The sequence below is a fragment of the Brucella sp. 22210 genome, from assembly GCF_052045675.1.
Taxonomy (GTDB): Bacteria; Pseudomonadota; Alphaproteobacteria; order Rhizobiales; family Rhizobiaceae; genus Brucella.
Map to the genome: position 1 here is coordinate 1 of NZ_JBQEPD010000006.1, position 230686 is coordinate 230686.

Consider the following 230686-nt stretch of genomic DNA (forward strand, 5'->3'; position numbering starts at 1 on the left):
CGCAGCTTTAGGCTCAGCCTTCTTGCGCGGTGCGCGGGTTTTCGGCTTGGCGCTCACAGGCTCAGCTGCTGCGGCCTGGTTTGCTTCTACAATGGTTTCATCAGCCATGTTCAGTTTCTCCTGAATTGATACTCGGGTCAGCTTTCCGGGTGCCGAATATATGGGACAATGCTTAATGCAACTATAAGTGCCATTACTTTGACAATTTGTGAAGAGATGCCCTCACATAAGGATGATGAGGCGATCTATTATGAAGCAGGATTGATTGTTGAAAACGGAGGTTTAAATCTATAGGTAGAGCACAGTACCTGTCGGGGCACCTCCACGGAATTTGATTGAGAAAGCTATTTTCGGATGAAGAATCCAATCCGCAATGTTGTCGTTGAATATAAGAACCGGCGTGCGCGCAAGAGCGGCAATGCGCTTTGGGGCAACCTTGATCTGAAGTCGATTGCACGGGAAGTGGAAGAGGATGCCAAGGCGCCAATATCTGCCGATCAGGTAACACCTGCCGTCTCCCCGATAGACAATGAGCCAGCCGCACTTGTCCACGCGCCAACGCCACGGATAGAAGCCAAGACTGAGCCCAAGATTCTCGTTGTCGATATGGCAGAACCTGTCGCCACAAAAGTGAGCATAGCCTCGCCAGAACCGGAAGTGCCTGCCGCAGTTGAAGCCAAGGTTTCTCCCGTCCCTGCCAAGAAAAAAACCAATACTCCCCGTCGCTTGAAGCCGATTGCTGACAAGCCGATGAAAGCCAAGCCCGTTTCCAAAGCCCCAGCTGACATATTGGATGAACTGGCTGCGCTTGAAGCAGAGAATGCCACGCTAAAACGGCAACTGGCCCAAAAGCTCAACACCGAAAATCAACAAATGCGGAAAATGCTGAACAGGTAAAGGCCGACGCGTCACTCTACGATACTGCAATTATCAATTCTTATGCATTTAACAATGAGTGCACTCTACATTATAGTTGTTAGTATCGTTTAGGCACTACTTGCTATCTTGAATTCGATTTGGGAAAATAAGCACATTTAATATAAAGCATTCCGGCGACCTGGGGAGCATTTCGACTTCTTCAGTATCGAAGAGGGCGGGGCATGGACGCAAAATCAGTTTATATCACAGTCATGCTGATCATTCTCGCAAATGGTGGCGTTCTGAGTGCCATCCTGTCGGATTTTCCTGCCGCTCTGCGACCAGCCGCCCGTATTTGGCAGTGGGCGACGCTTCTTGTGGCATTAGGTTGCGGAATTTTTGCAGCCGAAGTTTACTTGCCCAAAGATCTCACTGTCATTGTCGCCAATGTGGTTCTCGTTACGGCGCTCAGCATGTATCATCTTGCCATAAGACGGTTTCACGGCTTGCCACTTTACTCAAATGTGTTGTTGGTGCCGCTTTTTGGAATGCTCGCATTTCTCTACTATGTAGTTTACGTCCCAGATATCAAAGCACGTGTGGTCGTAGTATCGGTTCTATGGGCCATCATTATGCTTGCATCCACGTCAATTCTGATCAGCAAAGAGCATTCGGCGGAGTATCAATCCCGAAGCCGGTTTGCGATGTCGGTCATCTATATGATGGCCGCGTTTACGACGATACTTCGTGCAATTTTATATGTATCGCTGGATACTAAAGCGAACTTTACGATAGCCGACAACACCCATTGGATGAACAGTGTCACGCCTGTCTTCTTATCGGTGCTACCTGTCATCGGGACGACGACATTCCTGCTGATGTGCTCCGATCAGGTGAAGCGCCGTTGGCAGAATGCCGCGTCTCGCGATTATTTAACTGATCTTCCAAACCGGCGCTCACTTATCGCTTATGGTACATCAATTATAGAATCCAACGACGAGAATTCGAGGCATCGCGCAGTAGCGGTTCTAGACATTGACTGGTTCAAATCCATCAATGATACCTATGGCCATTTTGCAGGCGATCTTGTCCTACAAACTCTTGCGCAGAGATTGAAAAGTGTCCTGGAAGCAGACGACTTCATCGCTCGGACGGGTGGTGAGGAATTCGTTATTATCTTTGGAGAGAAAAGTAGTCTGGACGCCGAAATGGCGGCGGAACATATCCGCCATGCGGTGGCTGAGAGCAGTTTCGCGATAGAGAACGTGTCCATATCGGTGACGGTTTCGATTGGACTTGTGACGCGAAATACGCCGACCAAATTTGACGACGTGATGATACGCGCAGATAAAGCACTGTACGCTGCAAAGAATAACGGACGCAACCGAACTGAAGTCGTTGCGATGGGTTAAAGCTGAACGAGTTATCTGATTGGCTGCGGTGTGCACTCAGGCTTTCCGTAAGTTCCATAAGATAGATTACGCGATTTAATTATCTGGCTAGGGTAGGTTCTAGCTTTGAAGTACACCTTGCAAGCGAGTTGGTTTCGTATCAAGGATTGATCCATTCGGAAGCTATTACCACGCCAGCAGGGTCATAGCTGAATCGCGCCCTGAGATTGCCCTCCCGCCGAAGCTGAAACCAATCCAATGTGTCGGCGCGGAAAGCCAGCACGCCGAAGTGCTCTTTACCCTCGGCACCGTCTGCAAGTTCCGATACAAAGGGCTGTTCGTCAGTCACAAAGGCGCGTTCGTCTCCAGGTGGGCCTCCTGCATAGGTCGCACGCGTCCTAGCGGGAAGAATTTCCCAAGCTGTTTCGGCAACTGCGCTACCCTGCGCGTGAAGCTCAACTGTTCCCTGCAACCGAAGCTGCAGACGCGTCTGTGAACAGTAACCGAGCAAGGTCGCATAAGGATGCGCGCTAAATTCACGCCATTTGGCGCTGCGTGTATCCGTGTGGAATTCAAGCATCCGTTTGGTCACGTCGGTTCGCCGAAGCACAACCATTCGCGCCTGAGGGAGGTTTTCGGCATCAACCGAACAGAGATTCACATAACGGAAGCCGGATTCCGGAGACGCCGCCGCCGCTTCAAGCTCTGCCCATGCAGCAAGTTCCACTTCTTCGATGGGCTCCATTCTGCGTCACTCCATATAATAAGAAGCGGCGCTGGCCCAATGACCGACACCGCTTCTTGATTGTTTCAGACGAGAACCGATCAAACGGAACGGGTCACGCCACCGTCAACGCGAAGGTTCTGCCCGGTAATGTAACCTGCCCCATCAGACACCAGAAACGCGATCGTCGCGGCGATTTCCTCTGCCGTGCCATAGCGGTTCATCGGCACGCTGTCGCGCCGCTCATCAGTAGACGGAAGACTGTCGATCCAGCCGGGCAGTACATTGTTCATACGGATGTTCTTGGCAGCGTAGTTATCCGTGAATATCTTCGTAAAGCTGGCCAGACCCGCCCGGAATGTCGCAGAGGTAGGGAACATGGCCGAAGGTTCGGAAGCCCATGCCGTCGAAATATTGACGATAGCGCCGCCGCCCTGTGCTTCCATGATCGGCGTTACCAGACGGATCGGGCGCACGGCGCTCAGGAAGTAAACCTCCATGCCCTTGTGCCAGTCTTCGTCGGTCAGCTCAAGGATCGGCGCACGCGGACCGTGACCGGCAGAATTGACCAGTGCATCCACCCTGCCCCACTTGTCCATCGCCATATCGACAAGTCGCTTCACATCGTCATTGACCAGATTTGACCCCGTGACGCCCACGCCGCCCAGTTCCTGCGCCAGCGCTTCGCCCTTGCCGGATGACGACAAGATCGCCACGCGATATCCGTCCTGCGCCAGCTTGCGTGCAGCCGCAGCGCCCATGCCGGAACCGCCAGCGGTGATGATTGCAACTTTTTCTCCAGACATCAAAGGCTCCTTTGTTTCGATATTGAGCACACTATGCCAAATTTCGATAAGACTTTCGCGCCAGAAAGAAACGCATTATACTGTAGAAAATCTACAGGCTAATCCATGAACCCGTCACGCCGCAAACTGCCTCCATTAAATGCCCTGCGCGCCTTTGAAGCTTCGGGCCGCAGGTTGAATTTCCGTGCCGCGGCGGACGAATTGCGTGTCACGCAAGGCGCTGTTGCACAACAAGTCCGTTCGTTGGAGGATCATCTCGGCCTGACGCTTTTTCATCGCCTGCCACGTGGATTAGCCCTGACTACGCAAGGTGCGAACTATCTGGCGGATGTGACCCGTGCCTTCGATACGCTTGGAGAAGCGACCGGACGGCTTCTGGACAGACCGGAGACGGTTACGATTAGCGTTACGCCGACTGTCGCGGCGAAACTTCTTATTCCACGACTGGCCAGACTTCATGCGGATCTCGCAGGCGTGGAATTGCGCACCGTTGCGACGGAGGCGGTTTCCGATTTCGACCGGGACAATGTGGACATTGCGGTGCGCCTCACACGACCGCCTTTTCCGTCTACGCTTGATGCAAAACTGTTGTTTCGTCAGGAACTGGTAGCTGTTGCCAGCCCCTATCTCATCGACGACAGGCCTTTGCCGCTGACAAGCGAACAGCTTCGGGAAATGCCGCTTCTGCACGATGCGCATAATCACTGGCCTGAGCTTCTTGGCTCAAAAGGAAAACTGCCAGGCGCGATGTTCAACCAGACAGCACTTGCACTGGATGCTGCTCTCGCCGGTCAAGGCGTCGCTCTCGCATGTAGAGCCTTCGTTGCGTCCGACCTCGCGACCGGACGACTGGTGCAAGTGGCCGAGCCCACAATCATGATAGAACCGGACTATTACCTTGTCCGCAAACGGTCGACCTCACCGAGAAAGGCCGTCGATGCTGTTTGGAACTGGTGTTCTGAACGGTTGCTTCTGCCCGAAATGAAGTAAGGCTGAAACTGCATAGTCTTGCTAAGGGTTAGCCGACGTCCCGAAACCGTCTGTTTTCTAGAACCCAGAAGAAGACAATTGTTATGACGAGCACGATCAGAAGCAGGATGAACGCCGCTGCCGAACCCTCGTTGAGGGAGAGCCCGAGAAACGCCTGTCTATAGGCGAAGAAGCTCAAGACTTCCGTCGACGTGCCGGGGCCACCCTTCGTCAGAACATAGGTCAGATCATACGTGCGGAACTCATTGATCAGCTGGATGATGATGGCGATAGCCGCAACGGGACGCAACATCGGCAGGGTCAGGTACCAGAACTGTTCAATCTTGCCAGCGCCGTCTACTTCCGCTGCCTCGTAAGGGTCACGCGGCAACGAAGCCAGTCCAGCCGCAAGGATAAGCACGACAAAGGATGTTTGCTGCCAGATATCGATGGCTGCCATAGACCAGATCGCGAGGTCCGACGAGCCAAGCCAGTCAAGCCTTGGCAGACCTATGGTCTCCATCATGTGGTTCACGATACCCAGATTGGGCTGCAGCAGCATACGCCAGATAAGGGCGACACTTACCGGAGACATGGCCATCGGGATTGTCAGGATTGCGAAGTAGATGGGTTTAGTTTTCACGACCGCGTTCAGCATGAGCGCGATCCCCAGCCCGAGTATAAACTCGGCAACCACGGTGACGATCGAATATTTGACCGTCAGCCATAGTGAACTCCAGAACTGAGCATTGCTCATGATCCGCGCATAGTTTTCAAAGCCCGTGAACGGTAACAGCGATGGCCGCATCAGTGTCATCGAGGAAATCGACATGAGAACGGCATACAGAAGCGGCAGCCCCATGACGACTGCAAGTGTCAGTAATCCTGGCAAGGAAAACGCCCAGCCGGTTTTCCAGGTTCGGTCGATTGCAGTGGTGGACGTGGACATACGAACGTTTCCTAGAATGCCGCCGGGATGAAACTGAAGATTTTCTGCCGCCCTCCCTTTCAACAGGAAGGGCGGCAAAAGCATTATTTCTTGAGAAGGTCTTCCAGACCTGAAGCGGCTGCCTTTATGGCTGCGTTCGGCGTAATCTCACCGCCTGCCGCCTGCGATACTTGCGTGCCGAGAACATCTTCATACTGCGCCGAATAGGCGAATATCGGGAACGACTTTCCAGAAGCGACGACATCCAGAGCCTGTTCATAGAACGGGTACTTCTTCAAGACGTCGGCGTCCTTGTAGACAGCTTCGCTGACAGGCGCATGGCCCTCAAGCGCGCGTGCGACGCCGATCTTTTTGCTCTGCACCCACTTGATGAAAGTCCAGGCTGCTTCCTGTGCTTCTGGTGATGTGTTCTTCGGAATGCCCCAACCCCAGCCACCGCTTTCGCCGTGGCCACCCGGCATCACGGAAAGACCGACCTTGCCAGCAACATTCGGGCACTTTTCGGCATTGTCCATCTGAGGCAGCATCCACCAATAGGTGACCATGCTGAAAGCTTCGCCGCTGCACATGAGGCGCATCGTATCATCCAATGTGGCCGACAGTGCGCCTTGTTGCGCCGCATTCTTGATCGCATCGACATAAAGTGTCAGCGCCTTGACGGCTTCCGGGCTGTCGAGGGTAACCTTGCGGTCCTTGTCGAGATAGCCGCCACCTGCCGAGAACAGGTAGTTGGAGAACTCCATGCTGTTCGGATCGCCACGCTGGCCCTGCATGGCCGCGCCCGCAACATTTGCCTTCGCCTTCATGAATTTGGCGACCTGCACATAGTCTTCAAGCGTTTCTGGCTTCTTCAGCTCGGCATTGAACTCGCTTTTATAGGCTTCCTTGAGCTTTGGATCGTCCAGCAGGTCTTTTCGATAAAGCATGCCCATCGAGTAGTTGTACATCGGCAGGATCGGCATGGCCTGGTCGGTCCGGCCAAGCAGATCGAGTGTTGAGGGGATAAATTCGGACAGATCAAGTTTGTCGCGTTCGGCGAGAGGCTTCAGATCGGTCAACCAACCGGCAGCGGGAAATTCGCCTGCCCACAGGAAGTCCACCTCAAGGAGATTGTAATAGCTTTCGGGCGAGACAAGCTGCGTGGCGAGCTTGTCATGCATGTCGCCATAACCCACCTTTTCAAATTCCACCTTGATGCCGGTTTCCTTCTCGAAGTCCGGCAGCAGTTTTTCAATGATGTGCGTTTCGGGCACATCTTCCATCAGGGCGCGCAGCGTGACGGTTTCCGCCTGTGCGTATCCTGCACCCGCCAGAAGAAGCAGGCTGACGCCCGCCATTAATTTGTTCCCATATTTCAGCATTTTCGTGGTTCCCTTTGTTATGTTTACCCGCATGCAATTTATCTTGGCGTCATTTGACGCTGCCGAATGTGAGCCCCTGCACGATGAAGCGCTGGATGAAACGCGATGCGATCACGAGCGGCAAAATGGCCAGAATGACGCCCGCCGCCACTTTCGCAATCTGAACCCCGTTGGAGGTCTGTAGAGAGGCAAGACCAACAGGCACGGTCGCTGTCGCCGGGCCGCTCAGCACCAGAGCAAACAGGAATTCGTTCCAGGCAAGGATGAAGCCCAGCACACCTGCCGCTGCGATACCGGGCAGAGAAACAGGCACGACAATACGCCAGAACGCACCCCAGGCGCTGGCGCCATCTGTCTGCGCTGCCCATTCCAGATCGACAGGAATCCCCTCGAAGAAACCCATGAGAATCCAGATCAGGAACGGCAGATTGATTGCAGCATAAGCAATCGTCAGGCCGAGCACAGAATTGGTCATGCCCACTGAGCGGAACAGCATGAAGGCTGGCAAGACAATAGCCACTGGCGGAAGCATCTGAGTGGCAAGCACGGTGAAACGGGCCAGCGGACCGCCGGTCTTGAAGCGCGCAAAGGCATAGCCCGTCATTGCCGCAAAGGGCAGCGCGAGTAGCACAGAGCCCGTCGCCACAATCAGACTGTTAAGGTAATAGACGCCAAAGCGCTTTTGCGTGAACAGATCCACATAGTTCTGGAAGGTGAACTGTGGCATCAGTTCGGTGGAATAGGCCATCTGCTCTGGAACAAAGCTTGTTCGAAGAGTCCACAGCAATGGTAACAGGATCGCAAGCGATACGATGAAAAGGCCCGTATGGATGACTATCTTGCGCATCGCCATCTCCTAGACCGTCACAAGGCCGGGTTCTAACGGTGGTCGTTTGATCACCTTTTCGGTCTCGGCATCAAAGAGATGCATCGGCCTGGTATCGATGAACAACCGTACCTTTTGCCCGACTTCGGCGGTAAAGTGGCGGCTCACGCGGGCATTCAGTTCCAGCGGTTTGTCGTTTCCAATCTGCCCGATGACGACCGTCTCGACGCCCAGTTTTTCGACCGCAACGACAGTCAGATCGAGCGGCTGCCAATCGGGATTGTTCTGGGCTTCGTAAATGTCTTCAGGCCTGATGCCTAACAGAAGCGGTTTGCCGCTGCTGGCCGCATAATGCGGCTTGTGCATCGCTGGAATGCGAATATCGACACCATCGCCCTTTGCCTGCAACTCTTCCTCGCCAGATGAGGTGAGTTGCACGGGGATGAGGTTCATCGGCGGTGTCGCCAGAAACTTTGCAACAAACGTATCCGCAGGATTGGCATAAACCTCCAGAGGAGCGCCTACCTGAACCATCACACCGTCGCGCATGATACAGATGCGATCACCCATGGTCATGGCCTCGACCTGATCGTGCGTCACATGGATGATGGTCTTGCCAAGCCTGCGATGCAGCTTGACCAGTTCCAGCCGCATTTCTGCACGCAATTGTGCATCAAGGTTTGAAAGCGGTTCGTCGAGGAGAAAGGCGTTAGGCTCGCGGACAATCGCCCGGCCAAGCGCAACGCGCTGCCGCTGTCCCCCAGAAAGCGCGGCGGGCTTGCGATCAATATATTTGTTCAGCCCCAACATATTGGCAGCATCGGAAACCTTGGCTGCAATCTCGGCAGCGGGCACGCCACGCATCTTGAGACCGAAACCCATATTCTGCCGCACGCTCATATGCGGATAGAGTGCATAGGATTGAAACACGACCGCAACATTGCGATCCTTTGGCGGGAGCCGCGTCACGGATTTACCGCCAATACGCAGGTCGCCGGAGGTGATGCCCTCAAGCCCTGCTATCATGCGCAATGTCGTCGATTTCCCGCAACCAGATGGTCCGAGAAAAATTACAAACTCGCCGTCCTCGATCTTGAGATCGACATCACGCACCCCATAGGCGCCATTGGCGTATAGTTTGGAGACGTGTTCTAGTTCGATCGACGCCATTCAGGTCTACCCTTCTGCACGATCAGCGACACGGGCCATTTTTAGCCGGCCGCCGTTATTCCCCTGGAGGTGACTGCACTTTGTCAGCCATTCTTGTTCGTGGGCGCCTCACATCTGGCGTGAAGCGCCTTGTCTGCACTAGGTCGTATAGACGCCACCGGTCACATTGATGCCTTGTCCGGTCATAAAGCGCGCGCCATCCGAGCAGAGGAAAACAACCACTTCAGCGACATCTTCCGGTTCTTCGAGACGACCAAGCGGGGTCTGCGATACATAATCGGCAATGACCTGTTCAGGGGTAATGCCGCGCAGTTCCGCTTCCCATTCCACTTCACGCGATTGCATGGAGGTTTTCACGAAACCTGGACAAACCGCGTTCACGCGAATTCCATTCGGCGCGAGTTCACGCGCCAGTGCTTGTGTCCAACCAAGAACTGCAAATTTGCTTGCTGAATAATGGGCCAGAAGCGGCGCCCCAATCTTGGCGGCGAGCGACGCCGTGTTGACGATCACGCCCTTGGTGCCGCTGGCGAGAAAATAGCGGGCGGCAATCTGATTGGTCAGAAACACGCCACGTGTGTTGACGTCGAAATTGAAGTCCCACTCTTTGTCAGTGAGGTCGACGGCACGGTTCATCGTTGAAACACCAGCATTCGCCGCGACGATATCAAGACCACCCCATTGGGCGATCAGAGCATCGAAGCCCGCCTCGACGGATGCGCGCTGGCTGACATCCATCGCCAGTCCGACAGCATCACCGCCAAGTTCGCTTGCTGCGCGTTTCGCAGCATCACCGTTGATATCGGCAATTGCGATGCGCACGCCATGGCGCGCCAATGCACGCGCTATCGCATTGCCTATGCCGGAAGCAGCACCCGTCACAATGGCGCGCTTGCCGTTCAGTTCGCTGGCCAGTTTGCCCGGCATTGCAGCGTTGGTCATTTTGTTCACCCTCGGAACGAATGTTATCGATCACGAAAAAGCATATTCACTGTTTGATTATGTTGGCAATACATAAAATTATGTTCGTTTATGTTTTTTTGCGATTGATTTTGTTCGATCCTTCTCCTAATGAATAAGTTGAATGTCTGGTCGAACCACCGGAGGAAAGCATGACGGACAAGCAAAAGGACATCCAGCCAGCGGAAGCAAAACGGCTGCCTGCCCGTGTTCGCCATGCCCATCTCGTCGACGCTGCACGCAAGCGTGGATTTCTCCAGGTTGTTGATATCGCTGTCGAACTTGGCGTCTCTGAAATGACCATTCGCCGTGATCTCGTTGAACTGGAACGCGATGGCTTGCTCGTTCGAACCCATGGCGGAGCGGTTATCGACGAGGATGCGCCGGAGCCTTTTCTTGACCGCGAGGAACCTGCCTTTTCAGCCCGCCTGCGTGAACACAATCCCGAAAAGATGAGCATCGTTGCCAAGGCACTGGAGCTTGTTGAACGCCGCATGAGCGTCGCGCTTGATGTCGGTTCGACCACTTATCTTCTCGCCGAAGCCCTGTGTGACACCGTGGGTGTCAAGTTTTTTACTTCCAGCCTCCGGACCGCCCAGCTTCTCGGCGGCGCACAACGCGAAGTCTATGTCCCTGCGGGTCAGATCCGCGGTGAAGAACTTTCCATCTGCGGCAAGTCGGCCTGCGATGAGTTTGAGCGCCTGTGGTTTGATATCGCCTTTATTGGCGTTTCGGGCATTACGGCAGATGGTCTCTTCGATTATTCGCCGGAAGACAGTGACCTGAAACGGGTCTACCTGCGCCGCGCCAATCGCAAGGTGCTTCTCTGCCATAGCGCCAAGTTCAACCATATGTCCCTCATCAGGATCGCCGATCTCGACGAAATCGACACCCTGATCAGCGACGCGGCTCCTCCTCCGAATATCGCCAGCGCGCTTTCCAGAGCGAATGTCGAGATCATCATCGCTCCCCCTGTTACAGGCATTTGACCGGAAATTTCCATGAGCTGCGTTCTAGGTCTTGATATCGGCACCACCTCTACAATCGGCATTCTCGTGCAACTTCCGGACGAAGTGCTCGGCATCACATCGCGACCCGTTACCCTGACGTCGCGTCAGCCCGGCTGGGCTGAAGAAGACCCGGAACAATGGTGGAGCAATTGTTGTGCCATCATTCAAGAGCTGCTTGGCACAGCAGGCATCTCAGCCTCAGAGATTGTTGGCGTTGGTATTACCGGTATGTTGCCTGCAGTTGTTCTCCTTGACGAGAATGGTGCTGTGCTTCGACCGAGCATTCAGCAAAGCGATGGACGTGTCGCCGCTGAGGTCGCCGAACTGCGCAGTGAAATCGAGGAATCTGAATTCATTGCCAAGGCTGGCAACGGCATAAACCAGCAGCTTGTCGCCACCAAACTGCGCTGGATCGAACGGCACGAACCGGAGGTCTTTGCCAAGATCGCAACCGTTTTCGGCTCCTATGATTACATTAACTGGAAGCTGACCGGAGACCGGCGGATTGAACAAAACTGGGCTCTGGAAGCTGGTTTTGTCGACATCGCAACCAACGAGTTGTCCCCGGAATTGATCGCCCTAACCCACCTGCCTTTGTCGACCGTTCCAGCGAAGGTTTCATCTCATGCGGTCATGGGAACAATAACGAAATCTGCTGCCCTCTCCACGGGCCTTGCAGAGGGGACACCGGTCGTCGGCGGCGCTGCCGATATGATTGCCTCAGCGCTTGCAGCAGGTGTTTCGCAAGAAGGTCAGGTACTGCTCAAATTTGGCGGTGCGCTGGACATTCTGGTTGCGACTGCAAAGGCAGCGCCCGATCCGCGCATGTTCCTCGACTACCATCTGGTACCGGGGCTTTATATGCCGAATGGCTGCATGTCGACCGGCGGTTCCGGGCTCAACTGGTTTGCCGAGAACTTTGCAGGCGGCGAAAAGCAAGCTGCAGTTGATGCGGGTTTAAGCTTGCACCAGCATCTCGATACGCTTGCCGCGAAAATCGATGCGGGCGCTGACGGCGTGGCGATTGTTCCGTATTTTCTTGGCGAAAAGACGCCTATCCATGACCCCTTCGCCCGAGGCACCATTACCGGTCTTAGTCTCAATCACAAGGTCGGCCATGTTTGGCGGGCATTGCTTGAGGCCTATGCCTATGCTGCACGCCACCATATCGAGGTGCTTCAGGATATGGGGCACCACCCCAAGCAATATCTCGCTTCTGACGGTGGTGCGAACAGCCGCGTCTGGATGCAGATCGTGGCAGACGTGCTTCAGGCTCCAATTCGTCAGCTCAAAGGGCATCCCGGCTCGTCATTAGGCGCAGCCTGGGCGGCGGCTGTGGGCGCAGATGCCGTAGACGGCTGGTCGGGAATTGCCGCTTTCGTTGAAAACGGCGATCTCATCCTGCCAAGACCCGAAAATGCAGCGACTTACAACAGCGGTTACCAACGTTTCCGCGAGATCTACACCAACCTCAAGCCGCTTTACAGAGAGTAATCACAACGATGACGATCGAAGCCATCGCATGGGATATTGACGGTACGCTCGTTGATAGTGAGCCGCTTCACCATAAGGCACTTTTGGCTGGCACGGCGCATTTCGGCACCGATCTCAGCGATATTCCAGAAGAACGATTTCGCGGGGTCCATATGGATGCCGTCTTTGAAGCGGTCAAACCGCGATTGCCAGCCGATTTGAGCTTTGAGCCATGGATCGAACGCATTCGTGACCATTACATCGCTCATGCGGGCGAACTTCGGCCCATCACGGGCGTCCTGGAAGCAATGGACGCGGCAAAGGAGTATGGTCTGCTGCAGGTATGCGTCTCAAATTCCGGTCGCAATATTGTCGACACTAACATCGCCGCGCTTGGAATTGCAGACAAGCTGCGCTTTTCCATCAGCATCAATGATGTACTGCATGGCAAGCCTGATCCCGAGCCTTATCTGGCTGCGGCCGAGCGGTTACGCCTTGCTCCAGCACAGATGATAGCAATCGAAGACAGTTTGACGGGAGCAATCTCGGCGCGTGCCGCAGGCATGAAGGTCGTCGGCTACGGTTTGGCTGAACAGCCCGGAAATCCAATCGATCACTACCTGCATCACTACGCAGAGCTACCGGCAATCCTGCGCGCAGACCGCATGAAGATCAACCGACCAGAGGTCGGAAGAAGAATACGAAGCTAACGCCGTCTCCGGATTGAACCGAAGACGGGCACAACAAAGGGGTTCACCATGAGCAAGTTTTTTGATCTTTTCCCGACGAAGAAGCCCATCATCGCGATGGTGCATCTTAACCCGATGCCTGGCGCTCCGCTTTATGACGCGGAAGCTGGCATCGAAGGTATCGTCGAGGCAGCGCGTCGCGATCTCACTGCTTTGCAGGACGCTGATGTCGATGCTGTCATGTTCGGCAACGAAAACGACCGTCCATACGAACTTGCTGTCGATGTCGCCTCCACGGCGACCATGGCCTATGTTATTGGCCGCCTGCGTGGTGAAATCGCAAAGCCTTTTGGCGTCAACGTTCTCTGGGACCCCAAAAGCTCGGTCGCTTTGGCCACGGCAACCGGTGCGTCCTTCATGCGCGAAATCCTGACCGGCACTTATGCCTCCGACATGGGGCCATGGACGCCAAATGCGGGTGAAACGATGCGCTATCGCAATCGTCTTGGCCGCTCGGATCTTGTCATGCTGGACAACGTATCTGCTGAATTCGCGGATTCAATGGATCGCCGCCCCCTGCCCGACCGGGCGCGTTCGGCTGTCTTCTCGTCCATTCCGGATGCCGTGCTGGTGTCGGGCACAATCACCGGTGAAGCCGCCAATGTTTCGGACCTCGAAGCCGTCAAGCGGGTCCTGCCGAACACGGCGGTTCTGGCCAATACGGGCGTGCGCCATGCAACCGTCGCCGATATCCTCAAGATTGCTGATGGCTGCATTGTCGGTTCTTCACTGAAGGTCGATGGCAACACCTGGAATGCGGTCGATCCGGAACGCGCCAAGGAATTTATGAACATCGTGAAGAAAGCCCGCAAGGACTAATGAAAAGACAATCGCGCGCGGTGACTGTTCGCCGCGCGCGATAGACGCCTATCACGCTCCCAAAGGCTGCGCCAGACGCGCCCGATGCCGGCTCAATCGCTCGATCAATATCGGCAAGCCCGTACCCACCACAATCAGACAACCAATAACGACCTTTTGCCAATAGGATGGCACACCCGCCATCAACAGCGTCGTATTGATCATTGTGATGACAAATACGCCAAGCAGCGTCCCGAGCACTGTACCGTGACCACCTGTTATTCGGGCTCCGCCGAGAACAACGGCTGCGATGACATTCAGCTCCATGCCGACCAGATCGAACGGATTAGCCATGCGCGACAGGGTCATATGGGTCATGCCAGCCAGACCAGCAATTGCGCCCGCCAGAACATAGATCAATAGCTTGACGCGCCCCACGCGAATGCCAATGCGAGCGGCAGCTTCTTCAGAACCGCCGATGGCGTAGATTTTGCGCCCGAACAGCGTGAAGTTCATGATGAAGGCGACGAATACAGCGACCCCTACCAGAACAAAGAATGACATTGGAAGCGAGACCATCTGACCCAATGCGTTCTCCATCCGCACCAGAATGCTGCGCGCGAAATTGATAACTTCACGCGGCACTGACGTGATGTAGACCGTCCCGACGAAGGTCAGCAACGCTCCCCGAAAAAGGCTCATTGTACCAAGGGTCACGATAAGTGTTGGTAGACCAAGTCCACCGACCAGTATTCCATTGATAAGACCAAGACTGGCCCCGATGAGGGCTGCCAGTCCGAAATAGGCGATAATAGGAACATGGATATCAATACCCATGACGATTTTTACCGTTGCATACATCGCAAAGGCGCCGATTGCCGTGCAAGACACGTCAATGCCGCCGGATGCCAGCACCATCATAACGCCGAGCGCAAATATTCCGGTCACCAGTGAGTTACGTGCCAGGTCTATCAGCGTTGCCGGTGAGAAGAACGCAGGATTGAGAATGCTCAGCACAATCGCAAAAACAACTGCTGTCAAAAAGACGACACCCTGTGGTGTCGAGAGCACCCGGATCAACGAATTGTTCATGGCCGGTCCTCCCGAATGACTTCCTGATAGAGCGTTTCTTCATCGATATCACCGGCATCGAAACTGGCAACAATTCGCCCCTTCACCATCACCTTGATCGTGTCGGACAGTGCAATGGCTTCGCCAATGTCGTCAGTCACCACCAGAACCGCTGTTCCCGAACGGCTCAATGCGAGCAATAGTTCGTGGATTTCCCGTTTGGAACCAACATCGACGCCGACTGTTGGACCATTGAGGATAAGCAGCTTCGGTTTTCTCTCCATCCATCGCGCCAGAACGACACGCTGTTGATTGCCGCCTGACAGCGTCACCACAGGTGGGAAGACGCTGGGTGTCTTGATACGCAACCGCTTAACGGCTTCGCGCGCGCGCTCGGTGAGGCTCGACGCGCTGACAATGCCACCTTTAGTATCCGCATCAAGACTTGAAACGATGATGTTTTCACGGATCGGCTGATTGAGAAAAAGGCCCTCTGTCAGACGATCTTCCGGCACATAGGCAATGCCGTGTTCCATCGCGTCTGCAGGAGCCATGAGATGCAGGGGTCCATTCACGTCTTCGATGCGGCCCTCGTCCGGCGCAAGGCATCCAAACAAAGCCAGCGCAAGTTCCGTTCGCCCTGACCCCAGAAGGCCCACGACGGATATGATTTCGCCCGCGCGCAAATCGAGATTGATGGAGGCGAACTGGCCGCGTCGCCCAAGATCGCGCACTTTGAATATGGCTTCCGAAGGCGTGACCACCTCACGCGCCAGACGCTGGCTGTCAATTGGTCGACCGGACATGGCCTCTACCAGACGCGCTGGATCGAATTCGTCAATCGGTCCTGCCACCACGACATGACCATCACGCAGAACCGTGACGCTGTCGCAAACAGCAAAAACTTCCTCGATCTTGTGACTGACAAACAGAAAGGCAACGCCTTCCGCCTTCAGCGCAAAGACGATATCAAGAAGCTTGGCGACCTCGCTGCGGGTCAAGGCCGTGGTGGGTTCATCCATAACGATAATGCGCGCATCATTGGCAAGCGCACGCGCAATGGCAACCAGCTGCTTGGAAGCAACAGGCAGTCTTTCCACCAGAATATCGGGATCAATATCGACCTTCATTCGTGCAAGCGTTTCAATCGCCCGTTTACGTCCCGACATGCGATTGAAGAAACGCTTGTTCTCGGTCACTGCCGCCAGAAAGCTGACATTCTCCCAAACAGTCAGATTGGGGAAAAGCGCAAAGTCCTGATAGATGACTGAAAGCCCCGCTGCTATCGCGGCTTTCGCGTCATTTTCGATGAACTTGCCGCCAATCGTGACCGTCCCGGCGTCGGCACAAACGACACCGGATAATATCTTGATCAAAGTCGATTTACCGGACCCGTTTTCACCGGCAAGACAGCGCACCTCACCCGGTCGCAGGCTTAAACCCACATCTTCCAACACCCGTACGGGACCGTAAGACTTGGCAACAGCCTGCATTTCCAGAACAAAAGCGCCGGAATTCTGCGTATCACTCATGCAGCTCTCCCATAGAGGCCGCCGGTTGTCCCGGCGGCCCATTGTCCATGGATCAGAAGTCGTAATTGCCCATATTTTCCTTGGTCACATCGACCCAAGCCTGGCCATAGACAACCTTATCCTTGAGCTGAACCTTGTTGTAGCCTTCGACACCAAGGTCCATGCCATCGGTTACGGCCTTGCCATCAATGGCCATAGCGGCGAGCTTGTTCATGGCGATACCAGCCTTGGCCGGGTCCCAGAACGAGATCATGTTAATCGTGCCGCTTTCGAGATATGGGCCTGAAACCGAAACAAGGCTGGTGCCGACAATCTTGACCTTGCCCTCAAGACCAGCTTCCTCGACTGCAAGCGCCGCACCGGCGACATCTTCACCTGCGGAGCCCTGAATGCCCTTGAGATTCGGATAGGTTCTCAACAGTTCCTTGGTTTTGGCATAGGCCGTCTGCTGCTGCTCGTTGCTCTCGATCTTATCAGTCGCGAGCTTCATCTTCGGATAATGCTCTTTCTGATAGGCAATGGCTGCATCAACCCATTCATTGTGGGTTTTTGCCGTCAGATGGCCAACGAACACCGCATATTCGCCCTCTTCGCCCATAGCTTCGGCCAGTGCCTTCATTAGATGTTCGCCATAGGCACCATTGTCGAAAGCTTCGACGTCATAGGTGACATTCTTCATGCTTGATGCTTCGTGGCCGATTACCTTGATCCCGGCCTGCAACGCCTTGCCGAGCACGGGCTCCAGAGCTTCCGGGGAATTCGGCACCACGGTGATCGCGTCCACCTTTTTGGCAATCAGGTCTTCGATCAGCTGAACCTGTAGGGCAGCGTCAGCCGAAGCGGGTCCAATCTGGGTGGCGTTATTTCCACTTTCCTTGGCATATTCCTTCACGCCGGTTTCCATGCGATTGAACCAGGCAATGCCGGAAAGTTTGACGACAGTGACGATGGTGTGTTTTGCGTCCTGCGCGTTCGCATAGAATGCACCACCAGCAACAATAGCTGCGCTGACGGCAAGACCGGCTGCCATTTTCCTCAAGCTGATATTCATTGTTATTCCCTCCGTTGGTTCACCCCTGCTTGCCTCCCCGGCAATCAGTCAGGCTGTATTCTGGCGAAGCTTCTGCGGCTTTCACCAATTCCTTTCCGGACGCGTGACTGCGTCCGGCCTCTCTTCAAGCCGATGCGATCCGCATCAGATCGGCAGTCCGCTCGTAGAGCTTCTTGAATGTTTCAAAACCCTGCTGGTAGACGTGCTTTGTTCCCGCATCAGGTTCAATGCGCCTTTCAACCGGGTTCCATTGCTCAATATCGGCTTTCGCCACATCACCCACCGCAAGCGCCCCCAGAAAACAGTTTCCGTAGGCCGCACCGATAGTCTTGCTTCTCACAAGCTGAAGCTTTTCGCTGACATCGGAAATGGCCTGTGACCAGACTGCATTTCTTGTGCCGCCGCCCACAGCAGCGATGCGCTCCAGCGGAGCATTTGCTGCGTGATAGGTGTCGAAGATGTCGTTGACGCCATAAGCGACGCCTTCAAGAAGCGCGCGATAAATGTCAGCGCGCTTATGGGTTAGATCGAGACCGAAAATCATGCCGCGTGCTGACGGATCATGAACTGGTGTTCTCTCACCGGAAAAATAGGGAAGGACAAAAAGCCCTTTTGCGCCGGGCGGTGACGATGCGGCTTCTTCCGCCAGGGCTTGCAAGGCGCTGGCGGCGGGCAACTCGCGAGCGAACTGCTCCTGAAACCACCGCGTCAGCGTTCCGCTGGTCGACGTGCCGGACATACAGGCATGTTCTCCACGGAAAAGCCAAGGCGCATACCACAGCCGCGTATCAGCGATGCGTTGATCCGTGACCAGAATAATGAACATGGTCGAGCCATACATGACCATCATTTCGCCAGACTTCTGCACGCCAACGCTTACAGCCTCAGCGGCGGCATCAATGGTGCCCGCGATCACAGGCGTTCCAACAGCGAGCCCGGTCGCGGCTGCGGCCTGCGGCGTCACCGTTCCCGCAATGTCGGTTGTCCAGAGGAGATCGGGCAGTTGCTCACGTGAAACGATGCGTTCGGCAAAATCGTCAGTCCAGTCCTGCCGTGCAACGTCATAAAGCGGCGAGAATCCGGCCGCGGAATAGTGATCAATCGTATAGTTCCCCGTCAGCCTGTGAACGAGGAAGGAGGAGGAATTGAGGAACTTGTGTGTGCGGTCAAAAATATCAGGATGGTTCTTCTTCAACCAAAGGATTTTTGGGCCAACCGATTGCGAGGTCAACGCATTGCCGCCTTCCCGCATCAGGCGTTCAAGCCCGATTTCAGCGGTCAGTTCCTCTATCTCAGCAGCCGCGCGCGTGTCGACGCCATAAAGAACGGCATTCATGAGCGGAGCGCCGTTTTCATCAACTGGCAGCATACAGGGGCCAATGCCGCTGGCCGCGACTGCGCGAATATCGCTGGCCGCCACTGAACTTTGTTCGATCAATTCACGACTAATCGAACAAAATTCACCCCACCAGTTTTGTTCAGCATCATGTTCCGCCCAACCCGGTTGTGGAACCAGCATGCGATGCGGACGTGCGGCAGAAGCGACGATCCTTCCTTCCTCATCGGAAAGAACGCCCTTCGATTCAAATGTGCCGATGTCGATGCCCAGATAATACCGCATCAGGTGTAAAGATCCCTGTCGAGGCTGAAGTCCTTGTTGATCCTGCCAATAGCCGCGACCAGAAGCACAGTGAGACTTTCAAGATCACGCAGATCGCACATTTCAAGCGCCGTATGGGTATAACGGCACGGGAAACACACATCGATACAGGCAACGCCCTCATTGACGAGCTGCACATAAGACGAATCCGTCAATGCGCCTGTATGAGCTGTACGTTGCAACGGAATAGCTTCGCTGGCAGCGGTGTCGGAGAATAGTTTCGGCAGTGCCGGATGGGGGATCGTTCCATTGAGCGTGCCGCGGCCATGGAAAGAGTAAAGGCTGATGGCCGGACCGCCGCCCAACTGAATTTCACCGCGATGAGCCATATCCGGCGTATCAGCATTGAGCCCGATATCGAGCTGAATGGCGATATCGGGTTTGATAGCCTGCGCTGCGACCATGGCACCACGCAGGTTGAACTCTTCCAGAACCGCGAAAACAAAATGAACGGTTGGTCGTGGACCACCTTTCGCGAGCTGACGGGCAACTTCCATCACGACGGCACAACCTGCCCGGTCATCAACCGACGTTCCGATAACGCGATTTTCGTTGAGATGGACGACGCGCGGTGCATAGACCACCGGCGTACCGATCTCAATGCCGAGCGCCTTTACATCCGCAGCGCTTTCCGCGCCGACATCAATGAAAAGTTCGGCATAGGGCGTAACCTTGTATTTTTCTTCGGCAGGCGTGGCATGATGGCTCTTATTTGCAATGACGCCGTGAATATCGCGCCCTTCGCCGACACAAAATAGCACCGCTTGCGCAGGCAACGCCTTTTCCGGAATACCGCCCAACCGCTCGATACGGATCAGGCCATTGTCCTCAACCTTGCGCACGATGAAGCCCAGCTGATCCGTATGCGCAAACAGCATGACGGAGGGCGCATTTTCATCCCCCTTCATCGTTGCAATCAGATTGCCCAGACGGTCGGTTGCAAATTCGAGCGGCAGATCAGCCAGATCGCGGGCGATGAGACGCCGCACGCGATCCTCATGGCCCGACAGACCAGGCGTCAACATCAATGCTTCGAGCGTTGAACGTAATCGATTTTTCATGCCGTTCGGGCCTTTCTTTGGAAAACGGACGCAAGGCCAAGTCGGCCTGCCAGAACGCGTGCCGACATGACGACCACAAGCAGGCCACCAAAGAACAGATCGCGTGAAAACGCACTGAACGACAGAAAGTTCAGTCCGCTCGATATGAGCTGGAGACAGATGACGGCGAGCGTCACACCGGTCACGGTGCCAAAGCCGCCGGCTGGCGAAACGCCTGCCAGAATATTGATGAGAATGACAAGAAGCAGATAGGAGCTACCATAATCGGCATTGGCGGAATTGACACGCGCCAGAACAACAAGCCCCGCAATCGATGCGATGAAACCGGCAATAGCGTAGATACGAAGCAACAGACCTTTTTCGCGCGTGCCCGCAAAATGGGATGCGACGGGATTGGCTCCGAACAGCCGCAGGTGGATACCAACCGGTGTTCTCTTAAGCAGAAAGCCCAACAGAAGCGCTGTGGCCACAAACAGAACGAGTGGCAGTGGCACCATGCCGCCGACCGACCAGTTGCCAAAGGCTGTGTACCACTGTGGCAGGCCCGTAATTGCAGGGCCGCCGGTAATTACGATACCAATCCCGGAGAACAGCTGCATCGTGCCAAGCGTGGCCAGAATTGGCGGCAGGCGCAGATAGGCAATCAGAAAGCCGTTGAGCAGCCCGCATGCAACACCGATCAAAAGCGCAACCGGAATGGCGAGGATGGCGAGTTCGGGTCCGGCCCTCATCATCACCGCTGCGACGATAGCGGCGAGATTGGCTGTGGCCACGACAGAAAGATCTATGCCACCAGACACCATCGTCGGCAGAACGGCCAACGAAAGCAGCCCGAATTCAGGAAACTGAAATCCCATTGAATTGAGGTTTGCAGCCGTTAGAAAGCCCGGCGCGAGCAGGCTCAACACTCCAAAGATGGCAATAGCCAGAACGGCCAGCCCCTTCAGATAATTGCCCGTCGTGTCCTGTCTTGCATCCATTGGCGCTCTCCCCTGCGCTGGTTGCCTTGGCCCGCCTAGCGGGCGAAAACGTGTTTGGCGATTAGCATTTCAGTTCCTCCCCGAGGCGCCCGTTAAACGGTTTCCAGAAAAGGCAGTTGGTCGCGATAAGGCTGCAAAGAGCCTTCAAAACCAATATCGGTGATAAAGCCGCTCAAATCCTGCAGCCCACAAACCGGCGCAAAACTGCGGCATCCAAGTTTACGCTGATCGGCGACAAGTATCGTTTTTTGTGCAATGGCGATTGCTGCGCGCTTCACTTCTGCTTCCTCGACGGTAGACGTGGAAACACCGTCAAGATCGACACAGTCGGCGGACAGAAAGAAACAATCGGCGCGGATATGGCGCAACGTTTCCGTGGCCCAGGCCCCGATGAGCGAATAATAGTCATTTCTGACCCGCCCGCCGATGATATGCACTTCCGTTGCGCCAACAGCCGCCGCTTCGGCAATCTTCAGGTCCATCGTTACAAGCGTGATCGCCCTGCCCGCAAGCGCGCGCGCGACAGAAAGCGCTGTCGTGCCGGAATCAAGAATAACGGTGGAATTATTGGCAACATAAGCAGCAGCAGCTTCGCCAATCCGCGCCTTGGCGCTCTGGCTTATGCGCAGCTTTTCGAGAAACATCGGCTCGGCAACGCCCTCGCCCGCACCGCGGGCAACGACCCCGCCGTGAATTCTCAGGATCAACCCGGCTTGTTCCAGCGTGATGAGATCACGACGCAATGTCGGAAGCGAAACACCCATGATGCCAGCCAGATCCGAGGTGCCAATACGCTTCGCGTCGGCGATGACGTCCATCATCTGCCGGTGACGTTCCTGCGGAAAACGTGTTCTTGCTTCGCTCATGTCCTGCTCCCAATGTGAACATTAGTGATCGTTTTGAGCGAGTCAAGCGATTCCGTTCATATTCGGAACTGTGCAGAGCGGCGCTCAGACAGCTTGGGAAATCATGATTTAGAAGGTCTGCAGCGGTTCAAACCAGCATTGCGAGGCAGCGCTTTTTCAGATCAGCCAATATGGACGCGCTGCGGTCGCGCGGACGCGGTAGTCCGACATCGAACACATCACGCACCCGACCGGGATTTGGCTCCATGATCAAAACCCGGTCAGCGAGATAAAGCGCTTCTTCCACATCATGCGTGACGATAATGATGGAGACCTTGTTCTTCTCCCAGATAGACAAAAGTTCATCTTGAAGGCGCATCCGCAGGATGGAATCCAAGGCACCGAAGGGTTCATCCATAAGCAGAATATCGGGTTCTTGCGCCAGCGCTCTGGCTATCGCCGCGCGTTGAGCCATCCCGCCTGAAAGCTGCTTCGGATAGGCCTTCGCATAGTCACTGAGACCGACGAGCGCGAGGTAATGTTGTACTCTTTCGCGCTTGGATGCGGGCGAAAGATCAGACTTGTCGAAAGCCAACTCGACATTGCCCTCAACAGTCAGCCATGGATACAAGCGATGATCCTGAAAGACCATACCGATCTTTGTCGGTGATGTTTTGTCAGTGTAGCCACGCGTAATCGACCCGCGATAGTCACCATCCAGTCCGATAATCAGCCGCAGCAACGTGGATTTTCCGCAGCCCGACGCACCGACAATGGATATGATCTCGTTGTGCCCGACCTGAAAATTGATATCCCTCAACACCGGGCGAGGTGCGCCATCCAGAACAAAGGACTTGCTGACATGTTCGATTGAAAGGGCGTTCGTCAATTCTCTGAGCTCCAGGGCGATATAATCGCCGCAACACGGCGAATGATGGATGCAAGCAAGACGCCGCCCGTTGCCAGGGTGAAGACGCCGACAATCACAATGTCCATGCGGAATTGATCGCGTGCGCTGGCAATGTAGCTGCCCAATCCACGACCATTTCCAATAGCATATTCAGCACCGACAGTTCCGATCCAGGCTGATAGCGCGGCAATCTGCAAACCAACATAGATGTTCGGAAGCGCCGACGGCAGGCAAAGCCGGCGAATGCGGGTCCAGCGCCGCAAATTCAATGTGTCGGCAACTTCTATCAACGAGGACGGCACCTGCCGCACACCCTGCTCTGTTGCCAGAAAGAGCGGGAAAAATGTCGAGAGAGCGGTAAACACAAGTTTGGTGCCCTCACCATTTCCAAACCATGCCGTCAGCAGTGGTATCCAGGCAAAGAGCGCCACCTGACGCACGGCATGAATAGACGGTGCAAACGCCAAACCGGCCCAGCGGTAGCTGCCAACCACATAGCCGAGTGCAAGCCCAGCAATGCACCCGATAGTGCCACCGATCATCACGCGAACAATGCTTGCTAAAAGCCCCGCCCACAATTCGCGCCCCGAAGGGTCAAAGAACGGCGCTTCCAGCACCTGCAAGGGATGAATGGCCATGGGGCCAGTGATCAGCCCTGCGGATACGCCACCCCACCAAACGGCGACCGCCGCAAGCGGCACCACTGCGCCACGAGGAACCCGCAAAGAGGACCCAGCCTTAGACATGGCTACCCTTCCGCATCAGCGCCTCGGCACGTTTCAGGAGAAGGTCGAGGGCAAAGCCGACAACGCCCACAACGATCATGCCGACAATAACGATATCGAGCTGGAAGAGCGTGCGGCCCCAGACCATCATGTAACCTAGCCCGTCAGTGCCGGCGAGCATTTCCACAACGATCAGGGAAACAAATGCCTGACTGAGCGAAAGCCGGACGCCGCTCGCGATATAGGGCGCCATGGCCGGGATTGTCAGCTTGAAAAACCGGGTGCGCGCACGGAGGCCGAGAATGTCGGCAACCTCGTTGAACCCTTTAGGAATGTTCCTTGCTCCTTCGGCCGTACTGATAGCCATGGGCACGAAACAGGCTTTAGAAAGGATGATGATCTTCACGCTTTCTTCGATACCGAATAGCAGGATCAGTATTGGCAACCACCCAAGTGAGGGTACTGCGGCAAGCGCTCTGAAGCTTGGCCCCAGATAGGCCTCTGCGATTTTAGATTTCCCAATCAGGAAACCGAACGCAAAGCCAAGGGATGCGCCAAGCAAAAATCCCTCGGCAATGCGTTGGAAGCTGACGACGGCCGCAGAGAATATGTCGCCATCCTTCAGAAGATCCAGAAACGTATTGAAGACCCAATCCGGACGCGGAAGTACTTGCGGCGAAATCCAGCTATGGGCCGACGCAATCCACCAGAGAACCAGCAAGCAAACCGGCCCGGTCAAGGCCAGAACTGAGCTTGCAATGCGAGACTGCAGTTTCGCCAGTCGCTCGCCTTTCATTCTCCGGGAGACGCTAAAGTCGGCTCCAGCTTCGAACGTCGCCATCAGCTTTCTCCGATCAGTTCAGAAGTTCACCCGTCGCGGAACGATCAGGCCACAACGACTGAAGGTTCAATGTCTTGACGGCATTGTCCACATAGCTTCTATCGACCCATGTATCGAGATCGATATCATGCCTAATGAGCTTCTGCTGCTTGTCGAAGTCGATGCCGCTGCGATAACGCGCCGCAAAGAAACCATCGAGACGCGGATTGTATTTCTTACCAAGCTCGCCGCCTTCATTGGACTTGCGAATGACCTCTATTGGCGACCCTGCCCGCGACCAGATACTGAATGCCTCTTCCCGGTTTTTGTCATCCGACAGCCATTGCGCGGCTTTGACAAAGCCCGTCACGACTTTCTGCGTTGCTTCCGGATAGGCTTTACGGAACTTGTCGGTGACGAGGAATGCGCCGAAACCGTCGCCGGTCGCGCCAACAGCAGAGGATTTGTAGAAGATCTTGGCCAGACCTTTATCCTCAAGTGGAAGCAGGAAGTCTGCACCGAATACGGCATCGACGCTCTTTGCTGCAATAGCCGCAAGCTGGTCCGCATTTTTCAGATCGACGATGGTGATATCTTTTTCGGAGAGGCCAGCATTCTTCAAAGCCGTAATCAGCGCCCAGTGAATGATGGTCGCTTTCTGGATGGCGACTTTTTTGCCCTTCAAGTCGGCAATCGTCTTGATGTCGAGGTCCGGCCTGGACGCGCCAAAGATCGTGGTGCCGCCATAGGACGCCAGAATGACAGTATCGAGACCATTGGCCTTGCCAATAATATTGGGAACCGCACCATAGGACGCAAAGTCCAGTTGACCGTTAGACAGCGCTTCGTTGATGGCTGGGCCTGTTCCCGTGAAATAGGTGAACTCGATCTTGGTGGAGGTGCCTTTGAATTCGTCGGCGATAAAGCCCTTCGCGTCAGCAATAGCCTGAAGGCCAACGCCGAATGGCGTTCCGAACCCAAAGCCCACATCACCAAAGCGAATAGTCGCAGGCGCATCCTCTGCATGCGATGGCGCCACCGCAGCTGTTAGAACGCCGACAGCCAACAGCATGGTTGATAGAAAACGTCTCATATATTTCTCCAGTCAGGGTATGATTTTGCCGGTCTCGAAGATCCGGTAACTCCAGTCGCCAGCCGTTCCGCGCGGCTTGGCATTTTTCCATCCCATCTCTCGGCGGAAGCTGCCCATCACACCTCGTGCGATGAGTTCGCTCTCTGTCGCGCCTTCAATTGCCTCCGAAAGAGGCGACACGTAGAGCGCGTCTGTCGGGCAAAAAAGCTCACACAAGAAACAGGTCTGGCAGTCGGACTGCCGAACGATGATGGGAGCGCCATCGGGAACAGCCTCGAACACATCGTCCGGACAGGCCTCAACACAAAGATCGCACTTGATGCAGCGGTCTTCACTAACGATCTCAATCATGATGCTGCACTCACTCGATTTGCGCTCTGGAACGAAGCCCAGATGTTGTCGACACCACCGGAGTCGATCGGCTTCGCCATGGTGGGATTTGCTTCCGGAAAATCCGTACGGCGCTGCAAGCCACGGCTTTCCTTACGCAACAGCGCGCTATGGGTTGCCCAGCGAGCGGTTGCGATAAGCGCTTCAACCTCACGCACCTTCGTTGAGCGTTGCGATCGCCAGGACCCGTCCTGCCAAAGTGCGGTCAACCTGTCAGACATGGCGACCAGACGATCATGATTCCTGAAAAACCCGCCATCCAGCGGAAGAACCTGTTGTTTGACATCATCCAAAACCGCATCGACATCGCCAGTTGCCTGATCGGCCCGTTCGCTCAATTGCGCATTGGCGGAACGCACAGCCCGGTCGCGCCAGTTTGCACCAAGCGATTGCACAAACTTCGCCGCATCCTCGCCAGCCCAGGAACCTGTCGCCATCGCCCAGCTGGAGTTCGGTCCGCCACCGCCGCTCGAAGCCCCAGACATGCCCTGACGGGAAGCGGCATCGCCGGCGGCAAACAGACCGGGGATTGTCGTCGTTGTACGACCGTCAATCTTGAGGCCACCTGTTCCGCGAACCGTGCCCTCATGACGAAGGGTGATGGGAAAACGTTGCGTGAATGGGTCAATCCCCATGCGGTCGAAGGGTACAAAAATGTTCGGCTGCCCCCGGCGAAAGCCCTCTTGAAGGCGGGGCGGCGCTTTGTCCAACACCGCATAGACCGGGCCCTTGATCAATTCCTGCGCGACAACGCTTTGGCGATCCCCTGCCGCAGAAAGTTCATTGCCTTGTTCGTCACTGAAAGTGCCCCAGAAATAGACAACGCCTTTCGTCACACTTGAATAGGCGGGAGAAATGCCAAACTGCGCCGAAAACTCCATGCCGGAAAGAACGGCACCCGCTTCCGCAGCCATAAGATAACCATCGCCAGTGAGGTTGTTGGTGCCAAGCGCGCCACTTCGAAAAGCACAGCCGCCCGTAGCGATCACAACTGCACCTGAACGGATATGCAGAGTTTCACCAGATCGCCGATATCGCGCAATGGCACCTGCAATCACTCCGTCCGACACAAGCAGTTCTTCGATCGGGCAATGGTCGACGATCTGGACACGCGCCTTGATGAGCTTCTGCCGCATAAACCGCAGATAGTCGGGTCCCCGCAGCATTCCGCGATAGGGTGTTCCATCTTCGTAAGTTGGAAAATCGTAGCCCCACTGGGCGAGCAAATCGAGGTTCTCATAGGTCCGGTCAAGCACGCGCTCGATGCGCTCTTGTTCTGCGAACCCTTGCCCCAACCGCACCCTCTGTGAGACCGTCGCACTCCGTTCGGCACTACCGCGACGTGTGTAAATCGTCGTGGTGTTACCGGCAGCGGTAGCACCGCTCGTGCCAACATAACCCTTCTCTACGAGTACGACGCTCGCACCGTTTGCAGCAGCATTCCACGCGGCCCAGCAACCCGCTGGCCCTCCTCCAACAACAAGCACATCCGTTGATATTTCTAACGTATTTTTGGTCATGGTCTCTCACATTCGTGAAAAACCTATAATTTATATAGAATTTATCAAGGAAGGTTCTATTAGCCCAGCGAGCCGACTTAAAATAGTTTTCCATAATAATGAAACGCGCCGCAAACACTTAAATGTTTGCGGCGCGCAACTGAAATATTCAGGCAGTAGCTCGTGGTCGTATCGCGATATTGCCTCAGAGCATCATCCTGGGCATGCCATCGGGCCTCAGATAGCGCCGAAGCGCTGCAATGCGGAAGATGGCATTCACAGCGCCATAGCCCTTATAGCTGCGCCGCTGCACAACTTCGAAGAAGAAGCCCTGATCGTCGGTTGGACTATAGAGCTGAAAATATTCGCCGGTTTCATCGCGATCATAGAGCACATTGGCGGCTTTGAGCTTATCCGTGAAATCCGGATCAAGGCCGAGCCTCGCTTCGAGATCATCATAGTAGTTGGGCGAAATCTCTAGCGTATGAAAGCCGTTGGCTTTCAGTGCTGCGGCTGTCGCGAAAATATCGTCAGTAGCAAATGCCAGATGCTGAATACCTGAACCGAAGGTTTCTGCAATGAACCGACCAGCCAATGTGCGGCGGTTCTCAGCACCATTAAGCGTAATCCGCAGCGAGCCGCTGTCATTTTCAACGACCTGACTGCGCACGACGCCGCCCGGATCGACAATATCAACCATAGGCGATTTCCGGGATTCCGTAAGCGACGTGTAGAACAGAAGCCAGGTCAAAAGCTCATCGAACTTCATCGTCTGGGCGACATGGTCGATATGGGTCAACCCCACCCCATGGAAGCTGCCAGTCGCTGCGACCGGTTCGAATTCTATATCGAAGATACGACCCAGATCGGTCTTTTCATCGAGGAAATAGATGAGGCCACCGCCAACACCGCGTATCGCTGGCATGCCGATCTCGCCGGGGTCGAGCGGCTGTTCGAACGGTTCTGCTCCCAATGCAACTGCTCTTGCTTGCGCGGCTGCAGCATCATCGACGACAAGGCCCATGGCATAGGCCGTTGTGCCGTGAACAGCATAGGCCGAGCTTGCAAAGCCGCGTATATCGGTATTGACGACCAGATTGATCTCACCTTGACGATAGAGCGCCACATCCTTGGTTTTGTGCTTGCCAGCGAGCTGAAAGCCCAAGGCGCCCAGCACCGATGCAAGCCTATCGGCGCTATCGGCATGGGCCGTAAACTCGATGAAGCTGACGCGTTCCACTTTGGCTCTTGCAGGCATATCGGTCACAGTCAGCCGGTTTTCAGGCTCCACACGACGCACCTGATCGCCAAGATAAATCAACGAGCGACGGCCATCAGCCGCGATGGACGCGGGCAATCCACCGCGGAACTGATCGTTGAAAATCTCCAGCGAGAAATAGCCGTCATAGCCGGTCGCGGCCACGGCGCGCATGAAATCCAGAACCGGCAGGTCACCCTCTCCCGGCATATTGCGATAGTGACGGCTCCAGTAAAGCAGATCCATATCGATCAGCGGCGCGTCTGCCATCTGGACGATGAAGAGTTTTTCCTTTGGAATGGAGCGGATGGAATTCACGTCAATCTTGCGCGCCAGCGTATGAAAGCTGTCGAGGATCAGACCGACATTGGGATGATCTGCGCGGCGCACAATCTCCCAGGCATCGCGATGATCGTTAATGTGGCGACCCCAGGCGAGCGCTTCGTAACCCACGCGCAAATTGCGGCGCGCTGCCCGCTCGCCAAGCTCGCGGAAGTCATCGGCTGCCCGATCAAGGCCGCCCATAGCAACCGGCGATATATTCGAGCACACAAGAACGAGATCAGTGCCTAGCTCCTGCATCAGATCGAATTTGCGCTCAGCGCGGTCAAAGGTGCGACTGCGCAACGGTTCAGGCATGCCCTCAAAATCACGGAAAGGCTGGAACAGCGTGATCTCTAGTCCGAGATCACGCGCCATACGGCCAACCTGACGCGGGCTTTCATCAAAAGTGAGAAAGTCGTTCTCGAAAATCTCCACACCGTCGAAGCCGGCTTTGGCGATAGCTTCGAGCTTTTGCGGCAGATCACCACTGATCGAAACCGTTGCTATCGAAGTTTTCATGGCGTGCTCTCCTGCTTCCGGTTTTTGTTGCGCCCGCGTTCAGCAAGTTCGGGCCAGTATCGTCGATTGATTGCGCGTTGTTTCAAAGTAGGGTTTTAAATTCGGCTCGTCCCCGAACGCCCGGTTTGAACGCCAGCACCTTGCCAGCAAGTGGTTCCATCGTTCGCTCGTTAGGGCCAAGGGGCTCAATCGCCGAGGTGACAAACAGCGTATCGAGGGCTTCGCCACCAAAGCAGCAACAGGTCGGATGGCTGACGGGCAGTTCAATCACGCGGTCTATCGCGCCGCCCGGGTCAAAACGGATGAGCTTGCCGCCAGCGTAAATCGCACTCCACACGAAGCCTTCTTCGTCAACGCAGCTGCCATCCGGTCGTTCGGGCGCAATCGTCGTTGCGAAAATCTGCGGCTCCCCAAGCTGGTTTTGCGCGGGGTCATAATCGCGCATCCAGATCGTATAGGCACGTGTATCAGCGAAATACATGCGCTTGCGATCTTGATCGAAGGCTAATCCGTTAGGAATTGCGAGATCGGCGGCTTCCCTTGATACGGCATAATCCGGTTGTACCCGGTAAAGCGCGCCCACAGCTGCGTAATCCGCCTCGCGCAAGGTACCGATCCAGAAATTGCCCGCCCAATCCGCACGTCCATCGTTCTTGCGATGACCTGAGACACCCGGTTCAGGGTCCACAAGAAACGTCTGTTCGCCGCTCTTGGGATCAAAGGCAAATAGACCATTGTCGCAAGCTAGAATAAGGCCGCCTATTTCCCGCAAGGCCAGAGACCCAATACGGCGGGCCTCAACCTTGTGCTGTTGAACTTGCCTCGCTTGCGGGACATAGCTCATGAGCGCTGGTGTGAGCACATCGACCCACCATAGGGTGCCCGTCTGCTCACACCAGATTGGACACTCCCCCAGACGATTGGCAGGAGCGTCGATGACGTCAAACTTTTGCGTCGTCATGCTCGACATGTCCGCCAAGGAACAGCTGCCCCACGCGCGGATCAGCAAGAAGCTTTGAGGCTTCATCATGCATGCGCGTTTGACCGAGTTCGAGAACCAGGCCGTAATCCGACATCGCGAGTGCGGCTTTCGCATTCTGCTCGACCATGAGAATGGTTACACCCTGATCGCGCAAGCGAATGAGTGTTTGAAACACCTCCTGAACGAGATTGGGTGACAGGCCGATGGACGGCTCATCGATCAAAATGAGCTTAGGATCAAGCAGAAGAGCACGGGCGACCTCCAACTGCTTTTGCTGGCCGCCTGACAGTTCAATCGCTTTACGGTCCCGGAACTGCCGCAGCATTGGAAACTGATCCATGACCTGCTCGATGCGGGCGCGGACCTTGGATGGATCAGGTGAGGTGATACCCCCAAGCTCAAGGTTATGGTAGACGGAAAGCTGCGGCACGACGTTGCGCCCTTGCGGCACATAGGTCACGCCGTTGGCGATCATCTGACGCGGCGTATTGCGCGTGACGTCTTTTCCGTCCAGCAGGATTTGTCCCGAGTGGATGTTCAAGAGACCGAAGATCGCCTTGAATACGGTTGACTTGCCTGCTCCATTCGGGCCGATCACAGTCGTAATCGAGCCCTTCGGAATGGAGAAAGACACACCGTTCAAAATGGTGATCTTTCCATAGCCACCGTGAAGGTCTTTGAGTTCAAGCATATGTCATCCTCCCAGATAAGCGTCGATAACCATCTGGTTTGACCGGATTTCTTCGGGCTTGCCTTCAGCAATGATGCGGCCTTCCGCCAGCACGATAATGCGTGTGCAAAGGCTCATGACAAACTCCATATTGTGCTCGATGACCACAAAAGTCGTTCCATGTTCCGCATTATAGGCGACGAGCCGATCCTTGAGATTGGCAAGCATTGTCAGATTGACACCACCGGCCGGTTCATCGAGCAGAACAAGACTGGGGCCTGCCATGAACGCCATGGCCGCATCGACCAGCTTTTGCTGTCCGTAGGAAAGCGACCCCGCCAGTTCGTCGCGAAGATGGTTGAGGCGGAAAAATGAAATCATCTGTTCCGCTTCCTCGGTCAGCCCGGCATCGCCCGGACCAAAAAGCCGCGAGGCCATAGTGCCTTTGTGTTCCTGTCCAGCGAGGATGATGTTTTCAAGAACAGACATCTTCGGAAAGACTGAAAGCTGCTGGAAGGTTCGTCCGACACCAAGCTTGTTGAGGTCGGATGCACGCATACCTGAAACGTTCTTGCCGTTGACCTGCACCTCGCCAGCATTGGGCTGAAGCTGGCCAAGGATGCAGTTGAACAGCGTCGACTTGCCGGAACCGTTCGGCCCGATCAGCCCGAGTATCTCACCCTGATTGACGTCGAAGGACACATCGCGAACGGCGTGAATACCGCCGAAACGCTTCTCGATATTGCGTACGGAAAGTACAGGACTGCTCATTTCAGCCGCGCTCCTTCGCTCATGTCACCGCGCACCTGACGCTTCGGCCAGAATTTCTCGCGGAACTTGCCCCACACTCCGATCAGACCCGATGGCACGAAGATCAGCATGACGATCACAAGCACGGAATAAATGAACAGATAGTAGCCTTCGGTGAAGCGGAGCACTTCCGGCAGCAGGATGACAACCGCAGCACCGATGAAAGGGCCGAAAAAGAAGCCTGCACCACCCACAACAACCATAAGCAGAATGCGCAGCGAATGGACGAGACCGAATGAACCCGGCTCGATAAACTGAACCAGCGGCGTGATCAGCGATCCGGCAAGCCCGCCATAGACAGAGCCGATGGCAAACGCCAGAAGCGTGATGCGACGTGTATCAACGCCAAGACTTTCAGCCCGGATTGGGTTTTCACGCAGAGCCTTGAAGGCGCGGCCCCAGGGAGAACGCACAATGCCCCACATGATCAGCGCGGCGAGAACAGTGATGCCGAGCGTGAAGTAATAGAATGGCAGCTGCTTGGTGGTGGCGAACAGTCCGAGATGAGGACGCGGCATGCCGACGAGACCGTAATTGCCGCCGGTCAGCCACTCTTCGTTACGCAACACCAGAAAGACCAGAGTGTTGAAGGCAAGCGTCACGAAGGCAAGGAAATGCCCTTTGACACGCAAAGCCGGATATCCAAGTACAAGGCCCACAATGAAGCAAAGCACGAGACCGACCGGCATTGCCAGAAACCAATGCCATCCGGCGAGCGTCAGAAGCGCCGTGGTATAGGCGCCAATCGCCATGAAGGACGCCTGCGCCAGCGAAATCTGGCCTGCATAACCGAGCGTCAGGTTAAGACCCATCGCTGCGATCGAGAAGATCAGCCAGGATGTTAAAACGTAGATGATGTAGTTGCCCTGCCCAATCGGTGCGAGCACCGACAAAAGCAACAATACAGCAATTGAAATATTGCGCTTGCTTGCAGTCATTACACGGCCCTCCCCTCGGAAGTGCCCATGATGCCCTGCGGACGGACGAGGATAATCACGATCAACAGGACCAATGGCAAAGCGGCACGATACTGCGCGGTGACATAAGCCGCCGTCAGATTATCGAGCACGCCGATCAGCAATCCACCGACGAGTGCACCGCGGATCTGGTTGAAACCACCAACAATGGCCGCAATGAAGGCGATAAGGCCAAGTGTTTCACCATTGGAGAACTTTGCGAGGTAGACGGGGCTGATCAGATAGGACGCCAGAGCAGCCAGAGCAGCGTTGATCAGGAATGTATAGAGGATCATGCGCTTGACATTGACGCCAAGAATTTCAGCAACAGCCGGGTTTTGGGCTGTTGCCTGCATGCAGCGACCCGTGCGGGTGCGATTGAGGAACAGCGTTAGCAGAACGACGATACCGAGCGATAGCGCCAGATTGAGAATGTCACGCAATGAGAGAACCGCGCCGAAAAACTCGATTGGATCGTTCGGGAACATCGATGGGAACGGCTGTGCTTCAGCGGAATAGAATTCTTTCACGCTTTCTTTGAGCAAGATGCCCAAGACCATCGTCGCGATGATCAGCGTGATACCCCCATGGGGCAGAATGGGTTCAACGATCAGCTTCTTGAACAAAAGCCCAAGCACGATCAGAGCAACCGCCAGCCCGATAAGCAGAGCGGGCCAGAACGAAATACCAAAGATGGTCATTGCCGCCAGAACAAAGAAGGCCGGCAGCATCACGAATTCACCCTGCGCGAAGTTCACGGTCTGGGCTGCTTGCCAAACAAGCGTGAAACCGATCGCAACAAGTGCGTAAATGGAGCCGGTCGCAAGACCGGATAACAAAACCTGTAGAAACTGGGACATGACTTTACCCGTCTGAGGCGGCAGCCAGGCCGCCGCCTCTGCTGAAAGGATTGATCAGTTTGCCGGAACAGTACCAATGACCGTCGGCACACCGTCCTTCACCTGAACCATGAAGCTTGGGCGGGACATTTCTCCGCGGTCATCCCAGCAGGTGTCGAGAAGCACTTTCGGATAGTCAGCCGCCTTCAGGCAAAGACCATGCATCTTTTCAGCAAATGCTTCACCGTCGAGCTTGCCCACCATGTCAGTGACATATTTGGCGGTCCAGACGCCGACATAACCCTTCAAAGCGTCATGCGTCGGCTTACGCTTGTAGGCTTCTTCGAACTTCTTGGCGAATTCGCCGATGCCCGGCACATCCGTCGCCGCAGCTGTGATGCCAACATGCGCGATAGCGCCATCCGCAGCACCGCCTGCAAGTTCAACCACCTTGGCTTCCGTCAGCGTTACTTCGCCGACGAGAGGCATCTTCAGACCCTGCTTCTTGGCTTCGATCAGGAAACGTGCAGATTCTTCCTGGTTCATATAGACGAAAATCGCTTCAGGATTGGCCTGCTTGAGCTTGGCAACGTCGGCCGCATAGTCAGTCTGCGCCTGTTCGGAGGCAACGTCGGCGATAATTTCGATACCGGCCTTCTTCATTTCCTCAACGAAAACGTCATGGCCGCCCTTGCCGAACTCGTTGTTCAGCCAGGCCACACCGACCTTCTTCGCCTTCAGTGTGTCGGTGAAGTAAGACGTCAGTGCTGGAACGCCCTTCTGAGCGCCGGTTGACGTGCGGAACACGAACGGATTGCCCTTTTCGACAATGCTCGGCGATTCCGAACCGACGAATTGCGGAATGCTGTTCTGCTGTGCAACCAGCATGTTGACCATCGTCGAGCCCGAATAGATCGTGCCCAGAATAGCATATGCGCCATCATCAATGGCCTTTTGCACGAGCGCGCGCGAGACCTGCGGATCGGTCTGGGTATCATACTCGCCCAGCTCGACCTTCTTGCCCAGAATGCCACCGCCCGCATTCACTTCATCAATGGCGATCTTGATGCCGTCACGCCAGTTCGTGCCGGACGGTGCGCCCGGACCAGACAGCTCGACAACCATGCCGAGTTTGACCACGTCTTCTGCGTGGGCTGCGCCGAAAGTCGCAAAAACTGCCGTCGAAAGCGCCAGAAGTTTCTTACGATAATGCATTTTAGTTCCTCCCCTTAAGTTCATAGAGATCAAGATATAGAGATAAGCCTACCCTTTTTCGGGTGTCGGCAACGGCGCACAACCTGCATGGTGCCCGTCGTGGCCGGTCAGAAAATCCGCCAGGACCTCCGCCTGCGCATCGAACATTCCAGCACCAATCATCGTCTGACAGCCCCGTTTTCTAGCTTCCTCGATAAATGGCGATACGTGCGGTTTGGTGATCACGCAAGCAGCAAACTGCTCTGACCGCAACTTTGTTACGTTTACGGGATATGGATCATTCGATTTCATACCCATCGGCGTAGCATTTGCTATCAGATCGAACCCGAAAGGGTCATCGCTACCAACGACAACCTTACCCGGATAACATGCACTGAGTTTGCCGATTACAGAATCACGCTTGTCAGCGTCGACATCGTGAATGGCAAGCCGCGCTGCTCCTCGTTTCAGCATTTCCAGCGCTATGGCTGTTCCGGCACCGCCGCATCCGACGAGAAGGACGCTTTTCCCTTGCACATCGAACCCTTCCCGTTCGATGCCATCGAGAAAGCCGATGCCGTCAGTATTATCGCCGTACCACCCATTTCCAGTGCGCCGAACAACATTGACCGCCTCAATGAAGGTGGCATTGTCCGTCATTCCGGCACATAGCTCATAGGCCTGCTGTTTGTGCGGTATCGTCACCAGCAAACCGCCGATATTGTCCACCACGCTCAATGTGGCGAAAACAACTGACAGATTGGATGGCGCAACATGCAGCGGAACAACAAGCGCATTCTCGCTGCGCTCGCGGAACAGTTCCGTCATGACTTCCGGCGAACGCACCTGCTTAATCGGATCTCCAACCACAGGAAAAAGGCGCGTCGCTCCATTTGGAAACGGCCCTTTGTCCTGCAAAGATTGAGCATTATCGCCATATGCCATGAATTCACTGATCCTAGCCTGCGCGCCCGCATTCGAGCACTCCCAGGAACAGATTAGCGAATGGCAGAGATAATATCGCCTACCAAATGAATATGAATCCATAACATGATGTTAATTATCTGAACGTCGACATTACTGGCTGAATGAGCTGACAGCGTTCATTTCCTTGCGCAACACATCGATGAAATGTTCCGCATAGACGGAAAGCGGCAGATCGTTGCGATAGGCAATATAAGTGTGAAAGGCGCTCTCCGCGTCAATTGGAATGCTTTTCAGGCCTCGCACCACGCCATGCGCGACCGTAAATTCGTCGATAATCGCTATACCCAATCCGGCTGCGACCAGACTGCACACGGTCGTCCCGAAGCGGGCTTTGATGTTCATGCGATAGTCGAGACCCGCATTGGTAAACATCGCCGCCATAATTGCGCCGTACGGGTCTTTCGGGTTGATGCCGATCAGCGAATGTTCTGACATTTCCCGAGGCGTAATTTTTTCGCGCGATGCCAGCGGGCTTGTCTCAGGCACAATGCAAAGCAACCGCCCCTTTGCCAGCGGCTCGAATTCGATCAGCGGATGATCGAAGCGCGATGAAATCGCAACGATCTCGCCACGTCCTAGAAGAAGATAGTCAACGGCTTCTTCAATCTTAAGAATGTTGAGGTCGAGGTGAACATCGCTGTAACGCTCGCGCAGCTTTGCGACCGCGCGCGGCACCATCACATTGGCTATACTCGGCACGGACGCAACGCAGAGTTCTTGCGCCTTGCCCTTGCTTAAATCCGCGACAGCCGATTGCAGATCATCGATTTTCCGGTGCACCGTATCCAGAAGATCGAAGATATTGCGGGCTTGTGATGTTGGAACATAACGCCCGCCGCGGCGATCAAAGAGCCGGATGCCGAGGGAATCTTCCGAATATTTCATGAACCTGCTGATCCCCGGAGCAGAGACATTCAACAGTTTGGCCGCACCGGCAATCGTCCCGGTCACCATGATTGCCCGGATAACTTCGATTTGTCGCAATGTCAGCATTTGTTTCCCGCCTGTTTCGCTCCTCACACAGGCATATTCATCAAATGCATGTCAAATGACTACCCACTCGCCGCCGGAAAAACCTTGCCTTCGAACAGTTTGCGGGCTGTCCGGATCGTGCCTGCGCCTTTGACCGTTCCGTCTGCCGCCAGATCGAGGAAAACCTCCATCGCGCCGCTTGGATGTTCAATCGCATAGCGGCCATCTTGCGGTGCATTCACCAGCTTAGCTGCGGGACTGGAGGGCAAGCGTGTTGCTGTCGCGACCGTCACCGCCGCCAGAACACCGACGGAAGCATGAACACGATGCGGAATGAAGCTGCGCGTCGATATGGCACCTCCGGCAGTGGGCGCAGAAACGAGCGTCATTTTCGGTACGGACGCCTCGCGCACATCGCCGAGATTCATCAATAGGCCTGCCTTTAGTCGGATTACTTCAAGCTTTGCTTTAAGATCGTTATTCGCTTCCAGCTCTTCGCGGGTCTCCATACCTGTCAGGCCGAAATCGGCAGCGCGCATGATCACGCAAGGCATTCCATTGTCGATAAGGGTTGCTTCGACACCGTCTATGACGTCCATTTCGTTGCCGGTCGGCAACAGAGCTCCGCACATGGAGCCGGCGACATTCATGAACAGAAGAGGTACGGCGGCGTGGGTGCCCGGAACGCCAGCGATTGCAGTATCACCGGCATAATTGACGCGACGGTTGGGAGTGGAAATCTGGGCAAGCGCAATCTCACCCGAATTGACCATGTGAATGCGCACCGGCGTCACATCGTCCTTCGCAGCCACGAGCCCCATTTCAATGGCCGCCGGTCCAACACCTGCCAGAATATTCCCGCAACCCTGCGCATCACTGACAAGTGGCTGGTCCACAAAGACCTGCAAAAAGAGATAATCCACATCCGCATCATCGCGGCTGGAAGGCGACAGGATGGCCACTTTCGAGGTCAGTGGGTCGGCACCGCCGATACCGTCAATCTGGCGAACATCCGGCGAGCCCATGACGCCCAGCAGCAGTGCATCAAGCTGTTGCCTATCAGACGGCAGGTTGGCGGCCAGAAAATAGGCGCCCTTGGATGTCCCTCCCCGCATCCAGAGGCAGGGAATGCCGTCCTCATACATATTTGAGTCCCTTTTCCGCCAGACGTTCGCGCATCTTGTAGATGTCGAGACCCAGCTCACCCGCCGCCAGCCGTGCGCGTTTGGCTTCCTCATTGGCAAGGCGCGTTTGTGCTGCACTCAACACGTCTTCGGCTTCGGAGCGCTTCACGACACAGACACCGTCATCGTCGGCCACGATAATATCGCCCGCCTCGATATAGCTTCCGGCACAGACGACAGGAACATTGATTGATCCCAGTGTTTCCTTCACCGTTCCCTGCGCAAAGACAGCCTTTGACCAAACTGGAAAGCCCATAGACGTCAGATCGCGCACATCGCGCACACCCGCATCGATGATCAACCCACGGCACCCCCGCGCCTGTGCCGAAGTGGCAAGCAGATCGCCGAAATAGCCATCCTCGCAGGGGCTTGTTGGCGCCAGAACCAAAATATCGCCTTGCTGCAACTGTTCGATCGCCACATGGATCATCCAGTTGTCGCCCGGTGCCGCCGAAATCGTTACAGCCGATCCGGCAACCTGCGCGCCGGAATAGATCGGGCGCATGTAGCTTGCCAGCAGACCTTTGCGTCCCTGCGCTTCGTGGACGGTTGCCACACCTGCCGCCGCCAGCCCATCAATGACTTGCGGTTTGGCCCGCGCAATATTCTGAACGACGACTGGCATTTCAATGCTCCTTGTTACTTCCTGCGACCGGGGGCGTTCCATGGGTGTGGAACGTCTCAATTGTCTTCAGACCCCAGGCCTGTCCCTTTTTGCGCTCCGACTCCGTCCAGACGATCGGCTCCCAGTCCGGCGCGAGGATCAGACGTGCACCTGAATTGGCCAGTTCCACACGATTGCCCGCCGGTTCCCAGACATAGAGAAAGAACGTGCCCTGCACGGCGTGCTTGTGCGGGCCGGTTTCAATATGAACGCCATTTTGAAGGAAGATGTCGGCCGCACGCAGAATGTCTTCTCGCTGATCCGTGGCATAGGTGAGATGATGTAAACGCGCATGGCCGCCGCCATGCTCTTCCGTGCAGGCGAGATCGTAGGTCTTGTTGTTGATGGTGAACCACGCACCACCGATGCGACCATTATCGAGCTGGATCATCTCCGTGACACGCGACCCAAGACAAGTTTCCATAAACCTGCGGAACTCCGTTACGTCGCTGCACAGGAGATTGAGATGATCGATCCGTCGCGGTGCTGCGCCGGTGTAGGCGCTTGCGGTGTTCTTGAGCACCGGCGCATCCGCACCTTGTCCCGTATAACGCACGGTATCCCAATAGATCTCGAAGACATGGCCGAACGGATCCTCAAACCGGAACGCTCGGCCATGTCCTCGATCACCCCCCACCCAACCAATGATCTTGTAGCCGCTTTCGCTGATCGCTTTCACACGGCGCTCCAACGCTTCCGGCGACGATACGCGATAAGCGATATGTCCGACGCCAGTGGTGTGATGCCGGGTCAGTTTGAGCGAATGAAATTCATAATCGTCCCAGGCCCGCAAATAGGCGGACTGCTCATCCGTGCCGGACAGTTTCAGCCCATAGATGCGCGTGAAAAAATCGAGGCTTTCCTCGAATTTGTCGGTATACACCTCGACATGCGCGAGGTGGGCAATATCAAAACTCCGCTCCATGGCGTCCTCCCTGTCATACGCCATGCTGTTTAAAGCTCATCCACGGTACGTGGAAATACTGATTGGAAGCCTTCGGCATATTTTGCCTTGCGACCACCGGACTGCCCGCCCGAATTGCGCATGAAATGGTTCGCGCGATTTTCGGCGACATTCTTGTAATAGGCCCACAAATGTTCCTGCCCTTCCATGCACTGGATGGCGGCCCATTTCTTGTCCCATACCGACGTGATGTCTAAAAACGTGTCAGGCTTCCAGCCCATCTGTTCGGTCTGGTGTGGCTCGAACAGATAAAGCTGCGGCGCGCCAAGCACTTTCTCACCCGGCTTATGCCCCCAGGCCTGTGCGATCATGCGCGTTTCAAGCGCAATCTCGGTCGCATACATATGGTCGGTATTGTAGGGGTCATATTGCGAATGGCTGAGCATGAAAGCCGGCTGCACATCGCGGATTACATCGACGAGCTTGAACTTGTCCTCATCGTTCAGACGCAGCGGATAGTCGCCAAGATCGAACGAAACGAGGTCATGCACACCAAGAGCCTTTGCCGCCTTTTCCGATTCCGCACGGCGCGCCGCCTTGACGCGCTCCAGCGTCATGCCTGCATCTTTCCAGAGCTTGGCTGACTCTCCACGCTCACCAAAGGAAAGGCAGACGACGGTTACGTTATATCCAAGCTCGGCGTGCTGCGCGATTGCCCCGCCACAGCGCCAGACAAAATCGGCCGCATGCGCACTGATAACGAGCGCCGTCTTTTTCTCGGTCATGAAACTCTCCTCTAATCTGAGGAAACTTCACAACAGACCGCGCCACATTCCAATTTGGTTATGGGCGCAACATGATAAGTTTTTGCTATAGATAAATCCAACCCGTCGATGTGTGCCATTCCAACTATAGCATTTTCTTATGTCGTCACGCCCATTTCTAAATGGGTTTGACGCGCACTTTCCATAATCCTGACAGCCAATCAGGACGCATTGGAAGCGCCGCGAGTGCATGGCTGCTTCCGATCATCCGATAGAGAGGCGCGCCTTTCGGCGCGATCCGACAGGGAGGAAGAATGCTTACCCTTTTGTTCGACGGGGTAGCTTATGGAATGCTGCTATTCGTATTGTCATGCGGATTGGCGGTAACGCTAGGATTGATGAATTTCATCAATCTCGCGCATGGCGCTTTCGCCATGGCCGGAGGCTATGTCACCGTCATTCTCACGAACCGTATTGGCGTGCCTTTTTTGGCGACGCTACCCATCGCGTTCATCGTGACGGCTATAGCCGGGGTCATCTTGGAAAAGACGCTCTATATCCGTCTTTATGAAAAATCGCATCTCGATCAGGTGCTGTTTTCCATCGGCATTGTTTTCATCGCCGTGGCCGGAATCGACTATCTGATGGGATCACAGCAGCAGATCCTCAATCTCCCTGAGTTCCTGCGCGGACGGGTAGAAATTGCTGGCGTGGGCATCGGCATCTATCGTGCATTTCTTATTGTCGTGTGTGGCGCTCTTGCTATAGCGCTCCAATTGGCTTTAGCGAAGACCCGTTTCGGCAGCCAATTGCGCGCCTCGGTCGATGATCGCCGTGTCGCGCGCGGACTTGGCATTCGCGTCAACACCGTTTTCGCAGTGACCTTTGCTGTCGGCTCTGGTCTGGCTGGACTGGGCGGAGCGCTGGGTGCAGAAATCCTCGGCCTAGACCCGACCTTTCCTTTGAAATTCATGGTCTATTTCCTGATCGTCGTTTCCATCGGCGGCACATCCAGCATGACCGGGCCACTTGTCGCGTCGATCTTGCTCGGCATCGCCGATGTGATGGGCAAATATTACGTCCCGGCGCTCGGCGGTTTCATCATCTATATCGTTCTGGTTGCGGTGCTTGTTTTCCGTCCGCAGGGCCTCTTTGCGAGGGCAAGCTGATGAATAATGCCCTGACACAGACTGTTTCCGCCTCTGATGTCGCGCAGAGCCTCAAGCGGAGAACCCGCTGGGGATTACTTGAAGCCGTTTTCTGGGTTGCAGCGGTCGCCGCCTGGTTCCTCTTTCCCGACCAGCATCTCATTTTGATCGAGGTCGTCGGCTTTGCCATTCTGGCGCTTTCTATCGACCTCATCCTCGGCTATGGCGGCGTGGTAACCCTTGGACAGGCTGCAATGTACGGCGTCGGCGCTTATGCCAGCGGCCTGTTCTCGATCTATGTTTCCGGCGAACCGCTGACGGGTCTCGCTGTCGGCGCTGTCTCCGGTGCACTTCTGGCCTTCGCCACCAGTTTTCTCTTGCTGCGCGGCGGCGACCTCACCCGCCTCATGGTGACCCTCGGCGTTGCTGCCGTGTGTCATGAAATCGCCAATCAGGCGAGTTGGCTGACAGGAGGCGCGGACGGGCTTCAAGGCATTACCATCGAGCCAATCTTCGGCGTCTTCGAGTTCGATCTGTTTGGCCACACCGGCTACGCCTACAGTCTGGCCGTATTATTCGTGCTGTTCGTACTTGCCCGCCTCATCGTCTTCTCGCCTTTCGGCTATTCACTGCAAGCGATCCGCGAAAACCCGCTGCGCGCTTCGGCAGTCGGCGTTCCCGTGCGCTCCCGACTGGTGACCATCTACACCATTGCCGGTGCCTATGCCGGCATAGCGGGTGCGCTTTTCACCCAGACACAGCAGTTCATTTCGCTCGATGTTCTGTCGTTCCAGAAATCGGCAGACGGTCTAATGGTGCTAGTCATCGGCGGCACCGGCTATCTCTATGGCGGCCTGATTGGCGCACTCGTCTACGAACTGATCCAGGACGCCTTGTCATCCGTGACACCACAATATTGGCAGTTCTGGCTCGGCGTCCTTCTCGTGTCTTTCGTTCTGTTTGGGCGCGACCGTCCTCGTCAATTCATCCGCGCGCTTTCGGCACGGCTGTCGCGGCGCACTCAGAAATCCCGCGAGGCCACACAATGACCGTCGCCGCACTGGAAACTATTCATCTCAGCAAATTCTTTGGCGGACTGAAAGCCACTAATGATGTGACTTTCCGCCTGGAACGCGGCGCACGCCATGCCCTGATCGGGCCAAACGGAGCCGGAAAAACCACACTGATCAATCTGTTGACCGGCGTGATTACCCCGTCACAAGGCGAAATTCGTCTGAATGGGGCCAATATCTCGACCATTTCGCGTGAGAAGCGTGTGAAACGCGGACTGGTGCGCACATTCCAGATCAACCAGCTCTTCGCCGAGCTTAGCGTCGTTGAAAGTCTGGCGCTCGTCATCAATGAGCGTCGAGGATATGGCACCCAATGGTATCGCCGCACTGGTGCCTTGCCCGGGATCGACGACGAAATTGCGCGGCTGGTCGAGGACTTCGGGCTGGAAAACGTCATGGATTCCACCTGCTCGTCCCTGCCCTATGGCAAACAACGCCTGCTGGAAATTGCCCTTGCCATCGCTTGCGAACCGAAAGTTCTGCTGCTTGATGAACCCGCGGCAGGTGTGCCGCAGGCCGACCGGCAGGAAGTGCTCAAGCGTCTGGCGAAACTTCCGGCCGATGTCTCGGTTCTACTGATCGAACACGATATGGACCTCGTCTTCAGCTTTGCCGACCGCATTTCAGTTCTGGTTTCCGGAGCCTTGTTTGCGGAAGGAAATGTTGAAGAGATCGCCTCTGATCCACGCGTCAAGGAAGTCTATCTTGGAGGCGGGCAGCATGGCTGATCTTCTACAACTGGAAGGACTTTGTGCCGGTTATGGCAAGGCAACCGTGCTGCATGGCGTGAACTTCAACTTGCGTGCTGGCGAAGCGTTGGCGCTACTCGGACGCAACGGAGTTGGCAAGACAACGACGCTCAACACCATTGTCGGGCTGACCCGCTTTCACAGCGGGCGCATTTTGCTGGATGGCGAAGACATAGCGCGCATGGCACCGGAACGGCGCGTTGCGGCGGGGATCGGTTGGGTTCCGCAGGAGCGCGGCATTTTCCGCTCACTGACAGTCGAGGAAAACATCACGGCCATTGCGCGGCCCGGTCGCTGGACACTCGACGCCGTCTATACGCTTTTTCCGCGATTGCAGGAACGGCGCGGCAATATGGGCAATCAGCTATCGGGCGGCGAACAACAGATGCTGTCTATCGCGCGTGCGCTGGTGATCAATCCCAAAGTCCTGCTGCTCGACGAGCCGACCGAAGGTCTGGCGCCGATCATCGTGGAAGAACTGCTGGCCGCCATCCGCCGGATCGTTCGCGAGGAAGGCCTTTCTGCCATCATCGTGGAACAGCACGCACAACAAATACTCAACATCACAGACGAAGCCATCGTTCTCGACCGCGGGACTGTGGCCTATGCGGGCCGAAGTGACGAGCTGGCCCGTGATGAAGACACACTGGGGCAGCTTCTGGGTGTCGGTCTTTCGTAGGACCAGCTGACAACTTGAACACATCGCCGGAGCCGTGGGTATCCGGTAAAATTTGGAGGAGGAAAACAATGGGATTAAAGAAACTTGCACTTGGAGCGCTGACAGCAGCAGCAATCGGTCTGCCTGCACTGGCACAGGCTGAAGACACCGTCAAAGTCGGCGTGGTCATTCCGCTGACCGGCGGCTTTCAATCAAACGGACGGCAGATCAATGCCGCACTAAAAACCTATCTCGCCACGCATGGTGATACGGCGGGCGGCAAGAAGGTGGAATTCATCATCAAGGATGATGCCAGCACGCCCGACAACGCCTTGCGGCTGTCGCAGGAACTGGTGACCAAAGACAAGGTATCCATTCTGACTGGCTTCGGCAACACACCGACGGCCTTATCGGTTGCGCAGCTTTCAAAGCGTGCCAAGGTGCCACAGATCATCATGGTGGCAGCCACTTCTTCAATCCCCGGTGCATCGCCTTACATTCTCCGGACGTCCTGGACCATTCCGCAGATGGCAGCGGTTATCGGCAAATGGGCACCGGAAAACGGTACCAAGAAATTCGTCAGCATCGTGTCGGACTATGGCCCGGGCGCGGATGCCGAAAAATGGTTTGAAAAGACGTTGCAGGACAATGGCGGCACGCTGTTGTCCAAGCTCAAAGTGCCGCTGGCAAATCCAGACTTCGCTCCGTTTCTGCAACGCGCCGCAGACGAAAAGCCAGAAGCGATCTTTGTCTTCGTACCGACCGGCGCGGGTGCGGCTTTCATGAAGCAGTTTGTGGAGCGCGGACTCGACAAGTCGGGTATCAAAGTCATCGCCATGGCCGACGTCACCGACGATGACCTCATCAATGATATGGGTGAACCGGCTATCGGCGTTATTACCGGAGGTCCCTACTCTGCGAACCATGCATCGCCTGAAAACAAGGCCTTCGTGGAAGCCTTCAAAAAGGAAAACGGCGGCATGCGTCCCAACATGGTGGCAGTGTCCGCCTGGGACGCACTGGAGCTGATTTACAAGACGCTGGAAAAGACAGGTGGCGATGCAACCGGCGATACATTTGTCGATGCTGCCAAAGGCATGCAGATCAACAGCCCACGTGGTCCGATTTCCATCGATCCAGCAACGCGGGATATCGTCCAGAACATCTATATGCGCAAGGTCGAGAAAGTTGACGGAGAACTCTATAACACGGAGTTTCAGACCTACGATCAGGTCAAGGACCCTGCAAAGTAAAAGGCGATGGGAGCGGCAATATTCGCCGCTCCCGCTTATGCTTCGAAAGCGGTTATGTGAGGTTTGACGCATGGATCAGTCTCGACCAAGTACACCGCATCGCCGTGTCTCTCGTGGACAGAGCGTTAAACTCAGCCTAGAGTTTGCTACCCTTGGCAAGCTCGAAAAAATGAACGCTGAAACACCGCTCTTCCCACACATATCGTCGTCTTCACAATCGGACACACGTCATAATTTCCGGCATCTGCGCGTGTTTCTGGCGGCTGTCGACAGCAATTCCGTAACGAGGGCGGCTGAAACCTGCCATGTTTCACAACCCGCCGTGACACAGGCACTGGCGAAAATAGAGCGCAAGCTTGGCATGTCGCTGTTTTCCCGCACCAGCACAGGTCTTTTTGCCAATCAACACGGCGAGGCTTTTGCGACACGCGTGCGGCGCACTTTCGAACTGATCGACCCGATCCTGTCCGGCATCAATCCGCGTCTTTGCATCACCGTCACTACGGCGCAGCTGGAAGCACTGATTGCTGTCCATGAGACCCAGAACTTTACGCTAGCCGCGAGGCGCTTGCATCTGGCCCAACCCACCGTCCACCGCGCAATCACTCAGCTGGAAGATGCCTCTGGACGCAAGCTTTTCGAACGCACTGCCTATGGCATTATTGCCACCCGCATAACCGTGCAATTGGCACAGGCTGCGCGATTGGCATTTGCCGAGCTTGAACAGGCGGAAGCCGATGTGGCAGATACGGTGTCCGAAGAAGCAGGCCGGGTTGTGATTGGCGGCATGCCGCTATCACGGTCCTATATTCTGCCAAAGGCAATCGCCAAGTTTCGCGTTTTGCGTCCCAAGACCCTGATAAAGATTGTGGAAGGACCCTATGTCGATCTTCTTTCCGCACTGCGACGAGGCGAGATTGACTTTCTTATTGGAGCGCTACGATTTCCCACACCAATAGACGATGTGGAACAACAGGTTCTCTTCACCGATACGCTGGCGCTAATTGCAGGAAGCGAGCATCCCTTGATGCGCCAAAGCACCATTACCGTTCAGGATTTGGCGCGCTATCCCTGGATCGTCGGCAACCGCGAAACGCCCATCCGCCAGCACTTCGACCGGCTATTTGAAAATGCCGACTGCGCACCGGATAGCCTCATCGAATCCAGTTCGCTGGTGCTAATGCGTGAATTGCTGCTCAGCACCGAGCATTTGGGCTGCATATCCTATCTTCAAGCACAGGCGGAACTCGCTCGCGGATTTCTCAAACAACTGCCGCTCGACCTTAGCCATACCGAGCGCCCCATTGGCTTGACCACACGTAAGAACTGGATGCCAACGGCCGCGCAACAACAATTCATCGATCTGGTGGCGGCACACCAGTCTTGAGAGGAACTATGAAAATAGCATTTATTGGATTTGGCGAAGCTGCGCGTTCATTTACGGACAGCTTGCAAAAGCTCGGCACCGCCAAAATAATAGCCGCCTACGACCTGAAAGCGGACAGCACGATTGCTGCCACAGCCAATGCGCGTGGCGTTGCATTAAAGCCCACCGCAGGCGAAGCGATCGCGGATGCCGACTGGATCATCAGCGCTGTTACCGCCGACCAGAGCTTCAATGCCGCCGCTGCGGTTATGGATGCACTTTCCAGTGGTCAGCTGTTTATCGACATCAATTCCGTCTCACCTGACCGGAAAAAGGAAACCGCCGCCATAGTGGAAAAGAGCGGTGCCACCTATCTCGACATGGCGGTTATGGCGCCCGTTGACCCAAGAGGCCACCAAACGCCCGTGCTGCTCGCCGGTTCAACGGCGGATATAGTGGCTGGCGACATGCGCTCTCTTGGCTTCAATTTCGAAGTTATAGGGCCGGAACCGGGTGCGGCGACCGCCATCAAGATGGTTCGTTCTCTCTTCGTCAAAGGTCTTGAGGCACTAACTGTCGAGACGATGCTGGCTGCATCCGCTTCGGGTTGCTTCGACTACGTCCTTTCGTCGCTTTCAGCCAGTTACCCGGGCCTCGGATGGCCACAGAACGTCAACTACATGTTTGAGCGGACGCTACGTCACGGTGCACGCCGGGCAGCCGAAATGCGCGAAAGCGCCGCCACACTTGATGCTTTGGGTCTGACAGGCGCTCTTGCTGACAAGATCGCCGACGTTCAGGCGTCAATGGGCGCAGTTTCTGCTCAGGAACTACCACAACGTCCACTTCCTGCCGCTGTGGCCGAAATTCTGTCACTGCGGCTTTCAGCACACAGGTCATAAAAGACGCGTTCGTCGGGACCGCAGCTATGGCATGTTCTTCATCATCTCCGGGCTCATCGGCATCATGTTCTCATTGAGATGGTGCATAACCCAAAGCGACCCAGCCAGTGCGATACCAACGATGATGAGCGTAAAGATCAGTGCCATCAGCGTCCAGCCGCCTTCTGAGCGTGGGCTCATATGCAGGAAGTAAATCATGTGAACCACAATCTGGACCGCTCCTATCCCCATGACTAGCATGGCGGTCAGCTGCTTGCTGGCGAAAACATCGCCCATAACAAGCCAGAATGGGATGGCGGTGAGAATAACCGACAGGACAAAGCCTGTCATGTATCCGCCAAAGGTCGCATGGACCTCGTCCGCGCCCGACCCATGATTGTCGTGATGGCCCGATTGGGCTCCGTGGTGCTCGCCTTGTACGCTCATCCCAGAACTCCCAACAAATATACAAAGGAGAACACGCCGATCCATATAACGTCGAGAAAATGCCAGAACATCGAAAGGCACATCAGACGTCTGCGGTTCTCGACGATCAGACCATGACGCATGACTTGCAACATGAGCGTAATCAGCCAGATGATACCGAAGGTAACATGCAGGCCGTGGGTACCGACAAGCGTGAAGAACGAGGATAGGAATGCCGAACGGCCCGGCCCGGCCCCTTCGCGAATAAGATGGCTGAATTCATAAATTTCGATAGCAAGAAACAATGCGCCGAAAATGCCGGTAATGCCCAGCCAGAACAGCGTTGCAGTCTTGTCATCGCGCTGCATCTGCAACATGGCAAAGCCATATGTGATCGACGACAGCAAAAGCATCGCCGTATTGATAGCGACCAGGCTGAGATCAAACAGGTCGGCTGGTGAAGGTCCGGCCGCATAATTGCGACCAAGCACGCCATAGGTAGCAAAAAGAACAGCAAATATCAGGCAGTCGCTCATCAGATAGAGCCAGAAGCCCAGCATGGTGCTGTTTTCCGGATGGTGGTCTTCCGTCAGATAGAACTGCGGCTTCTCGGCTTGGTCCAGATGTGTTTCTGTCATAATTCAACCTATCCAGCGAGAAGTTTCGAACGCGCATCTTCAGTCGCCGCCACGGTTTCAGCAGGGATATAGAAGTCACGTTTATAGTTGAATGTATGGCCGATTGCGGTGATCAGCAAAGCCACGAAGGAGACAATTGCCAGCCACCAGATGTGCCAGATGAGAGCGAAGGCGAGAACGACGCTGAACCCTGCAAGTATGACGCCTGCACCCGTGTTACGCGGCATATGGATGGGACGATAACCAGTAAGCGGGCGCTCGTAACCGCGGTTTTTCATGTCATACCAGCTGTCATGGTCATGAACGACTGGCGTGAAAGCGAAGTTATATTCCGGCGGCGGCGAAGAGGTTGACCACTCAAGCGTTCGACCACCCCACGGATCGCCGGTCAGGTCGCGCAATTGCTCCCGCTTCAGGAAGCTGACAACGAGCTGGATCACGAAGGACGCGATGCCGAGCGCTATGAGAAACGCGCCGAAGGCCGCAATGACAAACCATATCTGAAGCGAAGAATCTTCAAACTGACTGACGCGGCGCGTTACACCTTTGAGGCCCAGAACATAAAGCGGCATGAAGGCAAAGAAGAATCCAATCTGCCAGAACCAGAAGCTCATCTTGCCCCAAAACGGATCGAGCTTGTAGCCAAATGCTTTCGGCCACCAGTAGACCAATCCCGCCATGAGACCAAAGACGACGCCGCCGATAATCACATTATGAAAATGCGCGATCAGAAAGAGCGAATTGTGCAGCACGAAATCCGCTGGTGGTATGGCCAACATCACACCAGTCATGCCGCCGATCACAAATGTCACCATGAAGCCGATGGTCCATAGCATAGGCACTTCATAGCGTATGCGTCCGCGATACATCGTGAAGAGCCAGTTGAACATCTTCGCACCCGTTGGGATGGAGATGATCATCGTTGTGATGCCGAAGAACGCATTGACTGATGCGCCGGACCCCATGGTGAAGAAGTGATGGAGCCAGACGATATAGGACAGGATCATGATGACGCAGGTCGCATAGACCATCGAAGCGTAGCCGAACAGGCGCTTGCCGCAGAATGTCGCCACCACTTCAGAAAAAATGCCAAAAGCCGGCAGAACAAGGATGTAAACTTCCGGGTGTCCCCAAATCCAGATGAGGTTGATATACATCATCGGATTGCCACCAAGATCATTGGTGAAGAAGTTCGTCCCCACGTAACGGTCCAGCGATAGCAGAGCGAGTGTTGCTGTCAAAATCGGGAATGTCGCAACGATGAGCACATTGGTGCACAAAGACGTCCAGGTAAACACAGGCATCTTCATGAATGACATGCCCGGCGCACGCATCTTGACGATAGTCGCGATCAGATTGATGCCTGACAGGGTCGTGCCCACACCTGCCACCTGCAAGCCCCATATATAATAATCAACGCCGACATCAGGACTGTAATCAATACCGGACAGGGGTGGATAAGCCAGCCAGCCAGTACGAGCAAATTCTCCCACAAATAGCGACATCATAATGATGATGGCACCGCCGGTTGTCATCCAGAACGAGAAATTGTTGAGAAACGGAAACGACACATCGCGCGCGCCGATCTGAAGCGGCACCACATAGTTCATCAAACCCGTCACGAAGGGCATTGCCATGAAAAAAATCATGATCACGCCATGGGCGGTGAATATCTGATCATAGTGATGGGGAGGCAGATAGCCTTCATATCCGTTGAAGGCCAGCGCCTGCTGAATACGCATCATGATTGCGTCTGCAAAGCCTCGTAGCAGCATAATCAGCGCGAGAACAACATACATGATGCCGATCTTCTTATGATCAACACTCGTGAACCACTCGTTCCAAAGATAGCCCCAAAGCTTGAAATAGGTGATCAGCCCCACGACGGCGACCCCTCCGATTGCGACCACTATGAAGGTCAGCAGGAGGATCGGTTCGTGATAGGGTATCGCCTCAAGAGTGAGACGCCCGAAAATCATACTCGTAGGACTGTTACCGCCAATCATGATAGAACATTCCCGAAGTTATATTCACGCGATCATCGCGTTTTCAATGTTTGGACCTGTGTACTCGTCTGAACTCTAACCTTAAGCTATCCTAACCTGCGTCACGCCATCGACCTGAATCAGCTTCAAGGCATGTTGTGCATATTATGCATGTCATGACCCTGTTCCTGATTGGTGCTCGGAGTGGTTTGAACATCCGTTGCTGCGGGTTGAGCCGCATCACTGCTATAGCGATTGTCGTGTTGAAGCTTAGCCTTATTTTCACGGCTGTCGACGCCTGCGCCACCCATCCGATCAATATGCATCATATCGCTCATGCACATTTGGCCCGGACGTACACACATATTCAGTATGGCTTGAAACAGCCCGTCTTCGACCGCTCCGAAATACCGAACCGGTTCCTTGATACTTGGCTTTTCAAGCTTGAGATATGTATCCCTGTTCAGCGCGGTACCGTTCTGCTTCACCTGATTGATCCAGTTGTCGAAACCGGAATCATCAACCCCGTGAAACTGGAAGCGCATATGGGAAAAGCCTTCACCGCTGTAATTGGATGAGAAACCTTCATATTCACCAGCCTTGTTGATGACTGCATGAAGCCGCGTCTGCATTCCGGGCATCGCATAGATCATGCCCGCAAGTGCTGGAATATAAAAGGAATTCATGACTGACGAAGCGGTGATCTTGAAATCAATCGGCCTGTCAACGGGTGCCGCCATCTCGTTCACCGTGGCGATACCATAGTCCGGATAGAAGAACAGCCATTTCCAGTCGAGCGCCACAACCTCAACGGTTAGCGGCTTTGTTCCAGCCTCGACCGGTCGCGCACCATCAATTCTGTCTAGAGGCCTATAAGGGTCGAGTTTGTGCGTGTTGACCCAGGTGATCGCGCCCAATGCTATGATGATAAGCAGCGGCGCTGTCCAGATAACTACCTCCAGCGCAGTCGAATGATGCCATTCGGGATCATATTTGGCCGCACTGTTAGACTGCCTGTACCGCCAGGCAAAGAAAAGCGTGAGGAAAATAACTGGCACAATAATAATCAGCATCAGGATCGTCGATATAACGATGAGGTCCCGCTGCTGGGCGGCTATATCCCCTGACGGGGACATGACGACCATATTGCACCCGGCCAGCCCCTGAAGAAGCGAGGCTAGGATCGTATTTCGTATGAAACTAAAGAATGAGTCCATGTTAAACCCGACCTACATTCTGTTCCTTTAATCATGATAAGGCACAATCGCGTTTCGGGAAGACCCATTTTTCAGTTTGTGAAAATTTCGCGGCAAAGCAGCTTTTAGGCAACTATATCCGCTTTTTTTTTGCCCTGTTCCTTGATATCGTGCGGTGGTGCGACATCATAAAGCACATGATACGTTTCCCTCGGAGAGTTTCATGAGTTCGTCCGCCACGCCGACATCAACAGGTCTTGAACAAGACGCGCGACGCATCCACAGTGACGGAAAGCCCCTGTCTCCGGGCAACGTCGCCATCGGTGTTGTCATCGGTCGAACGTCCGAGTTCTTCGATTTTTTCGTCTATGGACTCGGGTCCATTCTGGTTTTCCCCAAGCTGATTTTTCCATTCGCCCCCGATCCGGTAACAGCTACCTTGATGTCGTTTGCGGTTTTCTCGCTCGCATTCATTGCGCGTCCCGTGGGTTCTTTCATCTTCATGTGGATTGATCGCGAGTACGGGCGAGGTACGAAACTGACGCTTGCCCTCGTCATTCTCGGCGGGTCAACGGCATCCATCGCATTCTTGCCCGGCTTCGAGACGATCGGATACTGGGCCGTGTTTCTACTCGCGCTGTTTAGACTTGGACAGGGCTTCGCGCTCGGCGGTGCTTGGGATGGCTTGGCTTCACTGCTCAGTTTGAGCGCACCCCAGAGTAAAAAGGGCTGGTATGCAATGATACCGCAATTGGGAGCGCCTATCGGTTTTGCGCTCGCCAGCGTTCTATTTGCCTATTTCGTGCATAATCTCAGCGAAGCGGACTTCCTCGCATGGGGCTGGCGTTATCCATTTTTTGTCGCCTTCGCAATCAATGTCGTTGCGCTATTCGCCCGTCTTCGCATCGTTGCAAGCAGTGAATTTGGCGCGGCGATGGAAGCACAGGAATTGCAACCACGGCCGGTATTTGAAATGCTGAGCAAACATAGCACTGATGTCCTGCTCGGCGCATTCGTGCCGCTGGCGAGCTTTGCCATGTTCCATCTCGTCACGATCTTTCCGCTCAGCTGGGTTGTGCTTTCGGGGACGCAACTTGCCGAACGCTTCCTCTGGGTGCAAGTAGCTGGCGCCGCGATCGGCGTGGTCGGTATTATCCTGTCGGGCTTCGTCGCAGACCGCATTGGACGACGTAGCGAATTGATGGTTGGCGCCATTATCATCGCCATATTCAGCTTTTCCGCCCCCTTCCTGCTTGATGCGGGCAGTGCCGGACAAGATGCTTATATTCTGATCGGCTTTGGCGTGTTGGGACTGACATTCGGCCAGTCTTCGGGCGCTGTGTCTTCCCGTTTCACGCAGTATTATCGCTATACCGGCGCGGCACTGACATCGGATCTTGCCTGGCTGGTCGGCGCAGCTTTTGCCCCGCTTGTCGCTCTTGGCCTGGCGACCAGCCTTGGCATAATCTTTATCGGTGGATATCTGATATCCGGTGCAATCTGCACTCTGGCTGCACTCAGCCTGTCACGCGTGCTGGACCAGAACTAAGTAAATATCGGCAAGCCAAGCTGGGTCGGCTTGCCGAATGTCGTGCGTGCTTTATGCCAGCGGCTTATAGGCAATCACGTCCATCTCCACCTTGGCGTCGATCATCAATGGCGACTGCACCGTGGAACGCGCTGGCGGATGATCGATAAAGTGTTTTTGAAACACCGCGTTGAAGCTGGAAAAATCGCGTGCGTCATCAAGCCAGACATTCACCTTAACCACGTCAGCCAATGTGCATTCAGCAAGGGCCAGCACGTCCTTGATGTTGGTGATGACCTGTTCAGTCTGGGCAACGATATTGCCCACCACCACTTCGCCATTAAGTGTCGGCACTTGTCCGGAGACATAAACGAAATCGCCCGCACGAACCGCTTTTGCAAAGGGGCGTCGCTGTCCGCCAGCCTGATTGTCAGCGGTTTCGTAACGGATCAGCTTTTCATTGCTCATGTCTAGGCTCCTCATTCAATTGGTATTGTTGCATCACTCACGCAGCGGTCAGGCGCTCACCCCATTCGGAGAAATCCTGCACCAGATGCCTTGGCGAAACTTCAATATAGTTGCGTTTGGGCGGCACATAATCGAGCGGTCGCAACGGGCTCTTGATTTCTTCGCCAAGCTCCGGGCGCACCAGCCCGCGCGACGACGGATCAGGAATAGGCACGGCAGCAATGAGGCGGCGCGTATAAGGGTGCTGAGGGTTGCCGAAGATTGCCTCACGTGGACCGATCTCAACGATCTCGCCCAGATACATGACAGCAACGCGATGACTGATCCGCTCCACAACAGCCATGTCATGGCTGATGAAGAGATAGGCAAGATCGTTTTCCTCTTGCAAATCGAGCAGGAGATTGGCGACTTGCGCTTTGACCGAAACATCGAGCGCCGACACCGCCTCATCCGCGACGATCAGCTTTGGCTTCAGCGCTAAGGCGCGTGCGATGGAAATTCTCTGCCTTTGGCCGCCTGAAAATTCGTGCGGAAAACGTTCCGCTACGGAAGCCGAAAGCCCGACCTGCTCCAGCAGTTCTGCGACCCGCTGTTTCGCTTCGCGCTTCCCCATCATCTTATGAGCCAGAATAGGCTCAGCAATTGCCGCACCTATGCGAATACGGGGATTAAGCGAAGCAAACGGATCCTGAAAAATCATCTGCGCGCTGCGCCGCATTTCGCGCAACTGCGATGCGCCCAGTTTGGTCACGTCCTGGCCATCAATGACTATATTTCCCGATGTCGGCTGGAGCAGACGCATGACCGTTCGTCCGGTCGTCGATTTTCCGCAACCGGATTCCCCAACCAATGCGAGCGTTTCGCCGGGACGAAGATCGAACGAAACATCTTCAACGGCGTGAATGCGACCGTTGGGAAGATCAAACCGCACGACAATATTGGACGCCTGCAGAAGCGGCTTTCGGTCTTCGGACACGGGTTTTGTCTGCACACCGTCCGTGGCTTTTCCGGTCTTCGGATCAACGGATGGAAACCGCTTTGGCGCTGTCGCAGCACCCATGGTCCCCAGACGCGGAATGGAAGCGAGCAGCGATTTGGTATAAATTTCTTTTGGTGCAGCGAACAGGTCTTCCGTGCGACCAGTCTCGACCATGTCGCCACGGAACATGACCACAGTACGATCCGCAACCTCCGCGACGACGCCCATATCATGCGTGATGAAGAGAACGGCCATGTTCTCTTCCTGCTGTAACTCGCGAATGAGGTGCAGGATTTCGGCTTGAATTGTTACATCCAGAGCAGTCGTTGGCTCGTCGGCAATCAAAAGCCTTGGGCGACAGGCGAGCGCCATTGCAATCATCACACGCTGGCGCATGCCGCCGGAAAACTTATGCGGATATTCTTTCAGGCGGGAGCGAGCCGCAGGAATACGGACGCGCTCCATGAGACGAACGGCTTCGTCTTCAGCCTGCTTCCAGCTCAGTTTTTGATGAAGCACCAAGGCTTCAGCCAATTGATTGCCAATCGCGAAAACCGGATTGAGCGAGGTCATCGGCTCCTGAAAAATCATTCCGATGGAGCCACCGCGCACTGAGCGCATTTCGGCTTCCGATACTTGCAGGAGATCGCGCCCATCGAGCAAAATCCGGCCTTCCGACTTCGATTTTGCAGGCGGCAGCAGCCGCATGGTGGAAAGTGCGGTGACGCTTTTGCCTGACCCACTTTCCCCCACGATTGCAACCGTCTCGCCAGCGTTCACATGGAAATTGATGTTGCGGATTACGGGTCGCCAACCGTCCGCTGCTTTGAACGAAGTTGTCAGGTTTTCAACCGACAGAACAGGACGAATTTCGCCGCTATGCTCTTCAAACATGATCAGCTTTCCTTTGCGAGACGCGGATTGACCAGATCACGCAAGCCGTCGCCGACAAGTTGCAGCGAGAGGACGGAAAAGACGATGGCGAGGCCGGGGAACAGCATGAGCCAGGGCGCGTTGTTCATATATTCCCGCCCCGACGCCAACATGGTTCCCCAGGTCGGCATGTCAGCCGAAACGCCAACTCCCAGGAAGGACAGGCTTGCCTCCGCCAGCATTGCCGAAGCGAAAACGAACGTCGCCTGCACGAGAATGGGAGAGGCCAGATTGAGCAGCACGTGACGCAACAATATCTGCCAGGTCGGAAGCCCCAGCGAAATTGCAGCCTCGATATAGGGCATCTCCCGGATCACCAGTGTCGAGCCGCGCACGATACGCGCCAGACGCGGCGCATAGGTGATCCCAAGCGCGATGATAACGGTCATCAACGAAGGACCTAGTGCTGCAACAAGCGCAATCGCCAGCAGAATATCCGGAAAGGACATCATTGCGTCGAGCAATCTGGAGATAGGCGTATCCAGCTTGCGGAAATATCCGGCTGTGACACCCAGTATGACACCCAGCACGGTTGAGATCACAACCACACCGAGGCTGACGAGCAGCGAAATACGCCCCGCATAAATGGCACGCGAGAAGATGTCGCGCCCGAACTCGTCGGTGCCGAATAGATGCGTTAAGGACGGTCCGTGCAGCTTGTTGACGATCGACAGTTTGTTGGGGGCATAAGGCGCAACCCATGGCGCAAGGATCGCTGCCAGCACCACGATAAGCAGAATGATTGAGCCGAGCATGATTGCACGGTTGCCAAACAGACGACGCAAGCTCGATGCAAAGGGCAAGGAAATGGAAGCGAGCGTCACAGGCGTACCCTCGGATCTACAAGAATATAGAGCATGTCGACCACAAAATTGATCAGGACATAGATGGCGGCGACGACAAGCAGCGTGCCTTGGATAACCGGATAGTCGCGGCGCAAAACCGCCGACACCACCAGATTGCCAATGCCGGGCAGGCCGAACACTGTCTCCGTCACGACGGCGCCAGCAACCAGCATTGCAATGGAAAGGCCGATGACGGTGATGATAGGCACAAGCGCATTCTTGAATGCATGCTTGAGGATCACACGGCGTTCACTGGCACCTTTTGCACGGGCAGTGCGCACATAGTCATCCCCCAACACATCAAGCATGGCAGCGCGTGTAAAGCGGGTAATCATTGCGGAATTAACAACCCCAAGCGCCACAGCAGGCAAAATCAGGTGATGTAATCGTTCCAGAAAGCTCGTATCCGGACCACCATAACCTGACGCCGGGAACCAGCCATATTGTACAGCGAAAATCTGAATGAGGAGGAGGCCCAACCAAAAACTGGGTACACTCGCTGCCACCATTGTCAGCACCACCACAGTCTGGTCAAAGAAGGTGCCTCGTTTCACCGCAGAGAAAACCCCAACGGGCAAGGCAATCAGCACTGCAATCAGTATCGAAAACAGCGTGAGGAAGAATGTGGGCTCCGCACGTGAAGCAAGGGCCTGCGTCACGGGCTGATTGAGAAAAATGGACTGACCTAGATCGCCCTGGAATATGCCCAGCACGAACTGGCCATATTGCACCAGAAGGGGCGCATCCAGCCCCATCCGTGCTCTCAAATCTGCGATGTCCTGCGGGGTCGCATCAGACCCCAGCATAACGGCAGCAGGATCGCCGGGCGTGACCCGGACAATGACGAATACAACTGTCACAACAAGGGCAAGCACGACGGCCATGCCTATCAAACGGTGCAACAGTGCCCGGACGATCCTCGACATGGTTTGCCTCACTTCTTCGGGGCTACATTCCAGAAATGCGGCCAGTAGGTTGGCGTATAACCCGAAACCCCATCCGCAACGCCGGAAAGCGCATTGAAATTACCGACCTTATAGAGCGGCGCGTCATCATAGATGACGGTCTGGATGCCTTCCCACGCCTTCTGCTTTGCTTCATCGCTCGTCGCATCCATATAGGTAGCGACAGCCTTGGCTTTCTGGTCCGACACGTACCAGCCCGGATAGCTATCCGTGATAGTGTTAATGGTCGTCGGATCGCCAGGGAAATTCGAATGGGTGATGAAGACGTCCCACTGCTTCGGGTCCGCACGGCGTGTCGTCAACGTAGCCCAATCGACAACCTGCATATCCACCTTGAAACCGGCTGCCTCAAGATAGGCTTTCGCCACCTCACCAATCTTGTAATGGAACTCATATTGACGGCTGGTCAAGAGCCGGATCGGCGTGCCGTCATATCCGGCCTCCTTCAGGAGCTTGGCTGCTGTTTCCGGATCACCTTCGCCATAACGGGCGACGCCTGCTTCAGTGTGCCAGAACGAACCTTCCGGGAAAATCGAGCTATCGACGCTGTAGAAGCGGTCATCGGAAAAGGCTGCGAGCATCATGTCTGACGCGTTGAGTGCAGCTTGCACCGCTTGACGCAGTTCCTTTTTGACGAGCGCGCCTTCCTTCATGTTGATATTCATGGAAGCCCAGCCGGAGTTCTTGAAGATGACCGGCTTCGCCTTGCCACTAGCCTCAACGCGCTCATAGGCGCTGACGGGAAGCGAATCTGCGAAATCAAACTGACCGGAAATCAGCCCCTCAACGCGTGTATTCGCATCGGGAACAGGCACAAAGCGCAGTTCCTTTGCGATGGCCTCGCGCTTGCCTGCATAGTTACTTGGCTCGCCTTCCGGGGATTTATAATCATCGAAACGTACGAGCTGCGTGTACTGATCCGGCCTGCGTTCCTTGAGCGCGTAGGGTCCGGTGCCGACGAACTTCGTCAGCGTATCGGCGATTGTCTCCGACGGGATAATAATCGACGCCTGCGAGAGCGTCGCGAGTAGCGGCGCATAACGCGACTTGAGCTTGATGATGATAGCATGGTCGCCGTCTTCAGTCAGGCTGTCCACGATGCCGGCAACCTGCTTGCCCTTGGAATTGATTTCCATCCATCGCTTCAAGGATGCAACGACGTCCTTGGAGTCAAAGTCGCTGCCGTCGTGGAACTTCACCCCTTCTCTCAGCGCAATCCGGTAAGTCAAACCATCTTCAGAGATTTTCGGCATATCAGCGGCGAGCAATGGAACCGATTTCCACTGTTCATCATAGGTGTAAAGTGTCTCAAAGATATGCTGATCAATCGTCAAAACGATATCGGTTGGGGTCTGCATCGCATCCAGCGTTGGCGGCTCGCCAATGGTCGCGATGGTGAGAATACCATCCGATGATTGCGCGAAAGCAATCGCGCTTGAACATAGAAGTGCTGCGGTGGTCGCAAGCAGGAAACGTTTCTTCATTGTAACTCCCCTTTTATAATTGAATGGACTGATGGTTCGCTGTTGTTAGTCCAGCCCCAGCGGATCGGCGACCCGTGGCCAGAGTTCCAGACTTGCTTTCCTGTATGGCGTGACTGCCGGATTGGTTGGATATGATGTCGGCGCCGCGATATAGACGATCTCCGATGCAATCGGCTGAAACCCGGCCTGAAAGTGATTGGTTGACTTCACGACCAGGAAATCCTTGTTGGCAAAGTCGATCCCAAGGTTAGTGAAAATATCCGGCTCATAGGTTTGGGATCGGCTGGTAATCAAAATGATATCGATCTGTGTTCCAACGGGACGGATCACCGCGACGCGCCCAAGATTGACCCGGCTGTTGCGGAAACTCTGCCAGCCTGCATCCGCCACCTTTTGTATGGTAACGCGCAAATCCAGCGGTTCCCCGCCCTGCCATGAAGATTTGCCACCGACGCGGATGTCCAGCTCAGCTTTCTCGCCAGCCGCATGACAAAAGGCGACGGCAACCGGATCCCAGATGGTGGCGACAGCAAAATTGTCGAGCTTGCGTTCAAACATACGGCGCAGAATATAGGTTGCGTCTCCTGCGACGCCGCCGCCCGGATTATCCCAGATATCGGAGATCACAACAGGACGCGACGGATCGCTGGCGCGTACGTCCAGCACACGGTCGAGACCCGTTTCTGTATCGAACATCTCCATGGCGGTGAGTTTGCGCATGCTGTACAATTCAAGACCCAGCTCGCGTGCGAGCTGGTCACCTTTGGCCTTGTCATTATCGGTAACGACAACGATCCGCGTTCCCATCTCCGGCGCATCACCGGCCATAAAACCATGGATCACGGAAACAGACAGAATGCCGTTCTTCCCTTGCATAGACACGAGGCGATCAACATAGGACCGCATTGGTTCGCGATTGGTGGGATAAATAGTGATCATGCGGCAATCGAAGGTCGAAATGACCGGCTTGATCTCGCCACGCAGCGTCCTGAGAGCCAGATCAACGACATGCTCTCCACGCTCTTCGAAATCCGTATGCGGAAACTCAAGGAACGTTGCCATGATATTAAGGTTGGCCACACGTTTTGCGGTCAGGTGACTGTGCGGATCGAATTCGGCAGCAACCAGAATATCAGGACCAACGATTGCGCGCACTCGTTCCAGAAAGTCCCCTTCCGGATCATCATAGCCCTGCGCCACCATCGCACCATGCAACCCCAGAACGACAGCATCCACAGGCAGTGCTGCATCCAGCTCTGCCAGAATTGTATCACGCAGCGTCTCATAGGTCTGGCGTTGAATGAGACCGGCAGGTTCAGCCCAGCAGGACGTGCCTTCAATAACCGTGAAACCTTCAGCTTTGCCGCGGCGTCGCAAGATAGGCACAACCGATGAACATAAAGTCGGTGTTTCCGGGTGCTCGCCCGGCCCGGCATAAAAAGCAGCCTTGAATGCATCCATGTCCGTTGGAACGGGGGAAAATGTATTCGTTTCCGTAGCCATCGAGGCTGTGAATATGCGCATGTGTTGGTTCCAGGTGCACGGGTTCAGCAAAGGACGTATTATTGGGAAATGATCACGCACACGATCTCACGATCACGCGTGCTGGCTTCAAGAGTGTTTCCATGTCCTGCACACAAGGAGCAGTTCACGCAGTCCAGCGACCCTGCCGGCACAACAATTGAAATCGGTCTATGAAAATGGTCTCCGCCTTGTGTTCGCCCTTTGATTATTTTCTGTAATTTATTTTCTTGATAATGCGTCGAATATTGGCTGTGTCAACCGGATATCGTGATCCAGACCCATCGCCAGGCTGATGAATGAAAATTTGTGAAATTGATTTTCACGTTGCAGTAGATATCTCTCAGCAAAGCCAAGTCGAAAATCCACATTCATTCAAGGCCTTTGGCGCCAGGAACAACGTGTCGAACGAGATAACTTTACTTATCAGATGAAAAAAGAGCCGGAAAATCCGGCTCTTTTTTCATAAGTTCTGTTCATTATTTTTGGAGTGCGCTGTCAATTCACACCACGAACAACACGTAACTCACCAAACGGTGCCACGCGCAGCAACATTTTCAACACGAGTCACCACGCCATTACGATGAAAAACCATCCTGTCGAAAAGGTTGCTGACGACACATGTGTGGTTCGGGATGACGCGGACAACGGCTCCTACCGGCGGAAATTCCTGTTTGCAGTCCGTCAGATCAACCACACCATGTTCTTCCGAAAGGGTGACAACCCGTGCGCCGTCAAACCCTTCGATGACGCCGTGATCCACAAAGCCCAGAAGATCCGATGTCAGGGCTTTGGAGCCGCAATCGAGAACCGCCCTGCCCGGCGCAGGCCTCGAAACCACAGTCGCCAGAATATGCATGGCAAGCTCGTCATGGGTGCAATGCCCTGCCCGAACCATGCTGCGGTCGTTGTAGACATAGGTACCGGCACGGTGTTCGGTCGCCGATGGCACAAGATGGGCGGAATAAAGGTCCGGTGAGCCGCCGTTGGAACGGATCGGACAATCTATTCCTTTCGAGGCAAGCTTTTCCATCGTCTCGACGATGAAACTCTCGACCCGCTCTGCCCCACCCGCCGCCGGATAAGTTAGAATCCCGGCAAAGCGTAAGCCCGGCTGCGCGGAGATCAATTCAGCCAGCGCCACTGCAGCATCAGGCGTCTGTACACCGCAACGCTTGCCGCCCGTATCACATTCCACCAGAACGGCGAGTGGCCGCTCGGTATTGAACGTCTCACCAAGTCCTTTTATCGTGACGTCACTGTCGACTGTCACTTTCAACCCACCAATTTTCTCATTGAGCGCTTTCAGCCGCGCAAGTTTCGCTGCACCCAGAATATTATAGGTGATGAGGATGTCATCGAAACCGGCCTCGGCAAAAACCTCCGCCTCCGTGATCTTCTGGCAGTTGATGCCTTTGGCTCCCGCTTCTACCTGTTGCTGTGCGACAGACGGAATCTTATGCGTCTTGATGTGCGGACGAAAAGCCTTCCCATGTTGCTCGAAGTAAGCCTGCGCGCGCGCAATGTTTGCAGTCATACGATCTTCATCGATGACCGGCATTGGGGTGGGGATGCTTTCAAGTGGCGTGCCTGCTTCTGGCCAGGGGAACGTCATAGAGTGCCTCTCTCGGATGTGCGACGCGATTTTCGATGGCGGTGTATATTATTTTCTTGATTGACCGCAATTGAGAGATAATCATTAATCAGAACGTAGAAAATTTCCATAGTTATGTAATTATTTTTCAGAGTATAAACTTGGCAGATCATCTGCCAAATGGAGTTTGCAACCCGACCGGAGATCCCATGGACGTCATTCACGCATTGTCGGACAAGGAAGGCAGGCTTTCCGGTCTTGAGAAAAAGCTCGCTGCTGTTGTGCTTGAAAATGTCGATTTCGTCGTCAATTCCTCCATTGGAGAGCTTGCTGAGAAAGCGGGCGTATCTCCGCCGACGGTAACGCGATTTTGCAGGCGGATCGGCTGCCAGGGTTATTCCGACTTCAAGGTACAGCTGGCCAAAATCACCTATGTCGGCTTGCGCTATCTGATGCCGGAGACGGAAACCAGCACGGTAGAAGAAGTAGCGGAAGACATTATCACCAAAGCGCAGAACGCGCTTTTTCAACTCCACCGCCAACTCGATCTGGTTGCCATGGAAAAGGCTGCCCATTTGCTGCGTGGGGCTGATTTTATTCAAGCCTTCGGTGCAACCGGCAACTCGGCCATGATCGCCAACGAACTCCACAACCGGTTGTTCCGCCTTGGATGTCGTATCAATGCATCAACCGATCACAGCATGAACCATATGCTTTCCGCTGCCGCCCAACCGGGAACAGTTGTCATTGGTTCATCCATCACGGGACGTGACCGTGATCTGGTGCATTGCATGGATTTGCTGCGCGCCCGCGCTATTCCCACCATTGCGATAACCCAGAGCAACTCTCCCGTTGCACAGGCTTCTGACTTGGTGATCACAATCGATCTTGATGAAGGCAAGAATATCTTTCGCCCCACATCCACCCGCTACGCCTATCTGGCGACTATCGATATCCTGGCAAACATGGTTGCCTATGCTGACCGTAGTCGCTCTGCTCATGTGCTCCGTCAGATCAAGGAGGAGCTTGTCCGGTCCCGCGACGGTGACGACAAACAGGTTCTGGGAGACTGATCTTTATAGTTCAGGCCGCATTTGTCATGCGGCCTGAGCAGTTGTTTGTGATGCGCCACCGGTGGTTAGCGCTGCGCTACCGGGCGAACCAACGGCGTTACACGACGGATGGTGACACGGCGGTTTTCCTGTTCCGGTCCATCAGTTTTGATCTTCAGGAACCGTTCGCCGTAACCCTGAGTAACGAGATTTTCAGCCGGAATATCATAGACTTCCGTCAGCAGGCTTGCGACTGACTCTGCGCGCTTGTCTGACAGAACGAGGTTCGACCGATCAGAGCCGACAGCATCCGTGTGACCTTCGATGAAGAAAGTTTCACCGGGGTCCTTGGCAAGTACTTTCTGCATGGCATCGGCCACTTTGCGCAGCGTCTTGGCCTGTGAAAGCGAGACTTCAGCGCTACCGGTCGCAAAGTGGATTGTGTCCAGATCAATACGACGCACCTTATCGCGCAGACGTGCCGAATGACGCACTTCATCAATCGTGTAGACGCGTTCAACACGCTCGACAGGTGGCATGGACAGGAAGTCATAGAAGTCACGATCACGGTCGTCTGTTACGTCGATGATGTAATCGCTGACAGGGATCGTGAGGCGCATCGGTGGCAGATCGTAACCAACATCGGCGATGGCGGCACGCCGCGTATCTTCATAGTCGGGGGCATAGACCATCAGATACTCGTTGCCATCGCGGTCGATACGGGAGCGCTGCACAACATCACCATAACGGTCATAAACAGTGACCACACGGTAGCCACCGGGACGCACAATCGTTTCGCGCATGCGGCCGCGTGGCAGCTCATCATAATAGGCTTCTTCGGCATTGTGGCGCAGACGTGGGCGGTCATCGCCGCGCACAAACATCCGGTCGCCGACATCCATAACAACGCGGTTGTCGACCTGCTCAAGCACCTTCACGTTGCTGACGTTGTTCGTCACATTGTTGACCGTCGTGTTATTGACGACCGTGTTGTTAACAACGGTGTTGTTCACGATATTTGTGGTTTCCGGGACAACGAAAGCCGGTGCTTCGTCGACACGCTTTCCCTTTTCCTTCAGATTGGCTTCAATCTTCTTGGGAAGATCGGCCTTGATCTGCTCTGGGATGGCGATCTGAGCGGATGCGTCGTCTGCGGGGGGCGGCGCTGAGGCTTCGGCTTCACGCTGCTGACCACGCTGCTTGCGACGTTGCTCTCGGGCCTGATTGCCACCGCTATTATCGGCATCCTTGTCGCTATCGAGAATGGCAGCGCCATTTTCGACCGGTAGAACCACCGTTTCGTCGGTCTTCGATGGATCTTTCGCGATTGCTTCCTTTTCGGCAGCTGAGCGCTTGTCCACGATTGCAGGCACAGGCTCTGGCTTCTTTTCAGCTTCCTGCGGCTGCTCCACTGGTTGCTGCTCTACCGACGACGGCTCGCGATTCTTCTTTCCATGCTGTTCTTTGACAGCTGGCTGTTCCGCAGGTTGAACGGGATTGACTTCACCAGTCTGCGGTTCGGTCGGCTGCACCGGAATAGGTGCAGATTCCGGCTGTGTCGCTGGCTTCTGTGCCTGTGCATCGTCGGCAGGAGCCGGCCTCTTCTTTGGCCGTTCCGCAGGCTCCTTGGCAGTCTCTTCCGATGCACCGTTTGCATCCGGCGCCTTCGCTGCTGGCTTCTTGTGAGCAGGAACCTGTTGTTCTGGTTCAGCATCACCCTTCGGTGCGTTTTCTTCCGATGCAGGCTTCTTCTCTTGGGCTTGGCGCTGCGTCTCTTGCTCTGCCGCCTTCTTTTGCTCGGCAGCCTGCTTTTCAGCTTCGTCGGCAGCAGCCTTGTCCTGCTTCTCAACCTTACGTTCCGCTGCTTCCTGCTCCGCCTTCTGCTGTGCGGCAGCTTCTTCCTCGGCCTTTTTCTGTTCAGCCGCCTGACGCTGCGTTTCCGCTTCAGCCGCCTTGCGTTCTTCAGCCTGTCTTGCAGCCTCGGCCTTTTCCGCCTGCTGCTTTTCTATTTCCTGGCGATGCGCTTCTTCCTGCTCGGCACGCTTGCGCTCTTCGGCTTGACGCTGCGCTTCCTCCTGTTCAGCCTGCTTCTGCTCCTCAGCATGAAGACGCCCCTGGCCTTCCTCAGAAGGACGCTCGCCCTCTGCCTGTGGTTGCTCAACGGGCTGTTCCTGAGGGGCTCGCTCTTCGCTGTTTTCCTGTGCCACTTGATAAGGCTGCGAAAGCATATCCGCGAAAGATGGCTGTGCGAAAACACAGACCGACATCACCGGTATCGCAACAGTGGCGCGAAGCTTGGAACGAATAGACATAAATCCTTCTCCTTCTGGAAGGCAGAACTGATAAGCAAAGGGCCTGCTTCCGATTCCGCGCATGCTGGAATGCGAATAGAGGCAAATTGCGGCAACTTCACAGAAGCGTTACCTGCGTGATCATGAACCGTTGCTGAATGAGGTTTTACGCGGATTCAACCTCAAGGAGCACGGTCCCTGCACGTGCCTTCAACGCGAGGAACCCTGTCCTAATGTGGCTTATTCATGGTCGTGAAATTGTGGGAGACTAGACTAGATGGAGGCAACAGACGACCGGCAAATGATCTCCAGCTCGAGCTTCAGGCAGAGGTCCGTTTTGCTTTTCCCGAATGGCCATTCCTCGCCATGCTTGCCGAAAAATTCTGCGCGATATCTGCAAGGGTGACGCCTTGTAATCGCGTCATGAGCAGCTGCTCTGCTTCATTGAAAACGCTTTTAAGCTTGTCGTTAACTGCTTGTTCTATAACACAACCGGGCATGTCATAGGCGGGGCCGACCGCGAAAATCGATGGCTCGCCAACGGCGCGATAAATGTCAAACAAGGTCAGTTGGTCCAGCGGTCGCGCCAGTGTCCAGCCACCGCCATGCCCCTTCTCGGAATGCACATAGCCCTCCTTACGTAGCCCAGCCATAGTGCGTCGGATCACCACCGGATTGGTATCCAGCATTGATGCGATTTCTTCTGAAGTCATGGCGCCGTCGTGGTGATCCATATGGATCAACACATGCAACATGCGGGAGAGCCGGCTATCCTGCCTCATATGTTTTCACTCTTTGTATCGGCCTGAAAAGACGAGCTTGATTATCGGGCATTTCTGGCCAGAAAGCAAATTGATACAAGTGAAGTTACATGACTATTGACTCTCTCATTTCATGTAACTTATGTTGTGTCATATACGATTAAGCACCGTTTTCGGAGTTCACAACGACAGTTTGACCAAGCTGCTTTGGCACGACTCCCTCAACGGCAATCAAGATGACCGGATAACAATCATGCAAAATTACGAGACCATTATCATCGGCGGCGGCCCCGCTGGACTTTCAGCAGCCCTCATTGCTGGCCGCGCACTGCGCAAAGTGCTCATCATCGATGGCGGAGAGCCCCGAAATCGAAAAGCGCCCGCCATGCACAGTTACCTGTCACGGGATGGTATCCTGCCGCAAGAATTTCGGAAGGTGTCGCGTGAAGAGCTATCACGCTATGAAACAGTGACCTATCGCGAAAGCCTTGCTCAGGCCATCCGGCCAACAGATGGAGGCTACTCAGTAGAGTTGGTCGATGGAGACGTTGTTTCTGCGCCCAAAATTCTCCTCGCCCTTGGTGTGACGGATCAGCTTCCGGCCATTGAAGGCCTTGCGGAAAACTGGGGCCGCGGTGTTCATCATTGCCCCTTCTGCGATGGCTTTGAGCATCGCGGCGAGCATTGGGGTGTACTTGCGGAAACAACAGCAATGCTGGATCACGCCGCGTTCTTCAAAAACTGGGCCGGTCGCCTGACCGTCTTCACCAATGGCGCTGACCTACCAGCCGAGAAACTGTCAGATCTGTCACGAGCAGAGATCAGTTTGGTAACAATGCCTATCAAAGAAGTTCTTAGCGGCGATGGTCACACCATCGGTGGAATAGTGCTCGAGGATGAACGTCGAGAAGATATCCAGTCGCTATGGATAAGACCACTTCAAAGCCAAACACCCATCGTCACGGGACTGGCACTCAATTTACGCGATGATGGGGGCCTGTGGCGCGATGAGATGAATGAGACTTCAATGAAGGGAGTCTATGCTGCGGGTGATTGCGCAGCTGGGCCAATGCAGCAGGCCATTCTTGCGGCAGCAGATGGCGCACGCACGATGTTCTCGATCATACACAGTCTTGTAACCGCGCATTGAAAGCGTGCAGCAACACAGGCGCGTTCGAATAAATTAAGCCCGAAGGCAACCTAACCGGATACCTTCGGGCTTGCAGAATGCCTTAGTGCTTAGTCCAGCACATAACAGGCTTTTCCTTTTCCAGGTGCCGGATCACCGAATGAATAATTGCCGCAATCGACCCCATCACGGAAAGTGCGCTCTATAAAGCGACCGTTTGCGCCATAGCGAACCCGTTTACGACCATAGAAGTCGCAATACCCGCCTTCCTTGGCGCAAGGCCTCCAGTCCCGGTCCCGGTCATCGTAACGATCTGGTCGGCCCCGACGATCGGGACGGTCGGGGCGACCGTCTCGGTAGTCACGGTCACGAACAACGAAAGAGCAGCTTTTCTTTTTGCCCGGTGCCGGGTCATCAAAAACACGGTTCGAGCACGTCACTTCCGGGCGATCGATGAAACGGGACGTGTTGCGCCCGCCTGTTCCATAGACAACTTCAGCCGGGTAAGGCAGTCGGCAAATGCCGCCCTCACTAGCACAACGCTGCAACTCTGCTGCGGAAGCGGTCGTTGCGAGCATCGGCGAAAGCATTGCCATCACGCCGCCGAGACAAAGCGATGCAACCGTCGTCTTAACTACAGATACCATTCTTGGTCCCTCCATATTACCGAACTATGCTTTAATTCCAGATGTTTGAATAGAGGATGAATGAAGTCAAACGTGCTGCATTTAAGATGATCATATTGCCAGATCGAGCGAACCGCTTACGGCACCAAAAACAGAAAAAGCCCCGCAAATGCGGGGCTATCCTGAAAAGACGAGAGCTCAGTTCGCTTAGCTCTTCGGGCTCAAATCCATAGAGAACCACTTTTCCGACATCTTGGCGAGCGTGCCATCTGCCCGCATTTCGCCCAGTGCCTTGTCGAGCTTGGCTTTCAGCTCCGGCTCTTCCTTGCGCAGGCCGATGCAGACATTGGTTGCCTGAATGCCACCAACCAGAAGCGGCCCGGTGATCTTCAGCCTGCCATTGCTCTTCTCAGCGCGGTCACGCGCGAAAACCACATTATCGTACTGACCGTCAACGCGGCCGGATTCGAGATCTAGCTTGACCTGTTCCGATCCCTTATAGGTGCGGACCTGAACGGCATCACCGAAGTTCTGTTCGACAAACTGCAACTGGCTGGTCGAAAGCGAAGCGCCAATTGTCTTGCCTTTCAACGCTTCCTTGAGATCAGCAATCGCCTTTTTGCCTTCCTCGGTATCCGTGGAAAGGCTTTCCCCCGTGTGCGGCAGATTGGCCAAAGGACCATCAGCTGGCACCAGGAACGTATTCGGCGTAATCACATAAGGATCGGAGAAGTCGATGACCTTGCGACGCTCCGGGTTTGGCCCCATCGTCAGTACTACGTCGAATTTACCAGCGAGTAGCGACGGAATCTGGCTGTCCCAATCCTGCGCAACAATATTGCATTCAAGCTCGGCGCGCTTGCAGACTTCCTTGATGACATCAAGGTCAAGGCCCTGAAGCTCTCCGCCCGGGCTTGTCAGGTTGAAAGGCGGAAAGGCGCCCTCGACACCAACGGTCACAGCTTTCCAGTCTTTCGCCAAAACGCTGCCGCTATAAAGCATCGACAAAGTGCAAAGGCCAATGGCCGCAATTTTCTTCAGCATAGTTCCCTCATGCTTATTTGTGTTTTCTATCTGCAATGCGGGCGGCGGTTACGCGCTTTTCTTTGCCCGGTTGCAAAGAGTTTGAACCCCCTGACCAGTGATGAAAAGCGGAATTTGGTTCATATATATGAACTTTGTTCTGCTCTATGAAAGCCGTACATGACCATCACGCGTAAACACACCCGGCCCGAAAATCGGGCCAAGGTTCGTTTCAGCTGCACCGTAAAGCTCTAACTATCAACCATTTAGCTTGGCATAGCGCGCAATATCCGCGTGGGTCGCAAACCATATATCCTTATGGGTGCGAATATGCGCAATCAGCTCTTTCAGTATCCAGATTCTCGAACGGTGCCCGATGATATCCGGATGCAAGGTCAGCTGGAAAATGCCGCCTTCTTCATAGGCTGCATCAAACTCCCGGAGAAATATCTGGAGAATATCGTGCGGTGCGATCTGCGGGCGCAACCCGCCCCATCTGTCCATGACGAGATAGGCTGCATCATCCCGAATCCACTCCACAGGCAGTTCGGTGACACCACACGGCTCGCCATTAAGCAAAAGCTCGTAACAATCTACATCCGCCATAAGCGATGAATCATAGATCAATCCCATTTCAGAGGTGATCTGCAATGTGTTGTCGCTGAAATCCCAGGACGGCGTACGAATGCCGACCGGGCGAACACCAGTGATCTTTTCCAGCACATCGGCAGCACGGTGTTGAAGATCGCGCTCTGTTTCACCGTCAAGCAATGTGTTGCGCTCGTGTATCCAGCCATGAAGGGCAATTTCGTGCCCCTCGCCGATCAGGGCGCGTTGTTCGTCAGGATAGTGCATGGCCGAAATGGCAGGCACGAAGAATGTGGCCGGGATGTCATCGCGGCGGAGAATTTCGCGGATACGCGGGATCCCATGCCTTGGGCCAAACTGCCCCTGCGACAAAGCCGAAATCGATTTTCCACCATCACGCAGTTCAAACGTGTCATGGTCTGAATCGAAGGACAAAGCGACGGCACATCGAGCGCCGCCTTGCCATGAAGACGGTTTGAAACTGCGGCCAGCGCGGGCGCGATTCATGATGGTCTGAAGCCGTTCTTCAGACCATGTCCAGGTTGGAACAGGCGCATCGGTTGTCATGATGTCGGCCCTCCACTGACCGATAATGTCTGCCCGGTGATCCAGCTCGCAAAGGGAGATGCGAGAAAGAGCACAGCATTCGAAATGTCTTCGGGCAGCCCGATACGACGCAACGGAATTTCGTTGATCATTGCGGCCTGCCCCTCATCACCATAGGAAGCCCACTGACGCTCATAGTCAGGGCTGGTGCGCAGAAAGCCGGGAGCAACTGCATTGACGTTGATCCCGAACGGTCCAAGCTCGTGCCCCAGCTGGCGGGCAAGACTGATCAGCGCAGCCTTTGCGCTTGCATAAGCCTGAATGCCCGTGAGGCTAACGCCAAGACCGGCACCACTGGAAATGAAGACCATTTTGCCCGTGCCCCGCCGCTTCATGGCGGGGACAAGTGCCCGGGCAACCAGAAATGCTCCGCGCACATTGATATCGTAGATGCGATCCCAATCGGCGGCCGGAACATTTTCCACCGGGCGCTTCTTCTGTCCGAGGACACCACCGGCAACATGGACGAAAATATCGAACCCACCATTGGCCTCTTCGACCGCCGCCAATGCGGCTATCGCGGCTTCATCAGTCACATCCAGATGCACGGTTCTGATCGAGCCGCCGCGCCCGGGCTGTGCCTCACGGGCCAATTCTGCCAGTTCATCATCCAGAACGTCTGTAGCAGTGACGATTGCACCGTCCGCAGCAAATGCCTCGCAGATAGCCCGTCCGATTCCCCTTGCCGCCCCGGTTACCAGGACCCGCTTTTCTTTGAATTCTATATCCATGTTATTGCTTGTCTGCTGTTGTTGGTTTGTATCCAAGGCGCGCGCTCAACTCCGCCGCGTGCTTGACGACAGCATCGACCATGCGCTGACGGCATGCGGTAAAGCGCGATGAGATGGTGGCCATATTGAGCGTTGCAATCACGTCGCCGCTGGCATCTAAAACCGGAGCAGCGACGCCAGACCCGCCGACAACCGCCTCTTCGTCACAGATTGCAAAGCCGTCCTCGCGGGCAGCTTCAATGATACGGCGTATCTGTACGCGATCGATCACGGTCTTATCCGTCAAAGGAACGATCCGCTCTTTGGCTAGATAGGTAGATGTCTTTTCCGGCTGCCAATGCGCCAGAAGAACCCGCCCCATTGCCGTGCAATAGGCAGGATCAGACCCTGTCAGATCGGAATCAAAGCGGACCGCCTGATGACTGACACTCTTGGCGAGGAGCTTAACCCGCCCATCCTTGCGGCGTGTGCCGAGAAAGACGGTTTCGCCTTCACTGTCACGCATGGCATCCATGATCGGCTGCGCCGTCGCGATCAGATAAGCATCGCTGCCGCTTGACCAGCCCGGCCCGTCACGAAACGCCTCGTGGATGCGATAAGACTCGGTATCGTCCCGCACGACATAGGCCCGAGCCACCAATGTAGCCAGCAGATTGAACGTGCTGCTTTTGGGATAACCAAGCTCAGCGACGATTGCCTTGAGCGTCACCGGCTTATGCGCACGACCGAGGAATTCAAGGATCTCGAGAACCCGAACGGCCGACTTAACTTCACCACTGTTTTCAATGTTCATATATGTGAACCAAATTCCTATTGTGGAATAATGTGGCAGACATACGATCAAGTGGCAATACAAAAAGGAGCGCATCTGGAAATGAACTCACAAAACAAGGTTGCCATTGTTACCGGCGGGGCAAGAGGCATCGGAAAGGCTTGCGCTCTCGATCTGGCGCGTGCGGGCTATGACATTGCGCTGGTTGATCTGCTGGAAGTGGAACTGGCGGCAACCGCAGCAGAAATCGAAGGCCTCGGCGTCAAGGCAATCTCCTGCGTGGCAGATGTTTCCAGCCACAAGCGGGCTGGTGAAGTCGTTGCGCAAACCGTTGAAACCTTTGGCCGTCTTGACTTTCTGCTCAACAATGCAGGCCGTTCTGCCCCGGTTGGCATTCTCGACATTTCGGAAGACGAGTTTGACCGCGCGATCGCCATCAACCTGAAAAGCTGCTTCAATTATATCCAGCATTCGGCGCCACATATGCTGAAACAGGGCGGCGGCCGCATTGTTTCCATGTCGTCGCTCAATGCACTTTCCGGTGGCGTGACCGCAGCCGTCAGCAGGTTTGCCTATGCCGCTGCAAAAGCCGGCATTCTCGGCATGACGCGCTCACTCGCCAAGGAACTCGGCCCGAATATCGCCGTCAATGCGATCTGCCCCGGCGTCATCCGCACCGAGATCGACACGAATGTTACCGAACGCGCCGATGAAGTCATCAAGGGCATCGCGCTCGGTCGCCTTGGCTGCGCTGACGATGTCGCGCGCCTTGTCACTTTCCTTGCCACGTCCGAACCGTGCTTCATCACCGGTCAGGCATTCACGGTTGATGGCTTTCAATTCAATGTTTGACATGAACGCAGAAGGGGGTAATCAGCACCACTTCAGATTACTCCCTTCGACGGGATTGCGCTGAAAAGCGCAATCCCGAACATAAGGGCCGACAATAACGGACCCCAATACAATGGGAGCCAGACGATGGAGGATCGAGCTATGGCGAAGAACCATCACGATATCTGGGATATTGTGGACGGCAAAAGTGCCGCTTATTTCGAACTCAGCGACACGGTTTGGGATCATCCCGAGACCAATTATGAAGAATATGAGTCCAGCGCTGCTCATGCTGCAATGCTTGAAGCCGAAGGATTTCGCGTCACGCGCGGCATCGCAGGACTGCCGACCGCCGTTATGGGCGAAGCAGGTGACGAAGGTCCGGTCATTGCCATTCTCGGTGAATTCGACGCCCTTCCCGGCTTGAGCCAGATCGCGGGCATTGCAGAAGAACAGCCTATTGAGGCAGGTGGGCACGGCCATGGCTGCGGTCATAATCTGCTTGGCGCCGGTTCACTTCTGGCGGCCGCCGCAGTGAAGCAATATCTGGAAACGCATGGAATCAAGGGCCGCGTGCGCTATTACGGCTGCCCGGCAGAAGAAGGCGGCTCGGCCAAGGGCTTCATGGTTCGTGAAGGCCTGTTTGACGATGTCGACATTGCCTTTTGCTGGCACCCGGCACCTTTCGCGGGCGTCAACGACCCTGTGTCACTGGCCTGCAACGAAATTAGCTTTCATTTCTCCGGTCGTGCGGCTCACGCCGCGTCCGCTCCCCATTTGGGGCGCAGCGCTCTCGACGCCGTTGAGCTGATGAATGTCGGCGTTAATTACATGCGCGAGCATATGCCATCAACGGCCCGCATTCACTACGCCGTAACGGATACGGGCGGTTTCGCACCCAATGTCGTGCAGGCCAAGGCGAGCGTTCGTTATCTGATCCGTGCGCTGAGCCTGCCCGTCATGCAGACCTTGCTTGAACGGGTCAAGAAAATTGCTGACGGCGCGGCGCTCATGACAGAAACGACGGTGCGCAGCGAAATCGTTAGCGGCGACGCCAATCTGATCGGCAACAAGCCGCTGGAACAGCTTATGCAGCGCGAGCTGGAGCGTCTGGGACCACCCGTGTTCGACGCTAAAGATCAGGAAATGGCACAGCGTTTTCAGGCCACGTTGACCAAGGAAGACATTTCTGACGCATTTCGCCGTTTCGGCGTCGAACCGAAGGAGGGCCTTGCCCTTTGTGAGGATGTTTATGAACCCTATAAGGGAGACAATTCGCTCGTTGGTTCGACAGACGTCGGCAGCGTGAGCTGGGTTGTCCCCACCGTGCAAATGCGTGGCGCTACCTGCGCTATTGGCACGCCGCTCCATTCGTGGCAAATGGTGGCGCAGGGTAAATTATCGACTGCTCATAAAGGAATGGCTCATGCCGCAAAGGTCATGGGAAGCACGGCCGTGGAACTGTTTTTGCATCCAGAACGGATTGTAGAAGCCAAACAGGACCACGTGAAAAGGCTGAATGGCGACGTTTTCGTCAATCCTATTCCCGACAGCGTGCAACCTGCCCTGCCCGTCGCAGCGAAATGAAAGACGGCCAATGCAGCCGCCGGAAAGTGAAATGAAGTTCAATCGCTCCTTCAAGAATTGGCCTGAAGCATCATGAAGGCTTTTTTCGATATTTTAAGCCTCGGCCCCGATGGCTGGGGCTATGTTCTCGTGATGGCGTCTCTGGTAACGGTCTCGCTGGCCGTCGTCGGCTTTCTGCTTGGCGCAACGATTGGTGTTTTTGCTGCATGGGCAAAGATTTCCGGCGGACGCACACTGCGCGGCATTGCTGATGGCTATACCACCATCATTCGCGGCATCCCCGATCTTCTGGTGATCTACCTGTTCTATTTTGGCGGCAGCGCCGCCATCACAGCGCTCGGCAAGTTCTTCGGCGCACAGGGTTTCATCGGCTTCCCAGCCTTTCTGGCTGGCGTTCTGGCAATTGGCATTTCCTGCGGCGCACATCATACGGAAGTGTTTCGTGGTGCGTTTCGAGCCGTCTCCAAGGGCGAACTTGAAGCTGCATCTGCCTGTGGCATGGGCCAGGCACTGAAGTTTCGCCGCATTATCGCGCCGTTGGCCCTGCGGCATGCGCTGCCCGGACTTGGCAATGTCTGGCAGGTTGCCCTGAAAGAATCTGCGCTGATATCCGTCGTTGGTGTGGTCGACATTCTGCGTCAGGCACAGATTGGCGCAGGCTCCACGGGCTTGCCCTTCAACTTCTTCCTGATCGCAGGCGCTCTCTATCTGCTGATTTCCTCCGTTTCCGGCGGCATCCTGCAAGCCGCTGAACGTCACTTCTCGCGCGGCGTCAGGAGGGCGAAATGAACCTTCAATTCTATACAGAATCCTTTCTGGCAATGATGGCCGGCGTGCCGCTGACACTTCAGCTTGCGGCCATCTCCATCGTGTGCGGTGCAATTCTTGCACTGTTCTTTGCCATGATGCGTCTGTCGGGAATAAGCGTCCTCGACTGGATTGCCCGGCTCTACGTCTTCGTGTTCCGCGGCACCCCGCTTCTGGTGCAGATCTTCATCATCTATTATGGCCTCAGCCAGTTTTCGACGATCCGCTATTCGTTCCTTTGGCCCGTTCTCCGTGAGCCATACTGGTGCGCGATCATCGCGCTGACGCTGAACAATGCAGCCTATGCCAGCGAGATCATTCGCGGCGGCCTCTTGTCGGTGCCGCACGGCCAGATCGAGGCGGCAAAAGCCTGTGGCATGTCGCGTTTCACCTGCTTCCGCAGAGTAGTGATGCCGCTTGCCATCCGTCAGGCGCTGCCCGGCTACGGCAATGAAATGATCTCGATGATCAAGGCGACCTCGCTTGCCTCCATCATCACGCTCATGGAAGTCACCGGCATTGCAGCCAAGCTCATTGCCGAAAGCTACCGCGTGATAGAGGTGTTCGTGATTGCGGGCGCCATCTATCTGGCTATCAATTTCGTTCTGACACGCTTGCTGCTGATCGCCGAATACAGGCTCACGCCCTATTTGCGCCAGCCAGCCGTCAGCATCTCCACCGAAGGAAAAACATCGTGAGTAAAGCCATCTCTCCTAACGCACCGGTGGCGCTAAAAGTCGAAAACCTGCGTAAAAGCTTTGGCGCGAATGAAGTGCTGAAGGGCATTTCGCTTGAAGCGCGCGAAGGCGAAGTCATTTCTATCCTCGGCTCTTCGGGGTCGGGAAAATCCACTTTGCTGCGCTGCATCAACCTTCTGGAAATTCCAACATCCGGCACCGTGACCGTTTCCGGTGAGACGATCCGGATGGCCAAGAGTTCCAAGGGCGAAGCCTATCCCGCCGACAAGAAGCAGGTCTCCCGGATTCGCTCTGAACTGGGCATGGTTTTTCAAAGCTTCAATCTGTGGTCGCACAAGACCATTCTTGAAAACATCATCGAAGCGCCGATCTATGTTCAGGGTCGACAGCGCACGGAATGCATTGCAGAGGCCGAAGCGCTACTCGCCAAGGTTGGCATCGCAGACAAGCGCGACTTCTACCCGTCGCATCTCTCCGGCGGCCAGCAACAGCGCGCAGCCATTGCTCGCGCGCTGGCGATGAAGCCAAAGGTCATGCTGTTTGACGAACCGACCTCCGCGCTTGATCCCGAACTCGTCGGCGAAGTGCTGCGCGTCATGCGCGGCTTGGCCGAAGAAGGCCGCACCATGCTTGTCGTCACCCACGAAATGGGTTTTGCACGCGACGTGTCGAACCGGGTCGTCTTCGTCCATCAAGGGCTCGTTGAAGAAGACGGTGCACCCGAAGATGTGTTCACAAACTCCAAATCAGAGCGTTTTCGCAAGTTTATCAGCCACGAAAACGCTGGCTGATTATTTCAAACGTCACTGATTTATGCCAAAAGACCGCTCAGCACTTAACTGCAGTAAGGTAATTAAGATGAAGACCAAGGGATTGTTCAAAGCCCTTCTCGTTTCGGCCCTCGTTGTCACCGCTGCTTCGGCCCATGCCGAAGAGAAGAAGTGGACCAAGATCACCATCGCAACTGAAGGCGCTTTCCGTCCGTATAATTTCACCAAGCCAGACGGCACGCTGGACGGCTATGAAATCGAACTGAGCAAAGACCTCTGCGCCCGCATGAAGGTTGAGTGCACCATGATTGCACAGCCTTTCGACGGCATCATCCCGGCCTTGAATGCAGGCAAGTTCGACGCAATCATGGCTGGCCTTACCGCTACGCCGAAGCGCGAAGAAACCATCGACTTTTCCGTCTCTTATGGCTTGACCCCGCAGACCTTCGCCACGCTGAAGGATAGCCCATTCGCCAAGCTGCCGCATACGGGCGAAACGCTCTATCTGGCCAAGGATGAAGCCGCTGCTCAGAAGGCAATTGACGACGTCAAGGCTGAAATCAAGGGCCGCACCATCGGTGTACAGACTGCCTCGCTCGGCCTGTCGCTGCTCGACAAGTATTTCAAGGATTCTGCCGATATCCGCGAATACAAGACCACCGATCAGCATGACCTCGACCTCAAGTCGGGCCGCGTCGATCTCGTCGTCGCTTCGCTGGCTTATCTCAGCGATGCCGCAAAGAAGCCGGGCAACGAAGATATCGTCATGACCGGTCCTTTCTTTAAGGGCGGCATTCTGGGTCGCGGCGTTGCTGTTGGTCTTCGCAAGAACGAACCTGAACTTCAGAAGATGTTCAATGAAGCCATCGAAGCCGCCAAGGCTGATGGCACCATCAAGCGCCTCTCCGAAAAGTGGTTCGGCTTCGACGTGACGCCGTAATCGGTTCAATAGCAATATTATGAAAAGGCCGCCTCAAGGGCGGCCTTTTTTATGTCATGACGCCGCTTGATCAGGCGCCGTATTTCGACTCCACCGGCCACACTGACTGGAGCTTTTCGCCACCCAGAATGCGGTCTCGGGCCGAAGCTTCATTTGCGCCCAGCTTGTCGGCCTGATCAGCGACTGCCGCAACCATGGCCTTGGGGATGACAACAACGCCATCGATATCCGCGAAGATGACGTCGCCCGGCATGATCTTCACGCCGGTGATTTCGATTGGAACTTGCGAGAGCTTCGGCTCCATCTTGCCGGATACCGAAACCGGAGACCGTGCACGACCGAAAAGCGGATAGCCGAGATGGCGAACCTGCGCGATATCACGCACCGTTCCGTTGACGATCGTAGCCGCAGCGCCCCGCGTTTTCGCGCCAGTGCTCATCAGCTCTCCCGAGCAGGAACCCTGCGCGCAAGATGCATCGACGACAACAATGCCACCTTTAGGCGCGTTGTCGATGGCGTTGTGATAGACATCCTGCGGCTGATTGCGACGTTCGCTTGGCGCAAACTGCACCGTGACTGCGGGACCGCAGACCACTTCGCCCGGCTTCAATTCACCCTGTAACGATATACCGTCCAGATAACCCCAGCCGCCGAGTTGTTCCAGGCTGTCATGGACATCGCCGGAATACCATTTCGAAAGACGCTCGATCGAGGCCCAGTCTGTATCGGAATAATCGAAGTTGCTCATTTGGTTTTGACCTTGTTCTTAAGATTTGAATTGTCCAGCGCCACCTTGAGATAACGCGAACTTTCATCGATCTGTCTGCGAATGGATTGCCGGGCGGTCTCGGGTTCTCTGGCCTTGATGAGGTTGTAAATTTCCTCGTGCTCCGCAAACCCGTCCTCCAGCGATTTGTTCGGCACGCGGCTCGTGACCCGGATGACGTCGATGATAATCGAGAAAAGATTGTCATAGACGACATTGAGGATCTCGTTGCCCACGGAATGCACGAGCCCGAGATGGAAAGCGGCGTCACTGTCGGTAAAACGAGCCATGTCATTGGCGTCAGCCGCAGCCCGCATACTGGCAAGAGCCTCATCAACTTCCGGCGTCATCACCAAGTCTTCCGAACTCAGTCGCGTCACGACTTCAGTCTCGATGATCCGGCGCACATCCATCAACTGGACGAGATAGTCCGAATTGTTGGCAAAGAGCTGTTTGACAGTCGTTGCAAGCGAACCGAGAAATTCTCCGACATCATCACGCACAACAAGCGCTCTTTCACCGTGTTTGCGGCGAACGAGACCCTTTGTTTCGAGAATTTGAAGCGCTTCACGAACAGATCGCGTGCTTACATTGAATTCACGCGCCATTGCGGCTTCGGCAGGCAGACGATCGCCAATCTTGAGTTTGCCGGAAAGAATTTGTGCTTCCAGCGCCTCAACGACGGAGACGTGCAACTTGTCACGATCAGGTAACGCGCGCCTCGTCAGATATCGATTGTCTGCCTGTTCTGTCACCATGCCGTAAAGCCTCCATCGACGACGACATTCGAGCCTGTCATATATGACGAGGCATCGGATGCCAGAAACTGTATCACGCCATTATATTCATCGATCTCTGCTTGTCGGTTCATCGGTACGCGTTCGAGAAACGCATCCACAAATTCCTTGTCGAAGTTTGCGGTTTTCACGCCACCGAACGAAATCAGGTTCACCCGGACATTCTTGGTTCCCCAATAGGTGCCAAGATAGCGGGTCAAGTTGACAAGGCCGGATTTGGAAGCCGCATAGGAGACGGCCTTGATGAAGGGCTCGCCATCTCGTGCCTCGCGATACGCATAGAGCGCCTGATTGGGCGACACGATGCCGTAGATCGAACCGACATTGATGATGCTGCCGCGTCTGGCATCGGCCATCTTCGAGCCGATCACCTGACAGCACAGCATCACACCCGTCAGATTGGTCTCGATGATCTCGTTCCAGTATTTCTGCGGGTAGATTTCAAATGGGCTGTTCTGGTCTGCCGAACCCGAGGGCTTTGAATCGATACCTGCATTATTGACCAGAATATGCGGTACGCCCCAATCGGCGATGAGCTGTTCGGTTGCCTGCTCAAGGCTGGCCTTGTCCGTAACACTCGCGACATAAACGCGAATGTTCTTCGTTAAGCCCGGAAACTTCGCTTCAAGATCGGCAGCGTCGATTGCCCGGCGACTGAAGATCGCGACCTTGGCGCCAGATTCCGCGAGCGATTTGCTGAACTGCGTTCCAAGCTGCCCCAACCCGCCGGTCACAATGGCAATCTTGTCTCTTACACTGAACTTGTCTGTCATCATTTCGTTCCTGCACCTTAGAACTCGTTTCGATCTGATCGGACCAGATCGGCGCTCTAAATGTTTGTTTTAACGCGCATCTTTTCCGAAAGCCGTTTTCACTCTTTTCGGGATGCGCTCTCATCTACTGGTTTCGGGATCGTCCAAGTTCTCAAGAGCAAGGTTCCGTTCCATCAGTATCCAGACCAACGCCGTGGCGGGTCGAGGTTCTCACCGCCCCGCCACGACAGCTTCGTCACGACCGAGGCAAATCACTGGCCAGCAGCTTCTGCGGGTCCAGACGAGCGCCGTGGTATTTTTCGTAAATGTCGATCAACTTACCATTGTCGAGATTGGTCTTGATCCAGGCGTCAATCCACTCCTTGAGCTTTGGCTCGTTCTTGCGAAGCGCAATGCCGAGCGGATAAGCCTTAGCGACAAATTTCTCTTCGAGGTCGAGCTTGGGATTGGCCTTGATCAACTCGGTCAGAAGCGGGCGGGACGTTGCATAGATTGCAATCTGGCCGCTGGTGACTGCCGCGCTCGATGTTGGGTCATCTTCAAACCGCACGATCTGAACGCCGGAAACATCCGCCGTCTTTTCCGTCAGATTGGTATCGTTGACCGTGCCGCGTGTGACGGCGACCGACGCATTTGCCAGATCCGCATAGGACTTGACGTTTGCTTCCTTGGGAGCTGCAACGACGATTGCGGTTTCAGCATAAGGAATGCTGAAATCCACCACCTCAAGCCGCTCCTTTGTTATCGACAGCGTCGACACGGCCAGATCCGCCTTACCCGAAACCAGGAAAGGAATACGCCCCGAGGTTGGAACCGTCAGGAACTCAATATCCACGCCCATGTCTTTGGCCAGCAACTGCGCCGTTTCGACTTCGGAGCCTGTTGGCTGGAACTTCGCATCGCGCATCGCATAAGGCGGGTTGCCCAGATCAATAGCGACTTGCAGCTTGCCACGCTGGCGGATCGTATCCAGCTGATCGGCAAAGGACGGCTGCGCCATCATGGCAGCCATGCCGATGCCAAGGCCCATCATCGCCAGAAATTTTCTCTTGTTCAGAATAGTCATATTTCCTCCTCCTGTTGTTGATGGTGTCGCTCCTCATCGACACCACATGCTTTGATTGGATGGTTAGTGATGCGCGCCAACAAAGCTGCGCAATTCAGGTGTTCGCGGGCTGGCCAGAATTGCCGGCCCACCCTGCTCGCAAATCAGGCCCTGATGCATGAAGACAACCTTGTCCGCCACACGCTTGGCAAAATCCATTTCGTGGGTGACGAGCAGCATTGTCATGCCATTTCTGGCAAGATCTTCGATGACCTTTAGCACTTCGCCGGTCAGTTCCGGATCGAGCGCCGAGGTAACCTCGTCAAACAGCATAACCTTCGGCTTCATGGCCAATGATCGGGCAATGGCCACGCGCTGCTGTTGACCGCCGGACAATTGTTCGGGATAGGAATCGATCTTTTCCGCCAGTCCAACCTGCCGCAGAACCCTCTCGGCTATTTCCCGCGCCGCTGGTCTTGTCAGTTTCTTGACCCAGCGCAGCGCCAGAGTGATGTTTTGTTCAACCGTCAGATGGGGAAACAGATTGTAGCTCTGGAAGACAATGCCAACATCCTGTCGGAGCGCGCGCAGATTGATATGGGGATCACTGACACGGTGATCGCAAACCCAGATATCCCCGCTATTGACTGTTTCGAGCCGGTCGACACAGCGAAGCGCTGTGCTTTTGCCGGAACCACTTCGGCCGATCAGAGCAACAACCTGCCCCTTCTCAATTTCGAGATTGATACCTCTGAGCACCGGCAGCGAGCCATAGCTTTTATGAACGTCAACAAACTTAACGACGGCTGACACTGTACATCCTCTCGAATTTCCGGCTGGCCGCTGAGAGCGGGAAGCAAATGCAAAAGTAGAAGAATGCGATCACGAGATAGGTCGTGAAGGGCTGGAACGTCGAAGCGTTGATTTCCTTGCCGATATAGGTCATCTCGGCCATGCCGATGATCGATGCGAGCGACGTGTTCTTGACGATCTGAACCATGAAGCCGACTGTTGGCGGCGTCGCGATGCGAATGGCCTGGGGCATGATGACGAGGAACAGCCCCTGCAATCCAGTCAGGGCCAAGCAGTCGGATGCTTCCCACTGCGTACGCGGCACGGATTGCAGACTGCCCCGCCAGATAGCGCCAAGGAAGGCGCTGGCGAAGATCGTCATCGCAACGCTAGCCGCAAAAAGCGACGAAACTTCAATGCCGAAGACCGGCAAACCGAAGTAAACGATGAACATCAGGATCAGAACCGGTGTGCCCTGCACCAGAACGATATAACCATCGACCAGAGCAACCAGAGCCTTGTTCTTCGCTATTCCAGCCAGCGCCACGGCAAAGCCAAGCAGGCCGCCGAATATGAAGGCGATGATCGAAAGCAGAACCGTCCAGACCAAGCCTTGAAGCAGAACTTCGATATGAATCCAGGAGAAATTCGTAAACATCCCGACCTCCTAAAGATTGGTGCCAAGACGGCGTTTGCGTGGAAACAACGCCAACCCCAGAAGCTTGAACAGCCCCCGCATCAATAGGGAAAGGACGAGATAGATGACCAGAATGACGAGATAGACTTCGAAAGAACGAAAGGTCATCGACTGGATTCTGGACGCAGCTCCGGTCAGCTCTTCAGCCGATATCTGCGATGCCACACTTGTTGCCAGCATCAACAGAACATACTGACTGACGAGAGCGGGATAGACCTTCTCAAGTGCTGGCGGCAGCATAATCCCTGCAAGCATTTGCAACCGGGACAGTCCCAGTGTGTCAGCAGCTTCCAACTGGCCGGGGTGAATGGCCTGCAAGCCTGCACGAATGATCTCGCTGGAATAGGCGCCAACATTGATGGTCAAGCCGATTAGCGCCGAGGTCTGGGCGGAAAATTTGACGCCCATGGAAGACAGTCCGAAATAGACCAGAAACAGCTGCACGAGCAGAGGTGTATTGCGGATCGCCTCGACATAGATCGCCACGAGAATGCGCAGGAACTTGTATTTGCTGATGCTGGCAACTGCACAGATCGTGCCCAGCACGAAGCCCAGCGCCGTGACGATCAAGGACATCTGGATCGTCGCCAAAGTACCTTTGAGCAACAGCGGCCAATACTGGCTGAGGAAGCTGAAACTGAATTCGTAACTCATAGAGACTTCACCAGTTCGGGCGAAGAACCCTGCAAGGCACAAGTCAGTTCCTGATCCACGCCCAACCACAGACAGGCAGATGCTCTGCCTGAAACACAGCCGCACGCGATCACGCAATCGAAGATTGCAGTGTACAATCCAGTCACAAATATTTCCTCCCAAGCTCGATGTGCTCCACCCTGGTAAGGGTCTCCTCGAAGCGACATCTGCTCAATTTCAGTTAAGCTAATTCCAACTTATGACATATGTCAAGATTGAGGGCGGATTTCTTTGCGATGGGGATAAAACTTGCATTTTCACCCGAAACTTGTTCCGCTTTTGGTCGAAAAATCGCCGCGTGCGCCAAAGGCAGACGGTACAAAAGCGAACCAACCGGCCAATAACCGGTTGGCTTAATTTGCTAACAACTTATTGAAATAGTTTAGTAAAGTCTTATACGCCGTCAATCACAACGGCTACGGACGAAAAAGAATATCGTCCGTTTTCCGGTCATACCCGTTCAGGCGAGCGCCGCACTCAAATCATGAGAGAGATCATTGATTTCCCGCAGGTCCAGCTCGGATTCCACATGTTCAAGGTGGTGCGCCATCAGATCGGCGGCCTTTGTGACGTCGCCATGCAGAATCGCTTCCACAATCTCCGCGTGTTCATCAGGCCCGCAGTTGAAGCGGTTGGTATTGCGATAGACAGCTGTGATGAGAGAGGTGCGCGAAATGAGATCGCGCATCGTCGTGAACAGAAAATCGGACCCCGTCAGTTCGGCCAGCAGCAGATGAAAGCCACCTGACAGCTTGATGATATCGGTCGTGACGTTGTTCTTGTTGGCGACACGTTCTTTCGCAACATGTTCGCGCAAAATCTTGATCTTGTCCTTTGACGGAGAACGCCCAAGGCGCTCGACCACGCATCGTTCAACGGTGCGGCGAACAAAGAACACGTCCCGCGCTTCTTCCACCGTAGGCTTGCAGACAAAAGCCCCGCGATTGGGAATAATCGTGACCAACCCTTCCCGCTCAAGCGCGGCAAGCGCCTGACGGATACGCGCACGGCTGACGTGAAAAATCGTCGCCATCTGCTCTTCTTTAAGCTGCACCCCCGGACGCAGACGGCGCTCGGCAATGGATAGCCATACTTTCTCAACAATCTGCTGCGTCGAGACACCTGTCTGATCAGTCATGGTCTTGCTCCCGTTCCGATTCAGGAAGCGTGATGCGACCGAAAAAGTCAACTATTGCAACCGCAAAGCGCCTACAAAATTGTCAACAATACATCGTGATGCTTCTATTTCAGGCACATATTCCGCAGATGGTGTCCGTATTGCCTGTCTTCACGCGCGGATAGTCATAGGTGTTCACCTTCGAAGTCGCGTAGCCCGCTCCGACCAAAGCTTCGGCAAGCTTCACCGCCGCCGCAACACCGTCGATCACCGGAACGCCCGTTGCATCCCGCAACCTGTCGCATAAGGACGTCATGCCCGCGCAACCGAGAATGATCGCCTCTGCCCGATCTTCGCGCTTGGCGAGTTCGATCTCGTTGATCAAAAGCCGTTCCGCTTCCTCTGGATCTTCTTCCAGTCCCAGAACCGGCAAATTGATCGCACGCACTTTTCTACAATGACGATCCGCGCCGTAATCACTGACTAAATCTTCGATGATCGGAACCGACCGCGGCAAGGTCGTGATAACTGAAAAGCGCCGGCTGATCGTCATGGCCACCTGTACCGCCGCCTGACAAATACCCAGTACCGGACCCTTTGCGATCTCGCGCGCCGCATGCAGGCCGGGATCGTCAAAGCAGGCGATCACATAGGCGTCCACACCTTGCGCTTCACCTTTTTGGATTTCCGCAAGCATGCCCGGCACCGCCAATGCTTCGTCGGCACCGCCTTCAATGCTGACAGGCGTGTCGGCAGGATTTGAGGCTGAGACCTTGGTGCTGCTGTGTTTGACGAGCAGAGCACTATCAAGAGCTTGTGCTGTCATAGACGCTGTTGAGTTAGGATTGATCAGATGAATGTGCATGATAAAAATTCTCGAAGAACCGTCGTTCTGGCCTAGTTTTCCGGCTTCACGAAATCGGCGATGGGCGGTGCCTTCAAAACGAACTGGCGATCTGAAGTGATGTAATTGTCGGCATGAAGCCGGGCAATCGGTTGATAGAATTCGGGATCGACGTAATGGCCGTCGGCATCCAGACAATTGCGACGGACGTGCATATGCACCACCTCGCCCAGGATAAGCGCGCGACGCGGATAATCGATCACACGTTCGACACGGCACTCGAAGGTGCAAGGTGCCTGTTCAGCAAAAGAGACATCGATTTTCTGGCAGGGTGCCGCTGACAGCCCGGCCATTTCAAGCTCATCGACCTCACTGTCGAAACCCAATCCGCAGATCAGCATCTGTTCCGACAATGCCATGTCGATCATGCTGATTGCGAACTCGCCGGTGCGACGGATATTCGCCAGCGTGTCCTTTTCCTCACCGGAAAGACGCGGTTGAATGCCCAGAACAACAATGGCCGGGTCGTGCGAAAACACATTGAAGAAGCTCATCGGCGCGGCATTGCTATGGCCTGCCGGTGAGCGAGTTGTCACAAGTGCTATCGGTCGTGGGCCAATGAAATTCGTCAGAAGCCTGTAACGGCTTTGAGGGTCCAGCTCTTCAAAATCGAATTCCATCACGTCCCCGAAACCTAATTTATTATCTACAATATTATTTCATATTGTCGACAATTTAACAACCCGCTTTAACACCGACTGGAGCACTTTTCCGCAGATCTCGTCGCCTGCTTCAAACATGCAACGGTAGACCAATGCGGCGCCTGAATACCCTGTATCAGGCAGCTGCTGCGGCCTCTTCCACCAGATGACAGGCCACACGTGTGCCATTCGACAAAGTCTGCATCTTCGGCGCTTCCTGCGCACAGCGCGCCACCGCAAACGGACACCGCGGATGGAATGTGCAACCCGAAGGCGGCTTCAGCGGGCTTGGAACCTCACCGCTTGCCGGTGTGCGGTTGCGATTGGGAGCTTCAATATTGGGGATCGTCTGCAACAAAAGCTGCGTATAGGGATGACGAGGCTGCGCGAAGAGTTCTTCCGTATTGCCCTCTTCAACAATCCGCCCCAGATACATGACCGCGATGCGGTCAGACATGTGGCGAACGACGCTCATATCATGGCTGATGAAAAGGTAGGTCAGGCCCAACTCATCCTGCAACCGTCGCATAAGATTGAGCACCTGTGCCTGCACCGAAACATCCAGCGCCGAAGTCGGCTCATCGCAAACGAGAAATTCAGGCTCGCTCGCCAAGGCGCGCGCAATTGAAATGCGCTGCCGTTGCCCACCGGAAAACTCATGCGGAAACTTTTCGCCGTCGGAGGGTGAAAGCCCGACAGTACGCAGAAGTTCTTCCACCCGCTCGGTGACTTCCGTCGCTGTTTTTCGCAGTTTCAATTCCCGCAATGGTTCAGCGATGATGTTCTTGACGCGCCAACGGGGATTGAGCGACGCATAAGGGTCCTGAAATATCATCTGCGCCGACAAAGGCGCACCGCTTTTGCCGGGCGCAAACCGCATTTGGCCGCTCGTCGCGCCGTGCAATCCAGTGACCAGTCGGGCCACGGTGGACTTTCCGCATCCGCTTTCGCCAACGATGCTCAGACAACCACCTGCTGGCACCGTAAAGCTGATGTCGTTTACGGCCTGGAGGAACTGGCGAGGTTTGCGCTCAATCACTCTGTTGAGCCATGGAGCGGAGACATCAAACGTTTTGACCAGACGCTCAACGGTCAAAGCCGCAGTTTCTTTCGACGGGTTTGTCATACAGTGCCTCCTGCATTTAGCCAGCAAGCGCTTGCGCCAAGATTGGGTTTTTGACTGACAAGGTTGAGTTCAGGGCGCTCTTCAAGACAGCGGGACACCGCCACCTTGCAACGCGGATTAAAAGCGCAACCCTTGGGAATAGCGTCAAGACGCGGCATTGAGCCATCAATCTGGTTCAGCTTTTCCACGCGCGCGCCAAGCGAGGGAATCGACGCCATCAAGTCCTGCGTATAGGGGTGACGCGGCTGATGCAGCACTTGCTCAACAGGCCCGATCTCGATCAGTCGCCCCGCATACATCACGGCGATGCGATCAGCGGCTTCGGCAATCACGCCCATATCGTGGGTAACGAGCATAACGGCGGTTTGCTTTTCCTTGCACAGTTTGCGCAGGAGCGAAATGATCTGGGCCTGGATCGATACATCCAAGGCGGTCGTCGGTTCGTCCGCGATCACCAGTTTTGGTGATGCAGCAAGCGCAAGTGCAATCACCACGCGCTGTCGCATACCACCCGAAAACTGATGCGGATACTGGTTTACGCGATCCTCCGGCGAAGGAATACCGACATCGCGCAGCAACTGGATAGCCCGTTCACGCGCCTGAGCTTTACCAAGACCAAGATGCCGCCGGATCGTTTCAACAAGCTGCGCGCCCACCGTGAACAGCGGGTTGAGCGAGGTGAGAGGATCCTGAAAAATCGCGCCAATTTCACGCCCGCGAATTTTCTCCATAGCGCGGTCGTCAAGCGTGTCTATCCGGCGCTTGCCAAGCCACACTTCACCATCGGCGATATGTCCGGGCGCTTCCAGCAAGCCCTGAATGGCCAAGCCCGTCATGGACTTGCCAGCACCGGATTCACCCACAACGCCAAGGATTTCGCCGGGGCGGATCGACAGGCTCACATCCGACAGAGCGGTAACCGTGCCATGACGCCCCGGAAAATCCACGCGCAGATTGCGCACTTCAATGACTGGTTCTTGCATGTCATGCATCGAAATCACCTTCTATCGGATAGCTGGAAGGGAAGATTTCCGCGACAGGAGGATGGTTCCAGCTGCGCTCGGGATATTTCGCTATAAGCCCATCGAACTGGGCCTGCGCCTGAAGACGGGCTTGTTTCATGTCGAGCCCTGCAAGCTTTCGATTGATCATGGAAGCTCGGCCATCGACAAAGACCGCACGCGTGATCTTGCCCGAACCGCCGATGACTATCGTCGTGATCGGGTCAACCGTCGCGGCCATGATGGTGTCGTCAAGATCGAAGACCGCTATATCCGCCCTGGCACCTGGCGACAGATGGCCGATATCCGCACGTCCAAGCGCCTTTGCACCGCCAATCGTCGCGGCATCAAAAAGATCGGCCGACCGCAAACGGTCCGGTGCACCATCGGCGATACGACCGGCAATAAGGCCCGTCAGCAAATTCATCAGCATGTCAGGCGGCGTGGTATCGGTGCCCATGGCAATATTGATACCCCGCTTGCGGCAAGCAGAGAACGATTTGAGGATCGAGCCACTGCGTGCCGATACGAGCGGGCAATGCACAATGGAAACGCCATTGGCCGCATAGAGGCCCAGATCTTCATCCGTGGCATTCGTCGCGTGAGGCGCAATCATCCGGTCGCTGAGCAGACCATGTTTCGCAAGCCAGACCGGAGCCGTCGAGCCGTGCAGCATCCGCACAGTATCAACTTCCATCGTGCCTTGAGCGATATGAAGACGAAACTTGCAGCCAAGATCACGCGCAGCCGCATCAGTGCGTTGCAACAATCCAAGTGTCGAGGTCTCGACCCGATCCGGGGCCAGCATACCACGCACGAGATCGCCGTGCCGGCCGTTCTGACGCTCGATATAGGCAATGGCGTCTTTCAGCCCCTGAAAGCCACGTTCTTCGTCGAAAACGGGAACGATCTTTCCCGGCTCCTCCAGAACCATACCGCCGGAACGGTAGGCAGGACTCAGGTAAACGCGTAGTCCCAGTTCACCGGCTGCCTCGGCGGCAGCGTCGAACTCGGCAACTGTTTCGCCCCATTCGCGATAGAACAGGGAAGCGATGGGTGCAGCTGTGGTGATCCCGTTTAACAGAAGCTGACCGAACGCAAAGCGCTTTTGAAAAGCCAGCTCGTCCTGACTGTACATCTCATAAGGGCCAGCCTCGACATAAGACCGTGGCCAGACGCGGCCCTTGGCCCAACCGGGATGGTTGTCTATGCCAAGAATGGTGGTGTCGAGGTCAGACAAGGCATCAAGGTCGATAAGACCCGGGGAGATCAGCGCATTGCCGAAATCGATGCGGCGCGCCAGTTCACCGGTGAAACCATGCCCAACAAAGACAATCTCACCGTTTTCAAAAACGACTTCGCCATTGCGCAAAAGCGTATGGCCGCCATCCTTGTGCCCAACCACCCAGCTGGCGGTAATCAGGGTCCGTCCATCCGGTCGCTGACCAAGTGTTAATGTGTCGATAGCATTGTTCATTACGGCATCTCCACCACAGCAACGCCATTACGTGCAGTGACGCGACCGTTCTTGACCACCAGAGGGCGCGGCGCGATATCCACCACGGCATGGGCCAGTGTTTCACCCGTCAGAAGGGTGAAGTCGGCATTGCAGCCCACATCCAGACCATAGTTTTCAAGACGCATCACATCCGCACCGCCCTGAGAGACGATATAGAGGAGATGTTCCAGATCATGATCTGAACGGACGCCATTTTTCATGCCAATGATCTTGGCGCGATCCAGCATATCGGGCTGCCCCCATGGGCCCCAGGTGTCGCGAACGCCGTCACAACCACCACCGATGCGCACTCCCGCTTCCTTCAGGCGTTTGATTGACGGCACCGTAGCCGATGGCGCGCCGGTCGTCAGAATTGCGACATCCAGAGCCGCGATCTGTTCGATCAACTGGCCAACGCGCAAGTAATCATTCATGCCGAGCGCGAAAGCATGGCTGATCGCCACTTTCCCTTCCATACCATTGGCACGGATACGCTCGAAGATGAGTTCCATCGTGAATGCGCCGAGATCGCCCGTCTCATGCAGATGAATATCAATCGGTACGCCGTGCTTGAGAGCGAGCGCGAACAGAATATCGAGCTGCCCTTTTGGGTCGCGATCAATACCGCATGGATCAATACCACCCAGAACTTCACAACCCTGACGCAAGGCCTCATCGAGCAATTCTTCCGTACCGGGCATGACCATCAGACCCGACTGCGGGAATGCAACGATCTCGATATCAATGATGCCTTTCAGCTTCTCGCGTGTTGCCCAGACGCCTTCGACCAATGACAATCCATGGGTGGGGTCGATATCGACATGGCTGCGGATATGCGTTGCGCCATGGGCGGCAAGACCGATTGCGTGACGCATCGACTGGCGATGCGGATCAAGGCCGATTTCCAGCCGGTGTTCCCGTTCGAAATCGATACGCTCGCGCAGGATCGCAGCACGATTATTGACATGCCAAGGCATGCCCCACGTCGTCTTGTCGAGATGAGTATGCGCATCGATCAAGCCGGGCGCCATGATTGCATTGCCACCATCTTCGATGGCCATGCCCGGCTCTGCCTCGAACCGTCCGAAACCGGCAATCTTCCCATCCTTGATCAAAACATCGCACGTATCGCCAGCCATAGGGCGCACATTGCGGAGCAAAAGATTGTTCATCGATATTACCTCAGTTTCGGATTGAGAGCATCGCGCAGCCAGTCGCCAAGCATATTGACGGCCACGACCAGCAGGCAGAGCTGAATGACGGGAAAGAGCACGATCCACCAGGAACCGGAGAACAGGAACTGGTTGCCGATACGGATCAAAGTCCCGAGAGATGGCTGACTCGGCGGCATGCCGATGCCAAGGAAGGAGAGCGTGGCTTCGGTAAGGATGGCCATGCCGAAGTTAAGCGTTGCCGCCACCATGATGGGGGTCAGCGTGTTTGGCAGAATATGTCTCGCCATGATGCGGCGCGCGGGCACCCCGATCAGACGGGCGGCGGACACATAGTCCTTGCCGGTTTCAACGATGGCCTGAGCGCGGACGGTTCGGGCATATTGCACCCATGCAGAGAGCGCGATGGCCAGAATGAGAACAGCGGATGCCCCTACTTCACGAAGGCTCACCGGCAACATCTGCCGCACAACGGTTGAAACCAGAATGGCGACCAGAATGGTTGGAATCGACAATGTGATATCGCCGATGCGCATCAGCAGATTATCGATGAAACCACCGAAATAGCCTGAGACCAAACCGGCACTCATGCCGATGACCAAGGAAAGCACAACCGAAGCGATGCCAATGACGATGGATATGCGCGTGCCATAAAGAATGGCGGAAAGCATATCGCGACCCTGAGTATCAGTACCCAGCAGGAAGGGCCATTCGCCGCCCTCTTCCCAGATCGGCGGCAGCTCGGCTTTCCACATATCAAGTGCTGCGCCATCATAGGGATTCTGCGGTGCAATGAGGGGTGCAAACAACGCCGTCAGGATCAGGATTGCGAGCAGTGCTGCGCTGATCATCGCGGTTTTGCTGTGTGTGAACGACCACCACAAGTCGCTTTTACGGAGCCGCTGCAAAAGCGACGGGCGTGAGATGGTGGTGGTTTGCGTGGTTGGGGTGCTCATCGGCTTTGACTCCACAATCGGTTCCATGGGCAACTCAACGCGCCGTGCGCAGGCGTGGATCGATCACCGCATAGGCAATGTCCACAAAAGTGTTGAGCACAACGAAGATGAAGGAAATTATGCAGAGATAGGCTGCCATAACCGGGATATCGAGGAAGGTAACGGCCTGAATGAACAACATGCCCATGCCTGGCCATTGAAACACGGTTTCGGTAATCAGCGCGAAGGCGATCAGCGAACCGACATTCATCGCTGTCATGGTCACAACTGGCATCAGGCAGTTGCGAAGCGCATGACGAAAATAGATACGCCAGCGCGGAATACCGCGGGCACGGGCGAATTTCACATAGTCCGAACGCAGCACTTCCAGCATTTCTGCGCGAACCAGACGCATGACGAGCGTGACTTGATAAAGCGAGAGCGCAATGGCCGGTAGCAAAATCGCGATACGGCCGGAATGCGTCAACAATCCCGTGGACCACCAGCCAAGCTGTACGACATCACCCCGCCCGAACGCCGGGAACCAGCCAAGCGTGACCGAGAAAACCAGGATGAGCAGGATACCGACGACAAAACTTGGCAGCGAAACACCGACAATGGAGAGAAACTGCAATCCCTCCGTATACCATTTGCCGCGTTTGATTGCTGTTAGTACGCCAAGGGGAAGGCCGAGCAGCAACGAGATCAAGGTCGCCACCAGAACCAGTTCCAGTGTTGCCGGAAACCGCTCGGCAATAAGGCCCAGAACATCCTGACCATTGCGATAGGAAATGCCGAAATTGCCCTGAGCGGCATTCACCACGAACCGGGTATATTGTGTCATCAGGCCATCGTTAAGGCCCAGACGCTCACGCAGATTATCGCGGTCGGCCTGTGTCATCTGTTCGTTGGCCATCATCTCGACGGGGTCGCCCGCCAGACGAAAGATCAAAAAGGCCAGCAAGGCAACAGCCAGCATGACCATGATGGCATTGGCCAGACGCTTGATGATAAAAACCAGCATGTGAATTCCTTGGGAACAGGATGCTCCGGAACGGCGTGCCCCGGAGCATCTTGATGAGACTATTCGGCAAAATGCGTCAGCCAGTGACGCGGCTTGTTGTCTGGCAACTGGACGATATGATCAATCTTATTCGACATGACCCACGCCATCGGCTGTTGATGCAGCGGCAACATGACGATCTCGTCCTTGACCATCTGCAGAGCCTTCGTCTGTAACGCCAACCGCTTGCTGCGATCCATTTCCGTGGATGCCTCAATGATCAGCTTGTCAATTTCCGGATAGCTCCAGCCACCCCAGTTGAAAACACCCGCATTGTCGGTTTTGGTTTCAATCATCTGTAACAGGATCGAATAGCTGTCGAGCATCGGCTCAGTTGCCCAGCCAATGATATAGACGTCAGCCTTGCCGCCCGTGCGTTTCGGCGCCTGCGCAGCCGTTGGTGCAATATCAAGCTGCGGCTTGAAGCCGCCCCGCCTCAGCATATTCACGAGCCCCTGGCACAGTTCTTCCTCGTTCACATAGGCATCAGTTGTGCAGACCAGTGTGAACGGAAAATCGGTAGCTCCAGCCTCGGCCAGAAGCTTCTTCGACAGGGCCGGATCATAGGCAAGCGTGGTATCCAGCTCCGGCGTGTAGCCCGGAATTTCCGGCGCAACCACAGCACCTGCCGTGCGCGACTTGCCGCGCATGATGCGCTTCTGTATCAGGTCGCGGTCAAGCGAATGTGCGAAAGCCTGACGCACACGCAAATCGTTGAATTTGTTTTCCGATCCGTTGTCGAGTTTCGGCTTGCGATTGAAACCCATCATGACAGTGCGCAAATCGGTACGTTCCATGACCTTCAGGTCAGGCTGCGCCTGAAGGCGCGGCAAATCCTGCGATGGCGCACTTTCCGTAAAATTGACTTCTCCGGAGAGAAGTGCCGCAACACGTGTCGCAGCCGAAGTGATCGGATTGAACTCGATGCGGTCGATGTTTGATTTGGACGTCTTGTCCCACCAATCCGGGTTCTTGACCAGAATGGTCTTGGAATCCGGCACACGGCTTTCCAGCTTGAACGGACCCGTACCATTGGTGTGATAGGTGGCATAACCTTCAATCTTGGCGCCAACGTCGGTCGGCTTCTCCGAATTATTGGTCTTCAGCCAGCCCGCATCGAAGATGTGAATATTGGTGAGGTCGTTGAGGAGCAGTGGATAGGGGCCGCTCAACTCGATATCAATTGTGTAGTCGTCCACTTTCTTGGAGGACTTGTAGGCAGGCAAATTACCACGCAGCGGCGAAACCGGATCGCTCACGCGCTTCAGCGAAGCGAGCACATCGTCGGCATTGAAATCAGCGCCATCATGAAACTTGACGCCCTTGCGCAGATGAAAACGCCAAACCGTCTCGGAAACATTTTCCCAGGATTCAGCAAGGGCAGGCTCGATCTTCAGCTCGGCGTCGTAGCGCACGAGGCCTTCATAGATGTGATTGAGGAAGGACAGTGTATAGCTGTCGCCATAAGAATAGGGATCAAGCGAATAGATATCGCGCGCAGCGCCCCATTTGAGCGTTTCGGCGTGGCCAGTCAAAGTCAGCCCAGCCAGCATTGTGGCCGCAAGGCCAAGTTTTCTTAACATAGATTTTGCTCCGCTTCTGGAAATTTGCGCCTCCTTTTTTGGAGGTCTGTTTTCATGCATCGCCGCATCCGTTTCGGTGCTGCGTTTCAGTGTCTGCTCACGCCATGAAGGCGGGTAATACTGATTTCTCCCTTTTGAGGTGACCTGCCTCCCAGATCACGAAAGGGAGTATTGCCAGTCGATATAAAGTTGTCAACGTAATTGTAGACAATTTTTTGAGTTTTAATAACCTATTTGTCGACAACTATGCTCTACAATTGGTCAGGTGCTGCCACATTTCTGGGCAACAATCAAAGTGCGGCTTTTGAATGAGCATTGTCGCATCTCCAGAGTGTGCACCACATAAAAAAAGCGCCTCACCAAGGTGAAGCGCTTTTCTATTTTCGCTTTGCTGGCCTTACTCGGCCATTTGCGTATGCCAATGACGCGGCTTGTTATCGGCCCGGAAATCCACGCTCTTGACCTTGTCCAGCATGCCCCAAGCGATGGGCTGCTGATGAATCGGGATCAGAATTGCCTTGTCCTTGGCAACTTTCAGCGCCTGTTCTTCCAGCGCCAAACGCTTCGCCGTATCCGGCTCCTGCGCCGCTTTTTTCATCAGCTCATCGAGTTCAGGATAAGACCAGCCACCATAGTTGGATACGCCGGTGGAACCACTGCGCGTAGAAAGCACCTGCGAAAGCAACGAATAGGCATCGAGCGTCGGCTCATTGGCCCAGCTCAGATTGAACATATCAGCCTTGCCATTGGTGCGCTTAGGCTGCTGAACGGCACGTGGCCCCATATCGATGCTCGGTTCGAAACCGCCGCGTTTCATCATATTGGCGATGCCCGAGCAGATATCTTCCTCGTTGATGCTCTCATCATTCATGCAAAGATAGTTGAAAGTCAGGCCTTTCTGGCCAGCTTCTTCAAGCAGCTTTTGGGCGAGCTTGGGATCGGCTGGCTGATAAGTGTCGAGCGCTTTCGAATAGCCTGCGATTTCCGGCGCAATCAGAGAACCGGAAGGCCGCGCCAGACCGCGCATGATTTTCTTGTTGATGAGATCACGATCGATACTTGCCTCGACGGCCTGACGCACGCGGACATCCAGGAACGGGTTCGGACGCCCATCCTCAAGCTTTTCCTTGCCGTTAAAGCCGATAAACACCGTACGCAGTTCAGTGCGTTTGTCGACCTTGATGCCCGGCGTCGATTCCAGACGAGGAATATCCTGAATGGGTGCGGAATCGACCAGATCAATTTCATTGGAAAGAAGCGCCGNGCGGCCGAGGAAATCGGAATGTATTCGATGCGATCCAGATTGTGCTTTTTCTGGTCCCACCATTGATCATTGACGATCAGAACCGTCTTTGAATCGGGAACGCGGCTGTCGAGCTTGAACGGGCCCGTACCATTGGTGTTATGCGTTGCATAATTCTCGGTCTTGGACGCGATATCGGTCGGCTTTTCGGCGTTATTGTCCTTCAGCCACTTCGCGTTGAACATGAAAATATTGGTCATGTCGTTGAGGAACAGCGCCGACGGTGCCGAAACCTCGATATCGACAGTGGAATCGTCCACCTTCTTGACGCCGACATAGAGCGGAATATTGCCGCGCAGAGGTGATGTCGGGTCGGAAACACGGTTCATCGAGGCCACAACGTCATCAGCCGTAAACTCTGCGCCATTGTGGAACTTCACGCCCTTGCGAAGGGTAAAACGCCAGAACTTGTTATCGACCAGCTTCCATTCGGTAGCCAGCGCGGGCTCGATCTCGAAGTTCGGGCCGTAACGGATCAGACCCTCATAAATGTGGTTCAGGAAAGCCAGATTGGATGTGGATGGGACGGAATCAGGATCGAGCGAGTAGATATCCGCACGACTGCCCCAACGTAACGTAGCCGCGTCGGCAGAACTGGCCAGCGCCGGCGCCGCAATGGCAGCTGCCGTCAGGGCCGATATAAAAAACCTATTTAAACGCGACATGCTTTTTCCCTCATCCATAACGATAAGATTGTTGGATTGAATTTCGTTGCAGTATCTTAACCCATTCTTTTATTGTCAACGATATTGTCGCCAATTAAGTTCAAAAACATCGACACATCGATATGAGGCCACACAGTGTCAAATGCTGTCGTCATGGACATAAATAAAGGGGAAGATATGACTGGATTGCTGCTGCTTCACGGGACTGTCGTGACAGTCGATAAAACACGGCGGATCATAGAAGATGGAGCTGTGGCAATCGAGAACGACAGAATTGTCGATATTGGCACATCGCAGGACCTCGCTCCGCGCCATGTTGACAAGAAGACAATCGACTGTCGTGGCAAGATGCTTATTCCGGGCCTCATCGACGCGCACGGCCATGCCGGTCACGCGCTGATCCGCAGCATTGCGGCCGACACCAATTCGCTTTGGATGCGGATCGTCACGCCAACCTATTATCATTATGTAACCCGCGACTACTGGTACGCCGATGGCCTCGTTTCCGGCCTGGAGCGGCTATGCGCTGGTGTCACAACCTCGGCCAACATCATCACCTCCATGCCGCGCAGCGACGATCCGGTCTTTGCAGCCAATCACGCGCGCGCCTATGCGGAACTCGGTCTGCGCGAGATCATCTGTGTCGGCCCAGCTGGACTGCCCTGGCCGCAATCGGTAACGCGATGGGAAAGCGGCAAGCCTGTGCGTCACGCTGTTTCATTCGAAGAAATGATTGAGGGTGCTGAAGCCACCATCGAAAGCCTTAACGGAACAGCCGGCGGCCGCATCAAGGTTTTTCTGACGCCTTTTACAATCGTCCCCTCTGTCGAACCGTCAAACGCTTCCACACCGGATTTCGCGGTCAATCTGACGGAGAACGACCGGATGCAGGCGCGTCGCATTCGCGAAACGGCGCGCAAATGGGGCGTGCGCATCCATTCTGATGCCTTTGCCGGACAAATTCGGATGGCGTATCAAGACAAGGAAAACGCGCTGCTGGGTCCTGATGTGCATTTGCAGCATTGCTGGGGCATCTCTCATGAGGAAATAGATATCCTCGCCGAAACGGGCACCCACGTCACCCATGCGCCACCCGGACGTTCCACGCCGATTATGCAGATGCTTGCGCGGGGCGTGCCTGTCGCTATTACATCCGACGGCGCAGCGCCGAGCCGCCATTTCGATATGTTGCAAGTCGCGCGGATCGCGCAATCAACCCAGCATATATTGCACAATCACGACCGATACCTTCTGCCGCCCGGCAAGGTATTCGAGATGATCACCATCGACGCGGCGCGTGCCATTGGTATGGATCATGAGATCGGTTCTCTTGAAACCGGCAAGAAAGCGGATATCGCGATCATCGATATGCGCAAACCGCATCTGACACCCAACTGGATGCCGGTCCATCGGCTGGTTCATCAGGTTCTTGGCAGCGATGTGGACACCGTCATCGTGGATGGCAAGATTATCATGCAGGACGGCGTGGTCCTAACTGCCGATATGCACGAGGCGCTTGCCTTCGGTGAAGCAGAGGCGCGTGCGCTGGTCGCAAGAGCCGGGCTGGACGCCCACATGCACGATCCGGGCTGGGGTCGGTTGCAGCGCACTTTCGAACAGCCAGTCGTACCGCCCTCACCGCCCGAATGTTGAAGGTAGCGGCCATAGTCCGTCAGTCGATAGCGCTTACTGAATAGGTTTCAGCTATCCACAATATTACTCAACGGCGATCCGAAAGCGCCGTTGAACCCGCGATAGCGTTGATGGCTGCGATTGAGGTGCGCCTGCATCGCTTCACGTGCCTGCTCGGCATTTCCGGCGCTGATCGCTTCACAAATGGCGCGATGCTCGATGACCGTGTTCTGGATATAATCTGGCGTAATAAGCGAGGGGTTCAAATCCCGCGAAAATGCTGGCTGTGGCAGTATCTTCAGGCTCATGACGCTGAAAAACTCGATAAACGCCAGATTATTGGTTGCCTCTGATATGGACCGGTGGAAAATGAAGTCCAGTTCATCCAGCGCTTCTTCATTTTCAATAGTAGCTTCGAACTGCTTCAGCGCATCCCACATGTTTGCTTCCTGCGCCCATGACCGGCGCTGCGCGGCCAATCCGGCGGCATGGACTTCAAAAGCCATACGCAACTCAAGCAAATCCATGAATGGAAGCGAAAGCCGCGCCAACGGCTCCAGCATGGAATCGTCTGAGGCGGGAGGCACTGCCTTTCCGGGATCGCGAATGAATATTCCGACCCCATGCTTTGCTTCCAACAATCCGTCTGAGCGTAGAGCCGCCACAGCTTCCCGGATAACCGTGCGGCTGACACCAAGCTTGTCCCCAAGTTCGGCAAGGGTCGGCAACTTGTCGCCGACCTGAAGCGTACCGTCGCCGATCAGTGTCTTGAGGCTCTCAATCGTTCGCGCAGTCAGTGTTTTCAATATGAGCCTATCCCGGTGGAAAATATTGTCTTTCCATGGTGATACGCGGTTAGCACGCTCAAGACAAGATACTATCATTATATATGTGATATTATCTCTTAAAATCACGCACCGCTTTGCCAACCAATCTGACACCCCGCAGAGCGCCAAACAGGTACTATTGGAACAAAATGCGCCGACAAAAGTAGATATTCAGTTTAGGCGACACAACCCTCTGAATTCGCTCAACTATTGTTCAACTTGCTGTTTTATATAGCATAACGCCTAATCTCAATCACTTTCTCACCAAAATAGACGCCTGAGATTCATTCTTGACAAGTGATATTATTTCAGCAAACCTAACATCACAACAAGACGCTATGTGATATTATCACTATGCAGCTGCAGGTAGTTCCATGCTACAGCAATTGCAGAACAGGCGAACAAAAACAGGGGAATTCGAGATGGGAATCGTTTCTTCCAGACTGGCGGAGTTGGGCCTTGCCCTGCCCAGTGTGACAGCCCCGAGCGGAACCTATGTTCCGTTTCGGTTGAGTGGAAGCACACTCTACATTTCCGGACAGGTGCCGCGCGTCGACGGTGTTGACCGTTATCTGGGCCTCGTCGGCGACACTATGGATATAGCGGAAGCCTATCAGGCAGCGCGTGTCTGCGCTCTCAATCTTCTGGCACGCGCCTCAATGGCCGTTGATGGCGATCTCGACCGCATTTCAGCCTGTTTGCAAGTGCGCGGCTTTGTAAATGCTGTGCCCAGCTTCAAAGACCATCCCGCCGTTATCGATGGCGCCTCCGATCTTCTGGTCGAAGTTTTCGGCGAGAAAGGCCGACATGCCCGCACGGCATTGGGAGCAGGCTCTCTGCCGCGGGGATTTGCTGTCGAAGTCGACGCCATTTTTGAAGTTCAGCCCTGAGCGGGCGATTTCCGTTCTGCCTACACATACGAAGCGAGAGATAGATGTCTGAACAAGCCATCACGATGAGCGCGGTCAATAAATGGTATGGCCAGCTTCACGTACTCAAGAATGTGGATTTACACGTGAAGCGGGGCGAACATATCGTTCTGTGCGGCCCCTCCGGTTCGGGTAAATCAACGCTTATTCGCTGTATCAATCATCTTGAAGAGATTCAGGACGGCACCATCGATGTGAATGGAACACGACTAGGCAACAAAGGGGCTAATGTCGATCATATCCGGCGCGATGTCGGCATGGTGTTTCAACAGTTCAACCTTTTCCCCCATATGACCGTACTCGAAAACTGTATGCTGGCGCCGCGCCGCGTGCATAAGGCTTCAACAGCCGAGGCCAAAGAAAAAGCCATGCATTTCCTCAAGCGGGTGCATATCGCCGAACAGGCCAACAAATATCCAGCCCAGCTTTCCGGAGGTCAGCAGCAACGTGTGGCCATTGCTCGCGCGCTTTGCATGGGGCCAAAGATCATGTTGTTCGATGAACCCACATCGGCGCTTGATCCTGAAATGGTGAAAGAAGTTCTCGATACCATGATCTCGCTTGCGGACGACGGTATCACGATGATCTGCGTAACACATGAAATGGGTTTTGCGCGCGCCGTTGCGCACCGTGTCATCTTCATGGATCGCGGCGAGATTATCGAAAGCGCCCCTCCCACAGAGTTTTTCGGCAATCCCAAGCACGAACGCGCCAAGGCATTTCTGGGTCAGATCCTCAACCACTAACCACAAAGGGGAACCAGACGAAATAACGGGAGCTTGCCAATGCAATATAGTTTCGACATGGGGCCGGTTCTGGCGGCCTGGCCACTGCTGCTCAGCGGTGCATTACAAACCCTAAAGATATCCTCCATCTCGATGGCGCTTGGGCTGATGCTCGGCATTGTCTTCATGATGATGCGCATGAGCTCGATACGAACCGTATCCCGGGTGGCATTTGCCTATATCGAATTGATCCGCAACACGCCGTTTCTGGTGCAGGTATTTTTCATCTTCTTCGGAATGCCATCTCTTGGCGTCACCTTGACAGCCACACAGGCGGCTATTCTCGCCATGACGCTCAATTGCGCGGCTTATGCTGCCGAAATCGTGCGCGGCGGGGTGGAGTCCATCAAGAAGGGGCAGGTGGAAGCAGGACGGGCGCTTGGTCTGCACACAATCGACGTCTATCGCTTCATCATCTTCCGACCGGCCATTCGCGCGGTTTACCCAGCGCTTTGCAGCCAGTTCATTTTGATGATGCTCAATTCCAGCCTGGTGGCTTCAGTTTCCGCGGAAGAACTCACCTATGTCGGTCAAATGATCGATTCCGAGACATTCCGCAGCTTCGAAGTCTATTTCGCACTCGGCGTTATCTATCTCGCGCTTTCGCAGTTCTTTTCCATTGTTCTCCAACTCATTGGCAGAACTTACTTTTCCTATCCGACGAAGTGAGGCAGACCGATGATACGCAGTTTCGGCTTTGCAGAATTCCTGTTCATTCTTGAAGGGGCTCGCTGGACAGTAATCCTGTCGCTCCTCGCCTTCGTCTTCGGTGGTGCCTGTGGTCTCATCGTAGCCCTTGGACGCACCAGCAACAAGAAATGGCTTCGCTATTTCATGGCGACATATATCCAGATCTTTCAGGGCACACCACTGCTGATCCAGCTTTTCTTCGTCTATTTCGGCCTGCCGTTGCTCGGCATTCGTGTCGATGTCTGGGTCGCGCTCATTATCGGTCTTTCGCTCCATACCAGTGCATTTCTTGGTGAAATCTGGCGGGGCAGCATCGAGGCTGTATCGGCAGGGCAGGATGAAGCGGCCCGCGCGCTTGGTATCGGCTATGTCCGCCGCATGTCGGATGTAGTGCTTCCCCAAGCCTTTCGCATCGGCCTGCCCGCAACGATTGGCTTTCTCGTCAATCTGATCAAGGGCACCGCCCTTGCGGCTCTGCTCGGCCTGACCGAACTCACACGCTCGGGTCAGCTGATGGCCAACATCACCTTCGAGCCGCTCAAAGTCTACGGCGCTGTCGGCCTTGTCTACTTCGTGATCTGCATTCCGCTCACCTATTACAGCGCCCGTATCGAAAAGCGCCTGAATGCGTCCCGTTGAATAACAATAAAACAACCAGAGGTAAGAACATGTTCAATTCAAGTTTCGCTCGTTCCAAGGCTTCGCTCGGCTTCGCGTTCGGTCTGCTCGCATCCGTGTGCATCGCCACAGCAGCTGGCGCCGCTACGCCCGAGGAAATCAAGGCCAAGGGCACCGTTACCATCGGTGTGCAGATGGACCAGTTTCCATGGGGCTTTATCGACGAGAACGGCAAAAATGGAGGCTATGACGTCGATGTTGCTGACCTGATCGCCAAGGAACTGGGCGTTCAGATCAAGTTCGAGCGCATTACCGGTCAGAACCGTATTCCGCTTCTCACCAATGGCATGGTCGATTTTCTCGTTCCATCCATGACCATCACGCCAGAGCGTGCCAAGGTCATTCAATTCGCCATTCCCTATTCCTCCAACGACATCACTGTCTGGGGTAAGAACGACGTTGATATCAAGGGCAATGACGATCTGGGCAAATACATCATCGGCGTCAATCGCGGCAGCGTTTTCGAACCGGTCCTGAAGAAAGTCGCTCCAGCCAACACGCAGATTAAGCGCTTCGATGACGATGCGACCACCGTTCAGGCGCTCCTGTCGGGTCAGGTTGACGCAATTCTGGGGAGCGTGACCTATGGGCTGGTGATCGACAAGACCGGCAACAGCGGCAACTACGGTCGCAAATACAAGGTCGCAGACAATTTCCAGGCAATGGCGGTGCGCAAGGGCGATCAGGAAATGCTCGACTATCTGAATGATTTTGTCACGCGCCATACGGCGGACGGTTCACTCGACGGTCTTTACAAAAAGTGGATTGGTGTGGAGCGCGCAAAGTTGCCGACCACCCTTGATGGAGTGGACTTCACCGGCAAGAATTAACCACAGACTGACTGGTGAACGTCTGAACGTTCCGAGTTAGCCGAGACACCACAAAACAACACTTATGAACCGGCAGGCACCGCCTGCCGGAACGAGGAAACACGTGCCTGAACCGTGGCCTTCCAGCCCGGCCCCGCACTTAACGCATAGAATCTGATCTTGGGAGTTAGGCAAGACATGACGATAGATGGCAAACTGATCAGGGTTGGCGTCGACATTGGCGGAACCTTCACCGATGTGGCGATGGAGGTTGGTTCGACACTGCACTCAACCAAGGTTCTGACCGATTACGCGTTCCCTGAAAATGCGATTGTCAAAGCCATTCGCGAGGTTGCGGAAAAGGCCGGGATAGCGCTGAACCAGATCGATACGGTGATCCATGGCACCACTCTTGCGACAAACGCCCTGATCGAGCGTCGCGGTGCAAAAACGGCGCTCGTCACGACCAAAGGCTTTCGCGACGTGATCGAAATGCGCACCGAAAGCCGCTTCGAGCAATATGATCTTGATATTGTCCTCCCGGCCCCGTTGGTCGACCGTAGCGACCGTTTCGTCCTTGATGAGCGCATGGGAGCAAGCGGCGAAGTGCTCAAGCCTCTGGATGAGAGCGAGATGGAAGCGCTTTGCGATCGCATCATTGCGCAGGGCTATGAGAGCGTTGCTGTCGGCTTCATCCACTCCTACCTCAATGGTGAACATGAGCGTCGTTTCCGTGACCGACTGCTGGCCAGGAAGCCTGATCTGTCCGTCTCGATTTCATCGGAAGTCTCGCCGCAAATGCGCGAGTTTCAGCGCTTCAATACCGTCTGCGCCAATGCCTATGTCAAACCGTTGATGGCATCCTATCTCAATCGACTGGTTGGTCGTCTTCACGATGAAGGGCTTGTTGCACCGGTCTTTATGATCCACTCGGGCGGCGGCATTATCAGCGTCGACAGTGCAATTGAGTTTCCCGTTCGCTTGCTTGAATCCGGACCGGCTGGCGGCGCGATTTTCGCGGCCCACATTGCAGCCAACCACAAACTCGATCAGGTCGTATCCTACGACATGGGCGGCACCACCGCAAAAATCTGCCTGATTGAACAGCAGACACCGAAAACGTCGAAGACCTTCGAAGTGGCGCGTACCTATCGCTTCAAGAAGGGCAGCGGCATGCCGATCTCCATCCCGGTCATCGAGATGGTCGAGATTGGCGCGGGCGGCGGTTCAATTGCAACCGTCGATTCCATGCGTCAAATCCGCGTCGGTCCTCATAGCGCAGGTTCGGAACCGGGACCGGCTTGCTATGATCGGGGCGGGGTCAACCCAACCGTGACCGACGCCGATGTCATCCTTGGTCGCCTTGATCCCGACAGCTTTGCTGGTGGATCTATGAAACTGTCGCGGTCGGCATCCGAAAGCGCCATGGATGCAGATATTGGCAGCAAGCTGGGTTCAGATATCGCAACCTCGGCTTATGGTCTTAGCGAAGTTGTCGATGAAAACATGAGCAACGCCGCGCGTATGCATGCGGTGGAAAATGGCAAGGAGCTTTCCGAGTTCACCATGATCGCCTTTGGCGGCGCGGCTCCTGTTCATGCCGCGCGGCTTTGCGAAAAGCTTGGTGTCAACGATCTGCTGATCCCGCCTGGTGCCGGTGTCGGCTCTGCAATCGGCTTCCTGCGTGCGCCTTTTGGTTTTGAATCGGTCCGCAGCGCTTATAGCCGCATCAGCCGCTTCGACGCCAATGCGATCAATACTTTGATTGCCGAGCTGGTGCAGGAAGCAACCTCCTTCGTGCGCTCGGGCGCACCCAATGCCAATCCTTCGCTCGAATGCACCGCTTATATGCGCTATGTCGGTCAGGGATGGGAAGTGCCGGTCACCATCGAAGTTCGTGATTATACCCAAGCGGATGCCTCACTTTTCAGCTCGCTTTTCGATGAGTGCTACGAGCGCTTCTTCGGTCGCGTGATCGATGGGCTGGATGTCGAAATTGTCAGCTGGTCGCTGCGCGCCAGCGCAGATGCCGCCGCACCAACCCCTGCCAAACCTGTGACGAAACAATCAACCGCAACAGTATCCGGCCAGCGCAAGGTGTTCGACGTTCTCGAAGAGCGTTTCCTGGATGCAAGCGTGGTTGATCGCAGCGATATGAAACCGGGTGACTGGATCGCCGGGCCAGCGGTCATCACGGAACGCGAGACATCGACCATCGTGACCTCAAGCCGCGAAGCAATCATGCAGACCGATGGTTGCCTGTTGCTGCGCGCCAAGGCTGCCTGAAGGAGTTTACCCATGTCAGTGAAACCAATTTCCGATGTCCACATGCAAATCATGTGGAACCGCCTGATCTCGGTCGTCGAAGAACAGGCCGTAACGCTCATTCGTACAGCCTTCAGCACCAGTGTGCGTGAATCCGGCGATCTTTCAGCTGGCGTGTTCAATCGCGCCGGACAGATGATCGCGCAAGCCGTGACCGGCACGCCCGGCCATGTGAATGCGATGGCGGAAGCCGTTGGCCATTTCATCAACGATATAGGGCGGGAGAATATCTTCGAAGGTGATGTCTACATCACCAACGATCCATGGAAAGGCACCGGTCACCTGCACGATTTTACCGTCGTCTCGCCAAGCTTTCGCGATGGCGCGCTGACAGGCTTCTTCGCTTGCACCGCCCATGTGGTGGATGTGGGCGGACGTGGCTTTGGCCCCGATGCAAACGAAGTTTATGAAGAAGGCATCTTTGTGCCGATCATGAAATTCGCTGAACGCGGGGTGGTCAACAAAGATCTCGTGAACATTTTGCGCAACAATGTTCGCGAAAGCCATCAGGTCGTCGGCGACGTCTATTCCCTCGCCGCCTGCAACGAAATCGGTCATCGCCGTCTGATGGACATGATGGATGAGTTCCGACTCGACGATCTGGAAGAGCTGGCCGAATTTATCTTCAAACGTAGCTATGACGCGACGCTTGAGAAGCTGGCGGCATTGCCGCACGGCACTTATTCCAACGTGATGCGGGTTGACGGTTACGGCGATCCTATCGATATCGCGGTGCGGATCGATGTCCATGCCGATCACATACTTGCGGACTTCAACGGCACATCTGCGCCTAGCCCTAAAGGCATCAATTGTCCGCTGATTTATTCAGCTGCCTATGCCTGTTACGGCCTGAAATGCTCAATTGCGCCGGAAATCCCAAACAATCACGCATCGCTTCTCCCCTTCAAGGTGATTGCGCCGAAAGATTGCATCTTGAACGCGCAGCACCCTGCCCCCGTTTCGGTCCGCCACGTGCTCGGCCATCTGGTGCCCGATGCAGTGCTTGGTGCTGTCCATAAGTTGCTGCCCGGTCGAGTACCGGCGGAAGGCTCAGGCGCGCTTTGGAACCTTCATGTTAGTGCGCGTCCGCTTTCCGGCGAAAAGGCCCCAAAAGATGGAGGCCAGCGTGCCGAGGTTCTTCTGTTCAACAGCGGTGGAGCCGGTGCCCGGTCCCATCTCGACGGGCTGAGCGCCACCGCCTTTCCAAGTGGTGTTCATTCAATGTCCATCGAGGCGACGGAACATGTCGGCCCGGTTATTTTCTGGCGCAAGGAATTGCGCGATGGTTCCGGCGGCGCCGGAAAATTCCGAGGCGGGCTTGGTCAGGTTGTCGAGATTGCGCCGACTGACGGACATGAGATCTACTTCAATGCCATGTTCGATCGCATCAAACACCCGCCGCGCGGGCGTGAAGGTGGCGAGAACGGCGCGCCGGGCGCGGTCCTGCTCGATGATGGTTCGGTGCTCAACGCCAAGGGCCGTCAGCATGTCCCAGCAGGACGCAGGCTGATCCTGCAATTGCCGGGCGGCGGCGGCTATGGCGCTGCGGATGAACGGTGCCCGGATGCCAAACAGCGCGACAGAGAATTCGATTATGTCGTGAATGGTTGACCACCAGATCCTGTCAGAAGCCGCCGTTAGGGCGGCTTCTCCTTTTTCCCGATCCACAAACAAGAGCATTCCAATGCAATATGAAAATAGAAGATCGGCGGGCATCCAGTCATCGCCGAGCATGGCTGTTTCGATGGCCGCCAAAAAGCTGCGTGCCGAGGGGCGAGACATTATCGATCTGTCGCTGGGCGAGCCGGATTTTGAGCCGCCGCACCATGTTCTGGATGCTGCCTGCACAGCAGTCAAAGCTGGCGGTGTTCGTTACGGAGCAGCAGCTGGAACCGAAGCGCTTCGCGCCGCGATTATCGGCAAGTTCAAGCGTGACAATGATCTCGATTTTTCACCGGAAGAACTGACCGTTGCCAATGGCGCGAAACAGATCTTGTTCGATGCTTTCCTCGCCACCCTAGAACCGGGCGACGAAGTGGTTATCCCCACACCTTGCTGGGTTTCTTATGGCGATATCGTTTCCTTGCATGGCGGCACGCCGGTCTATGTTGAATGCGGACCACAAGATGATTTCAAACTGACGGTCCAACTACTGGAAAAGGCCATCACACCACGCACGCGCTGGCTGATGCTGAACTCACCATCCAATCCCACCGGCGCGATCTACAGCGCTGCGGAATATCAGGCGCTCGCGACAGCGCTGGAAAAACACCCTGGTATTCTCATCCTTTCCGATGAGATTTACGAGCACATCTTGCTACGCGACCATCCCTTCGTTTCCTTCGGCAGCGTCTGCTCGCAATTGCGGGAACGAACTCTCATCGTCAACGGTGTCTCAAAAGCCTACGCGATGACGGGCTGGCGAGTTGGCTATGCAGCAGGTCCAAAGGCGCTCATTGCAGCGATCAACAAGATGCAGTCGCAAAGCGTCACATCCGTTTGCAGCATTGCGCAGGCGGCCGCAAAAGCCGCACTCGATGGCGACCAGAGTTTCGTGCAGGAAGCAGCCCAGACGTTTCGCCGTCGCGCCGAGCTTGTCACAACCCATCTGTCTGAAATACCCAATATTGACTTCCGCCAGCCGGACGGCGCGTTTTATGCGTTCGTCGGTGTCAGCAGACTGATTGGCAAGACGACCCCCACAGGCGCGACGTTAGAAAGCGACACTGATGTTGCGGGATATCTGCTCAATGATTTTGGCGTATCCAGCGTACCTGGTATCGCTTTTGGCGCGCCCGGCTTCATCCGCTTGTCCATTGCCGCTTCTGAAGCAGAACTGACCAAGGCCTGTGAACGCCTGAAAAAAATGGCCGCGTCACTATAAACGCGGCCTTTATTGCATCATATAAAGAAACCGCGGGGCTGGACCCGCGGTTTTTCCTTTTTATCGCTCAAGCCGCCTGTTTGCGGCTGTACTTACCGATGAGAGCTTCGAGAAGGCCTTCTTCCTCTCTCGTCAGATCGCAAAGCGGAGAACGAACCTTCCCGGCCTTGAAGCCCTGAAGACGCACGCCTGCCTTGATGGCTGCCACGGCATAACCCTTCTGGCGGTTGCGAATTGCCATGAACGGATAGAAGAACTCGTTGAGAATCCGCTCACATGTGGCGCGTTCACCCGCCCTCAGCGCACGATAGAACTCCACCGCCAGACCAGGAACAAAGTTGAAAACGGCTGAAGAATAGGTCGTGAACCCGGCGCCCAGATAGGCTTCGGCGAAGAGTTCCGCCGTCGGCATCCCGCCCAGATAGGTCAGGCGATCCCCCATCTTGGCCGTAATCTGGCGAACGAGCCCGATATCACCCACACCATCCTTGAAACCGACAAGATTGGGGCACTCATCACACAAGCGAGCCAGCGTGTCGGCCTGAAGAACGGCATTATCACGATTATAGACCATGACGCCGATGCCAATCGACTGGCAGATGCGCTTGACATGTTCGTAGAGACCCTGCTGAGGCGCATCGATCAGATAATGTGGCAGAAGCAATATGCCGTCCGCTCCAGCCTTTTCAGCCGACTTGGCAATTTCAATCGCCATTTCCGTCCCATAGCCACAGCCCGAAACAATCGCTGTGCCGCTGTTGCCAACGGCCTCCTTTGCCGCAGACACGATGGCCGGAATTTCACTCGGACGCAGAGAAAAGAACTCGCCGGTGCCACCGGCGGCGAACAATACCGGTGCATCGAAGCCCGAAAGCCATTCTACATGGGCTTTATAGCTTTCCGGCGCAAACTGCCCCTCGGCATCGAAATGCGTTACCGGGAAGGAGAGCAATCCTGCTCCAAGCTTTTCCTTGATCTGCTGCGGTTCCATATGTTGACCCCTTTTTTGATGTCTGCATATGACCTAGCGCATTCAGATATTATATGTCAACAACTTATATTATAAGTTAGAGCGAACTTGTCTGAGAATGCTGCGGTATCGCATCTGGCTTCCCTTCAAATGCCGCCTCATTGCCGACCGTGCAGCCTCTTCATCACCATTGGAAATGGCCTCGATGATCTGGGAATGCTCATCATGAATACGCGCGATATAATCGGCTGAATTCGTATCTGACTGGGACTGTAAAGCCGCACGCGGAATAACACCGCTACCGATCATCGTCAGAAACTCGCGAAAGCGAGGATTGTTGGCCGCGTCAGCAATCGCCAGATGCAATGCGAAATCCGCCTCCGCTGTCGGGAGCCCAGCTTCCAGGCAAGTGAGTACTTGCCGATGGCAATTGATGATAGCCTCTTCCTGCTGGGGAGAGCGACGCAGCGCTGCAAGTCCTGCAGCCTCTACTTCTACGCCTGTGCGCAGCTCAAGCAGCTCAATAACCGATGAAACCCGGTCATAATCGAGGTTGTGAAATGGCAGAGCTTCAGCGGATTGCGCCTCAAGCACAAAAACCCCGGCTCCCTGTCGGGCCTCGACGAGCCCGTCGGCACGCAGGGCGGCCACCGCCTCGCGAATAACCGTGCGGCTAACCCCATAGGCTTCCGTCAGCTTTGCTTCGCTGGGCAGTTTCATTCCCGGCTTGAACTCACCGGACTGGATCAGTTTTTTTAGCTCGCCACTGACTTTGACAACGAGATTGCCCGCAGGACGGGCGGATGTTTCATTGCTTCTTGTTGTCATCATCGCGGTCCTGCACATTGTTTTCCGTAATCCTGTGGTAGCAGGCCCGCAGAGCGCTCACAAGTCAGGTGATACGAGTTATCAGTGTTATCGTCTATTTCGTTGTAATTTGTATGATAAGTTTAAGACGCCTCATGAAAACGCCGATCTGCGTGAAACAGACCGGCGTTTTGGTTTCAAAAGGCAGCGTTGGCTCAAGGCCAAGCCGCACCTGATCATTTCTTGGATTTGAATTCCTTTTGATAGACTTCGTCAGCCATCGTCCGCAATGCGCGCCCGATGGCTGCATATTCATACTCGTTGAGATTGGCGAGCGATGCGCGGCCAGCCGGTTGCTGCGTGCCAAAGCCAGTACCCGGCAAGAGAACGATGCCGGTTTCATCAGCAATCCGGAACAACAGCTCGGTCGGCGATATGTTCTTCTTCACCCAGGCAGCAAACTCGTCTCCATAGAGACGACGCGCAATGTCTTCCAGATCGAGCAAGGTGTAGTAATCGACCTCATTGCTATCGGTTTGCGGCGACAGGCCCAGTTCGCGATACAGTGCTGCCTCACGATTACGGATGAGCTTCTTCAGTTCGGCCTTATAGGCATCCTTTTCATCCATCAGACCGAACAGGGAGAACAGCACCATCTGGACCTGCTGCGGCGTGGAAAGACCCGCAGTGTGGTTGAGAGCGACGGTGCGGCTATCCGCGACAAGACGGTCAATGAATTTCAGCTTTGAAACATTGGGCACCAGCGACGAATAACGCTGGTCCAGTTCCTTTTTCGCCGAACCCGACAAGTCCTTCAGCTTTGCATCCAGAACATTGTCCTTCTGCATGGCGATTGCCCCCAGACGCCAGCCGGTCGCACCAAAATATTTCGAGAACGAATAAACGAGCATCGTGTTGTACGGGCATATTGCGAAGATCGATTTGAAATCGTCAGCGAATGTCCCGTAAACATCATCGGTCAGGATGATGAGATCGGGGCGCTTTTCCTTGACGATTTTGGCGATCTGGTCCAGCCCGCGTTGATCCACCTTCACCGATGGCGGGTTGCTCGGATTGATCAGGAAAAACACCTTGACCGATTTATCGAGCAGCTTGTTCAGCTCGGCCTCTGGATATTGCCAACCCTGTTTAGGGTCCGCATTGATATGCACCTCTTTGAGCCGATAATTATTCAGTTCCGGGATTTCGATATAGGGCGTGAAAGCGGGCATGCCGATGGCAACCGTATCGCCTTCGGCAAGAATCTTGTTCTGCTTTAGCGTATCGAAAATATAGGTCATGGCGGCGGTTCCGCCTTCAACTGCAAACAGATCGACCTTATCGGAGCTCATATAGCCACCGATCATTTCCCGGACGAGATAGTGCTTCACAATCTCTTCGCTGATTTTCAGCATGCGCGGCGGAACCGGATAGTTACAACCGAGAATGCCCTCCACCATTTCGTGCAGATATTCGGACGGCGAAAGCCCGAGCTGATCGCGCACGTAGGAAAGCGAACGTCCGAGGAACTGAACACCGGGCTGATCGCTATTGTCGGAAATAAAACGCTGGAACCGGCCTTCAATGCCTTCAATTTTCGGAAGTCCACCGACACCCGTTGAGAGATAGGAATAAGACAATTCCGCTTCTGCAACGGCAAACAGGCCCAGACGCAGAAATGCCCGGCGCGGTATAGTGGCCAGGAAGTTCGGATTGCCGCGACCGGCATTGAGCATGGCATGGTTTGCTTTGCTGGAGGCGAGTTCGATAAGGGCATCCTTCAGCTCAAACGGGCTCAGCTTGGCATATTTGCTATATTCATTCTTCGCCATGATCTATTCCTCAGGAAAACGCGACTACCAGTGGCCCGAGCAAGGTCAGGAACACGTTGGCAAGTGCATAGGTGATTGCGAAAGGGGTGGTTGGTATCGAGTTACCGGCTTTGTCCAATATCTCGCCAAAAGCCGGGTTTGCGCTGCGCGAACCGGACAGCGCACCGGCAAAGACGGCTACGTTGTCGTATTTGAGAACATAGCGGCCAAACAGCATGGTGATGATGAGCGGGAGAATGGTTACAACAATGCCGATCAGGAAAATAGACAGACCGCTGCTGACGATCGTCTGAACGGCCTGTAGCCCCGACTGGAGACCAACAACGGCCACGAAACCGGCAAGACCGAGATCGCGGAGAAGCGTCGAAGCTGCGGTTGGCATATTGCCGATAGCCATGTTGCGGCTGCGATACCAGCCGAACAGCAGACCTGACAAAAGGGCCCCGCCCCCGCTTCCGAGCGTCAACGGAATGGAGCCCAGACGAATGACAGCGAGACCGATCAAAAGACCGACAGCAATTCCAAGACCATGGAAGACAAAATCCGTCTTGTCGCTGACAACGATAACCGGCCCGATAGAGCTGGCAACGCGCTGCAAATCCTGATCCGTTCCGTAAAGGGAAACGACGTCGCCAGCAGCAATAACGGTCTCGGCTTTGAGTGGAAGTGGCTTATCGGCTCGCTTGACGCCGATCACGTAAATGCCGTGACGAAGTTCCGAGCTGATATGCTGCTTGATGTCTGCGACTGACTTGCCGACGAACTCCGGAGCGGTGATCGTCACATCACGTATAGCGACGATGACATCCATGCCATCGGATGATTGCAGCTCGGAGCCAACTTCATTGCCCAATGTGACAACGCCGGTGCGGCGTCCTACAATCAGCACGATATCATTGGCTTCCAGCTTCAAATCCGGTGACACACCGATGATCTTGTTTGCGCGTTTGACGCGCTCGACCGTGATGGAGTTGTCGATTGAGGTCTTGGCCTCGATTTCAGCGACGGTTTTTCCGGCAGCTTTGTCTACCTGATAGATACGCCCGACAAGGTCAGGCGCAGCCTCCTGTTCATTGGGGCCGAGCAACCGGATACCGGCCAACAGCTCCGCTTCCGCCTTGATAGCGTCGTCACGAATGGTCCGTCCCATGAATTTCGGCAACAGATTGACGCAAACGAGGATCGCGCCAAAAGACCCGAAAATATAGGTAACAGCGTACCCCACCGCGACATTGGCCTGTAATCGCTGAACTTCGTCGGCTGCAAGGCCAAGTTTCGAAATCGCCGAACTGGCGGTACCAATGATGGCTGACTGTGTCAGGCCCCCTGCGGCAATGCCGGCTGCAAGACCTTTGTCGAGGCCGAATATTCGCGCCAGGACAACAACCGTCACCAATCCGCTGATGGCCAGCACCGCGGCCATCGCAATCTCGCGAAGAGATTGACGCCCAAGCGACCGAAAGAATTGCGGGCCGCTTTCAAAACCGACAGCATAAATGAAAAGGGCGAAGAGCACTGCCTTCACCCCATTATCTATGTGAACGCCCACCTGGCTGATCACAACCGCCACGAGCAGCGAGCCAGCCACACCACCCAGCTGGAATTTCCCAAAATGTATTTTTCCCAGCGCGTAACCGCCAGCCAGAGATAGAAATAATGCTATCTCCGGTGACTGCTCAAATACGGACTGAAGCCACTGCATACTGCCCTCCAAGCCACAATCGGACAGGTAAGGAGAGTAGGGCGCAGTTGCTTTATGGCAAGCAAAGTTACCAAGAAAAATTAGAGTGCTATAAAATAAGCATACACGATGGCTAATCTCGATAGTTTTACGAGATTAAGGAAGAAATCTTTCGCAAGCTAACCATCAGAATAACGCACTCTGTTCCGAAAAGAACCAGTTGCAATATTTGTCGCGTTACAACCCTCGAGGTGACCGCCGCGAACAGCCACCAAAGCTGCTCACATGCTTATACATGGCAGCGACAGCTACTCGTTTATTTCAGGCACAACCAGCTTGGTGAGTTTGTGAAGCGAGTCTTGCCAGCCCAGATAGCAGGCTTCCGCAGGAATAATATCAGGCACGCCTTCCTGTGTGATGGTGACTTCCGTTCCGACAGAAACGGCTTTCAAAACAACCGTAACCTTCATCTCACCCGGCAGGTTCGCATCGTCGAATTTGTCCGTATAGACAAGACGCTCACCGGGCACGAATTCGAGATATGTCCCCCCAAAGCCGTGGCTATGGCCCGTCGTGAAATTGCGAAACGACATTTTGTGTCTGCCGCCAACCTTTGCATCCAGTTCGTGAACGGTGCAAAGATATCCATAGGGAGGCAACCAGCTCGCTATTGCGTCTGGCTCGATAAATGCCCGGAAAATCTTTTCAGGCTTTGCGGCAATGACACGATGCAGGCGAATTGTACTCGGCATGACTTCCTCCCATTGCTTGATTACTCCCGCTCGTGGATGACAACATTCCCGTTTCCGTCATCCACCACAGGAACCGCATCAAGTCCGTCCAGCCCGACCGACAGGCACGTGCCGCTCTCGGCGTCGAACATCGCATCGTGAGCTGTGCAGAGGAGACGCGTACCATCGGGCGAGAGTATCTCGTCTGACCGGTAGTTTAATGGGAGATATTGATGCGGACAAGCATTGACGAAACCGCGCACGATTCCGTCCCGCCTGATAAGAAGAAGTGGAAACTCCTTCCCATCACGACGCAGGACCAAACATTGTGTATGTCCGTCGGCTACGTCTGCCGACGGACATAGAACCGTACCGTTCTCAGGTGCTCCGGAATACGAGCGCCACGCGTCACTCATGCACGATTGCCAGCCAGTTGGCCGTTCTTGGATGTCGGCTGCACATTGCCCAACACGCCGCGCTGAATCTGATCTTCCTCAATGGACTCGAACAAAGCCTTGAAATTGCCCTCGCCGAAGCCGTCATCGCCCTTTCGTTGAATAAACTCGAAGAAAATCGGCCCGATTACGGTCTTTGAGAAAATCTGCAGAAGGATGCGCGTTTCGCCACCGCCCAGAACACCTTCGCCATCGATGAGGATTCCACGCTTCTTCAACTTGTCGAGCGGCTCATTGTGGTCTTTGACACGCGCCTTGGACTTATCATAATAGATGTCCGGAGGACCGGGCATGAATTCCAGACCCTGCGCCGCAATTGCATCCGTGCCGCCATAAATATCATTGCTGGCGATTGCAATATGCTGGATGCCCTCGCCCTTATATGCACGAAGATATTCTTCGATCTGGCTATGATCATCCGCACTTTCATTGATTGGAATGCGGATTTTCCCGTCAGGAGACGTCAGTGCGCGACTGCTCAGCCCGGTCATTTTCCCGGCAATATCGAAATAGCGGATCTCTCGGAAATTGAATGTGTCGTGGTAGAATTTGTACCAGGTGTTCATATTCCCGCGCACCACATTATGCGTGAGATGGTCGAGGTAGTAGAAGCCGAAACCCTCCGGTTTCGGATCGACTTCGCCAAGCCATTCGAACTCGGCTGAATAGCACGAACCATCGTCGCCATATGTATCCACGAAGTAAAGTAGCGAGCCGCCAATGCCAATGACGGCGGGAACATCGAGCGACTTGCCGTCGCCGCGATATTCTTCCGCACCCAGTTCCACTGCACGCCGGAGCGCATGGCCGGCATCCACCACACGCCATGCCATGGCAGGCGCACAGGGGCCGTGGTCTGCAACAAACGCCGCGGCATGGCTGTTGGGTTCACGGTTCAGAAGATAATTGATATCGCCCTGACGGTAGAGAACAATGTCCTTCTTGCGATGCTTGGCGACAGGTCGAAAACCCATCTGGCGGAACAGAATGTCGAGCTTTTCGGGCTCGGGATGCGCGAATTCGACAAACTCAAAGCCGTCCGTCCCGGCGGGATTTGTTTCGTTGATTTCGGCTTTCGGCGCGTCGTGCGGAAATGGTCCCATTTTGAATCCTCCTTATCGTGATTAAGAAGAATTCTATGAGAAGCATTGCGCGAAGTGCTTGCAATGTCGCGCGACCTCGGAGAAGATTTGCAAGAACTGTGAGCCTTAAGGACATTTCATGCACGAAATTACCCTGGATTCCTTTGATCGTGCAATTCTGCAAACGTTGCAGCGGGATGCATCATTGACCAATGCCGAGCTTTCCGAACTCGTCAATCTGTCCCAATCCCAATGCTCGCGTCGCCGCACGCGGTTGGAACAGGAAGGCATTATTCAAGGCTATTCTGCCCGTCTCGATGCCGCACGACTGGGGTACGGCCTGCGGGCTATCACACGCATCAATCTATCGACGCACAACGAACGTACCGATGAATCCTTTGTCAGCTTTCTCGCAAGACATGAAGAAGTGCGCGAAGCCTATTCGGTTTCGGGCGATGCGGATTATGTGCTGATCATCGTTGCCAAGGATCTTTCGGCCTTTGCTGATTTCATACATCTCGTGTTGCTGCCGCACCCGCAGGTCGCCCGCGTGCAATCGGAAATCGCCTTGCGCACGATGAAGTCCGAAATTGGCCTGCCTATCGGCTAGGCATGCCACGGTTGGCTGAGATCGGAGACATGCAGTCTAGACTTCACTCTCTATTCGCGACAGCAGGTCGAGCAGCAAGGGGCGCAACCGGCGGATTTCTTCGCGGTGGGTCAGGCTCAGTTCGGCCAATATTCTTTCCGCCTCCTCGGTCAGGGCGAGAACAGTTTGCCGTTTGTCGTCCATTCCCGGCAACCGTTTGAGAAGACCTAGCGCTTCAAGACGCGCAATCAATCCGCTGGCGCTATGAGGCTTCAAAACCAGATGTTCCGCAACATAACCGACCGTCGCCTTACCATCCGTTGCAGCACGAATGGCCAACAGCGCCTGATGCTGCTGCGGTGTCAGATTATACTCTCCGGCCTTGGTTTCACTGAAAGCCATGAAGTTTCGCAACGAATAGCGAAAATCCGCCAGCACCGCATAATCGTCATCAGTCATTCTTCTCGAAGTCATTTTTACCTTCTTGAATTATATCGCATTACGATATAATTCGCTTTCGATCTCATCAAGTCCGGAGCCATTATGTCCACGCCTTCAGCCATACCAAATCTTCCAAGATTGCGCGACCATACGACTGATCGCCGTACGTTGATGCTCGCGCTTGCAGCTATCGTGGTTGGCACAGGTGGGGCGTTCGGGGCATGGTTGCTGCTGAAACTCATTGCCCTTTCGACCAATCTTTTCTGGTTTGGCCGGTTTTCATTCGCCAGTTCCGAAATCATCGACAACCAGCTGGGCTGGCTGGCGCTTGTCATACCCGTTATCGGTAGTCTCATTATCGGGTTGATGGCGCGATATGGTTCGGAAAAAATCCGCGGGCACGGAATTCCGGAAGCGATTGAAGCGATCCTGTTTGGCGAGAGCCGTCTTTCGCTCAAAGTTGCGGTGTTGAAGCCGTTGTCTTCTGCAATCTCCATCGGCAGCGGTGGTCCGTTCGGTGCCGAGGGACCAATCATCATGACGGGCGGAGCCATCGGCTCTCTATTCGCACAGCTTTTTGAACTGAGTGCAGCGGAGCGCAAAACCCTGCTCGTCTCAGGCGCTACAGCAGGCATGACGGCGATATTCGGCACACCCATGGCAGCTATCCTGCTTGCATTGGAAGTATTGCTCTTCGAATGGAAGCCGCGCAGTTTCATACCCGTTGTCGTCGCCGTTCTGGTCTCAACAGCCTGGCGGCCCTTTCTGATCAGTTCAGGGCCGCTTTTCCCCTTCATGAGCCTCGACGCCAGCGGTGGAATGCCTCTTTTGTTTGCGCTGATCCTCGGCGCTATTGTCGGTATCCAGAGCGTGTTGCTCTCAACCGGCCTTTATCGCATTGAAGACATGTTTCACCGGCTGCCGGTTCACTGGATGTGGTGGCCAGCTCTTGGAGCGATTGCGGTCGGTATAGGTGGACTGATTGATCCGCATGTCCTTGGTGCGGGCTATGCCAGCATTCAGCAATTGCTGGATGGCTCAATGACGCTGAAGGCAATTGCATTACTGCTGGTGGTCAAGGCAGCGGTCTGGCTGATCGCGCTGGGGTCTGGCACTTCAGGCGGTGTGCTTGCACCGCTTCTTCTGCTCGGCGGCGCTCTGGGCGCATTGATTGGACAGTTCCTGCCCGGCGGCGCAGGTTTCTGGGCGATGATCGGCATGGCCGGGATATTGAGCGGCGCGATGAGGGCCCCGCTGACCAGTGCAATCTTTGCGGTTGAACTCACCGGCCATTTTGCCGCCTTGCCTGAGACAATTGCCGCTTCGGCCTCGGCCTATGCCGTCAGTGTGCTCATTCTCAATCGTTCAATTCTGACGGAGAAAATTGCGCGTCGGGGACGGCATATCTTGCAGGAATATTCCGTGGACCCCTTTGCATTCCTTCAGGCTGCACACGTGATGACGCCCAGCCCGGAATGCCTGTCGGGCAAGCAGTCGATTGATGCCACAATTGCATTCTTCACCAAAGACGCGCGTCACAGAGCCTATCCGGTGCTGGACGATGACGGGCGCTTGCTCGGTCTCGTTTCACGATCTGAAGTCTTGCAATGGCAGGTTTCGGGCGCTCCGGTAGCAACCTCGCTTGCTGAAACGCTCTCCGATGCCTCGCAGCCCACTGCCTTTACATCAACGCCGCTCGGTGAAGTTGCCGATCTTATGGTCATGAGCGGCATTCCACGCATCCCCATTCTCGACCCGCAATCCCATAAGGTGGTTGGTCTGGTCTCGCGGCAGGACCTGCTCAAAGCACGCATTCAACACAGCAATGTCGAGATGGTTCGTACCCGCTGAGAATTGGCAACGAGTAATCGCTACCTGTAAATTTCTGGCTTGTAGCGACTACCCAAACGATATCGATCACCGGCATAGATCAGCTTGTTGACGGTCGCGACCGTATCTCTGGTCCATGTACGGCGGTCGAGATGAAGGCAAGCCGCATCGACCTCAATTTGCAGCAAAGCTGCAATGTGGGCATCGGCAGTAACGGCGGAGATCACCTGTTCGACTTCCGTCATCGGTGTGCTCTTTTGCAGATAATCGTAGGTCGTGATGGTGCGGAAATCCTGCAATTCGTAGTCCTGCACCAGTTGCGTATTGACGAAGCGTTCTTCCAACTGCACGGGCACATTGTTTTCAAAATGCACGATGATTGAATGCGCAACAGCTATAGGGCTTTGCAGCTCAAAAGCATTCAACAGTGCCGCATCCGGCTGCACTATATCAAGCGCCACCACCTGCGCACGATGCGTGCCACCACGCGCCGCGATTTCATTGGCGATATTCACCACTTCGATCAATGTCGTTTCGGGCTTTGGTGGAGAGACAAACGTCCCAACCCCCTGAATACGCTTCAAAATGCCCTGATCGGTGAGTTCACGTAGCGCCCGATTGACGGTCATGCGGGAAATTCCGAGCGCATCGACAAGCTCATGCTCAGACGGGAGGCGAAAATTTCCAGGCCAACGTCCAGACCGGATATTTTCCAGAACCTGGGCTTTGACCTTTTCGTAAAGCGGCCCCGCCGTTTCGGGCAATTCCATCGCTGTTGCGTGATCACTATCCGATTTTCCGGTAGAGCCCATGATTAAACTACGCTCCTATCCGTATGATCGTTTTCAGACCCTCGGCCCGCCCTGCAAGCAAGCGGTCGTAAGCTTCTGGTACGTCATCAAGCGAAATTTCTCGATCAATCAATTCGACAAGCGATGCTTCTAGTTCGGGGAGCAAGGCCGCGATTTCCGCAAGTTCATCCTGATAGGCATGGCAGCCGATCAGACTGATTTCACGTTCGACCAGAACATTCGGATCAAGCTCAATCTTGCCGTGCGAAATCCCGACGAGCGCCAGAGAACCGCCACCTGACAGGACGTCGATTATCGCATTCAAAACGACAATATTGCCGGTCGCATCAATTGCGTACCGTAAAGTCTTTCCCGAAAGTGCCGCTTCCAACGCATTATTGTCGAGTTGAACACTGGTCGCGCCGGTTACCCTTGCAACAAGTTCTGCCCGCTGTTCATTACGGTCGCAGACCAGCACCGGCCCGTCGTGCAAGCGCGACAGCAACAGAGCAACAAGCCCGCCAATCGGTCCGCAACCGACAACCAGAACCGCCTCGCCTGACGGCACGCGCTGTTTGCGAATGGCGTGCAACGCAACCGAAAGCGGCTCGCCCATCGCGGCCACAACAGGGTTGATGTTGGCAGCATAGGGGACAAGCAAACGGGCAGGCAGCGCCGTCTCCTCGGCAAAACCGCCATCACAGACTTCACCGATAAATCCAAGCGTGGAACAGACATTGTGCCGACCGCTCGCACAGGCCGCGCACTCGCCGCACCAATATCTGGAATCGGCGATCACCGTATCGCCCGGCTTGAACTCGCTGACCCTGGCACCAATCTCGGTCACGACACCAGCAAATTCATGTCCAGCGACCGATGGCGAGCGGCTGATCCACTGTCCTGTCGAGAAGTTGTGCAGGTCAGAACCGCAAATTCCAGCCGCTGCCACTTTCAGTCGAACCCAGCCCGGTTCAAGTGCCGCTGGCGGGTCGATATTCTCGACCCGCAAATCCTTGGCCGCATAAAGCCGAACCGCTTTCATGGAACCCACCTTGTTCAGAGATAATCTTTACGGATTTCCGAAACGGCATTTTCATGAGAGGAAAAGCCCTCATAACGGGCAAGCGTGCGGGCATGCTTGGCGAATTCCGGATAGGCGGAAGCCGTCACATAACCGATGGAAGAGCGCTTCACGAAATCGGTGACGGAAAGCGGGCCATAGGTGCGCGCCCAGCGGCTGGTCGGTAGAACAGCATTGGGGCCAAGGCCGAAATTGCCGATAACGACTGGCGTATGCGGCCCCATCAGAATTTCGGCCGCCTCTGTGATGTGGCCAAGATGCGCAAACGGATCGGTCGAAAGCAGCTCCAGATGTTCCGGCGCGTAATCGTTGATAAAGCGATAGCTTTCCTCGACTGACGACGTCAGAACGATGCCGCCATATTTGCCGGTCAGCACAGTCTTGGAGAAGCCGACGCGCTGTTCCGTCATGCGTGCCCAATGATCGGGGAGAGCGGCAAGTGCTTCCTCAACCACGCGACGGCTATGCGTGACCAGCCAGGCTGATGAATCCGGGCCATGTTCGGCTTCGATCAGAAGGTCGAGCGCGGCAAGACCGCCCTTGACGGTATCGTCGGCAAAAATCACCGCTTCGGAAGGACCTGCGGGAAGACCCGGATCGATGACGCCACCCAGAAGGCGCTTTGCAGCGACAACCCACGGGCTGCCCGGACCAACGATCTTGAGCGCTGGCTTAACCGTCTCCGTGCCATAAGCAACCGCTGCAACAGCCTGTGCGCCGCCGACCTTATAGACCGTTTCCACACCAGCAAGACGTGCCGCGACAAGCGTTGCGGCATCAACCGAGCCATCTGGCGTCGGCGGGGTCACAATGGCCAGTTCCGGCACACCGGCGACGACAGCGGGAACGGCTGTCATCATGGTGACAGACGGAAATGCGCCTTTCCCGCGCGGAATATAAAGCGCCACAGAGCGGATCGGTGTGAAACGGTCACCAGCAAAAGCGCCAGGCCGCATTTCCTTCAGCCACATCGCTTCCGGCTTCTGCTCTTCGTGGAAATGACGGATATTGTCGATGCCAAACTGAATGGCTTCGATGACGTCTTTTTCGACCTTGTCGAAAGCCGCGTCAAACTCCGCCTCGGTTGCCTTGATATTCGCCGGATCAACGTCGGCCTTGTCCAGATCGCGCGCAAACCGCACCAGTGCAGCGTCGCCTTCCGTGCGCACCGCTTCGATGATCGGCTTTACTTTCTCGATAAAGCCGGAAAGATCTGTTTCCGAACGCTTCAGAAGCTCCGCACGTCCAGCATCATCCAGTTTTGCCAGTTCATGAAAGGTAACATCGGACATAGTCGGCTCCTTGCTTGCTGCCATGGGGACGCAGCTGGTCATTTCGATTTGAGGAAAATGTCGAGCCCGACCAACCGGTCGAGCAGGAAAATGGCAAACGCAGCGCAGGCGATGAAAACAACGGAGATCGCTGCAAGATCGGGTGTGATGATGGACCGGATCGAATTGTAAATCTGCACCGGCAGGGTGACGATTCGAGCATCAACCAACAGCAAGCTCACCAGAAACTCGTTAAGTGCGAGAATGAACATCAGCAATGAACCGCTGATCACACCCGGCACGACAACGGGCAGCGTGACAAAGAAAAATGTCGATATGGGCCCCGCCCCGCAATTGGCCGCCGCCAGCTCAAGATCGGCATCGAGATTGGCGGCGCTTGCCGTCACCGCCCAGATCATGAATGGGAGATTGATGACGCAGGCTGCAATTCCCACCGGCCACAGCTGACCCAAAATGCCTGCATGACCGAAGATCAGCATCAAACCGATGCCTGAACCGATCAGCGGGATCGTAAAGGGCAGAAGCAGATAGATCTGAATCGTCTTTTCAAAGCGAACCGCATATTTGGCCAGCGCGATACCGGCGAGCGTTCCGACAGGAATAGCCACGATGGTGCAGATGAAGGATACGTAGAGGGAACGCAGGAAAGCGTCCCAGAGGTCGCTCGTCCCGACGATCTTCTGATACCACTTCAGTGAAAATCCTTCCGGGGGAAAGGTGATCATATTGCCTGAGGTAAACGAGGCTCCCAGGACCACGATGGTCGGCGCCGAAAGCAAGACCAGTACGGCAATCACAAAGGTCCAGATGACAACAGACTTGGACAATGGAGCGGTCATTTGCGTGCCCTCCCCATGGCAAGTGTTCCAGCACCGAACAGCGTGAAAACGAGCCCGACAAGGATGGAGCCGACACCGACTAACAGCAGCGCCAATGTCGCGCCCAGTCCCTGATCGGAGGTGCGGAAGAACTGGTCATAAATCGCGTTGGCGATAAAATCCTGAGAGCCGCCGCCAAGGATTGCGGGAATAGCAAAATCGGTGAGCGACAGCGTCATGACCACAAGCCCCGCGCCAATCAGGCCGGGGCGCGCCATGGGTAGCACAACATGAGCAAATGTTCGCAGCCAGTTCGCGCCGAGCGAGCTTGCCGCCGCTTCCATTTCTTCCGGAATAGCGGTCAGCGCCGGGGCCAGCATCAGGACTGCAAAGGGCAGCATATATTGCACAAGTCCGAACAGCACCGCCGGGTAGTTATAAAGCAGGCGCAAAGGCGCAATACCGACGAGGCCAAGCGCCTCGTTTACCATGCCCTGATTGCCCAGAATGATGAGCCACCCATAAGCGCGCACCACCTGCCCGATGAAAAACGGCAGGAAAAGCGCGATCAGCAGAAATTTGCGTAGCGCCGCCGAAGGCGTTCTGACCATCAGATAAGCGTAAGGAAATGCCAGAACGAGCGTGAAAAAGGTCACGACGAGCGATCCCAGAAGACTGCGCCAGGCGACCGTCGCAAATAGGGATTCCATCAGAGCGCGCTTGTAGTTTGCAAGCGTATAATAGTCCGACATCAGGAAGGTCGACGTATCGAGCGTGCGCAGGCTGGTATCTGCGATCTGGATCAGACCCAGCACCAGCAATCCGACCAGAACAATCGCCGGAAGCAGCATCAGATAGGGCACAGCACGGTTAAACCGCGCGGGCCATAAAAAGGCTGCGATTGCTTCCAGCGCATCCATGATGCGCCATGTCATGGGATAGGCAGTGCGTGCCGCTCGCATGTTTCAATTCCTGAATATTTGCCTTGAGATATCGGGCATGGGATCGCCCAAAAAGGGCGATCCTTGTTGTTTAGAGGACTGGATCAGCCCTGCATGATCGCCTTGAACTTGGAGAACCACTCGCTCTCGTTCTCAACCTGTACCTTGGCCGAGATGCGGATGAGATGTTTGAAATCCTCTTCCGTCGTCGGATAAGCAGGATCGTTCACCAGATCGGCGGGTGGCGTCAGACCCGGAACCACGCCGGGCAAACCCAGACCATCGAGCCAGACCTGCTGTGCATCCTTGGTCAAGGCGAAGTTGACATATTCCTTGGCCCAGTAAAGCTCGTTTTCCGGCAGGCCCTTTGGAACCCAAAGACCATCGGTGTCGAATTTCGCGCCCTCTTCCGGAACGGTCCAGTCGATCTTGACGCCATTCTTCTGCGCTTCGCGCGCATTGGTGGAGATGGTGCAGGCCAGATCGATTTCGCCCTTCTGGAACCAGGTGGTGAAATCCGGATCTTCACCGAGAAGCGGCTGCTGCTGCTTCACCTTGGTGATGAAATCCCAGGCTGGCTGCATGTTGGCCGGGATGTCTTCGAGTTTGCCGCCACCGGCAACCTGCGCCGGGAAGTGGAAGCCGATGCCGTCATTGTAAAGCGCGATGCGTCCCTTGAACTTGGGATCAAGCAGCGCGTGCCACGACTTCGGTGGACCATCCGGAAAGGCTTCCGGACGATAGGCCAGCACATAGACATAGCCATAGGTATTGACGATCGGATAACCGTCGAGGCCGACCGGCTTGGCAAGATCGGTGGTGTTCTTGAGGTTGGACAGATCCGACAGGTCTTCCGTCACACCACGCAATGCCGACTTGGTCGCATTGGTCGTCGTATCCCAGTTGACATGGATCGGCGGAATGCGCTTCTGCGCCACCGCTGCCCAAAGCTTCGGCTGGATTTCGTTGTCTTCGGTCAGATCGTGGCGAATTGAAATGCCGGTCTTTGCGGTGAAGGGGTCGGAAACGCCCGCTTTCAGCGAGTCCACCCAGCTACCGCCCCAGGCGCGAACGATCAGTTCTTTCGGCTTTGCAGGCTCTTCTGCAAAGGCGCGCGACAGGCCGAGCGACGTGGTTCCGGCTGCTGCTGCCAGAGCGCCTGCGCTTTGCAGGAAGCGGCGGCGGTCGAGTATCAAAAAGGGCTTCTTCAGAGCGCTCATAATGTTCTCTCCTCTAGGGTTTTGTCTGTAATCTGGTGTTCAGTTCATGCTGCAAAAACGATGAGATCGCGGGCATTCCAGCCAATGGGAACGGTCGCCCCCTCTTCAAACTGGCTGTGTCCGACAGGATCGTGATCAAACACGCGCATCAAGGCGTTTCCCAATGCCGGCACGCGCAATTCATATACAATGCGCTCACCTTCAAAAATCGCGTCGGTCACCACGCCTTCGAGTTTCGTATCAAGCCCTGCACCGCTTTCAGCGTTAGCACCAATACGGATTTGTTCAGCACGAATGGCACAAGAAACGGTATTGCCTGCTGCAACAGGCTTGTGACCATCAACCGCGACACCAGCAAGCTTTGGCCCGGCATCAACCTGCACAACGATGCCGTCGACGGAGGAAGCCTTACCGGTGATGAAATTGGTCACACCGATGAAGTTCGCGACAAAAGCGTTGGACGGATTGCGATAGGTTTCTGATGGTCGCGCCATCTGTTGTATTTCGCCGCCATCCATAACGATGATCTCATCCGACACGACCAGAGCTTCACGCTGATCGTGGGTAACGTTGATGGTCGTCACGCCGAGTTCGCGCTGGATGCGGCGAAATTCAAGCTGCATTTCTTCACGAAGCTTGCGATCAAGCGCGGCCAGCGGTTCATCGAGCAGAAGAAGATCAGGTTCAAAGACAAGCGCGCGTGCAATGGCGACACGCTGTTGCTGACCACCGGAAAGTTCATGAACACGCCTGTTGCCCAAACCGCCAAGACGAACCAGATCGAGATAGCGCTCGACCCGCTCGGGAATGGTCCGAGCATCAAACCGGCGCATCTTGAGTGGAAAGGCGACGTTTTGTGCTGCCGTCATGTGCGGAAACAAGGCGAGTTTCTGAAACACCATGCCGATGGAACGCTTGTGCGACGGGACCGCACTGACAGCCTGACCATTGATGAAGATTTCGCCGACACTTGGACGCTGGAAACCGGCAATCAGCCGCAGCAAAGTCGTCTTGCCTGAACCGGATGGCCCGAGAATAGTCAGGAAACGCCCCTGTTCGAGATCAAATGAAGCCGATCGGACGGCATGGAAACCGTTATAGATCATGCTGACATTCTTGGCCGAGACGGCAGCCGGTCCGTTCTTGGCAGTAGGGCCAGTTCCGTTTCCGGTGGTTTTCATCGATGTTTCCCGTTTCATTCAGAAGCGTTTGAAAACGCCAGATAGAATTGTCTCAAATCGTGTTTCTAAGCGTCGAAACACTTAAATCGATGCCAGATAGCCGCCATCGATTGGAATAACCTGCCCCGTCACATAAGCCGAAGCTTTGCTCGCCAGGAACACCACGGCGCCTGCAACGTCTTCCATTCGGCCAAACCGACCTTGCGGAATCTTATCCAGCATGGATTTTTGCCACTCGTCGTTCTCATAGAAGACGTCCGTCATTGATGTGCGGAAATAGCCAGGTGCGATGCCGTTGACCCGAATGCCGTGCGGGGCCCATTCCGTTGCAAGCGCATGCGTCATGCCCATGAGGCCGGATTTCGACGAACCATAAGGCGCGGCCGTCGGCACGCCGACATAAGAGGTGAGTGAACAAAGATTGATGATTGCGCCGCTGCTTTTGGTATGCGTCATGTGACGCGCGGCAGCCTGTGCGCAGAAGAATGCGCCCTTCAGATTGGTCGACACAATGCGATCCCAAAGCGCTTCATCGACATCGAGCGAAGGCCGTATTTCTTCGTAACCGGCATTATTGACGAGAATATCGAGACCGCCCAGTTCTACGGCGGCCCGCGCAGTCACGTCAGCACAAGCATCAACATCGCGCACATCAAGAGAGAGCGGCACGCAGACGCGCCCAAGGGCCGCGATACGAGAAGCCGTTTCGGTCAGATCGTTGGACTTGCGCGCTGTTATGGCGACGTCGGCCCCCGCCGATGCCAGTGCTTCGGCAATAGCCTGTCCCAGACCCCGGCTTGCACCAGTGACCAGCGCCTTACGCCCGCTAAGGTCGAAAAGCGATAAACCCTGCATCATGTTCCCCTATGGACCTTGCCTGAACAAACATCGCCAGAACTTCTAATCATTCTGCGAGTAATGTTTAGCAATTTTTTATGGTCTCCCCGACATAAAGGCATCTTTTTAGCAACTTGTCTATACATATATATACAAAATAAGAGTTTAGTCTTAGAACTCTCTTTATGAAGGACGCGCCCCATCCAAGAGCGCGCCATCAGAGGAGAACGCAAATGGCCAATGATGAAGCACCGCTTAGCAATCTGATTCGTCCGGAAATACGTGCGCTTAGCCCCTATAATGCGGGACTGACGATTGCCGAAGTTGAAGACCGATATCACCCCGCGCAGATCGCAAAACTCGGCTCAAACGAGAATCCATTAGGTCCATCCCCAAAGATAAAAGAGCTATTTGCCTCGGTGCATGATTTGCTGCGGCTCTATCCAGATCCTTCTGGCCGGGCGTTAGCGCTGGAGATAGCACGAGAATTTCAGTGGCCCGAAGATCAGGTCATTTTGGGCAATGGATCAGAAGATCTGATCGGGGTGATCTGCCGTTCTGTTCTTCGCCCGGGCGATCGCGTCGTGACGCTTTATCCGTCCTTTCCTTTGCATGAAGACTATTCAACCTTGATGGGCGCAACCGTCGAGCGGGTCGAAGTCACGCAATCGCTGGAAGTGGATGTCGACGCATTGGTGACAGCAGTCGCGGAAGGCCCTCGCCTTGTCATGTTCGCAAATCCGCTCAATCCGGTAGGAAGCTGGCTTGATCCCGAAGCCCTGCAACGAGTCATAGAAGCTGTCGCGCCAGACACCTTGCTTGTGCTGGATGAGGCCTATGCGGAATATGCGGCAGGCGATGATTATCCGTCGGCCATCGACCTGCTGCGCAATACCGGTCTCAACTGGGTGGTGCTTCGGACCTTCTCCAAAGCTTACGGGCTGGCAGGCGCACGCCTTGGCTTTGGCCTTACGAGCAATAGCGCATTGCGCGGATATCTCGACCGCGCACGCACACCCTTCAATGCCAATGCGATTGCGCAGGCGACTGGGTTGATTGCTCGTCGTGACACCGAACATCTTGCATCAGGCGTAGCACTTGCATTGCGCGAACGGGATCGGGTGGCAGAATTTCTCACGACGCGGAAAGTTCGGTTCGCCCCCTCGAAAGGCAATTTCCTGTTCATCGACGTGAAGTCGGACTCCGTCACTTTTGCCGAGAAGCTTTTACAAGACGGGGTTATCGTCAAGCCTTGGAAGCAGCAGGGTTACACGAACTTTATTCGCGTCAGCATCGGTAGCCCGGAAGAAAACGACCACTTCATACAATCGTTTGATCGGATATGTCCGACCGGCTGATCTGTCTGATACAACCTGAAAGATAAACGCCAAACAGGCGCCCTGAACTCAGAGCGCCTGCTTGCATAACTTCTCAGTGTCACCGCATAGGATGGCAGGTTACGAGGTAGGCTAATCTTATGCCTTGCCGAGACGCTTGCGCAGTTCAGCATTCTCGGCGCGAAGCCTCGCAGCCAGCTCTTTGCGCAGCTTCAAGTTTTCAGCTTCCAGCGCCACAAGCGCCTTCAGATCGTCGCCCGCAGATGGCTGGACCGTTACCGGTGCCGCAGTTTTTCCAGCAGCGTTTTTCCAGTTGTAATAGGTCTGTTCGCTGACTTCGGCCTGCTGCAAAACGGCTTTCAGCGTGGTCTCGCCGCTCTTCATCGCCTTTGCGACAGAAGCGAGAATGGAAGCGCGTTCAGCCGGGGAATATCGCTTCCTCGTGCCAGCGATAGGCGTTGCGGCAGTTACATCCGCCTTGGTTGCCTTCGCAACGGGCTGTGCGACCTTCGCTTTAGGCTCAGCTTTCTTGCGTGTTTTTGGCTTGGCACCAGCAGACTTCTCTACGAAGTACGGCTTGAGATTGGCGCGAATGCGATCCAGAACCGTCTCACCAGCCAGATCAGGTTCAAAAGTCTTGCCGGTGATCTGTTCGTAGGCCTGAATATAGACCTTCGACGTCTGTTCGATCAGATCAAGCGGAATTTCCGGGATCGGGTCCTTGTAAGGATCGCAACGCTCGGTGACCCAGGCGCGCACAAAATCCTTGTCAAAGCTTGCAGGACGGCTGCCTGCCGCAAAGCTCTCTTCATAACTGTCGGCAATCCAGTATCGGCTTGAATCCGGTGTGTGGATTTCATCGGCAAGAATGATGCGACCGTCGGCGTCTGTCCCAAACTCGTATTTGGTGTCGACGAGGATCAACCCGCGCTCAGCCGCACGCGCCTGTCCACGCTCGAAAAGCGCCAGCGCATAACGCGACACTGTTTCCCACTGTTCGGCCGTCAGCAGCCCCTGTTCAAGGATTTCCTCACCGGAAAGGGGCTCATCATGTCCGCCGTCGAAGGCCTTGCTTGTCGGCGTGATGATCGGATGCGGCAGCTTTTCATTGTCCCTGAGACCATCAGGTAATGTAACGCCATACATCTGGCGCTCACCCTTGCGGTATTTCGTGAGGATCGACGTGCTAGTCGTTCCAGCAAGATAACCGCGGACAACCACCTCAACCGGCAGAATGTTCAACCGCGTGCCGATGACGACATTCGGATCCGGATAAGCCAGAACATGGTTCGGGCAGATATCAGCCGTTTCCTCGAACCAATAGGACGCAGTTTGCGTCAAAACCTGACCTTTGAACGGGATCGACGTCAAAATGACATCGAAGGCGCTCAGCCGATCAGTCGAGATGATGATACGGCTGCCGTCTGGCAGGTCGTAGTTCTCACGAACCTTGCCGTTGTAGCGGTTCGGCAGTTCCGGGATGTCAGCGCTGGGGAGAATGCGCAAAGTGCTCATTGGCAGAGGCTTCCGCTGTTGGTTCCGTCTGCCCTTCCGCTTAAACGCGCAAGTGGCTGCCCGTCAAGGATGAAGTCGCCCCGAATGCCAACTCAGCACTTTGCTCCCGGCTGTGCTTGCTCGCCTTGCATACGCTCTCCCCAGTCACGCATACTGATCAATATAGGCGCCAGAGAGTGGCCAAGGCCAGTCAGCTCATATTCCACCTTCGGCGGCACTTCCGGAAAAACCGTGCGATTTATGATCCCATCCGCCTCCAGTTCCCGGAGTTGCAAAGTCAGCATCCTTGGCGTCGCCGCCGGGACAAGCCTGCAAAGCGCATTGAAGCGCAGCTTTCCTTTCAGCAGATGGAAGAGGATAACCGGCTTCCACACGCCGCCAATAACCGACAGCGTTGCTTCTACCGCGCAGCCTGTTTTGCTGACACTGCGACGCTTGCCGCGCGCCCTGACACTATCATCCATGATACTACATGCCAAATTTGTACGTACTTTTTCAAAGATCAATATAGGCCTATTTGTTCCGGCATTAAAGGAGACAATGCCGTGCAAAGTTACATTCTAACTGGAAACGAAAATCCACGCCTCAAACTGGTTGAAAAGCAGGATCGCAAGCCCGGTCGCGGAGAGATTGCAGTCGATTTGCGCGCTGCATCGTTGAACTATCGCGATCTCATTGTCGCGAAGCGTACCAAAGACAGCATTCCCTTGTCCGATGGAGCGGGCGTGGTGTCGGCCATCGGAGAAGGCGTGACCGATTACGCCATCGGTGATCGCGTGGTCATCGGCTTCATGCCTGAATGGGTGGAAGGCCCCTTTTCTGAGGCCAAGAAGGCCTCAAGCCTTGGCGGGAATATTGTCGATGGCGTGTTGAGCGAGCGCATCGTCGTACCGGCAACTGGCGTCGTGCGGATACCGGACTCGATGACATTTGAAGAAGCCTCAACGCTCCCGTGTGCGGGTGTCACGGCATGGTCGGCGCTTTTTGAAAGAAGACCGGTTCAGCCCGGTGAAACCGTATTGCTCCTCGGCACAGGCGGCGTGGCGATCTTTGCATTGCAGCTTGCCAAAATGGCAGGTGCCCGGGTCATTATTACATCGAGTTCCGACAAAAAACTGGAGCGGGCCAAAAAGCTCGGCGCTGACCACGTTATCAACTATCAAACATTTCCGGATTGGGAAAATGAAGTCCTGCGGCTGACGGGCAATATGGGCGTTGATCTGGCCGTCGACCCAGCGGGTCCGACAACGCTGAACAAGACCCTAAAGGCAACCCGCTTTGACGGACGCATATCGCTTATGGGTGTCCTGACGGGGTTCGATGGCCCCATTGAAACGGTCGCAATTCTTGAAAAGAGGATCACCCTGCAGGGCATTTATGTCGGTCCGGTATCGACGCTTGCGTCCCTTGTTCGCACCGGTATCAAGCCGCAGATCGACAAGGTCTATCCGTTCAGCCAGGCTGAAGACGCTTATAATGCGCTCCAAGGCGCGGGGCATTTTGGAAAGCTGGTCATCAAGATCGGACAGTAGAGTTGCAGCCACTGGGGCCTGAACGGCCCCGGACCAATATTCGACATCACCATTATACGGCGCATTCCGCATAATGGTGATGTTTGTCTGGATTATTTCGACGCTGCCTTGGCTCCAGCCTGCAGATCGGAGAGATTGGCAACAATCCCAGCCGCTTCGGTTTGCAGAACATCCTTGGCGTTTTTGCGAGTCTTCTCAATGGCAATATCCGCGCTCAGGCTCCGCTCATTGGACTGAAGACCGTCATCGGGGCTGCTGCTCAAACCGTCATCAGACTTCTTGCGCGACTTCAGACGGTTTTCCTCCGCCGTCATCTCATTGCGGCGTTCGGTTTCATTGAGAGAAAGTTCGGTCTTTTCGCGCTGTGCTTTCAGCACCGCGATATCTTCCACAAACTGCTGGAATTCAGGATCATCCTTTACGCGGACATCATGAAGGCTCTGCAGCTGTGGCAATACCGACTTGATATCGCCAAGACGTTTGTATTTTGCCGGTTTGACTTCACTCCACGGCAAGGCATTGTCGAAGCTCGACTCGCCAACGGTCTTAAGATCGAAGAGTCCGGGCAGGCTGATATCCGGCGTGACACCACGCAACTGCGTCGTGCCTCCATTCACCCGGAAAAACTGGGCGATTGTCAGTTTCAGCTCACCGAATTTCGGTTCGGGATTATGCGCAACCTCGTCAAGATTAACCACAGTTTGCACTGTGCCTTTGCCAAAGCTCGGTTCGCCGATAATCACGCCCCGGCCATAATCCTGGATCGCAGCGGCAAAAATCTCCGAAGCCGAAGCCGAACCGCGATTGATCAACACGCCAAGCGGCCCTTGCCATGCAGGCGTCGGAAGATCGTCGCTTTCAACCTTGACCTTGCCGTTTGCGTTGCGCTGCTGGACCACTGGTCCCTTCCCAACGAAGAGACCGGTCAGCTCAATGGCTTCCGACAGTGAACCGCCGCCATTGTTCCGAAGATCGAACAGGATGCCGTCGACTTTATCCTGCTTCAACTCGGTGATGAGCTTTGCGACATCGCGGCTGGCGCTGCGATAATCTTTGTCACCTTTTCTCCGAGCTTCAATATCCTCATAGAAAGCGGGCAAAGTGATAACGCCGATTTTGCGGGTAGCATTGCCGTCTTTGACATCAAGAACCGATTTCTGCGCAGCCTGCTTTTCAAGGCTGATCTTGTCGCGCACCAGACTGATGATCTGATGCTTCGCGTCCGGACCGGCATTGGCTGGCAAGATATCCAGACGCACCGTTGAGCCCTTGGCGCCACGGATCAACTGCACGACTTCATCGAGGCGCTGGCCGACCACTTCTTTCATTGGTCCGTTTTCATCTTGACCGACGCCCGTGATGCGATCGCCGACAGCGATCTTTCCTGACACCTGAGCCGGTCCACCGGCAACAAGCTCACGGATCGTGATGTAATCGTCCCTCTCCTGCAGTACCGCACCGATACCAACAAGAGAAAGCTTCATCGATATATCGAATTCGGCCGAAGCACTGGCGCCGAAATAATCCGTATGAGGATCAACGGACGTCGTATAGGCGGCCATAAACATCTGGAAAACATCGTCGCTTTTGTATTTGTAAATACGTTCGAGCGAGTTCTGATAGCGCTTTTCCAGCGTCTCACGGATGGAGGCATCGTCTTTGCCTGCCAGCTTCAGGCGCAGCCAGTCATTCTTGACCCGCTTGCGCCAGAGATCCTTGCTTTCTTCGTCGGTCGCGGGCCATGGTGCCTTGTCACGCATAAGCGGATAGCTTTCCTGCTCGCTGAAATCAAACTTCGTGCTGAGCAGACTACGCGCATAGGTCATGCGGTCGGTGATGCGCTTTTCATAGATGTTGAAGATAGAAAACGGGATGCTCAGGTTTTCCTGCTTGATCGCGTCGTCGATCTTGGACTTGTCGGCCATGAAGCCATCAACGTCTGATTTAAGGAAGATAAGCCGATCCGGGTCGAGCGATTTGATAAACCGGTCCATGATCTTGGCCGACAGAGCGTCGTTAAGCGGCACAGGCTTATAATGAAAACGCGTCAGAAATTCTGCGGTCAGATGGGCGGCTTCAACCTGCTGCGGTTGCGGCTCGAGCGCTGGCGGCGAGGCAGCCTCCAAAGCGAGTGCAGGTGAAACGGTTGCCAGAAAGAGGCAAAAGGAACCAAATTTTAGACGTTTCAAGAGTTGACCTGTTGTTCAGCGCGAAAATAATTGATTTCAATCTATGTGGAGCAATTATGGTTTTTTGGCAACCGGACTTCGGTTGCTCAGGCCACGCAACCGAAGTCTTGCTAGTTAAAAGCAGCTAGCGCGCTTTCAAAATGCATATGTAATTATTGTTTATTCTGGCGAAATCTTCGCCTTGTCCCAACGTTATCAGGCTGGCTTCAGTAAATCCGCGCATTGCGTTCATATTTCTGTGAGGCGGATATCAGGCCAGACATCCAGGTTTTCGCGTCACAAACGAACATCGATCAGCATTGGTCCGTCTTTGGACAAAGCCGTTTTCAGCGCCGCTGCGAGAGCAGCATTGTGTGAAACCGATACGGCATCCACGCCAAAACCACGGGCCAGAGAAACCCAGTCAAGTTCGGGCTTGTCGAGGCTCATCATATCCCGCGCCGTCTCGCCGGGCTTTGCGCCAACTTTGGCATATTCACCGAGCAGGATCGCATAGGACCGGTTGTTGAGAAGGAGCGTTGTGACCGGCAGGTTCTCGCGCGCCTGTGTCCACAGGGCTTGCAATGTATAGGCTGCGGAACCATCCGCCTGCAAGGCGATCACGCGCCGATCAGGTTCTCCCATAGCTTGCGCGCCGATAGCTGCGCCCGTAGCGAGGGGAATTCCGCCACCGATTGCGCCACCGGTGACCGACAGCCAATCGCATGGTGCGGCTGACGACATAACCGCCTCAAACCCACCGCCGGAGGTCAATGCCTCATTAATAACAATTGCATATTCCGGCAGTTGCGAAGCGACGATTTGAGCCAGGGTCTCCGGCGATATCGGACCCGTTTCAGGGCTAGGCAATTGTTGACTTTCAACAGGCACGTCTATGGGACTGGCATTTATGCGAGACGCGAGCGCCACGAGTGCGCCATGTGCATCTTCGCCGGGCGTGCACAACGTCAAGACTTCAGCATCTTCTCGATGAGTGAGACTTGGCAAACCCGGATAGCGGAAGAACCCGACCGGCGGCGGACAGCTCACCAGAATAACGATGTCATACGGTTCGAGAGTGCGCACGGCATCTGCGACCGAATAGGGTACGGCTGGCAGGTTCAGACGTCCCCGTCCTTTGGGTTGTCGCGCAATCATCGGACTTCCCATCAATGCGGCGCCACTCTTGACGGAAATTCCATGCAGCAACGGATGGAGATCAGCGCTTAGTCCCGCAGTGCCGAGCAATATGAGCGCCCTTTTTCCCGAGCCAAGGGCCTTGGCAACCTTATCGACGGCCTCGTCAACAAATGGCTCAGCTTTTCCGGCAGTATAATCTCGAGCGATCACACCGCCTTTGCTCCACGAGACATCTGCCGGAAGCACAAGCGAAGCGATTTTGCCATTCCCGGACGAAGCGGCAGCCAAACCTGCCAATGTGTCGTCACCAATCTTCGCCGGATCGGTTCCAAAGCGGACCCACTGCGATGTACCGCCTGCCAGCGCCTCGACATTCGCAGTCAGCGGGCTGTCATAGGCGACATGATCCATCGCGTGATCGCCAACGATATTCAGCATGCCGCTGCCCGCGCGTTTTGCATTATGGATATTGGCGATGCCATTGGCATAACCCGGTCCACAATGAAGAAGCGTAACGGCTGGCCGCTGGGTCACACGATAATAGCCGTCAGCCATACCGGTAACCGTGTTCTCCTGCAGCCCCAGCACACACCGGATACCGGGAATGGTATCGAGCGCGGCAACAAAATGCATTTCACTGGTACCGGGATTGGCAAAACATGTATCGACTTTTCCCTTAACAAGGGTGTGCACGAGAGCCTCGGCTCCGGTTAAGCTATTATCGGTCATGTGTCCTCCAATCCCAGATTACAGTATCCCGTCATAAGCGTGGGGCTTTGGTCAAGCCCCGACTGTCTCAACAATAAGTGCATCCACCGCGACAGCACCATCAGGTCCCACCATCAACGGATTAACGTCGAGTTCAAGCAAGGTTTTATGGTGCTGGTCGGCATAGCTTGCGATTGCCATGATTGCATCCACAACCGCATCGAGATCGGCCTTTGGCTGCCCGCGAAAACCGTCAAGCAGACTGAAGCTTTTCAGGTTTCGGAGCGCCGAACTCACTTCATCCCGTGTGACCGGGAGAAGCAGGGTGGCAGCATCCTTGAGCAGTTCCACAAGAATACCACCTGCGCCAATCACCAAAACCTGACCGAATAGCGGATCCCTTTTGACGCCGACAATCAGCTCGGCAAGAGGCGCAGACTGCATCGGCTCAAGCAGGAAGTTTTCAAGCCTAATCGACTGATCGTGACGTTCAACGGACGCAACCATCTTCTCGGCAGCGATAATCGCGTCTGCGCGAGACCTGATGTTCAGTGCAACGCCGCCAACTTCGGTCTTGTGTGCCAGTTTTTCATGCAGCACTTTCAACACGACTGGCTTGTCAAAATGTTCAGGGAGCGTGTGTATTTCTGGAAGTGAAACGACGCGCCCAGCCGGTATGGGCAACCCAAAGGCGCTCAGCCGCCGCTTGGATTCCGCTTCATGCACAACCCTAGCATCGGCATCCGAAGACATCTTTCTGGCTCGCGACGGCACCGGATTTCTCTCGCATCCGGTCGCAACGTCGTTTGCGATCATTCCGCAATACCCGGCCCACAAAGCAATAACGCGAGCCGCGTCATGCAAGCCGTTCAAAGGCACAATTCCCTGCTCGATGAGCATGGCGGCATCTTCCGGAGGGATACTCTCAGTATTGACCGATGCGTGAAAGACCGGCTTGCCGGTTGCACGTCCCGCCGCAGCCAAAGCGCGATCCATCGCCTGATGGGCTGATTTGTCTTTGTAGGGTGATCCGACGGGCGGATAATCGATCACGAGAATTCCGGCGTCGACGTCAGCTTCCAGCATCGTTGTAAACATCGGGGTCAACAACGGCTCGCTACCCCAGTAACCGGCTGTAAAGTCGAGCGGATTGGAAACATGCCCGAAATCCGGCAACATCGGCTTGATCGTATCGACCTGATGCTTGTTCGGTTGCGGCAATTTCAAGCCTGAGAAAGAGCAATAGTCCGCTGCAAGGCCGTTGTCACCGCCCGAACTTGAGAACACCGTGACCCGACCGCCGCCCAAAGGTTCGCAGATCGAAGCGAGTTTCATCATCTCCAGGAACTGTGGAACCGTATCAGTCTCCAGCACGCCCAGCTTTTTGAAAAGCGCTTCATAATACTCATTTTGCCCCGCCAGCGAGCTGGTATGGCTAGCCGCCATAACCGCGCCGAGTTCCGACCGGCCAGACCTGTAAACAATCACCGGTATCTTGTGTGACCGCGCTCGCAGGCAGGCCCGCGAAAAGGCCTCCACATCGCGGATTCCTTCCATAAACAGGCCAAGACAGGTGACATTGGGATCATCGATCAGGCAGTCAATATAGTCTTCAAACCCGAGGACAGCCTGATTACCCGCGCTGATAAGATAGGAATAAGGGACCGAACGGCTGTTCGACACCAGATGCCCGGTCACATTGCCGCTTTGAGAAATGACGGCTGCACCGCGACCGCCTTTAAGCTGCGGATAAAGAGCTGGCCAGATGCTGCCGTGATTGACGTAGTTGACCAGGCCATAGCAATTGGGACCAACCACAGCCATGTCACCAGACGCTTCAATGAAAGCCTCATGACGTGCCATGCCTGCTTCGCCGATCTCTGAGAAGCCAGAAGCATAACAAACGACACCCCCGGCCTTGAGCGCTTCCAGTTGCCGCAACGCGATAATCGTAGCGTCAGCATTCACAGCCAGAAAGACCGCATCGGGAGAAACAGGCAGATCGGCAATCGATGCGACGCATGGATATCCCGCAATCTCGCTGCGCTTAGGATTGACTACATAAACCTCGCCTGCGAAGTCCTGCTCGCGCAAGGTTTTCAGGGTCGATTCAACCTGACCGCCCCCAATGAAAGCCATGGTCTTTGGCGCCAGCAATCGCCTGAAATTCTCTCTCAACGCTGGGCGCACGAATCCATCCTGCGCAAGCGCATGGGTTTTTAGCATTCTTTCCTCCCGTGAACGCTCCCCTATCGCCTCCGCGACATATCAGTGATCGTCGGATTGGATGGGATAGGTATTAAATCTCTTTGGCAACGGTGCCGATGTTGGAAACTCATCCACCCCGAAGTCCGGCCTCAACGGATAGTCTTCCGGCTTTTCGCCGAACAAACCGCAAAGCCATTTGCGAAGGATGATGCAGCATTCCTCATCCGTGTAGGTCTGTTCCATGACACGGCCAAGCCACAAACCATCTGCCAGCTGGGTCAGTGTGATAGCTTCCAGCCGCACGTCAATCTCCATACCCTTGTCATGGGCGACGGCCAGCAGCCGGCGTTCGATGAACGACCGATACTTCCCCCACAGACTGCGATGGAGCGCGAGTATCTCAGGCACCACCCAGGCCGCGCTCATGTAATGGATCAGCAATGGGTGATACCCGATATCGCGAAGAAACGGGCCGGAGGCTGCAAAAATCAGCCGTTGGAAGTTACCAGTGGTGGTCGATGTCATCAGATGACGATAAAAATCATCCGCATTTTGAAGATAATAGCGATGAGCAGCCGTCAGCAAATCCTCTTTGCTGGCAAAGTAATGATTGATCAGTCCGCGCGAGAACCCGGATTCATCGCTGATCGTGTTAATCGTCGAATTCAGATATCCGTTCTTGATGATCGAATTCAACGCAGCAACGATCAGCTCCTGCTTCCTGATTTCATTCGTCTGCCGTGGTTTGCTCTGTCTTCTCATCAGCTACCTTCTAAAATACGGAATCCTGCGTCAATTATTGTCGATAAGGGCTCAGCAGATCCCTGGCGATAATATCCTGATGAACTTCCGACGTTCCTTCCCATATGCGCTCGATACGGGCATCACGCCAGAAGCGCTGTATCGGGAATTCTTCCATAAGTCCCATGCCGCCAAAGATTTGAACCGAATTGTCCGCGACCCGGAAAACCATCTCAGAGCAATAGTAATTGACCATCGAGGCTTCCGTCCGGTTCATCAATCCATTTTCGATCTTCCAGGCCGCCTCCTTCACCATCAGATCGCCCAGCCTAACATCTACAGCCATGTTGGCTATCTTGAAACCGACGCCCTGAAACTCGCCAATGGTCTTACCGAATGCCTTGCGCGTGCCCGCCCATTCCTTGCTCATCTCGAAGATGCGTTCCGCGCGCCCTACACAATGTGCTGACAAGGCAACGCGGCCGTCATAAAGCCATTCATTGGCCATATCAAAGCCTTTGCCTTCCTCGCCCAATATCTTGTCCTCATGCACGCGCACATCTTCAAGATACACCATGGTCGGATTGTAACCGCGTGTCACGATCGATTTCATCGGCTCAACACGGACACCCGGCAAAGACTTGTCGATAAGGAATGACGTAAACCTTTTCCGACGCCCGCGCTGTGTCTCGTCCACGCCGGTAACGGCTATCAGAATGATGAAATCAGCGATGTCAGCATGGGAGATAAATTGTTTGACCCCATTGATAACCCAGTGATCTCCCTCCTTCACCGCCTTGGTGGTGATACCCCGCGCGTCGGAACCAGCCCCCGGCTCCGTCAATGCGAAAGCATCCTTGCGCTCGCCCCGGATTGCAGGCTTCAGATATTCCTCAATCTGCTCGCCCTTGCATTTGAAGAGAATTCCCGTGACCCCGCGATTCATACACATTGTCAGCGCCGAACTGACCTTGCCGAGCACGCGCTCCGCCTGCATTTTCGTCTGCTTGTCGAGACCGGGACCGCCCCATTCTTCGGGCAGATTCATACCGGCAAAACCGGCATCCTCCGCCTTCTGTTTAATCTCGTCCTTTATCTCGTCGGGAACGTACCGTAACTCCTCAACGATGTTTTCATGCGGATAAAGTTCTCTTTTGCAGAACTCTTCCAGGGAGTCGATGAGCGCCTGCTGTTCGAAACTCAATGAAAAATCCATATTCTATCCCCCTCAGGCACCAATAAAGCGCGGCGCGCGACGTTCATTGGCCGCCGCCAAACCCTCTGCATGATCTTTCGTCTTCGCACAGATTTTCCCGGCCAGTACTTCCTCAAGCTGTTGATCGGACAGGCTGCGAAGATTGGATGCGTTGAGAAGCTTCTTCGCTTGCGCTATGGCGACCGTCGGACCGCTTGCGAGCTTTTGTGCAAATGCGAGCGTTTCGGCCCAAAGATTTTCAGGCGCACTGACATGACTGACCAGCCTGTTCTCCAGCGCCTTTTCTGCATTCCACAATTCGCCGGTATAGACGAAATGTTTGGCCGTCTCCAATCCGACAATTCTCGGCAAAAGCCAGGTTCCACCACAGTCGGGATTGTAACCCACATTGGTGTAGGAACAGATGAACTTGGCGCTCGTCGATGCATATCGAAAATCACAGGCAAGTGCCATATCGAGACCGGCACCAACAGCTGCCCCTTCAATCATTGCGATCACGGGCTTTGGCATGTCGTTGACCTGCTGGACAAGACGCAGCGACTCTTCCACCCAGTTCATATCCGGCCAGTCGGTCTTGCCGGCTGCCCATTCCTTGACGTCGGCTCCAGCAGAGAATGCGCCACCACGACCGGTCAAGATCAAGGCGCGCATATCGGCGTCCAATGCCGCCTCACGAAGAGCCCTCCGCAATTCAATTGTTAGGCCCATGCCAAGCGCGTTTCGTGCTTCCGGACGGTCGAGCGCAATCACCCCAACGGCACCATGCCGTTCGACTTTGATAAACTTAAACATTTTTCCCATTTCTGCCCTAGATTGGAGGGCACGTTCCGTTGTTATTGGTCCTCTAGCTTCCGCTCCATTGCGGCGCGCGTTTCTCCAGATAGGCGCGCTGCCCTTCGATCATGTCCTGCGATGTCAGCATTTTTTCGTATGTCGCGAGATCTGCCCTTCCATCGGCGCGCAGATGCATGGCGTCCCGCTCGGAAAAACCGTCCACAGCCCGCAAGGTCTCTTTCAGGGCTTGCTGTGCCAGTGGCGCTGTTCCGGCAATGTGTTGGGCAACCGACATGGCTGCGGCCATGAGCTCCTCTTTCGCCGTCACGCGATAGACAAGCCCCCAACGAAAGGCTTCCTGCGCACTCATCGGCATGCCAGTCCAGATCATCGCGGTTGCGACGTGGTAAGGAATACGGCGCGGCAAACGCTGAAGACCGCCACCATCTGGCAAAAGCCCGCGCTCCAGTTCGGGTAACTGGAAAAAGGCGCTTTCCGCAGCGATAAGCATGTCGCAGGCAAGGGCCAGTTCCAGCCCCCCACCAACGGCTGGACCATTGATGGCCGCAATAAGAGGCTTTTTCAAAGACCACAAGGTTGTAATGCCGCCAAAGCCGCCTTCCAGCGCGCCGGGACCGGATTGATCTTCGCGACCAGCCTCATTGAAATCGAGGCCAGCAGAAAAAGCTTTGTCAGATCCGCTTGTGAGAATACCAACGCGCAATTCCGGATCGTTTTGAAGATATAATGCTGCCTTTTCCAGGTGACGGCTTAATGTCCGGCAAATCGCATTGACCTTCGGCTTGACCATGCGGATCACGAGAACGGATCCCTCACGCTGCAACGAAAGATAGCCAGCGAACTCGACATTCAAGGTATCAATCATGGTTGAGCCCCCTTCTTTGCTGCTTTCAGACTGTAGAGATGCAGCAGCAATGGAGGCACCGAAGTCACAACCAACATCACTGTTGAAACAACCGCAAGGGTGGGGTCGACATCATCACGCAAGGTCGCAAATGTGACACGCGGTAGTGTGGACATAGGTCCGGACGCCACCATCAGGGAGATAATCAACTCGTCGAAGGATATCAGGAATGACAGAAGCATGGAGGTGATCACTGATAGCTTCAGTTGCGGCAATGTTACGGTCATAAAGGCCTTGAAACGATTGGCGCCAAGGCTACGCGCAACCATTTCCTGACTTTCATCATAGGCACTGAACCCGGCCGTCATTGTGAGGATGACAAAAGGCATAGCCACAACCGAATGACCCAATATCATGCCCAAGATCGTGTTGAGTATTCCGCCAATGCTCGCATAGACAAAGAATATTCCTATGGCGATTAGTATCGACGGCACGGCGAGCGGCGCGACCAAGGTGGTGCGGATGAGATTTTTCAGACCAAACCGGCCTTGATTGAGCGCATAGGAAGCTGCGACGCCGGTTATCGTTGCCAGCACCATGGTGCCCAATGCAACCCGCAGGGATACCCACAACGCATCAATCCATTTCTCCTGATGAAGAAAGGCATCATACCAGCGCAGCGACCATCCAGCGGGTGGAAATATCAGTGCGGTGCTGGAGCTAAAGGATACAGGGATGACAATCAGTGTGGGTGCAATCAGGAAGAAGATGACAGCGCCAACCAGAATGTAAAGCCAAAGTCGATCCCGATGAGAGATGTGAGATTCCATGATACCACCTCAACGACCGGACGAGAGCCAGCGCACAAGGACCAGACTGATCCACAGACACAGCGCCGTCATCGCAAGCAGAAGTACCGCAAGGGCTGCTGCGGGTCCCCAAGTTGGATAAAGCGAGATCGACTCTTCGATACGCTGTGCAATCAGCTTGACCTTCCCGCCGCCCAGCAATGCCGGAGTGATATAAAAGCCGAGGCACATGACGAAAACCATGACGGTGCCCGCAACAAGCCCAGGCATCGATAAAGGCAGGAATATACGGAAGAACGCATGGGTCGGCGATGAGCCGACATTCGCGGCAGCGCGCATCAGATTGGCATCAATTGTCTTCATCGACGCATAGAGCGGCAGCACCAGAAACGGCACCATGATATGCACCATACCGATGACGGTGCCTGTCGTGTTGTGCACGAGCGTGAGGGGCCGATCGATGACGCCAAGGAAGGCAAGCGTCTTGTTGACCACGCCGTTGCGCTGCAAAATGATGAGCCATGCAAAGGTGCGTACAAGTCCCGATGTCCAGAATGGAACCAGCACCAGAAGCATCAAAAGGCCTGCCCATTTGCTTGGCAGTATCGAGATCAGATAGGCGACTGGATAGCCTAGAAGCACACAGATGACCGTGACAATCAATGCAATCCGGAATGTGTTGAGAAACATCTCAACATAGGCTTCTTCCGAGAAAAAAAGCCGGTAATTTTCGAGGCTCATTTGGCCGGTCACATCGATGACAGACATGGAAAGCAACCAAACCAGCGGCGCCACCATCAAGACACCAACGATCAGTAGCGCAGGCGTTGTCAGGCCCAACATCGACCAGATTTCGTTCCGTCTTTCCCTATTCAAGAGGCGGCTGTTCTCATCAAGCTCACTGCTTGTTATCGGAGCTGCAATAACTGCATCCTTCATGACGAAGCCTCCGCCCGGACATAGCGTGTATCAGCCCTTTCAACACCGAGCGTCACACGCTCGCCAGCGCGCGGCAGGGAGCCGTGATTGTCTGACCGGTTCGCGACACGTGTGAAGACTTTGTGGCCGCCATCCAGCATGATTTCGAAGAGGAGGCACTCGCCTTGATAGATTGACGAGGTGACCAGCCCTTTGAAAATATTATCGCCGTTCTGCTCAGCGCGCGGTTCGTCAACGACAATCCGAAGATGTTCCGGACGCAACGACAGCAGAGCATCACCGCCGAGCCCAGACACGTCTCCGACAAAGCGCACAGGCTTGTTGTCGTAGCTGAAGCCATCAGGCGTTCTGTGCAAAGGCAAAAAGCTGGTTTCGCCGATGAATTCAGCAACGAAACGGCTGTCTGGCTTCTCATAGAGGTCTGACGGCGTTGCAATCTGCGCCAGTTTGCCATTGCAAAACACCGCGATCCGATCCGACATGGTCAGCGCCTCACGCTGATCATGAGTAACGGAGATGGTCGTCATACCAAGACGATCATGTAGTTTCCGAATTTCGATCTGCATCGTCTCGCGAAGCTGCTTGTCCAGTGCGGACAGAGGCTCATCCATGAGGAGAATGCGTGGTTCAAAGATTATGGCGCGCGCTAGTGCGATACGCTGACGCTGACCGCCAGACAGTTCATTGATCCGTCGTGCGCCATAACCGGACAACTGGACCATATCCAGAACCCGGTTCACACGCGTTTCAACGTCGCTCTTCGACACTTTGCGGAGACGCAGCGGATAGGCGACGTTTTCCTGAACCGACATATGCGGAAACAAAGCGTAGTTCTGAAACACCATGCCGATATTGCGCTTATGCGGCGGCAGGTGAATGATCTCCTGATCGGCAATACGGATCGATCCGGTAGTCGGCCTTGAAAAACCTGCAATCATCATCAGAAGGCTGGTCTTGCCGGAACCCGACGGACCGAGCAGGGTCAGGAATTCGCCCGCCTGAATGTTGAATGAGACATCATCAACCGCGCGAACTGATCCATAGTGCTTTGACAATGACCGGATCGTTACCGGTAGAGCCGTGATCGGTGAGTGAGGCATCTATATGTTCCATCTGACGACACCGCTTATTCCGGGCGTCGAACCGGTGAGAATAATGGGAGCCCGAAATGGACCAGCAGATGGTGCGGGCTCAAATAGCCCGCACCTTGGCTACCGGTCACTTCATCATGGTTGAATCCCATTTCGTCTGGGCTTCTTCACTGTGCTTTGCCCAATACGGCATATTGGTGATGAGCTGCTGCTTCAGGTTGTCACCGCTTGTAATGATCCTGGCGGCCTTCTCAGGTGATACCAGTCCCTGACGAAAAGCGTCCTGATTCATCGGACCGTATGAAATGTAATCGGGCAGACGCGCCTGATATTTCGGATCAAGCAAATGATTGATCAGACGCATCGCGCCTTCAGGATTTGGCGAGTTTTTTGGAATGACAAGACACTCGACATCCATCACCGCATCGGTAAGCTTATAGGTGTAAGGAGCACCCTCTTTGATTGCAGCATCAATACGGGCCGCCCAAATGGAGAGCATATCGACCTCTTCGGAGGTCGCAAGCTGTGTGGCCTGCGCGCCTGTCGCCCACTGGACCGCGATGTCGGGCTTCAGCTTTTGCCACTTCGCCATCGCGCGATCCATATCGATCGGATAGATATCCTTCTTGTCCACGCCATCCGCCATGAGCGCGATTTCCATATTCGTCGCGGGCGAATTGCCGGATATGGCCCGGCTACCCGGGAACTTTTTGACATCGAAGAAGTCGGTCCAGTTCTTGGGCGGATTGTCGCCATAGACATTTTTGTTATAGGCCAGAACCGTCGTATAAGCAGTAAAACCAACCCAATATTTGCTGCGCAAATGCTCTGGAATACCGGATGCGTTGGGAATCTTGGAATAATCCAGTGGGACGAGAAGATCTTCCGTCCCAGCCAGATCACAGAGACCGCCATAAAGCTCCGCAACGTCGATATCGACAGCCTTGGCGCGCACCTTTGTTCTGATGTCGCGTATACCGCCAGCCAACACGTAATCAACCACCGTCATGCCGTGATCCGCAGGCAGTTGGTCAAGAATGGCTTTGCGCACGCCTTCCTGATAGGCCCCGCCATAGGATGCATAGCTCACAGTCTCGTTGGCATATGCAGCACTGGCAAACATCGCGACTGCTGTCGCAATCATAATCCTGGTTTTCATTGTTCCTCCCATTTTGGCAATTGTCTTGCCAGATCATTTTGCTTTATGCGCTCACCCGAACCGTTCCTCCTCCAAGGCGTTTCGGGCGGCCTTCACCATCAATTGGAAAAGAGTTCCAGCCCTCCCTTCAACGCCGCACGACAATCAGAAACCATGCGCTCGATAAGCTCGCCGCAACTCGGGATATCATCAATCAACCCGATAGCCTGACTTGCCCAAACCAACCCGTCATCGATAGTGCCTGTTGAAAGTGCAGCTCGTCCGCGGCTACCCGACACGAGTGGTTGCACATCTGAAAACTCCGCGCCTCCTGCACGATGTTCGATAGTCACAACCTCATCAGAAACGGTGTTCTTCAGGACACGACCCGTATTGCGGAAAGTGCGGAAAATAAGATTGGTGTCGCGTTCACTCGCAGAAAGCAGGGCCTGCTTGATGTTGTCGTGGATCGGTGCTTCTTTGGTCGCGCAAAAGCGCGTTCCCATGTTCACGCCTTCCGCACCCAGCATCAAGGCCGCAGCCATACCTCGACCGTCTCCAATACCGCCGGAAGCGATCAATGGCACCCGAACCTGTCGTGCAGCAGCGGCGAAGAGTATCAAGCCGCCGATATCGTCTTCTCCGGGATGTCCCGCAGCTTCAAAACCGTCGATGGATACAGCATCAACCCCTGCACGTTCAGCAGAAAGCGCATGACGCACCGCCGTGCACTTATGAACCACGATAGCGCCGGCAGATTTGATCTTGGCGATAAACTCTTTGGGGCTTCGTCCGGCGGTCTCAATGATCTTGACACCGGAAGACAGTGCTACATCCAGATATTCTTCATAAGGCGGAGGCGACGTCGTCGGCAGGATCGTGAGATTGACACCAAATGGCTGGTCGGTCATCCGGCGGCAGCGCTCAATCTCAAGCGCCAGATCCTTTGGCGTCGGCTGAGTCAGCGCCGTCAGAATGCCAAGCCCACCGGCATTGGATACTGCCGATGCCAGCTCCGCTCTGCCTACCCACTGCATCCCTCCCTGGATGATTGGGTAACGCGTCTTCAGAAGCTCGGTAACGCGTGTCCTCACTCCATCCCCTCCTGCTGGAAAACTTGTTGAGTAAATCTTCAAATTCTGAGACTGTAAGTCAATACAAATATTGGCTGAACGTCCAACTTTTTTGTAAAATATTGAATTTATTTATTTTTAGTCGATTATAGCGTCAGAAATGGGGGAAACTGTGCAGAAATCGAGTTCATCCTGGAGGAAGAGATACAGCGCAAGTCGCCGTTGCAATGAATCTATCTGCACCGTCAATCGAAAAGCACCCGCCGGAGAGTTTTTGCCATGACGCTGCATCGAATAGTCCCGGCAATTCTCATCTGTTTTAGCAGCTTGTCTTACATTTTGAACGACACAATCACAAAACTGCTGATTGATCGCTACCATGTATCTTCGATCATTATGGTGCGCAGTCTCATTGCACTACCCGTGCTCTATCTGATCCATAGCTGCGCAACCAAGCAAACGAGCATCCGCACAAAACGAGTAGACGTTCACGCATTGCGGGGCGTTATCGGCCTCACAGCAGCATTCTTCTACATTCGCTCATTGGAGAACCTGACGGTTTCGGAGGCGACGGTTATCCTGTTCCTCTCGCCCGTAATGATCAGTTGCATCGCCTGGGCCATCCTTAAGGAGAAAATCAGCCTTTCGGCTTGGGCGGCCGTACTGCTTTGCTTTGGCGGCGTGGTGGTTGCTATTCAGCCGGGCACAACAGGATTCAAGCCCGCCATGCTTTTTGTCGTGGCGGCGAGCCTCCTATACGCCATCAATGCGGTCTGCTCGCGTCATATTCCTCCCGAAGATAATATCTGGTCGATCGCCTTTTATGGCGCGGGGTTCTCGGCGCTCCTCATCATGCCCATCGCGCTTCGGCATTGGACGCCCGTTGCACCTTCCGATGTCTTGCTTTTTTGTGCTGCCGCCTGCTTTTCCAGTCTCGCGCTCGGACTCAGCGCAGTCGCCTATCGCATGGCATCGCCCTCGCTTCTTGCGCCCTTCGCTTATTCCAGCCTGCCCTGGTCGATGGTCGTCACTTGGGCCGTCTGGCAAATCCCCCCCGGCACCGGCGCCCTGCTTGGCACCGCAATCATTCTGGCAAGCACAACGCTGACGATCAAACGGCCCAAATGATCCGAGCTACGACACACTTATCGAAACCGGTACCCCAAAAAGAGAACGATGTACATGAGCCCAGTCCTGCTAGATAAGAACGCCGATACTGGCGTTGCAACCATAACCTTTAATCGTCCAGACAAGTTGAACGCGCTCAATGAAGCAATGGCAGAGGCGTTCAAGAATGCCGTCTACGCAACCCTTGTGACGAAGGGTCTGCGTTGCATTGTGCTCCGCGGCGCTGGACGCGCCTTCGTCGCAGGCGGCGATATTGTGGCTTTTGCCAATGATCCCGAAAAGGCTGATCTCGCGTTGAAAGCACTCTTGCGCCACATGCATCCGGCAATTCTGGCGTTGCAGGCTTGCCCCGTTCCAGTCATTGCGGTGGTTCAGGGCCCGGCGGCAGGCGCAGGCCTCAGTCTGGTTCTCGGTTGCGATTACGTCATATCCAATACAACAGCCCAATTCGTTCTCGCTTATGACAAGCTGGCGACCGTACCGGACTGCGGCGGCACATGGTTTTTGAAGAACAGGCTGGGGCGGCAGGCGGCATTCGCCTTTATGCTGCGGGGACAGAAACTCACTGCCGCACAGGCCTATGAGCTGGGCATCGTCAATGAAATAATCAACGATGATGAATTCACCACAAGGGTTAGCGAACTGGTGACACAAATCGCGAGCGGACCAACCCATGCTTATGGCCTGTTCAAACGACTAATGATCAACGACCTCACCTTGTCCGAGCAGCTGGAAGCAGAGCAGGCAGCTTTCATAGAGGCGACCTACACTCAGGATTTTCGCGACGCAGTCAGGAACTTTCTCGATAAGAAACCGACCCTCTATTCGGGTCGATAGCTTGGTCAAGGTTTCGCTGCGTGCATTTGAGGAAGTCCCAAAATCTCCGCAGCCTGTAATGCCAACCACATGGCTGTTACATCGGCTGTGTTGCTAAGCGACCGCCCGGTTAATTCCTCGATGCGACGAATTCGATAGACCAAACTTGCCTTGTGAATATGGAGCTTTTCAGCCGACGCCTGCCAGGAGCGGTTCTGTTCGAGAAAAATCTTCAATGTGAGCAGCAATGAAGCCCGTGACTCTTCATCATGATCCGCGAGACGCCCGAGAACCTGGCGGAAAGTCTGCATTGCTTCATCCAGATTCTGCGGCAGCCAAGGTAATCTATCGGCGACTTCCGCGTAGAACACGGCAGGTCGGGTGGAGTTGGCGTGCGCAAGCGCAAGTCGCGCTTCGCGAAGCGCTTCTTGGAGGCGATCACAGTTTCCAACGGGATTACTGACACCCAGTTCCGCTTCAAGAATGGTGGCAATCTGCGGCGCAAAGCCACGCTGCGTCATCAATACCAGCTCTTCTCCCAACGGATAGGGCAGCACCGCTGCATCACTTCTCTCGAACAATGATGCCAGTTCGACAAATTGAATCGCACCCCGCCGCACAACAACGAGATGTGCATCATCCAGCTGAAGCCCAAATTGCTCAACGCGTTTGCTCGCCTGATGGCGAGAGAGGCGCAATTGAAACAGCTCCTCCATGAGTTCCGCACCGGAACGAAGGCTGCGCTCACACTCCACATGCAAGCGCTCAAGCGCGATACCAAGCACCGCTGCCATATAGTTCAGCAGGCTGTAATCGACATAGTCCTGACCATTGCGATGCGCCAGCAAGACACATCGCTTTCGAGACGGTATTGAGATGGCAAGCGTCTCGCCGCCTTCCATTGCATGTCTACGGACTACCGGTTGGGTATTTGTGGCGTCCGGTTTCTGTTGAAAGAGAAATTCACGAAGTTTTTCGGATAGCTCGGTCTGTTTAGGCAACCATACTTCATGGGTCTGCGGGTCCCATAGGGACAATTCCGCACGCACATCTTTTCCCAGACGCTGCAAGAGTTCTTCAAGACCCAGACCTTCAATAGCCATCCGCGCACTGACACACACCCGCGCTATCGCATTGCGTCGCTCAAATTCCTCCACGCGAGCAGCATCGATCACGGCTCTCGTGACACTCGAGAACGGCACACCATAATGGGTCAACAACAATGGAAAACCCAAACGTGTTGCTGTTTCCTTAAGAGCGTCGAGGTTAGCCGGAGCCTGCATATCCTCGCCGATCATCATGCCGGCCAAGCTCGCTTCCGAAAGCGCCTCTATATATTTAACTTGAGCAACGGGATCAGCGGGAATTCCAATTCCGGTGGTCATTAGTAGGTCGCCATCACCCAGCCACTCGGTAGGGTCAGACAATTCACAAACATGGGCCCAGCGGACGAGCCGGTCCAAACCCTGTTCACCGCCGACCGCGCGGGTACGCAATTCCGGCATATTGATAATGTCTGCAATCCGCAAAGGCATGGACCAACTCTACTGACTTACTGTTTCGCCGAATTGTATTTCTGAAACAATTTTAAAGCCAGTTATCGTTTCCCGCCTTTCTGCCCAATACGCTCTCCTAGCCGAAAATAACATAGGCTTTGCGCACAGTCTGCCGGATGTCCCACTCGCCTTTCGTGTTGGCGGCAAAATAGATGGTATCGCCAGCGCGAAACTCCACCGTTGTGCCATCATCGCCGCGAAAACAGCCCGACCCTTCAATGATATAGCTAAACTCGGCTTGCGCAACGCCGCGACGAAAGCACCCCGGCGTACATTCCCATATCCCAGAACTACCTTCCGGGATTTGAAGGGCGCCAGCCGTTCGCACCTGCGCGACCGTGGTGCTCGTCGGTGTCCCAACAGGCGTGTAATCGCTAAAGGCGCTTTCATCGTCAATGCGCATTAAAACTGGCGACATTACCATCTCCTCACGATTTGTCTTCAAGGCCCGAAGGGGCAAGTCCCGCCAGAACCTTGTCAATAGCAGCTGGCTTGACACCTCGCATCTCGGCCCGCTCTTTGCGAATAACAGCGTTTCGCACCAGATTTCCGCCGAGATAACGTAGCGGCTCAGGCGGAAACGCCCTGCACTGGCGGCCAACCAAGGATGAGCGGCTCCATTCGTCATCACGATCAAGCGCCAAACTTGCAAGAATGCGTCCACCCATCCGGCTTGGACCAACGCCGTTACCGCTCCAGCCTATGCCGTAGAAAATGTTTTGATGCCCCTTCAGAGCACCGAAAACAGGCAGGCTGTCGTACGTGCGGTCAATCGGTCCAGACCAGCTGTGACTGACAGCGCGGCCAGCCAAAGTCGGGTAAGTCGAGAGCAAATCCGCTTTGGTGAGATCTATGCTTTTCTGGTCTTCACTGAAGACACCATTGATCTGCGCGCCAAACGAGATCGCGCCTGTGCCTTTACCAAAAGCGATACGCCCATCCCGCGTGGTACGATAATAATCAACCATCAGCTGTGAGTCCGTAATCGATTCACCCCCAACCCAGCCAAGCTCGTCAAGATCAGCGCCAAGCGGTGGCGTCACCACAATTGCACTGTTGACCGGAGTAATCAGCCGGGCAAGTTCGGGTATAGAAGCAGACCATGCATTTGTCGACAGCACTATCTTTTCGGCTGACACCACGCCCCGGTCCGTTTTCAGCTGAAGGAGTGAGGCTGCCTCGAGCTGATTAACGGGTGAATTCTCGTGAATAATGACGCCAAGTTCTATCGCAACGCGGCGCATGCCTCGCACCAGTGCTGCGGGCTGTACGGTTGCATTGGACGCTTCGAAAACACCGGACAGATGCTTTGTAGAACCCGTGCGTCGTCTGATCTCATCGTTCGAGAAACGTTCAAAAGGCCTCACTCCCAATCGTTCGCACGCCTCAAGGGTTCCATTCCATGAATCGACATGGGCTGGCGTTGTGGCAGTCCAGAGCCATCCCTTCTGCACAAAATGCGCATCGATGTTGTGGGTCTGGCAAAACTCATCAAGTTCGTAGATTGCCTTTTCCGAGCTTTGACCCAGAAAAAGTGCTTCCTGTTCGCTACAGAACGACCTCAGCGTGCCGATTTTCGGCCACCAGGACATGACGAAGCCACCGTTTCTCCCAGACGCGCCGCCGCCGCACACGTCCGCTTCCAGAACAACAACACGGCAATCCGGCTCACGTTGCTTGATAGTAATCGCAGTCCACAGACCAACGAAGCCTCCACCGACAATTGTGATATCGGCCCGCTCGTTCCCCTGCAACGGCTCGCAAGGGGCGATAGGATCAATGGATTCCTGCCAGTAGCTTCGTTTAAGCGGCTTTGAGAACCGGAATTTCATAATGATTTCTGCCTTCTCACTCACATCCGGTCTGGAGGATGGGTTCGGCCGAAGTTTTCTCGTCGCGCGGCACCACAAAGGTGCCGCGCATGCTATTCGCCGGGTTGATACGGTAGCCTAGGCTCTCGAGGCGAGAGTAGCGGCTTCGTCGAGCTTCAGCGTCTTGGGATCGATGACCACACCATAAAGTTCCTTGGCAGCGTCCACGGTGATGTACTCATCCAACACATCTTCCAGCACATCGTTAACTGCGCGCGTCTTGGGGTTGCCCCAACCTCCGCCACCGGTGCTTTCGAACATGAATGTTTCGCCGGCTGCGAATTTATGCGAGGCCAACAATGGATTATGCCACACGCCATCGCCGTCGATACCACCAATCACCGCAGCTGAACCGTCAGCTCCTATATGGCTCGCACGTTGCACAACACTTGGTAGACCGCCCGCTGCGCCTGGACTTCCAGCCAAAGTGCGCGATGTTTCCATGCCAAGTTCGCCGCCGCCAAAGAAGCGCACCTTGAACCGGGCACCCAATCCGCCGCGATACCGACCCGCGCCTGCTGAATCGCTTCTCAGCTCAAAAGCTTCATAGGCAATCGGGAAGAACAGTTCAGCCGTTTCCGCAGCCATGTTCATGCAGTTCCCGAGCGGATCCATTGTGACGTTCATGCCATCCGAATAAGGCGTTCCACCCCAGCCGCCAGCCGGAAGATCGGAGAACACATCCGTCTTGCCCTGACCATCAGTGCAGCTTGCAACGAACCAGTTCGCATCCGAACAAGTGGACCCGGTCACCCGTTCTGGAATGGCCTTTGCCAAGGTCTGCCAGATTGCGCTGGTGATTTTGGATGCCGTTAGCGTGGTACAACCGATAGTCGGCGCTGGCCATTGGGCATTCAGCCAGCAACCTTCTGGAAGCACCACTTCGATCGGATTGAACAGGCCCTGATTTTGCGGAGCATCAGGCGCCAGGAAGAACTGCAATGAATAAAGCGCCGCAGACATTGTATTGGCACGAGGTGAGTTGATCGCACCCTGGCAGATTGGGTCGGTTCCCGTGAAATCGACCTTGATCGACGTATCGCCGATTTCCAACTTGACCTTAACCTTCACACGCTGCTGACTAATGCCGTCCGTGTCGGCATAGTCTTCCGCCTCATAGATACTATTGGGGATCGTGCGAATGCTCTCGCGAACCATCTTTTCCGTATAAGCCTGTATTTTCTTCATGGCTTTCTGGACAATTTCAACGCCGTAACGATCGCAGGCGCGCTGCATTTCCTGTTCGGCAGCCAGCAGTGCACCGAGATGCGCCTGAATATCGCCCTTGATGAAGTGAGGCGTGCGCGTATTGTTCAGAATAATCGCAATCAGGTCTTCGTTGAGTTTTCCCTGCGAGTAGATTTTCAACGGCGGCAGGCGCAAACCTTCAGCAGCAATATGGGTACTGAAAGACTGACCGCCAGCGCCACCACCGCCCAGATCCATCCAATGACCACGGCTGACCCCATAACCAATCAGTTGCTTTTTGTAGAAGATCGGCTTGGTGAAGGTAATGTCATTGATGTGGGTACCACCACGATACGGGTCGTTAAGAACCAGCACGTCGCCTTCGAGAACATTCTCCTTGCCGATGCTATTGACGGCTTCCTCCGCGCTGAACTTCATCGCCGCAAGATGCACCGGGCAGTTTGCAGCCTGGCTCAACAATTGCAGGTCGGCGTCGTAGATTGCATTGGAGAAATCAAGCATATCTGCCAGAATTGGCGAGAAGGATGAGCGCTGAAGAACAGTCGCCATGCGATCGCTGGCAAACTCGAAAATGCTGCGCATGACTTCAAAGGTGATCGGATCAATGTCGTTATCGACATCATGTTGAGTGGTTTGGCTATCCATCACTGTCTCCTCCCTCAGATTTCAATGTCGATGACAAGCGAACCTGTCGTGTTGACATGCGCCCGTGTCTTTGGCGGCAGAACCGTACAAGCATGCTCATATTCGATGATGGCCGGACCGGTGATCTCGTGTCGGGCACCCAGTGCTTCACCGTCATAGACGTTGCAACTGGTCCAGTCGCCATCGAAATAAACATCGCGTTGGCCTTTGAGAATCTCTTCGCCTGAAGACTGCGCGATTTCGACTGCTGGCGGATCCTCCATCCGGCCAATCGCCGTAACGCCGAAGGAAACAAAAGTCGGCGCAAAGTCTTCAGAACTGACGCCAAACTCCTGCTTGTGAACAGCATGGAAATCATTCTCGATATCAGGTAACTGTTCGACCGTTAGTACGCCTTGCGGCAAGGGTGTTTCCACCTCATAGGATTGCCCGACATAACGCATCTGGGCCGTTCGGATGAGTTCGATATCACTCTTGTTCTGGAAACCCTGATCCAGCAAGGCTTGTGTGGCTTTTGCTTCCAAATCCGCAAGGATGGTATTGATTTTGCCAAGGTCCGCTTCCTTGACCGGCGAATAATAGAACTGCTCAATATCCTGACGCAGATCCATTGCTGTTGCCCCAAATGCTGAAGCGACACCTGCATGAGGCGGAACGATGACCTTTGGAATATTCATCGACTTGGCCACAATACAGGCATGCAACGCACCTGCGCCACCGAAGCTCGCATAGACGAAATCACGCGGATCACGACCACGGGCAACGAGAACTTTTTTGACGGCTTGAGCCATGTATTCGCAACCGATCCGGATCATGCCCTCGGCAGTCGCAAGCGTGGACAGTCCGATCTTCTCCGCAAGTGCGGAAATAGCCTTTTCAGCAGCCACTGCGTCCAGATCAAACTTGCCATTCAGCGTCGGATCGAGACGACCAAGGATCAAATTGGCGTCGGTGATTGTCGGCTGCGTACCGCCCCTGCCATAGCATACCGGCCCCGGCTCGGAACCCGCGCTTTTGGGACCCACGCGCAAGGAACCACCCTGATCAACCCAGCCGATGGAGCCACCACCCGAACCCACGCTGTGGATGTCAAGCATGGGAACGACGATCGGCACTTCCCATTCAAGTTCGTGATCACGCGTAATCAGGCCTTTGCCATTCTCGACGATGGACACATCGAAGCTCGTACCGCCAACGTCGGTGTGCAAGATGCGCTCAAAGCCGCTCTGCTTGGTAAGATACCCGGCATAGGCCACACCGCCAGCCGGACCGGATTCCAGCATGTCTTCCGGGTGCTGGCGTGCCGCACCAGCCGACATGACACCGCCGCTGCTCTTCAGGATCAGGAGTTTTCCACCAAAGCCGTGCTGACCAAGGCGGTTCTCCAGATCGTCCATATATTTGACCATGACCGGCATGCACGCCGCACGAACGGCAGTCGTTACAAAGCGACCATGTTCGCGGAAAATCGGACGCGTTTCCGCAGAGAGAACAACATGAATTTCCTGGCAATATTCAAGCAGAATATCGCGCATTTGTTCTTCATGCTGCGCACCGACATAGGAGTTGATAAAGCCGATACCAACCGACTGGATGCCCGCCTCTTTAATTCTGGAAGCGACCTCACGTGCCGCGCCGACATCCATCGGACGCTCGGATTCACCGCGAACATTCACGCGCTCCGGGATCGTGTACCGGTACCGCCGCTTAATAACCGGCTTGGGCTTTGTCTGGTAGGGATCGTATAGGTACTGACGATGCTGGCGTCCTATTTCGATCGTGTCACGAAAGCCGTCCGTCGTGATGAACGCGGCATCGGGATAGCTGCGCTCGATCAGCGCATTGGTCGCAGTCGTTGTGCCATGCATCAGATATGAAATATCCGAAATATCAATCCCGGCCTTTTCAATGGATTCAAGGACTGCGATGGAACGATCCTGCTTTGTTGTCAGGACTTTAGCGGTAACCTGATTGCCGGTCTTTTCCTCCCAGGCAAACAAATCCGTAAAAGTACCGCCAACGTCAATTCCAACCCTCCACATGCAAACCTCCCTTGCATATAAGCTATGTAGATGGGCTATAATTTCGTGAATAGCGATCAACCGTCAATCACATGATAGTTTGATTATGCATCTCCAATTCATATGATCGTATCAATTTATGCAATCCCCATCTGAAGCAGGCGACTTAGAGGAATATAGTCAAACCAGACGCTTCAATTGCAAAAGGGCGGCAATGATTGCCGCCCTTTCTCGTTCTGATCAGCTGCGCTCTGAATCGAGCTGCTCGTTGTTCTTTTCGACTTCCTGAGCCTTCATGTAGCTCTCGATCAGAAGCTGGTAGGGAGGGAAAATCTTCGTATAGACATTCGCCCATTCCTGCGCATCGTCGCGATGCCATGTCTTCTGGAGTTCCGAAGCCACCGCGGCCGTGTCCATCGGCACGACTCCGGCCTGAACAATGCGCGCCAACGTGATTTCCTGCGCCATCTTGGAATAGGTGCCGGACGCGTCGACGACAGCGAATACTTTATATCCATCCTGAACGGCGCTGATGGCCGGGAACGCCATGCAAACGCTGGTAATTGTACCTGCGATGATAAGCGTTTTGCGACCGGTCGCCTTGACCGCCTTGACGAACTCGGGATTGTTCCAAGCGTTGATCTCGCCTCGCCTTGCCACATATTGAGCATGGGGCGCGTTCTCATGAATCTCGGGAATCAGCGGGCCATTGGGCCCCTGCGGCACAGATGCCGTCGTGATGACCGGCATCTTCGTCAGCGTCGCCATGCGGGCAAGCGCTGCTGCATGATTACGCAGGACCGGCATTGGCATGTCTGCAACAGTCTGAAACAGACCGCTTTGATGATCGATCAGAAGCATGACTGCATCGTTCGGATCGATTACCGGACGCTCACCATGGAAGTTTGCTGGGCTGCTCATTTTAGTCCTCCTTTTCACTCGTTTGCTGTGTGAACAGCGTTGAATTCATCGTCTGAGAGCAAGATAGGAATGAAACAAACTGGCCTGTAGATCGGATTTCGGGTTAATCTGTCCTGAAAACAGGACAATGAAAGAGCAGCCGTGACCGATCTCAATGATCTGCGCCTATTCGTGAAAGTCGTGGAACTTGGCGGCTTTTCAGCCGCAGCCAGACAGCTTGGCCTACCGCGTTCTCGTCTGAGCCGCCGGATCGGCCTGCTGGAAGAAGATCTTCGCGTTCGTCTCATCCAACGCACCACCCGACAGTTCGCAGTGACCGAACTCGGTCAGGAGTTTTATCGCCATTGCCTTGCCATGATGGTCGAGGCCGATGCGGCTCTCGACGTCATTGCCCGCATGCAAGTGGAACCGAAAGGCACGGTGCGTGTGAGTTGCCCAGCCTCTGTGATCTATTTTCAGGTCGGAGAAATGATTGCGCGTTTTATGGCGAAATATCCCAAAGTGAAAGTGGAACTGGAAAGCACTAATCGACGGGTGGATGTCATCCGCGAGGGCTTCGATCTTGCCATTCGGGTGCGGTTTCCTCCGCTCGACGATAGCGATCTCATCATCCGCAAACTAGCGGACAGCCGCCAACGACTGGTGGCAAGTCCGGAATTTTTCACGGACGGTCACCGACCAGCGCCAGCCGACCTTGCCAATTTGCCCGGTCTTGCCTGGGGATCGTCCAAAAACAACTTCGAATGGAAACTGCAAGGCCCGAACGGTGCAACGGCTGAAATCCCCTACAAGCCCTCGCTGATCACCGATGACATGGTGGCGTTACGACTGGCCGCCCTTCAAGGTATTGGCGTTTGCCAGTTTCCCACGATGGTGATTGAAGAGGATGTGAAAGCCGGACAACTCGTCGACGTCCTGCCCGGTTGGGCGCCGCGTACCGGCATAATCCACGCCGCTTTTCCGTCACGCCGGGGTCTTCTCCCCTCCGTTCGCGCGCTCCTCGACTTTCTTGCTGATGAGTATACAGCACTTTCCGACAAAGAAAAAAGTCAAGATTGATCGCCGTTATCTGGACAATTATTCATCTTATGCGCGTCAGAACGAGCGTACTTTACTGTAACAAGCTTTTTCCACCTAAAGAATCATGAGCTAATCTCCGACGAGTGGGACGGAGAGGTGCGAATGTTCAATCTGTCATCTGTAAAGCCACAAAAGTCTGTCGGTCGGCTGCTGGTCAGTCTACTTTCTTCTGCGACTTTCTTGTGCACGCTGTCGTTTTCACCGCGTCTAGCTATGGCTCAGCAGGTTTTGGCCGACGGCGTCACCCTCACCGCCTCGGGCACCATTGATACAGGCACGACCGGCGGAACAGATGGTATTGCGCTGCTGTCTCGCAACGGCGGCAACATTCAGAGCTTTTCACCCCTCACGATTACGACTGGCGGCGGCAATGCCATCGGCGCACAGGCCCTGCGGAGTTCTCAAATAAATCTCTACAACGGCACAACAATCCATACGACGGGCAGCGGTGCCGATGGAATCGTCTCCTCTGGCGGTAGCCTTGTCACCGCCGACGGGACTGACATCCGGATCGACAATGTGGGTTACGGCATTATCGCTGGAACTACAGGCCGCATCGAGATGCGTAACAGTACCATCAACGCATTGATCGCGACGGGTGTCGCAGCCTTTTCCGACAGTCAGATTACACTTATCGACAGTAAGGTCGAAACAGGAAGCGGCCTCGCGCTCTGGATCGATGCTCCGGGCTCCAGCATAACTGGCACAGGACTGACGGTAATTTCTGGTGCCGAGCGCGGCGCTGTCGTCTTGCAAGGCACTCTTTCACTGACCAATTCGTCTATCGAAAGCAGTGCGACTGGCATTCAAACCGGCACTGCCGCAACCGTCACCTTGACTGACACATCTGTCAGCACGACAGGAGCATCTGCTTCTGGCATCTATCTGAGTGGCAATAGCAATCTGACGATGACCGGCGGTTCGATTTCGACGGTGGGAACCAGCGCGCGGGCGCTTTATGGCGCAGCTGGCAATAACACGGCGCAGATTTCAGGCGCTGAAATAGCTGCAGCCAATGCGACAGCTATTCGCGTCTTTGGCGGTACGGCATTTCTCGACCTTGATCTGACCTCGTCGTCCGTCACCGGAAATTCCAATGTTCTCGAGGTAGCCAGTGAAGCGCGTCTCGATTTAACGGCATCCGACTCTCAGCTGACAGGAGCAGCCCAGACGGAAGCCGGCAGCACATCAAACCTGTCCTTGTCCGATAATTCGAAGTGGAACGTCACTGGTAACTCGAACATCACCGAACTTACCAACATTGATAGTCTCATTCAGTTCAGCGCGCCCGACGGCAGCACGTACAAAACATTGACTGTCGGCAACTATACCGGCAATGCGGGTCAGATCGGCATCAACTCCTATCTTGATACGGATGGTTCCCCGTCCGACCGCCTGATCATCGACGGCGGCACAGCATCCGGTTCGAGCCGGTTGCTGATCGCCAATGCGGGCGGACAAGGGGCGCTCACCACGGGAAACGGCATTCTCGTTGTCGATACGGTCAACGACGGAACGACCAGCGCCGGAGCGTTCCACCTCGTCGCACCGGTGGTGGCAGGCCCTTACGAATATTCGCTTTATCGAAGCAGCGTGGACGCTTCTGGCGAAGAGAACTGGTATCTCCGGTCGGAAATCACGCCAGTGCCGCCCACCCCTCCGAATCCTCCGGCCCCACCAAGTCCACCGGTGCCGCCAATCCCGGACCCGACGCCTGATTACCGTCCTGAAGTGTCTCTTTATGCCGCGATCCCCTCGATGGGAGCGATTTATGGCAGGCAGTTGATAGGTTCCTATCATGAGCGCGTCGGCGAAGAGGAACAACTTAAAGGCCGCACGGATATTGGCGCCGACCCGAAATTCAACGGCTACTGGGTTCGTGGACTGGGTCATTCGGGGCACCGTAACGGCGACACCAAAGGCATTTACGACGGCGCCCCCGAGTACGACTACCGGTTTGGCGCAATACAGGCCGGGCTCGATTTTTATCGACACGAATCAGACGGCGTTACCGATCATGCCGGCATGTATATCGCTTATGGTCACGGACGCATGGATGTGACCCAGAACCGGCTGATCGAAACGCGCGATGCAGGGCGCAATGATTTCGATGCATATTCCGTCGGTGGCTACTGGACGCGTCTTGGAGACAATGGCTGGTATCTCGATGGCGTCCTGCAAGGCACCTGGTACAACATGACAACCAGTTCAAACCGGGCCACGGAATTTGGCTTCCCTGATCAGGATGTCAAAGGGTTCGGTTTTGCGGCCTCGCTTGAGGGCGGCTATCCCTTTGATCTCGGCAACCAGTGGCAAATCGAACCGCAGGCGCAACTCGTCTGGCAAACCATCAACTTCGACGACTTCAATGATGGCGCCGCCGACATTCGGTACGACGATTTGAATTCTCTGGCGGGACGTATCGGTGCCCGCATATCCCGCACATGGGCCGTTGAGGAAGCAACCACAACCGAGCCAGCGCGTCTGGCGACAGTCTGGGGACGTGTCAATCTCTGGCACGAATTCACGGCAAAGGCTCAGGTCGACATTTCGTCCGCAACCGGGTTTGTTCCGTTCAAGTCCGATCTCGAAGAGACATGGATCGAAATCGGAGGCGGCGCCACAAGGCAAATTACCAAGAATATGTCGCTCTACGGCAATGTCAGTTACAGCACCACGTTCGATGCCGACAATTACGCATGGAACGGAAAGCTTGGCATGCGCGTGAACTGGTAAGCCGTTTCAAGCGGGGATAGCCGACCTGTTCAGCTATCCACCATTTCTGATGGTGCGGGCGCACCAAGCTGTGCACCCTTCCATATTGCCGAAGCGCCAGGATCGGAAAACAGCAAGCGCAGATGGCCGATAATCTGACCAGCGCGCGGGTCTGCCACGCGATAAACAACAGCGCGCGCTTCGCGTCTGCCTTCAATGATCCCTGCCTCGCGCAACGCGCCAAGCTGCTGTGACAAGGTTGGCTGGTGAACATCCAGCATTTCTTCCAAATCGCTCACCGTGCGTTCGCCTTCCAGCAAGACGCACAGGATCGAAAGCCGCACCGGATTGGAGATGGCTTTCAGGAAATCGGACGCCGCGCCAATCGCGCGACATTTTACCTTGGGCACATGCCCCTTAGACGTGACTTCCTCGTTCATTATCGACGCGTCCTGTTGTCCAATCTCAAAAACCGGGCAAACACGGAATGGTTTTCCAAGTTTTGCCGAAGGTTTAATCAAGCCTTCCTTCGGTGCCTGCCTGAATCCCATTATATAAATTTATATAACGAATTTGCAACCGGATCGCGTATTCATGGCATTCAAGATCGGCTTTCATCCTAACAACCTGCATCTAACGCTTGCATCCCGCTGGCCGGGAGCCTTTGCCGATCTACAGCCGGAATTTGTGCTTTATCCTGAGGGTCGTGATACCGCCAGGAAGCTCGTTGCCGGCGATATCGACATCGGCGGCACAGGATCGACACCGCCTATTCTCGCAGCCGAATCCGGCCTCCCAGTGACCTATGCAGCAGCGTCTGCTCCGCGGCCCGCCAATGGCGCGATACTGGTTGCCAAGGATACCGACATCCGGACCGTCGCCGACCTGAAAGGGCGTGATGTTGCACTCGTCGACGGCTCGTTTCACACCTACTTTCTGGCAAAAAGTCTGGAACAGGTGGGCCTTAGCCTCGATGACGTGCAGCGTCATGATCTTCTGGCAACCCCCTCGCGGGATCTTCTGCGCACAGGCAAGGTGGCGGCGTGGATCGCTATGGCCCCACATCTCGAACAGGCGCTGGCAAGTGGTGAGTTTCATGTCCTGCTGCATTGCGGCACCACCATTCCCAACCGCTCGGTCTTCTGGACCATTGGGCAGCGCAATTTGCCGGACGACGTTATCGATGCCTTTGCCGCAGAACTCGCGCGGATCGGACAGGAGATCATCGCGCATCCGGAAGAGGCCGCAGCCCTTCTTGCGAAGGATGCCGACGACAACGAGCGCCGCGCCTGGACACGGGTCATCCTGGAGCGCAACTGGCACATCGTGCCCGCTGACAACATTCTTTTGCGCGAGCAGCAAGCGGAAGCGGACATACTGCTCCGCCACGCAGCGATCAGTCGCAAAGTCGAAATTATTGCAGAGCATAACAAGGCAGAAAGAGCATGAACGTCCTTTGGTACATGTGCGCCCCAGACGGCGCTTATCCCTGGAAGCCCGAGGGATCGCGCGTCGTCGATTACGGCTATTACAAGCAGCTTGCCCAAGCCTATGACCATCTGGGTTATACGGGCGCGCTTTTTGCCACCGGCGCTCATGACGTCTGGCCACTCGCCGGTGCGCTATTGCCCTATACGGAACGCATGAAGTTTCTGCTCGCCTTCCATCCGGGTCTCGTAGCACCAACGCTGCTTGCCAAAATGGCGGCGACATTTCAGGAGTTCTCCAACGGCAGGCTGATGCTGAATGTTGTCTCGGGCGACGCCAAGATGCTTGGCGCTTACGGCATGATGCTGCCGCATGACGAACGTTATCTGATGGCCGATGAATATCTGACCCTGTGGCATCGTCTCATGGCGGGCGAAAGCGTCACCCATAAGGGCAAATACTTCCAGACCGAAGGCGCAAAACTTGCCCTTCCGGCCGGTTCGTCGATCGCCCCACCGCCGCTCTGGTTTGGCGGTTCGTCTGACAGTGCCATAGAAGTCGCGGCAAAACACGTCGACACTTATCTTTCCTGGGGCGAAACACCCGAACAGATGGGCGAGAAGGTCAAGCAGGTCAAAGCACGTGCCGCAGCCCATGGGCGCGAACTGAAATACGGTATCCGCCTTTATGTGATTGTGCGCTCGACCGACGCGAAAGCCTGGGAAGCTGCCGCCGATCTTTACGACCAGATGGATGAGGCGGCTATGGCTGGCAACAAGCGCTTCGTCTCCAACACGGACTCCGTTGGCCAACAGCGCATGACTGCAATGCACGGCGGCGTTAAACCGGACAATCTGCGCGACCTTGAAATCTCGCCCAATCTCTGGGCTGGCATTGGTCTCGTGCGCCCCGGCCCGGGCACGGCAATCGTCGGCTCACCGGACACGGTCATTCGCACACTCGAAGCCTATCAGGCCGTTGGTGTCGACACGTTCATCCTCTCCGGCATGCCTCTGCTCGAGGAAGCATATCGCTTCGGCGAGATGGTTTTGCCGCGTCTGCCCGTTGAACGGCCCGTCGCCGAGCGCAAGCAGTTTACATGGTCAACCCTGTTCGACCGGGACCTGACTGGAAAGGCCGCCAATGGCTGATACAAGCGCTTTGGAGAAAGCGGCTGGCGTCAGCTCTCCTCCAGCCAGCAGTGCCAAAACAGGCCCGCGCTTCCCGCAATGGATGCTGAGGCTCGTATCGCCTATCGCCATCCTTATTTTGTGGCAATTGGCGAGCGTCACCGGGCTTCTGTCGGCCCGCACACTGGCGTCACCTGTCGACATTGCAGCGACCGGCCTGCGACTGCTGGCATCGGGAGAGCTGGCGACCGGTCTCGCGGTGTCGTTCCTGCGTGTCATTGTTGGCTTCTCCATAGCACTCGCCATAGGTGTCGCTCTGGCGCTTTTCGCCGGGCTTTCCCGGCTTGGCGAAACGATCATCGACCCGCCCGTGCAGATGCTAAAAGCGATGCCGTTTCTGGGTCTCCTGCCGCTCTTCATCCTTTGGTACGGCATTGGTGAAGCACCCAAGATCGGCATGGTTGCCTTTGGCTCCGTTTTCCCGATCTATCTGACGCTTCATGGCGGTATTCGCAGCGTTGACCGCAAGCTGATCGAGGCTGGGCGTACCCTCAATCTCGGCACGCTGGAAATCATTCGACATGTCGTGATCCCCGGCGCTCTGCCCTCACTGCTTGTCGGCGTGCGCTATGGATTGAGCATCGCATGGCTTAGCCTTGTGGTGGCAGAACAGATCAATGCGTCCAGTGGCATTGGTTATATCATCACCTATGCGCGTGACTTTCTGCAAACCGACGTCATCGTGGTGTGCCTTCTGGTCTACGCGCTCATGGGATTGCTGACGGATGGGCTGGTGCGTGCTATCGAAGCCTATGCCCTGCGCTGGCGCCCGGCGGTGGTATCATGAGCGATATCGTTAAAATTCGTGGCCTGTCACGGTCCTTCGGCGGCCCGATGGTTCTCGACAATATCGATCTGAGCATAGCACCGGGAGAATTCGTGGCTCTGCTTGGCAGGAGCGGCTCTGGAAAATCCACGCTGCTGCGTGTGCTTGCGGGGCTCGACGAAGCGCCGGCTAATGCATTGGAAATTCCGCAACGCCGTGCCGTCGTCTTTCAGGAACCGCGGCTGATGCCGTGGAAGAGCGTGATCGACAATGTTGCGCTTGGCGTAGCGAACGCCCGCAGCAACGGCAAAGCACTTCAGGCGATTGCCGATGTTGGCCTGTCTCATCGGGTCGATGCCTGGCCTTTGACACTGTCTGGCGGTGAAGCACAGCGGGCTGCCTTGGCACGGGCGCTGGTTCGCGAGCCGGAACTGCTTTTGCTCGACGAACCATTTGCAGCGCTCGATGCGTTGACGCGTCTTCGCATGCACGATCTGGTCTTCAATCTCTGGCGCAAACACAGACCAGCGACCCTGCTGGTGACGCATGATGTCTGGGAGGCTGTGGCTCTCGCCGACCGGATTCTCGTTCTCGATCAGGGGCGATTCATTCGCGATCTGCGTGTCGATATCGATCATCCAAGGCAGAGAACAGACAAACGCGCTGCCGCCATCGAAACCGAATTGCTGGAAGCGCTTGGCGTCCGGCATCCTGTCCTGCACCCTTGAAAAAGCGGAGATAATCAATGAAAAGACTTCAAATTCTGGCCACCCTTACCGGTGTGGCAATGACGCTTGCGAGCACAACCGCTTTCGCCGCTGATCAAATTGTCCGTATCGGATGGCTTCGCGGCCCCAATGATATTACCCTGGCAAAATCGCGTGGCACACTGGAAAAAGCGCTCGCGGAAAAAGGCATCAAGGTGGAATGGGCTGGCCCATTTCCCGCTGCGGCTCCCGCTTTTGAAGCACTGAACGCGGGCAGCATCGATATCACGGCTGGCAGCTCCACATCGGCCATTGCGGCACTGGCTGCAAATATTCCACTGACGATCTTCGGCTATCAGAAAATGTCGCCCGGCTCTGAAGGGATCGTCGCCAAAAAGGATGCAGGCATCACGTCGATCAAGGATCTGGCCGGTAAGAAGGTTGCGGTCAACCGAGGCGGTACAGGCGAGTATCTGCTGATGCAGGGGTTGGAGAAAAACGGCGTCGATCCGAAAAGCGTCGAGCGCGTCTATCTTAGCCCAAGCGACAGTGGTCCAAGCTTTGTGCAGGGACATGTCGATGCCTGGGCAACTTGGGACCCCTTCGTGGCAATCGCTGAGAAGTCCTATGGTGGTCAGGTGATCGCCGATGGCGCGGCCATCGGCTCGGACAATGCCGTCGTTCTCGTTTCAAGTCGCGAATTCGCTGAAAAGAAAGCCGACGAGCTTCAGGCCATTTTCGATGTCCTGAAGCAGGACAATGCCTGGGCAGTGGCGAACAAGGCCGATGCAGGCGCGATCTGGGCAAAGGAAATGAACATACCAGCCGAACTCGGCAAAGTGATCGGTGAGAACAATGCCGTTCCGACCACAGCGGTTACGGCGGCGGACGTTGAACAGATCGGAAAAATTGCCGACTGGTACGCCAAAAGCGGCATCATTCCGCAAAAGCCGGATATCAAGGCAGCCGTTGTCGAACTGAAATAACCTGCACGATCTCACCTGCACCAATTTCTCTCGAATTGGTGCAGGTGATGCTTTGGTTTTGCCAAATGGTGCGCTTGACGGTAGAAGCTTGGCAAAGCCAGCCGGAGCATGCCTTGAAAACCATTGCAGTTGATTTTGAAACGGCCAATGAACAGCGTGGAAGCGCTTGTTCCGTAGGATTGGCATGGATTGAAGATGATCGCGTCGTGCGCGTTGAAGAGCGCCTTATCCGACCGAAGGACATGCGCTTTTCCTCTTTCAACATTGCGATCCACGGCATTCGTCCCGAACATGTGGAAGATGCCGGAGAGTTTCCCGAAGTCATGGACGAATTCGCGGAAGATTTTGCGGGCGCCACAATGATCGCTCACAATGCCGCCTTCGATTTCAGCGTCTGGCGCACCTGTCTTGATCAGTATCGGCAGAACTATCCAGAATTTCAGTATCTATGTTCGGTCAAGATGGCGCAAAAGGTCTGGCCCGATCTCGGGTCGCACAAGTTGAATGTTCTGGCGTCTCATCTGGGCCTTACCTTCAAGCATCACAATGCGGCTGAAGACGCAGCCATCTGCGCCGAAACCACGATCTCGATTGCGCGTTCGCTGGGTGCGCAGGTCTTGAGCGAAGTTCCGGCGATGATCGGCATGAAACCAGGGCGCCTGTTTGCCGGAGGCTACGAACCGTGCACCTGCCGCAAGCGCTGAGGTCGCCTATCTGAACAATTGTGTCAGATGGTCATTCAGGAAATAACCCTGTGGGTCCAGCTTGCGGCGCAGGGCGCGAAATTCATCGGCTTTGGGATAAATCGATGTCACATCCGCGCCAGTCAGAAAGTGAAGCTTGCCCCAATGCGGACGGGAACCGAAGTCCCGCAGAATTTTATCCACGTCTCTGAGGTAGGGCCAATAGTCCGTTCCAGGCTCACCAGAAACCGACACAGTCACGCTGTCCTGTTCAAAGAAGGGGCTCATCCACGCATCATCACCAGCCGTAAAGCGATACTCGATGGGGTAGATGCACTCTGGATATTTCTCCAGCATCAGTTTTCGGACTTCTTTGACCGCCTCTTTGCCGTGCACAACAGGCACCGCATATTCAAGCTCGTGGAAGTTTGGCACATACTCGATCGGATAAATCTCCGAACTGTATGCGACTTTTTCAAACCCGCGGCTCATTGGCGGCTGGTCGGTAATGTCCATAATCTTCATTTCACAGACATCGGTTGTCTTTCCCGAGCGTGAGGTCGATGCCGTATCCGGAAGACAATAGCAATGACGGCTTTTTTCCGTCGGGCACCAGAAGAAGCTGAAGTGCCTATGTTTGGAGGCAAGTTCGTCGTGCATGTCCATGCACGCATCAAAATCCTCCCGCCAGAGCCTTTCATAGAGGTTATAGGAATCCATTAGTTGCAAGGTAATCTCGGAAATCACACCGAGTGTACCAATGGAAACGCGGCTCGCACGCAAGAGATCCGGCGTGGTTTCGTCGACGGTCAAAATGGCACCGTTGGGCTGGACGATCTTCATGCCGACAATCGATGATGCCAGATTGGACAGTTTTGCGCCCGTGCCATGCGTGCCGGTTGTCAGCGCGCCAGCCAAGGCCTGACTGTCAATATCGCCCTGATTGACCATCGATAGACCATTGTTCTTGAGATATCGCCCAAGCTCGTTAATGGTCGTACCGGCTGCAGCGGTAACCCGCTTGCGATCATGGTCCACATTTTTCACCCCTTTCATGCCTGAAAGCGTGAGCATAAGCCCGCTGGTAGCCACAACGGGCGTGAAGGAGTGACCGGACCCCGCACATCGGACATTCAGTCCTTGAGACGTTGCGGAATTGACCATATCGCAAAGTTCGGCTTCACTGGCAGGAGCGCCCATGGCGGAAGTCACACAAGACTGATTGCCGACCCAATTGCGCCAGTGGCCACCTGCACTCATATTGCTCTGTTTTGACATTCTCGTTCCCATCTTTTTGCTTATTGCTGTTGTGGGCGTTCGGCGTCGCCGAAGCGACACGGCTTTGTCAGATGGCAGTGTAGCCATTATCCGCGAAGATATGCGCTCCGTTGATGAAGCTTGCCTCATCGCTTGCAAGAAAGAGTGCTGCTGAAGCAACTTCAGATGGCAGGCACAGCCGTCCTTGCGCAGTTTTGATTGCGTCTTCCGAAACATCGACGCCGAAGCTTTGCAGCACCGCCAATTCCTTGCGACCGTGCGCCGTGGCGATGAAGCCGGGGCAGATCGCATTGCTCCGAATATTCCTGTCGCGAAACTCCACCGCAAGAGCGCGTGCGAACATGTGGCAGGCCCCTTTGGTCGTGCAATAAAGCACTTCCATGGGCGTTCCGACGACGCCTGAAATCGACGACGTAGAGATAATGCTACCACCACCCGCATTGATCATCGATGGCAGTACGGCCTTTGAGACGAGGAACATGCTTTTCACATTGATCGCCATAAGGCGGTCCCATTCCTCTTCACTTGTTTCGAGAAACGGACCTGCCGCCAGTGTGCCTGCATGGTTCATCAGAACCGTAATGGGTCCGAAAGCCCCGATAATTTTCTCCACTGCCGATGCGACCTGCGCGGCATCCGAAACATCGGCTGGCGCAAAGACCGCCTCGTGACCGGCTTCGTTGAGCTTTTTTGCAACATCTGCACCTGGGCTAGACGGCAAGTCCACAATACCGACCTTGGCCCCTTCCGCAGCGAAGAGTTCCGATGCTGCGAGACCGCAGCCTCCCGCGCCACCCGTTATAAGCGCTACTTTTCCTGACAAACGACCAGCCATGTTTCCTCCTTCTGGACCAAATCCAACTATTTTCCCCAATCGGTTCGATACATCCGTCGAACTCTTGCTTTTGGTGCGAAGTCTAGAAATCATACGCAGATGCGTCGATATGCCGAAAGTTATACGGGAGGAGAAACCGTGTTTCCGCTGGATGCCAACGGACTGTCAGAGATAATCCGGTCCATCGGAACGGACGGGCTGGGTCAGACACTCGACCAAACTATCGGTGGCCGGGTGCAATTCGACATGAGCTGCATTTTCCTGTTCAGCTTCAACAATACCCCGCTTTTTCTCCATGATGGCTATTGCAGTTCCGTACCGCGCAAGACACTGGAAACATATTTGCGGGGCGGCTATCTGCTTGATCCGTTTTATGTCGCGTCGATCAATGAACATACATCGGGCGTGTGGCGAATGGGCGAACTCGCGCCCGACAGCTTCTTCACATCGGATTTTGTGATTGCAAAGGATATCCATCCCTGTGTTTCATCCGAAGCCGGCGCGCTGGTGGAGGAAATAGGCATTATTGTGCCATTGCGCCATCGAACCGCAGCTGTTTATTCGCTGATGCGAAACCACGGAAGCAACGCGTTCACGGGTTCTGAACTGGATAATCTAAGACAGATTGAGCCGGTTATTGCTGCTTCTATTTCTACCCATTGCCGCAGCAATGCGAGCTATATCAACCATGAATATGCAAAAGAGGATATTGAGGAAACGTTTCTGGGTGCGTTCCAAGGGCAGCTGACGCCCGCGCAGCAATCAATCACAAAGCTGATCCTGCGCGGCCATAGCAATATCTCGATTTCTCGTCATATGAATATTTCAGAGGGGACGGCCAAGATACACCGCCACAATATTTACAAGCGGCTATCCATATCGAGCCAGTCAGAGCTTTTCCAACTCTTCATAACCCACTTAACCAAAACGGACAGATAAAGACGGACAGGTTACAAAAATTCGATCCCGCCGAAGCATGGCTTCCCACCGGCCTCTATTTTGGAAATGAGTTCCGGTTAGTGCTGTTTAGGAGATAGTCCTTTCAGTTGATACGTGCACCACTGGACGGATCGAATAGATGCACCCGTTCGCGTGCGATATCCAGACCAACCACCTCACCCACTGTCAGCGGCATCTCGCTATCAACGACAGCCGTCAATTTCTCTGAGCCTACCTCAAGCACAACATGGGTTTGAGCCCCGGTTGGTTCGATCAGGCGCACTTTTGCTTGAATACCGCCATCGCGACGGACTTCCAGATGTTCAGGGCGCAATCCCAGCACAACCTTGCCGGTTTTATCTAGGTTGCTATCCAGCATGTCCAATTTTGCACCGTTTTCCAACCGGATAGCGATGCCTGCTGAACCTTGCTCAACCGTTGCGTTTAGAAAATTCATCGAGGGCGAACCAATGAAGCCTGCAACGAAGACATTAGCGGGCTTCGTGTAGAGCTCCATAGGCGTGCCCTGTTGCTCGATCCGCCCTTTGTTCAACACCACCACTCTATCAGCCAATGTCATTGCTTCAATCTGATCGTGCGTGACATAAATCGACGTAATCTTCACCTTCTGGTGCAGCTCCTTGATCTCTGCACGCATCAATACGCGCAATTTTGCATCGAGATTTGAGAGCGGCTCGTCAAACAGAAAGACAGAAGGCTTTCGCACAATGGCGCGCCCCATTGCGACACGCTGGCGCTGGCCTCCGGACAATTGATGCGGCTTGCGGTCTAATAGTGTTGTCAGATCCAGCATCCGCGCCGCTTCACCGACCCGATCCCGAATTTCCGCTTTCGGTCGGCCCGCTAATTGAAGGTTGAACGCTATGTTGTCGAAGACAGACATATGCGGATAAAGCGCATAATTCTGGAAAACCATGGCAACATCGCGCTCGCTGGGATTGGCGCGGTTCACATTCCTGTCGCCAATATGCAGATCACCGGATGTGATTTGTTCGAGACCGGCAATCATGCGCAGCAACGTTGACTTGCCACATCCGGAAGGTCCGACAAGCGCAACGAATTCTGCATCCGCAATCGAAAGATCGATGCTGGGAATGACTTCCACATTGCCATAGGTCTTGTGAATTGCACGAAGTTCGACCGAGGCCATCAACTCACCCTTTCTGCCGATTAGCCGGTGATGAGTGTCGGCCCGCGACGAGAACTGCTAGATCGGGGCGATCCGTTGTCAACTGACCAATTGGCTTGCTCAACCAATGTTCAAGCTCGGTTTCGGTGTTTGGCACCCAACATCCAAGCCTTGGTGTCCCTACCTCCGCCACACATTGGTCCAATACAATCTCCAGCAAGCTCTTCTCGAAAGCCAATACCGTTGCAACATCGTTGCCGCGCTTGAGCACTTTTTCAAATCCACCGAAAAACTCCGCCGAGCGCCGGTCAATCGACATCAGCAACTGCTGGTCTGGAAATTTCATACGGACATCTTCCAGCACTTCCGGCACGAAGCAGGTGAGGAAGACGCGATCCAGCATATTGCGCTCTTGAGCAAGCGTGATGATCTTTTCGGGCATACCGGGATATGGTCTCCCCCGCTCATCAATCTTGATCTCCAGTTCAAGCTCCAGCCTGGTGGGAGCGAAGATATCCAGCACATCCGCTAGAGTGGGTATTGTTTGACCGCGGCTGTCGTTCAAGAGGACTTTTCCAAGCGCCTCTGCGCTTTGCGCCTGAACTGGTCCTCTGCCATTGGTGGTGCGATCGAGCAATGGGTCATGGATCACAACCGGCACACCATCGGAACTCAAATGGACGTCCAGTTCCACGGCATCTACATCCAAAGCGAGCAGATTTTGAAAGCCCGCGATACTATTTTCGGCCCACAGATTGCGCCCACCGCGATGGCCAATGATCTTCACCATTTTCATATTCTCCAATCGTTCATTATTTGCCGCTGTCGACGAGACCCTTCACGAACCATCGCTGCATGATGAGGATCACCAGCACGGGCGGAAGCATGGTCCAAAGTGAGGCGTTCATGAGAAGATGCCATGTCGGAAGACCATCCGACTGCGGCATGACCTGTTTCAAACCCACAACAGCGGTTGCCATATTGGGGTCTGTCGTCATCAACAAGGGCCACAGATACTGGTTCCAGCCCATCAGGAAGAGAATGATCGACAATGCCACGATGTTCGACCGGGACAGTGGAAGCAGAATGCGGAAGAAGAATTGCATTGGTTTAGCGCCGTCAATTCTTGCTGCTTCACACAGATCGTCAGGAATTGTCAGAAAGAACTGCCTGAACAAAAATGTCGCCGTTGCTGAAGCGATGATGGGCAGGATAAGCCCGGGATAGGTGTTCACCATGTTCCAGTTCAGCTCCACCGAAATGCCGAGCCAGGCAAAGATGATATTCAGCGGCAGCGCCATATTGGCTGCTGATTCATAGGTTGGGACAATGCGCACCTCAATCGGCAGCATCATCGATATGAAGATCAGCCAGAAGGCGGTCATTCGGAACGGAAAGCGGAAATAGGTGACTGCAAAGGCGGCAAGCACCGAAAGAGCCAATTTTCCGACAGTAATTCCGAGCGCCACGATAAACGTGTTCAACAAAAGCTGCCCGAAATTGATCGTTGTTAGAACTTCCAGCGAATTGACCAAAAACTGATCGCCCGGCAGCCAACTCATCGGGACTTTCAACACGTCCTGCTGGCTCAGCGAACCCGTGACCACCACGAAATAAAGTGGCAGGCAAACCAACACGATCCCGATTATGAGAACCGCATGGCAAACCACGTCCAATATCGGTGTGCGTTCATTCATGATTTACACCGCATAATTGACGCGCCTTTCGACCAGGCGAAACTGCGCGAATGTGAGGGCAAGAGCGAGGATCATCAAAATGACCGACTGCGCAGCAGAAGAGCCCATGTCCAGATTGACGAAGCCATCCTGATAAACCTTATAGACGAGGATTGACGTCGCCCCTGCCGGTCCGCCACGTGTGGTGGCATCGATAATTGCAAATGTGTCGAACAAGCCGTAGACGAAGTTGATGACGATCAGGAAGAACAGCGTCGGCGCGATCATCGGCAGGGAAATACGCTGGAACCGTCGAATGGGCCCCGCACCATCGATGGCGGCAGATTCCAGGATCGAACGCGGTACGGCCAACAGGGCGGCGACGAGAAAAATATAGTTGTAGCAAATGTGCTTCCACGATGCCGCAAGGATGATGAGGATCATTGCATCGGTAGTGTTCTTCGTGGGGTCCCAACCGATACCCAGCATGTGCAGTATTTGCGCGATCGGTCCGACACGGGTATTGAACAGAAATGCCAGCATTATGCCTGCAACTGCGGGAGCGATAGCATAAGGAAGCAGCAAGATCGTACGATAGGCGCCACGCGCACGAATGACATGGTTGGTCGCGAAAGCAAAAAGCAACGCAACCGAAAGCGTGATTGCATTCTGCGCCAGCGTGAACCAGAGCGTCATTTTGGCCGACATCCAGTAGGACGGGCTGGCGAGCAATGCCGCAAAGTTCGAGAAACCAACCCATTGCACTGAACCGCCAAACGGATCATTGAGCTGAAACGCCTGGATGAGCGCCCTGAATGACGGAATGAAGAAGAAGAACAGCAGGACGAGCATTTGTGGCGCCAGCAATAAGACTGGCGTTTTCCATTCTCGAAAATGCGCGCGCTTCAGGCCGCTTTCCTGCCGCTCCCCCAAAGGGGAGCGCTGACGGAAAGCACCTCCACCTTGTGCTTTCATTGCCTTATTTTCCTGCGCTTAGCTTTTCAAAGCGGCGAAGCACTTCGTTGCCGCGCGTGACAGCGGAATCCAACGCTTCCTGTGCCGGCTTCTGCCCCAGTGAGGCAGCCATCACTTCTTCCATAATGAAGATATTGGCCTGATTGGAGTTACCGAAGCGGAAACCCAGCGAATTATCGGAGTTCGGCTTGCGCATAAGCTGTTCAATCGCAATGGCGCGGGTGGGATGCTGCTCGAAATAGCCTTCGCTTTTCAGCGCTTCATAGGCCGTCGTCGTAACGGGAACATAGCCAGTGTTTTTGCTCCACCACACCTGAGTTTCCGGCTTTGCTAGAAAGTCGAAGAACGCGGCAGCGCCTTTATATTCATCGTCGGAATGACCCTTCATTGCCCATAAAGCGCCGCCACCGATGACACTATTATGTGCTGTACGATCCTTTTCATGGGGGAGGAAAGTCGCATTCCACGGGAATTTTGCTGAAGCCTCCACCGCGGCATGAGACGCAGTCGATGCAATAATCGTCGAACAGGTGCCTGAGGTGAACAACTGAACCGGCTGAATTCCCTGACCCGCGATCTCCATAACTCCGCTCGAAACGAGGTCATGCATGCGCTCCACTTGACGGGTCAGAGACTTGTTGAAAACAAACTCGGTGTCGATACCGTCAATGCCGTTGCGCTTTGTGCCATAGGGGTAGTCGTTCACGGCAGCGTAGTTTTCGAGAAAGCTCCACTCATAGTCGCCCGGCAAAACCATGGCGCATTTCGAAATGCCCTTGTCATGGATCGCGTGCAACTGTTGTGTCAGCTCATCCCAGTTATCAGCTGGCTTTTCAAAGCCTGCGGCCTTGAAATGATCCTGATTGTACCAAAGGATTGGCGTTGACGAGTTGAATGGCAGAGCCTGCAACTTGCCCTTGTCACTATAGTATGCGGCAACCGGCGCAATCACCGTACTCCAGTCGATGGTGTAGCCTTCCTTGACCATCAGATCGGCGACGGGTATTACCGCCGATGAGTTCAGCATGGTCAAAAATGCGCGTTCATTGGTTTGCACAATGACCGGCGCGCGCTTCGCGCGATAGGCCGCAATCATCGCATTGATGAGCTCTTCATATTTGCCCTTATTGACCGGGACAATCTCATACTCATCTTGAGATTCATTGAACTTCTTCGAAAGTTCATTCACGCGATCATTGAGCACGCCTCCCATCGCATGCCAGAATTCGATCTGCGTTTTTGCCTCAGCCGTTAAGCTGGACAGCATCGAACAGCCCAACATCAAGGAAGCCACTAAAAGACGCTTCATCGTATCCTCCCATCTCGATCAAGTGCTTTTACAGTGAGCATACGCTCCAATAAGCGTTTGTCCAGCCCATAATTTGAATCGTCCGAATGATTACTTATTATGGCATATAGCGTGCTTATATATGGATCGCCGCGCAAAGGTATATTGCTCTTCCAGACGCACCGTGTTTATCATACGCTCACATATCAATCATTTTCTCATGAGTCGCTCGATGGATATCACCCCAATGAACCCTGCCCCGCTCGCCTTTGATCTGATCATTTTTGACTGTGACGGCGTACTGGTCGACAGCGAGATCATCAGCTGCGGCGCGGTAGCCGACGTACTGAGCAGGCACGGCGTACCCACGGACCTCGACTATGCCTTGCGCACTTTCCTGGGACGTCCGGCATCGGCAGTGACGGATGCCTTCACGGAACAAATGAACAAGCCACTCCCCGACACCTTTGTTTCAAGCTGGCGAGAGTATCTTTTTGCGCGCTTTGAACAGGAACTGATTGCCGTCGATGGAATTCGTTCAGCGATTGAAGCGATACCACTCCCCCGCTGCGTGGCGTCATCTAGCGATGAGGAACGACTTCAGATATCATTGGGGCAAACAGGTCTGCTGCCACTTTTCGAAGGCAATATTTTCAGCACAACGATGGTGAAACACGGCAAGCCCGCTCCTGACCTCTTTCTTTACGCGGCCAGACAGATGGGTGTGTCGGCCCCACGATGCGTCGTTATCGAAGACAGCCCCAGCGGCGTTAAAGCCGCCAAGGCTGCGGGCATGACGGCTGTCGGATTTACCGGTGGGAGCCATTACTCGGTACTGGACAATACTGAAACATTGCGTAATGCCGGTGCAGATCACATTTTAACGCATGCTGCCGACCTGCCTTCCTTACTAAGAGATATTTCCGCCCATGGCCGATAACGACAAACCCAGACTCGACGATGCCGCAAGAGCGGGTTGGCTTTATTATATTGCTGGCAAGACCCAGGACGAGATCGCCCAGATGCTGGGCGTTTCGCGCCCAACGGCACAGCGATTTGTTTCGCAATGCCGGTCCGAAGGACTGATCACGTTTCGGATGAACCATCCTATCGCAAATTGCATGGAACTCGCTGGCAAGCTGTCGGAGAAATTCGACCTGGCTTATTGCGACGTTGTTCCCTCGGAGGGAACTTGGCCGGAAGGTTCGACGACCGTCCCTGAAGCCGCTGCCGTTTTCATAGAGCGGCAGTTGCGGTCCAGAACTGCCATTGTGATGGCGCTTGGCACCGGCCGTACCATGCGCGCCACTGTTCAGCGTGTTTCTCCGCTTAATGGCTCCGTGCATCGCCTGGTATCACTGGTGGGGCATATTGGCATTGACGGATCGGCAAGTCCCTTCGACGCTTTAATCAAGCTTTCGGAAACGGTAAGCGCACAGCATTACCCTCTCCTCTTGCCGCTCTATCTTTCATCAGTGGAAGAAAGGGATGCCTTGCTGGCGATTGAGCCAGTGAGGCGTGTTCACGAGCTGGCATCAACCGCCGATCTCTGGCTGACAGGCATTAGTGATCTGGCTGCGGATTCTCCACTCGCCAAAGAAGGCTTTCTCAGCCGCGATGAGCTTTTTGAGCTCAATAGGCTCGGTGGCGTTGGCGAAATTTGCGGCTGGGCATTTGATATCGACGGAAAGATCGTCAATGGCGCCACAAATTTGCGGATCACCAGCGTCGCGCCGCAGATCAATGTCAGCAGACAGCGCATTTGCGTGGCGTCTGGCGCGCGCAAAGTGCAGCCATTGCTGTCGGCCTTGCGCGGTCAGATCATCAACGGACTTATTACCGACGAAGAGACCGCGATGAAGCTATTGGACTGATTTCCCGACTATATGATGGTCGGAACGATCAGTTAAGTCGCAATTCGGTCTCGGGATCAAAGAGATGAACATTCTCGGGATCGAGCATGACGTCGAACTCTTCGCCCGGCTGCACTTTGTGACTTGGCGGTAACGCTGCCACGAGCCTTTGCGAACCGACAGTCCCGGTGACGATTAATTCGGGACCGGTGAGTTCTGCAATATCGCATTTCATCCGTAAAACGACACTTTGTTCTTTGCGCTCTAGACCGATGGCTTCTGACCGGACGCCCAGCAGGACTCGTTTGCCATGGGCAACGCGCGGTAGGCTGCCCACAGGAATACTGGTTTCAGTACCATCGATGGTCAAACGATCCCCATTGAAAGTAGCTTCCAGCATATTCATCGGCGGAGCGCCGACAAATGTCGCCACATAAAGGGTCGCGGGCCGGTTATAGACATTTTCCGGTGTATCCAGCTGCTCGATACGTCCGTTGCGCATCACAGCAATGCGCGTCGCCAATGTCATCGCTTCAATCTGGTCATGCGTGACATAAACCATGGTGGTCTTCATGAGTTGATGCAACCGCTTCAACTCGGCGCGCATCTCCATGCGCAATTTGGCATCGAGGTTAGACAGGGGCTCATCGAATAGGAACAACTTCGGATGCCGCACCAGCGCGCGCCCGATTGCAACACGTTGACGTTGCCCGCCAGAAAGCTGCGCAGGCTTTCTATCCAGCAGGTTTTCGATCTGTAGAAGGCGCGCCGCGTCCAGAACAGCTTTTTCCCGTTCTGCGGCTGGCACTTTGCGCATTTCGAGACCGAAGCCAATATTGCGTCTGACATTCAGATTTGGGTACAGCGCATAGGACTGAAACACCATCGCCGTGTCCCTGTCCTTGGGATGAACGCCAACGATAGAGCGCTCATCGATGCGAATGTCGCCGCTGGTCGGCTCTGCCAGACCTGCAATAATGTTGAGCAATGTGGACTTGCCGGAGCCGGAAGCGCCGAGCAGAACCAGAAACTCACCACTGGCCAGTGACAGATCGATACCCTTGAGGATGTCAGTCGGTCCAAAACTCTTGCATACATTGTTTATAGTCAGGGTGCTCATACAAGCGCTCCTTCGATGTCCGATGTATAGGCCCGTGGGCTTGTTGAAATCGCCCGGGACGCGCTGCGCGTGGCGGCGCGCAAACTGGCCTCAACCGGCTCGCCTTTGGCGAAAGACGCCAGGAAAGCCGCATTGAAAACATCGCCCGCACCAATCGTGTCGATAACCGTCACGTGAGGCGCATCCACCGATATGACACTGCCATCACATTCCACGGCAAAAGCACCGTTCGGGCCGCATTTGACGATGAAAAGTGCGTCGTTCGGCATAATCTGCGCTAGACTGCGTGCAGCCTCTATGGGGTCGGCCGAATTTCCAAGATTGACCGTCTCAACCTCATTGAACATCGCGAACTTGCAGCGTTTCAACCATGAACGTGCGCGGCTTCGGTTCCGTTCGGTCCAGCCTTCAACAGGCCAGCCAGTATCAAGGGCCACATCGATGTTGTGGTGATCAGCCCAATCAAAAAACTGGTCATAGGCATCAGCCAGCCTGTCGGTCAGAAAGCTTCCGCACAGCAGCGCCAGCCCACCAGACAAAGCCTGACCATCAAGTCCCGACAGAGCATCTTCAATGGAGAAATGCGGCAGATGGCCGAGCGTCGTGAAAAACGTCCGCTCACCATCTGGATGCGTCAGGCCAACGGACAAAGTGGTCTTGCCTGAAAACACCGCCCATTGCCGGGCATGATCACCGAAATGCTCGGCAAGCCAACGCCCAAACTGGTCCGAGCCGGTATTTGCGGCCATCTGAAACGGCACATTCAGCGCCATAAGCGTCAGTGCCGAATTGCCCGCCGAGCCACCGACGCGCAACTCATCATGGCTGACAATGTTCTCAGTTCCCGGCTGCGGCCAGGCTGCAGTGGGACCGAGGATCATGTCGACATTGACGTTGCCGATAATTGCGATTGGCCTCACTCATTCACTCCGCGTGATCTTGGAAGAGCGGACCGGCGTTCCGGCGTTCTCGACACGCATGTCGGCGAATGCCATCATAAGCCGCTGTGCCGCGGGCAATATCTCGAATATGGCGGCAAGCCCACTCGCTGCGGGAAAGGAAATTGTCACTGCTCCCGGAACAAGCGGCTCACCCGAGGCGTCGAACACCACAAGTTTCGCACCGGCCTCGACAACAGACTGCGCCATTGCTGTCACCAGCGGTGCGGTCGCATCATCAGCTTTGAACAAGACGACGCCAACCTTGGGCGAGAGCATTTCCATAGGACCGTGGCGCAGTTGACCCCCTTCCAGAGAATAGCTCGGCACGCGCGAAAGCTCCGTAAAACCCAGCGCGATCGCCTCCGCTACGCCTTGAAGACTGCGCCCTGACGTCACAATCGTATCGACGTCGGCTATGCAGGCAAGTGCTGCATCAATCGCAACAGTCTGTGGCGATTTCAATACATTCAGCACCGCATCCGGATCGTCGCCTAGCGCCGCGAGTATGGCCAAATGCAGAGCAAAGCTGATCGTCAGGCTGCGGGTTGCGGCAAATGCCAGTTCTCCGCCGCCATTTCCCACCAGACAATCAACCTTCTTGCCGAGAAACGACCCGGCGTCGAGCGTCAGGCCGAATATATCGGCATTGCGCTTCTTCTCGGCGAACCAGCGCACGACCTCAGCACTTTCGCCAGACTGTGATGTGACGAGAACGGTCTTGCCCTCAATGGGCAGGGCCGCACCAAGTTGTTCCGAAAGCGGTATCGCAATTGCATCAATATTATGGGCGCGATAGAGCGGCTCCACCGCACGGCTGACAGCATGCGACCCGCCCATACCCAAAAGCAACAGCTTGCCTGTCTTGCGCAAACTCCGGACGATCTTCTCGGCCTGCTCCCGATTGTCCTCGAAGGAAATCAGAGCATCGCTGAATTGGCGCGCCATTTCCTTATCGATTGCGACAAGTCCTTCTGGACGCTGCTTTTGCGTGTTCATTATCATCCTTTCACACCGCCACTGGTCAGGCCGGATATAAGCGCGCGCTGCATCAAAAGGCCGACAATAACCGGAGGCAGCGCAGCCAGAACGCCAGCGGTTGCAATCAGGCCGTAATCGGAAACACGCCCACCAGCGAGATCGGCAATGGCAACTGTCAATGTTCGCGCTCGCTGATCAGAAGTGAACAAAAGCGCATAGAAAAACTCATCCCAGCCGAGCAAGAAGGCAAACAGCGCCGATGTTGCAACAATAGGCAATGCCAGCGGCAGGGTGATGATGCGCAATGTCTGGAAAAGGCTTGCCCCATCAATCATAGCTGCCTGCTCAATCTCCTGTGGGATGCCATCGAAACCGGATTTCATCAGCCATGTGGTGAAAGGCGCGAGAATGGTGAGATACACCAGCGCGAGGCCAAACACCGAATTCAGTAGACCGAGTTTTGCGAGGACCATATAGAGCGGCACGGCAAGCGCCACCGGGGGCAGCATGTAGGTTCCAATAATCAGTGTCAGCGACCATCCGATGCGCGACGTTCGCGAAACGGCCCAACCGGCGGGAATTGCAACGAGGATCGCGACCAATGTCGCCATGCCCGCCACTCTCAGACTGTTGTACATCGACGCCACAAAGGCTGCACCCGCGCTGTTCGGCACAGTGGACAGCAGAGCCTGGTAGCGGGAAAGGTCGACCGTTGTAGGCCACCATTTTAACGGGCGCACGGACAAATCCGCCATCGGCGAGATGCTCATGACAAAAAGCCAGAACAACGGCGTGAGGATCACGACTGCCAGCACCAGTGCTGCGAAGTAGACGAAGAAAGTAGCGATTGGGCTTCGACGTTCCATTACGTTGCCGCTCCAGCCGTTTTGCGCACCAGAAATCCATAACCCAAAGCCAGAACCGTAACGATCAGCGTCACAATGAGCGCCAACGACGCGCCCGACCCGGCCCGCTGGAAGGAAAAGGCTTCCTGATAAACGAGAATAGAAAGTGTTCGTGTTGAATTGGCCGGGCCGCCGCGCGTCATGATCCAGATGATGTCAAAGACCTTGAATGCCTCAATCGTGCGGAGGACAAGTGCGACCATCAACGGCCCTGCGAGATATGGCAGAATGACAAACCGGAAGCGGTTCAACGGACCCGCGCCATCCACAAGCGATGCGGCCGTTATGTCTCGTGGCACTGCTTGCAGCGCGGCCAATGCAATGAGGGCTACCAACGGGAAATTCTTCCAGCAGTCGGCAACGATCAGGGCCGTCATTGCGGCTGAAGGTTCACCGAGCCATGACTGGTATTCCGAAATGATGCCAAGCTGGGTCAACAGTGAATTGAGAGCACCATATTCAGGATTATAGATGAGGCGCCAAAGCGTTGCATTAACCACCGTTGGTAGCGCCCAAGGTAGAATGAGCAAGGCACGTAGAATGGTGCGTCCATAAAACTGCTGGTTCAACAAAAGTGCAGCCAGAACACCAAGAACCATTTCAGCCGTGACCGAGATGAGGGAGAACCATGTCGTCGTCCAGAAGGCTCGCTGGAAATTAGCGCTGGACAGCATCTTGACGTAATTGGCGATACCAACAAATTCGCCGCCAGTGCCGACAAGCTTTGCATCTGTGAATGACAGACGGACCGTTTCAAACATTGGCCAGCCGATCACGCAGATCATGACGGCGAGTAACGGGAGCATCAGCAACCACGCTCGCATTGTCATCCAGTTGCCGGACATTGTTTACACCTCAGCCTGTATAAAAGAAGGGAGTGGATGCGCGCGCACCCACTCCCATCAGCATCTTAGAGCCCGCTGTTTTCAGCTGCGGATTTGAGGGCGTCTTCAGGCGAAGACTGTCCCAGCAGGGCTTCCTGAATGGACTGCTGCAATGCCGTGGACATTTCCTGATACTTCGGTGTCGTCGGGCGCGGATACATGGCAGCCAGACCGAGCTTTGCAGCTGCAATCAGCTCTTCCTGACCCTTGGACACAGCCGGATCATCATAGGACGATGCCCAGATTGGCAAAGACAGTTTCGCATAGTCGTTCTGGACTTTCTGCGAAGTCATGAAGACGATGTACTTCCATGCGTCGTCGGGATGTTTGCTGGTGGTCGTGATACCAAGCCCCATCGAACCGTTGACCGCCGAAACCTTGCTCTTGCCGTCAACGCCGGGCGCAGGCACGACACCCACTTTGCCAACAACCTTGCTTTCTGCGGGATCATTGACCTTGCTATACATATAGGTCCAGTTCAAAGCGAAAGCGGCGTCGCCGTTCTGGAAGACCTTGCGCACGTCTTCTTCGAGAAACTCTTTTGAATTGGGGTTGCTGAGGCCGGATTTATAGCTGTCTACCATATATTTGAGGGCATCCAGTCCACCGTCCTTATCGAAGGCAGGCTTGCCGTCTTTCAGGAAGTCTCCCCCATAGGCGCTTACCAAGGTCGTATAGTCGCAAATGGCAGCTTCGGCCTGCGCCCAGCTCCATGCAATCGGCGACGCCAGCAAGCCCTTGTCCTTGATGATCTTAGCCTGATCGTTAAGTTCGGCCCAAGTCTTTGGCGGGTTGGTGATGCCAGCCTTCTCAAGGATTTCCTTATTGTAGAACAGATACTTGGTGTCCAAAATCCACGGCATGCCGTAATATTTGTCCTGATACTGAACCGTCGTCCAAGCACCCGGCAGAACGCCCTTCTTCATCTCGTCCGTAATCCGGGACGAGACATCAACAAGCACATTGTTGCTTGCATATTCGGCTGGCCAGATCACATCGAACAGCACAACGTCATAGCCCTGCCCCGAGCCTTGGGCCAGAACCGTTTTGTCATGCAGGCCTTCATAGGGCACGAATTCCAGATTGACCTTCACATCCGGATTGGCCGCCTGAAAGGCGTCCGTCATCGCGCGCACATCCGCTTCGCTATAAGCGGCCTGCGCCATGAACAGAGCGTTCAAGGTCGTCTCGGCAAAAGCGTGGGGGATGGAGAAAGCGGATACGGCCAGCGTACCCAGCAGGATCGTGTGAATTGATTTAAGCATGTTACCTCCCGTTAACTTGACTTCGGCCCGTGCAAAGTGCCCCGCACATTTGCATCACTGCCATGAATTCAGAGCTGTTGTTCCATCGTTAAATGTTCATGTTCTTTATTAAGTCAAATCCATTGACTTAAACGTGTTATAAATATCTATTGGTGTCAAGAGGGATTGAGGATGCCAAGAAAGAGCGACATTCGGGCCACGAGCGGCACCAACCATGAAGGCACAAGTGCGCATAATCGCCGGGTGATTATCGACGCGCTGCGCCAGAACAGGTCGCTCTCACGCGCCGAACTTGCGCGTGCGACAAACCTCACGAAACAGACCATTTCCAACCTCATTGAAGGCCTGGAAAGCGATGGATTGGTGAGTTCGGAGAACGTCGTCAGGCAAGGTCGCGGACAACCGGCGACACCTTATCGACTGGTGCCGGAGGGAGCCTTTGCATTGGGCGTCCAGATCGACCGGCATTTGACGCGGATTGTCGTCGTCAACTTGATCGGCGATGAAGTCATGCGTCGGGAAGCGACCCTCCCGCCCGATAATCCTGAAGAGGGTTGCACTATCATTCTGGAGGAGATTGCCAAAGTACGAGCTGCACTCGCACTTGAATTTCCCCATGGACACTACCGAATGTCGGGACTTGGCGTCGCGATGCCAGGGCCTTTCGGCACCCCGGTTCCCGAGGATGACCGATGGGTGATGAGCGCATGGCAATCTTTCCCATTGATCGACAGGCTTACCGAAAACACCGGCCTGACGGTGACATTGCAGAATGATGCCACAGCCTGCGCGCGTGCAGAAAAAATGGTCGGTCTCGCCGACGGGCTCGATAATGTTGTCTGTGTTTATATTGGATATGGCGTTGGCGCCGGTCTCATACTGAATGGAGAAATCTACACAGGCAGCAAGGGCAATGCGGGTGAAATTGGCACTATGCTGATGGCCAACCGGGGTCCGGGAACACCGCTGGAACACCACGCATCTCTCTCGTCACTCTACAAACATCTGCAACTCGACGAGGCACAACCCGATCTATCCGCAGAACTTGAAACCATATTGATGCAGAACGATCCTCGCGTGGAAGCGTGGCTGGAACGGGCAGCTTTGGAGCTCAGATCCGCCATCCATACGATTGAGGCGATTTTCGACCCCCAAACCGTTATTCTGTGCGGCGGAGCGCCGAAACTATTGGCCAATCGGCTTGTAGACCGGATCGAGCCGCTCGTTTCTTCCAGTGTTGACTACCCCGTCCGCACACTACCGCGTTTATTGGTCGGGATAACCGATATATGGGCAGTTGCACGGGGAGCGGCATTGGAGCAGATCAGCAGACATTTTGACCCGCGCTTTGCAGCTCTTTTGAAAAGTGGAGCTTCTGCTTAAGACCATAGTGACAGGCTTTAGGTTTGGCAAATTGCCATGCAAACCGGCGATAGCCTTATCTTGACAAAACGCGCGGTTTCAACTGTTTACATCCAACCATTTCGGCAAGCCATGCGCTACGCGACCTGTCCGGGCAGCCTGCGCACAGCTCTCAAGGCTACCGAAACGCACCGCGCGACCGGATAGTCCTGGACCGTAGTGTGCATATTTGCCGGAGTTGGTCATAAGCGCTTTGGCTGCAACCGGGAAAACCGGCTCCGAAATCGAACACCAGCAGAGATCCGGAATAACCTGAACGCCCGCGGCTTCCAGTCTTTCCAGAGTGCCCTCATCCCGTGCGCTGGCAATAACCTGGCGTCCCGCCGTTATAATAGTGGTCGTAACCGCTTTTCCGCCCTGCAATACATCCGCAAAAGCTCGGCATTCTTCAAGAGACGCATGCGGGCTACCGATCGCAACCAATTCCACATCATCGGGTCCGTCGTTCAACAGCCGCCAACCCTCCGCCATTTCGTGTTTCGTGATGCGGGCCGTGTCAGCCGAGAGTGAAATCAGATGCGCCTCCGGCGTAACACCCTCAACATGCAGCATAGGTGCAGCGGAAGTCGTACCGAAGGCTGCACACAGAGCCTTCAGGTTTTCCGTCGTTGGCTTGGCATGCTCAAGCCCCCTCAAAAGAGGAATCCGGTCCGGCGAAACCTTGCCCACCAGATAACCGATCAGTGGCCAGAATGCGTCGTCAAATTTTTCCGGCATTTCAATATGAATAATACGCTCTGCAAACCGATGTTGATCGAGATAGACACCGGACAGCGGTGCGCGCCCGGTAATCGCAATACAAAGATCAAGGAAATCGGGATGTTTCGCCGTACGTGCCCCAAGCACGGTATTGGCATAAATGACCGCATTGCTTTCCGCCCATGCGATCATTTCACCCCGTTCAGGAGCCGTATCCAGAAGGTACGGCGAACAGGTAAACGTATTCTGGCATCCCATGCGCACATAAGCGTCGGCAAGCTGTGCGGCAGGCCGTCCAAAACTTGCAGGCACACCTTGCGCCTGCCAGCGCTCACGATCAACCGAGATAGCATTCATTGTTGTCGGAACACGCACTCGCGCGCCCATATCCGCCATTTTCTCCGCAAAGATCAGGTTGGCCGGGCTTGCATAGATGCAACCGTCGATATGAGCCTGCGCGACGTCGATCAGGCGTTCTGCCCCTTGGTTTGCAGCCATGGCGCAGATGATTTCCATGGCGAGTTTGGTGACTTCCCCTTCTGCGCCCGCCATCATGGCTTGATCCGCATCTGTAAGATCGGGGCCGATTTCCTTCGACGTGGAAAGAGGCAACCGAACACCTGGCGCAGTTATTGCCGTTGGCGTGATTGCAGCCTCACTCTCGTTTCGCAAACGCTCCCAATCTTCCGGTGCCAGTCGCAGGACAGGCAATGAATGACCAAACATCTTGTCCGCGATCAAGGCTCCAAGCGTCACCACGTCTTCAGCTTGACAGAAAACCAGCGCAGCAGGCGCCATGCCATTCAACGCAAGATCAAGCAGCACGCCGGAGCCTGTGCAGGAACCGCGCGTCGATGGCATCATAAGCACAACGCCCTTGATGCTCTGCCCATGGAGCGGATGGTGCACGTCAATGATCTTGCCCGAAGAGGGATCAACACCGCCCCAGAAGCTGAGCGGCTCAGTTGTCGCGAGGATCGGCCCCTCGGCAGTTCCGGCCAATATGCTTTGGGCTGTTGTGTTCATAGAGAATGACCGCTTGCTGCTGCTATTGTTGAATGGATGCGAAGAACCATACTGGTCTTCCAATTTAGAAAGCGGGTCAAGCGGCTTGTTGTACGAACGTCCAACGCTCTGGATAAGACCGACGCACAATCAAGCAATCAGACCGCCGGCTTTCAGGACTGCATCTCTCGTATCGACATCGATTCGGGCTGCGACGCCGATTGAAACTTCAATAACGGGAATTCCACTCGCCTCAATGACATGCCTTGCACCAACATCGCCGTGAAGGGCAGAAAGCGCGTCAAAAAGCTATCGTGGCAGAATGCAAGGATTGCCCCGCTCGCCCGCGTCAGTAACGGCGCGAATGACAGCATTTCCTTCATGTTCGCGGAAACAGCCAATCATCGCGCGGATGTGTTGCGCATTGACGGCGGGCATATCGCCCAGATGGATCATCACCCCGTCAGACCCTGCCGGTATTGCTAAAAGAGCTATCACGATCGAACTCGCAATACCGGTTGCGTAGACCGGGTTGTGAACGACAGCGACGTCCAGCCCCTGTAGCGCTACCGCAACATCTTCCGCCATATGACCGGTGACGACGATAACCCTACCGCTATCGGCTTGCATTGCAACCTCAACGGAACGGCGCACCAAAGGTTTGCCGTCAAAAATGGCGAGCAGCTTGTTTGCACCCCCCATGCGGGAAGATCGTCCGGCAGCTAGCACGGCAATTGTGACCGCAATATCCCGCTTCATTTTCGTTCTGCCATCCCGGCGCAGTGCATGCCGGGATGGCGGGCACTTATCCTATTCTTTGCGTACCACGCTTGTAACGCCCATGGCCATCACGAAACGCATCCACCAAACCGGAAACAGGCAAAAATTCCCGCTCTATTTCTGGCACCGTGGCAATTTCCGCACCAGCACCAGTCGCCGCCATCATACCGAGCCGAGCCGCGCCAAATGCCGCACCAAAATTGGCGCTGACCGGCAACAACACCGGGGTGTTGAGCACCGACGCGATCACCGACAACCAGTAGTGTGATCGCGCTCCTCCGCCAACAGCAACGAGTGAACTTAGCTCGGTGCCCGTCGATGCCAATGCATCGCGGCAGTCGGCCAATGCAAAAGCGATACCTTCCAACACTGCACGTGTTGCTGCCACCTGATCGGTTGCATGTTCCAGCCCGAGGAACGCGCCACGGATATGAGCGTCGTTGAGCGGTGTGCGTTCTCCACCCAGATAGGGCAGAAACAACGTTCTTCCCGGCGCCTCAAGCGCCCCGAGATTTGCGGTGAGATCCTCTGCATTTTTCCCCACCAGTTGGGCGAACCAATTGAGAGCGTCGGTCGCAGCGAGAATGACGCCCATCTGGTGCCATGTCTGAGGCAGCGCATGACAGAAGCTATGTACTGCCGATGCGGCATTGGGCCGATAGCCATCCGTTGCTGCGAACAAGACACCAGACGTACCAAGCGATACGAAGGCCTGCCCAGCATTCACAACACCAACGCCAACGGCCGAGGCTGCATTGTCACCAGCGCCACCTGCAACGACCACATCGGGCGAGAGGCCAAATTCCGCAACAAGCTCCGGTCGCACCCGGCCAGATATGGCGGAACCCTCCACCAAGGCGGGCATCATGCTACGATCCAGTCCAGTCAATGACAAAAGTTCGTCTGACCAATCGCGGCGTGCACAATCGAACCAGCTTGTTCCCGCCGCATCGGACATTTCGGAGACATGTTCTCCGGTCAGCCAAAGCCGCAGATAATCCTTTGGCAACAGGATTTTTCGTACCTTCGCGAACGTCTCAGGTTCGTTTTCGCGAAGCCATACCGCCTTTGGTGCTGTAAAGCCGGGGAAAACGATATTGCCACTAGTGGCGCGAAAGGTCGGGATCGCATCAAGCCTAGCCGCCTGATCGGCAGCGCGAACATCGTTCCATAAGATGCACGGACGAAGCACCTGTTCCGACGCATCGAGAAACGTTGCACCATGCATATGCCCTGACAGGCCGATACCACGCACAGAAGACAACCCTCTCTGATGCGCTAGTGTCTCCAGCACGAGCCGGGCAGCCGACAGCCATGTGTCCGGCTCCTGCTCCGACCAGCCATCATGCGGACGGCTGACCGTCAGTGGCGCACGCGCTTCCGCAAGGATTTGTTGACCGTCATCGATGAGAATGCCCTTGAGGCCAGAGGTTCCCAGATCAAGTCCTATATACATGTGCAGCTCCCGACCTTTATCACTCTATGCTGCTACAACACGTTGTCCCGTCGCTGTGTCGAAGATGTGCAGGTCAGTTGCATCAACGTCGACACCGACAGTTTGTCCTTCGCTCAGGCGCACGGCGGATGGAACTGTGATGTTGAATTCATGCAGCCCCGTTCGCAATGTCACTAATCGTGTTTCGCCATGAAACTCATTGCGCTCCACCTGCCCTCGGAACACACCGCCGGTATCGTTGAGCCGAAACGCGCCGGGACGGATACCAACCGTGACATTCTCCGGCTGAACCGAGAATGGCGCTTCAAGGCGAAGCGTTCCATCACCAAGCATTCCATCGGCGGCACGCATCTGGAAGAAATTCATGTTGGGTGTGCCAATGAAACCTGCTGCAAACAGGGTTGCAGGCTTATGATAGATTTCCTCCGGCGTGCCCATCTGCTCGATGTGACCATCCTTCATCAGGACAATGCGGTCAGCCAGGGTCATGGCTTCAAGCTGGTCGTGGGTGACATAGATACTGGTGGTTTTCAGATCGCGGTGAAGCCGCGCGATTTCAACGCGCAGACTGCCTCGCAATTTGGCATCGAGGTTCGACAAAGGTTCGTCAAACAGAAAGACGTCCGGCGTCTTGATCATGGCGCGTGCAATGGCCACGCGTTGCTGCTGACCACCGGAAAGCTCCGTCGGTTTGCGCGCGAGATAGGGTTGTAGCCCAAGCGCCTCGACAACTGGAGCCAGGCGCTCGTCGATGGCGTTTTTGCCAACGCCTGCGCGTTCCAGTCCGAACGAGATGTTTTCACGTACCGACATATGCGGATAGAGCGCATAGTTCTGGAACACCATGGCGATACCGCGATCACCGGGATCGCGGTCGTTCACGCGTTGATCGCCGATCAGAAGATCGCCGCCGGTGATGTCTTCGAGCCCTGCCACCATGCGCAACAATGTGGATTTCCCGCAACCGGAGGGGCCAAGGAACACGACGAACTCATGATCGCGAATACTCAGATTGAAGTTCCCGATCACCTCATGGGTGCCATAGACCTTACGGATTGACCGACATTCAACTGTAGCCATCAACCTAACTCCGTATCGAGAATGATCTGAAGTTTCACATCCGTTGGGCGACCTTCGGCGGCACGCACGAATGCGGTAATTGATTCATCGAAAGTGAAGGTACCGGACACCAGCGGCTTGAGATCAACTTTGCCCGCAGCGATCAACGCAAGCGCCCGGTCGAAAACATTGGCATAGCGGAACACTGTTTCGATGCGGCATTCACGGGCAGTCGCACCGGACACGTCGAACAGGACCGGTTCCGGCGGAAGACCGACCAGCACAACCGTGCCGCCGGGACGGACAATCTTGAACAGATCACGAATTGCCGCCGGAGCACCGGAGCATTCGAAGACGATATCGGCACCCCAGTTTTCGGTGGCCTCATTCACGGCATCCAAGATGTTCACTTCGCGCAGATTGATGCCGGTAATGCCCGCATAAGTCTCCGCGAGCTCCAACTTCGCTTCCGACAGATCGGAAATCAACACGCGGGAGCAGCCGCCTGCCAGCGCTGCCAACGCCACCATGATGCCGATGGTGCCGCAACCGGTGACCACCGCCGTATCGCCGGGGGAAATGCGCGCGCGTGTTGCAGCCTGCATACCAACGGCGAAAGGCTCGACCATCGCCCCCTCTGCAAAAGAGACATTGTCCGGCAGCTTGTAGGTGAAATTGGCCGGATGCACCGTAACAGGGCACAGAACGCCGTGGATTGGCGGCGTGGCCCAGAAGCGAACCGCTGGATCGACATTGTAGATGCCAAGCTTGGACGGACGCGACAGCGGGTCGGGAATACCCGGTTCCATGCAAACGCGATCACCGGGCTTGAGATGAGATACATTGGCTCCAGTCTCAATGACCGTACCCGCAGCCTCGTGACCGAGTACCATCGGTTCGTTGACCACGAAATCACCAATGCGACCATGGGTGTAATAGTGTACGTCACTGCCGCAAACACCGACCGTGTGGAGCTTGATGCGTACATCATCCGCTCCCATTTCGGTTGGAAGATCGATATCCCGCAGATTGAGTTCGCCGACGCGCTCCAGAACAAGTGCTTTCATTTGGTCAGTCCTGATTTTGTTTCTTGGAAAAAGCTGCATTGAGACCACCGGCAAGCAATCCGAGGAGGATAAGCGGTGGCAGGGAGAGCAAGACGACAGCGGCGTTGAGAATGCCCCATGGAACATTCATGCCAAGCTGAGACATTTCCGAAGCGATGATCGGCAGCGTCTTCGCATTTGAGGTGGTAAGCAACATGGCCAGCAAAAACTCGTTCCAGACGAGCACGAATGCGAAAGCTATGGCACCGAATATCTGGAACCGCGCAATCGGCAAGGCAACGCGAAAAAACGTTGCGTAACGGCCAAGGCCATCGACACGCGCGGCTTCTTCAACATGAAGACTGACGCGCTCAAAAGCCGGAACTGAAAGCCATATCGTGATTGAGGCCGTGGTGATCAGATAGGTCACGATCAACGACAGACGAGTATCATAGAGGCCAAGACCGAGCCAGATGACAAGCATCGGGATAGCCACAGCCACCGGCGGTAGAAAGCGCAGCGATAATACGAAGAACTGTGCCTCAGCGGTTATCCGGTTTTTGTAACGCGCAATCACATAGGCCGCTGGCACGCCCAAAAGCGCACCGATGACAACTGCGGACGAGCAGATGATGACCGAATTGGTCAACGCGCGTGCCACCGAGCGGCGGTTGAGCACGTAACTCATATTGTCCCAGACCGGCTGGAACACCAGTTTCGGCGTACTCACCAGCAGATCTGCATTGGTCTTGAAGGCGTTAAGAAGCGTCCAGAGAAGCGGTAACACCACCAAGGCGGCCGCAAGCAACAGAAGCGCACGCAGGAAGAGTGTAGAAATCTTCATCGGTTCAGCCTCTTCCATGCGACGGTGAATACGACGATTGTCAGAACCATCATGATGACAGCCATGGAGGACGCGTAGGAAATCTTGCCGGACTCGATAAAGCCTTGCGAATAGGCGTACATGTCGAGCGTTTCGGTCGAGATGCCCGGCCCACCCCGCGTCATGACATAAACGAGATCGAAAGAACGCAGGCTCTCGATCGCCTTGACGAGCAACAGGCTTATCAGTGGCACTTTGAGCATTGGTATCGTGATGTATCGATGGATCTCCCAACGCGTCGCCTTGTCGATCCGTGCAGCCTCGATGGGTTGCGGCGGCAAAACCTCCAAAAGCTTCAACACGATGACCGCGAAAAACAGGCCCCACTGCCAGACATCGACGAATGCCACTGTCAGGAGCGCACCCCACGGAGTGGAGAGGACATCGGGCGTAGCGCCGGTCAGCTCCCTCACAGGCCAGGTCAGCGCGCCATAGAGGGGATGGAACGCAAATTTCCAAACGAAGGCGGCACAGACGCGCGGCAGCAGAACAGGTATGATGAACAGGATGCACAATATAGTGCGCATTCGCGTGCTGGCGGCTTCGAACATGGCAATGCCCAAACCGACACCAACGAGCATGGTCAGCGCCACGGTCAGCACTTCCCATTTGAGCGATACCCACAGGGCATTCAAAAAGCGCGGATCGCTGAAGAGCGCCACATAGTTTTCAAACCAGATATATTGCGCCACACCTTGTGAAAGGGTGCGGTTCTGGAGCGAGATATTGATGGCGAACAAAGTTGGCACAAGCGCCAGCACCATCAGGATAATCAGTGGCGGCCCCAGAAAGACGAAGGGCAGAGATCGTCCACGTTTCATGAAACAGTCCTTGACCGAAAGCGGTTCCCTGCCTTGGCCGCTTATTGCGGACATGGAAAAGCAGCATAGAATGAAAAGTCGGTGACACCGGACACACTCTCCCAAGTGTGTCCGGGACAAGCGTTTTGGCAAAGCGATCAGAGTTTGTTTGCGAAGGCCTCAAGATCGTTAAGCGCGCCCTTGATGTCGGTGCGGCTACCGGTGATCAGCTCTTCCAACATGATACCCCACTGGTTACCCAGCTCCTGCCAACGCGGATCCTGCCAGAAGGTAACCTGCGTTCGCTCTCCGGTAGCAGCCATGGCATCGGAAAGATTCTGGCCAAAAGTCCTGGCATATTCGGAGCTCTGGAACGTGCTGGTGCGGGTCAATTCGCCCGGTTGACCGGCAGCAAGACGCCGCGCTTCCTGTTCCTTCGATGTGGCCCACGCCACGAACAGCCCTGCACATGCCTTGTCTGCATCCGTTGCGTTCGCTTTGGAGGCAATGGCAAAGCCATGTGCATAGCCCGCACCTGGAAGAGGTGTCGGCGGCACAGAGAAGCCGACCTTGTCGGCGACCTGGCTTTGCGCCTTATCGACGGACATGCCCCCCAGCGGAGCGGATTCGATCAGGATTGCCACTTTACCCGCGCGAAACGCGCCGGTGGATTCATCCCACGAACCGGTCTGTGTGCCGGGCGCAGAATATTTAAACAGATCCAGATATTCCTGTGTCGCCTTTACAGCCGCGTCGGAATTGAATGCCGGCTTGCCGTCCTTGTACCACTCGCCTCCAAGCGCTTTGAACAAAGGCATCCAGCGCCAAACATTGGCGCCTGAACCGCGCTGTCCGCGCAATGCCGTGCCATAAACACCGTTCTGGGGATCGTGCAGCTTGGCAACTGCAGCCTTATATTCGTCCCAGGTCTTCGGTGGTTGAATACCCGCCTTCTCCAGAAGATCGGTGCGATAAACAAGAAGGTCGCCGCCGCCTTGAATCGGAGCAAACCACTGCTTGCCATCGTAAGTCGCAGCAGCGCGCATACCGGCATCGAAATCGTTGTAGTCGTATTCCTTCGGATAGAAGCCTTCGAGCGGCACAATCCAGCCCGACGATGCGAACAGGGCCAAATTGGCTTCATCCACGTAATAGACGTTGTAGCTGCCAACGGTCGAGGCATCGGCCTGTGACTTGGCGCGGCGGTCATTTTCATTCAGATAACTGATCTCGAAACCAGCGCCCGAAAGCGTCTCGAACTCATCGACTTCTTTTTCAAGAAGGGTCAAGCCGTCGCGTGGCTGCGCGAGAATGCGCAGGTCTTTCTCACATACGGCTGCGGCAAAACTGTTGGAAGCAGCGACGAGCGCAACCAATGCGACGCCCGCGCCAAAAATAGCACGTTTCATTGTCATCCTCCCCATAAGACGCTTTTGATAAGCGCCTGACACGTGAAATTTCATAGAACATCAGCGAAAGCACTAGATTGCTTTTCGACATCAACTGATACTATTATGACAAAATATAGGGATTATTTCCGATCAGACATGTCAATTCCATCGAAAGAACCACTGCAGACACCGAATGCCTTTGCGGCGACACGCGAAAGGATTCATCTGCCCGAGGGAAAATCCTATCTCATCCGGCGCGATGACTATCCGATTGCGATTTGTATCTGGAATTATCATCCCGAATGGGAAATCCACTATATCCCAGACGCCAAAGGCCTCGCTTATGTCGGTGATTATGTCGGCTCCTTTGCGCCCGGCCATCTGGTGCTGACGGGAACCAACCTGCCGCATAACTGGATTACGCCCGGGGCGACTGACCTTCCCGGACGCGATCTGGTGTTGCAATTCGATGCCGATGCACTGATAGGAGTTCGCGCTATCTGCCCGGAATTCGATGTGCTTCATCGTTTGAAGCCTCTTTCGATGCAAGGCATCGAAGTAATGGGGGCGGCGGCGGCGCGGATTGGTCAGATGATTCTCGATCTGAACAAGAAGGGGAGTAGCAGCGGATTGGGCTTGTTTATCGAAATCCTGCAAGCCATTGAAGCCGCCCCGGAAAAACGCCTTCTGGCCAGTTCGCATTTCGTCTCGTCCTACAACGAGAATTCGGACAAGCGCCACCGTCGCATCGATAAAGCGATACAGTTGCTGCAATCCACACCCTCAATGCAGATGCAGGATGTAGCGGCAGCTGTGGGGCTGGAGTCTTCCGCTTTTTCGCGAGCCTTCAAACGACTGACAGGGTTGGCTTTTTCCGATTACAGCCGGTCTGTGCGGGTGTGGCGCGCGCGCACGCTCCTGACTGAAACAGAAAAGCCGGTGACGGATATCTGCTTTGAAGCAGGCTTCAACAATCTGTCCAACTTCAATCGCTATTTCCGGATGGAAACTGGCCTGACACCGCGCGCATATCGTCAGGTTGCACGCATTCGCGCAAGTTCCATTGATGCTGTCCACGTTCAGATGCCGTTGAAAAGCGATGGATGAATTAATCCAAATCAACACAATAAGTTAGGAAGTGATAAATCCAATTATATAGCATGAACCGGAAATTGCTTAAATCCGGCTTCCCCCTCTTGTGTTAAGATATGGCGTTAATTTCGTTCACTCAGAACGCAATGTGAACCTGCTTTATTCCGACATTATCCAGCATTCGATCAATCTCGTGAGCGATGGAAAAGACCTCCGGTCATTGGAGAAGCGGAGCCTGTAGTGTCAACCGATCTTGAGAAAAAGCAGCGCAGAATACGCAGCCTTCCGACCATGATCATTGTGGCCAAACATACGCTTGCACGCACATGTGTCGTTAAATTCCTCGCTCACGAACTCGCCGGGTGGGATTTTATCGATATGGCTTCTACAGCCGAGTTGGCCAAGGCAATTGGAAGGGATGTCGCGCTCATCGCCCTGGATCTGGCGGGGCGGGCAATCGATAACCCAACCCTGCTGGAAGATTTGTTGGCGGCTCAAACCCATTTCCCGGCAGCCTCCATTGCCTTGCTTTCCAACCGGGACGATATCCTCATGGAGTCGGAAGCGATCAAAATGGGAGTGCGAGGCTTCTTCACATCGTCCCTTCCAATAGAAATTGCATTGGCAGGTGTGCGGTTGGTGCTCGCGGGCGGAGTATTCTGTCCGCATCCGCTGGGCGCACAGGCCAGCATCCAGCGGACAATCTCCATCACCGGCAAGTCAGCTCTGGAAGAACAAAATGTCGATGACAATGAAACCATGAACCCCACTCCCAGACAGGCAACCATAGCGGGTTTTACACCGCGGGAAGTCGATGTACTTACCGAACTTCAGCGCGGCCATTCAAACAAGATTATTGCGGAAAAGCTCAACATGTCGGGCAATACCGTGAAGATGCATCTGCAACACATCATGCGCAAGTTGCGCGTGCAGAACAGAACAGAGGTGGTGCTTCTGCTTGGCTCAAGAAACTCTCCTGGCATCAACACGGTGCAATAGGTCAACGGCGTTCAGTTCTCCCGAAAAGCCCTATGGAAACTATCCAGCAACGGCCTGACAGCGTAAAGAGCGACGCTGCTCTCGCCAGTCTCGATCAAAGCTTGAACCGGCATTCCGGGGATCATTTCTATGTCCCCTGCCTGCATCAGCTCATCATCGGTGACACGGATCGTTGCGGCATAGAAGGGCTGACCCGTTACTTTATCCAACAGGCGATCAGCAGAAACATAAGTGACCTTCCCTTTTAAAAGCGGCACGCGCCGTTGATCATAGGGCAACAGGTGCACCTGCGCATTCAGACCCGGATGCACAAGATGGATATCTTCAGGTCTGACATGGGCGGACACGACCATATTACCATCCTGCGGCACCAGATCGAGCAACGGTTCACCTGCCCCAATCACTCCGCCTGTCGTATGAATGCGTAGATCCATGACAATTCCCGTCTCTGGTGCCTTGATCGCCGTGCGGTTCAACTGATCATCAATGGCGCGATATCGTTCGTTCAACAGAAACAGCTGGTTTTCAGTATCACGCAGTTCCTTTGCAATCTCATTTTGCCGGTCGCTTTCCAGCTTGATGAGATTGGCCTGCGCCTCATTGATAACCTGATAAGCACGGGAAATCTGAGCCGTCGTTTCTCCAAATTGTCCATCAAGGTCCGCTTTTTCCCGCGCGAGGTTCAGCAGGCTCGTTTTGCGTTCAAGACCTTTCTTGACCAAAGGATCAATCATGTCCAACTGCTGACGTGTAATTTCCACCCGCGACGACAGCGCCAGTTTTTGGGCTACCAGACCGGTGATCTCCTGCTTCACCTGCTCCATTTTTTCATGCGTGATGGCTATTTCAGATTGGTAGACATCGCGCCGTGCTTCAAAGATTCTACGCTGCCCCACCACAATCGCGTTTACCGCCGGGTTTTTCGAGACAAGTCGCACCAACTCAGACGGAAACACGAGTTCTGTCTCATTTCCCTGCTCCGCGACCAGCCGTGCACGGCTTGCCTCAGCATCCCACAATTGACCCTGCACGCCGACAAGCTCCGTCCTCGGCTTGGTATCATCAAGCTTGATCAACACCTGCCCGGAAGAAACCAGATCTCCATTGTGGACATAAATCTGCTGGACAATGCCACCTTCCAGATGCTGAATGGTTTTACGACTGGTCTCCGCCTCGACGATGCCCACCGCGACCGCCGCACTTTTGAGCGGCGCCAGCATTGCCCATAATCCAAACCCGGCTAAGAACGTCAAAACCAGCATATTTCCTGTCCAGGCAACCCCGAGCAGCCTTGGTCGGGAGGTCAATGGTGCTGGCAATGTGTTGCGTTGATGTACACGTATCGGCGGAGACGCCAGCCGCCACAACATCAGCTGCTGCGCAACCGGCGCCAGATAGGATTTGAAAGCGTTTGCGACCCTCAATGGAACATCAAGATGGACCAGTGCCATTGTAATGCTCCTTCATGGTCCAGTTTTCGCGGGAACGCGAAGGAAAGCATCGAAAATTTTCTCGCTATCACCAAAGGCGCTGACCATACCATCCCGCATCACCGCGATCTTGTCCGTCACGGGCAATATGCCCATTCGATGGGTGATGATGACAATTGTAATCTGCCTGCATTTCATGCGCTCAATCGCATCAAACAACAGGCGCTCACCTTCATAGTCGAGACTTGAATTCGGATCATCGAGCACCACAAGAGGCGGGTTTCCGTAGGCAGCGCGTGCCAATCCCAATTGCTGGCGCTGCGCCCGGAGGAGAAGAGCCCCCCCTTCGCCGATATCCGTCTCATAGCCCTGCGGCAACCGCATGATCGCCTCATGCAGCCCTACCAGTTTTGCGGCGTCGATCACCTTTTGTGGGTCCGAACCATCGAGCCGGCCTATAACATCTTTGATCGCACCACCAAAAAGCTCGATGTCCTGAGGAAGATAGCCAATGTGACGGGCATTGTCGCAATGGCGTAGCAAGGAAATGTCGATACCGCCCAAAAGGGCACATCCACATGTCGGCCGTGAAACACCCGCCAAAATTCGCCCAAGTGTGGATTTGCCCGAGCCAGAGGGACCGATTAGCGCCACGCAATCGCCCGCCGCCACTTGAAAAGATACGCCCCGCAAAATGAAACGATCCGATGACGGCAAACGATAGCCAACATTATCGAGAACCAGCTGGCCCTTGGGTTCTGGCACAAGAATGGTTCGTCTATCCTCCCCGGGAACAATGAGTGTGAGCATCCGGTTCAGGCGATTGAACGCACCGCGAACAAAAGCCAGTGCCCGCCAGGCCCCAATCGCGCCCTCAACCGGCGCCAGCCCACGCCCGAGAAGCAGACTGGCAACAAAAATAATTCCGGGATTGCTGTTGTTTTGCAGCACGAGCCATGTCGCCGCACCCATCATCACAATCTGCGTCAGTGTGCGTACCGATTTCGAAAATGCCAAAACAATCTCGGTCCGTCTTATCACACTGTCCTGAGCCACTCTGACGGCTTCAGCATCTCGATAGATGAGGTGCGCCGCGCCATGCTGCATGCCCATCGCGCGAATAACGCCGATATATTTCAGCGCCATTATGAAGCGGGAATGGCTTCGCGCCTGTGCAAGGTTTGCCTGTTCGTTCAGTTCCCGCGTCACAAACTCGTTGAGCATCGCCAAAAACAGCAGGATCACAGCGCTGCCCAGTCCGATAAAACCAAGCAGCGGGTGGACCAGAAAGAGCAATGCGAGAAAAACCGGAGCCCATGGCAAGTCAAACAACAATGCGCAGGAGGGTGAATCCAGAAATTGGCGTAGAACCGAAAGGTCGCGATAATATTCTGCAGCGGCTCCCGCGTCAGCGCGTGCTGCATATTCGAACGATGCGTTCATGACGATAGGGCGCAACTGGTGATCAAGCCAGCTACCGATCCGTGACCATGCAGCGCGGCGCACGATATCGAGCACCGACCCAACCACGACCGCCACGGCGATGATGAGCGTCAGCATCAACAGGGTGTCGACACTGCGGCTCGACAGAACGCGATCATAAATCTGGAGGAGATAGATGGAAGGCGCGAGCAGGAAAATATTATATCCGCAACTATAGGCAAACACCAAACCAAAGGCGCCGTAACACCGACGCAGCGCTGCGACCAAAGGGGTCACCGTATAACGAGGTTGCGCGAATGCCGCCGTCATCGTCCAATCTCCGTTGGCATACCGGGCTTGCACAATCGGTGCGAATGCTCGCAACGCATCTTCAGCTTGGGGGCATAGTCCGGTAAGACGGGAGAGCAGCGGCCGAAGCCGTTGCTCTCAGATCGAATTTCTCTTGATCCAAGCATAAACCAGCTGCCGATCAGATCGGCATGTGGCTCAGATCAATATCGTGAAAATTGTCGTTGAAGCTATTAACAAAGCTCGCGATATCATTGGTGGTCGTCGTTGTGGTGTGGGTTTCCGGATTTGAGTGCACGAGCGCAGCCGAGATATCGCCGCCGCGTGCCATGTTTCCGTTACCGCCATTACCGCCAACGCCTGCAAGAATAGTGGCGTGCTGATCGGCAAGAAGCGAGGTATATTGAACGGCGCTTGTATCGGCAGTCGCTGCCCCCACGTTGCCACCGCTTGACGAGCCAAGGCTGCCATTGGAGTTTGCATCACCACCAGCTCCGCCATCACCGTTATTGGTGATATTGGCGAGGAACCCATTGGCTGCGTCTGCTCCACCGCCATGACCTGCATGGCCTGCGTCCCAGCTGGCGCTTAACCACGGGGAATCGCCGCTGTGCACATCCACAGTAGCACCTGCCACGCTTTGGGTGTTGGCCACGACTGCACTGGGATTGTAGTTGATATTACCGTAGTTATAGCCATCAGCACCGTTACCGGCATTGGCGTCACCGGCATGCACGTCACTGAGATGAATTGTGTCGGATACTTGTGGAATAGGCATCGCTTTATTCCTCCCTGTTGTGGCCCCTGCCCTGTTTCGGTTGAACTCCGGTCCTGGTCACCCAAAGCGCCCATAAGTTGGCGTAACGAAATCGGGTGGCCGACCGCGCTTAAAGAGTGCGCGTATTGTACATGTGCGAATAGCTAGAAATTCGGATATCTACTTTAGGGTGGGTCCGCTTTTGCGGATCATGCATGCAGAAGTGCAAGAATATCGTGAGCAAGCATATCATGGCTTGTATCCGATAAATTGTCGTGGCCACCCGCACCACCAATGCCCGCCAATTGGAGTGCATGCTGGTCGACAAGCAGATGATCTACCTGTTGGGCATCAGCCGTTCCACCAGCTGGAACCGCAATATTGATCGGATGGAAATAGCCGATATTCACATCCACCAGACTTCCGGCCGAGACACCATTGCCACCGCCTCCTGCGGCAGAATTGCCCGTAAAAATAGTATCTGACGCCAGGTTGAACCCGCCGCCATTACCACCAATCCCGGCGATCTGCGTACCACCCTGATCGAAAATCACATTATTCGTCTGATGTGCATCCGCATTGCCGCCAGCAGCGGCGACGGCGATATTGATAGGCGAGAAGATCGCCACATTCACGTCGATCATGGTGCCTGCGAAAATACCCATACCACCATGTCCGGCATAGTTGTCGCCAGTGAACACATAGGTACTGCCCGTATCGGTATGTATCGGCGATGCGGATACGGACCCGGCATAGTTATGTTCACCGCCAGAGCCGCCAATACCTGCCATTTGATCTGCGCCTTGCAGAAAAGCTGCGTTATTGGTTTGATTTGCGGACGCTACGGAATGAGCCCCACCCGCGACCGCCGTATTCACCGGGGCGAAGACCGCAACATCGGAGCTGACAAGCCCGCCCAGAAAGATGCCGTCGCCGCCGCTTCCCGCGTGGTTGGATGTAGCCCCTTCCGTGCTACCGATTGCGACATTGCCGCTTCCCCCATCACCGCCCATCCCCGCCATTTCGGCAACATGCTGATTGATCAGGGCATTGTTGAACTGTCCAGCGCCAGCTTCACTGCCCGGACCCGCGATTGCGGTATTGGAGGGCACGAAAACAGCAGAAGCATCGCTGCTGATCACACCGACGCTCAGTCCCATTCCGCCAATTCTTGCTGAACTAACCGGGGTACTCGATGCGACATCGAAAGGCAGCCACGTCGGAACGAGTGCCAGATGTCCGGCAGCTGTACCCAACGCTGTGTTTTGCACACCACCGGCATTCAGGCTATCATTTTCGTTAGAAATGGGACGTAGCTCAGTCATCACCCTTTCTCCTCACTAGCTTCCGGCCCTCGAGGCTCTCAAGGATCCTTTGCTCCACAGCTATTGTGCCTTGAATTGTCACAAAAGAAGAGCCGGCAATCCGTCTACATCCATATGGGTAGGGTATGTATCGCGCGTCGAAGCCGATAAAGCGCCCGAAAAATGTCGTCGGCTAAAAATAAGTTATCTCTGACGTATTTCCGCTTTTTACAACCTAGGATAATGTAAAAATTGCGAGTGCCGCTTTGAGTAAAGGGGAACGGATATGTCTATATTCCATTTGATCGCTACGGCGGGTGTCCCCTTTAGCCCTCTTCGAATTCGGCACTCATTATCTGATGCTCCACATTCTGGGGAATAATCCATGAGCCAATCAGTTCACCCACTTTTGCGTCTGCGAGACGGCCATCACGCGCATGTTACATATGAGGAGCTTTTCTTCGATCTCGTTTATGTCTTCGCGGTCACACAGCTCAGCCACACGCTGCTTCATCATCTGACAGCCTGGAGTGCACTAGAAACACTCGTTCTCTGGTTCGCGGTCTGGCTTGGCTGGCAATATACCTGCTGGGTCACAAACTGGTTTAATCCCGAGCAGCCAAAATTGCGCTTTGTTTTGTTCTTCTGTATGGCGCTGGCGCTGGTTATGGCGGCCTCGATACCGGATGCATTTGGCAAAAGTGGTCTTATTTTTGCTGGTTGCTATGTTGCAATGCAACTTGGGCGGACAGGCTTCATTGTCTGGCAATTGGGAAGTGACCACCCGCTGACTGCCAATTACCGGCGAATGCTGGGCTGGCTTGTCATCTCTGGCTGTTTCTGGATCGGTGGAGCCTTCGCAGAAGGCGAACTGCGACTAGCCCTTTGGGTCGTCGCGGCACTTTGCGAATATGTTTCGCCGATGGTTGGCTTTGCTTTGCCCGGCATGGGGCGTTCGCAGGTCAGCGACTGGACCATCGAGGGCGGGCATCTTGCGGAGCGCTGCCAGCTTTTTGTTATTGTCGCGCTGGGTGAAAGCCTGCTGGCGACGGGAGCCACACTTGCAGGTGCAGAAAACTGGAACATTGCTGAGCTATCCGCGATGCTCGCCACTTTTCTCGGTACCATCGCCATGTGGTGGCTTTATTTTGGCACCTCAAGCAAAGACGCCACCGCGCGTATCACGCAAGCCCGTGATCCCGGGAAGATAGGCGCCTACTTCCACTATATTCATGCCATCCTGATATTCGGCATCATCGTAAGCGCCGTAGGCAATGATCTTGCCATGGAGCATCCTGCTGAACATGCCAGTCTCGCTGAAACTCTCGTCATAGCAATCGGTCCCGCCATCTATTTGATTGGCAGCGCCATCTATAAATATGTCGTCTATGGCGGCGTGCCACTTTCTCATGTCGGGGGTGTCATCTTGTTGGCGCTCATTGCACCTTTCGGGCAGAGCGCCGATCTACTCACCCTTGGATGGCTGACAACAGCCATTCTATTCGGTATCGGCTTGTGGGAAAGCCGCACAAAAAGCCAGAAAACCTTGCATGAAAGCGGTGCCCACCCATGAGGATGGCAGCCGAGTTCGCTATAACATAGCTTTCTTACCGGATTGCTGCGGCGCATCAACGAATGCGCCGCAGCAATCTTTCACGATAGGTATCGACAATCACGGCAAGTATAATCACTGCGCCAATGATGATCGGCTTGTAATTGTCACCGATACCGAGCAACTGCAGGCCGGTGGCCAGCACTTGCAAAATGCAAGCACCCGCGAGTGTACCAACAATGGAGCCTTTTCCTCCGAAAAGGCTGGTTCCGCCGATGATGACCGCTGCAATCGCATTCAATTCATAACCTACACCGGCAATCGGGCTGCCAATATTCAAACGCAACAGATAGACAATTGCGGCGATACCAGCAGTCACCCCTGAAATAACAAATGCAGCAATTTTATAGGTGTCGGGGTTATGTCCCGACAGACGCACTGCCTCGTCATTGGCCCCGACTGCATAGATCATGCGCCCAAAGACGGTAAACCGCAGAATGAACCAGCCAACGAAAATCACGGCCACGGCAACAAGAAAGATCGAGGGCAGGAAACCACCGATTATGAGATTGCCGAAATCGACGAAGCCTTGCGGCAGTCCGGTGATGGTTGAGTTATTGGACACCACGCGCGCCGCGCCAGCAGCGATATTCAACATACCAAGCGTCACAATAAAGGAAGGTATCTTCCAGAAGGTCGACACCTTTCCATTGATGAATCCGCAAAATCCGCCAACTGCAATACAGGCCAATACGGCAAGCAGTATTGATAAGGCCGGCTCCAAACCCGACGTCATGATGAGCGAACCAACCACCGTGCAGAGAGCAAGTACCGAACCAACGGAGAGATCAATGCCGCCAGTCAGGATAACGAAAGTCATGCCAGCCGCTAGAACTGTGTTTATGGCAATCTGAACGAATATCTTCAATGCGTTGCCTGGCGTGGCGAAATAGGGCGCGGTGAGGGAAAACACCAGCGTGATCAATAAAAGAGCCAGAAAGACGCCTGCGTCTCGCAACAGGAAACGCTTCAACTTCTGGCGGTCAGGCGCAACGGGCTTCTCGGAGATAGACGGCTTATCTGTCATGCTTGAACATGCTCCTGATAGGCAAGTGAGAGAATACGCTCCTGATCAAATTGCGATCGGGGCAGCTCTCCCACCAGCTTGCCGTTGGAGAATACAATAATGCGGTGGCACATACCGATCAGCTCTGGCAAATCCGAAGAGATCATGATGATCGCTTTCTGATTTGCAGCCAGCATCCAGAGTAGTTGATAGATTTCGCGTCTCGCACCAACATCAACACCTCGTGTCGGCTCATCTAGTATCAGAGTGGAGGAACCGCGAAACAGCCATTTCGCAAGAACGACCTTTTGCTGGTTTCCGCCTGACAGATTGCGCACTGACGTATCAATCGACGCCGTCTTGATCCGCAGCTGTTCAACCAGTTTCGTAACAGCAGTTTTTTCCGCCCCTTTGTCCAACAATCCGCCATGCGAAATCTTCTTTAGATCGGTGATTGTGGCATTTAAGTCCACGGACATGTCGAGCATCAGCCCCTGCCCCTTACGGTCTTCGGTCAGGAACCCTAGTCCATTTCTGACAGCATCCTTGGGATCGCGAATATTAACAGGCTTGCCGTCCACACGAATTTGTCCACCACCCTTGGGATCTGCGCCAAAGATCGCGCGCATGATTTCCGTGCGTCCCGATCCCACCAGACCCGCCACACCAAGAATCTCGCCCCGGCGCACTGTAAAGGACACCGCGTTAGCTTGCATCGCTCGCGTAACGTTCTCAACCTCCAAAGCGACGGAACCCGGCGCGATAGACGGGTCAAAGCCGTATTCATCAGCGATATCCCTGCCAATCATCATGCGAACCAGATGGGGCACGGTCAGTCCCTGTAATGATCGCGTTTCGACCAACCGACCATTGCGCAACACAGTCACCCGATCACCGATTTCGAAGACTTCATGCAGGCGGTGCGAAATGTAAATGATCGTTACGCCTCTAGCCTTCAGTCTCCCGATAATGGCGAACAGCCGCTCAATTTCCGGTGGTGTCAGTGTCGCCGTCGGCTCATCAAGAACCAGAAGCTTGCTGTCATAACCAAGCGCCTTTGCAATTTCGACCAATTGCATTTGCGCGACGCCCAGCTCGGAAACGAGCACGCGCGGGTCTAGGCCCAGACCAACCTCGTCCAGCAACTCAGCAGCACGCTTGTTTAGCGCTGTGCGATCCACAAGACCGTAGCGTCGCGGAAGGCTCTCCAGCATCAAATTTTCTGCGATGGAAAGATGGGGGAGCAGGTTGAGTTCCTGATGAACAATCCGAATGCCCTGGACTTGCGCATTATGAGGCGTTTTGGGCTTATAGGGCTGGTCGTTCAGGAAAATTTCGCCCGTATCCGGTTGATAAATACCAGCAAGCAGCTTGATGAGCGTCGACTTACCTGCGCCGTTTTCACCAAGAATGATATGCGTTTCGCCGCGCATCAGTTGCAGGTCGATACCGTCCAGAGCAACCACGCCCGGAAAGATCTTGCCAACGTTATCCAGTTTCAAGATCGCGTCGGCTGATGGCATGACTGCTCCTGCCTGCTCTGATGGCGGGAGGCCGCAACGAAGTAGACACGCTGCGGCCTTGCTATCGTGCGAGTTTCTAGAGATCCTTGGCCGTTATCAGCTTGATATCGGTCTTGACCCAGCCGGAGAATTTTTCACCCGCCAGTTCCTTAAGGCCATAATCGATACCCATTGCGGCCATCTGGGCGCCGAACTGGTCGATTGTGGCCAGCATTTTGCCATCCTTGATCAGTGGCTGGACGGCAGGAATATTGTCAAAACCAACAACCTTGATCTGGCCCGACTTTCCTGCAGCATCGAGCGCTTTCACAACGCCAAGAGCCATCGAGTCATTCGCCGCCATAACGCCTTGAATATCCTGATACTGCGTCAGGAAATTCGTCATAAGCGTATTCGCTTCTTCTGTTTCCCAATGCGCGGTCTTGGAATCCAGCAGCGTCAAGCCGCCTTCGGCTACGGCATCATCGAAGCCCTTCTTACGCTCCTTGGCATTATCGGCCTCCGGATTACCTTCAAGGATAACCACCTTGCCGCCCTTGCCCAGTTCTTTGGCCAAGGCCATGCCGGACAATTTTGCGCCTTCGCGATTGTCGGGCCCAAAGAAAGCCAGATCAATCCCGGCCTGTTTCTTCGCCTCTTCATCAAGAGCGACGTCGATATTGATGACCTTAATACCGGCTTCCAACGCCTTTTTCACAGGTGTGACCATGGCTTTGGAATCGGCTGGCGCTAAAACGATCACATTGAACTGCTGTGTGATGAAGTTTTCCACCGCATCAACCTGCGCAGCAAAATCACGTTCATCTTTCATGCCAACCGCGGCGAAGCTAAACTTATCTGTATTCTTGGCCGCGTATTCTTCTGCGCCTGCCTGCATCTGCTTGAAAAACTCATTTGCGAGCGATTTCATGACAAGACCAATTTTCGGCTTGTCAGCTGCAAAAGACGGTATGGACGGCAATAACAGGGCGCCTGCTCCGGCCGCACTGGTCGTTAGAAACTGGCGTCGCGAAATTGAACCTAGACCCAGCCCATTAAAAATTGAACCTTTAGTCATGAATTCCTCCCCTCGCTTCAACGTTGAGCCTCAGCATGATTTCAAGGTAGAGCCGGAATCGGAAAACTGTCAAGACTACAGAAAGGAGAGGTTCATAAGTTTCTGTTCGGCCTTAGCCTCGCTTGATCAATTTAATTAAGCAACACTTCTGATGACAAGTTCTGCAAGAAAAAGGAATATACCTGTCTCACGACCGGCGAGCATACTGTAATTTTTGAGTGACATTCAGGCGGCCAACCGCATCTCTGGCTGGCGAAGGGACTGGACCAGCCGCGCCAGAATGGAAACCGCAATTTCCGCCGGATTGGTTGCGCCGATAGCAAGGCCAATCGGCCCTTCAATGCGCGCCAGCATGGCCTGATCCATGCCCGCCATCTCCAGCCTTTGCAGGCGCTTCGCGTGGCTTTTGCGGCTGCCCAGAGCGCCGACATAAAAGCAATCCGCCTGCAAGGCGGCGATCAACGCGGCGTCATCGATCTTCGGATCGTGGCTCATGACAGCAAGCGCGGTATAAGGATCAAGCGGATACGCGGAAAACACATCCTGCGGCCATTCGGCATGCAAGGTGCTGTCAGGAAAGCGTTGCCTTGTGGCAAAGGCTGTGCGTGGATCGATGATATCGACGTCATAACCAACCATACGCGCCATTGGCGCCAGCACCTGCGCGATGTGGACCGCGCCTATGATCTCGAAACGCGGATTGGGAAGATGCATGTTACAGAACAGCGTTTTACTATCCGCTTCCACAAGTGTCGAAGCACCGTGTGCGAAATTGCGCCCTATGGTTGGTTGAAATGCGGACGGAAGTTCGCCGCCTTTACGGATAAGGTGGTTTGTACCCGTATCCAGATCGGTCAACACCGCAACAGCCCGCCGCGCTCGACGCTCTGCATTGAGTGCCTGTAGCAAATTGCGGTCGGCGCGCTCGATATAGATGCGGATTGATCCGCCGCAGGACAATCCCGCCTGCCACGCCGTTTCATCCGCAACGCCGGATTCGACCCTGTCGGGCTTGCCCGTTCTGATGACATCGGCTGCCCTCGCCAGAACCTCCGCCTCCACACAGCCGCCGGAAACCGAGCCTTGAAACAAGCCATCGGCGTCGACAATTAGTTGACTGCCCATCCGTCGTGGTGCGGAACCCCAAGTCTGCACAACTGTGGCAAGCGCAACCTGTCGCCCCATCCGCAACCAGTCTTCCGCCAGCGAAAGAACATCCTGACTGTCATTTGTCGGGCTGGTGATATCGAACAGGTCCATGTGCGGCACTATCCCAGTTGCTGCTTGATCTTTTCCGGCGTGATCGGAAATTCGTAGAAGCGTTTGCCCGTGGCATGCGCAATGGCATTGCCAATGGCCGGAATGATCGGGATGGTCACCACCTCTGCTATGCCTTTGGGCGGCGACGTTTCTGAAAGCGGCGTCAGATACTCTGCAGTCTGGCTCCAGACAGCGACATTCTTCGACCTCGGCAATGTGTAGCGGTTGAAGTTCCACGTTCCATCGCCCGGCCCGTCTTCATAAAGTGGCAGCTCCTCCATAAGTGCGTGGCCAATTCCCATGGCCAAGCCGCCCTGCTGCTGACCCGACACGAGTTCGGGCACGATGATTTTACCGGGATCGAGAATGCTGTGATGCTGCATGATCTCCACCGCGCCGGTAAAAGTGTTGACGTTCAACTCCACGAGGCAAGACGCAGGCGCATAGGTGGTTACCCCGGCATTGTTGCGCTGTACCGGGGGAAAGCTGACTTTGCTGCGTTTGATATATTCATAGCCACCAGTGGTCATCCGTCGCTTCGTTTCGGCGGACGCTCCGTCACCATAACGGACCGCCAAAGCGTCGATGGGCAGCTCACGCATGTCTGTGCCGGGTATGTTGAACTGTGCCGTCGCCCATTCCCAACGGCTGAAACAGTGAAGCGCCACGCCTGTTATCAGTCCCAGAGCGTGGGCCTTACGGGCAATGCGCTCGAAGGACAGCGTTTCCATGCCCCCACCGACGACGCCATCCGACACAACGCGCATATCAGCAAACGTCATGTTGCCCGCCGATATTTCTCCACCGCCCGGTCCCTCGCTCCAGATTGCGCGGGCAGCCGGCCAAATGCTGTTTTGCAGCAGGAACTGCGCCGCCTGGCGCGTGCCGAAACTCAAAAAATAGGCGCTGTTGGAGGCGCTCATCGCGGGTAAGGTGGCAGGCACCCAGAACGGGTTTTTCTCCGCTTCATCCTGCTGGGCTTGGGAGATCGTGTAGGGCGAGCGTTCGGCAATGATAGGCAGCTGCGGAAAATCAGTAACGCCGAACTCGACGTCATCCGGCACCTTGCCGATAATATCACGCACCAGAACCTGTTGGGCAGTCGTGGCCCCGGTGCCGATTTCCTGCACGCAATGCCGCATGGTCAACCGCCCCTGTGCATCGAATTCCAGTGCAAGCGCAGACGTATCGGCGCCTGTGCCATAATCCTTCTGCACCTGTGCAAATCCGATGCCATAAAGACGCCCCGGATGCACCGCATCATAATCCTTCTTGGCTTGAGCGCGATTGATCCAGAGCGAGTTGGCCGCGGCCTTGTCAAGCATTTCGATATTGCGTGGATCACCGAGTGGCTGCGCGCCTTGCGTGTTTAGATAGCCAGCTTTGGTGGCATTGCGCCGACAAAGTTCGATGGCATCAACGCCCAGTTCATTCGCCAGCTCATCAACCATCAACTCGGTCACCGACATGACCTGAAGCGCGCCGTAGCCGCGCATCGAGCCTGCCTCCACTGCCCGGCTTGCCAGCGCGATAGAACTGAAGTCCGACTTGGGCAAATAGTAGATCGATTGCGCCGCCGTAGCAGCCACTTGTGCCACCGAAAATGAGTAATTGGCCCGGCCGCCGCCATTGGCGACATATTGACCTTTCATGATTTCAAACTGGCCTGTACTGCGGTCGGCAACGAGGGACACGTCCATGTGAATGGAGTGTCGCTTTAGCCCAAGCTGGAACTGCTCATAGCGATCATTGGCAAGACGCACGGCTTTGCCGCCACCATAAAAAGCGGCCATGACGCAATAGAGCGGGAAAATAGAGTGGTCCTTTGAACCGTAGCCCACCGTTGTCCCGGAAAGGAGCGTAATCTCCTCGACCGGAAAGGTCTTGTTGCCTTTGACGATCATCGCGGCAAAGCGAGCCGCATCATAAGGCGATTGCACAGCGGCGATGATATGCAATGTTCGCGTTTTTTTATCGTACCATGCGTTGCCATTGTCCGCTTCCAGCGCCGAAGGATCAACGGACTGGGAAAAGGCTTTGCGATCAAGAACAACCTTATCTGGGTTCTTCCGCGCCGCGTCGATCTCGGTGGCCAGTTCATGGGCAGCATTCATGCCGCGACGCATGGACTCATAGGTCTCGCGCCCCACCTTTTCGGGATTACGCGCACCACCGCCACGATGCCGGGTCTGCACAGAGCGGGGAACGAAGATGCCTGTCGGGCTTTCGTCCGGCCATACGGGTTCGTCACCCTTGAAGTTGCCGAAAATCGTCGCGTCCTGGAAGGATGAATAAACGGAAGGCGATGTGGGCGTTTTGCCACCGATGCGCACATAACGCGCCGCGCCATAGTTCCTAGGCGGTTTGGGGCCAGTCTGCGCACCATAACGCACGATGTCCGTTTCAAACCGCAACATACGCTTTGCCAGTTCGAAACGCTCGAAATCGCTGTAGACAAGCAAAGCAACGGGATGGCCGAGCAAGGGCGGGGTTTCGCCTTTCGGGACGAGAAAATTTCTACCGAAGAACTCTTCCGCCAGATCTGACACTTGTGGGACTTGAATACCGTCCCGCTCCAGATCTTCATGCAACACCAAACGATCAGGCTGGAGATCGTCCCCGAGCAGTGACAGATCCACGCCTTCGAAAGTGCAGTCGGCCTTCGTCGCCTTGATGAAAAACGCGTGTCCCTGTTCCTTGGTCCAGCCGGGAATGTCGCGCGCGCGATAGTCGCGGGCAAAGGTCTTGCCGCCGGTTACCTTGCGCACGGCATCCCAGCGATAACGCGCCTTGCCGTCGGCACCGATCCAGTCAGCCGTTGCCGGGCCCGATTGCACCTCCAGCGCCTGCGCGTTCGGAAGACGCGCAAAGAGGACGGATATACCTGCAAAAGTGCCCAATTTGATGAAATCACGGCGTGACATTCCGGCAGCCATATATCTATCTCCTTAATCAACCGCGCTGGAATGCCATTCATGATACGGTCAAATGAACTCTGCAAATTATCGAACAGAACGTTGGAACGCTTTGACTTCCCCGCCGGTAACCGGATGTCCGCCTTGTCCGCCCCATTGCGCGCGCATCCAGCTGACCAAAGCCGCAATCTCGCTCTCGTCCATAGTGTCGGAAAAGGAGGGCATGGCATACATGCGCTGCCCGTTTGTAAATGTCTGCGTAGCAATGCCGTTCAAGATCGTGTTGATCAACGCATTCGGCCTATCCAGCGCCACGATACCATTGCCTTTCATGGCTGGCGCGACGTTCGGTGTGCCTTCACCTTTCAAGCCATGGCAGCCTGCACAGGCAGAAATATAGGCCATGCGGCCCTCGTCCATGGTACTATCCCTGGGCAGTGTCACGGCCTGCGGCAAAACTTGGAGTGCTGCCTTTGCTGCCGGAATATTACCGTCCTTGTCCGTCAGGAGATAAGTGGCAATCGCGCGAATATCGTCATCGGACATGACATTGGTGGAAAAATGGGTCACCGTGTTCATGTCAGCGAACGACGTTCCCTGTGGAGCGATGCCGGTCTTCAAATACTGGCTCAAGGCGCGGATATCGAAACCCTGTCGTGTCAACATGGGCTGGGTAATGTCAGGCGCAACCATGCCTTCCAATATGCCGCCCTGCAAATTGCGCGCAAAGTCGGGCGCCATCATGAGGTTGAGCGGCGTGTGACATCCGCCACAATGCGCCAGCCCTTCAACCAGATAACTCCCCCTGTTCCAGTCCGCTGATCGCTGATCATTTTGTGGTGCTTCGCGTTTAGGAAAATTGAGCAGCGCCCAGAAATTCACAAAAGGCCGCACAGGGAGGCGGAAGATGGCGCTATTGCGCTTATTGGGGAGAGCAATCGGCGGTATCGTCATCAGATAGGCATATAGCGCGTCAATATCGTCCGGCGTCGTCACCTGGGTAAACAGAAACGGCATGGCCGGATAGAGATTGCGATGGCCCGGCGCGACACCATACTTCATCACGCGGTGAAAATCCGCCCGGCTATATTTTCCAATACCGTAGGTCGGGTCACGCGTAATGTTTGTCGAATGCAAAGTGCCGAACGGAGTTTTTATAGCCACACCACCTGCAGCCATCGGCCCTTCTGGCAGAGAATGGCAACCGAAACAATCGGCGGCGCGCTCCAGTTCCTGTCCACGAGGGACAAGCGCTTGCATTTGCACCGCCGAAAGGGCTGTTTTCAGATCGGGCGTCAAGGATGAGTTGCGAAACACACCCAACAACACCGACAGCCCCCCGCGATGACAATCAACACGACAGCTACAGCAAAGTGATAAAGACGCTTGTGTTTCATACCTTGACCGCAGCGCTCCCGACTAGCCGATCACACAGCCCGGCGTCGCCAAAGCGACATCGCGGATGGCCTCATAATAACGGACATAACCCGTGCAACGGCAGATATGAACGTCGAGTGCTTCTTCAATCGCTGCTTCCAGATCGCCGCGCTTCACAGGTTGCCGCTTGAGTTGCTCGATAAAAACAGTAGCGCCTGCGACGAAACCTGGCGTGCAATAGCCGCACTGAAAAGAAAAATGGTCGATAAATGCCTGTTGGACGGGCGTCAGCGCGAGAATTTCACCGGTCGCGTCGCGCTTCGCATGACCTTCAATCGTGAGGATCGATTTGCCGTCAAAGAAATGAGCATCGTAAATGCACGTACGGCTTTCGGTCTTGGTACCGTCAGGCCTTATCTCTATGACAGTACAGGCGTGACAAATGCCCTGACCGCATCCGAAATGCGTTCCCGTCAAGTCGAGATACTCATGTAGAAAGTCGACCATAGGCATTCCAAGCGGGACATCCATCGGTCCAACCCTGGCGCCATTGACCGTGAGGGTAAGTGGTCACTTTTCCATACTCATCCCAAAAACCTGCTGATGACTATCAGGGCTTACGGCTAATGTAACCGCCCATTTATTCTTCATTTATCTAATTTAGATAGAAATAATATTGAATCTCCGAAAACTAATTGAGTGTAAAAGCATGTGAATCAAAAATAAATTCGATTTGATATTTATTCAATAGAAAAATTGCAGCCTCATATTTCTATTGATCATGCCAATTTTCTGACCCAGAGATCTTTAGCGCCTGATAAAAATCAAGATATTCAATCACTCAACGAACAGAAGACCCCGACAAGATGGTGTTGTTTTTTTGAAGAATTTCATCTCCAGAAACGCCCCCCATCGCACGCGGCCACTGCAAGTAATTGAAAAAATAATCGTCGTGAAAAGCTTCGCCCAAATCTAGACAGTCAGAAAAAACACATTATTATATTAGGTATGCGTTATCTTTAGAATATAGATTGGGTAGCTGGGGGCAGCAGTGTATTTTCTTAAAGACCCTGTCATCGCGCTCTTCGTCTCCCTTGCAATTGGTTACCTTATTGGCAAACTGCGTATTGGCCCGGTTCGGCTGGGCGGGGTTTGTGGGACCTTGCTGGCAGCGCTCGCCATAGGGCAGCTCGGCGTGCGCATTTCGCCCGACCTGAAGGACAGCGCGTTTACCCTTTTCATTTACGCGTTGGGCTTCACTGCAGGACCTCAGTTTTTCGCCAATATCCGGGGCGGATGGCGCTATGGAATATTCTCCTTAATTGAAGTCGTTTGCGTCACCATTCTGGTTTCGATGGCGATTGTTCTGTTCAAGCTCGATATTGGAACAGCGACTGGTCTTTTTGCCGGATCTGCAACTGAATCTGCGGTGATCGGAACGGCGTCGCAAGCGATCTCGCATCTCGCGATCTCACCAGAACAAATCGAACAATTACAGGCGAACGTTGCGACGGCCTATAGCCTCACCTATCTGTTCGGCCTCATCGCAATTGTTGTTTTCACCACCCAGCTTGCACCCATGCTTCTGAAAGTTGACCTTAAAACCGAAGCGCAGGCACTGGCCCGCAAACTGGGCTCGGAAGACGATGACGACGATCAGGTTGAGGGCTTACCCATGTTCGTCGCCAGGGCCTTTCGCGCGGGGGCGCTAGCGGGGCAGACAGTTGGCGATCTGGAGAAAAGCTGGAATTGGGCAGTAACGATTGAACGTGTGCGCCGACATAAAAAAGTCCTTCAAACAGACCCTAGTTTCCTGTTGAATCCAGATGACATTGTCATTGTGCATGGCCGCCGCAACGCGGTGATAGCAGTTCAGGATTTCTTCGGAGAGGAAGTTCCCGTGCCGGACGGAACCAGTCTGGCACTTGTAACGCGGGAAGTCGTTCTCATCCGAAAAGAAGCTTTCGGGCGTCAGATCCGACAATTGCGGCAGTCGGCCTCGCCCGATCTAAAGCGCGGAGTATTCATTTCGAACGTCCGACGTTTGGGTCAGACTATTCCGGCATTGCCGGGTACAGTTCTCCATGAAGGCGACGTCTTGACACTCTATGGACAAGACAAGCCGGTCTCCCGCGCTGTTGAAACTTTGGGTAAGCCATTGCCTAAAGTCGGCAGCACTGACTTTGTCTTTCTCGGCCTCGGTATCGTCGTCGGCCTTCTTTTGGGTCAATTCTCGTTCAATATCCGTGGTTGGGAGCTATCGTTGGGATCTGGCGGTGGCGCGTTGATTTCCGGCCTTGCTTTTGGCTGGCTCAACATGAGAAATCCAGCATGTGGTGGATTTCCAGTTCCGGCGGCGGAGTTTGCAAAAGATTTTGGATTGGCTGTTTTTATAGCCGCCATAGGATTGAGTGCCGGCCCCGATGCAATCGCGCTCATTCTCGAATACGGGTTTATCCTCCCACTGCTGGGTCTGGTTGTTTCGTTCGTGCCTGCGTTGGTGTCGCTTTTTGTTGGCTCAAAACTGATGAAAATCGATACACCAATCCTTCTTGGTGCAATTGCCGGTCAGCATTGCAGTACGCCAACGATCAGCGCACTTGTGTCTCAGGCGGGAAACTCTACACCGGTAATCGGGTACACAGTTACCTATGCCATCTCAAATGTGCTCTTACCACTTATGGGGCCAGTAATTGTGGGCATTGCTGCGGCACTGGGAGGTTAGTTTCATTTCCCCTCACGGGAATAGAAACTTTCCCACCTCCGTCTCTGAACGGCTTACCTGAGAGCTTTCTGGTAGCGCTTGATCAGCCTATCACGCTTAAGTTTCGACAGGCGCTGAATCCAGAACAGGCCGTTGAGTTGATCAATTTCATGCTGATGGCACACCGCAAGCAAACCATCGGACTCTTCGGTCTGCTCGTTGCCGTCAATATCCTGATAGCGAATACGGATACGAGCATGTCTTTCGACCTTCTCGACAATACCGGGCATGGACACGCTTCCTTCGTCATGGACGATTTTCTCGTCAGAAGCCCACACGATTTCGGGATTAATATAGGTCTTCTCGCTGCCATTTCCGGAAAGTTGCAGCACAACCACTCGTGCCGATACGCCGATATGAGGTGCTGTGATACCAATCCCCGGTGCAGCACGCATCGTGTCCAGCAAATCGCGCGCAAGAACACGCAGATCATCGCCGAAGGTCGTGACAGGATCGGCAAGCGCTCGCAAACGCATGTCCGGATATTTGATAATCTCTCTAACAGTCATGCTGCTTCTTTACCCGACTGTTCGGTTCTGTCGCAACCTAATTCGGGTCCCCTCCGACATCCTGTCGATGTCATCACGCAGCAGAAATGATGCGGCGATTTGGTCCGCCAGCCCGCCGACTGGAAGAGAGAACAGAGGCGTTCATGTGTTAGACACCGGGGACGCAAAACGGCCCCGGCGCCAGTTTCTGCAATTACAAAATCATCTTCTGAGCCCTACTTCACTTCCTCAAAGTCGGCAGGCTTCCAGCTTCCATCGAAAGCCGGCTTGTCAGGCCCATAGATGCGAATATAGGCAAACCAGCCGCGACCGGGGACCGTCTTGATCCAGCGACCTTCCTGACCAGCGGGTGCGGTCGGCCCGAAGTACAGTTCGGTTGGTTCGCTCTTGCTTGCATCTTTCAATTCAAAGAGCGATCGAAGAGCCGCCTTGCCCTGATCGGTCTGCACTTCTGAACGCGTCTGTGCATCATAGGCGGTTACAGACCAAAATAGCTTGCCCGGAACAGGTTGCGGGATCGAAAGCTTATAGGTTTTACCGCCGTCGAGCCAAGCTCCGCTGCCGTCACGAGCACCCAGCCAATAAAGCGACCCTGCTCCAGGCGTACGTCTGAACATGGCAGGAGACGTCACGATTGCCTGTGCAAACCAGCGGTCACGCGCTTCGAGATCAATCCCGGCCGGGGTTTCAAACTGAGCGCTTCCGGGAACCAGACCGACCCATTCCCACTTACGGTCAGGCCAGGCGAGCTTGTCAGTGCGAGCCGTGTCAAATGCCGAGACCAGCATCTGGTCTCGACCCTGGCGTGCGGCCTTCTGAAGGATTGCCTTCATCCGATCGTCCGGTTTGAACTCCTTGCCTTTTTCAATGCCCAGCACCTAAAGCAGGCCGTACATCGGTTCGAACTTTGCGACAATCGGCTCCTGCTGGATGATGTCGTTGAGCTTTTGCCAGAACTGGATATTGTCCTCCCATTTGAGTGAGGTACTGTCCAAATCCATATTGGTCGTATCAACGAATTTCAGACGTTGTTTTGGGTTAGCCAAAGGATAGATCTTGATCGCCTCCAGGGCCTTCAATGCTTTGTCTTGATCTCCGCCGACAGGCAACGCACGTACGGCGAGCAAGTTCTTGTAGGTTTGTGTCTTTCCGACGAAGTATCCTTTGGGGATTTTGCCCTTGTAGTCCGGCCCGACAATCAGATGCTTACCGCCTTTTCCGGCGTCCGGTCCCGGTATGCCCATGTCAAGCACCCAGCTCTGATTGTGATCGTTGACGAGACCAATATAAGCGCCGACTGGTAACTCTACCACCATTGGCCCTTTCGCGACGTCAAGCGTTGCTGAACCGTAGGGCGTGTCGGAGTTCAGTGTGAAGCCCACCTGACGCGGGCCGGCAGCCGTACCACCATATGCGGCGTTATCCTCGATCCCGGCCTCGCGATTACCGTTGAAAATGCCCTCGATGGAAACGGTTGGGTACCAAAAGCGATAAGCCACCAGCGCGCGCTGAAGATCGGCATCATCCTGAGCGCGTTTGCTCGCTTCCGGGGTGGGGTATCCGTTTTCAAACTTGTATGTGGCAGCATCCTGCGCGAAGGCGACGGATGAAAGCGACGCAGCCAGAAGGGCTGTCATAACGATGCGGTTTTTCATCTTCTTCTCCAAGGTTCGGGATAATGCGGGTTCAATTCACCTCAGCGAAATCTTCGAGTTTCCACGATTTGTCGAACCACGGCTCCAGCGGACCATAGAGACGGAAAATCGTGAACCATGATTTGCCGGGAATCGTTTGAATCCAATTGGTTGTGTCGGCAGGCCGCTCGGGCGAGAAGACAATGTCGGTAGAACCATCGGCGTTCTTCTTGAGGTTCTTTTCGCTGGACAGGCTCGGAAACTGCTGGTCCGTCTGCAGCATGGAACGCGTCTGCGTATCGTAGACGACAACAGACCAGAAATCCTTAGCTGGAACATTTGCCGGAACGTGCAGGCGATAGGCTTTGGCACCATCAAAAGGATTCCCATCCTTGTCGAAGTTTGCTGCAGCATATTGAGAACCTATCCCCGGCATGGCCACGGCCATGGCAGGCGTATTGATCGTTGCAGCGTAGTAGAAGAGCGTGCGCGCATCGAAGTTTCGAGCTCCGCTCTTAGTCATCCATTCGTAGCTGCCACCAATGAACGGTGTTGTCCATTTGCGGTCCGGATAGATCATCACGGCGGGGTCGCGAGGACGAAAGTCTATGTTGCGAGCCGCCGCATTGCCAACCGCGACGGAATCTTCAAGAATTTTCTTCAGCCTTGCGTCAGGGGCGAATGGCTTCCCCTTTTCCATACCGATGGCTGCGAAAATTCCCGTCATATCAGGTCCGTACGCACCCGCCGGTTCCTCCTGTATGATTTGGTTGACCTCCTCGAAGAACTTGAAATTATTGGCGTGTACGGTGTTCATGACCCTACCCGACAAATCGAGAAACTTCGTCTCGGAAGGCTTGGCGCGCTTTGCCCACGGATAGGTACGCAGCTTGGCCTTCAGGCTGGCGACGCCCGGTGCAGGATCGCCGTCCTTCATGAAAGCGCGCCCAAAGAGGAGATTGCCGAAGGTTGGAGACTGGATCACGAAATAGCCCTTTGGCTTCTCGCCTTTCCAGCCAGGTGGTACAAAGAGATACTTCCCACCTTTGCCCTTGTCAGGGCCCGCATTGCCAAGATCGGTCACATAGCGGAACCAGAAGTCATTGATAACCCCAAGAATACCGGGCGGGCTTTCAACCACAATGGGTCCGTCTTTGAGGTCCAGCCAGCTCCAGAAATAGATGGTTTCGGAGTTGGGCGTCAGGAACAACGACTTCGAATCCATCAGCGTCGAAAAGACACCGATTGTTCCGTGTTTCGCACCAACTTCACGCAGACCCGTACGGATTGCCACCATTGAGGCACCGGGAATTCCATTGAGGAAGGCTTCAATACCACGACTGAAATCGAGCTGGTCCCAGACCTTTTGTGCTGTCTCCACTGTCGGCACACCGTCATTGAACTTCAACGTGCGATGCGCGTATCGACTGAATCGGGCGTGACGATCTCATCCGGTATCGGCGTCGTCATCTTATAATCCTTGGCCAATGTCTGACCTGATGTCAGACAGAGGATTGCCGTAGTAATCAGGAAGTGCTTTCTCATAGCTGTGCTCTCACTTGAGTTTTACGACGTCGTCAGATTTCCAGGTTCAGTCGAAGGAAGCTTTCGTCCGCCCGTAAACGCCTGAGATCGTGAAGAATCCCTTGTCTGGAATTGTCGCAATTCAGTGCGCATCGACACCAGGATTTTTCGGTCCGAAGTAAATGTCCGTGAAGCCGTCACTGTTCTTCTTTGCAGTATGCGTCTTGGCGGCAAGGCCAGTGTAATCTGGCGAATACAACTCGGCGGAGCAGAGCGCAAAACCATTGATGAGGCGAAAAAGACAGAAGATATCCGTTTCAAGGTTCAATCTCCTCAATTTTAAATAAGCTGAGCGGAACCCGGATAAAAATGAAGCACGTTACGGTAACGAATGTCAGTTCCCGCACACCGATAACTTTAGCTCGCTCGCTCAAGCGATGCAGTTGCGACGAAAAGCTGAAGAAATATCATGTTTGTTACTGTAACAAACTTCATTTTCAGCACTTTTTAGATACGATTTTATCAATATGTTTTTAGGGGGAGTTCGCTATGTCGGCGTTCGTTTGTACAGGTCTTGGCCTGCTGTTCTCCGTCGTCGTGACTAATGTCGTCATGGCACAAGAACATTAGTCGGTGAATGATGCCAACAACCCCCTGACACCAAAGATTACCGTTAACTTCCATAATTACTAATCAGCTGAGTTATTCGGGTTGCCCGGACGTCGCGCCAATCAGTTTCTCCTGCGTGGATTAGTGCCAGCAGACATCGCCGGCTTGCCGCAATTGTTGCGATATACATTGCCCATCGCCACTGCGCCTGAGTTTCCCGATGGGTACGTAACGGGGCTGGGCGATCTCACGCTGATGGATATTTTCATCCTTCCCAAGCACGGCGACATAACATTGGGTGCAGGACCAATACTGGTCATCCCGACCGCCACAGATGACGCACTCGGCAATGGCAAATGGCAAATTGGCGCCTCGGGCGTCATCGTTGCCCCACAGAGCTGGGGCCTCTTGGGCGGACTGGTAACCTATCAGGCCTCGTTCGCAGGCCACGGCGACAGAGACAATGTCAGTCTGGCAACCGTCGAGCCGATCATCAATTACAATTTAAAGGACGGCTGGTATCTGCGCTCGACAGCAACATGGAATTTCAATCTGGAAGATAACGAGGGCTACATCCCGGTTGGCTTCGGTATCGGCAAGGTCTTCGAGCTTGAAAAAGGCATTACAATGAATGCGTTTATAGAACCGCAATATACGGTTTGGCACCAAGGCGACGGTTCGCCGAAGTGGCAGATATTTGCGGGCGTCAATTTTCAGTTTCCAGTTAAGAAGTGACCCCGATTTTAATCCCCAGTGAAAGCCACAAAGTTTCCCTTTCGCCTTCAACATCAGTACCGCTCAATAGCGCGATCTTGCGACCCCTCTTGTCGCCGAAGCGACAGGAGAACAAAGCGCCGAGCGGACGGTGCACGGGTTCAGTAAAATTCTTTAGCCGGTCCTTCAACCAGCATGCAGACCCGGCGCTTCCTGACCGGTGCTTTCAACATATTCGGTATAGCCACCACCATATTGCTGAATACCATCTGGAGTGAGTTCCAGCACACGATTGGAAAGCGCCGCCAAGAAGCGACGATCGTGCGATACAAAAAGCATCGTGCCTTCATAAGATGAAAGCGCCTTGATGAGCATTTCCTTGGTATCGAGATCGAGATGGTTCGTCGGCTCATCGAGCACGAGGAAGTTTGGTGGATCAAACAGCATCGCAGCCATCACCAGTCGGGCTTTCTCACCACCGGACAGCACGCGGCATTTCTTTTCGATATCGTCTCCGGAGAAACCGAAGCAGCCGGCAAGGGCGCGCAGCGGCGCCTGCCCAGCCTTTGGAAAGCGCTGCTCCAACCATTCAAGAATGGTGCTGTCACCATCGAGAATATCCATCGCGTGCTGCGCAAAATAGCCGAGTTTTACGCTGGCACCGAGGTTAACAATGCCCTGATCCGGCTCGGTCGCACCGGTGACAAGCTTAAGCAGCGTCGATTTACCCGCACCATTGACGCCCATGATGCACCAGCGCTCACGGCGGCGAACCATGAAATCCAGCCCGTCATAAATTGTGCGGCTGCCATAAGCTTTGTTGACGCCCTTGAGGCTGACGACATCTTCGCCAGAACGTGGCGCCGGCAAGAAGTCGAAAGCCACAGTCTGGCGGCGGCGCGGAGGCTCCACACGATCAATTTTTTCAAGCTTCTTCACGCGGCTCTGCACCTGCGACGCATGGGATGCACGGGCCTTGAACCGTTCAATGAACTTGATTTCCTTGGCCAGCATTGCCTGCTGACGCTCAAACTGGGCCTGTTGCTGCTTCTCATTCAGCGCGCGCTGGCTTTCATAGAAGGCATAATCGCCAGCATAGGAGTTCAGCGAGCCACCATCGATTTCGATAATCTTGGTCACGATGCGGTTCATGAACTCGCGATCATGCGACGTCATCAGCAAGGCGCCATCGTAATTCTTGAGGAAGGCTTCAAGCCAGATCAGGCTTTCAAGATCAAGATGGTTGCTCGGTTCGTCAAGCAGCATCACATCGGGCCGCATCAGCAGAATTCGGGCAAGCGCCACGCGCATTTTCCAGCCGCCGGACAATTTGCCAACGTCACCGTCCATCATTTCCTGACTGAAGCTTAGACCGGCGAGCACTTCACGGGCTCGGCCATCCAGTCCATAACCATCAAGCTCTTCATAGCGGGCCTGAACCTCACCATAGCGTTCGATGATGGTGTCCATCTCATCGAGACGATCAGGATCGCACATTGCCGCTTCAAGCTCGCGCAGCTCTGCCGCCACAATACTGACGGGTCCTGCCCCGTCCATGACTTCGGCGACAGCCGAACGCCCGCCCATTTCGCCGACATTCTGGTCGAAATAACCGACCGTTACGCCTTTTTCGACCGTGACCTGACCCTCGTCCGGCAATTCATCACCGATGATCATACGGAAAAGCGTTGTCTTGCCAGCGCCATTTGGCCCGACAAGGCCGATCTTCTCGCCACGGTTCAAAGCAGCGGAAGTTTCGATAAACAGAATGCGATGGCTATTCGACTTGCTGATATTGTCGATACGGATCATGAGTGTGAAGGCCTTGTGATAAGTTGGCCTCCCTATGGCATGCCTTGCTCGCGCTGTCACGCGGCATGGTTACTCAACAATCGGATCAGATCGTCAAAGACCATTACGCATATGCGGTTTTGGAGAAATCGGTACAGTTATGAAGTCCGAAACAGGTTCAAAGCAGCATATTGCAGAAGCATGATCGTCTTGCCATCCCGGATTGTACCGGAAGCAATCATGCCCAGTGCCTCGTCGATATCGACTTCGAGCACGGCAATATCTTCACCTTCATCTTCCTTGCCACCGCCCTGTGAAACGCGATCTCCTGGCTCATATTCTCCGACGAAAAAGTGGAGCCGTTCCGTCACCGACCCGGGGCTCATAAAGGCATCGAAAACCTGCCGCACATCACGTACGCGAAAGCCCGTTTCCTCCTCCGTTTCCGCACGAATGCGCACAGCCGGTTCCGCATTATCCAGCAACCCTGCAGGCGCCTCGATCAACAGATCATCGTGTCCGTTCACGAAGGCTGGATATCGAAACTGGCGGGTGAGGATAACAGTTCTGCGATGCGGATCGTAGAGGAGAATGGTTGCGCCGTTACCACGGTCGTAGGTTTCTCGCGACTGGCTCTGCCAGCTTCCGTCGGCCCGCTGGAATGAAAACGTCGTTTTCTTGAGAACATACCAGTCGTTGGAGAGAAGGGTGACGTCTTCCACCCGAACACGATGCGCAATACTCACAATAACCTCCACACAGACACGATAAGTGGCTAGCCGCCGCCAGATTGACGTGTTATTCGTGCAATATCATGCAGAGTCAAGGATTTTCGTGCAATGGGCGATAGATATGCTGACGACTGAACGAAAGGCCTTGATCCTTGAGGTGCTGCGCCGCGATGGTCGAATAGTCGCCAAAACATTCAGCCGGGAATTAGGCGTTTCAGAAGACACAATTCGGCGCGACTTGCGAGAACTTGCGGGCGAAGGTCATCTCTTGCGGGTGCATGGCGGAGCCCTGCCCGCTTCAGCAGCCGTTGCGGATTTTGCAACACGTGAGGACGCTACTTCGGCTGCTAAGACAATGCTCGGCAGCATTGCGGCTCGACTGATCCGACCCGGCCAGATCGTCTTCCTCGATGGCGGCACGACAAATATACAACTGGCTCGTCAATTGCCACTCGACCTCAAGGCGACCATTGTCACACATAGTCCCAATATTGCTGTTGAACTGGCACATCATCCGCTTATTGAAGTCGAGTTGATTGGCGGCCGTTTGTTCAAACATTCCATCGTTACAGTCGGCTCAGTGGCCGCGGAAGCGATCTCCCGGATTCGGACCGATGCCTATTTCATGGGTGTGACGGGCCTGCATCCGGAAACCGGCGCGACTACCGGAGACGGCGAAGAAGCCGCTATCAAAAGGCTGATCGCCCGTCAGTCCGCGGAGACGATCGTATTGGCAACCCGTGAGAAACTTGGTGTCGCGTCGCCTTATCACGTCATACCCTTGGCAGAAATCACTACCCTTGTGACCGAGCCAAATCTGCCACAAGAGATGCTGCGTCCTTTCAAATTCCAATCAATTGATATTGTTCAGGTTTGATGGATGGCATTGTCGAGCGTAACGCTACGATAACACATCGAGCGATTTCGCGAGTTCGGAAACAAGCGGTGATGGATCATCGGCCGTATATATCCCAAATTCAGCCACCGGCGCTGAGGGAAGATTGTATCGTCCGTTTATAGTCTCGCAATCCGGCGGGACCGCTTCGGAAAACAACACGCCAACGCCTAGCCCGCCCCGCAGTGCCGATAACATGGCGGGCAAGCTTTTCACGCGACAGCCAACGGTCCACGCAATACCCGCTTCAGCGAGGGAAGCGACCATTCGATCCTGCCAGGAACAGGATGTTTCAAAGAGAACGACAGGAAGCGGCCCCTCCTCGTCCACGTCGAGCAATCGGCTTGCACACCAGACCAACTGATAAGATAGGAAACTCATTGGCGGCTGGGCAAACCGGGCAGGATCCGCAACGACGATGTCGGTCTGCCCTTCGTCAAAGGATCGCGCAAGCTGTGCCGAATTGGATGAACTCAGCTCAATGTCGACCGATGGATGCTTCTGCCTGAACTGGGCAATTGCGCCCGGAAGTCGCGTGACTGCCAGATCTTCGAAGAGACCCAGCCGAATACGGCCGACCAGCTTCTTATCGACCAAGCCGCGCTGCATATCCTCGGTCAAAGCAATGACCCTGCGCGCATAAGCCAAAAAGGCTTCTCCCGCTTCGGTCAGTGAAACGCCGCGCGAGGACCGCTTGAAGAGTTCACTGTCCAGCTCTTTCTCGATCCTCTGCAATTGCATGCTGACGGCAGCCTGCGTGCGCGCAAGACGATCAGCTGCCTTGCTCACTGTGCCTGTTTCAGCCACGGCTATGAACATTCTGAGCAGCCTGAGATCGTAACTCGCCTCCATAATAAATCCTTATACCTCGCTAAGAATTATAAGGGTACACGAGGGGTGCGGCCTTTGACAATATGAAATCAGAACCAGGAAATGGAGTTTCAAATGTCCGACTATAAAGACAAACTGGCCGCTTGCGGTATCGAATGGCCAAATCTGGCCCGGCCAAACCTGCCCTTCTCGCCAACGACAAAAGTCGACAATTTTCTGTATGTTTCGGGCCAGATACCCGAAAAAGGCAGCGACATCGCTTATGTCGGGCAAGTCGGCAGCGAGATTGATATAGAAACCGCTCTCGAGAGCGCGAAACTCTGCGCAGCGAATGTCATATTCTGGGCCAATGAAGCGCTTGATGGTGATCTGGATCGCGTCGTCCGACTGGCCAAGCTTACAGTCTTTATCAATGCCGTGCCGGGATTTACCGCCTATTCGCAAATCGGCAACGGCGCTTCGCAAATTATGAATGCGGTCTTCGGTGAACACGGCGTGCATGCACGCTCTGCAATTGGCGTGGCAGGACTGCCAGCCAATGTGCCGGTCGAAGTCGAAGCCGTTTTCCATATTCGCTGATCAAAGGACCTGCAAATGTCCGTCGTGCATTTTAATCATAGCGGCGCTGGGTTGCCTTCTCCCGAAACGGTTCAGGTGATCGTAGACCATCTGCGTCTCGAGGCGGAACGCGGCCCGATGGAGGCTGGTGCGCTTGCATCGGCCTCCATCAGCAACACCTATCAAGCAGCGGCAAAGCTCTTGGGCTGCTCGCCGCAGGATATCGCTTTTGGAACCAGTCATGGCCAGCTTTACGGTAACTTGATCGCCTCGATACCGCTTTCTCCCGGCGATAAGATACTGGTCAGCCGTCAGGAATGGATTGGCAATGTTTTATGCCTGCAACGCTCTGCAGACCTGAATGGCGCATCACTTTCATTGATGGCCTCGGATGAAACAAGCGCCGTCGATCCCGTAGCGCTCGGTCAAAGCCTCTCGCCGGATGTTCGCATTGTTGCCCTGACCTGGGTTGGCGCGGGAAGCGCACTGATCAACCCTGCGGCAGCGATTGGCTCAGCAATCCGGCAAGCCGGGTCGTCAGCTTTTTTCGTCATCGACGCCAGCCAGGCAATTGGACAGATACCAATCGATGTTACCGAGTTGGGCTGCGATGCACTCATCGCGTGCGGGCGGAAATTTTTGCGCGGGCCGCGTGGAACGGCATTGGCATATATCTCGCCCCGTCTTGCAGACGCAATCGTACCACGCAGCATCGATAATGTGTCCGCCACTTTAAGCGACAGAAATGTTGTGGTGGCACAAAGCGCGCGAGCTTTTGAGTTCGGTGAGGAATCGGTGGCTCTCAAGCTCGGCCTCGGGAAAGCAATCGAACAAACTCTCGACTTGGGCGTGGACCATATCCGGCTGGAGCTCGATCAGAAAGCTGCTTTGCTTCGTCGCTCGCTTGCTGAAGTGCCAGGTGTAAAGCTGCTCGACTTGGGAGACAGCAAAGGCGCTGCCGTCACTTTTGTGATTGATGGCCTCCCATGTGGGAGCGTCAAGCAGCGTCTCGCTGATCAGGGCATCAATATCGGCATGAACGGACCGGGCTACACGCCTTACGATATGTCAATACGCGGGATTTCGGAGCTACTTCGTGCCTCCGTACATTTGAGCACCACCGATGAAGATATCGCTTTGATGGTCACGGCCGTCAGGTCGATCAGTGGCACCCGTATTTGAGTTGGAACATTAAAATGAATGACAAAAGGCAGACAGCGCTTCTTCTGGGTGGAAGCAAAGGGCTCGGATTCGGCGTTGCAGAAGCGTTAGCGAAGCAAGGTGTGAATATTGCGCTCGTCGGTAGAGACAAGGTTGCGATGCGCGCGGCGGAAGAACGCCTCGGCACATATGCGGGCTCGGTGATGTCTTTCACCAGCGATCTAACCGATCCCGTCAGTGTTTCAAGAATGATGGAGAATGTGGACAAAGCCGTTGGCAGCATCGATATCCTGCTTCTCAATGGCGGTGGTCCCGCTCCGGTGGCTGCCTCTCAATATGACGAAACCTATTGGAACACGCAGATCAGAAGCATGTTTCTCAGCCAGATAGAGGTGGCCGCTCATTATTTGCCGGCAATGCGCGCGCGCCGTTTCGGCCGGATCATCGCGGTATCCTCGACAAGTATCCGAGAACCTATTCCCAATCTGGCAGCTTCCAATGCCTTGAGATCAGCCCTTGCTGGATGGGCCAAGACGCTTGCCAGTGAAGTGGCCGGAGATGGCGTAACGGTCAATGTGGTGATGCCCGGCCGGTTTGCCACCGAGCGTACCACACGGCTGGACGCGCTGGATGCAGCTGAACGCGGCGTTGATCCAGCAGTCATCGCAGCCGTAAGCCAAAGGGAAATTCCGGTAGGACGTTACGGCACACCGGAAGAATTCGGCGAGGCCGTTGCGTTCCTGGCCAGCAAGGCAGCAAGTTACATCAATGGTGTGGCATTACCGATTGACGGTGGCCTGAGCCGCTCGATGATCTGACGCTCGTGACGATACGTGCAGGGATTTCGCGCCTCGGAGCACATGCAAAATCCCTGCGAGTATCATATCATCGAATGCCAGTTGCCTAATGGTGCTGCAGTATCTCGCCGAGAAAGGTTCGCGTGCGCGCGTGCGCCGGTGCCCGGAAGAAGGTTTCAGGGTCATTTTCCTCGATGATCTCGCCATCAGCCATGAAGATGACCCGGTCCGCCACCTGACGCGCAAAACCCATCTCATGTGTCACGCAGATCATGGTCATGCCGTCGCGAGCGAGCGACACCATTGTATCGAGAACTTCCTTGACCATTTCCGGATCCAGCGCCGAAGTTGGCTCGTCAAACAACATGGCTTTTGGTTCCATACAAAGTGCCCGCGCAATAGCAACGCGTTGCTGCTGGCCACCAGAAAGCTGTGCCGGATATTTTTCCGCCTGATCGCCGATACGCACGCGGTCGAGATATTTTCTCGCGGTCGCCTCCGCTTCAGCACGTGACAGCTTGCGCACACGCATCGGTGCAAGGATACAGTTTTCCAGAACGGTTTTATGCGGGAACAGGTTAAACTGCTGAAAGACCATGCCAACTTCACGGCGTACCGCGTCGATGGCCGTCTGGTCTTCCTTGACGGCATGACCGGCAACAACAATCTCACCGCCCTGGCTGGCTTCCAACCGGTTGATACAGCGGATCAAAGTGGATTTACCTGACCCCGAGGGACCACACAGGACAATCTTTTCACCCTTGCCGACTGTCAGGGAAACCTTCTTCAGGGCATAAAAATTGCCGTACCACTTCTCCACATCGCGCATCATGATCATCGGCTGCGCATCTGACTTTTTCTCAGTTGTCACGAGAAATTTTCCTTTCTTATCTGGAGAGGCCAGCGGCCATGCGTCGTTCGATACGCCTGCCCCACAAGGAGAGTGGCCAGCACATGGCGAAATACATCGCCCCCACAACACCGAACACGAGAAGTGGTCGGTAGATTTGATTAGAGATAATCGAACCGGCGCGGGTCAGTTCAATGAAGCCAACAATCGCGGCCAGCGATGTGCCCTTCAGAAGCTGGACAAGAAAACCAACAGTGGCCGGCAAAGATAGTTTGAATGCTTGAGGCATGATGACGTCGACCATCAGGCTGTAGCGATGAAGCCCAAGCGCGTCAGCGGCCTCGGTCTGTCCCTTCGGCCCAGCTCTCGCATGGGGATGTCATTGTGGTGGCGAGTTGCGCACCCTATACACGCAATGTTGCCGATGTGGCAAAGGTGGCCGCGAAACACGGCATTGATGTGATTGCCATCACCGACACCCGTGCGTCTCCACTCGTCGTGCCCTCAAAATATGCCTTTTTCATTCCCCATAACAGCAGCTTCTTCAGCAACAGTATGGGCGCATATATCGTCTTCTGCGAGGGACTGCTCAATCTGGTCGCGCGAGCGCTTGGCGATCAAGCAATACATGCGCTCGCAAAACGCGAAGCACTCATAGGCGACTTGGGAATAGAGAACTGATCCTCCGCTGTATCGCACCCGCCACGCCTGCCGGTTGATAAACCGGCTGAGGTCAGCCTTGCGTTTCTACCCCACAAAAGCCAGTTCATTGCGACCATTTAAAGCGCGCTGCGTCATTCTGTATTCGTTTGGATAAAGGATGGCATAGCCGAAATCACGAGATTGCTGATCGTAACGACCGCGATTGTTACCGCGCCATCTTGGCGTTTCAATTCATATCATAGTGCAATTCCCCAACAGCGCGACAGGTGCTGCTTTTACCACGCTTTCTCGGCGAAATGTCGGATCGGAATGGAAGCAACGATTGCGCTCATAGTCATTACAAGTGACCCACAATCTCAAAAGACCCTGTGAGTAGAACTGGTTTTCTCTTTTCATTCCTCTCCCTGTGAACAGTTTTTGAGAAATTATCGGCATCGAAGACTCATTATTGCATTCCAGAAATTATTCTCTATCATATTTCAATCAAAGTAATTGCATAACAATTAAATGGGAAAATGACAGTGCCAGTGATTGCGGAACTGATTGACCTAATTGGCGCGGACGCTGTGATCGTCGATGCCGCGGAGATGGCGCATGCCACCGAAGACTGGCGCGGACGATATAGCGGCGAAGCGCTTTGCGTTGCGCGCCCGGCAAACACGGAACAGGTTGCGGCTATCGTCGCCTGTTGCAATCGCCACGGCGTCGCCGTTCTGCCGCAAGGCGGCAATACTGGTCTGGTTGGCGGCTCCGTTCCCGCAAAGGATGGCCCAGCGCCCGTTATCGTCAGTCTCGACAGGATGCGCCGCATCCGTAATGTCGACCCCGTGAACAACACGATGGAAGTCGACGCAGGCTGCGTCCTGGCCAATATCCATACGGCAGCAAACGATGCCGGGCGTTATTATCCGGTCAGCCTCGGTGCTGAAGGTTCCTGCCAGATTGGCGGCACCATCGCGACCAATGCAGGCGGCACATCAGTTCTGCGTTATGGCAATACCCGCGAAAACATCCTCGGCCTCGAAGCTGTCCTGCCGGACGGTTCTGTCTGGTCCGATCTCAAGGCACTGCGCAAAAACAATTCCGGCTATGATCTGAAGCATCTGTTCATCGGCTCCGAGGGCACGCTTGGCATCATCACTGCCGCCGTCCTGAAGCTGCATCCGCAGCCGATCCGGCACGTCGTGGCCTGGGCTGGACTTTCGAGTGCTCATACCGCCGTCAAGCTCCTGACAACTGTGCAGGAGCGTTACGGCGCCAAGCTTTCCGGTTTTGAATTGATGAATCGTCTTCAACTCGATCTGGTGGTGGAAAACGTCCCGCAACGCCGATCGCCGGTTGATACGGAACATGACTGGCACCTGCTGATCGAGCTTTCCGATAGCGGTGGCGAGGATGATCTTGATGCAGCACTTGAAAGTCTGCTTGGAGAGGCTTTCGAAGATGGCTTGATTGAAAATGCCGTCATCGCCAGTAGCGAAGCCCAGCGCGCCGCCATGTGGGAAGTACGCCACAGCGTTTCCGAAGCCAATAAGAAGGCTGGCGTCGGACTGACGACGGATTGTGCCGTGCCGGTTGCGGCGACCGCAGAATTCATTGATCGCGCAAGCACTGCGGTTCTCGCTCTCGCGCCCAATGCCTCGCTCGTCATCGTTGGCCATTTGGGCGACGGCAATGTGCACTTCATTCCATTCTTCACCTTCGACGTTTGGAAATCGTTGGAAAATCGCGATGCGATTGCCGCCGATATCCGCCATGCCGTCAATGACGCCGCCTTTGCACTGGGTGGCACATTCAGCGCCGAACATGGTGTCGGGCAGGTCTCGCTTCAGGAAATGGAGCGTTACAAGACAACCACCGATCTGGCCCTGATGCGGGCAGTGAAGTCAGCGATCGATCCGAAAGGATTGTTCAACCCTGGCCGTCTCATACCGCCAGCAAGAGCGGGTACCGACACGACAGGCCAATAAAATCCTCCAGAGCCGACAGACTTGTCGGGTTCAGCATTGCTTTGAAAGGGAACGAATATGACAATCAAGAATTCCATCTGGTCACGCCGCCAGTTTCTGAAAACCGCCGCAGTAGGTGCAGTCGCTCTCGCCACGCCAGCGATCTGGACGCCATCTCGCGCCCAGAGCAAGCGCATCGTCGTGCGTGATGATGGCGGCATTTATACCAAGGCTTACGGTGCCATTTTCTACCGTCCGTTCCAGGAAGCAACCGGCATCGAAGTCGTGGGCGTTCAGGCCAATGCGGAACCGACCGCGCAAATCCGTTTGATGGTTGATGCCGGGTCCTATACCTGGGACATGGCCAAGATCAGCGAACCGACCATTCTCATGCTGACTGCTGGAGACAAGAAATATCTCGAAAAGCATGGCCTCGAAAGTGAAGCCGTCATCGCCAGCCTGCCGAAGCAGTACCTGTCGGACTATGGCGTGGGCAACAATGTTTACACCACCGTCCTTGCCTATCGCACGGACGCTTTTGAGGGCCGCGAAGCACCAAAGTCCTGGTCCGACTTCTTCAATCTGGAGAAGATTGAAGGTCGCCGCGCACTGCGCAAGCACCCGTTTGACACCATCGAACAGGCGCTGATGGCGGACGGCGTGGCTAATGCCGATGTCTACCCATGCGATCTCGACCGCGCCTTCAAGTCGCTCGACCGCATCAAGAAGGATGTTTCGGTATTCTGGACCAGTGGCGCGCAGGTTGAGCAGATGCTGATTTCCGGCGAAGTGGACATGATCCCAACCTGGGTGTCGCGTGCGCAGTCGGCCCAGTCGGGCGGTGCGCCGGTTGAAATCGTCTGGGATCAGAACATCTGGGGCCTTGATAATTGGGCAATCCTCGCCGGAACGCCGAATGCCGACGCTTGCCGGGAATTCATCAAATTCGCCTCTGATCCGAAGCGTCAGGCCCAGCTCGTCGAATATTTCGCCGCTGGCGTTACCCAGCCGGAAGCTTTCGACATCATTGATCCAAAAGTCGCGCAGAACTGCCCGACCTTCCCAGATCACATCAAGAATGGCGTCAAGATCAATGCCCAGTACTGGTACGACAATCAGGACAAGGCCATCGAACGTTATAATAGCTGGCTCTTGAGCTAACCCGAAGCAACAGGTCCGGCGCCAACCGGGCCTGCCACTTCGAGCAGATACGATGTTCGGTAAAACAAAAATTTAGAGCGCCGATCCAGCACGAATTGATCGAAACGCGCTCTAGCCCAGCGGAATTGCCATGTCTTCATCCAGCCTTACCATTCAGAAACTCGCCAAGCGCTATGGCGATTTTATCGCACTTGCCGAAACGGACCTTCTCGTCCCCGAAGGCGAGTTCCTGACCCTGCTCGGCCCATCGGGATCGGGTAAGACAACCCTTCTCAGCCTGATTGCAGGCCTCGCTCGCCCTGATAACGGCGCGGTACTGATCGGCAACGAGGATGTGACCTATAGCGCACCGCATCTGCGTGATATTGGCGTGGTGTTCCAGAACTACGCTCTGTTCCCGCATATGACCATTCTGGAGAACATCGCGTTTCCGCTGAAGATGCGCAAAGTGGCCGCCGAAGAGGCCCGCAAACGCGCGACCGAAGCGTTGGAGATGATCCGCCTTCCGCATATTGCACAGCGTTACCCGAAAGAACTTTCCGGCGGCCAACAGCAGCGCGTGGCACTGGCCCGCTGCATGGTCTACCGGCCTTCGATTATCTTGATGGACGAACCGCTCGGCGCGCTCGACAAGAAACTGCGCGAACACATGCAGCTTGAAATCAAGCGCATTCACCGTGAGCTCGGTGCAACAATCATCTATGTGACACATGATCAGGAAGAAGCGATGACGATGTCGGATCGCATCTGCTTGATGAATTCCGGCAATATCGAACAGCTCGGCACGCCAGCTGACCTTTATTTCCGGCCAAAGACGCTGTTTGTCGCCGACTTCCTCGGTGAATCGAACCTGCTGCCTGCGACGGTCGAAAAGATTGATGGTGACGAAGCGATTGTCCGCATCGGTGCCAAGGGCGTTGAGGCTTGCACGCTCAGCAACGGTCCGGTTCAGCCGTCCGCATCCATCCATGTCATGATCCGCCCGCAAAACCTTGCCGTGACGCTGGCAAGCGACGGCGAATCTTCGGCACTTCGCGCTACCGTAACCGATGTTATGGTGACGGGCAGCCTGACCAAGATTTATATGCGCGCTGAAGACGAAACCCTCCCGGAACTGGTTGCCGCTTTCCCGACGCGCATCTCCGGTCGCGCCTTCCAGATCGGCGACGTGCTGGCGCTATCCTGGCACGGCACCGACGCGGTCACCATTGCCGGTAACGGGAAGGCCTGACCATGACCGCTCTCCCAACCCGTTCCAGCAAACAGCCGATGCCGCTATGGATCAAGCAGCTGCTCATGATCGCACCGCTGATCGTGCTTTTGCTCGCATTCCTCGTCTATCCCGTCGGCAAGTTGTTGTCGTTGAGCTTTGTCGGCCGCGACGGCTTTTCGCTTGCCGCCTATCAGCAGCTTTTTGCTTCCAGCCTTTATCTCAATGTCCTTTGGATCACGCTCAAGATCTCGTTGGCGACCACCGCACTTTCCGTCTTGCTTGGTTATCCGGTGGCCTATCTGATCTCGAAGGCGGGCCCCAAGGCTAAGAGTTGGCTGATTTTCCT

General features: G+C 54.9%; 212 protein-coding genes and 3 pseudogenes (1 of these 215 cut by a window edge). 65 read left to right on the top strand and 150 right to left on the bottom strand.

Annotated features, from left to right (window positions below):
* Window positions 1-354: 354 nt before the first annotated feature.
* Both ACTJKP_RS09865 and ACTJKP_RS09870 read left to right on the top strand, forming a co-directional pair.
* Entirely contained in the window at window positions 355-897 is a 543-nt protein-coding gene (locus ACTJKP_RS09865; RefSeq protein ID WP_440630501.1) for a hypothetical protein, read from the top strand.
* A gap of 203 nt (window positions 898-1100) precedes the next feature.
* Window positions 1101-2270 carry a diguanylate cyclase gene (locus ACTJKP_RS09870; protein ID WP_440630502.1) on the top strand — a complete coding sequence of 390 codons (1170 nt, stop codon included), beginning with the start codon at window positions 1101-1103 and terminating at the stop codon, window positions 2268-2270.
* Window positions 2271-2409: 139 nt separating this feature from the next.
* Here the strand turns inward: ACTJKP_RS09870 and ACTJKP_RS09875 are convergent, their stop codons facing one another.
* A complete protein-coding gene (locus tag ACTJKP_RS09875) occupies window positions 2410-2994 on the bottom strand; it encodes a pyridoxamine 5'-phosphate oxidase family protein (protein WP_440630503.1) in 585 nt (194 codons plus the stop codon).
* Between the two features lie 80 nt (window positions 2995-3074).
* Complete coding sequence (locus tag ACTJKP_RS09880; protein WP_440630504.1) at window positions 3075-3779, bottom strand: SDR family oxidoreductase; 705 nt, start codon at window positions 3777-3779, stop codon at window positions 3075-3077.
* A gap of 105 nt (window positions 3780-3884) precedes the next feature.
* Between ACTJKP_RS09880 and ACTJKP_RS09885 the strand changes: the two genes are divergently transcribed.
* Window positions 3885-4769 (top strand): LysR substrate-binding domain-containing protein, encoded by an 885-nt coding sequence (locus tag ACTJKP_RS09885; RefSeq protein ID WP_440630505.1) that lies wholly within the window; start codon window positions 3885-3887, stop codon window positions 4767-4769.
* Window positions 4770-4797: 28 nt separating this feature from the next.
* Here ACTJKP_RS09885 and ACTJKP_RS09890 read toward each other — a convergent pair whose 3' ends face one another.
* The 5 genes from ACTJKP_RS09890 to ACTJKP_RS09910 all read right to left on the bottom strand — a co-directional run bounded on the left by ACTJKP_RS09890 (window position 4798) and on the right by ACTJKP_RS09910 (window position 9996).
* The gene (locus ACTJKP_RS09890) at window positions 4798-5697 is read right to left on the bottom strand and encodes a carbohydrate ABC transporter permease (protein ID WP_138785591.1); all 900 of its coding nucleotides are present in this window, start codon (window positions 5695-5697) and stop codon (window positions 4798-4800) included.
* Window positions 5698-5780: 83 nt separating this feature from the next.
* Window positions 5781-7034 (bottom strand): ABC transporter substrate-binding protein, encoded by a 1254-nt coding sequence (locus tag ACTJKP_RS09895; protein WP_440630506.1) that lies wholly within the window; start codon window positions 7032-7034, stop codon window positions 5781-5783.
* A 73-nt stretch (window positions 7035-7107) separates the two neighbouring features.
* On the bottom strand, window positions 7108-7905 hold the full coding sequence (locus ACTJKP_RS09900; RefSeq protein ID WP_078337097.1) for a carbohydrate ABC transporter permease: 798 nt from the start codon (window positions 7903-7905) through the stop codon (window positions 7108-7110).
* A gap of 9 nt (window positions 7906-7914) precedes the next feature.
* Window positions 7915-9054, bottom strand: coding sequence for an ABC transporter ATP-binding protein (locus ACTJKP_RS09905; protein WP_440630507.1), 1140 nt, complete (start codon window positions 9052-9054; stop codon window positions 7915-7917).
* 138 nt (window positions 9055-9192) lie between these two features.
* The gene (locus ACTJKP_RS09910; RefSeq protein WP_440630508.1) at window positions 9193-9996 is read right to left on the bottom strand and encodes an SDR family NAD(P)-dependent oxidoreductase; all 804 of its coding nucleotides are present in this window, start codon (window positions 9994-9996) and stop codon (window positions 9193-9195) included.
* Window positions 9997-10166: 170 nt separating this feature from the next.
* On the opposite strand from ACTJKP_RS09910, the gene ACTJKP_RS09915 reads away from it, so the two are divergent.
* Genes ACTJKP_RS09915 through ACTJKP_RS09930 form a run of 4 tightly spaced genes read left to right on the top strand, consistent with a single transcriptional unit; the run spans window position 10167 to window position 14065 of the window.
* Window positions 10167-11003 (top strand): DeoR/GlpR family DNA-binding transcription regulator, encoded by an 837-nt coding sequence (locus ACTJKP_RS09915; protein ID WP_440630509.1) that lies wholly within the window; start codon window positions 10167-10169, stop codon window positions 11001-11003.
* Between the two features lie 12 nt (window positions 11004-11015).
* The gene (locus ACTJKP_RS09920) at window positions 11016-12518 is read left to right on the top strand and encodes an FGGY-family carbohydrate kinase (RefSeq protein ID WP_440630510.1); all 1503 of its coding nucleotides are present in this window, start codon (window positions 11016-11018) and stop codon (window positions 12516-12518) included.
* 8 nt (window positions 12519-12526) lie between these two features.
* Window positions 12527-13207, top strand: a complete 681-nt coding sequence (locus tag ACTJKP_RS09925) for an HAD family hydrolase (protein ID WP_440630511.1) — start codon at window positions 12527-12529, stop codon at window positions 13205-13207.
* Between the two features lie 48 nt (window positions 13208-13255).
* Window positions 13256-14065: a BtpA/SgcQ family protein gene (locus tag ACTJKP_RS09930; protein ID WP_109365979.1), complete on the top strand. Its 810-nt coding sequence runs from the start codon at window positions 13256-13258 to the stop codon at window positions 14063-14065.
* A 51-nt stretch (window positions 14066-14116) separates the two neighbouring features.
* Here ACTJKP_RS09930 and ACTJKP_RS09935 read toward each other — a convergent pair whose 3' ends face one another.
* The 26 genes from ACTJKP_RS09935 to ACTJKP_RS10060 all read right to left on the bottom strand — a co-directional run bounded on the left by ACTJKP_RS09935 (window position 14117) and on the right by ACTJKP_RS10060 (window position 40729).
* Window positions 14117-15136 (bottom strand): ABC transporter permease, encoded by a 1020-nt coding sequence (locus tag ACTJKP_RS09935; RefSeq protein ID WP_440630512.1) that lies wholly within the window; start codon window positions 15134-15136, stop codon window positions 14117-14119.
* Entirely contained in the window at window positions 15133-16647 is a 1515-nt protein-coding gene (locus tag ACTJKP_RS09940) for a sugar ABC transporter ATP-binding protein (RefSeq protein ID WP_440630513.1), read from the bottom strand. Before ACTJKP_RS09940 ends, ACTJKP_RS09935 begins: the two co-directional genes overlap by 4 nt.
* A 52-nt stretch (window positions 16648-16699) precedes the next feature.
* A complete protein-coding gene (locus ACTJKP_RS09945) occupies window positions 16700-17698 on the bottom strand; it encodes an autoinducer 2 ABC transporter substrate-binding protein (RefSeq protein ID WP_209445980.1) in 999 nt (332 codons plus the stop codon).
* A 124-nt stretch (window positions 17699-17822) separates the two neighbouring features.
* Window positions 17823-19319, bottom strand: a complete 1497-nt coding sequence (locus tag ACTJKP_RS09950; protein WP_440630514.1) for an FGGY-family carbohydrate kinase — start codon at window positions 19317-19319, stop codon at window positions 17823-17825.
* Entirely contained in the window at window positions 19319-20419 is a 1101-nt protein-coding gene (locus tag ACTJKP_RS09955) for a M42 family metallopeptidase (RefSeq protein ID WP_440630515.1), read from the bottom strand. Before ACTJKP_RS09955 ends, ACTJKP_RS09950 begins: the two co-directional genes overlap by 1 nt.
* Entirely contained in the window at window positions 20416-21399 is a 984-nt protein-coding gene (locus ACTJKP_RS09960) for an ABC transporter permease (protein ID WP_440630516.1), read from the bottom strand. Before ACTJKP_RS09960 ends, ACTJKP_RS09955 begins: the two co-directional genes overlap by 4 nt.
* 92 nt (window positions 21400-21491) lie before the next feature.
* The gene (locus tag ACTJKP_RS09965) at window positions 21492-22265 is read right to left on the bottom strand and encodes a DeoR/GlpR family DNA-binding transcription regulator (protein ID WP_078337109.1); all 774 of its coding nucleotides are present in this window, start codon (window positions 22263-22265) and stop codon (window positions 21492-21494) included.
* Between the two features lie 127 nt (window positions 22266-22392).
* Window positions 22393-23133, bottom strand: coding sequence for an ABC transporter ATP-binding protein (locus tag ACTJKP_RS09970; RefSeq protein ID WP_440630517.1), 741 nt, complete (start codon window positions 23131-23133; stop codon window positions 22393-22395).
* On the bottom strand, window positions 23130-23900 hold the full coding sequence (locus ACTJKP_RS09975) for an ABC transporter permease (protein ID WP_440630518.1): 771 nt from the start codon (window positions 23898-23900) through the stop codon (window positions 23130-23132). The genes ACTJKP_RS09970 and ACTJKP_RS09975 overlap by 4 nt, the downstream gene beginning before the upstream one ends.
* Window positions 23893-24720 carry an ABC transporter permease gene (locus tag ACTJKP_RS09980; RefSeq protein ID WP_440630519.1) on the bottom strand — a complete coding sequence of 276 codons (828 nt, stop codon included), beginning with the start codon at window positions 24718-24720 and terminating at the stop codon, window positions 23893-23895. The genes ACTJKP_RS09975 and ACTJKP_RS09980 overlap by 8 nt, the downstream gene beginning before the upstream one ends.
* A gap of 13 nt (window positions 24721-24733) precedes the next feature.
* Complete coding sequence (locus ACTJKP_RS09985) at window positions 24734-25792, bottom strand: ABC transporter substrate-binding protein (protein ID WP_440630520.1); 1059 nt, start codon at window positions 25790-25792, stop codon at window positions 24734-24736.
* 12 nt (window positions 25793-25804) lie between these two features.
* The gene (locus tag ACTJKP_RS09990; protein WP_078337114.1) at window positions 25805-26143 is read right to left on the bottom strand and encodes a 4Fe-4S dicluster domain-containing protein; all 339 of its coding nucleotides are present in this window, start codon (window positions 26141-26143) and stop codon (window positions 25805-25807) included.
* A complete protein-coding gene (locus ACTJKP_RS09995; protein WP_440630521.1) occupies window positions 26140-27702 on the bottom strand; it encodes an FAD-dependent oxidoreductase in 1563 nt (520 codons plus the stop codon). Before ACTJKP_RS09995 ends, ACTJKP_RS09990 begins: the two co-directional genes overlap by 4 nt.
* Before the next feature lie 184 nt (window positions 27703-27886).
* The gene (locus tag ACTJKP_RS10000; protein ID WP_440630522.1) at window positions 27887-29782 is read right to left on the bottom strand and encodes a bifunctional sugar phosphate isomerase/epimerase/4-hydroxyphenylpyruvate dioxygenase family protein; all 1896 of its coding nucleotides are present in this window, start codon (window positions 29780-29782) and stop codon (window positions 27887-27889) included.
* 82 nt (window positions 29783-29864) lie between these two features.
* A complete protein-coding gene (locus tag ACTJKP_RS10005; RefSeq protein WP_440630523.1) occupies window positions 29865-30743 on the bottom strand; it encodes an SMP-30/gluconolactonase/LRE family protein in 879 nt (292 codons plus the stop codon).
* On the bottom strand, window positions 30724-31455 hold the full coding sequence (locus tag ACTJKP_RS10010) for an ABC transporter ATP-binding protein (protein ID WP_078337118.1): 732 nt from the start codon (window positions 31453-31455) through the stop codon (window positions 30724-30726). Before ACTJKP_RS10010 ends, ACTJKP_RS10005 begins: the two co-directional genes overlap by 20 nt.
* A gap of 3 nt (window positions 31456-31458) precedes the next feature.
* Complete coding sequence (locus tag ACTJKP_RS10015; protein ID WP_113534267.1) at window positions 31459-32205, bottom strand: ABC transporter ATP-binding protein; 747 nt, start codon at window positions 32203-32205, stop codon at window positions 31459-31461.
* The gene (locus tag ACTJKP_RS10020) at window positions 32202-33182 is read right to left on the bottom strand and encodes a branched-chain amino acid ABC transporter permease (protein WP_440630524.1); all 981 of its coding nucleotides are present in this window, start codon (window positions 33180-33182) and stop codon (window positions 32202-32204) included. The genes ACTJKP_RS10015 and ACTJKP_RS10020 overlap by 4 nt, the downstream gene beginning before the upstream one ends.
* Window positions 33182-34060 carry a branched-chain amino acid ABC transporter permease gene (locus ACTJKP_RS10025; protein ID WP_440630525.1) on the bottom strand — a complete coding sequence of 293 codons (879 nt, stop codon included), beginning with the start codon at window positions 34058-34060 and terminating at the stop codon, window positions 33182-33184. Before ACTJKP_RS10025 ends, ACTJKP_RS10020 begins: the two co-directional genes overlap by 1 nt.
* 54 nt (window positions 34061-34114) lie before the next feature.
* Window positions 34115-35254, bottom strand: a complete 1140-nt coding sequence (locus ACTJKP_RS10030; RefSeq protein ID WP_440630526.1) for an ABC transporter substrate-binding protein — start codon at window positions 35252-35254, stop codon at window positions 34115-34117.
* A 48-nt stretch (window positions 35255-35302) separates the two neighbouring features.
* Window positions 35303-36178 (bottom strand): shikimate dehydrogenase family protein, encoded by an 876-nt coding sequence (locus ACTJKP_RS10035; protein WP_440630527.1) that lies wholly within the window; start codon window positions 36176-36178, stop codon window positions 35303-35305.
* A 132-nt stretch (window positions 36179-36310) separates the two neighbouring features.
* A complete protein-coding gene (locus tag ACTJKP_RS10040; protein WP_440630528.1) occupies window positions 36311-37213 on the bottom strand; it encodes a LysR family transcriptional regulator in 903 nt (300 codons plus the stop codon).
* A gap of 59 nt (window positions 37214-37272) precedes the next feature.
* A complete protein-coding gene (locus ACTJKP_RS10045; RefSeq protein ID WP_440630529.1) occupies window positions 37273-38337 on the bottom strand; it encodes a 4-oxalomesaconate tautomerase in 1065 nt (354 codons plus the stop codon).
* Window positions 38330-39001, bottom strand: coding sequence for a 4-carboxy-4-hydroxy-2-oxoadipate aldolase/oxaloacetate decarboxylase (locus tag ACTJKP_RS10050; protein WP_440630530.1), 672 nt, complete (start codon window positions 38999-39001; stop codon window positions 38330-38332). The genes ACTJKP_RS10045 and ACTJKP_RS10050 overlap by 8 nt, the downstream gene beginning before the upstream one ends.
* Before the next feature lies 1 nt (window position 39002).
* Window positions 39003-39965 (bottom strand): VOC family protein, encoded by a 963-nt coding sequence (locus ACTJKP_RS10055; RefSeq protein WP_440630531.1) that lies wholly within the window; start codon window positions 39963-39965, stop codon window positions 39003-39005.
* Window positions 39966-39994: 29 nt separating this feature from the next.
* Window positions 39995-40729 carry a PIG-L deacetylase family protein gene (locus ACTJKP_RS10060; RefSeq protein ID WP_078337128.1) on the bottom strand — a complete coding sequence of 245 codons (735 nt, stop codon included), beginning with the start codon at window positions 40727-40729 and terminating at the stop codon, window positions 39995-39997.
* A 293-nt stretch (window positions 40730-41022) separates the two neighbouring features.
* Between ACTJKP_RS10060 and ACTJKP_RS10065 the strand changes: the two genes are divergently transcribed.
* The 7 genes from ACTJKP_RS10065 to ACTJKP_RS10095 all read left to right on the top strand — a co-directional run bounded on the left by ACTJKP_RS10065 (window position 41023) and on the right by ACTJKP_RS10095 (window position 47857).
* Entirely contained in the window at window positions 41023-41877 is an 855-nt protein-coding gene (locus ACTJKP_RS10065) for a branched-chain amino acid ABC transporter permease (protein WP_078337129.1), read from the top strand.
* Entirely contained in the window at window positions 41877-42905 is a 1029-nt protein-coding gene (locus ACTJKP_RS10070; RefSeq protein WP_440630532.1) for a branched-chain amino acid ABC transporter permease, read from the top strand. The genes ACTJKP_RS10065 and ACTJKP_RS10070 overlap by 1 nt, the downstream gene beginning before the upstream one ends.
* On the top strand, window positions 42902-43657 hold the full coding sequence (locus ACTJKP_RS10075; protein ID WP_078337131.1) for an ABC transporter ATP-binding protein: 756 nt from the start codon (window positions 42902-42904) through the stop codon (window positions 43655-43657). Before ACTJKP_RS10070 ends, ACTJKP_RS10075 begins: the two co-directional genes overlap by 4 nt.
* The gene (locus tag ACTJKP_RS10080) at window positions 43650-44357 is read left to right on the top strand and encodes an ABC transporter ATP-binding protein (protein ID WP_440630533.1); all 708 of its coding nucleotides are present in this window, start codon (window positions 43650-43652) and stop codon (window positions 44355-44357) included. The genes ACTJKP_RS10075 and ACTJKP_RS10080 overlap by 8 nt, the downstream gene beginning before the upstream one ends.
* Window positions 44358-44425: 68 nt before the next feature.
* Window positions 44426-45589 (top strand): ABC transporter substrate-binding protein, encoded by a 1164-nt coding sequence (locus ACTJKP_RS10085; protein ID WP_440630534.1) that lies wholly within the window; start codon window positions 44426-44428, stop codon window positions 45587-45589.
* 169 nt (window positions 45590-45758) lie between these two features.
* Complete coding sequence (locus tag ACTJKP_RS10090; protein WP_440630535.1) at window positions 45759-46976, top strand: LysR substrate-binding domain-containing protein; 1218 nt, start codon at window positions 45759-45761, stop codon at window positions 46974-46976.
* Between the two features lie 8 nt (window positions 46977-46984).
* Window positions 46985-47857: an NAD(P)-dependent oxidoreductase gene (locus ACTJKP_RS10095; protein ID WP_078337135.1), complete on the top strand. Its 873-nt coding sequence runs from the start codon at window positions 46985-46987 to the stop codon at window positions 47855-47857.
* Window positions 47858-47881: 24 nt separating this feature from the next.
* Here the strand turns inward: ACTJKP_RS10095 and cyoD are convergent, their stop codons facing one another.
* The 4 genes from cyoD to cyoA form a co-directional block, all read right to left on the bottom strand.
* Window positions 47882-48283: a cytochrome o ubiquinol oxidase subunit IV gene (gene cyoD, locus ACTJKP_RS10100; RefSeq protein WP_078337136.1), complete on the bottom strand. Its 402-nt coding sequence runs from the start codon at window positions 48281-48283 to the stop codon at window positions 47882-47884.
* Window positions 48280-48900 carry a cytochrome o ubiquinol oxidase subunit III gene (gene cyoC / locus ACTJKP_RS10105; RefSeq protein ID WP_078337137.1) on the bottom strand — a complete coding sequence of 207 codons (621 nt, stop codon included), beginning with the start codon at window positions 48898-48900 and terminating at the stop codon, window positions 48280-48282. Before cyoC ends, cyoD begins: the two co-directional genes overlap by 4 nt.
* A gap of 8 nt (window positions 48901-48908) precedes the next feature.
* Window positions 48909-50906 (bottom strand): cytochrome o ubiquinol oxidase subunit I, encoded by a 1998-nt coding sequence (cyoB, locus tag ACTJKP_RS10110; RefSeq protein ID WP_440630536.1) that lies wholly within the window; start codon window positions 50904-50906, stop codon window positions 48909-48911.
* Window positions 50907-51031: 125 nt separating this feature from the next.
* Window positions 51032-52102, bottom strand: a complete 1071-nt coding sequence (gene cyoA, locus ACTJKP_RS10115) for a ubiquinol oxidase subunit II (RefSeq protein WP_440630537.1) — start codon at window positions 52100-52102, stop codon at window positions 51032-51034.
* 202 nt (window positions 52103-52304) lie between these two features.
* Between cyoA and ACTJKP_RS10120 the strand changes: the two genes are divergently transcribed.
* Window positions 52305-53630 carry an MFS transporter gene (locus ACTJKP_RS10120; protein ID WP_440630538.1) on the top strand — a complete coding sequence of 442 codons (1326 nt, stop codon included), beginning with the start codon at window positions 52305-52307 and terminating at the stop codon, window positions 53628-53630.
* Window positions 53631-53681: 51 nt separating this feature from the next.
* Here the strand turns inward: ACTJKP_RS10120 and ACTJKP_RS10125 are convergent, their stop codons facing one another.
* From ACTJKP_RS10125 to ACTJKP_RS10155, 7 genes are all read right to left on the bottom strand, one after another.
* Window positions 53682-54077: a RidA family protein gene (locus ACTJKP_RS10125; RefSeq protein WP_440630539.1), complete on the bottom strand. Its 396-nt coding sequence runs from the start codon at window positions 54075-54077 to the stop codon at window positions 53682-53684.
* Window positions 54078-54114: 37 nt separating this feature from the next.
* Window positions 54115-55950: an ABC transporter ATP-binding protein gene (locus ACTJKP_RS10130; protein WP_440630540.1), complete on the bottom strand. Its 1836-nt coding sequence runs from the start codon at window positions 55948-55950 to the stop codon at window positions 54115-54117.
* A 2-nt stretch (window positions 55951-55952) separates the two neighbouring features.
* On the bottom strand, window positions 55953-56813 hold the full coding sequence (locus ACTJKP_RS10135; protein WP_440630541.1) for an ABC transporter permease: 861 nt from the start codon (window positions 56811-56813) through the stop codon (window positions 55953-55955).
* Window positions 56810-57760 carry an ABC transporter permease gene (locus ACTJKP_RS10140; protein WP_440630542.1) on the bottom strand — a complete coding sequence of 317 codons (951 nt, stop codon included), beginning with the start codon at window positions 57758-57760 and terminating at the stop codon, window positions 56810-56812. Before ACTJKP_RS10140 ends, ACTJKP_RS10135 begins: the two co-directional genes overlap by 4 nt.
* 8 nt (window positions 57761-57768) lie before the next feature.
* Window positions 57769-59283: an ABC transporter substrate-binding protein gene (locus ACTJKP_RS10145; RefSeq protein WP_440630543.1), complete on the bottom strand. Its 1515-nt coding sequence runs from the start codon at window positions 59281-59283 to the stop codon at window positions 57769-57771.
* 45 nt (window positions 59284-59328) lie between these two features.
* Window positions 59329-60807, bottom strand: a complete 1479-nt coding sequence (locus tag ACTJKP_RS10150) for a M81 family metallopeptidase (protein WP_440630544.1) — start codon at window positions 60805-60807, stop codon at window positions 59329-59331.
* A 523-nt stretch (window positions 60808-61330) separates the two neighbouring features.
* The gene (locus tag ACTJKP_RS10155; protein ID WP_440630545.1) at window positions 61331-62419 is read right to left on the bottom strand and encodes a D-TA family PLP-dependent enzyme; all 1089 of its coding nucleotides are present in this window, start codon (window positions 62417-62419) and stop codon (window positions 61331-61333) included.
* 188 nt (window positions 62420-62607) lie between these two features.
* Here ACTJKP_RS10155 and ACTJKP_RS10160 point away from each other — a divergent pair, with 188 nt between their 5' ends.
* The gene (locus tag ACTJKP_RS10160) at window positions 62608-63471 is read left to right on the top strand and encodes a MurR/RpiR family transcriptional regulator (protein WP_440630546.1); all 864 of its coding nucleotides are present in this window, start codon (window positions 62608-62610) and stop codon (window positions 63469-63471) included.
* Between the two features lie 65 nt (window positions 63472-63536).
* Here ACTJKP_RS10160 and ACTJKP_RS10165 read toward each other — a convergent pair whose 3' ends face one another.
* The gene (locus tag ACTJKP_RS10165; protein ID WP_440630547.1) at window positions 63537-65762 is read right to left on the bottom strand and encodes an OmpA family protein; all 2226 of its coding nucleotides are present in this window, start codon (window positions 65760-65762) and stop codon (window positions 63537-63539) included.
* A gap of 299 nt (window positions 65763-66061) precedes the next feature.
* A complete protein-coding gene (locus tag ACTJKP_RS10170; protein ID WP_113534241.1) occupies window positions 66062-66523 on the bottom strand; it encodes an Rrf2 family transcriptional regulator in 462 nt (153 codons plus the stop codon).
* A 172-nt stretch (window positions 66524-66695) separates the two neighbouring features.
* On the opposite strand from ACTJKP_RS10170, the gene ACTJKP_RS10175 reads away from it, so the two are divergent.
* A complete protein-coding gene (locus ACTJKP_RS10175) occupies window positions 66696-67652 on the top strand; it encodes an NAD(P)/FAD-dependent oxidoreductase (RefSeq protein ID WP_440630548.1) in 957 nt (318 codons plus the stop codon).
* Window positions 67653-67741: 89 nt separating this feature from the next.
* Here ACTJKP_RS10175 and ACTJKP_RS10180 read toward each other — a convergent pair whose 3' ends face one another.
* The 5 genes from ACTJKP_RS10180 to ACTJKP_RS10200 form a co-directional block, all read right to left on the bottom strand.
* Window positions 67742-68278: a hypothetical protein gene (locus ACTJKP_RS10180; RefSeq protein WP_440630549.1), complete on the bottom strand. Its 537-nt coding sequence runs from the start codon at window positions 68276-68278 to the stop codon at window positions 67742-67744.
* A gap of 186 nt (window positions 68279-68464) precedes the next feature.
* A complete protein-coding gene (locus ACTJKP_RS10185; protein ID WP_113534238.1) occupies window positions 68465-69301 on the bottom strand; it encodes a transporter substrate-binding domain-containing protein in 837 nt (278 codons plus the stop codon).
* Window positions 69302-69538: 237 nt separating this feature from the next.
* Window positions 69539-70435: a polysaccharide deacetylase family protein gene (locus ACTJKP_RS10190; RefSeq protein WP_440630550.1), complete on the bottom strand. Its 897-nt coding sequence runs from the start codon at window positions 70433-70435 to the stop codon at window positions 69539-69541.
* Window positions 70432-71205 carry an SDR family NAD(P)-dependent oxidoreductase gene (locus ACTJKP_RS10195; protein ID WP_078337153.1) on the bottom strand — a complete coding sequence of 258 codons (774 nt, stop codon included), beginning with the start codon at window positions 71203-71205 and terminating at the stop codon, window positions 70432-70434. Before ACTJKP_RS10195 ends, ACTJKP_RS10190 begins: the two co-directional genes overlap by 4 nt.
* Before the next feature lies 1 nt (window position 71206).
* Window positions 71207-71998: an IclR family transcriptional regulator gene (locus ACTJKP_RS10200; RefSeq protein WP_440630551.1), complete on the bottom strand. Its 792-nt coding sequence runs from the start codon at window positions 71996-71998 to the stop codon at window positions 71207-71209.
* Between the two features lie 81 nt (window positions 71999-72079).
* On the opposite strand from ACTJKP_RS10200, the gene ACTJKP_RS10205 reads away from it, so the two are divergent.
* The 6 genes from ACTJKP_RS10205 to ACTJKP_RS10230 all read left to right on the top strand — a co-directional run bounded on the left by ACTJKP_RS10205 (window position 72080) and on the right by ACTJKP_RS10230 (window position 77610).
* On the top strand, window positions 72080-72829 hold the full coding sequence (locus ACTJKP_RS10205) for an SDR family NAD(P)-dependent oxidoreductase (protein ID WP_109366426.1): 750 nt from the start codon (window positions 72080-72082) through the stop codon (window positions 72827-72829).
* Window positions 72830-72955: 126 nt separating this feature from the next.
* Window positions 72956-74395, top strand: a complete 1440-nt coding sequence (locus ACTJKP_RS10210; protein ID WP_078337155.1) for a M20 family metallopeptidase — start codon at window positions 72956-72958, stop codon at window positions 74393-74395.
* 72 nt (window positions 74396-74467) lie between these two features.
* The gene (locus ACTJKP_RS10215) at window positions 74468-75184 is read left to right on the top strand and encodes an ABC transporter permease (RefSeq protein WP_440630552.1); all 717 of its coding nucleotides are present in this window, start codon (window positions 74468-74470) and stop codon (window positions 75182-75184) included.
* Complete coding sequence (locus ACTJKP_RS10220) at window positions 75181-75900, top strand: ABC transporter permease (protein ID WP_440630554.1); 720 nt, start codon at window positions 75181-75183, stop codon at window positions 75898-75900. Before ACTJKP_RS10215 ends, ACTJKP_RS10220 begins: the two co-directional genes overlap by 4 nt.
* Window positions 75897-76691, top strand: coding sequence for an ABC transporter ATP-binding protein (locus tag ACTJKP_RS10225; protein ID WP_440630555.1), 795 nt, complete (start codon window positions 75897-75899; stop codon window positions 76689-76691). The genes ACTJKP_RS10220 and ACTJKP_RS10225 overlap by 4 nt, the downstream gene beginning before the upstream one ends.
* Before the next feature lie 67 nt (window positions 76692-76758).
* Complete coding sequence (locus ACTJKP_RS10230; RefSeq protein WP_078337159.1) at window positions 76759-77610, top strand: transporter substrate-binding domain-containing protein; 852 nt, start codon at window positions 76759-76761, stop codon at window positions 77608-77610.
* 70 nt (window positions 77611-77680) lie between these two features.
* Here ACTJKP_RS10230 and ACTJKP_RS10235 read toward each other — a convergent pair whose 3' ends face one another.
* From ACTJKP_RS10235 to ACTJKP_RS10320, 18 genes and pseudogenes are all read right to left on the bottom strand, one after another.
* On the bottom strand, window positions 77681-78358 hold the full coding sequence (locus ACTJKP_RS10235; protein ID WP_078337160.1) for an RraA family protein: 678 nt from the start codon (window positions 78356-78358) through the stop codon (window positions 77681-77683).
* Window positions 78355-79134 (bottom strand): FadR/GntR family transcriptional regulator, encoded by a 780-nt coding sequence (locus ACTJKP_RS10240; protein ID WP_078337161.1) that lies wholly within the window; start codon window positions 79132-79134, stop codon window positions 78355-78357. The genes ACTJKP_RS10235 and ACTJKP_RS10240 overlap by 4 nt, the downstream gene beginning before the upstream one ends.
* Window positions 79128-79946, bottom strand: a complete 819-nt coding sequence (locus ACTJKP_RS10245; protein ID WP_078337475.1) for an SDR family oxidoreductase — start codon at window positions 79944-79946, stop codon at window positions 79128-79130. The genes ACTJKP_RS10240 and ACTJKP_RS10245 overlap by 7 nt, the downstream gene beginning before the upstream one ends.
* Before the next feature lie 235 nt (window positions 79947-80181).
* Window positions 80182-81012, bottom strand: a complete 831-nt coding sequence (locus ACTJKP_RS10250; protein ID WP_182521494.1) for a transporter substrate-binding domain-containing protein — start codon at window positions 81010-81012, stop codon at window positions 80182-80184.
* A gap of 63 nt (window positions 81013-81075) precedes the next feature.
* Window positions 81076-81804 (bottom strand): amino acid ABC transporter ATP-binding protein, encoded by a 729-nt coding sequence (locus ACTJKP_RS10255; RefSeq protein WP_440630556.1) that lies wholly within the window; start codon window positions 81802-81804, stop codon window positions 81076-81078.
* Window positions 81788-82441, bottom strand: coding sequence for an amino acid ABC transporter permease (locus ACTJKP_RS10260; RefSeq protein WP_078337164.1), 654 nt, complete (start codon window positions 82439-82441; stop codon window positions 81788-81790). Before ACTJKP_RS10260 ends, ACTJKP_RS10255 begins: the two co-directional genes overlap by 17 nt.
* Before the next feature lie 9 nt (window positions 82442-82450).
* Window positions 82451-83134: an amino acid ABC transporter permease gene (locus tag ACTJKP_RS10265; protein WP_109366028.1), complete on the bottom strand. Its 684-nt coding sequence runs from the start codon at window positions 83132-83134 to the stop codon at window positions 82451-82453.
* 499 nt (window positions 83135-83633) lie between these two features.
* On the bottom strand, window positions 83634-84311 hold the full coding sequence (locus tag ACTJKP_RS10270) for a GntR family transcriptional regulator (RefSeq protein WP_078337166.1): 678 nt from the start codon (window positions 84309-84311) through the stop codon (window positions 83634-83636).
* 109 nt (window positions 84312-84420) lie between these two features.
* A complete protein-coding gene (locus tag ACTJKP_RS10275) occupies window positions 84421-85155 on the bottom strand; it encodes an aspartate/glutamate racemase family protein (protein WP_440630557.1) in 735 nt (244 codons plus the stop codon).
* Window positions 85156-85187: 32 nt separating this feature from the next.
* Window positions 85188-85814 (bottom strand): flavin reductase family protein, encoded by a 627-nt coding sequence (locus ACTJKP_RS10280; RefSeq protein ID WP_199057206.1) that lies wholly within the window; start codon window positions 85812-85814, stop codon window positions 85188-85190.
* A gap of 157 nt (window positions 85815-85971) precedes the next feature.
* The gene (locus ACTJKP_RS10285) at window positions 85972-86961 is read right to left on the bottom strand and encodes an ABC transporter ATP-binding protein (protein WP_440630558.1); all 990 of its coding nucleotides are present in this window, start codon (window positions 86959-86961) and stop codon (window positions 85972-85974) included.
* The gene (locus ACTJKP_RS10290) at window positions 86958-87953 is read right to left on the bottom strand and encodes an ABC transporter ATP-binding protein (protein ID WP_440630559.1); all 996 of its coding nucleotides are present in this window, start codon (window positions 87951-87953) and stop codon (window positions 86958-86960) included. The genes ACTJKP_RS10285 and ACTJKP_RS10290 overlap by 4 nt, the downstream gene beginning before the upstream one ends.
* Window positions 87946-89439 carry an amidohydrolase family protein gene (locus ACTJKP_RS10295; protein WP_440630560.1) on the bottom strand — a complete coding sequence of 498 codons (1494 nt, stop codon included), beginning with the start codon at window positions 89437-89439 and terminating at the stop codon, window positions 87946-87948. The genes ACTJKP_RS10290 and ACTJKP_RS10295 overlap by 8 nt, the downstream gene beginning before the upstream one ends.
* Window positions 89439-90632, bottom strand: a complete 1194-nt coding sequence (locus ACTJKP_RS10300; RefSeq protein ID WP_440630561.1) for an amidohydrolase family protein — start codon at window positions 90630-90632, stop codon at window positions 89439-89441. The genes ACTJKP_RS10295 and ACTJKP_RS10300 overlap by 1 nt, the downstream gene beginning before the upstream one ends.
* A 5-nt stretch (window positions 90633-90637) precedes the next feature.
* A complete protein-coding gene (locus ACTJKP_RS10305; protein WP_440630562.1) occupies window positions 90638-91588 on the bottom strand; it encodes an ABC transporter permease in 951 nt (316 codons plus the stop codon).
* Between the two features lie 34 nt (window positions 91589-91622).
* Window positions 91623-92591, bottom strand: coding sequence for an ABC transporter permease (locus ACTJKP_RS10310; RefSeq protein ID WP_078337171.1), 969 nt, complete (start codon window positions 92589-92591; stop codon window positions 91623-91625).
* A 59-nt stretch (window positions 92592-92650) separates the two neighbouring features.
* Complete coding sequence (locus tag ACTJKP_RS10315) at window positions 92651-94213, bottom strand: ABC transporter substrate-binding protein (RefSeq protein ID WP_440630563.1); 1563 nt, start codon at window positions 94211-94213, stop codon at window positions 92651-92653.
* 397 nt (window positions 94214-94610) lie between these two features.
* Window positions 94611-96181, bottom strand: a pseudogene (locus tag ACTJKP_RS10320) (ABC transporter substrate-binding protein).
* Window positions 96182-96358: 177 nt separating this feature from the next.
* On the opposite strand from ACTJKP_RS10320, the gene ACTJKP_RS10325 reads away from it, so the two are divergent.
* Window positions 96359-97834 (top strand): amidohydrolase family protein, encoded by a 1476-nt coding sequence (locus tag ACTJKP_RS10325; protein ID WP_440630564.1) that lies wholly within the window; start codon window positions 96359-96361, stop codon window positions 97832-97834.
* A 47-nt stretch (window positions 97835-97881) separates the two neighbouring features.
* On the opposite strand, the gene ACTJKP_RS10330 is transcribed toward ACTJKP_RS10325, so the two are convergent.
* Entirely contained in the window at window positions 97882-98619 is a 738-nt protein-coding gene (locus tag ACTJKP_RS10330; protein ID WP_440630565.1) for a FadR/GntR family transcriptional regulator, read from the bottom strand.
* 443 nt (window positions 98620-99062) lie between these two features.
* On the opposite strand from ACTJKP_RS10330, the gene ACTJKP_RS10335 reads away from it, so the two are divergent.
* The 8 genes from ACTJKP_RS10335 to ACTJKP_RS10370 all read left to right on the top strand — a co-directional run bounded on the left by ACTJKP_RS10335 (window position 99063) and on the right by ACTJKP_RS10370 (window position 107740).
* The gene (locus ACTJKP_RS10335) at window positions 99063-99530 is read left to right on the top strand and encodes a RidA family protein (RefSeq protein WP_440630566.1); all 468 of its coding nucleotides are present in this window, start codon (window positions 99063-99065) and stop codon (window positions 99528-99530) included.
* A gap of 44 nt (window positions 99531-99574) precedes the next feature.
* Window positions 99575-100315: an amino acid ABC transporter ATP-binding protein gene (locus ACTJKP_RS10340; RefSeq protein WP_078337177.1), complete on the top strand. Its 741-nt coding sequence runs from the start codon at window positions 99575-99577 to the stop codon at window positions 100313-100315.
* A 39-nt stretch (window positions 100316-100354) separates the two neighbouring features.
* Complete coding sequence (locus tag ACTJKP_RS10345) at window positions 100355-101023, top strand: amino acid ABC transporter permease (RefSeq protein ID WP_440630567.1); 669 nt, start codon at window positions 100355-100357, stop codon at window positions 101021-101023.
* Between the two features lie 9 nt (window positions 101024-101032).
* Window positions 101033-101683, top strand: a complete 651-nt coding sequence (locus ACTJKP_RS10350) for an amino acid ABC transporter permease (protein WP_113534216.1) — start codon at window positions 101033-101035, stop codon at window positions 101681-101683.
* Between the two features lie 29 nt (window positions 101684-101712).
* Window positions 101713-102552, top strand: coding sequence for a transporter substrate-binding domain-containing protein (locus tag ACTJKP_RS10355; protein ID WP_440630568.1), 840 nt, complete (start codon window positions 101713-101715; stop codon window positions 102550-102552).
* 177 nt (window positions 102553-102729) lie between these two features.
* Complete coding sequence (locus ACTJKP_RS10360) at window positions 102730-104817, top strand: hydantoinase/oxoprolinase family protein (protein ID WP_440630569.1); 2088 nt, start codon at window positions 102730-102732, stop codon at window positions 104815-104817.
* A gap of 12 nt (window positions 104818-104829) precedes the next feature.
* Window positions 104830-106467 (top strand): hydantoinase B/oxoprolinase family protein, encoded by a 1638-nt coding sequence (locus ACTJKP_RS10365; protein WP_440630570.1) that lies wholly within the window; start codon window positions 104830-104832, stop codon window positions 106465-106467.
* Between the two features lie 73 nt (window positions 106468-106540).
* On the top strand, window positions 106541-107740 hold the full coding sequence (locus tag ACTJKP_RS10370; protein WP_440630571.1) for a pyridoxal phosphate-dependent aminotransferase: 1200 nt from the start codon (window positions 106541-106543) through the stop codon (window positions 107738-107740).
* A 67-nt stretch (window positions 107741-107807) separates the two neighbouring features.
* Here the strand turns inward: ACTJKP_RS10370 and kdgD are convergent, their stop codons facing one another.
* The 7 genes from kdgD to hppD all read right to left on the bottom strand — a co-directional run bounded on the left by kdgD (window position 107808) and on the right by hppD (window position 115319).
* Window positions 107808-108731 carry a 5-dehydro-4-deoxyglucarate dehydratase gene (kdgD, locus tag ACTJKP_RS10375; RefSeq protein WP_440630572.1) on the bottom strand — a complete coding sequence of 308 codons (924 nt, stop codon included), beginning with the start codon at window positions 108729-108731 and terminating at the stop codon, window positions 107808-107810.
* Between the two features lie 69 nt (window positions 108732-108800).
* Complete coding sequence (locus ACTJKP_RS10380; protein WP_440630573.1) at window positions 108801-109538, bottom strand: FadR/GntR family transcriptional regulator; 738 nt, start codon at window positions 109536-109538, stop codon at window positions 108801-108803.
* A 215-nt stretch (window positions 109539-109753) separates the two neighbouring features.
* Window positions 109754-111349: a bifunctional aspartate transaminase/aspartate 4-decarboxylase gene (locus tag ACTJKP_RS10385; protein WP_440630574.1), complete on the bottom strand. Its 1596-nt coding sequence runs from the start codon at window positions 111347-111349 to the stop codon at window positions 109754-109756.
* Window positions 111350-111359: 10 nt separating this feature from the next.
* Window positions 111360-113051 (bottom strand): aspartate-alanine antiporter, encoded by a 1692-nt coding sequence (gene aspT / locus ACTJKP_RS10390; RefSeq protein ID WP_440630575.1) that lies wholly within the window; start codon window positions 113049-113051, stop codon window positions 111360-111362.
* Window positions 113052-113338: 287 nt separating this feature from the next.
* A complete protein-coding gene (locus ACTJKP_RS10395) occupies window positions 113339-113782 on the bottom strand; it encodes an SRPBCC family protein (protein ID WP_440630576.1) in 444 nt (147 codons plus the stop codon).
* Between the two features lie 20 nt (window positions 113783-113802).
* On the bottom strand, window positions 113803-114177 hold the full coding sequence (locus ACTJKP_RS10400) for a Rieske (2Fe-2S) protein (RefSeq protein WP_440630577.1): 375 nt from the start codon (window positions 114175-114177) through the stop codon (window positions 113803-113805).
* A complete protein-coding gene (gene hppD, locus ACTJKP_RS10405; RefSeq protein WP_440630578.1) occupies window positions 114174-115319 on the bottom strand; it encodes a 4-hydroxyphenylpyruvate dioxygenase in 1146 nt (381 codons plus the stop codon). The genes ACTJKP_RS10400 and hppD overlap by 4 nt, the downstream gene beginning before the upstream one ends.
* Window positions 115320-115437: 118 nt before the next feature.
* Here hppD and ACTJKP_RS10410 point away from each other — a divergent pair, with 118 nt between their 5' ends.
* Entirely contained in the window at window positions 115438-115908 is a 471-nt protein-coding gene (locus ACTJKP_RS10410) for an Lrp/AsnC family transcriptional regulator (RefSeq protein WP_078337189.1), read from the top strand.
* Window positions 115909-115944: 36 nt separating this feature from the next.
* Here the strand turns inward: ACTJKP_RS10410 and ACTJKP_RS10415 are convergent, their stop codons facing one another.
* Complete coding sequence (locus ACTJKP_RS10415) at window positions 115945-116361, bottom strand: MarR family winged helix-turn-helix transcriptional regulator (protein WP_440630579.1); 417 nt, start codon at window positions 116359-116361, stop codon at window positions 115945-115947.
* Window positions 116362-116430: 69 nt separating this feature from the next.
* On the opposite strand from ACTJKP_RS10415, the gene ACTJKP_RS10420 reads away from it, so the two are divergent.
* The gene (locus ACTJKP_RS10420; RefSeq protein ID WP_440630580.1) at window positions 116431-118179 is read left to right on the top strand and encodes a chloride channel protein; all 1749 of its coding nucleotides are present in this window, start codon (window positions 116431-116433) and stop codon (window positions 118177-118179) included.
* Window positions 118180-118199: 20 nt separating this feature from the next.
* Here the strand turns inward: ACTJKP_RS10420 and hutC are convergent, their stop codons facing one another.
* From hutC to ACTJKP_RS10460, 8 genes are all read right to left on the bottom strand, one after another.
* Window positions 118200-118970: a histidine utilization repressor gene (gene hutC, locus ACTJKP_RS10425; RefSeq protein ID WP_440630581.1), complete on the bottom strand. Its 771-nt coding sequence runs from the start codon at window positions 118968-118970 to the stop codon at window positions 118200-118202.
* Between the two features lie 7 nt (window positions 118971-118977).
* Complete coding sequence (locus tag ACTJKP_RS10430; RefSeq protein WP_440630582.1) at window positions 118978-119991, bottom strand: zinc-dependent alcohol dehydrogenase; 1014 nt, start codon at window positions 119989-119991, stop codon at window positions 118978-118980.
* A 14-nt stretch (window positions 119992-120005) separates the two neighbouring features.
* On the bottom strand, window positions 120006-121322 hold the full coding sequence (hisD, locus tag ACTJKP_RS10435; RefSeq protein WP_078337481.1) for a histidinol dehydrogenase: 1317 nt from the start codon (window positions 121320-121322) through the stop codon (window positions 120006-120008).
* A 38-nt stretch (window positions 121323-121360) separates the two neighbouring features.
* The gene (locus tag ACTJKP_RS10440) at window positions 121361-122161 is read right to left on the bottom strand and encodes an ABC transporter permease (protein ID WP_113534202.1); all 801 of its coding nucleotides are present in this window, start codon (window positions 122159-122161) and stop codon (window positions 121361-121363) included.
* Complete coding sequence (locus ACTJKP_RS10445; protein ID WP_440630583.1) at window positions 122158-123102, bottom strand: ABC transporter permease; 945 nt, start codon at window positions 123100-123102, stop codon at window positions 122158-122160. Before ACTJKP_RS10445 ends, ACTJKP_RS10440 begins: the two co-directional genes overlap by 4 nt.
* An 83-nt stretch (window positions 123103-123185) precedes the next feature.
* Window positions 123186-124301, bottom strand: coding sequence for an ABC transporter substrate-binding protein (locus ACTJKP_RS10450; RefSeq protein ID WP_440630584.1), 1116 nt, complete (start codon window positions 124299-124301; stop codon window positions 123186-123188).
* A 44-nt stretch (window positions 124302-124345) separates the two neighbouring features.
* A complete protein-coding gene (locus ACTJKP_RS10455) occupies window positions 124346-125482 on the bottom strand; it encodes an ABC transporter ATP-binding protein (RefSeq protein WP_440630585.1) in 1137 nt (378 codons plus the stop codon).
* Between the two features lie 81 nt (window positions 125483-125563).
* The gene (locus tag ACTJKP_RS10460; RefSeq protein WP_440630586.1) at window positions 125564-126337 is read right to left on the bottom strand and encodes an SDR family NAD(P)-dependent oxidoreductase; all 774 of its coding nucleotides are present in this window, start codon (window positions 126335-126337) and stop codon (window positions 125564-125566) included.
* A gap of 215 nt (window positions 126338-126552) precedes the next feature.
* Between ACTJKP_RS10460 and ACTJKP_RS10465 the strand changes: the two genes are divergently transcribed.
* A complete protein-coding gene (locus ACTJKP_RS10465; RefSeq protein WP_440630587.1) occupies window positions 126553-127677 on the top strand; it encodes a histidinol-phosphate transaminase in 1125 nt (374 codons plus the stop codon).
* Window positions 127678-127794: 117 nt separating this feature from the next.
* On the opposite strand, the gene ACTJKP_RS10470 is transcribed toward ACTJKP_RS10465, so the two are convergent.
* The 3 genes and pseudogenes from ACTJKP_RS10470 to ACTJKP_RS10480 form a co-directional block, all read right to left on the bottom strand.
* On the bottom strand, window positions 127795-128250 hold the full coding sequence (locus ACTJKP_RS10470) for a transposase (protein ID WP_440630670.1): 456 nt from the start codon (window positions 128248-128250) through the stop codon (window positions 127795-127797).
* A pseudogene (locus tag ACTJKP_RS10475) lies at window positions 128224-129162 on the bottom strand (phosphoribosylaminoimidazolesuccinocarboxamide synthase); the annotation flags it as partial. The gene ACTJKP_RS10470 and the pseudogene ACTJKP_RS10475, both read right to left, overlap by 27 nt.
* A 101-nt stretch (window positions 129163-129263) precedes the next feature.
* On the bottom strand, window positions 129264-129635 hold the full coding sequence (locus ACTJKP_RS10480) for a winged helix-turn-helix transcriptional regulator (protein ID WP_138785711.1): 372 nt from the start codon (window positions 129633-129635) through the stop codon (window positions 129264-129266).
* 81 nt (window positions 129636-129716) lie between these two features.
* Between ACTJKP_RS10480 and ACTJKP_RS10485 the strand changes: the two genes are divergently transcribed.
* Entirely contained in the window at window positions 129717-130703 is a 987-nt protein-coding gene (locus tag ACTJKP_RS10485; RefSeq protein WP_440630588.1) for a zinc-dependent alcohol dehydrogenase family protein, read from the top strand.
* Window positions 130704-130795: 92 nt separating this feature from the next.
* Here ACTJKP_RS10485 and ACTJKP_RS10490 read toward each other — a convergent pair whose 3' ends face one another.
* From ACTJKP_RS10490 to ACTJKP_RS10545, 12 genes are all read right to left on the bottom strand, one after another.
* Window positions 130796-132892 (bottom strand): carboxy terminal-processing peptidase, encoded by a 2097-nt coding sequence (locus tag ACTJKP_RS10490; protein WP_440630589.1) that lies wholly within the window; start codon window positions 132890-132892, stop codon window positions 130796-130798.
* A 276-nt stretch (window positions 132893-133168) separates the two neighbouring features.
* Window positions 133169-134740, bottom strand: coding sequence for an acetolactate synthase large subunit (locus ACTJKP_RS10495; RefSeq protein WP_440630590.1), 1572 nt, complete (start codon window positions 134738-134740; stop codon window positions 133169-133171).
* Window positions 134741-134791: 51 nt separating this feature from the next.
* On the bottom strand, window positions 134792-136945 hold the full coding sequence (locus tag ACTJKP_RS10500; protein ID WP_440630591.1) for an acetate--CoA ligase family protein: 2154 nt from the start codon (window positions 136943-136945) through the stop codon (window positions 134792-134794).
* A 42-nt stretch (window positions 136946-136987) separates the two neighbouring features.
* Complete coding sequence (locus ACTJKP_RS10505) at window positions 136988-137689, bottom strand: TetR/AcrR family transcriptional regulator (protein WP_440630592.1); 702 nt, start codon at window positions 137687-137689, stop codon at window positions 136988-136990.
* A 34-nt stretch (window positions 137690-137723) separates the two neighbouring features.
* Window positions 137724-138884 (bottom strand): acyl-CoA dehydrogenase family protein, encoded by a 1161-nt coding sequence (locus ACTJKP_RS10510; RefSeq protein ID WP_440630593.1) that lies wholly within the window; start codon window positions 138882-138884, stop codon window positions 137724-137726.
* Between the two features lie 12 nt (window positions 138885-138896).
* Complete coding sequence (locus tag ACTJKP_RS10515; RefSeq protein WP_440630594.1) at window positions 138897-139676, bottom strand: enoyl-CoA hydratase/isomerase family protein; 780 nt, start codon at window positions 139674-139676, stop codon at window positions 138897-138899.
* A gap of 52 nt (window positions 139677-139728) precedes the next feature.
* On the bottom strand, window positions 139729-140544 hold the full coding sequence (locus tag ACTJKP_RS10520) for an enoyl-CoA hydratase-related protein (protein ID WP_440630595.1): 816 nt from the start codon (window positions 140542-140544) through the stop codon (window positions 139729-139731).
* Entirely contained in the window at window positions 140541-141353 is an 813-nt protein-coding gene (locus tag ACTJKP_RS10525) for an ABC transporter permease (RefSeq protein WP_440630596.1), read from the bottom strand. Before ACTJKP_RS10525 ends, ACTJKP_RS10520 begins: the two co-directional genes overlap by 4 nt.
* 9 nt (window positions 141354-141362) lie before the next feature.
* Complete coding sequence (locus tag ACTJKP_RS10530; protein WP_440630597.1) at window positions 141363-142271, bottom strand: ABC transporter permease; 909 nt, start codon at window positions 142269-142271, stop codon at window positions 141363-141365.
* Window positions 142268-143371, bottom strand: a complete 1104-nt coding sequence (locus ACTJKP_RS10535; RefSeq protein WP_440630598.1) for an ABC transporter ATP-binding protein — start codon at window positions 143369-143371, stop codon at window positions 142268-142270. The genes ACTJKP_RS10530 and ACTJKP_RS10535 overlap by 4 nt, the downstream gene beginning before the upstream one ends.
* 118 nt (window positions 143372-143489) lie before the next feature.
* Complete coding sequence (locus ACTJKP_RS10540; RefSeq protein WP_078337212.1) at window positions 143490-144521, bottom strand: ABC transporter substrate-binding protein; 1032 nt, start codon at window positions 144519-144521, stop codon at window positions 143490-143492.
* A 98-nt stretch (window positions 144522-144619) separates the two neighbouring features.
* Entirely contained in the window at window positions 144620-145537 is a 918-nt protein-coding gene (locus ACTJKP_RS10545) for an NAD(P)H-dependent flavin oxidoreductase (protein WP_440630671.1), read from the bottom strand.
* Between the two features lie 315 nt (window positions 145538-145852).
* On the opposite strand from ACTJKP_RS10545, the gene ACTJKP_RS10550 reads away from it, so the two are divergent.
* The gene (locus ACTJKP_RS10550; protein WP_440630599.1) at window positions 145853-146701 is read left to right on the top strand and encodes a DMT family transporter; all 849 of its coding nucleotides are present in this window, start codon (window positions 145853-145855) and stop codon (window positions 146699-146701) included.
* A 54-nt stretch (window positions 146702-146755) separates the two neighbouring features.
* A complete protein-coding gene (locus tag ACTJKP_RS10555) occupies window positions 146756-147538 on the top strand; it encodes an enoyl-CoA hydratase/isomerase family protein (protein WP_440630600.1) in 783 nt (260 codons plus the stop codon).
* Between the two features lie 5 nt (window positions 147539-147543).
* Here ACTJKP_RS10555 and ACTJKP_RS10560 read toward each other — a convergent pair whose 3' ends face one another.
* The 6 genes from ACTJKP_RS10560 to ACTJKP_RS10585 all read right to left on the bottom strand — a co-directional run bounded on the left by ACTJKP_RS10560 (window position 147544) and on the right by ACTJKP_RS10585 (window position 155740).
* A complete protein-coding gene (locus ACTJKP_RS10560; protein ID WP_440630601.1) occupies window positions 147544-149052 on the bottom strand; it encodes a PucR family transcriptional regulator in 1509 nt (502 codons plus the stop codon).
* 97 nt (window positions 149053-149149) lie between these two features.
* Window positions 149150-149491: a cupin domain-containing protein gene (locus tag ACTJKP_RS10565; protein WP_440630602.1), complete on the bottom strand. Its 342-nt coding sequence runs from the start codon at window positions 149489-149491 to the stop codon at window positions 149150-149152.
* 10 nt (window positions 149492-149501) lie between these two features.
* Complete coding sequence (locus tag ACTJKP_RS10570; RefSeq protein ID WP_440630603.1) at window positions 149502-150905, bottom strand: NAD(P)/FAD-dependent oxidoreductase; 1404 nt, start codon at window positions 150903-150905, stop codon at window positions 149502-149504.
* 117 nt (window positions 150906-151022) lie between these two features.
* Window positions 151023-152798 (bottom strand): hydantoinase B/oxoprolinase family protein, encoded by a 1776-nt coding sequence (locus ACTJKP_RS10575; protein ID WP_440630604.1) that lies wholly within the window; start codon window positions 152796-152798, stop codon window positions 151023-151025.
* A 14-nt stretch (window positions 152799-152812) separates the two neighbouring features.
* Window positions 152813-154840: a hydantoinase/oxoprolinase family protein gene (locus ACTJKP_RS10580; protein ID WP_440630605.1), complete on the bottom strand. Its 2028-nt coding sequence runs from the start codon at window positions 154838-154840 to the stop codon at window positions 152813-152815.
* A gap of 219 nt (window positions 154841-155059) precedes the next feature.
* Window positions 155060-155740, bottom strand: coding sequence for a hydrolase (locus ACTJKP_RS10585; protein ID WP_440630606.1), 681 nt, complete (start codon window positions 155738-155740; stop codon window positions 155060-155062).
* A 141-nt stretch (window positions 155741-155881) separates the two neighbouring features.
* Between ACTJKP_RS10585 and ACTJKP_RS10590 the strand changes: the two genes are divergently transcribed.
* Both ACTJKP_RS10590 and ACTJKP_RS10595 read left to right on the top strand, forming a co-directional pair.
* Window positions 155882-156799, top strand: a complete 918-nt coding sequence (locus ACTJKP_RS10590; RefSeq protein WP_440630607.1) for a LysR family transcriptional regulator — start codon at window positions 155882-155884, stop codon at window positions 156797-156799.
* 234 nt (window positions 156800-157033) lie between these two features.
* Complete coding sequence (locus ACTJKP_RS10595) at window positions 157034-159556, top strand: autotransporter family protein (RefSeq protein WP_440630608.1); 2523 nt, start codon at window positions 157034-157036, stop codon at window positions 159554-159556.
* 29 nt (window positions 159557-159585) lie between these two features.
* Here ACTJKP_RS10595 and ACTJKP_RS10600 read toward each other — a convergent pair whose 3' ends face one another.
* Entirely contained in the window at window positions 159586-159975 is a 390-nt protein-coding gene (locus ACTJKP_RS10600) for an ArsR/SmtB family transcription factor (protein WP_078337287.1), read from the bottom strand.
* Window positions 159976-160129: 154 nt separating this feature from the next.
* Between ACTJKP_RS10600 and ACTJKP_RS10605 the strand changes: the two genes are divergently transcribed.
* The 6 genes from ACTJKP_RS10605 to ACTJKP_RS10630 all read left to right on the top strand — a co-directional run bounded on the left by ACTJKP_RS10605 (window position 160130) and on the right by ACTJKP_RS10630 (window position 165316).
* Window positions 160130-160984, top strand: a complete 855-nt coding sequence (locus tag ACTJKP_RS10605; RefSeq protein ID WP_440630609.1) for an ABC transporter substrate-binding protein — start codon at window positions 160130-160132, stop codon at window positions 160982-160984.
* Window positions 160981-162114 carry an LLM class flavin-dependent oxidoreductase gene (locus ACTJKP_RS10610; RefSeq protein ID WP_113534181.1) on the top strand — a complete coding sequence of 378 codons (1134 nt, stop codon included), beginning with the start codon at window positions 160981-160983 and terminating at the stop codon, window positions 162112-162114. Before ACTJKP_RS10605 ends, ACTJKP_RS10610 begins: the two co-directional genes overlap by 4 nt.
* Window positions 162107-162940 carry an ABC transporter permease subunit gene (locus tag ACTJKP_RS10615; RefSeq protein ID WP_440630610.1) on the top strand — a complete coding sequence of 278 codons (834 nt, stop codon included), beginning with the start codon at window positions 162107-162109 and terminating at the stop codon, window positions 162938-162940. Before ACTJKP_RS10610 ends, ACTJKP_RS10615 begins: the two co-directional genes overlap by 8 nt.
* Window positions 162916-163647 carry an ABC transporter ATP-binding protein gene (locus ACTJKP_RS10620; RefSeq protein WP_440630672.1) on the top strand — a complete coding sequence of 244 codons (732 nt, stop codon included), beginning with the start codon at window positions 162916-162918 and terminating at the stop codon, window positions 163645-163647. Before ACTJKP_RS10615 ends, ACTJKP_RS10620 begins: the two co-directional genes overlap by 25 nt.
* A 17-nt stretch (window positions 163648-163664) precedes the next feature.
* On the top strand, window positions 163665-164612 hold the full coding sequence (locus ACTJKP_RS10625; protein ID WP_440630611.1) for an aliphatic sulfonate ABC transporter substrate-binding protein: 948 nt from the start codon (window positions 163665-163667) through the stop codon (window positions 164610-164612).
* A 113-nt stretch (window positions 164613-164725) separates the two neighbouring features.
* Window positions 164726-165316, top strand: a complete 591-nt coding sequence (locus ACTJKP_RS10630) for a 3'-5' exonuclease (RefSeq protein ID WP_440630612.1) — start codon at window positions 164726-164728, stop codon at window positions 165314-165316.
* Between the two features lie 6 nt (window positions 165317-165322).
* Here the strand turns inward: ACTJKP_RS10630 and ACTJKP_RS10635 are convergent, their stop codons facing one another.
* Window positions 165323-166573, bottom strand: coding sequence for a D-arabinono-1,4-lactone oxidase (locus ACTJKP_RS10635; protein WP_440630613.1), 1251 nt, complete (start codon window positions 166571-166573; stop codon window positions 165323-165325).
* A 67-nt stretch (window positions 166574-166640) separates the two neighbouring features.
* Complete coding sequence (locus ACTJKP_RS10640; protein WP_078337294.1) at window positions 166641-167408, bottom strand: SDR family NAD(P)-dependent oxidoreductase; 768 nt, start codon at window positions 167406-167408, stop codon at window positions 166641-166643.
* A gap of 138 nt (window positions 167409-167546) precedes the next feature.
* Between ACTJKP_RS10640 and ACTJKP_RS10645 the strand changes: the two genes are divergently transcribed.
* Window positions 167547-168347 carry a helix-turn-helix transcriptional regulator gene (locus ACTJKP_RS10645; protein WP_440630614.1) on the top strand — a complete coding sequence of 267 codons (801 nt, stop codon included), beginning with the start codon at window positions 167547-167549 and terminating at the stop codon, window positions 168345-168347.
* A gap of 103 nt (window positions 168348-168450) precedes the next feature.
* Here the strand turns inward: ACTJKP_RS10645 and ACTJKP_RS10650 are convergent, their stop codons facing one another.
* The 5 genes from ACTJKP_RS10650 to ACTJKP_RS10670 are packed head-to-tail and all read right to left on the bottom strand — an operon-like array spanning window position 168451 to window position 173457.
* Window positions 168451-169518: an ABC transporter ATP-binding protein gene (locus ACTJKP_RS10650; protein WP_440630615.1), complete on the bottom strand. Its 1068-nt coding sequence runs from the start codon at window positions 169516-169518 to the stop codon at window positions 168451-168453.
* A 4-nt stretch (window positions 169519-169522) separates the two neighbouring features.
* Complete coding sequence (locus ACTJKP_RS10655) at window positions 169523-170287, bottom strand: glycerophosphodiester phosphodiesterase family protein (protein WP_162762653.1); 765 nt, start codon at window positions 170285-170287, stop codon at window positions 169523-169525.
* Window positions 170288-170309: 22 nt separating this feature from the next.
* Window positions 170310-171194 carry an ABC transporter permease subunit gene (locus ACTJKP_RS10660; RefSeq protein WP_078337298.1) on the bottom strand — a complete coding sequence of 295 codons (885 nt, stop codon included), beginning with the start codon at window positions 171192-171194 and terminating at the stop codon, window positions 170310-170312.
* Window positions 171195-171197: 3 nt separating this feature from the next.
* Window positions 171198-172148, bottom strand: a complete 951-nt coding sequence (locus tag ACTJKP_RS10665; protein WP_078337299.1) for an ABC transporter permease subunit — start codon at window positions 172146-172148, stop codon at window positions 171198-171200.
* Window positions 172149-172152: 4 nt separating this feature from the next.
* Window positions 172153-173457, bottom strand: coding sequence for an extracellular solute-binding protein (locus ACTJKP_RS10670; protein ID WP_440630616.1), 1305 nt, complete (start codon window positions 173455-173457; stop codon window positions 172153-172155).
* 211 nt (window positions 173458-173668) lie between these two features.
* Between ACTJKP_RS10670 and ACTJKP_RS10675 the strand changes: the two genes are divergently transcribed.
* Together ACTJKP_RS10675 and ACTJKP_RS10680 are read left to right on the top strand one after the other, a co-directional pair.
* Window positions 173669-174376 carry an HAD family hydrolase gene (locus tag ACTJKP_RS10675; RefSeq protein ID WP_440630617.1) on the top strand — a complete coding sequence of 236 codons (708 nt, stop codon included), beginning with the start codon at window positions 173669-173671 and terminating at the stop codon, window positions 174374-174376.
* Window positions 174366-175310, top strand: a complete 945-nt coding sequence (locus ACTJKP_RS10680; protein WP_078337301.1) for a sugar-binding transcriptional regulator — start codon at window positions 174366-174368, stop codon at window positions 175308-175310. Before ACTJKP_RS10675 ends, ACTJKP_RS10680 begins: the two co-directional genes overlap by 11 nt.
* Before the next feature lie 28 nt (window positions 175311-175338).
* Here the strand turns inward: ACTJKP_RS10680 and ACTJKP_RS10685 are convergent, their stop codons facing one another.
* The 6 genes from ACTJKP_RS10685 to ACTJKP_RS10710 all read right to left on the bottom strand — a co-directional run bounded on the left by ACTJKP_RS10685 (window position 175339) and on the right by ACTJKP_RS10710 (window position 181382).
* Window positions 175339-176409, bottom strand: a complete 1071-nt coding sequence (locus tag ACTJKP_RS10685; protein WP_440630618.1) for an ABC transporter ATP-binding protein — start codon at window positions 176407-176409, stop codon at window positions 175339-175341.
* Window positions 176406-177329: a carbohydrate kinase family protein gene (locus tag ACTJKP_RS10690; RefSeq protein ID WP_440630619.1), complete on the bottom strand. Its 924-nt coding sequence runs from the start codon at window positions 177327-177329 to the stop codon at window positions 176406-176408. The genes ACTJKP_RS10685 and ACTJKP_RS10690 overlap by 4 nt, the downstream gene beginning before the upstream one ends.
* Window positions 177330-178346, bottom strand: coding sequence for an SIS domain-containing protein (locus tag ACTJKP_RS10695; protein ID WP_440630620.1), 1017 nt, complete (start codon window positions 178344-178346; stop codon window positions 177330-177332).
* 2 nt (window positions 178347-178348) lie between these two features.
* Window positions 178349-179194 (bottom strand): carbohydrate ABC transporter permease, encoded by an 846-nt coding sequence (locus ACTJKP_RS10700; RefSeq protein WP_440630621.1) that lies wholly within the window; start codon window positions 179192-179194, stop codon window positions 178349-178351.
* Window positions 179194-180078 (bottom strand): carbohydrate ABC transporter permease, encoded by an 885-nt coding sequence (locus ACTJKP_RS10705; RefSeq protein ID WP_440630622.1) that lies wholly within the window; start codon window positions 180076-180078, stop codon window positions 179194-179196. The genes ACTJKP_RS10700 and ACTJKP_RS10705 overlap by 1 nt, the downstream gene beginning before the upstream one ends.
* A 65-nt stretch (window positions 180079-180143) precedes the next feature.
* Window positions 180144-181382: an extracellular solute-binding protein gene (locus tag ACTJKP_RS10710; protein WP_113534165.1), complete on the bottom strand. Its 1239-nt coding sequence runs from the start codon at window positions 181380-181382 to the stop codon at window positions 180144-180146.
* Between the two features lie 171 nt (window positions 181383-181553).
* Here ACTJKP_RS10710 and ACTJKP_RS10715 point away from each other — a divergent pair, with 171 nt between their 5' ends.
* Window positions 181554-182765 carry an ROK family protein gene (locus tag ACTJKP_RS10715; RefSeq protein ID WP_440630623.1) on the top strand — a complete coding sequence of 404 codons (1212 nt, stop codon included), beginning with the start codon at window positions 181554-181556 and terminating at the stop codon, window positions 182763-182765.
* 78 nt (window positions 182766-182843) lie between these two features.
* Here the strand turns inward: ACTJKP_RS10715 and lhpI are convergent, their stop codons facing one another.
* The 8 genes from lhpI to ACTJKP_RS10755 all read right to left on the bottom strand — a co-directional run bounded on the left by lhpI (window position 182844) and on the right by ACTJKP_RS10755 (window position 191941).
* Window positions 182844-184529 carry a cis-3-hydroxy-L-proline dehydratase gene (lhpI, locus tag ACTJKP_RS10720; RefSeq protein WP_440630624.1) on the bottom strand — a complete coding sequence of 562 codons (1686 nt, stop codon included), beginning with the start codon at window positions 184527-184529 and terminating at the stop codon, window positions 182844-182846.
* Window positions 184530-184817: 288 nt separating this feature from the next.
* Window positions 184818-185267, bottom strand: a complete 450-nt coding sequence (locus ACTJKP_RS10725; protein ID WP_440630625.1) for a nucleotidyltransferase family protein — start codon at window positions 185265-185267, stop codon at window positions 184818-184820.
* A 46-nt stretch (window positions 185268-185313) separates the two neighbouring features.
* On the bottom strand, window positions 185314-186744 hold the full coding sequence (gene xylB, locus ACTJKP_RS10730; RefSeq protein ID WP_440630626.1) for a xylulokinase: 1431 nt from the start codon (window positions 186742-186744) through the stop codon (window positions 185314-185316).
* Between the two features lie 24 nt (window positions 186745-186768).
* Complete coding sequence (locus ACTJKP_RS10735; protein ID WP_078337310.1) at window positions 186769-187824, bottom strand: ABC transporter ATP-binding protein; 1056 nt, start codon at window positions 187822-187824, stop codon at window positions 186769-186771.
* Entirely contained in the window at window positions 187824-188870 is a 1047-nt protein-coding gene (locus ACTJKP_RS10740; RefSeq protein ID WP_440630627.1) for an NAD(P)-dependent alcohol dehydrogenase, read from the bottom strand. The genes ACTJKP_RS10735 and ACTJKP_RS10740 overlap by 1 nt, the downstream gene beginning before the upstream one ends.
* 4 nt (window positions 188871-188874) lie before the next feature.
* Window positions 188875-189693: a carbohydrate ABC transporter permease gene (locus ACTJKP_RS10745; protein WP_440630628.1), complete on the bottom strand. Its 819-nt coding sequence runs from the start codon at window positions 189691-189693 to the stop codon at window positions 188875-188877.
* Window positions 189690-190553, bottom strand: coding sequence for a carbohydrate ABC transporter permease (locus ACTJKP_RS10750; RefSeq protein ID WP_078337313.1), 864 nt, complete (start codon window positions 190551-190553; stop codon window positions 189690-189692). Before ACTJKP_RS10750 ends, ACTJKP_RS10745 begins: the two co-directional genes overlap by 4 nt.
* 137 nt (window positions 190554-190690) lie before the next feature.
* Complete coding sequence (locus ACTJKP_RS10755; RefSeq protein ID WP_440630629.1) at window positions 190691-191941, bottom strand: ABC transporter substrate-binding protein; 1251 nt, start codon at window positions 191939-191941, stop codon at window positions 190691-190693.
* Between the two features lie 138 nt (window positions 191942-192079).
* Between ACTJKP_RS10755 and ACTJKP_RS10760 the strand changes: the two genes are divergently transcribed.
* Together ACTJKP_RS10760 and ACTJKP_RS10765 are read left to right on the top strand one after the other, a co-directional pair.
* Entirely contained in the window at window positions 192080-193030 is a 951-nt protein-coding gene (locus ACTJKP_RS10760; protein WP_078337315.1) for an AraC family transcriptional regulator, read from the top strand.
* Between the two features lie 276 nt (window positions 193031-193306).
* Window positions 193307-194014: a response regulator transcription factor gene (locus tag ACTJKP_RS10765; protein ID WP_440630673.1), complete on the top strand. Its 708-nt coding sequence runs from the start codon at window positions 193307-193309 to the stop codon at window positions 194012-194014.
* Between the two features lie 11 nt (window positions 194015-194025).
* Here ACTJKP_RS10765 and ACTJKP_RS10770 read toward each other — a convergent pair whose 3' ends face one another.
* From ACTJKP_RS10770 to ACTJKP_RS10785, 4 genes are all read right to left on the bottom strand, one after another.
* Window positions 194026-195465 carry an HlyD family type I secretion periplasmic adaptor subunit gene (locus ACTJKP_RS10770; protein WP_440630630.1) on the bottom strand — a complete coding sequence of 480 codons (1440 nt, stop codon included), beginning with the start codon at window positions 195463-195465 and terminating at the stop codon, window positions 194026-194028.
* A gap of 12 nt (window positions 195466-195477) precedes the next feature.
* Window positions 195478-197196, bottom strand: a complete 1719-nt coding sequence (locus ACTJKP_RS10775) for a type I secretion system permease/ATPase (RefSeq protein ID WP_440630631.1) — start codon at window positions 197194-197196, stop codon at window positions 195478-195480.
* Window positions 197197-197356: 160 nt separating this feature from the next.
* The gene (locus ACTJKP_RS10780) at window positions 197357-197953 is read right to left on the bottom strand and encodes a PE-PGRS family protein (protein WP_078337318.1); all 597 of its coding nucleotides are present in this window, start codon (window positions 197951-197953) and stop codon (window positions 197357-197359) included.
* Between the two features lie 188 nt (window positions 197954-198141).
* On the bottom strand, window positions 198142-199257 hold the full coding sequence (locus ACTJKP_RS10785) for a hypothetical protein (protein ID WP_440630632.1): 1116 nt from the start codon (window positions 199255-199257) through the stop codon (window positions 198142-198144).
* A 364-nt stretch (window positions 199258-199621) separates the two neighbouring features.
* On the opposite strand from ACTJKP_RS10785, the gene ACTJKP_RS10790 reads away from it, so the two are divergent.
* Entirely contained in the window at window positions 199622-200809 is a 1188-nt protein-coding gene (locus tag ACTJKP_RS10790; RefSeq protein ID WP_440630633.1) for a low temperature requirement protein A, read from the top strand.
* Between the two features lie 55 nt (window positions 200810-200864).
* On the opposite strand, the gene ACTJKP_RS10795 is transcribed toward ACTJKP_RS10790, so the two are convergent.
* The 7 genes from ACTJKP_RS10795 to ACTJKP_RS10825 all read right to left on the bottom strand — a co-directional run bounded on the left by ACTJKP_RS10795 (window position 200865) and on the right by ACTJKP_RS10825 (window position 210493).
* A complete protein-coding gene (locus tag ACTJKP_RS10795) occupies window positions 200865-201875 on the bottom strand; it encodes an ABC transporter permease (RefSeq protein WP_440630634.1) in 1011 nt (336 codons plus the stop codon).
* A complete protein-coding gene (locus ACTJKP_RS10800) occupies window positions 201872-203377 on the bottom strand; it encodes a sugar ABC transporter ATP-binding protein (RefSeq protein WP_440630635.1) in 1506 nt (501 codons plus the stop codon). The genes ACTJKP_RS10795 and ACTJKP_RS10800 overlap by 4 nt, the downstream gene beginning before the upstream one ends.
* 76 nt (window positions 203378-203453) lie before the next feature.
* Entirely contained in the window at window positions 203454-204434 is a 981-nt protein-coding gene (locus ACTJKP_RS10805; protein ID WP_440630674.1) for a sugar ABC transporter substrate-binding protein, read from the bottom strand.
* A 225-nt stretch (window positions 204435-204659) separates the two neighbouring features.
* Window positions 204660-205694, bottom strand: a complete 1035-nt coding sequence (locus ACTJKP_RS10810; protein ID WP_440630636.1) for an XdhC family protein — start codon at window positions 205692-205694, stop codon at window positions 204660-204662.
* 8 nt (window positions 205695-205702) lie between these two features.
* Window positions 205703-208630 (bottom strand): xanthine dehydrogenase family protein molybdopterin-binding subunit, encoded by a 2928-nt coding sequence (locus tag ACTJKP_RS10815; protein WP_440630637.1) that lies wholly within the window; start codon window positions 208628-208630, stop codon window positions 205703-205705.
* 66 nt (window positions 208631-208696) lie between these two features.
* Window positions 208697-209869, bottom strand: a complete 1173-nt coding sequence (locus ACTJKP_RS10820) for a cytochrome c (protein WP_440630638.1) — start codon at window positions 209867-209869, stop codon at window positions 208697-208699.
* 159 nt (window positions 209870-210028) lie between these two features.
* Entirely contained in the window at window positions 210029-210493 is a 465-nt protein-coding gene (locus ACTJKP_RS10825; RefSeq protein WP_440630639.1) for a (2Fe-2S)-binding protein, read from the bottom strand.
* Between the two features lie 544 nt (window positions 210494-211037).
* Here ACTJKP_RS10825 and aspT (ACTJKP_RS10830) point away from each other — a divergent pair.
* Window positions 211038-212711, top strand: coding sequence for an aspartate-alanine antiporter (aspT, locus tag ACTJKP_RS10830; RefSeq protein WP_440630640.1), 1674 nt, complete (start codon window positions 211038-211040; stop codon window positions 212709-212711).
* A 53-nt stretch (window positions 212712-212764) separates the two neighbouring features.
* On the opposite strand, the gene ACTJKP_RS10835 is transcribed toward aspT (ACTJKP_RS10830), so the two are convergent.
* From ACTJKP_RS10835 to ACTJKP_RS10855, 5 genes are all read right to left on the bottom strand, one after another.
* Entirely contained in the window at window positions 212765-213259 is a 495-nt protein-coding gene (locus ACTJKP_RS10835) for a peptide deformylase (protein ID WP_440630641.1), read from the bottom strand.
* Between the two features lie 215 nt (window positions 213260-213474).
* A complete protein-coding gene (locus ACTJKP_RS10840) occupies window positions 213475-214092 on the bottom strand; it encodes a DUF1214 domain-containing protein (protein ID WP_440630642.1) in 618 nt (205 codons plus the stop codon).
* Between the two features lie 45 nt (window positions 214093-214137).
* Entirely contained in the window at window positions 214138-214914 is a 777-nt protein-coding gene (locus tag ACTJKP_RS10845) for a DUF1254 domain-containing protein (RefSeq protein WP_440630643.1), read from the bottom strand.
* A 31-nt stretch (window positions 214915-214945) separates the two neighbouring features.
* Window positions 214946-216274, bottom strand: a complete 1329-nt coding sequence (locus tag ACTJKP_RS10850) for a DUF1254 domain-containing protein (RefSeq protein WP_440630644.1) — start codon at window positions 216272-216274, stop codon at window positions 214946-214948.
* A gap of 23 nt (window positions 216275-216297) precedes the next feature.
* Complete coding sequence (locus tag ACTJKP_RS10855) at window positions 216298-216438, bottom strand: hypothetical protein (protein WP_440630645.1); 141 nt, start codon at window positions 216436-216438, stop codon at window positions 216298-216300.
* Between the two features lie 124 nt (window positions 216439-216562).
* On the opposite strand from ACTJKP_RS10855, the gene ACTJKP_RS10860 reads away from it, so the two are divergent.
* Both ACTJKP_RS10860 and ACTJKP_RS10865 read left to right on the top strand, forming a co-directional pair.
* Window positions 216563-216760, top strand: coding sequence for a hypothetical protein (locus ACTJKP_RS10860; RefSeq protein WP_139364333.1), 198 nt, complete (start codon window positions 216563-216565; stop codon window positions 216758-216760).
* A gap of 410 nt (window positions 216761-217170) precedes the next feature.
* Window positions 217171-217761: a hypothetical protein gene (locus ACTJKP_RS10865; RefSeq protein ID WP_440630646.1), complete on the top strand. Its 591-nt coding sequence runs from the start codon at window positions 217171-217173 to the stop codon at window positions 217759-217761.
* A gap of 165 nt (window positions 217762-217926) precedes the next feature.
* Here ACTJKP_RS10865 and ACTJKP_RS10870 read toward each other — a convergent pair whose 3' ends face one another.
* Window positions 217927-219552, bottom strand: coding sequence for an ABC-F family ATP-binding cassette domain-containing protein (locus tag ACTJKP_RS10870; RefSeq protein WP_078337334.1), 1626 nt, complete (start codon window positions 219550-219552; stop codon window positions 217927-217929).
* Between the two features lie 137 nt (window positions 219553-219689).
* Entirely contained in the window at window positions 219690-220277 is a 588-nt protein-coding gene (locus tag ACTJKP_RS10875) for an NUDIX domain-containing protein (protein ID WP_078337335.1), read from the bottom strand.
* Between the two features lie 106 nt (window positions 220278-220383).
* Here ACTJKP_RS10875 and ACTJKP_RS10880 point away from each other — a divergent pair, with 106 nt between their 5' ends.
* Complete coding sequence (locus ACTJKP_RS10880) at window positions 220384-221139, top strand: DeoR/GlpR family DNA-binding transcription regulator (protein ID WP_440630647.1); 756 nt, start codon at window positions 220384-220386, stop codon at window positions 221137-221139.
* A gap of 24 nt (window positions 221140-221163) precedes the next feature.
* Here the strand turns inward: ACTJKP_RS10880 and ACTJKP_RS10885 are convergent, their stop codons facing one another.
* Window positions 221164-222009 carry a LysR family transcriptional regulator gene (locus ACTJKP_RS10885; RefSeq protein ID WP_440630648.1) on the bottom strand — a complete coding sequence of 282 codons (846 nt, stop codon included), beginning with the start codon at window positions 222007-222009 and terminating at the stop codon, window positions 221164-221166.
* Between the two features lie 93 nt (window positions 222010-222102).
* Between ACTJKP_RS10885 and ACTJKP_RS10890 the strand changes: the two genes are divergently transcribed.
* The 3 genes from ACTJKP_RS10890 to ACTJKP_RS10900 are packed head-to-tail and all read left to right on the top strand — an operon-like array spanning window position 222103 to window position 224525.
* On the top strand, window positions 222103-222567 hold the full coding sequence (locus ACTJKP_RS10890) for a RidA family protein (protein WP_440630649.1): 465 nt from the start codon (window positions 222103-222105) through the stop codon (window positions 222565-222567).
* 15 nt (window positions 222568-222582) lie between these two features.
* Window positions 222583-223728, top strand: coding sequence for an aminotransferase class V-fold PLP-dependent enzyme (locus ACTJKP_RS10895; protein ID WP_440630650.1), 1146 nt, complete (start codon window positions 222583-222585; stop codon window positions 223726-223728).
* A 14-nt stretch (window positions 223729-223742) separates the two neighbouring features.
* Complete coding sequence (locus ACTJKP_RS10900) at window positions 223743-224525, top strand: SDR family oxidoreductase (RefSeq protein ID WP_440630651.1); 783 nt, start codon at window positions 223743-223745, stop codon at window positions 224523-224525.
* A gap of 85 nt (window positions 224526-224610) precedes the next feature.
* On the opposite strand, the gene ACTJKP_RS10905 is transcribed toward ACTJKP_RS10900, so the two are convergent.
* Both ACTJKP_RS10905 and ACTJKP_RS10910 read right to left on the bottom strand, forming a co-directional pair.
* Entirely contained in the window at window positions 224611-225342 is a 732-nt protein-coding gene (locus tag ACTJKP_RS10905) for an amino acid ABC transporter ATP-binding protein (RefSeq protein WP_440630675.1), read from the bottom strand.
* Window positions 225343-225391: 49 nt separating this feature from the next.
* Window positions 225392-225721: pseudogene (locus ACTJKP_RS10910) on the bottom strand (ABC transporter permease subunit); the annotation flags it as partial.
* Window positions 225722-225741: 20 nt separating this feature from the next.
* Here ACTJKP_RS10910 and ACTJKP_RS10915 point away from each other — a divergent pair.
* The 5 genes from ACTJKP_RS10915 to ACTJKP_RS10935 all read left to right on the top strand — a co-directional run.
* A complete protein-coding gene (locus ACTJKP_RS10915) occupies window positions 225742-226035 on the top strand; it encodes a MurR/RpiR family transcriptional regulator (protein ID WP_440630652.1) in 294 nt (97 codons plus the stop codon).
* Between the two features lie 503 nt (window positions 226036-226538).
* Window positions 226539-227987 (top strand): FAD-binding oxidoreductase, encoded by a 1449-nt coding sequence (locus ACTJKP_RS10920; RefSeq protein ID WP_440630653.1) that lies wholly within the window; start codon window positions 226539-226541, stop codon window positions 227985-227987.
* 57 nt (window positions 227988-228044) lie between these two features.
* Window positions 228045-229127, top strand: coding sequence for an extracellular solute-binding protein (locus tag ACTJKP_RS10925; protein ID WP_440630654.1), 1083 nt, complete (start codon window positions 228045-228047; stop codon window positions 229125-229127).
* Window positions 229128-229257: 130 nt separating this feature from the next.
* The gene (locus ACTJKP_RS10930; protein ID WP_440630655.1) at window positions 229258-230358 is read left to right on the top strand and encodes an ABC transporter ATP-binding protein; all 1101 of its coding nucleotides are present in this window, start codon (window positions 229258-229260) and stop codon (window positions 230356-230358) included.
* A gap of 2 nt (window positions 230359-230360) precedes the next feature.
* Window positions 230361-230686, top strand: partial view of an ABC transporter permease subunit gene (locus ACTJKP_RS10935; RefSeq protein ID WP_440630656.1) — the beginning only. Its footprint extends 1444 nt past the window's final position; only the first 326 of its 1770 coding nucleotides appear in the window; the start codon lies at window positions 230361-230363; the stop codon falls past the right edge of the window.

Coding starts and splice junctions, on each gene's coding strand:
- ACTJKP_RS10145 (WP_440630543.1), bottom strand. CDS start 59,283: ATGAAGAAACGTTTCCTGCTTGCGACCACCGCAGCACTTCTATGTTCA.
- ACTJKP_RS10570 (WP_440630603.1), bottom strand. CDS start 150,905: ATGAAATTCCGGTTCTCAAAGCCGCTTAAACGAAGCTACTGGCAGGAA.
- ACTJKP_RS10480 (WP_138785711.1), bottom strand. CDS start 129,635: ATGGATGATAGTGTCAGGGCGCGCGGCAAGCGTCGCAGTGTCAGCAAA.
- ACTJKP_RS10310 (WP_078337171.1), bottom strand. CDS start 92,591: ATGCTGGTTTTTATCATCAAGCGTCTGGCCAATGCCATCATGGTCATG.
- ACTJKP_RS10560 (WP_440630601.1), bottom strand. CDS start 149,052: ATGCCTTTGCGGATTGCAGACATTATCAATATGCCGGAATTGCGTACC.
- ACTJKP_RS10745 (WP_440630628.1), bottom strand. CDS start 189,693: ATGAAGATTTCTACACTCTTCCTGCGTGCGCTTCTGTTGCTTGCGGCC.
- ACTJKP_RS10580 (WP_440630605.1), bottom strand. CDS start 154,840: ATGTGGAGGGTTGGAATTGACGTTGGCGGTACTTTTACGGATTTGTTT.
- ACTJKP_RS10285 (WP_440630558.1), bottom strand. CDS start 86,961: ATGACAAACCCGTCGAAAGAAACTGCGGCTTTGACCGTTGAGCGTCTG.
- ACTJKP_RS09980 (WP_440630519.1), bottom strand. CDS start 24,720: ATGGCGACGTTCGAAGCTGGAGCCGACTTTAGCGTCTCCCGGAGAATG.
- ACTJKP_RS09875 (WP_440630503.1), bottom strand. CDS start 2,994: ATGGAGCCCATCGAAGAAGTGGAACTTGCTGCATGGGCAGAGCTTGAA.
- ACTJKP_RS10055 (WP_440630531.1), bottom strand. CDS start 39,965: ATGGAGCGGAGTTTTGATATTGCCCACCTCGCGCATGTCGAGGTGTAT.
- ACTJKP_RS10030 (WP_440630526.1), bottom strand. CDS start 35,254: ATGCATTATCGTAAGAAACTTCTGGCGCTTTCGACGGCAGTTTTTGCG.
- ACTJKP_RS10080 (WP_440630533.1), top strand. CDS start 43,650: ATGGCTGATCTTCTACAACTGGAAGGACTTTGTGCCGGTTATGGCAAG.
- ACTJKP_RS10165 (WP_440630547.1), bottom strand. CDS start 65,762: ATGTCTATTCGTTCCAAGCTTCGCGCCACTGTTGCGATACCGGTGATG.
- ACTJKP_RS10885 (WP_440630648.1), bottom strand. CDS start 222,009: ATGGAGGCGAGTTACGATCTCAGGCTGCTCAGAATGTTCATAGCCGTG.
- ACTJKP_RS10270 (WP_078337166.1), bottom strand. CDS start 84,311: ATGACTGATCAGACAGGTGTCTCGACGCAGCAGATTGTTGAGAAAGTA.
- ACTJKP_RS10260 (WP_078337164.1), bottom strand. CDS start 82,441: ATGTTTACGAATTTCTCCTGGATTCATATCGAAGTTCTGCTTCAAGGC.
- ACTJKP_RS10325 (WP_440630564.1), top strand. CDS start 96,359: ATGACTGGATTGCTGCTGCTTCACGGGACTGTCGTGACAGTCGATAAA.
- xylB (WP_440630626.1), bottom strand. CDS start 186,744: ATGTATATAGGACTTGATCTGGGAACCTCTGGCCTCAAGGGCATTCTC.
- ACTJKP_RS10420 (WP_440630580.1), top strand. CDS start 116,431: ATGTCCACGCCTTCAGCCATACCAAATCTTCCAAGATTGCGCGACCAT.
- ACTJKP_RS10805 (WP_440630674.1), bottom strand. CDS start 204,434: ATGACTAAAGGTTCAATTTTTAATGGGCTGGGTCTAGGTTCAATTTCG.
- ACTJKP_RS10900 (WP_440630651.1), top strand. CDS start 223,743: ATGAATGACAAAAGGCAGACAGCGCTTCTTCTGGGTGGAAGCAAAGGG.
- ACTJKP_RS10595 (WP_440630608.1), top strand. CDS start 157,034: ATGGCTCAGCAGGTTTTGGCCGACGGCGTCACCCTCACCGCCTCGGGC.
- ACTJKP_RS10245 (WP_078337475.1), bottom strand. CDS start 79,946: ATGACAGACAAGTTCAGTGTAAGAGACAAGATTGCCATTGTGACCGGC.
- ACTJKP_RS10000 (WP_440630522.1), bottom strand. CDS start 29,782: ATGAAAACTTCGATAGCAACGGTTTCGATCAGTGGTGATCTGCCGCAA.
- ACTJKP_RS10770 (WP_440630630.1), bottom strand. CDS start 195,465: ATGGCACTGGTCCATCTTGATGTTCCATTGAGGGTCGCAAACGCTTTC.
- ACTJKP_RS10360 (WP_440630569.1), top strand. CDS start 102,730: ATGACGATAGATGGCAAACTGATCAGGGTTGGCGTCGACATTGGCGGA.
- ACTJKP_RS10890 (WP_440630649.1), top strand. CDS start 222,103: ATGTCCGACTATAAAGACAAACTGGCCGCTTGCGGTATCGAATGGCCA.
- ACTJKP_RS10350 (WP_113534216.1), top strand. CDS start 101,033: ATGATACGCAGTTTCGGCTTTGCAGAATTCCTGTTCATTCTTGAAGGG.
- ACTJKP_RS10670 (WP_440630616.1), bottom strand. CDS start 173,457: ATGAAGCGTCTTTTAGTGGCTTCCTTGATGTTGGGCTGTTCGATGCTG.
- ACTJKP_RS10760 (WP_078337315.1), top strand. CDS start 192,080: ATGTCAATTCCATCGAAAGAACCACTGCAGACACCGAATGCCTTTGCG.
- ACTJKP_RS10415 (WP_440630579.1), bottom strand. CDS start 116,361: ATGACTTCGAGAAGAATGACTGATGACGATTATGCGGTGCTGGCGGAT.
- ACTJKP_RS10525 (WP_440630596.1), bottom strand. CDS start 141,353: ATGGAATCTCACATCTCTCATCGGGATCGACTTTGGCTTTACATTCTG.
- ACTJKP_RS10845 (WP_440630643.1), bottom strand. CDS start 214,914: ATGAAAAACCGCATCGTTATGACAGCCCTTCTGGCTGCGTCGCTTTCA.
- ACTJKP_RS10035 (WP_440630527.1), bottom strand. CDS start 36,178: ATGGCATATGGCGATAATGCTCAATCTTTGCAGGACAAAGGGCCGTTT.
- ACTJKP_RS10025 (WP_440630525.1), bottom strand. CDS start 34,060: ATGTCCCAGTTTCTACAGGTTTTGTTATCCGGTCTTGCGACCGGCTCC.
- ACTJKP_RS10385 (WP_440630574.1), bottom strand. CDS start 111,349: ATGGCGAAGAATGAATATAGCAAATATGCCAAGCTGAGCCCGTTTGAG.
- kdgD (WP_440630572.1), bottom strand. CDS start 108,731: ATGGAACCGCAGCAGATCAAGGAAAAGCTTGGAGCAGGATTGCTCTCC.
- ACTJKP_RS10250 (WP_182521494.1), bottom strand. CDS start 81,012: ATGACTATTCTGAACAAGAGAAAATTTCTGGCGATGATGGGCCTTGGC.
- ACTJKP_RS09950 (WP_440630514.1), bottom strand. CDS start 19,319: ATGCGGTATTATCTGGGCATCGACATCGGCACATTTGAATCGAAGGGC.
- ACTJKP_RS10790 (WP_440630633.1), top strand. CDS start 199,622: ATGAGCCAATCAGTTCACCCACTTTTGCGTCTGCGAGACGGCCATCAC.
- ACTJKP_RS10160 (WP_440630546.1), top strand. CDS start 62,608: ATGGACGTCATTCACGCATTGTCGGACAAGGAAGGCAGGCTTTCCGGT.
- ACTJKP_RS10785 (WP_440630632.1), bottom strand. CDS start 199,257: ATGACTGAGCTACGTCCCATTTCTAACGAAAATGATAGCCTGAATGCC.
- ACTJKP_RS10200 (WP_440630551.1), bottom strand. CDS start 71,998: ATGAACATTGAAAACAGTGGTGAAGTTAAGTCGGCCGTTCGGGTTCTC.
- ACTJKP_RS10050 (WP_440630530.1), bottom strand. CDS start 39,001: ATGCCAGTCGTCGTTCAGAATATTGCGCGGGCCAAACCGCAAGTCATT.
- ACTJKP_RS10205 (WP_109366426.1), top strand. CDS start 72,080: ATGAACTCACAAAACAAGGTTGCCATTGTTACCGGCGGGGCAAGAGGC.
- ACTJKP_RS09940 (WP_440630513.1), bottom strand. CDS start 16,647: ATGAGTGATACGCAGAATTCCGGCGCTTTTGTTCTGGAAATGCAGGCT.
- ACTJKP_RS10705 (WP_440630622.1), bottom strand. CDS start 180,078: ATGTCCGGCAACTGGATGACAATGCGAGCGTGGTTGCTGATGCTCCCG.
- ACTJKP_RS10090 (WP_440630535.1), top strand. CDS start 45,759: ATGAACGCTGAAACACCGCTCTTCCCACACATATCGTCGTCTTCACAA.
- ACTJKP_RS10755 (WP_440630629.1), bottom strand. CDS start 191,941: ATGAAACGTGCTATTTTTGGCGCGGGCGTCGCATTGGTTGCGCTCGTC.
- ACTJKP_RS10185 (WP_113534238.1), bottom strand. CDS start 69,301: ATGCTGAAGAAAATTGCGGCCATTGGCCTTTGCACTTTGTCGATGCTT.
- ACTJKP_RS10605 (WP_440630609.1), top strand. CDS start 160,130: ATGGCATTCAAGATCGGCTTTCATCCTAACAACCTGCATCTAACGCTT.
- ACTJKP_RS10040 (WP_440630528.1), bottom strand. CDS start 37,213: ATGCTGACATTGCGACAAATCGAAGTTATCCGGGCAATCATGGTGACC.
- ACTJKP_RS10895 (WP_440630650.1), top strand. CDS start 222,583: ATGTCCGTCGTGCATTTTAATCATAGCGGCGCTGGGTTGCCTTCTCCC.
- ACTJKP_RS10070 (WP_440630532.1), top strand. CDS start 41,877: ATGAATAATGCCCTGACACAGACTGTTTCCGCCTCTGATGTCGCGCAG.
- ACTJKP_RS10190 (WP_440630550.1), bottom strand. CDS start 70,435: ATGACAACCGATGCGCCTGTTCCAACCTGGACATGGTCTGAAGAACGG.
- ACTJKP_RS10800 (WP_440630635.1), bottom strand. CDS start 203,377: ATGCCATCAGCCGACGCGATCTTGAAACTGGATAACGTTGGCAAGATC.
- ACTJKP_RS10650 (WP_440630615.1), bottom strand. CDS start 169,518: ATGGCCTCGGTCGAACTTCGTGCAATTCACAAGACCTATGGCAATGTG.
- ACTJKP_RS10535 (WP_440630598.1), bottom strand. CDS start 143,371: ATGCCTCACTCACCGATCACGGCTCTACCGGTAACGATCCGGTCATTG.
- ACTJKP_RS10235 (WP_078337160.1), bottom strand. CDS start 78,358: ATGAGCAACTTCGATTATTCCGATACAGACTGGGCCTCGATCGAGCGT.
- ACTJKP_RS10615 (WP_440630610.1), top strand. CDS start 162,107: ATGGCTGATACAAGCGCTTTGGAGAAAGCGGCTGGCGTCAGCTCTCCT.
- ACTJKP_RS10775 (WP_440630631.1), bottom strand. CDS start 197,196: ATGACGGCGGCATTCGCGCAACCTCGTTATACGGTGACCCCTTTGGTC.
- ACTJKP_RS10810 (WP_440630636.1), bottom strand. CDS start 205,694: ATGGACCTGTTCGATATCACCAGCCCGACAAATGACAGTCAGGATGTT.
- lhpI (WP_440630624.1), bottom strand. CDS start 184,529: ATGAACACAACAGCCCAAAGCATATTGGCCGGAACTGCCGAGGGGCCG.
- ACTJKP_RS09915 (WP_440630509.1), top strand. CDS start 10,167: ATGACGGACAAGCAAAAGGACATCCAGCCAGCGGAAGCAAAACGGCTG.
- ACTJKP_RS09935 (WP_440630512.1), bottom strand. CDS start 15,136: ATGAACAATTCGTTGATCCGGGTGCTCTCGACACCACAGGGTGTCGTC.
- ACTJKP_RS10045 (WP_440630529.1), bottom strand. CDS start 38,337: ATGTATGAGGACGGCATTCCCTGCCTCTGGATGCGGGGAGGGACATCC.
- ACTJKP_RS10380 (WP_440630573.1), bottom strand. CDS start 109,538: ATGACAACAAGAAGCAATGAAACATCCGCCCGTCCTGCGGGCAATCTC.
- ACTJKP_RS09925 (WP_440630511.1), top strand. CDS start 12,527: ATGACGATCGAAGCCATCGCATGGGATATTGACGGTACGCTCGTTGAT.
- ACTJKP_RS09895 (WP_440630506.1), bottom strand. CDS start 7,034: ATGGCGGGCGTCAGCCTGCTTCTTCTGGCGGGTGCAGGATACGCACAG.
- ACTJKP_RS10510 (WP_440630593.1), bottom strand. CDS start 138,884: ATGGATTTTTCATTGAGTTTCGAACAGCAGGCGCTCATCGACTCCCTG.
- ACTJKP_RS10095 (WP_078337135.1), top strand. CDS start 46,985: ATGAAAATAGCATTTATTGGATTTGGCGAAGCTGCGCGTTCATTTACG.
- ACTJKP_RS10005 (WP_440630523.1), bottom strand. CDS start 30,743: ATGACGACGCAAAAGTTTGACGTCATCGACGCTCCTGCCAATCGTCTG.
- ACTJKP_RS10130 (WP_440630540.1), bottom strand. CDS start 55,950: ATGTTTGAAGAGCATAGCGGCGAAATTCGTCCTGTTCTGTCGGTTGAA.
- ACTJKP_RS10215 (WP_440630552.1), top strand. CDS start 74,468: ATGAAGGCTTTTTTCGATATTTTAAGCCTCGGCCCCGATGGCTGGGGC.
- ACTJKP_RS10150 (WP_440630544.1), bottom strand. CDS start 60,807: ATGCGCATATTCACAGCCTCGATGGCTACGGAAACGAATACATTTTCC.
- ACTJKP_RS10815 (WP_440630637.1), bottom strand. CDS start 208,630: ATGGCTGCCGGAATGTCACGCCGTGATTTCATCAAATTGGGCACTTTT.
- ACTJKP_RS10540 (WP_078337212.1), bottom strand. CDS start 144,521: ATGAAAACCAGGATTATGATTGCGACAGCAGTCGCGATGTTTGCCAGT.
- ACTJKP_RS10155 (WP_440630545.1), bottom strand. CDS start 62,419: ATGACGTTCCCCTGGCCAGAAGCAGGCACGCCACTTGAAAGCATCCCC.
- ACTJKP_RS10015 (WP_113534267.1), bottom strand. CDS start 32,205: ATGAGCAGTCCTGTACTTTCCGTACGCAATATCGAGAAGCGTTTCGGC.
- ACTJKP_RS10430 (WP_440630582.1), bottom strand. CDS start 119,991: ATGAAAGCGGTTCGGCTTTATGCGGCCAAGGATTTGCGGGTCGAGAAT.
- ACTJKP_RS10395 (WP_440630576.1), bottom strand. CDS start 113,782: ATGCCGAGTACAATTCGCCTGCATCGTGTCATTGCCGCAAAGCCTGAA.
- cyoA (WP_440630537.1), bottom strand. CDS start 52,102: ATGGACTCATTCTTTAGTTTCATACGAAATACGATCCTAGCCTCGCTT.
- ACTJKP_RS09965 (WP_078337109.1), bottom strand. CDS start 22,265: ATGAGCGAAGCAAGAACACGTTTTCCGCAGGAACGTCACCGGCAGATG.
- ACTJKP_RS10555 (WP_440630600.1), top strand. CDS start 146,756: ATGAGCCCAGTCCTGCTAGATAAGAACGCCGATACTGGCGTTGCAACC.
- ACTJKP_RS10120 (WP_440630538.1), top strand. CDS start 52,305: ATGAGTTCGTCCGCCACGCCGACATCAACAGGTCTTGAACAAGACGCG.
- ACTJKP_RS10465 (WP_440630587.1), top strand. CDS start 126,553: ATGGCCAATGATGAAGCACCGCTTAGCAATCTGATTCGTCCGGAAATA.
- hisD (WP_078337481.1), bottom strand. CDS start 121,322: ATGTCCGATGTTACCTTTCATGAACTGGCAAAACTGGATGATGCTGGA.
- cyoB (WP_440630536.1), bottom strand. CDS start 50,906: ATGATTGGCGGTAACAGTCCTACGAGTATGATTTTCGGGCGTCTCACT.
- cyoD (WP_078337136.1), bottom strand. CDS start 48,283: ATGAGCGTACAAGGCGAGCACCACGGAGCCCAATCGGGCCATCACGAC.
- ACTJKP_RS10660 (WP_078337298.1), bottom strand. CDS start 171,194: ATGAATGAACGCACACCGATATTGGACGTGGTTTGCCATGCGGTTCTC.
- ACTJKP_RS09975 (WP_440630518.1), bottom strand. CDS start 23,900: ATGTCTAAGGCTGGGTCCTCTTTGCGGGTTCCTCGTGGCGCAGTGGTG.
- ACTJKP_RS10530 (WP_440630597.1), bottom strand. CDS start 142,271: ATGAAGGATGCAGTTATTGCAGCTCCGATAACAAGCAGTGAGCTTGAT.
- ACTJKP_RS10085 (WP_440630534.1), top strand. CDS start 44,426: ATGGGATTAAAGAAACTTGCACTTGGAGCGCTGACAGCAGCAGCAATC.
- ACTJKP_RS10795 (WP_440630634.1), bottom strand. CDS start 201,875: ATGACAGATAAGCCGTCTATCTCCGAGAAGCCCGTTGCGCCTGACCGC.
- ACTJKP_RS09900 (WP_078337097.1), bottom strand. CDS start 7,905: ATGCGCAAGATAGTCATCCATACGGGCCTTTTCATCGTATCGCTTGCG.
- ACTJKP_RS10520 (WP_440630595.1), bottom strand. CDS start 140,544: ATGATTGATACCTTGAATGTCGAGTTCGCTGGCTATCTTTCGTTGCAG.
- ACTJKP_RS09955 (WP_440630515.1), bottom strand. CDS start 20,419: ATGAAAAATCGATTACGTTCAACGCTCGAAGCATTGATGTTGACGCCT.
- ACTJKP_RS10780 (WP_078337318.1), bottom strand. CDS start 197,953: ATGCCTATTCCACAAGTATCCGACACAATTCATCTCAGTGACGTGCAT.
- ACTJKP_RS10290 (WP_440630559.1), bottom strand. CDS start 87,953: ATGCATGACATGCAAGAACCAGTCATTGAAGTGCGCAATCTGCGCGTG.
- ACTJKP_RS10500 (WP_440630591.1), bottom strand. CDS start 136,945: ATGCTAAAAACCCATGCGCTTGCGCAGGATGGATTCGTGCGCCCAGCG.
- ACTJKP_RS10240 (WP_078337161.1), bottom strand. CDS start 79,134: ATGGTGACAGAACAGGCAGACAATCGATATCTGACGAGGCGCGCGTTA.
- ACTJKP_RS10640 (WP_078337294.1), bottom strand. CDS start 167,408: ATGGCTGGTCGTTTGTCAGGAAAAGTAGCGCTTATAACGGGTGGCGCG.
- ACTJKP_RS10675 (WP_440630617.1), top strand. CDS start 173,669: ATGGATATCACCCCAATGAACCCTGCCCCGCTCGCCTTTGATCTGATC.
- ACTJKP_RS10610 (WP_113534181.1), top strand. CDS start 160,981: ATGAACGTCCTTTGGTACATGTGCGCCCCAGACGGCGCTTATCCCTGG.
- ACTJKP_RS10125 (WP_440630539.1), bottom strand. CDS start 54,077: ATGAGCAATGAAAAGCTGATCCGTTACGAAACCGCTGACAATCAGGCT.
- ACTJKP_RS10280 (WP_199057206.1), bottom strand. CDS start 85,814: ATGGAATTCGATTTTGAAGAGCTGGACCCTCAAAGCCGTTACAGGCTT.
- ACTJKP_RS10545 (WP_440630671.1), bottom strand. CDS start 145,537: ATGCAGTGGGTAGGCAGAGCGGAGCTGGCATCGGCAGTATCCAATGCC.
- aspT (WP_440630575.1), bottom strand. CDS start 113,051: ATGCAGTGGCTTCAGTCCGTATTTGAGCAGTCACCGGAGATAGCATTA.
- ACTJKP_RS10020 (WP_440630524.1), bottom strand. CDS start 33,182: ATGACTGCAAGCAAGCGCAATATTTCAATTGCTGTATTGTTGCTTTTG.
- ACTJKP_RS10575 (WP_440630604.1), bottom strand. CDS start 152,798: ATGGATAGCCAAACCACTCAACATGATGTCGATAACGACATTGATCCG.
- ACTJKP_RS10170 (WP_113534241.1), bottom strand. CDS start 66,523: ATGAGGCAGGATAGCCGGCTCTCCCGCATGTTGCATGTGTTGATCCAT.
- ACTJKP_RS10305 (WP_440630562.1), bottom strand. CDS start 91,588: ATGAGCACCCCAACCACGCAAACCACCACCATCTCACGCCCGTCGCTT.
- ACTJKP_RS10300 (WP_440630561.1), bottom strand. CDS start 90,632: ATGAACAATCTTTTGCTCCGCAATGTGCGCCCTATGGCTGGCGATACG.
- ACTJKP_RS10355 (WP_440630568.1), top strand. CDS start 101,713: ATGTTCAATTCAAGTTTCGCTCGTTCCAAGGCTTCGCTCGGCTTCGCG.
- ACTJKP_RS09890 (WP_138785591.1), bottom strand. CDS start 5,697: ATGTCCACGTCCACCACTGCAATCGACCGAACCTGGAAAACCGGCTGG.
- ACTJKP_RS09920 (WP_440630510.1), top strand. CDS start 11,016: ATGAGCTGCGTTCTAGGTCTTGATATCGGCACCACCTCTACAATCGGC.
- ACTJKP_RS09870 (WP_440630502.1), top strand. CDS start 1,101: ATGGACGCAAAATCAGTTTATATCACAGTCATGCTGATCATTCTCGCA.
- ACTJKP_RS10140 (WP_440630542.1), bottom strand. CDS start 57,760: ATGTCGAGGATCGTCCGGGCACTGTTGCACCGTTTGATAGGCATGGCC.
- ACTJKP_RS10400 (WP_440630577.1), bottom strand. CDS start 114,177: ATGAGTGACGCGTGGCGCTCGTATTCCGGAGCACCTGAGAACGGTACG.
- ACTJKP_RS10835 (WP_440630641.1), bottom strand. CDS start 213,259: ATGACTGTTAGAGAGATTATCAAATATCCGGACATGCGTTTGCGAGCG.
- ACTJKP_RS09930 (WP_109365979.1), top strand. CDS start 13,256: ATGAGCAAGTTTTTTGATCTTTTCCCGACGAAGAAGCCCATCATCGCG.
- ACTJKP_RS10735 (WP_078337310.1), bottom strand. CDS start 187,824: ATGGCTACAGTTGAATGTCGGTCAATCCGTAAGGTCTATGGCACCCAT.
- ACTJKP_RS09905 (WP_440630507.1), bottom strand. CDS start 9,054: ATGGCGTCGATCGAACTAGAACACGTCTCCAAACTATACGCCAATGGC.
- ACTJKP_RS10685 (WP_440630618.1), bottom strand. CDS start 176,409: ATGAGCACCCTGACTATAAACAATGTATGCAAGAGTTTTGGACCGACT.
- ACTJKP_RS10210 (WP_078337155.1), top strand. CDS start 72,956: ATGGAGGATCGAGCTATGGCGAAGAACCATCACGATATCTGGGATATT.
- hppD (WP_440630578.1), bottom strand. CDS start 115,319: ATGGGACCATTTCCGCACGACGCGCCGAAAGCCGAAATCAACGAAACA.
- ACTJKP_RS10495 (WP_440630590.1), bottom strand. CDS start 134,740: ATGACCGATAATAGCTTAACCGGAGCCGAGGCTCTCGTGCACACCCTT.
- ACTJKP_RS10585 (WP_440630606.1), bottom strand. CDS start 155,740: ATGAGCAGCCCAGCAAACTTCCATGGTGAGCGTCCGGTAATCGATCCG.
- ACTJKP_RS10715 (WP_440630623.1), top strand. CDS start 181,554: ATGCCAAGAAAGAGCGACATTCGGGCCACGAGCGGCACCAACCATGAA.
- ACTJKP_RS10725 (WP_440630625.1), bottom strand. CDS start 185,267: ATGAAGCGGGATATTGCGGTCACAATTGCCGTGCTAGCTGCCGGACGA.
- ACTJKP_RS10440 (WP_113534202.1), bottom strand. CDS start 122,161: ATGACCGCTCCATTGTCCAAGTCTGTTGTCATCTGGACCTTTGTGATT.
- ACTJKP_RS10680 (WP_078337301.1), top strand. CDS start 174,366: ATGGCCGATAACGACAAACCCAGACTCGACGATGCCGCAAGAGCGGGT.
- ACTJKP_RS09910 (WP_440630508.1), bottom strand. CDS start 9,996: ATGACCAACGCTGCAATGCCGGGCAAACTGGCCAGCGAACTGAACGGC.
- ACTJKP_RS10820 (WP_440630638.1), bottom strand. CDS start 209,869: ATGCAAGCGCTTGTCCCTCGTGGACAGGAACTGGAGCGCGCCGCCGAT.
- ACTJKP_RS10700 (WP_440630621.1), bottom strand. CDS start 179,194: ATGGAACGTCGAAGCCCAATCGCTACTTTCTTCGTCTACTTCGCAGCA.
- ACTJKP_RS10635 (WP_440630613.1), bottom strand. CDS start 166,573: ATGTCAAAACAGAGCAATATGAGTGCAGGTGGCCACTGGCGCAATTGG.
- ACTJKP_RS10180 (WP_440630549.1), bottom strand. CDS start 68,278: ATGGTATCTGTAGTTAAGACGACGGTTGCATCGCTTTGTCTCGGCGGC.
- ACTJKP_RS10765 (WP_440630673.1), top strand. CDS start 193,307: ATGATCATTGTGGCCAAACATACGCTTGCACGCACATGTGTCGTTAAA.
- ACTJKP_RS10930 (WP_440630655.1), top strand. CDS start 229,258: ATGTCTTCATCCAGCCTTACCATTCAGAAACTCGCCAAGCGCTATGGC.
- ACTJKP_RS10265 (WP_109366028.1), bottom strand. CDS start 83,134: ATGAGTTACGAATTCAGTTTCAGCTTCCTCAGCCAGTATTGGCCGCTG.
- ACTJKP_RS10010 (WP_078337118.1), bottom strand. CDS start 31,455: ATGCTTGAACTCAAAGACCTTCACGGTGGCTATGGAAAGATCACCATT.
- ACTJKP_RS10825 (WP_440630639.1), bottom strand. CDS start 210,493: ATGGTCGACTTTCTACATGAGTATCTCGACTTGACGGGAACGCATTTC.
- ACTJKP_RS10855 (WP_440630645.1), bottom strand. CDS start 216,438: ATGAGAAAGCACTTCCTGATTACTACGGCAATCCTCTGTCTGACATCA.
- ACTJKP_RS10515 (WP_440630594.1), bottom strand. CDS start 139,676: ATGTTTAAGTTTATCAAAGTCGAACGGCATGGTGCCGTTGGGGTGATT.
- cyoC (WP_078337137.1), bottom strand. CDS start 48,900: ATGACAGAAACACATCTGGACCAAGCCGAGAAGCCGCAGTTCTATCTG.
- ACTJKP_RS10060 (WP_078337128.1), bottom strand. CDS start 40,729: ATGACCGAGAAAAAGACGGCGCTCGTTATCAGTGCGCATGCGGCCGAT.
- ACTJKP_RS10710 (WP_113534165.1), bottom strand. CDS start 181,382: ATGCTTAAATCAATTCACACGATCCTGCTGGGTACGCTGGCCGTATCC.
- ACTJKP_RS10565 (WP_440630602.1), bottom strand. CDS start 149,491: ATGTCGCCAGTTTTAATGCGCATTGACGATGAAAGCGCCTTTAGCGAT.
- ACTJKP_RS09990 (WP_078337114.1), bottom strand. CDS start 26,143: ATGATTGAGATCGTTAGTGAAGACCGCTGCATCAAGTGCGATCTTTGT.
- ACTJKP_RS10880 (WP_440630647.1), top strand. CDS start 220,384: ATGCTGACGACTGAACGAAAGGCCTTGATCCTTGAGGTGCTGCGCCGC.
- ACTJKP_RS09960 (WP_440630516.1), bottom strand. CDS start 21,399: ATGGATGCAAGACAGGACACGACGGGCAATTATCTGAAGGGGCTGGCC.
- ACTJKP_RS09865 (WP_440630501.1), top strand. CDS start 355: ATGAAGAATCCAATCCGCAATGTTGTCGTTGAATATAAGAACCGGCGT.
- ACTJKP_RS10655 (WP_162762653.1), bottom strand. CDS start 170,287: ATGGTGAAGATCATTGGCCATCGCGGTGGGCGCAATCTGTGGGCCGAA.
- ACTJKP_RS10450 (WP_440630584.1), bottom strand. CDS start 124,301: ATGAGCGCTCTGAAGAAGCCCTTTTTGATACTCGACCGCCGCCGCTTC.
- ACTJKP_RS10345 (WP_440630567.1), top strand. CDS start 100,355: ATGCAATATAGTTTCGACATGGGGCCGGTTCTGGCGGCCTGGCCACTG.
- ACTJKP_RS10315 (WP_440630563.1), bottom strand. CDS start 94,213: ATGTTAAGAAAACTTGGCCTTGCGGCCACAATGCTGGCTGGGCTGACT.
- ACTJKP_RS10925 (WP_440630654.1), top strand. CDS start 228,045: ATGACAATCAAGAATTCCATCTGGTCACGCCGCCAGTTTCTGAAAACC.
- ACTJKP_RS10460 (WP_440630586.1), bottom strand. CDS start 126,337: ATGCAGGGTTTATCGCTTTTCGACCTTAGCGGGCGTAAGGCGCTGGTC.
- ACTJKP_RS10275 (WP_440630557.1), bottom strand. CDS start 85,155: ATGCACATTCATCTGATCAATCCTAACTCAACAGCGTCTATGACAGCA.
- ACTJKP_RS10505 (WP_440630592.1), bottom strand. CDS start 137,689: ATGAGAAGACAGAGCAAACCACGGCAGACGAATGAAATCAGGAAGCAG.
- ACTJKP_RS10625 (WP_440630611.1), top strand. CDS start 163,665: ATGAAAAGACTTCAAATTCTGGCCACCCTTACCGGTGTGGCAATGACG.
- ACTJKP_RS10065 (WP_078337129.1), top strand. CDS start 41,023: ATGCTTACCCTTTTGTTCGACGGGGTAGCTTATGGAATGCTGCTATTC.
- ACTJKP_RS10075 (WP_078337131.1), top strand. CDS start 42,902: ATGACCGTCGCCGCACTGGAAACTATTCATCTCAGCAAATTCTTTGGC.
- ACTJKP_RS09995 (WP_440630521.1), bottom strand. CDS start 27,702: ATGACCAAAAATACGTTAGAAATATCAACGGATGTGCTTGTTGTTGGA.
- ACTJKP_RS10335 (WP_440630566.1), top strand. CDS start 99,063: ATGGGAATCGTTTCTTCCAGACTGGCGGAGTTGGGCCTTGCCCTGCCC.
- ACTJKP_RS09880 (WP_440630504.1), bottom strand. CDS start 3,779: ATGTCTGGAGAAAAAGTTGCAATCATCACCGCTGGCGGTTCCGGCATG.
- ACTJKP_RS10220 (WP_440630554.1), top strand. CDS start 75,181: ATGAACCTTCAATTCTATACAGAATCCTTTCTGGCAATGATGGCCGGC.
- ACTJKP_RS10340 (WP_078337177.1), top strand. CDS start 99,575: ATGTCTGAACAAGCCATCACGATGAGCGCGGTCAATAAATGGTATGGC.
- ACTJKP_RS10445 (WP_440630583.1), bottom strand. CDS start 123,102: ATGCGAGCGGCACGCACTGCCTATCCCATGACATGGCGCATCATGGAT.
- ACTJKP_RS10840 (WP_440630642.1), bottom strand. CDS start 214,092: ATGAAGGCAATCCTTCAGAAGGCCGCACGCCAGGGTCGAGACCAGATG.
- ACTJKP_RS10195 (WP_078337153.1), bottom strand. CDS start 71,205: ATGGATATAGAATTCAAAGAAAAGCGGGTCCTGGTAACCGGGGCGGCA.
- ACTJKP_RS10455 (WP_440630585.1), bottom strand. CDS start 125,482: ATGAAAACCACCGGAAACGGAACTGGCCCTACTGCCAAGAACGGACCG.
- ACTJKP_RS10600 (WP_078337287.1), bottom strand. CDS start 159,975: ATGAACGAGGAAGTCACGTCTAAGGGGCATGTGCCCAAGGTAAAATGT.
- ACTJKP_RS09945 (WP_209445980.1), bottom strand. CDS start 17,698: ATGAATATCAGCTTGAGGAAAATGGCAGCCGGTCTTGCCGTCAGCGCA.
- ACTJKP_RS10410 (WP_078337189.1), top strand. CDS start 115,438: ATGCACGAAATTACCCTGGATTCCTTTGATCGTGCAATTCTGCAAACG.
- ACTJKP_RS10905 (WP_440630675.1), bottom strand. CDS start 225,342: ATGATCATGATGCGCGATGTGGAGAAGTGGTACGGCAATTTTTATGCC.
- hutC (WP_440630581.1), bottom strand. CDS start 118,970: ATGGGCTCTACCGGAAAATCGGATAGTGATCACGCAACAGCGATGGAA.
- ACTJKP_RS10230 (WP_078337159.1), top strand. CDS start 76,759: ATGAAGACCAAGGGATTGTTCAAAGCCCTTCTCGTTTCGGCCCTCGTT.
- ACTJKP_RS10870 (WP_078337334.1), bottom strand. CDS start 219,552: ATGATCCGTATCGACAATATCAGCAAGTCGAATAGCCATCGCATTCTG.
- ACTJKP_RS10740 (WP_440630627.1), bottom strand. CDS start 188,870: ATGAAAGCACTTGTTCTGGAGCGCGTCGGCGAACTCAATCTGCGGGAT.
- ACTJKP_RS10665 (WP_078337299.1), bottom strand. CDS start 172,148: ATGAAAGCACAAGGTGGAGGTGCTTTCCGTCAGCGCTCCCCTTTGGGG.
- ACTJKP_RS10750 (WP_078337313.1), bottom strand. CDS start 190,553: ATGAAACGTGGACGATCTCTGCCCTTCGTCTTTCTGGGGCCGCCACTG.
- ACTJKP_RS10295 (WP_440630560.1), bottom strand. CDS start 89,439: ATGAACAATGCTATCGACACATTAACACTTGGTCAGCGACCGGATGGA.
- ACTJKP_RS10695 (WP_440630620.1), bottom strand. CDS start 178,346: ATGAACACGCAAAAGCAGCGTCCAGAAGGACTTGTCGCAATCGATAAG.
- ACTJKP_RS10550 (WP_440630599.1), top strand. CDS start 145,853: ATGACGCTGCATCGAATAGTCCCGGCAATTCTCATCTGTTTTAGCAGC.
- ACTJKP_RS10365 (WP_440630570.1), top strand. CDS start 104,830: ATGTCAGTGAAACCAATTTCCGATGTCCACATGCAAATCATGTGGAAC.
- ACTJKP_RS10370 (WP_440630571.1), top strand. CDS start 106,541: ATGCAATATGAAAATAGAAGATCGGCGGGCATCCAGTCATCGCCGAGC.
- ACTJKP_RS09885 (WP_440630505.1), top strand. CDS start 3,885: ATGAACCCGTCACGCCGCAAACTGCCTCCATTAAATGCCCTGCGCGCC.
- ACTJKP_RS09985 (WP_440630520.1), bottom strand. CDS start 25,792: ATGAGACGTTTTCTATCAACCATGCTGTTGGCTGTCGGCGTTCTAACA.